The sequence below is a fragment of the Neobacillus sp. BP17 genome (genome assembly GCF_059579525.1).
Genome location: NZ_CM184198.1, coordinates 4,223,593 through 4,454,278, shown reverse-complemented (window position 1 = coordinate 4,454,278; position 230,686 = coordinate 4,223,593). Strand labels below are relative to the sequence as shown.

The following is a 230,686-nucleotide window of genomic DNA, read 5'->3' as shown; positions in this document are numbered from 1 at the left end:
GCGCTCGCGAAATTCGCCTAATTGATCAAAATGGCGAGCAGTTAGGGATTAAAACCAAAACTGAAGCCTTAGAGATTGCCGGAAGAGTGAACCTAGATTTGGTACTTGTAGCACCAAATGCAAAGCCTCCAGTCGGCAGAATTATGGACTATGGCAAATTTAAATTCGAGCAGCAAAAGAAAGAAAAAGAAGCTCGTAAGAATCAAAAAATCATCACCACTAAAGAAGTTCGTCTCAGCCCGACAATTGATGAGCATGACTTTAATACAAAGTTACGCAATGCAATTAAGTTCTTAGAAAAAGGCGACAAGGTAAAAGCGTCCATCCGTTTCAAGGGCCGGGCGATTACCCATAAAGAAATTGGTCAACGTGTGTTAGACCGTTTTTCAGAGGCGTGCAAGGAAGTTGCAACGATTGAATCACATCCAAAAATGGATGGTCGTAGCATGTTCCTAGTTTTAGCACCTAAAACCGACAAGTAATAAGGAGGATATCCCAATGCCAAAAATGAAAACTCACCGTGGCGCTGCAAAGCGTTTTAAAAGAACTGGTTCAGGTAAATTAAAACGTGACCATGCTTATACAAGCCACTTATTTGCTAACAAATCTACTAAAGCAAAGCGTAAGCTTCGCAAAGCATCACTTGTTTCTAAAGGTGATTTCAAACGCATTCGTCAAATTTTAACTTACATGAAGTAAAAATTAAGTGATCGATTTATATATTGGAGGGAAATTAAATGCCACGTGTAAAAGGCGGTACAGTTACGCGCAAACGTCGTAAAAAAGTTCTTAAATTAGCAAAAGGTTATTTCGGTTCAAAACATACATTATATAAAGTAGCTAACCAACAAGTTATGAAATCTTTAATGTATGCTTTCCGCGATCGTCGCCAGAAAAAACGCGACTTCCGCAAACTTTGGATTACTCGTATCAATGCAGCAGCACGTATGAACGGTCTTTCTTACAGCCGTTTAATGCATGGCTTAAAGCTTGCTGGTATCGAAGTAAACCGCAAGATGCTTGCTGAATTAGCAGTAAGCGATGCAAACGCATTTGCTGAATTAGCAAATGTTGCAAAACAAAACATTAACAAGTAATTTGAAATATATCAGCCATTCTCTTATGAGGATGGCTTTTTCTATAGAGGGGGATACTGGGGATGAAAATATGGTTAGTGGCCTATTTTATCATGAATATTGCGGGGCTCGTGATTATGTGGGAGGATAAGAGAAGGGCTAAAAAGCATGAGTTTAGAATAAGCGAGCGGACCTTATGGCTAGTGGCATTATTTGGCGGTGCTGTTGGTACGACTGCAGGCATGCAACTTTATCGACATAAAACAAAGCATACTTCATTTAAGATTGGTTTTCCGGTTCTTGCAGTGATTGAGTTAGTTCTGTTAATCAAGTTTTTACTATAAAAGTCGCATCTTGGGGGCTAAGCAATGCATGCGTAATCAATTAAGTTACATAAAAATTTCTTGAAAAGAGGTTCAAAATGGAATATCAATTGAAAGTTAAATTAATAGACGATGAGGCTGTATTACCCCATCGAGCATATGAAGGTGATGCTGGGTTAGATTTATTTTCTATTGAAGAAAAAATAATCAAAGCAGGGGATGCGGGCTTAATAAGAACGGGTATACAAATTGAATTACCTAAAGGAACGGAGGCACAGATTAGGCCAAGAAGTGGTCTAGCCTTAAAACACTCTATAACTGTGCTTAATAGTCCGGGGACTATTGATGAAGGGTACCGAGGGGAAATAAAAATTATCCTTATTAATCATGGGAAAGAAGATTTTACAATTGAAAAACAAATGAGAATTGCCCAAATGGTTATTGCCCCAGTCTTAAAAGTTAACCTTATTGAAACAGAAATATTAGCGGATACGGGTAGATCAGAAGGTGGATTCGGTTCTTCCGGTATATAAAAGTATGATTGGACATTTTTATTAGAAATTGGACTTTGCAGCTTCCAACTTCTTTAAAAAGGTGAGAATGTCCATTTCATATTTTTTGAGAGGAAAAATTAGTATGGCCCCCCTTTTATACGAAATCATTAGACAAATGATCGGATAATTACCATAATACTCAATGCTAAGCCGATTAATGAAAGAATAGAAAAAACAACTAGTTCTTTTATTTCCCTTTTTCGTATTAAACGTAAAGCTTCCCAGGAAAAGATTATTACGAAGGTAAAAATCACTAAAAAAATCTTAAACATTTTCCATTCCTTTTTATGAAGTATTTCTTCACTTACTTAAGCCGATTCTTCTTACATAAACTTTTGATTTAATATTTACTTCTACTTGTGAAAACTCATGGTTCCAATTCTTTTTATAAAATGTATTCCATGCTTTTGGATATTCTCTGTAAACGGCTTGGCCAAATCCAAATATGTCTGATTGAAAATCTTTTTGAGCCTTATTTACTACTAATTGAATTCGACCCTTAATCTCCTTTTCAATATTTTTTTGGATCTCTTCAATTACTTTTGGATTAAATAATACTAGCTTTGAAGTATTTTCAATTGCACTCATTTCTGAGGTAACATTAACTGTAATTTTCATTTGTCCATGGTCATGATGAGGAAGGATTTTTGTTTTTGATCTAATAATATCAAGACTAATATTTCCCCCGCCTTTTTCCTTTGGGACTTTAATAGTAATGACTCCTCCTTCAATTTCATTACGAAGCCATAAAATTCCCCGGGTTTCAGTTTCATCCATCCAACCTATTAGCTTGTCTTTTTTAAATACAGCAGCCCCATTAATAGACTGTATTTTTCCTGATTCATTTTCCGTATCTACTTCTACCGAAGTTAATTTATACTGAGGGGCATATGGTTCTAATCCGTCTGTAAGAAGCATGTTTAAAAAATCCCTGACATAAACCTTTAAACCTACACTTAGCTTTGCAAGTTCCTTCGTTTCCTCTGCTGAAACACTTTCTAAATTTGGCATGTTTTTAATAACTTCGGAAGCCGCTCCTTCTGTAAACATAATAAAACTGTTCATTCGAGGTTGATGGAATCTTGTATAAAAGTCAATAATATTAAAAGTTCCCTTTCTAGCTAAAGATTCACTGATTAACAAGACCCTGCTTTGAGAAAAGAATACACGTCTCGATAGCTTCATTTGTAACTTTCGGTACGCTTCAGAAACCGTGACACCTTTCTCTGAAATGACAAATGTACTGCGATCTTTTCCTCCTCCACTACTTCCTCCAGCTGGTCCTAGCTTAGTTGGTATAGCCACTTGAAGGGTTAAGCGAATCATATTCTCTTCAACAAGGTCTAATCCAATCGCAGTAACAATGGCAATATCATTCACTTCAATCCGGTTCCAACATCCTGTAAGCAAAAAAACGGTTATGACTCCTAATAGCAGTTTTCTAATCACCTTCATAATCCCATCCCGTCCTTTTAAACGAACTAGTTTTTACGGTTGCGGGGACTTAATCTCCTCAAATTCCTTTTTCCTGTTTGTTCTGGCCGTTCATTCATCCTCCACCAAGGGGCACGAACAAAAACATCTTTAAGGTTGTTAAAATTAAGTGGGGCAACAGGGGCCAAATAAGGAACACCAAAGGAGCGCAGTTGGACAAGGTGTACTAAAATAAAGAAAACTCCTAATAAGATTCCATAAAACCCTAATGTTGCGGATAAAAAAATCATTAAAAACCGAAGGAGCCGAATAGCTCCAGTTAGGGTATAACTAGGAAACATAAACGATGCAATGCCTGTAGTGGATACAACAATAACTAATGGAGCGGAAACAATCCCCGCCTCAACAGCAGCTTGACCGATTACTAATGCTCCAACAATACTTACTGTTGATCCAATCGGCCGCGGCAGCCGTAAACCAGCTTCACGCAGTGCTTCAAAGGTTATTTCCATTAATAGGGCTTCGATAACCGCCGGAAAGGGCACCTTTTCCCGGGAAGCTGCAACACTAAACAAAAGATTGGTTGGCAGTAATTCCTGATGGAAGGTAGTCACAGCGATATAAATGGAGGGAAACAATAGTGCAATCAATAAAAATAAATAGCGGATGAATCGAATAAAGGTTGCCATAATAAACTTTCCATAATAGTCTTCAGGGGAACTCATCATTTGAAAAAATGTCACAGGAACCACAAGAGCAAAAGGGCTATTTTCAACGATAATCCCAATTCTGCCTTCAAGAAGGTTACCGACCACTCGATCCGGCCGTTCAGTTTGCAATATTTGCGGAAACACTGAGAAAGGATGATCCTCAATAAGCTCCACAATATAGCCGCTGTCCTCAATCGCATCAATATTAATCTGGTTTAATCTGCTGCGAACTTCTTCTATGATTGAATATTGGGCAATTCCATCAAGATAAGTAATGACTACTTCAGTTTGGGAAAGGTTCCCAATCTGTATACTTTCGAATTTAAGCTTTGTTGTTTTTAAACGTCTACGAATCATACTTGTATTGGTCCGGATATTTTCAGTAAAGCCTTCTCTTGGTCCTAAAACGACCGCCTCGGATAGGGGTTCTTCAATGGAGCGCTTTTCCCATGCTTGTTCACTAATAAAAAGGAATTGTTTATATCCATTAATCAATAAAACAGTATCACCTAACAAAATATGATTAATCACGTCCTGCAGTGTTTCCCCTTGTTTCACTTGAGCTGAACTTAGTTCTTCTATGATGGTCTCAATTGTCGGTTTAGGGTTATTTAGGAATGCATTATTGTTTTTGAGTAAAGGAGTGATGACGTTTAATTCAATTCTTTCTATACCCACTAATCCATCGAGATAAAAAATCATAGCCGAGTATGTAGAATTTATTAGAAGTTCACGATATTTGAAATCTGAAGCCCCTTCAAAATAATGCTTTACCTGTAAAAAATCTTCCTGAAGAAATCCTGATAATTGATCGTTTCCTTTTTCCTCAAGAGTTTTGTCTCGGTTTTGATTTTGGAAAGTCGAATATAATTTTTTAATCCGTCTTAAAGTTTTCAATGAACGTACCACCCTTATTGATTAAAATGAGACTATAAAAGGCCCAATTTTTTTCGAATCATTGCGGTAAATAGTAATAAAATCGGCACAATGATTTGTAATAGAGTTAAGAAATATGGAACAAAAAACTTAAATCCAAAATCTATATGTTCAACATAATTAGATGAGGATATTAGTGACAAGGGGGTAATAATTAACCCTAGTGATATCAGTACGGAACGAGTTTGTTTTAACTTGAATAATTGGGATATGGCAACGGAAGCACCGAATGTAAATCCTCCCACCTTAAAAAATACACCTGCAACCATCATTAAAATAACAAGGGCATCAAACCGCTCAAGAAAGTCTGCCACAGAAACCATTTGAGTTGCAGCAAGCAGGGTAAAAAGATCTCTGCTGTAAATTTCCGGTCCTAGCGTAGAAAGCATCATAATAGAATTAATTGTTAATAGGATTCCTCCGATTACTAGAGCAGACAATCCTATCTTTCTTATATGTTTTTTATTGCTTAAAAAAGGAAAAAACATCATAATGACAATGGTTTCGCCAAAGGGGAAGTTTATGGCAGTTGGAATTGCTTTTTTCAATAAAGGTTGTACTCCATTACCTAAAACAGGAGTTAGATTTTTTACATCAAATGGTTCAACACTAAATAAGAGAAGCCAAATCAGGATAAGTGCAAAAATATAGATAGGAAAGATGATTTCCGCCATTCGCCCCAAAGTCTCTACTCCGCCCAGCAAACAATAGATCATTAACACCATAAAGCTTCCTATTACTACTAAGATTGGGGTTTCAGTTAAGATGGTTGTGACAATCAGATCCCCCAATTCTCTGCACGCTCTTGCGGCAGAATAGGTAAAATGCACAATATAAAGCATGATTACCGGATAGGAAAGAAACCTTCCGATTATCTTTGGCAGCATCTGAACGAGTGTATCCCCTGAATAATAGGTTGATAATTGAGTATAAACAACCATTAATATTAGACTGGATACCATGCCGAAAAGGATATAGATCCATGCATCCTGCTTCGTGTCAGCCCCTAAACCCAGAATCATCGCCGTCCCTAATACATAGCCTGCCATTAAATAAACAAGCTGGATTGCACTAATTTTTTCCTTAATCATTAATTTATCTCCCTTTTGAAATCAGAAAAGCTTTTGCTATACAAAAAAAACCGTTCCTAACAAAGTATTCCTTTTTTTTTAATATTCTCCATAGATATACATGTTATCCATGAAGCCTAGATTCCATGAACTTCTTAAAGATTCAAAGGATGCCGAGTTATTTCATCCAATCAGGCTAAATTTGTAACTGAACAATATCCTTCTGTATAATAAAATTGTACCTATAAAAAAGGGGGCGAAATAATGACAAAACTAGATGAAACCCTGATGATGTTAAAAGAGTTAACAGATGCCAAAGGAATTCCTGGTAATGAGCGTGAAGTTCGCGAAGTTATGAAAAAATACATAGAACCATTTGCGGATGAACTCACAACCGATGGACTTGGCAGTTTAATTGCCAAAAAGGTAGGGAAAGAAGGCGGCCCGAAAATTATGGTCGCAGGTCATTTGGATGAAGTTGGTTTCATGATTACCCAAATTGATGAAAAAGGTTTTCTTCGTTTTCAACCAGTTGGCGGCTGGTGGGGGCAGGTTATGCTCGCCCAGCGTGTAACGATCGTGTCGAGCAAGGGAGATGTAACCGGGATTATCGGTTCTAAGCCGCCGCATATTTTATCACCAGAAGCACGCAAGAAACCTGTTGAAATTAAGGACATGTTTATTGATGTAGGTGCTTCAAGTCGTGAGGAAGTCACGGAGTGGGGCGTTCGTCCAGGCGATATGGTTGTTCCATATTTTGAATTCACTGTTATGAATAATGAAAAAATGTTATTAGCTAAAGCCTGGGATAACCGGATTGGCTGTGCCATTGCTATTGATGTGTTGAAGCAGCTGAAAGGTGTAGACCATCCTAATGTTGTCTATGGTGTTGGTAATGTTCAAGAAGAGGTTGGTTTGCGTGGTGCCAAGACGGCAACGACTAAAATTAAACCTGATATCGGCTTTGCAGTTGATGTCGGTATTGCCGGCGATACACCGGGAGTTTCTGAAAGAGAAGCCATGAGTAAAATGGGTAAGGGACCACAAGTTGTTATCTATGATGCTTCACTTGTAGCCCATAAAGGATTGCGCGATTTAGTAACCGACACAGCTGATGAACTGAACATTCCTTATCAGTTCGAATCAATACCTGGCGGCGGTACGGATGCAGGGTCAATCCATTTGACACATAATGGGGTTCCAGCGATGGCGATTACAATTGCGACTAGATATATCCATTCTCATGCCGCGATGCTCCATCGTGATGATTATGAAAATGCGGTAAAATTGATTGTGGAAGTCATCAAGCGTTTAGACCGTGAGATGGTTGATAAAATTACGTTTGAATAACTTATTATGGGGTCCCCGGTAGAACTTTGCCGGGGATTTTTTATTCGAGTTTTTGATTTGCTGATTGAAAGGTGATATTCGCCGATTGAGCATGAAAATTCGCCGATTGAATGCCCAAATTCGCTGATTGAGCATGAAAATTCGCCGATTGAGTGTCTAAATTGCTGATATTCTTTATATATCAACATTAAAACATTTATTATCTAGATCTAATTTTCCTTAAAGTTTAAATCTTTACAGAAAAAAGCTGTCAACCTTAACCGATTGACAGCCCCAGAACCAACAAATGACTACTTTAACCCACTTTCAAGAGTAGCGAGCATTTCTTTCTTCTCTTCTTCAGATGAGTTTTTCCAAATGATTTCAAATAATACGCCGAGACCCGGGAGCATTTTTTCTTCCCCGTTTTGAATCGCATCAACAATCGTATCTTCTAATTGGTCTTGTGTATTCCCAGAAACATTGTGAACAATCGCGTTACGTAAATTTAAATTCATGTATATGCACTCCTTTTTATCCTGTATTACTTTAATATGTTTTCTATTTTGGGTTTTATTATGTATTTTTGTTAGGCTATAATATAAAAATCATCGTTATTGTAAAAGGAGAGCGAGTTTTGAAGCATATAGAATCAATCAATAATCCCAAAGTTAAACGATGGAAAAAACTGTTAACCAAAAAAGAACGGGATAGGTCAGGAACATTTTTAGTGGAAGGCTTCCATTTAGTTGAAGAAGCCCTGAAACAAGGGGAACAAATTTTAGAAATCATTGTTTCTGAAAAAGTGGATTTACCTTCAAGATGGGATGCTGGTTCCACGCCAGTTACACAAGTTACGGAAGAGATATCGAATTCCTTAACCGATACGGAAGCACCCCAGGGAATTTATGCTGTCTGCCGAATCGCAGCTCCGGAAGTAAGTAATGCAAAAACCTACCTGTTCATTGACGCGGTTCAGGACCCGGGCAATCTCGGCACTATGATTCGTACCGCTGATGCAGCGGGGATTGACGCTGTTGTGGTGGGACGTGGAAGTGTGGATATTTTCAACTCTAAGGTCCTTAGGTCTGCACAAGGAAGTCATTTTCACCTGCCGATAATTAGAGGGGACCTTCATGAATGGATGGACAAACTGCAGGAAAAAAATATTCCTGTTTACGGTACAGCACTTGAAGGGGCATCCGCATATACTGATATTTCCACAGGTGATTCGTTTGCCCTGATTGTTGGAAATGAAGGAAATGGTGTTGGTAAAGATATTCTTGCAAGTACAACAGCGAACCTTTATATCCCCATTTACGGGAAGAGTGAGTCATTAAATGTGGCCGTTGCGACAGGGATCCTGCTTTATTATTTGAAAAAATAGGCGTAAACTAGTTTGACCTTGCGTAGAGAATTATTATATAATAATGAACAATATGGAATATTAAATGACGATGACGGAGAAAAGTATCTTATTTAAAGCCATTTAGGGAGAAAGTGCCGTGACTGAAAGCACTTTTATGGCAAGGATAAGAGAAGTTCACCTCCTGAGTTGGCATCGGGACCACGATTAAAAGCAATAGCTGTCCAGCTGCTTCGCTTTCCGTGTAAAGATGCACCGGCATAAGCCGTTATCCGAATGAAGCGAACACAATGTGTTTTACATAACGTGTTTACAAGGGTGGTACCGCGAAACTTTAACCTCGTCCCTTTCCAGGGATGGGGTTTTTTTGTTTTTTTCTGGTGCCTGACACCAATTACCGATTACTATGAAGGAGGAATTGACATGCAAGAGCGTTTAAAGGAATTGCAGGAAGAGGCTATTCAAAAAATTGAACAATCTGGAAGCTTAAAAGAATTAAATGACATCCGTGTTGCCTACTTAGGAAAAAAGGGGCCAATTACGGAAGTGTTGCGTGGCATGGGGAAACTTTCAGCTGAAGAGCGTCCAGTTATGGGGGCATTAGCAAACGAAGTTCGTGAAGCGATTGCCGAAAAAATTGAAGCCAAACAAAAGGGGTTAGAAGAAGCAGCTGTCCTAGAAAAGCTAGCTTCTGAAAGTATCGATGTTACTCTTCCAGGCCGCCCAGTGAAGGTTGGAAATCACCATCCGCTGACTAGAATCATCGAAGAAATTGAAGACTTATTTATCGGAATGGGTTACCAGGTAGCTGAAGGTCCAGAAGTTGAACAAGATTATTATAACTTCGAAGCTCTTAATTTACCGAAAGGCCACCCAGCCCGTGATATGCAGGATTCTTTCTATATTACAGAAGACATCCTGCTTCGTACTCATACCTCTCCGGTTCAAGCCCGGACGATGGAGAAGCACCAAGGTAAAGGTCCGATCAAGATTATTTGTCCAGGTAAAGTGTACCGCCGTGATAATGATGATGCGACACACTCCCACCAATTTATGCAAATCGAAGGTCTAGTTGTCGGAGAAAACATCCGAATGAGCGACCTGAAAGGAACATTAGAAGTGTTTGCGAAGAAAATGTTCGGGGAAGATCGTGAAATCCGTCTACGTCCAAGTTTCTTCCCTTTCACAGAACCTTCTGTTGAAATGGACATTTCTTGTAAAATTTGCGGCGGTCATGGCTGCAGCGTTTGTAAGCGCACCGGCTGGATCGAAATTCTTGGTGCTGGCATGGTCCATCCGAACGTTTTAGAGATGGCAGGATACGATTCTAAAAAATACACAGGTTTCGCCTTCGGTATGGGACCTGAGCGAATTGCAATGTTAAAGTACGGTGTTGATGATATCAGACATTTCTATACAAATGATGTTCGTTTCTTAAAACAATTTTCAAAACACGAGTAAATGGGATGGCTTCAATCCGTTGAAGTTGAATAAATAAAGGAGGATGACGACATGTTCGTTTCATATAAATGGCTCCAAGATTATATCGATCTAACTGGAGTAACTGCTGCTGAATTAGCAGAAAAAATTACAAAAAGCGGTATTGAGGTTGAGGGAGTCGAAATCCTTAACGATGGTATTAAAGGTGTTGTAGTTGGTCATGTCCTTGAACGTGAGCAGCACCCAAATGCCGATAAATTAAGCAAATGTCTTGTTGATGTAGGCGGTGAACAGCCGGTACAAATCATTTGCGGTGCACCAAATGTGGCACAGGGACAGAAGGTTGCGGTGGCAACAGTTGGTGCAGTATTACCAGGTAATTTTAAAATAAAACGTGCGAAACTTCGCGGTGAAGAATCAAACGGAATGATCTGTTCGCTGACAGAGTTAGGGATGGAAGGAAAGGTAGTTCCGAAAGAGTATTCAGAGGGAATCTTTGTTTTTCCAGCGGATACAGTAGTAGGCGTCGATGCACTAGCCGAGTTAAATCGTGACGATGAGATTCTTGAACTTAGTTTGACTCCAAACCGTGCGGATTGTTTAAGCATGCTAGGTGTTGCCTATGAAGTGGCAGCGATTCTTGGCAGAGACGTTAAACTTCCAGAAACAAATCTGCAAGCTTCAACTGAAAAAGCTTCTGATTATGTCAAAATTACGGTCGAAGCAAAAGAGGATAATCCATTATATGTGGCGCAAATCATTAAAAATGTAAAAATTGGACCATCTCCACTCTGGATGCAAACTCGCTTGATGTCAGCGGGAATTCGTCCACACAATAATGTGGTCGATATTACCAACTATATCCTGCTTGAATATGGTCAACCGCTCCATGCATTTGATTATGACCGCTTAGGTTCAAAGGAAATCCTTGTCCGCCGTGCAGCTGATGGCGAAAAATTTATTACGCTTGATGATGCAGAACGTACACTTACTTCCGACCATCTCGTCATTACAAATGGAACGGAACCCGTTGCCCTTGCTGGTGTCATGGGAGGAGCAAATTCAGAGGTAACCTCAGATACAACCACTGTACTGCTTGAATCCGCTTATTTTAATGGGGCGACTGTGCGTAAGGCATCGAAAGACCATGGGTTAAGAAGTGAAGCGAGCGCTCGTTTTGAAAAAGGTGTGGATCCTAATCGTGTTCGTGCTGCTGGAAATCGGGCTGCCTATCTGATGGCAAAATACGCTGGCGGTGAAGTGCTAGAAGGTGCCGTAGAGGCTGATACACTGACCGTTGAGCCAGCGGTTGTTTCGATTACTTTAGAAAAAATCAATCGAGTTCTTGGTACAGAATTGGTAATGAACGATGTAAAAGAAATCTTCGATCGCCTTCAATTTGGTGTCAGCATTGAGGAGGATACCGTAACGGTAACGGCGCCTACTCGCCGCGGTGATATTAAAATAGAAGAAGATTTACTAGAAGAGGTCGCTCGTCTTTATGGATACGATAATATTCCAAAAACATTGCCAATTGGTTCAACAACCCCTGGTAGATTGTCTGAGTATCAACAGAAGCGCCGAAAGGTTCGTCAATACCTTGAAGGGGCAGGTTTGTATCAAGCAGTGACATATTCCCTTACTAGCGAGGAAAAAGCAACTCAATTCGCGCTTGAAAAACGAGATACCATCCGTCTTTCAATGCCAATGAGTGAGGAGCGCAGCATCCTGCGATTAAGCATCATGCCACAGCTGTTAGAAGTATTAAAATACAACAGCGCTCGTCAAAATGATACCTTAGGTGTGTATGAAACTGGGGCTGTATTCTTAGCAAATGGCACGGATACTCTTCCTTCCGAAAAGGAACACATTGCAGCAGCTATTACAGGGCTATGGTCTAGTCATTCTTGGCAAGGAGAGAAGAAGGCGGTCGACTTCTTCGTAATCAAAGGAATCCTAGAAGGAATGTTTGCTAAGCTTGGTTTACTAGAACAGGTTCAATTTGTTCAAGCGCAAGTAGACGGCATGCACCCTGGACGTACGGCTGAAGTACTCTTAAATGGGGAGAAAATCGGCTTTATCGGTCAAGTTCACCCAACAGTTCAAAAAGAGCTGGATTTGAAGGATACGTACGTATTCGAGCTATCATTAAAGGCAGTACTTGAAGCAGAAACACCAGCATTACAATACCAGGCCATCCCACGCTTCCCGTCCATCACAAGAGACATTGCCCTTGTGGTAAACAGAGAAACGGTGTCAGGCACCCTAAAAGGAATTATCGAAACAGCGGGCGCACCGCTTCTGAAGGAAGCTGAAGTGTTTGACTTGTATGAGGGAGATAAGATGGAGGCAGGCAAGAAGTCGATTGCGTTCTCTCTTAAGTATGTCGATCCGGAACGTACGTTAACGGATGAAGAAGTAACGAAGGTTCATAACCAAGTTCTTGAGGCTTTGGAAGAAAAAGCAGGCGCGGTTTTAAGAGGTTAATAAAAGAAGCTAGTTCGAAGATAAAATTCGGGCTAGCTTTTTTTTCTAAGTTATAACGAATTCAATTCATATTATCTCTTTTCATAAATCGTGTCATAGTTTTTCGCCAAAGTGATATCCAAATCAGTTAATCCTCCGGCATTCCATGAGGTTAAGCGAAGTGTGACTAGTTTATAGTCAATCGAAATGAATGGATGATGATTTTTTTCTTCTGAAAGCTGTGCAATAGCATTCACGAACGCCACGCCTTGTAAGAATTCACGAAAGCGATACTTTTTCACAATGAATTTTCCGTCCAATTTCCAGCCTGATAAGCCCGCAACGGCTGCTGTAATCTCCGCTTCATTTAGTCGATTTGCCACCCTTAACTCCTCCAAACACCGTTTTTATATACCTATTCAAAACTAAGACCAAAAAATCATTTCAATTTCGTTTTTTATTAACAAGGGCGATCGCTTTATCGGTATTGGCAAAGTGGAGCTTTACATAAGATGGAAGGATGTCACGCCCTTTGCTCATAATTAGTTTCGCTGCAGCTACATCCACCTGTGCTCCTGCCCCTTTTGGAATTTTGAATCCTGCAGATTCACTAAGTTTATCAATATATTGGATGAAGGCGTATCGTGCGAGAATACTTGCTGCAGCAACGGCAAGATGAATGCCCTCTGCTTTTGTACTAAAACAAACATTCTCTTTGGCCACTGCTTTTTGGCCTTTAATATGTTGAAAATAGGTACTACCCTGCACAAATTGGTCGATAAGAATGGCTTCGGGTTTTTCAGGCGAAATTTTGTCTAATACATTTAAAATTGCTTGATTATGAAGAATCGCCTTCATTTTCCCCTGTGACATTCCAGATTGTTGGACCTGATTATATTTTTCGTTTTTTAAGGTCATTAAACTAAATGGAATAATATTTTTAATGACCTTCGCAATTGCAATGATTTTTTCATCGTTTAAATCTTTCGAATCCCGCACGCCTAATTCTTTCAACAAGGGAATATTTTCTTTTTTTACATAAGCTGCCACGACTGTAATTGGTCCGAAAAAGTCTCCCGTCCCAACTTCATCTGAACCAATCACTGACATTTGACCAATCCCAACAGGCAGGTTGCCTTTCGCTTGTGATTTCGGTTTAGATGGAGAGGAAGGCTTGTTTGAAGCGGCACTTCCCCATTTACTGGCCTCTTTTTCACTATCGTTTCCTTGGAATAATACTTTGCCAGATTTATAAGCTGTAATCATACAGGCAGATGTTTTTGCGGCAAACACACTGCCGGGAATGTTTTTATCTAATAAACTTTTCCCGTAATAGTTTCTCATTTCCATGATCTTATTAATTTCTAGATTCAATACAACATTACCCATACTATATACACCACATTTCTAAATAAAGATAAAATACGCTTTAACTTTTCCACAGATATCGGTTCATGTTATGATAGAGAGTAGGATTCTCTGAATGGAGGCATGACGTTGTCGAATAATCAAAAAAATAGAACAACCGTAGATATATACGGACAACAATATGTTATTATGGGTTCCGAAAGTCCAAGTCACATCCGCCATGTGGCCTCATTAGTTGACAATAAAATGCGCGAAATCAGTTATAAGAATCCCAATTTAGATGCAACTAAACTCGCCGTTTTAACCGCTGTAAATGCAGTCAATGATTTTCTTCAAATGAAAGACGAATTAAATCGGCTTAAAACAGAACAACTAAAGGAAAAGGACTAAAAAATCATGTTGGATTTAGCCATTATCATTTTTTTAATTATTGGATTCTTTGTAGGCCTGAAAAGAGGCTTTATTCTGCAGCTTGTTCATTTATTAGGTTTTATTATTGCATATGTAGCCGCATATTCATACTACGAACAGTTAGCACCGAAGTTAACACTATGGATTCCTTATCCAAACTTTGGTAACATGTCTTCCCTAAAAATCCTAGGAGACAGCAGTAATATGGAAGCTGCCTTCTATCGTGCGATTGCCTTTGTCATTATCTTTTTTGCCGTAAAAGTGTTATTGCAAATTATTGGTTCCATGCTCGATTTCGTTGCTCATCTGCCTATTTTAAAGCAGTTGAATGTTTGGGCAGGAGGAATTCTAGGTTTCGTTGAAGTGTATTTAGTTATCTTTATTTTATTATATATTTCAGCCCTTGTACCAATCGAATTTATGCAAAATGCTTTGGACCAATCGATCATGTCAAAAGCAATTGTGAATAACACTCCGATCCTTTCACAGCAAATAAAAAGCTTGTGGATAGAATATACAGCTGCTTTAACTTCTCTGTAGCAGAGAAGTTTTTCTATTCATGCCATAAAGTAGGCTAAAATGAAAATGCTAATCAGTAGGTAGGTGACTTAATAATGGAAGTAACTAAAAAAGATTTATTACGATTATTAGAAACGATTGCCACTTATATGGAGTTAAAGGGAGAAAACCCTTTTAAGGTATCTGCTTTTCGAAAAGCGGGTAATGCCTTGGAAACAGATGAACGAGACTTAACAGAAATTGAAGATTTTACAACGATTTCTGGGATCGGTAAAGGGACAGCCGCTGTCATAGATGAATACATAAAAGAGGGTACTTCCTCCGTGTTAACAGAGTTAAAGGCGGAGGTTCCAAGAGGACTAATCCCGTTGCTTCAGCTCCCAGGACTTGGGGGTAAGAAGATTGCTAAACTATACAAAGAGTTAAAGGTCATTGACGTTTCCAGTTTAAAAGAAGCCTGTGAAGCAGGAAAGGTTCAAGCACTCGCTGGTTTTGGTAAAAAAACAGAGGAAAAAATTCTCAGTGCCATTGCCAATGTCGGTACAAGGCCTGAACGGCTTCCGTTAGCGTACATGCTGCCCATTGCAGAGCAGATTGAAGCCACACTGGCGGATTTTAAGGATATTGAGCGATTCTCACGTGCAGGAAGCCTGCGCAGAATGAGAGAGACGATCAAAGATCTTGATTTTATCATCGCAACCGGTCAGCCTGAACATGTGCGCGAGCAGCTATTACAATTAGCAAACATTAAAGAAGTGATTGGAGCAGGGGAAACGAAGGTCTCCCTCGTTTTTGCCTATGATTATGATATTTCTGTCGATTTTCGCCTCGTGAAACCAGAAGAATTTATCACAACTCTGCATCATTTCACTGGATCAAAAGATCATAATGTCCGGATGAGACAACTTGCGAAAGAACGCGGTGAAAAAATCAGTGAATATGGCGTGGAAATAAGCGAGACAGGGGAAATTCTCACCTTCTCATCTGAAGAAGATTTTTTCAAGCATTTTGACCTTCCCTTTATTCCTCCAGAAATAAGAGAGGACGGGAAGGAAGTCGAGACATTCAGTGCAACGGAGGAATTAATTGAGTTAGCAGATATTAAAGGTGATCTGCACATGCATTCCACTTGGAGCGACGGTGCCCATTCTATTGAACAAATGGCTCAAGTCTGCCGGGCAAGAGGTTATCAATATATGGCCATCACAGACCATTCACAGTATTTAAAAGTGGCTAATGGCCTTACACGCGAAAGACTACTAATGCAAAGAGAAGAAATTAACAGACTAAATCAAAAGTATGATGATTTTCTTATTCTAGCGGGTGTCGAGATGGATATTCTTCCAGATGGCAGCTTGGATTATGATGATGAGTTCCTGGCTGACATGGATTTCGTGATTGCCTCCATTCATTCTGCCTTTTCTCAACCGCGGGAAAAAATCATGGAACGTCTAAAGACAGCGTTAACGAATGCCCATGTGGATTTAATTGCTCATCCAACCGGCAGAAAAATCGGGCGCCGCGAAGGATATGATGTCGACATCGATCTACTGATTCAACTTGCCAAAGAAACCAATACAGCACTAGAACTAAATGCAAATCCCAATAGGCTAGATCTAGCAGCCGAATATCTACGAAAGGCTCAAGATGCGGGAGTAAAAATCCTTATCAACACAGATGCACATAAAATGGACACATTAAAGCATATGGAAATCGGTGTTTCCGCAGCCAAAAAAGGCTGGATTAAAAAATCATCAGTGTTAAATGCCCTGGATAAAAATGACCTGCTAGAATTTTTACATAATCGAGAATAGGAGGTTATCTCCATGCAAGAAAAGGCATTAAAAGTATTAGAATTCACTAAAGTTAAAGAACAGTTGTTAGAACATGCAGCTTCTTCCCTTGGGAGAAGAAAAATACAGGACTTAGTCCCATCTACTGATTTTGATGAGGTGGTTAAACTTCAAGCTGAAACAGATGAGGCAGCGACGGTATTCCGGGTAAAAGGGAATGTTCCACTTTCAGGTGTTCATGATATAACTGCACACATTAAACGTTCTGTCATTGGCGGTGTGTTAAGCCCGCATGAACTTATTCAAATAGCTAGTACTATCCATGCAAGCAGACAAATGAAACGATTTATCGAAGAGTTTGCTGATGAACGAACAGAAATTCCGATTTTGTCTGAACAAGCGGAGAGAATTATTCCGCTCACAAACCTTGAGCATTCCATTAAACAAGCCATCGATGACAATGGTGAGGTATTAGACAGTGCAAGCGATCTTTTACGGTCATTAAGGCATCAACTTAGATCCAATGAATCGCGAGTTCGTGAAAAATTAGAGAGTATGATTCGCTCTTCTAATGCCAGCAAAATGCTTTCCGACGCTATTGTCACGATTCGAAATGACAGATTTGTCATTCCTGTTAAACAGGAGTATCGCGGCCATTATGGCGGGATTATTCATGACCAAAGCGCATCGGGACAAACCCTTTTTATAGAACCGCAAGTGATTGTCCAATTAAACAATCAACTGCAGGATATTCGTGTGAAGGAACAACTCGAAATCGATAGGATTCTTACCGAGTTATCCGCCGCAGCGGCTGAACACGAGAGTGAACTTAAAGTCATCGTCAAAGTCCTTGCTAATTTAGACTTTATTTTTGCAAAGGCTAGGTTTGGAAAGCAAATAAAAGCAACCATGCCGATCATGAATAATGAAGGAAGGATTGCATTATATAAGGCAAGACATCCACTTATTCCCATCGATGAAGTCGTCGCCAACGACATCATGCTTGGAAAAGAGTTCACAACGATTGTTATCACGGGTCCGAATACTGGCGGAAAAACGGTCACCTTAAAAACACTTGGGTTGTGTACATTAATGGCCCAGGCGGGTTTGCAGATTCCAGCGTATGACGGTTCGGAGTTAGCTGTTTTTGATGCAGTTTATGCTGATATAGGCGATGAACAATCCATTGAACAAAGCTTAAGTACCTTTTCATCCCATATGGTTAATATCGTGGATATCTTAAACCGCGTCGATTTTAATAGTCTTGTACTATTTGATGAACTAGGGGCAGGCACCGATCCGCAGGAAGGTGCGGCCTTGGCGATTTCCATTTTAGATGAGGTTCACAAGCGGGGCGCGAGAGTCATTGCGACGACACATTATCCTGAGTTAAAAGCATACGGTTATAACCGTGAGGGTGTTTTGAATGCGAGTGTCGAGTTTGATGTGGAAACATTAAGCCCTACCTATAAATTGTTATTAGGAGTTCCTGGGCGGAGTAACGCGTTTGAAATCTCCAAACGTCTCGGCTTAAATGAACGGGTCATCGAGGCGGCCCGCTCACATGTTAGTGAAGATACGAACCAAATTGATAAGATGATTTCATCGCTTGAGGATAGTAAACGACTGGCAGAAAAAGAGCAAGAAGAAGCTCGCGATTATTTAAAGTCTGCTGAGAAACTCCATCAAGACTTGCAGAAACAACTGATGGAATTTTACGAGAAAAAAGACTCTATGCTTGAGAAGGCAGCAGAGAAGGCTGGAGAAATCGTTGACGAGGCAAAGAGTGAGGCCGAACTGGTCATCCGAGATCTTCGCAAAATGCGCACGGAAAAGCATGCCGATATTAAGGAACACGAATTAATTGAAGCAAAACGGCGCTTAGAAAATGCCGCACCAGAAATACCAAAATCCGCTGCTAAACTCAAAAATAAAAAAACAAAGAAACATACGTATATGCCTGGCGATGAGGTAAAGGTACTTACCTTTGATCAAAAGGGCACCCTGGTTGAAAGAGTTTCTTCAAATGAATGGCAGGTTCAAATCGGTATTCTCAAAATGAAAGTAAAAGAAAAAGATATGGAATATATGAGTACCCCGAAACAGGTTGAAACCAAACCAATGGCGATTGTCAAAGGTCGGGATTCATATGTTAAACTGGAATTAGACCTCCGCGGAGAGAGGTATGAAGATGCTCTTCTTAAGGTGGAAAAATATATTGATGATGCGCTGCTTTCCAGTTATCCACGTGTATCGATCATCCACGGTAAAGGAACGGGTGCGCTGCGACAGGGTGTTCAGGAATACTTAAGAAACCATCGCTCTGTCAAAAAAATTCGCTTTGGAGAAGCTGGGGAAGGCGGATCAGGCGTAACCATCGTAGAGTTTAAATAATGTCCGGGGAGTTTTGGCAATGGACCAGTTTTGGGAGAACGAATATATTCAAATAGCTGCTAATTATAGTGTCGTCATTTTATGTTTGGTCGTCTTTTTAGCTATTTTTGAAATGGTGACCAAATATAAAAATTGGGAAGAAATCAAAAAAGGAAATGTGGCTGTGGCAATGGCAACAGGGGGGAAAATATTTGGGGTGGCCAATATTTTTCGCTGTACAATCGAGCAGAACAATTCGTTGCTTTCCATGATTGGCTGGGGGATTTATGGATTTCTGTTATTAGTAGTTGGTTATTTTATCTTTGAATTTTTAACGCCAAAATTTAAAATTGACGAAGAAATTCAAAATGATAATCGGGCAGTTGGGTTGATTTCGATGGTGATCTCGATTGGCTTATCGATTGTCATTGGTTCTGGTATTACGTAAGGGGAGAATAATAAGTGGAGACATTAGCTAAGATACTTCTTGGATTATGCGGCTTGTTTTTGCTAATCGGTTTAATCTATATGTTATTTTTTGCGTAAGTCCAAATCACCGCTGAGGATTATTCAGCGGTGATTTTTTAACTATATCGTCAATTGTTTAATGTGAAGTACTGTAATATAATAGAAGAGAAGTGCGAATTTTTGAAATTATCCACATAGAAAAGGGGGATATTATGTATGAAGATAAGCCTTGGCTAGCACTGTATCCGAAAGAAATACCCGCAACACTTGAGTACTGTAGAGAGCCTGTACAGCAATACTTAGTGAATTCTGTAGAGCAATACCCTAAAAAAATAGCGATTCATTTTATGGGAAAAGACATCACTTATAAACAACTTTATGAAGATGCCATGAATTTTGCTGGTTATTTGCAAGAAAACCTGGGCATTTCAAAAGGTGATCGGGTCGCGATCATGCTGCCTAACACACCACAGGCCGTGATTAGTTATTTTGGGATACTAATAGCAGGCGGAATTGTTGTACAAACGAACCCATTATATACGGAACGTGAACTTGAATATCAGATGAAAGATTCAGGAGCAAAGGCAATCATTACACTCGACATCCTCTACCCACGTGTATCTAAAGTAATGCCGCATACAAATTTACAGCATATAATTGTAACCGCTATCAAGAACTACTTACCATTCCCTAAAAATATAATTTATCCCTTCATCCAGAAAAAACAATATGGCATTGTTGTGAATGTCAAACACGGAGGAAGCACACATCTGCTTTCGGAAATAGTAAAAATGAAATCTTCAAAAGTGAGTGATGTTGAATTTAATCCTGAGGAAGATGTTGCTCTCCTTCAATATACGGGAGGAACGACAGGATTTCCGAAAGGTGTCATGCTCACTCATAAGAATTTAATTGCTAATACAAAGATGTGTCAGGCCTGGCTTTACAAAACCAAGCCAGGAGAAGAGTCAGTACTCGCAATTATCCCGTTTTTCCACGTGTATGGCATGACAACGGTGCTCATTTTATCGGTGATGCAGGCCAATAAAATGATTCTTTTACCTAAATTTGATGTGGAGACAACATTGAAGACCATACACCAACAGCGCCCAACCGTGTTCCCAGGTGCACCAACCATTTATATTGGCCTCTTAAATTATCCTGATTTGAAAAAATATGATTTATCATCCATTCACTCTTGTATCAGTGGCTCAGCTGCCCTTCCCGTTGAAGTACAAGAGAAGTTTGAGGACGTTTCTGGAGGAAAGCTTGTAGAAGGCTATGGGTTAACGGAAGCATCTCCAGTCACACATGCGAACTTTTTATGGGATGCCCCTCGAATTAAAGGCAGTATTGGTGTGCCCTGGCCAGATACAGAAGTAAAGGTTGTAGCAACCGACACAGGTGAACCGGTGCCGATCAAGGAAATGGGAGAAATCGTGATAAAAGGGCCGCAAATCATGAAAGGGTACTGGAATCGTCCAGAGGATACCAAGGAAGTCCTTCATGATGGATGGTTATATACAGGTGATCTTGGCTATATGGATGAACAAGGCTATTTTTATGTCGTTGATCGCAAAAAGGATATGATTATCGCCGGTGGGTATAATATCTATCCAAGAGAAATAGAGGAAGTATTATATGAACATCCGGATGTGGTTGAAGCGGTTGTAGCAGGAATACCTGATCAATACCGTGGAGAAACGGTTAAGGCATACATTGTTTTAAAAGAAGGTTCAACCGTTACGGCAGAAGAAATGAACCAATTTTCACGAAAATATCTTGCAGCATACAAGGCACCAAGATACTATGAATTTAGACAAGAATTGCCCAAAACAGCTGTAGGGAAAATTCTAAGAAGGATGCTAGTTGAAGAAGAGAAACAAAAAATAGAAGAAAACCAAAAACACGCATAATTGCTCCTCTTTTTTTTGACAGATTAAGCCTGTCCCTAACCTATTATATGAAAAAAGTAATGAGATATCTTGACATATCCAGAGATAATAACTATTATTAAAATATGAATGATTATTCATTCATATTTTTCTTTTTAATAATTCTTATAAACTGAACAGAACTTTTCTTTCAAAGGAGGGATAAAGTTGAAAAAAAGTAAGCCCAAATACATGCAAATTATTGATGCTGCGGTGATTGTAATTGCTGAAAATGGCTACCATCAAGCCCAAGTTTCAAAAATTGCAAAGCAGGCTGGAGTGGCTGATGGCACCATTTATCTATATTTTAAAAACAAGGAAGACATCCTTATCTCTCTCTTTGAAGAAAAAATGGGAAGTTTCATTGAAAAAATAGATACAATGATAGCAGGAAAAGGGACGGCGGCAGAGAAGTTATTAATGATGATAGAAGCTCATTTTAGTATGCTTTCTGAAGACCATCACATGGCAATCGTGACACAGTTAGAGTTACGGCAATCGAATAAGGAACTGCGGCACCGAATTAATAATGTTCTAAAAGGTTACCTGCAGGTAATTGATAAGATTGTTATTGAAGGTAAAGAAACCGGTGAGTTTCCCATCGACCTCGATATCCGTCTGGCCCGGCAAATGATTTTCGGTACAATCGATGAGACCGTGACATCATGGGTGATGAACGAGGAAAAGTACGATCTAGTTGCACTGGCTACTCCAGTCCATCGCCTCTTGATTAATGGCTGTGGAAGCCGATAAATATTAAAAATAGGGGGAAATCCAATGGAATATTTAAAATGGTCTTTTCAAGACAGTATTGCGACAATTACAATTGATCGTCCTCCAGCAAACGCCCTTTCTTCAGGACTACTAAGGGAATTGTCAACTGTGCTTGATGAGATTGAACCTAATCGCGAGATCAGAGTTATTGTCATTCATGGGGAAGGGCGCTTTTTCTCTGCTGGTGCAGATATTAAAGAATTTACTACTGTCACTTCTTCAGAAGGATTTTCAAATCTTGGAAAGTATGGGCAAGACTTATTTGACCGAATGGAAAAATTCCCGAAACCCATTATCGCCGCTATCCATGGTGCAGCACTTGGCGGGGGGCTTGAACTAGCAATGGCATGCCATATCCGCTATGTTAGTGAGCAGGCAAAACTTGGTCTGCCTGAATTGCAGCTTGGCTTAATACCAGGATTTGCTGGTTCGCAGCGTCTGCCTAAATATGTGGGCGTGGCAAGAGCTGCAGAAATGCTGTTTACTTCTGAGCCAATCACAGGTATAGAAGCAGTCCAATTTGGTTTAGCAAATCGTGCTTTTCCCGACACAGAAGTAGTCCCGCAGGCACTTAAACTAGCAGCGAAAATTGCGAAAAAAAGCCCAGGGTCCATCAGTGCGGCAATTGAACTGCTAAATTATGCAAAAACAGACGAGTTCTACGAAGGTTCCAAAAGAGAATCTGAGTTATTTGGTCAAGTGTTTGTTTCTAACGATGGGAAAGAAGGCATCCAAGCCTTTATTGAAAAAAGAGAACCAAATTTTAAGGGTGAATAAACTTATCTTTGCAGGTATAATTGTAAAGGAAGCCCTTTTTTTTATAAAAAATTTTCTCAATCTTTCAAACTGAGCGAATGCTCGAAATTTTATTAGGAGGGAAATCATGAATATTTATGTATTAATGAAAAGAACCTTTGATACCGAGGAAAAAATTTCGATTTCTGCTGGAAAAATTAATGAGGATGGCGCTGAATTTATCATCAATCCGTATGATGAATATGCTATTGAAGAAGCAATCCAGGTTCGTGATGCTAAAGGTGGAGAAGTAACCGTTATTTCTGTTGGAACAGAAGAAGCAGAAAAGCAATTACGTACTGCACTGGCAATGGGTGCAGATAAAGCAGTCCTTATCAATACCGAGGATGATGTAGAAGGCGGAGATCAATTTACGACAGCAAAAATCCTTGCTGAATATTTAAAGGATAAAGATGCTGATTTAATCATTGGCGGAAATGTAGCGATTGACGGTGGATCAGGCCAAGTGGGCCCACGTGTTGCGGAATTGTTAAACATACCTTATGTAACCACTATTACTAAATTAGAAATTGACGGAACAAATGTAACCGTTACCAGAGACGTTGAAGGTGATTCTGAAGTCATCGAAACTAGCCTTCCACTATTAGTTACAGCCCAACAAGGTCTAAACGAACCGCGCTACCCATCCTTACCTGGGATTATGAAGGCAAAGAAGAAGCCGCTTGAAGAATTAGAGTTAGATGACTTAGACCTTGAAGAAGACGATGTGGAAGCAAAAACAAAAACGATTGAAATTTATTTGCCGCCTAAGAAGGAAGCAGGCCGCGTTCTAGCCGGCGATTTGAATGATCAAGTAAAAGAACTTGTTCAACTTCTTCATACCGAAGCAAAAGTAATCTAACGGGTTTAATACAAATTTTGATCTCAGGAGGTATATGGAATGTCAAGAAAAGTGGTAGTTTTAGGAGAAGTTCGTGACGGTTCATTACGTAATGTGTCATTCGAAGCAATTGCAGCAGCAAAAACAGTTGCTGAAGGCGGAGAAGTAGTTGGTGTTTTAGTGGGCGATTCTGTAAGTGCTCTATCGACTGAGTTAATCCAATTTGGTGCGGACCGTGTGGTTGTGGTTGAAGATGAGAAATTAAAACTTTATACATCAGATGGTTACGCACAAGCTCTATTAGCGGTGCTTAACCAAGAAAAACCAGAAGGGCTGATTTTGGGACATACCTCGTTAGGTAAAGACCTTTCCCCAAGAATTGCCGGAAAATTAGCATCAGGTTTAATCTCAGACGCCACTGCTATTGAAGTAGCGGGTGGAAATGTCGTGTTCACAAGACCGATTTATTCCGGTAAAGCATTTGAAAAGAAAATTGTGACAGAGGGCTTGATTTTCGCAACGGTACGACCAAATAATATCACCCCACTTGAGAAAGACGAAGGCAGAAGCGGAGATGTATCAGCCCTTTCTGTAGAAATCAAAGATCTTCGTGCAATCATTAAAGAGGTCGTTAGAAAAGCGAGTGAGGGTGTTGATTTAAGCGAGGCGAAAGTAGTTATTTCAGGAGGCCGCGGTGTAAAAAGTGCAGATGGATTCCAACCGCTTAAAGAGTTAGCCACAGTCCTTGGCGGTGCAGTCGGTGCTTCTCGTGGTGCTTGTGATGCTGATTATTGTGATTACTCGCTGCAAATTGGCCAAACGGGCAAGGTTGTTACACCAGATCTTTATATTGCTTGCGGCATTTCCGGAGCTATTCAGCACTTAGCCGGTATGTCTAACTCAAAAGTAATCGTTGCTATTAACAAGGACCCAGAAGCAAACATTTTTAAAGTAGCTGATTACGGAATTGTCGGTGACTTGTTTGAAGTAGTTCCATTACTAACTGAGGAGTTTAAAAAGCTCAAAGTACACTCATAATAATAAGGGCGAGCGGAATGCTTCCGCTCGTTTTGTATTTTGTTTATTTTGGGGATAATAATTGATGAAGCAATTTATTAGCTTGATTTTTTAAACGATGTTATACTTTCGGTAGTAACTCAGTAATCATTAGGAGGGCAATATAAATGGCAATTTCACATTTAACTGATCAAAACTTTTCGGCTGAAACTGGTTCAGGCCTTGTTCTTGTAGATTTTTGGGCACCATGGTGCGGACCTTGTAAAATGATCGCTCCCGTTCTTGAAGAACTTGACTTAGAAATGGGCGATAAAGTAAAAATCACTAAACTTGATGTGGATGATAACCCACAAACTGCAGCAAACTTTGGTGTAATGAGCATCCCAACTTTATTAGTGATGAAAAATGGAGAAGTCGTTGATAAAGTTGTCGGCTTCCAACCAAAAGATGCACTAGCAGGTGTTTTAGAAAAACACGTGTAAATAGAGCAAGAAAAGCCTTAGCTAGGAAATATCCCGGCTAAGGTTTTTTTCTTTTTCCAAGTGACTACTACTTTCAATTAGGCGCAATTTCCTTTAATATTTTAACAGATGAATTTATATAAGACGGGAGGGGAGTGGCCGGAATGAATGAAACAATTAAGCAAAAACTGACGCTGCTGCCGGATCAACCTGGCTGCTACTTAATGAAAGACCGTCAGGGAACGATTATTTATGTGGGAAAAGCTAAGGTACTAAAAAATCGTGTCCGTTCCTATTTTACGGGGTCGCACGATGGGAAGACACTAAGACTTGTCAATGAAATTGAGGACTTTGAATATATCGTAACCTCTTCGAATATTGAAGCACTTTTGCTGGAACTTAATCTTATTAAAAAGTACGATCCAAAATACAATATCATGTTGAAGGATGATAAAACCTATCCGTTTATCAAGTTAACAGCGGAAAAGCATCCCAAACTTATTATCACAAGAAAAGTAAAAAAGGATAAAGGCAAATACTTTGGTCCGTATCCCAATGTGACAGCAGCAAATGAAACCAAAAAGCTTCTTGACCGAATCTACCCGCTCCGCAAATGCTCAACCCTGCCGGACCGAGTCTGTTTATACTATCATTTAGGACAGTGCCTGGCACCATGTGTGAATGAAGTCCAGGAAGAACAGTATAAACAGATGACGGATGAAATCACCCGCTTTTTAAATGGCGGATATAAGGAAATAAAAAAAGAGCTGAAGGAAAAAATGGCTGCTGCCTCCGAAGAATTGGACTTTGAACGTGCAAAAGAATACCGTGACAAAATCATTCATATTGAAACGATTATGGAAAAACAAAAAATTACGATGACCGATTTTACTGACCGTGATGTTTTTGGCTATGCAGTTGATAAAGGCTGGATGTGTGTGCAAGTCTTTTTTGTCCGCCAAGGCAAACTAATTGAGCGGGACGTTTCTATGTTCCCCGTCTATAATGAGCCAGAGGAAGAGATCTTAACGTTCCTCGGTCAGTTTTATTCGAAAGCCAATCACTTTAAGCCGAAAGAAATTCTCATTCAAGATGATGTCGAGTTGAGTTTAGCAGAACAACTGTTGGAAGTTAAAGTGCTTCAGCCGCAACGAGGACAAAAAAAGGATCTTGTGCAATTAGCGATTAAAAATGCAAAAATTGCTTTGAATGAAAAATTTTCACTAATTGAAAAGGATGAAAATCGAACCATTAAGGCAGTGGAGAACCTGGGAGAATTACTGGGAATCTACACGCCGCACCGGATTGAAGCCTTTGATAATTCTAATATTCAAGGGACTGACCCTGTATCAGCAATGGTAGTGTTCATTGACGGCAAGGCGAACCATCGTGAATACCGTAAATACAAAATCAAAACGGTTCAAGGGCCGGATGATTATGAATCGATGCGAGAAGTAACGAGAAGAAGGTACTCACGCGCGCTAAAAGAGGAACTCCCTCTTCCTGATTTAATCATCATTGATGGTGGTAAAGGGCATGTTGAAGCCGTACGAGACGTATTGGAAAATGAATTAGGTTTGGATATTCCGCTCTCGGGGCTTGTAAAAGACGAAAAACACCGGACATCCCAGTTGCTGTATGGCAATCCTTTAGGAATTGTTCCTCTCGGGCGAAACAGCCAGGAGTTTTATTTACTGCAAAGGATTCAAGATGAGGTCCATCGTTTTGCGATCACCTTCCATCGCCAACTGCGCGGAAAATCTGCGTTTCAATCCTTGCTTGATGATATTCCGGGAATTGGAGAGAAACGGAAAAAGTTATTGTTAAAACAGTTCGGCTCGGTGAAAAAAATGAAAGAAGCAAGTAAAGAGGAATTCATTAATATTGGAATTCCTATGAATGTGGCCGAAGAATTAATCAAAAAACTTCAATCCTAGAGATTGTCAGAGAAAAAGGAACATGCTATAATAAGTGAAAATTTAATTTACTATCACTTTTACGTATTAAAGTGAAGGTAGAGGTGCGAGCTTCAAGAGTAGTGGTTCTGAGAAGGATGAGCTTCTGAGAAGAATCATGAAAGGGGATGTTCGCCGAAGTAAAGAAAGTCTCATAACTTTCTTTTCTGGTCCCGTATTGAATAAATGCTGGATTGTCAAGACTAATGTCTTGGAGAGCTATCTTACATTGTAGGTGCGAGAATTTTTTTCGTGTTTTAAGCAATGAGATGCCCTCTCATTGCTTTTTTGTGTTTATTTGGGGAAAAATATGAATTACATCTGGAGAAGGGGAAAACAAACATGGGGATTATTGTACAAAAGTTCGGAGGCACCTCCGTCGCTAATGTAGAAAGAATTTTAAATGTCGCATCATGTGTAAAAGGTGAGGTTGACCGCGGAAATAATGTGGTTGTTGTTGTTTCTGCAATGGGAAAATCTACGGATACACTCGTCGGTTTAGCAAAGGAGATTTCAGCGCAGCCAAATAAACGGGAAATGGACATGCTGTTATCGACCGGGGAACAAGTAACAATTTCGTTACTGTCTATGGCTCTCAACCAGCAAGGGCTTGATGCTGTGTCCTTCACAGGTTGGCAGGCCGGTATTATGACCGAACCAGTCCATGGAAATGCCCGGATTTCTAATATTAAAACAGCAGCGATTGAATCACAGCTTGAATCCGGCAAGGTGGTCATTGTTGCGGGATTCCAAGGAATCACCGAAGAGGGTGAAATTACTACACTTGGCCGTGGCGGTTCCGATACCACAGCCGTTGCACTAGCAGCAGCCTTAAAGGCCGATAAATGCGACATATATACGGATGTAACGGGAGTTTTCACAACGGATCCAAGATATGTAAAGAGTGCTCGCAAGCTATTATCGGTATCGTACGATGAAATGCTGGAGTTAGCTAATTTAGGTGCAGGAGTACTTCATCCACGAGCAGTGGAATTTGCTAAAAACTATCAAGTACGTCTCGAAGTTCGTTCGAGCATGGAGAAAATAGAAGGAACAGTTATTGAGGGGGAAGCAGCAATGGAACAAAACTTAGTAGTCCGCGGAGTTGCATTTGAAGACGAAATTACAAAAGTAACAGTATTAGGATTGGCTAATTCATTAACAAGCCTATCAACCATTTTTACCACACTTGCTGAAAATCATCTGAATGTGGATATTATTATCCAAAGCACAACTGAGGGTGGTTCTGCGAATTTGTCCTTCTCTATTCATACAAATGATCTATTAGAAACATTAAAGGTCCTAGAAGACAATAAAGCTGTGCTTAATTATGAGCAAATTGATGCTGAAAACAAATTAGCGAAGGTGTCGATTGTCGGCTCTGGGATGATTTCCAATCCCGGTGTAGCAGCAAAGATGTTTGAGGTACTCGCTGCAAACAACATCCAAATCAAAATGGTCAGCACATCAGAAATAAAAGTGTCAGCCGTTGTAGAAGAAAAAAATATGTTAAAAGCAGTAGAAGCTTTACACGAAGCATTCGGACTTGCAGTTCAATAAAAAAGAATGGTGTCAGGCACTATTCGGTGCCTGACACCATTTTCAATTAGTTTTTTTCCCATTTCACTGTGAAAACAACTTTATTGGATTTTTTTATTGGATGTTCGAAGGTTTCGGCGTTGGCTTCTTTTTGCAATTCAATTTGTTGAGCAAGGAATCCTGCTTCAAGTTGGAAAAAATGTTCAGCCTTAGACTTAACGCGTGAAATAATGAGCGGACTAATTAATTCAAATTGGAACTCTGTTTTATTTTCTTTCACAAGTTCTAACTGGCCCCATGAGGCCTTGGAGAAGAAATCAATAATCTGTTCTAAATCCATTAATGGATATTTTCGTGCAAGTCGTTTTCCGGCCCAATATAAAATTTCGGGTGTATCTTTCCCTAAAATCTCAGGCAAGAGAACTTCTCTGATTAGTTCATATCCGAAGATGGAAATAGTTCTAGGTTCATCAATATCGATCGTTTCATTCATAACTGTACTATTATTCACAAGCTTCCCCTCTTTCTATCATTCTATTATATACATTTTTGGTTAATTTTTAGTACAGTTTTTCTAGTTATTATGTATCAATTTTAGTTTAAATTTTTGTTATTTTGCAATATCATTCCTTGTTTTCCATGATAATTATCATTCCCATTGTGAAAGAAATAACAACCGTTATATCTTGGAAATTTACCATAAAAATACAATGATTTTCAGAATATATCCCTGTACGTCAGTAGAAAAGTCTAATCTATTATAATTTCAATATATTTAAAAAATTTTATTTTTCTCAAGATAAAGTGTATCCGTTTTCTTGACGCTCTTAGATGATGGGAGTAAAATGAACTTGTCACATTATTGTCACAGTGATGCGAAGTTTCGACAAAAGTGGATTTAATTTGATAGAAACTGAACATCATTTTTTTTAAACATTATAGGGGGGTAAATTTATGGCGGGTAATCGAGAGTTTGTTTATCGGAGATTGCATTCGTTGCTAGGTGTTATTCCAATCGGGATCTTTGTCATGCAGCATCTAATTGTGAATCACTATGCAACAGAAGGGGTAGAATCCTTCAACAAAGCAGCGAACTTTATGGGGAATCTTCCATTTCGCTATGTTTTAGAAACTGTAATTATTTATTTACCGATTTTATTCCATGCAATCTACGGGCTGTATATCGCTTTTACAGCTAAAAACAATGCAAGTCAATATGGTTTTTTTAGAAACTGGATGTTTATGCTACAACGTGTGTCTGGTGTAATTACACTAATTTTCATCACATGGCATGTGTGGGAAACTCGTATCGCTGCTGCTTTTGGAAATGAAGTTAACTTCCAAATGATGCAAGATATCCTATCATCCCCATTCATGTTTGGATTTTATGTTGTTGGTATCATTTCAGCAATTTTCCACTTTGCAAATGGCTTGTGGTCATTCTTGGTAAGCTGGGGCATCACAGTATCGCCTCGTTCTCAAGTGATTACTACATACGTGACAATCGTTATTTTCTTGGCTCTATCTTATGTTGGTGTAACGACATTACTTGCTTTTGTATAAAAAATGAACGATTGCTCGGAAAAATATTGGATTTTGGATTAAGGGAGTGAGTCACGAATGAGTAAAGGTAAGGTTATTGTAGTCGGCGGTGGTTTAGCTGGCTTAATGGCAACGATTAAGGTTGCAGAAACAGGAACACCAGTAGAATTATTTTCTTTAGTGCCTGTTAAACGCTCTCACTCTGTTTGTGCCCAGGGTGGTATTAATGGAGCAGTAAATACAAAAGGTGAAGGGGATTCCACATGGATTCACTTTGATGACACTGTATATGGCGGAGATTTCTTAGCTAACCAGCCGCCAGTAAAAGCAATGTGTGACGCAGCACCTGGTATTATTCACTTAATGGACCGTATGGGAGTTATGTTTAACCGTACTCCTGAAGGATTACTTGATTTCCGGCGCTTTGGTGGAACACAGCATCACCGTACTGCATTTGCTGGAGCAACCACTGGTCAACAGCTGCTTTATGCATTGGATGAACAAGTTCGCCGCGAGGAAGTAGCTGGCCTTGTAACGAAATATGAAGGCTGGGAATTCCTGGGTGCAGTTGTTGATGACGATGGTGTGTGCCGCGGAATTGTTGCTCAAAACTTAAAAACAATGGAAATTAAATCTTTCTCTGGCGATGCCGTTATTATGGCTACTGGAGGCCCTGGTATTATTTTTGGAAAATCAACTAACTCTGTTATTAATACAGGTTCTGCTGCATCAATCGTTTACCAGCAGGGCGCTTATTATGCGAATGGAGAAATGATTCAAATCCACCCGACTGCCATTCCTGGTGATGATAAACTTCGCTTAATGAGTGAATCAGCGCGTGGTGAGGGCGGACGTGTTTGGACATATAAAGATGGAAAGCCTTGGTACTTCTTAGAGGAAAAATATCCTGCCTATGGAAATCTTGTACCACGTGATATTGCAACACGTGAGATTTTCGATGTATGTGTAAATCAAAAACTCGGAATCAATGGCGAGAACATGGTATACCTTGATCTTTCTCATAAAGATCCACATGAATTGGATGTTAAACTCGGCGGTATTATCGAGATTTATGAAAAGTTTATGGGTGATGACCCTCGTAAAGTTCCAATGAAAATCTTCCCGGCTGTTCACTATTCAATGGGTGGCCTTTGGGTTGATTATGATCAAATGACAAGCATTCCAGGGCTATTTGCAGCTGGTGAATGTGATTACTCACAACATGGTGCGAACCGCTTAGGTGCCAATTCCTTGCTTTCTGCCATTTACGGTGGAATGGTCGTTGGTCCAAATGCAGTGAAATATATCAAAGGTCTTGAAAAGAGTTCTGATGCTGTATCTTCTACCGTTTTTGACCGTCATGTCAAAGAACAAGAAGAAAAATGGAATGCTGTTATGTCCTTAAATGGAAATGAAAATGCATATATCCTTCATAAAGAGCTTGGCGAATGGATGACGGATAATGTAACCGTTGTTCGCCACAATGACAGACTATTAAAAACTGACGAGAAAATTCAAGAACTATTAGAACGTTACCAAAAAATTAACATTAATGATACATCTAAATGGAGCAACCAAGGGGCAGCCTTTACTCGTCAATTACAAAACATGCTTCAATTGGCTCGTGTTATTACGATTGGTGCATACAACCGGAATGAGAGCCGTGGTGCTCATTATAAGCCTGACTTCCCTACTCGTAATGATGAGGAATTCTTAAAAACAACAATGGCGAAATTTGTTGACAGTTCTTCCGCACCGGCCTTCCATTATGAAGATGTTGATGTCTCATTAATCAAGCCACGCGAACGCAATTACGCAAAAAGTTAAGGGGGAGTAGGAATAATGTCTGATACTAAAATGGTGAAATTTATTATTTCACGTCAAGATAGCGAAAATACTGCTCCTTATGAGGAGGAATTTGAGGTTCCCTATCGTCCGAATATGAATGTCATTTCGGCGTTAATGGAAATCCGTAAAAACCCTGTCAATGCAAAAGGACAAGCATCTACCCCAATTACTTGGGATATGAACTGTTTAGAGGAAGTCTGTGGTGCTTGTTCGATGGTCATCAACGGCAAACCGCGTCAATCTTGTTCAGCACTGATCGATCAATTGGAGCAGCCAATTCGATTAGCGCCGATGAAGACATTCCCGGTAGTGCGAGACCTTCAAGTTGATAGAAGCAGAATGTTTGACGCTTTAAAGAAAGTAAAAGCGTGGATCCCAATCGATGGTACCTATGATTTAGGACCAGGACCTCGTATGCCTGAGACAAAGCGTCAATGGGCGTATGAACTTTCTAAATGTATGACATGTGGTGTTTGCCTTGAGGCTTGTCCAAATGTAAACAGTAAATCAAACTTCATTGGTGCACAGCCGCTTTCACAGGTTCGTCTTTTCAACGCACATCCAACGGGTGCTATGAATAAGGCAGAACGACTTGAAGCGATTATGGGCGATGGCGGACTTGCAAACTGTGGTAATTCACAAAACTGTGTGCAATCTTGTCCAAAAGGTATTCCATTGACAACCTCTATTGCTGCATTGAACCGTGATACAACTATTCAAGCGTTTAGAAGCTTCTTTGGAAGTGACCACGCGTAATTGAACGAAACCTTCTTTTCTCATGGGGAAAAGAAGGTTTTTTGTCGTTTATTTACGCCGCAAACAAAAGTTCATAGGTAATAGGAGCTTTTTTTGATAAAAATCATTCTCCAGTCAGTAAATATAGTCACTACATTTGTATCGTTCACATAAGATATGTTGACTAAATATATACCCACCCCGTGTTCATAACTGGCGAAGGCAAGGAGGGTTACAGTACTTGAAGGAGAATGTTTATAATCATAAACCGTTACTCACCAAACGTGAAAGAGAAGTATTCGAGTTATTAGTACAAGACAAAACAACGAAAGAAATCGCTGGTGAATTATTTATAAGCGAAAAAACGGTTCGGAATCACATTTCAAATGCCATGCAAAAGCTTGGTGTCAAGGGGCGTTCACAAGCAGTTGTAGAGCTCCTTCGAATGGGAGAACTAGAACTTTAACATTGACCGGCATCCTTCTTGGAGGCCGGTTTAATTTTGAATAGATTAAACATAAAAAAGGTAAGCATATTCGAATCGAAATGCTTACCTTTTTTTGCCGAGAGAAATGTATAACTTTCCTATCAGGCATGAGTGAAATTACGCCTCTGTCTTCAATGCGGATTAATGGTACTTAAACATACTTCTCTGCTTAATTAAAAGCAGGTATTCTTACCATCCTTTGAAACCAAGAGGATAGATTACTTAATACGAATACCGCTCTAAAACCTAGTATAAGTAAGGTTGAGAATAAGCCGTAAATTATATTCAAAGTAACCCCTCCACACTGAAATTTAGTGTTAATAAGTAACACTAGGATTATTGTTAATCTGGAGACTAATTTTATTCGGTGAACTGTATTTTTCCATGAACTTTTCCCTGAATTTACGACTTCGACTTGGTGTAACTATATTCTACTTCATCTTTTTCTTCATTATAGTCGACATGTAAATCATGTTGATTGAAAAACCACAAATCCCTTTCTTCAATATAAAATAACAAACCTTCTGCCTCAAATTTCACAATGATATCAAAAGGATCATTATCCACAGTGAAACCAAGCGAAAACCCTTCTTGGACGGGACTGTTTCCATATACCTTCGGATAAAACTTTACTTTATCCCCTTTTTTTAATTCGACTTCTTCTTTAAACCAGTTTAGTGCTGCCGTGCTAATTAAAATTTCCATTCTTTTCTCACCTTTGGCTTTCTATTCATTTTCCCACTTTATTATACTCCAAAGTGTGGCAAACTAATATTTTTCTAATAGTTTCAACTTGAATTTTTAGCAAAAAAGGTAGAAAATAAGAAGAAGCATAAAGTCTGACAACGAGAAACATTACTTTTAAATAGATGAATGTTTTGGAGTAGAGAAGCTTTTATAGGAGTGTATGAGATGAAACTCGAGAATTCACAAACGGCAAATGGGGACATTGTTGCAAATATTGAGAAGGATTTACGTTACATTTCTGGCATCATTAAGCAAAAGGGACGAGAAATGTTAAGCACTTATACGATTACACCTCCACAATTTATCGCCCTGCAATGGCTCTTTGAAGATGGTGATATGACAATTGGGGAACTTTCTACTAAAATGTACTTGGCATGCAGTACAACAACAGATCTTGTTGACCGGATGGAAAAAAATCTTCTCGTAGAACGGGTGAAAAATCCAAACGACCGTCGTGTGGTGAGAATACATTTGCTTGAAGAAGGCAAAAGGATTATTGATGAAGTAATTAAAAAGCGTCAAGTTTACTTAGAAGAAGTGTTAGTGGATTTCACCCCGGAAGAAATACATGTTCTTCAAAAAAGCTTAACGAAATTGCATCAGGAAATGCGTTAAAAGAGGCGATACGTTTTGAAACAAGCTATTGGTGTGATGGATTCTGGCGTCGGCGGATTAACCGTTGCCAAAGAGGTGATGCGTCAGCTTCCAAATGAGAAAATCATTTATTTGGGAGATACGGCACGATGCCCATATGGTCCGAGAACAACAAAGGAAGTTAAGAGGTTCACATGGGAGATGACCTCTTTTTTATTAGAGAAGAAAGTTAAAATGCTCGTCATTGCCTGTAATACCGCTACAGCTGCGGCATTAGACGAGATTCGCAAGGAATTGTCGATTCCAGTCTTAGGGGTAATTAATCCTGGAGCACGTGCGGCTATTAAGAAGACTAAGAATTATCGGGTCGGGATTATTGGCACTGAGGGTACTGTAAAAAGCGGGGCATACGAAAGAGCGTTAAAATCATTAAATAGTCGGCTTTTTGTTAAAGCGCATGCCTGTCCTAAATTCGTTCCGCTTGTTGAGAGTAACGAGTTTGGAGGTCCGATTGCGGAAAAAATTGTCGACGAAGCCCTCAAACCGATGCTCAATGAAAAATTGGATACACTGATTTTAGGCTGTACCCATTATCCGCTGTTAGAGCCCGTGATAAAACATGTCATGGGTGAGTCTGTCAGCGTTATTAGTTCGGGTGACGAGACAGCACATGAAATAAGTGCAATTCTTCAGTACAATGGGTTATTAGATACATGCGAGGATGATCCAGTACATGAATTTTACACCACTGGTTCAAGAAGAATATTCTCAAAAATCGCCTCACAATGGCTGGGATATCCAATTATTGACGTCAAAAAAATTAAACTATAAAACAAAGGTGTCAGGCACCACTCGTGGACAAATGTCCACGAGTGGTGCCTGACACCTTTTAATTTTGTTCTATTTTTTTCCGTAAGTCGGTCTAATTTATTAGAAGGCTCGTATACATAGTAGTACAAACTGTCTTAGGGGGAATAGTTATGTCTAAAAATAAAGCAAAGATCCTTGTGTCGACTGTGCTTACATCATCAGTTCTACTCTCAGGTTGTGGTTTATTTGGGATAGAAACAGAAAAGAAAATCGATCCGCCGAAGAGTGTGACGATCAAGGATGATACAACAAGTAAGAAAACAACAACTAAAGAGACAAGTAAAGAAGCACAGGCAAACACCGTCAAAACTGAACTATATCTAGTAGATAAAGACGGCTATGTCGTTCCGCAAACATTGGATCTGCCGAAAACCAGTTCGGTTGCTAAACAGGCACTTGAATATTTAGTGACGAATGGACCAGTAACTGATAAACTCCCAAATGATTTCCGGGCAGTTCTCCCAGAGGATACGGAGCTTTCTGTAAATATTGATAAAGAGGGCGTTGCAACGGTTAACTTTTCAAAAGAGTTTAAAAATTATCAAGCGGAAGATGAGATGAAAATACTCCAATCTGTCACTTGGACACTGACACAGTTTGATAATGTGAAAACTGTCAAGCTAAAAATGAATGGTCACGATTTAACTGAAATGCCTGTGAACGGAACACCCATTAGCGAAAATCTCTCCAGAGCAACCGGTATCAACCTGGATACTTCGAATGTGACGGATATTACTAATACCAAACCTATTACGGTTTACTATATTGGCGGTGAAGAAGGCTCTTATTATTATGTACCAGTCACACGCCGGGTCAGCAATAGCGAAAAAGATAACTATGTAGCAGTTGTTAATGAATTAATCAAAGGTCCAAGTGAAAAATCACCTCTAGTTTCTGAGTTTATGTCAGATGTTGAGCTCCTTGAGGCTCCGAAATATGAAGATGGAAAAGTCACTTTGAACTTTAATGAAAATATTTTTGGAAGCTTTAAGGAAAAAGAAGTTTCACAGCATTTATTAGATGCATTAGTGCTTTCCCTTACTGAACAAGAGGGTGTAGAAAAAGTAGCTATTCAAGTTAAGGGTAAGGCAGATCTTAAAAATGATAGCGGGAAGAAATTAACTGAACCTGTAACTCGACCAGAAAAAGTCAATACAGGTAGTTTTTAAAAAAAAATATTTGTTATACTATATAGGGACAATGAAAGAGGTTGGCTTAGATGCCGCCTCTTCTTTATTTGGTATTTAATGAATATGAATGTACCAATTCAAAAATAAAAGGAGGTAGTAATGGTGCGCGTTGATGGTAGAGAACCGTTACAACTAAGACCCATACATATTGAACCCAATTATTTAATGCACCCAGAGGGATCTGTCTTAATCTCTGTAGGGAATACGAAAGTGATCTGTGCAGCGAGCATCGAGGACAGAGTGCCTCACTTTATGAGAGGGGAAGGCAAAGGCTGGATAACGGCGGAGTATTCCATGCTGCCACGAGCAACAGAAACAAGGAACATTCGCGAATCTTCCAAAGGAAAGGTTTCCGGTCGAACGATGGAAATTCAGCGGCTAATCGGCCGCGCGCTTAGAGCAATAGTCGATTTAAGTGCACTAGGTGAGAAAACAGTTTGGATTGATTGTGATGTTATCCAGGCAGATGGCGGAACCCGAACAGCCTCAATCACAGGGGCTTTTGTCGCAATGGCACTCGCATTAAATGCATTTTCTGAGAAAAAGTCCTTTGCAAAATTCCCGATTACTGATTATTTAGCAGCTACAAGTGTTGGTATCCTGCAAAATAATCAAACGGTCCTTGATTTAAACTATGCTGAGGATTCTAAGGCCCAGGTGGATATGAATGTAGTCATGACGGGCAATGGAGAATTTGTTGAACTGCAGGGGACAGGAGAGGAAGCGACATTCTCCTACGAACAGCTCCAAGGCCTGCTTAGTGCAGCCCAAGAAGGACTAATGGAACTATTTGAACATCAAAAATCAGTACTGGGTGAAGAAATTAGCAAAAAGATTGAAAGTAGAAGGCAGAAATAAGTGATCTATGTTTCATGGAGGTAAGTAGGAGGCATTACTCTCGGATACGGTGGAGTTACTCTCGGATATGAGTGAAATACTCTCGGATAGGGTGGAGTTACTCTCGGATAAGAATGAAATACTCCCGTTTATCTATAATAATCTGATAAAACTTAATTTTTATTGGCTGTGTTAAAGGTTAATGTTGATTTTGGAATTCTGTTGATTGGAGTGGAAGGTACGAAGATTCCTGCGGGAGTACGGGGCAGGGGAGACCCCGCAGGAGTGCAGCGACGAGAAGGCTCCCTGGACCCGCCCGCGGAAAACGAAGTGCCTGGAGCGGAAATCAACAGACTAGTTTAACACAGCCTATTTATTAAAAAAATAAGAGGCGATTGAAATGAAGGAAGTTATTATTGCAACTAAAAATCCAGGAAAAGCGAGGGAATTTGAACATATCTTTTCGTCAAGAGGGATTACAGTTCGCACCTTGCTAGATTATCCTGATATTCCTGAAGTGGAGGAAACTGGCACAACCTTTGAAGAAAATGCGACTTTGAAGGCGGTTGCGGTCTCCAAAGCACTTGGACAAATGGTCATTGGCGACGATTCAGGCTTAATCGTGGACGCCCTAGAAGGGAGACCAGGGATTTATTCAGCACGATATGCGGGCGAACCGAAAAATGACCAGAACAATACCGATAAAGTATTGTCTGAATTAGAAGGTATTCCCGAGGAGAAGCGGACGGCAAGGTTCTACTGTGCCTTGGCAGTCGCAGTTCCAGGGCAAGAAACAGAAACGGTGTCAGGCACCTGTGAAGGACGAATTCTTGAAGCGAGAAGAGGTACAAATGGGTTTGGCTATGATCCGGTTTTTTATGTGCCTGAGAAGGGCTTATCGATGGCCGAGCTATCATCGGAAGAAAAAAATAAGATCAGCCATCGTGTGAATGCCTTGAAAAAGCTAGATGTGGTCTTGGATGAAATTTTAGAAAGAGCGGAGCAATAATGAGTAAGGTTTTAATTGTTAGTGATAGCCATGGATTAACCAAGGAACTCCGTGTAATAAGAGAAAGGCATTTAGATGAGGTCGATTTAATGATTCACTGCGGTGATTCAGAATTATCTCCGGATGACGCAGCGATTTCCGGCTATCTAACGGTAATGGGAAATTGTGATTTTGGTGGAGGATACCCACTTGAGACAACTTCTGAAGTGGCGGGGCGCAAGTTTTTTATTACCCACGGCCACCGTTATTCCGTTAAGTCCTCTTTGATGAATTTAAAGTATAAAGCACTGGAATTAAATGCGAATATCGCCTGTTTCGGACACTCACATGTCCTCGGTGCGGAAGTGATTGATGGGATCTTATTTTTAAATCCAGGCAGCATCCGTCTGCCGAGGGAACGTTTTGAAAAGACTTATATCATTCTGGATTTGGAGAATGAAAAGATTAAAATGTCAGTGTTTGAAGTAAGTGGCCAGGAGGTTACAGAACTAGCCCGTGAGTTTGTCCTGTCATAATTAAGTGGGAGAATTCCTCTCCCTTTTTTCTTTTTTTTAAAAATTGTAGAAAGTGTGTTGACTTTTTGATCTTATGATAATATAATAAATATTGTCTTAAACAACTAATATGTCCCAGTAGCTCAGCTGGATAGAGCAACGCCCTTCAAGAAAATAGGAGCCTTTATAGGGAAACAAGAACCTATAAAGTGGACGACACTATATCGGTGAAGCCTTAACAGATTATGCTGATGGTAATACCGAGGAAACTTACGCCTTACATAAGGAAGAGAAATCTTGAATGACTGATATATCAGTGGTAGAGATTTTAAGAAATAATCATTTTGATTATCGTGAGGTTCCGTAGAGACTACACGTGTCGCACCTGAAATGGTGAAGATATAGTCCAGACCACAAACAGCATTGTTTGGTGACGAAAGTCATAGTGGTAAGCTAAGGCGTGGGTCGGGAGTTCGAATCTCTCCTGGGACGCTATACTACATACTAGAGAAAAAAACTCACTTATTATAAGTGGGTTTTTTTCTGTTTTATTATGCAAATTGTTGAAGGGTGGAAATAAAATGAAACATCATACTAAAAGTAAAGGAGACCTAGGTGTTCTAAAGGCTCAGGTTGATCTTTATGAAAAGGGCTATATGATTTTACTCCCCCATACAGAGCATGCACATGCTAAATGTAAAATTTGCAAAAAATTATCGAGAAGTTCCTTAACAAGAAATTAGTAACTGAACAATTGCATACTTCTGAGCCGAATCATTATTTTTTTTACCTTTTATTTATGCTAAACTAATTCCCATGACAATCCTAAGGACGGTTTTTTATGAAAAAAAGGGAACGTGTGAAACGAATAGATAATATAGTCTTTTTTCCCGGCCTTGAAAAAAGATTAACCGACAAAGGTCTCGAAAACCTAGAGAAGAAAAAATTTAAAGAAGCGATCAATCTATTGGAAGAAGCAAGAGAATATGACCCTGACAATGACGAAATTTTGATTGGACTGGTTCTTGCTTATTTTGAAGCTTCTTCTTTTCAAAAAGCGAAAGCACTCGCCAAGGAAATGCTCCATAAGGGGATTGGTGATTACCTTCAGATGGTCGACCTCTATTTGACAGTATTGATCCAACTCCATGAATATCATGAAATTGTGTCAACCGTCGAAGCACTTTTAGAAGAAAAAGAGATTCCGCCGGAAAAACATGATCATTTTCTAACGATCCTTCAGTTCAGCCGAAGGATGGCAGAGAACAGTCAACTAGATCTTGAAGAGAACGAACCAGAGGAAACAACGGTCCAAGAGTTAAACCTATTTGCGAATGGGAATCTAAACGAACAAATGCTCCTCATTTCAAGCTTAGCAGAGAAAAATATTCGCCCCTACCTCCATGAAATTGCTGATTATTTAGAAGCGGAAGCAGGACATCCATTTTTAAAAACGATTCTCTTAACTCTTTTAAAAGAGCAGGAAATTGATAGAGAACTTTTGATCAGGAAATTTGGCGTGGATAAGAAAGTTATTCCAACACAACTTCCTGAGGTTAGAGAAGAACCAAGAATGCGTGAGATAAAAGCTTTTCTAGAATCTCATCTGGAAAGCGAAAACCCTGGTCTTTTTGAAAATACGAGCGGAATGGTTGAGCGTAATTTTTTTATAAGCTATCCGTTCGAATTAGAGCCCGAGAGTACTCATGCGTGGGCCGCCGCCTTTCACTACTTGGCACAAGATTATATGGGGATAAATACAAGTATGGATGATCTTTCCAAGGAATACGGTGTATCTGTGCGGGAAATCGAAGAAGCTATCTCAAAAATTGAGGAAATTGAGAAAATTTCTTATCCTAATATATAGGCTCGCTGTTGAAAGAAATCAATCCTATGTTATAATGTAGTGGTTGCATTGTGTAAAAAACTATATTTTACATTTAAAAAAAGGAAATTAGCTTTGATAGAAAGTGATTTCCAAACTACTCAAATTCGTTACGAATGATATGAGAATAGATTGTTGGAGGGAAAATGTATGTCAGCAAAATGGGAAAAGTTAGAAGGAAACCGTGGCGTTCTTACTGTTGAAGTAAGTGCGGACAAAGTAAACGAAGGTTTAAACGCGGCATTCCAAAAGGTTGTAAAGCAAGTTAACGTTCCAGGTTTCCGTAAAGGAAAAATGCCACGTCAAATGTTCGAAAAGCGTTTTGGCGTAGAATCTCTATATCAAGATGCATTAGATATTCTTCTTCCTGAAGCATATGGAAGCGCAATTGACGAAACTGGAATCGAGCCAATCGACCGTCCAGACATCGACATCGAGCAAATGGAAAAAGGCAAAGAACTTATCTTCAAAGCTACTGTTCAAGTTAAGCCTGAAGTAACATTAGGCGAATACAAAGGTTTAGAAGTAGAAGCATTAGACACAAACGTGACTGATGAAGATGTTGCTAACGAATTAAAAACTCTTCAAGAGCGCCAAGCTGAACTTGTTGTTAAAGAAGAAGGTACAGTAGAAAACGGCGATACAGCTGTTCTAGATTTCGAAGGATTCGTTGATGGCGTTGCTTTCGAAGGCGGAAAAGCTGAAAATCATTCACTTGAAATCGGATCTGGATCATTCATCCCAGGTTTTGAAGAGCAATTAGTAGGACTAGCTGCTGGTGAATCTAAAGACGTGGAAGTAACATTCCCTGAAGAATATCATGCAGCTGAACTTGCTGGTAAGCCTGCAGTTTTCAAAGTAACTATTCATGAAATTAAAGGAAAAGAACTTCCTGAATTAGATGACGAGTTTGCTAAAGATGTGGATGATGAAGTTGAAACATTAGATGCGCTTAAAGAGAAAATCAAAACTCGTTTAGAAAACAGCAAGAAGCACGAAGCTGAGCACCATTTACGTGATACTGTTGTTGAAAAAGCTGCTGCAAATGCAGAAGTTGAAATTCCAGAAGTGATGGTTACTAACGAAGTAAACCGTATGCTTCAAGAATTCGAACAACGTTTACAAATGCAAGGTATGAACCTTGAACTATACTTCCAATTCTCAGGTCAAGATGAAAATGCTTTACGTGAGCAAATGAAGGAAGAAGCTGTTAACCGCGTACGTGTGAACTTAACACTAGAAGCGATTGCTAAGGCTGAAAACCTAGAAGTGACTGACGAAGAAGTTAATGCTGAACTTGAAAACATGGCTGGCATGTACAACATGACTGTTGACAGCATTAAACAAGCTCTAGGTGGACTTGAAGGTATCCAATCAGACCTTAAACTTAAAAAAGCAGTAGACTTTCTTGTTGAAAACAAGAAGTAATTAGAAAAGCGGAAGTGACCGTTTTGCGACGTATGGACTGGAGCGCTCCGAACAAGATAAAGGAAACACGAAGAGCGTTAGCGATTCGATGTTGACTTATCGTAGGAGGAGAGCGAAGTACACTAGTCGCAGGTCACTGGAGCTAGACAATTAACTTGTATAATGCAAGGCACGATATATATCGTGCCTTGTTTTATACATTTCTACAAATACATATTATAATAAGAAGTGGGAACATTTTTAACAATGGGCAGGAAATCATCTCGACCAAGGCGAATTAAAATATAAAATAATTTCCAGACAGCTTTAAGATTTATTTTTATCGTAATGGTTAAGATTAAAGAATACATAAGTGTTTTAAAATGAATTACACAAACAAACGGAAAACTATTTACCTTAAGCTTTTTATTTCCAGTCCATTGGCATTCTGTGTTACAATGCAACATACATACTATTTAATAATTAGAGAGAGACATGACTTTTGTTTGTGTAATTCGCTGCTTTGCATATGATACTAACATGTTTTAAGGGGTGAAAGGATTTGTTTAAATTTAATGATGAAAAAGGTCAATTAAAGTGTTCCTTCTGTGGTAAAACACAGGACCAAGTTCGTAAATTGGTTGCCGGGCCTGGAGTTTACATATGTGACGAATGTATTGAACTTTGTACCGAAATCGTTGAGGAAGAGCTTGGAACAGAAGAAGAAGTAGAATTTAAAGATGTACCAAAGCCGAAGGAAATTTGTGAAATTCTTGATGAATATGTTATTGGTCAAGATCAAGCAAAAAAATCACTTTCAGTGGCAGTATACAATCACTACAAGCGCATCAATTCGAATAGCAAAATTGATGATGTTGAACTTGCTAAGAGTAACATCTGTATGATTGGACCAACAGGAAGTGGTAAAACATTACTTGCCCAAACATTGGCTCGTATTTTGAATGTACCATTTGCTATTGCCGATGCTACTTCACTAACGGAAGCTGGATATGTTGGGGAAGATGTTGAGAACATTTTATTAAAATTAATCCAATCTGCTGATTATGATGTAGAAAAGGCAGAAAAAGGGATTATTTATATTGATGAGATTGATAAAATTGCCCGAAAATCAGAAAATCCATCGATTACAAGAGATGTTTCTGGTGAAGGCGTTCAACAAGCTTTATTAAAAATTCTTGAAGGTACGGTTGCAAGTGTTCCTCCACAAGGTGGAAGAAAACACCCGCATCAAGAATTTATCCAAATCGATACAACAAATATCCTCTTTATTTGCGGTGGAGCATTTGATGGCATTGAACCGATTATTAAACGCCGTTTAGGTCAAAAAGTAATTGGATTTGGATCCGATATTAAACAGCAGGAAGTTTCACAGAAAGAACTTCTATCAAAAGTTCTACCAGAAGACTTACTTCGCTTTGGATTAATTCCAGAATTTATCGGACGTCTTCCAGTAATTGCGAGCCTCGAGCAGTTAGATGAAGCAGCATTAATTGAAATTTTAACGAAGCCGAAAAATGCGCTTGTTAAACAATATCAAAAAATGCTTGAAATCGACGATGTTGAGCTTCAATTTGAAGAGGGCGCTTTGACTGAAATTGCCAAAAAGGCAATTGAACGCAAAACTGGTGCACGTGGTCTACGTTCCATCATTGAAGGAATTATGTTGGATGTCATGTTCGACCTTCCTTCACGTGATGACATTACCAAGTGTGTCATTACCAAAGAAACAGTCATTAACAATGGTGTTCCAAAACTCTTATTAGAAGATGGAACCGTCGTTGCTGAAGAGAAATCTGCATAATTCAGCAAAAGGCCTGGCATTAGCCAGGTCTTTTTTTGCTTTTTATTGGTAATGAGCGAATTTTCAGGATGAATGGGCGAATTTTCTCTATTGATGAGCGAATCTCATAGTCCAATGAGCGAATTCCAGACTTTAATGAGCGAATTTCAGACTCCGATCAGCGAATTTCATGCTCCAATCAGCGAATATTCATGATCAATCAGCGAATCTCACTGTCCAATCAGCGAATTTTTACATTCAATCAGCGAATATCCACGTTCAATCAGCGAATCCAATTTCACTTTCACCCCCTCCCCATCTCCCGAAACAGTTTCTTACGAATATGTGGTTTATTCCAACCCACTGCAGGAAATACTTATTAATATATATTTAGTAAAAAGTTGAAGTGCAGGAGGGAAATGTATGAGTTGGACGGGGATTGCCTTATTTATACAGCTATTCTTCGGAATCATTATTGGGCTGTATTTTTGGAATTTGCTTAGGAATCAGCGTACACAAAAAGTATCCATTGATCGGGAATCCCGAAAGGAAATGGAGCAGCTTCGCAAAATGAGATCTATTTCACTTTCAGAACCATTAGCTGAAAAAGTACGGCCTTCAAGCTTTCAAGATATTGTCGGCCAAGAAGATGGAATTAAATCATTAAAAGCAGCACTATGTGGACCAAATCCCCAGCATGTGATCATTTATGGACCGCCTGGAATTGGAAAAACAGCAGCTGCACGCCTTGTATTAGAAGAAGCGAAAAAAAATCGTAAATCACCTTTTAAACCTGAATCTGTATTTATTGAACTAGATGCAACGACCGCACGATTTGATGAAAGAGGAATTGCTGACCCGTTAATCGGTTCAGTCCATGATCCCATCTATCAAGGAGCAGGGGCCATGGGACAAGCCGGAATCCCGCAGCCAAAGCAAGGGGCAGTGACCAATGCACATGGCGGGGTCCTTTTTATCGATGAAATCGGAGAATTGCATCCGATTCAAATGAATAAGCTCTTAAAGGTATTAGAGGATCGGAAGGTTTTCCTTGAAAGTGCGTATTATCATGAGGAAAATAACCAAATCCCAACCCATATCCATGATATTTTTAAAAATGGCCTGCCAGCTGACTTTCGATTAATTGGGGCAACGACAAGGACACCAAGTGAAATTCCCCCTGCGATACGGTCTCGATGTATGGAGGTATTCTTCCGGGATTTAACTCAGGAAGAAATCGTGGAAATTGCGAATAAGGCTGCCCAAAAAGTGAACCTGCAAATCAACGAAACAGGCGTCAATACACTATCGAACTATGCAAGGAATGGGCGCGAAACAGTGAATTTAATCCAAATTGCGGCAGGACTTGCGATCACGGAAGAAAGAAATTATATCAAGGATGAAGATATTGAGTGGGTCATCCATGCGAGCCAAATGTCCCCAAGAATGGAACGTAAAATTAATGATTTATCCCATGTAGGTCTTGTGAATGGCTTGGCTGTTTATGGGCCGAACTCCGGTGCACTATTAGAAATTGAAGTGACCGTCATTCCTGCAAAAGATAAGGGGACCATCAATATCACAGGGATAGTTGATGAAGAAAGTATCGGCGGACAAGGCAAATCGATTCGCCGAAAGAGTATGGCGCGCGGTTCCATTGAAAATGTAATTACCGTGTTACGATCAATGGGTGTCCCAGCTAACGACTTTGATATCCATGTGAATTTCCCGGGCGGTGTTCCAATCGACGGCCCATCGGCAGGAATTGCTATGGCAACGGGGATTTATTCAGCGATTTATAAAATTCCAATCGACAACATGGTTGCCATGACGGGAGAAATTAGTATCCATGGAAATGTCAAACCGATTGGCGGGGTGTATCCAAAGGTAAAAGCCGCGAAAAAAGCAGGCGCAAAAACAGTGATCATTCCAGAAGAAAATATGCAAACCATCTTAAATGAGATAGATGGAATAAAAATTGTTCCGGTTTCCCACCTACATGAAGTATTCGAGATTGCTCTAGTCAATGATTATCAAAGAATGGATGCGATCCCTGCATCGATTGAACTATCTAAAAAAGAGAGTATTTAATGAAAAACTTCGGTTTGTGGCCCATCAGACAAACCGAAGTTTTTTTTGTCAAAAGATTTCTCCCATCATTATAGAAAGAATTCGGAATGATTGGGGAAAATAAACGTATGCTGAAAAGAGAAAATCACCTGCATTCTCTAAAAATAGACACTTAAAAATAAATAGGATAGAATTGTACAAAGACCATTCTGATTTTGCAGTGAAAAATTGTTTGCATGTGGAGGTGCAGTAATTTGACGAAAAAGAACGAATTGATCGTCCCCCTCCTGCCGCTTCGAGGATTGCTCGTCTATCCAACCATGGTCCTGCATTTAGATGTTGGACGTGAAAGATCAGTACAAGCACTTGAAAAAGCAATGGTAGATGACCATTTAATTTTCTTAACCACTCAGAAGGAAGTTTCCATTGATGACCCTTCTGAAGAGGATTTATACACGATAGGTACATTAACAAAAGTAAAACAAATGCTTAAACTGCCAAACGGCACGATAAGAGTATTGGTAGAAGGTTTAAACCGTGGGGAAATCACTTCCTTTCATGATGAAGAAGACTACTATGCGGTGACAATCATTACCTATGATGACCCAGTGACAAAGGATGTCGAAGATCAAGCCCTAATGAGAACCATGCTTGACTATTTCGAACAATACATAAAATTATCGAAGAAAATTTCTGCAGAGACCTATGCATCTGTTGCAGATATTGAAGAACCTGGCAGAATGGCAGATATCATTTCCTCCCACTTACCAATTAAGTTGAAGGAAAAGCAGGAAATCCTAGAAACGACAGATATCAAAGAAAGAGTAAACAAAGTAATTGATATCATTCATAATGAGAAAGAAGTCTTAAATTTAGAGAAAAAGATTGGTCAGCGTGTCAAGCGTTCGATGGAACGGACACAAAAAGAGTATTATTTACGTGAGCAAATGAAAGCGATACAAAAGGAATTGGGCGATAAAGAGGGCAAAACCGGTGAAATTGCCGAGCTAACGAAAAAAATTGAACAAGCAGGCATGCCCGAACATGTGCTAAAAGCTGCACAAAAGGAACTAGATCGATATGAGAAGGTTCCGTCTAGTTCAGCAGAAAGTGCTGTAATTCGAAACTACATCGATTGGCTTATTAGTCTCCCTTGGTCGAATAAAACGGAGGATGACATTGACATTAACCGTGCTGAAAAAATCTTAAATCAGGACCATTATGGTCTTGAAAAGGTAAAGGAACGTGTCCTCGAATATTTGGCTGTTCAAAAGCTGACCAACTCGTTAAAAGGACCAATCCTTTGTCTTGCAGGGCCTCCAGGGGTTGGTAAAACAAGCCTGGCTCGTTCGATTGCGTCGTCGCTCAATCGGCATTTTGTTCGTGTATCACTTGGCGGAGTGCGTGATGAATCTGAAATTCGCGGCCATCGCAGGACCTATGTGGGTGCGATGCCAGGGCGAATCATCCAAGGAATGAAAAAAGCAGGTACTATTAACCCTGTCTTTTTACTCGATGAAATTGATAAAATGTCCAGTGATTTCCGCGGGGACCCTTCGAGTGCCATGCTGGAAGTTCTAGATCCAGAACAAAATAGTAATTTTAGCGATCATTATATAGAAGAAACCTATGATCTTTCAAAGGTCATGTTTATCGCGACAGCCAACAACCTATCAACCATTCCTGGACCATTATTAGACAGAATGGAAATTATCACAATTGCCGGCTACACGGAACTTGAAAAGGTTCATATTTGTAGAGATCATTTGCTTCCAAAACAAATGAAGGAAAATGGTCTTTCCAAGGGAGTTCTCCAAGTCCGCGATGATGCGATTCTAAAAGTCGTTCGTTACTATACACGGGAAGCAGGCGTTCGAAGTTTAGAACGTCAGATGGCGACTCTTTGCCGGAAGACTGCAAAAATTATTGTTTCCGGTGAAAAGAAGCGCGTCATCATTACTGACAAGAATATTGAAGAGTTTTTAGGAAAAACAAGATTCCATTATGGAATGGCAGAAAGTGAAGATCAGGTCGGAGTAGCAACGGGGTTAGCTTATACAACCGTAGGCGGAGACACACTTCAGATTGAAGTATCTTTAGCTCCTGGTAAAGGGAAACTCGTATTAACTGGGAAGCTTGGCGATGTTATGAAGGAATCCGCGCAAGCTGCGTTTAGTTATATCCGTTCAAAAGCGGAAGAACTAGGGATTGAAGAAGACTTCCATGAAAAATATGATATCCATATACATGTGCCTGAAGGTGCTGTTCCAAAGGATGGACCATCAGCAGGGATCACCATGGCAACAGCACTGGTATCCGCATTGTCCGGCAGACCTATCCGCCGTGAAGTAGGAATGACAGGAGAGATTACATTAAGAGGAAGAGTCCTTCCGATTGGCGGTTTGAAAGAAAAGACCCTTAGTGCCCATCGAGCCGGATTGACGAAGATTATTCTTCCAAAAGATAATGAAAAGGATATTGATGATATCCCAGAAAGCGTAAGGAATGAACTAGATTTTGTCCTTGTTTCCCATGTGGATGAAGTCTTGAGGCATGCCCTTTTAGAAGGTGAAGTATAATGAAAGTAGTTAGTTCAGAAATTGTCATCAGTGCTGTAAAGCCAGAACAATACCCAGAAACAGATTTACCTGAATTTGCACTTGCTGGCCGATCCAATGTTGGTAAATCTTCTTTTATCAATAAAATGCTTAATCGAAAAGGTCTGGCAAGAATCTCCTCCAAGCCAGGAAAAACACAAACGCTTAATTTCTATTTAATAAATGAAATGCTTCATTTTGTGGATGTTCCAGGTTATGGCTATGCGAAAGTGTCTAAATCAGAACGTGCAGCCTGGGGGAAAATGATCGAAACCTATTTTACATCACGCGAGCAACTAAGAGCAGCTGTGCAAATTGTTGACCTTAGACATCCACCATCAAAGGATGATGTGATGATGTATGATTTTTTAAAGCATTATGAGATCCCATGTATTATCATCGCAACAAAGGCGGATAAGATTCCAAAGGGAAAATGGCAAAAGCATTTAAAAGTTGTCCGAGAGACATTAGACCTTGATAAAAATGACCAAATGATTCTTTTCTCCTCTGAAACTGGACTTGGAAAAGATGAAGCATGGTCAGCACTAAAGAGCTATATGTAAAAAAGAAACGCCTGGCATTTGCGCCAGGCGTCATTTTTTTCTCTTCAGTAAAAAATAAATACCCACAACAATAAGCAGGGCAGGCCAAAACTTCCACACTAAACTCATTCCGTTTTGGAGTAAATCAAAATATGCTGTAATTTTATCATAAAATAAGAGAAGAACAGCTAAAATAAGAAAAAGGAATGCTTGAAATAAACCAGTATTCGTCTTTTGAAAGCGCAGGAAAAAGCCTACAGAAATAATTAATATTAGCATTCCAATCGTGTTACTTGGCCAAAAGGACATCTTGCCGACCAGATGAAAATGGAGTCCGAAGCCAGACATAATGACCCCAGGAAGAATTGCCTCATAGTCATGTGCAGAATACCCCTGACCTAGAAAAGCAATTCCGACAATAATCAGTAGTGTCGGCCATGTGAAAAATTGTTGAAAAATAGTTATGCCGGTTTGCTGCAACAGAAAGTAAGCACCAAAGCCGATAAGAATGATCCCAGGAAAAATTCGTTGATTCTTCATTAAAAACACCACACTTCCAGTAAGGTTCTCTTGAATCTTGTCCATTTTTTTGGTACTGTACATAAGGAAGTATATTAAAAAAATATTTATCATGATTAAGTAAATAAAGGAAACACTGCTAAACTAATTCCAGGTGGATTGTTAATCAGCGGCTTTACTTAAATATATTAACATATAGTTTCGTTTTCTGTTCACATTTTACGAGCAAAAGTCGAAATTGCTCATGATATAATCATACTAGCTAAGTTGTAATATCTATTGGGGGTGTCCTTACAAATGCATACATTAGTGATCGGTATAAACTATAAAACTGCCCCTGTTGAAATACGCGAGCGGTTGTCATTTGATGAAGCCGACCTTGCAAATGCCATAAAAAAGCTCAATACAAAAAAAAGCATCCTAGAAAATATCATCTTGTCTACATGTAATCGTACGGAAATTTATGCGGTGGTAGACCAATTACATACTGGCCGCTATTATATTAAAGAATTTCTGTCCGAATGGTTCGGAATAGAACAAAAAGAATTTTCTCCGTTCTTATTTGTGTATGAAGATGATGGGGCGATTGATCATTTATTTAACGTGACTTGCGGACTTAATTCCATGGTTTTAGGAGAAACACAAATCCTAGGACAGGTTCGTACGAGTTTTATGTTGGCGCAGCAAGAAGCAACGACAGGTACTGTATTTAACCACTTGTTTAAACAAGCGATTACCCTTGCCAAACGTGCTCATTCAGAAACTGATATTGGTGCCAATGCCGTCTCTGTCAGCTATGCAGCCGTTGAATTGGCCAAGAAAATTTTTGGATCACTTGCTAATAAACATGTGTTAATTTTCGGAGCAGGAAAAATGGGAGAATTAGCTGCTCAAAACCTTCACGGTAATGGCGTGAAGCAAGTTACGGTAATTAACCGAACCTATGAAAAGGCAATTGATTTAGCGAATCGTTTCAGCGGTAAAGCGAGAAAAATGGCTGAATTAGAGAAATCATTGGTGGAAGCTGACATCCTTATCAGTTCAACTGGTGCGAAGGACTTTGTTATTTCAAAAGAAATGATGGCCGGCATTGAGAAAAAACGGAAAGGGAAGCCGTTATTTATGGTGGACATTGCTGTACCACGCGACTTAGATCCTAGAATTGGTGACCTTGAAAATGTCTTTTTATACGATATCGATGATTTAGAAGGAATTGTTGAGGCCAACTTGCAAGAACGTAAGAAAGCAGCAGAACGAATCATGCTCATGATTGAAAAGGAAATCGTGGATTTCAAGCATTGGCTTGGAACGCTTGGAGTAGTACCAGTCATCTCAGCACTGAGAGAAAAAGCCCATGCGATACAATCTGAAACGATGGTAAGTTTGGAAAGGAAATTGCCAAATTTAACAGAACGTGACTTAAAAGTTTTAAATAAGCATACCAAAAGTATCATCAATCAGCTCTTAAAGGATCCGATCTTACAAGCAAAAGAATTGGCTGCGCGACCTGACGCAAATCAGGCAATGGAATTATTCATGAAAATTTTTAATATTGAAGAGCTTGTCCAAGAACAACATTCGAAAGCAGCCGAAACCAATCAAATACCGGTTACAACACCGCGGGCTTCCTTTCAGTCATAAGGGGTACATTCTATGTTTAATGTCTTTATGACAAGGCTTCACGAATTAACCGTTGTTCTTTACGCCTTTAGTGTGTTGTTATATTTTTTCGATTTTCTACATCATAACCGGAAGGCAAACCGTATTGCTTTCTGGTTACTTGCGTTTGTATGGATTTTGCAAACCGTCTTTCTCGGAATCTATATGTATAAAACAGGCAGATTCCCGGTATTAACGATTTTTGAGGGACTTTATTTTTATGCGTGGATATTGGTTACATTATCCATTGTGATTAATCATTTATTACGGGTTGATTTTATCGTTTTTTTCACGAATATCCTTGGCTTTACGGTGATGGCGATTCATACATTTGCCCCAATGCAATATAGTTCGCATATTATGGCGAAGCAGCTTGTTTCCGAACTGTTGTTAATTCATATTACAATGGCTATTCTTTCATATGGTGCATTTTCCCTATCCTTTGTTTTCTCATCATTATATTTGCTTCAATATGATTTATTAAAAAGGAAAAAATGGGGCACAAGGCTCATACGGCTTGCCGACTTAGATAAACTCGAAAAATCATCCTACATATTGGCTGTGATCGGTGTGCCAATGTTGCTGCTAAGTTTGATTTTAGGACTGCAGTGGGCCTTTCTTAAGGTTCCCGGGATGCCTTGGTACGATATGAAAATCGTTGGATCATTTCTGTTATTAATAGCTTATAGTATCCTTTTATATTTGCATATTATGAAAAATTTATCTGGCAGAAAACTGGCCATTTGGAATACAGCGGCATTTTTAATTGTCCTAATTAATTTTTTCTTATTTGGTAGATTATCATCTTTTCATTTATGGTATGCGTAGGGCATAACCACCTCAGGAGGCACATTCATGAGAAAAATCATTGTAGGTTCTAGACGAAGCAAACTGGCTTTAACACAAACAAATTGGGTGATGGACCAATTGAAGAAGTTGGACCCTCGTTTCGAATTTGAAGTGAAAGAAATCGTCACGAAAGGGGATCAAATTCTAAATGTTACCCTTTCAAAAGTTGGCGGTAAAGGATTATTTGTAAAAGAAATCGAGCAGGCTATGCTTGATAAAGAGATTGATATGGCCGTGCATAGTATGAAAGACATGCCGGCTGTTTTACCAGAAGGACTAACAATTGGCTGTATCCCATTCCGTGAGGATCACCGTGATGCGCTCATCTCAAGAGGACATGTAAAGCTAAAAGATTTAAAACCCGGTGCGATTATCGGGACAAGCAGCCTGCGCCGCAGTGCTCAGTTATTAGTGGCGCGTCCTGATTTAGAGATTAAATGGATCCGTGGGAACGTAGATACAAGATTAGCAAAATTAGAAACGGAAGAATACGATGCGATTATTCTAGCAGCTGCAGGCCTATCACGCCTTGGCTGGGCTTCAGACGTAGTTACTGAATTTTTGGATGCGGACCTTTGTATTCCAGCTGTGGGTCAAGGGGCTTTATCGATTGAATGCCGTGAAGATGATAAAGAACTTCTAGAACTTTTCGAAAAATTCACTTGTAAGAAAACAGAAAGAGCCGTTCGTGCCGAGCGGGCCTTCCTTCAAAAAATGGAGGGCGGGTGTCAGGTACCAATAGCCGGCTTCGCCTATGTGGCAGACAATGATGAAATCGTCCTAAATGTGTTAGTGGCTTCCCCGGAAGGACATGAAATCATTAAAGAAGAGGTAAGAGGTCATCACCCAGAAGAACTGGGTATTCAGGCAGCGGACCTGTTAATTCAAAAAGGTGGTAAGGACCTGATTGAGAAGGTAAAACGGGAGCTCGAGGGTCTATGACCCAAACGTTACCTTTGCTTGATAAAACCGTTCTTGTTCCAAGAGGAGAAAATCAAGCAAAATCCTTTTCACAGCTGGTTGAAAGGTTCGGAGGGATTCCAATCGAAATCCCTCTTATTGCTTTTCGTCCAATTGAAAAAAATCAACGCCTTTACAATTCATTATTGGCACTTGATACATATGACTGGATTATTTTTACTAGCAATGTCACAGTAGAAAACTTCTTTTCTTTTTTTAATAAAAGAGAGATAGGCGGGGTGTTTCCAAGAATCGCTGTGATTGGAAAAAAGACAGCAGAGGTTTTGGAAGCAATGGGATTCTCACCTGAGTTTGTTCCGTCCGCTTATGTGGCAGAAACGTTCGTGGAAGAATTTAGTCCATTATTGGATAGGGATGCACGGGTGCTGCTTCCGAAAGGAAATCTTGCCCGAGAGTATATCGCCAGGACCTTAACTGAACGTGGTGCACGTGTGGATGAGGTTGTCATTTACGAAACATACCTGCCCGATGAAAGCCGCGATAAGCTGGCACGGATGCTAGCGGATCACAAACTCGATATCCTTACCTTTACAAGCCCATCAACAGTTGACCATTTAATGGCTGTTGTGAAGCAGTATGGACTGAATGAGCAGTTAGGTAACTGTCTTATTGGCTGTATTGGGCCTGTTACAGAGAAAAAATTACGCGACTATGGACTAACCGTCCATGCGTCACCCAAAGAGTTCACCGTAAAAGAAATGATTAATAGCATGATTGCTTATTTAGAGACGGAGGAATAATAAATGGAACTTCAATTTAAACGTCATCGCCGCTTACGCTCAAGTGCGAGCATGCGTTCACTAGTTCGTGAAAATCATCTGAAAGCAGAGGACTTCATTTATCCACTTTTTATTTATGAAGGTGAAAATATCCGCAATGAAGTGTCATCCATGCCGGGTGTTTACCAAGTTTCGATGGACCATTTAGAAGCAGAAATGGAAGATATCGTCGCACATGGAATTAAGTCGGTCCTGCTTTTCGGGATTCCAAAAACGAAAGATGCATGCGGTGAGCAGGCCTATCATGACCATGGAATCGTTCAGGTAGCTACTCGTTTTATCAAAGAAAAATTCCCTGAAATTATTGTCGTTGCAGATACTTGTCTTTGCGAATATACAAGCCACGGTCATTGTGGAGTGGTAGAAGGGGAGAAGATTCTTAACGATCAATCCCTTGAATTGCTTGTAAAAACAGCTATTGCGCAGGCAGAAGCAGGGGCAGACATTATTGCCCCATCTAACATGATGGACGGCTTTGTTGCAGCTATCCGTGCAGGATTGGATGAAGCAGGCTTTACGGAGATTCCAATTATGTCTTATGCCGTGAAATACGCATCCGCTTTCTACGGTCCTTTCCGTGAAGCAGCTGAGGGTGCACCGCAATTTGGTGATCGGAAGACTTATCAAATGGATCCTGCGAACCGGTTGGAGGCATTTAGAGAAGCAGAATCTGATGTCGCTGAAGGGGCAGACTTTTTAATCGTGAAACCAGGGATGCCATACCTTGATATCGTCCGTGATATGAAAAATACCTTTAATTTACCGATTGTTATTTATAATGTAAGCGGAGAATATGCAATGGTTAAAGCGGCAGCACAAAACGGCTGGATTGATGAAAAAAACACCGTGCTTGAAATGTTAATGGGCATGAAACGTGCGGGTGCAGACTTGATCATTACTTATGCTGCAAAAGATGCGGTTCGCTGGTTACGAGAAGACCAATAATTTGAAAAGAGGGAACGGTATGCGTTCGTATACAAAGTCGATAGAAGCATTTAAAGAAGCCCAAGCTATTATGCCAGGCGGTGTAAATAGTCCGGTACGTGCGTTTAAATCAGTAAATATGGACCCGATTTTTATGGAACGAGGCAAAGGGTCAAAAATTTATGATATTGATGGCAATGAATACATTGACTACGTCCTTTCATGGGGACCACTCATCCTCGGTCATACGAATGACCGCGTCGTAGAAAGCTTGAAAAAGGTTGCTGAACTTGGAACAAGTTTCGGTGCACCAACATTAATGGAGAATAAACTAGCTAATCTTGTGATTGAACGTGTCCCATCCATCGAAGTGATTCGGATGGTATCATCAGGAACAGAAGCAACAATGAGTGCGCTTCGCTTAGCAAGAGGGTATACAGGACGAAATAAGATTTTGAAATTTGAAGGCTGTTACCATGGGCACGGGGATTCCCTGTTGATTAAGGCTGGTTCGGGCGTGGCTACTCTAGGCTTACCTGACAGCCCAGGCGTACCTGAAGGGGTAGCCTCAAATACCATCACAGTCGCTTACAATGACCTTGAAGGCGTAAAATATGCGTTTGAACAATACGGTGAGGATATTGCCTGTATTATTGTTGAGCCTGTTGCTGGGAACATGGGGCTGGTGCCGCCGCTTCCTGGATTCTTAGAAGGTCTCCGTGAGATTACGTCAGCGAACGGCTCATTGCTTATTTTTGATGAGGTTATGACAGGCTTCCGTGTCGGTTATAACTGTGCACAAGGATATTTCAATATCACTCCTGATATCACTTGCCTTGGTAAAGTAATCGGCGGTGGACTTCCGGTTGGAGCGTACGGCGGGAAAGCAGAAATCATGAAGCAGATTGCCCCAAGCGGTCCAATTTATCAAGCGGGTACCCTTTCTGGTAACCCACTTGCAATGACAGCAGGTTATGAAACTCTAAGCCAATTAACTCCAGAGCATTATGCGGAATTTATCCGTAAGGGTGATTTATTGGAAAAAGGTTTCAAGGCTGCAGCTGAAAAATATGATGTTCCCATCACATTTAACCGTGCAGGTTCAATGATTGGCTTCTTCTTTACGAATGAAGCAGTCATTAATTATGATGTAGCGAAATCATCTAATTTGGAATTCTTCGCCGCATATTATCGTGAGATGGCACTACAAGGAATTTTCTTACCGCCATCCCAGTTTGAAGGCTTGTTCTTATCTACAGAGCATTCAGATGCGGATATTGAAAAAACCATCCGTGCGGCTGAAATTGCATTTTCTAAGCTTAAATAACATTGTTTTCGGCACCCACCTTTATAGGTGGGTGTTTTTGTATGTTTTTTTATCATAAAAAAAGCCCTTGGGTCATAGAGTGTAAGTGACATAGTGATTTTGCGTGAAGGAAACGAAAGGAGGAGTCGCTTTGTCCCAAGAGAACCAATCGTGCCTACGCTTTTCCTTGGAGGAGTCTTTGTGGTTTAGAAAAGGACAGGAAGTCGAAGAGCTTATTTCCATCTCTTTAGACCCGGACATTACCATCCAGGAAAACGACCAGTACGTAACCATAAGAGGTTCGCTCGAACTCACAGGCGAATATAAAAGTTACGAAACTAACAGTGAAAACGAAGAAGAAGGTGTAACATCACAAAAGTTTGTGGAAAGGGTCGATACCCGCGAGGAAGGAACCTGTGAATTTACCCACCGATTCCCTGTCGACATCACCATCCCAAATAATCGGATTCAGAGTATTTACGATATTGATGTTCTCGTTGAATCGTTTGACTATTCGATTCCTGAACGCAGCTGCCTGAAACTGGCAGCAGAACTAACGATTAGCGGCTTATATTCGACCGAACAACAACAACCGCAGGAAGAGGCCACTGAAATTGAGGTTGTCCATCGTGCTGAACCTGAATATGAAGATGTGGAAGAAGTAGAAGTTGAATTGGAAACAGTCCAAAGCAGCTACCAAGATAACTTCTTATTTGAAGCTGAGGCTAGGAAGCAGCAAGAGGAAGAAGAGAGTGTAGAAGTTTTACCTAAATTTCCGACCTTCAATTACCAGCCGCAGGAAGAATTTGAAGAAGAGGAACACGAACCTACATGGGAGTTACAGGAAGCAAGAAATGTAGAGAGCCAGCCTTCATGGGAGTTTCAAGAGGCCAGTAATCAAGAAAACGAACCTGCAGTAGATTTACAAGAAGTTAGAAATGAAGGGTACCATTCATCATGGGATATAGAAGAAGTAAAAAGTGAAGAGAGCCAGCCAGCATGGTATTTCCAGGAAGCAAGAAGTGAGCCCAGCCAGCCAGTGCAAGAGCAAGAGCATGCGGGCGATGTGGAAGCAGAGCAACACCCAACAGGTCAGGTTGAAGAGGAAGTAAGTCAGGTAGAAGAGAGCTCTTCCTCCCCAGAGGAACCACCAAAAAATGTAAAAAAGAAAAAAGCAGCCAAAAAGAAAAGTATGACGTTAACCGAGTTCTTTGCTCGGAAGGATGAACATGCGGAGCAAGCAAGAGTTAAGATTTGCATCGTCCAAAAGGGCGATACCGTGAGCAGCGTAGCAGATCGATATGATGTATCCGTACAAAACCTCCTTCGCGTTAACAATCTTGAAATCAATCAAGATGTATACGAGGGCCAAGTATTATATATTCCTAGCAGCTTTGCAAAAAAATAACTAAAAGAGATGAGCGGGTTCTTTTGACCTGCTCACCTTCTTTTCATAATCGTAATATCGTCCATCAAGCGGGCGGTTACGCTTTTCCAATGGAAAGAGAGTTGAAAGTTCACATGAATAACTCCAATCATCTAGCCGCAATTGCCCCAATCTTAAAACATTATCTTGTTGAACCTCAGTTTGTAGAGGATTTTGGCAGCGTCCTCAAGGTTTATTCCAATAAAGGAACTTTTGCATTAAAAAAAATTGACCCGACGACCGGGACCGATTTCATACGTCATGTCCATCTTCTCTACCAAAAAGGATTTAACCGTATCGTTCCAATATATCCTACCATGGACGGAAGGTATGCAATATTACATGAAAATGACCTCTATTACTTAATGCCATGGATGTCAAATGAACAAAAAGAAGACCGTGAGCACAGAAATCAACAGCTGTTTCGTGAACTAGCCCGCCTTCATACACTATCCGCTAAGGAAATTACCTTGGATAAAGAAGAAAGAACAGAGCACTATGAAAAGACTCTTCAACAGCATGAAAAACATCAGGAATTCCTCGATGGCTTCATCGACGAATGTGAAAAAAAGACCTACATGTCGCCTTTCGAATTGTTATTCTGTCTCTATTACAATGAAATCAGCCAAGCGCTGAAATTCTCGAAAACCAAATTTGAAGAATGGTATGAAAAAACGAAAGACAATGAAAAGGCCCGCATGGTGATTACTCATGGAAAATTGTCACCCGAGCATTTTTTATATGATGATAAAGGGTATGGTTATTTTATTAACTTTGAGAATGCTCGCTATGGTTCACCGATCCATGACCTCCTGCCCTATTTATCACGAGCTTTAAACACCAATCCAAAACGAAGCGATACAGCCATCGATTGGGTCTATCATTATTTTAAATACTTTCCGTTTAAAGCGGATGAAAAATTATTATTCTTCAGCTACTTGGCGCTTCCGATTCCAATTATCCAGGTAGCAGAAAGCTACTATCGGAAGGAGCGTCCCAAAAACGAGTTAAAATATGTACGCCAGCTGCAGCACCGCTACTGGCATTTGAAAAACTCCGAGTATGTTGTCATGAGAATGACCGAGATTGATGCGCAATCAGCAGCAAAAGAAGGAGCCCAGCAGCAGTAAACTTGCTACAAGGGCTCCTTATACGATTTCAAAATAGATCGACACAGCAATCGCCACAAATAACGTTAATAACACGATATCAAAGAATGTAGGAATAATCAGTGTTCGAATAAACTGGAAGACCACAAATGGAATAACTAATTGCGCTGCCACCCTCCGACAAGTCCGAAACCAGGGTTGGTATTTAAATTTATTGAAATTCCTCTTCACCAAAAACCCCCCCTTTTTTATTTTCTTTATGTATATTCCACATGAGCGGAGAATTCTCCAAAAAAGAAGCATATAGTATAAAAAATAAAAAAAGTGGTTATCATTATTGACGTCAAACCCTTTTTTTCGGTAGTATAATAATATAATTTAATTAATAAGCAACGACAGGGAAGAGTACGATGCCAATCTGCTTTATAGAGAGGGAAATTATGAGCTGGAAGATTTCCTAAGCAGACAGTCGGAAGGTCGCCCACGAGCTTCTTCTGCGAACGGATCATATGAATCCTATTAGTTGAAGACGGACAAAATCCGTTATCTACATAAGTGCCAATCAGTTTTTTTGATTGGAAAAAAGGTGGTACCGCGAAGCAAACTCCATTCGTCCTTTTATGACGATTGGGGTTTTTTATGTGGAAAAGGAATCAAAGGAGGATTTTACAATGGAAACAAAGGAACTAACAATGCCTACTAAATATGACCCGCAAACGATTGAAAAAGGTCGATATGAATGGTGGCTGCAAGGGAAGTTTTTCGAAGCAAAAGATGATGAAAGTAAGCAGCCATACACGGTTGTTATTCCACCGCCAAACGTAACAGGGAAACTTCATTTAGGTCATGCCTGGGATACAACGCTGCAAGATATCGTGACCCGTATGAAGCGGATGCAGGGGTATGATGTGCTTTGGTTACCGGGGATGGACCATGCGGGGATTGCTACCCAAGCAAAGGTAGAAGAAAAACTTCGCAGTGAAGGCAAAAGCCGGTACGATTTAGGCAGAGAAAAATTCGTTGAGGAAACATGGAAGTGGAAGGAAGAGTATGCTTCTCATATCCGTCAGCAATGGTCGAAACTAGGCTTAGGCTTAGATTACAGCCGCGAGCGCTTTACGCTTGATGAAGGCTTATCAGATGCTGTTAAAGAGGTGTTTGTTACCCTTTATAAAAAAGGCCTCATTTACCGCGGTGAATATATTATTAACTGGGACCCGTCCACCAAAACAGCTCTATCAGATATCGAAGTAATTTATAAAGATGTTCAAGGTGCCTTTTATCATATGAGCTATCCGCTTGCCGATGGTTCCGGACATATTGAGGTGGCGACAACCCGTCCCGAAACAATGCTAGGCGATACGGCTGTTGCCGTTCATCCGGAAGATGACCGCTATAAGCACCTCATTGGTAAAAACGTCATTTTGCCAATCGTTGGCCGCGAAATTCCAATTGTGGCTGATGATTATGTGGATATGGAATTTGGATCTGGAGCGGTTAAAATCACACCTGCCCATGACCCGAACGACTTTGAACTTGGTAATCGTCATAACTTAGAACGGATTCTTGTTATGAATGAAGATGGCTCGATGAATGATAAAGCCGGCAAATATAAAGGTTTAGACCGTTTCGAATGCCGCAAGCAAATCGTGAAAGATTTGCAGGAACAAGGTGTTCTTTTCAAAATTGAAGAGCATCCACATTCCGTAGGTCACTCTGAGCGAAGCGGTGCAGTGGTTGAACCGTATCTTTCCACCCAATGGTTTGTTAAAATGCAGCCGCTCGCAGATGAAGCGATTGCCCTGCAAGATAAAGAGGCGAAAGTAAACTTTGTTCCAGACCGCTTTGAAAAAACATACCTGCGCTGGATGGAAAATATCCGCGACTGGTGTATTTCAAGACAACTTTGGTGGGGTCACCGGATCCCGGCTTGGTACCACAAGCAAACAGGTGAGGTATATGTAGGAACAGAAGCACCTGCAGATGCGGAGAACTGGGAACAGGATAAAGACGTTTTAGATACTTGGTTTAGTTCGGCATTATGGCCGTTCTCAACGATGGGCTGGCCGAATACAGAAGCGGCTGATTTCAAGCGTTACTTCCCAACTGACGTGTTAGTAACTGGCTATGATATTATCTTCTTCTGGGTATCCCGAATGATTTTCCAAAGCATCGAGTTTACTGGCGAGCGTCCATTTAAAGATGTACTCATCCATGGTCTCGTTCGGGATGAGCAAGGCCGTAAAATGAGTAAATCCCTTGGAAACGGCGTAGACCCAATGGATGTTATCGAAAAATACGGTGCCGATGCGTTAAGATATTTCCTTTCTACTGGAAGTTCTCCGGGTCAAGACTTACGTTTCAGTTTTGAAAAAGTAGAGTCCACATGGAACTTTGCCAATAAAATTTGGAATGCGTCCCGCTTTGCGTTAATGAATATGGACGGCATGACCTATGATGAAATTGATTTCAGCGGCGAAAAATCAGTTGCCGACAAATGGATTTTAACACGTTTAAATGAAACGATTGAACATGTGACACGACTTTCTGACCGCTATGAATTCGGGGAAGTAGGCCGTGCATTATACAACTTTATCTGGGATGACTTCTGTGACTGGTATATTGAAATGGCGAAACTTCCGTTATATGGGGAAGATGAAGCAGCTAAGAAAACCACTCGTTCTATTCTAGCTCATGTATTGGATCAAACGATGCGATTGTTACATCCATTCATGCCATTTATCACCGAGGAAATTTGGCAAAACCTTCCACACCAAGGTGAGTCCATTACGACGGCGAAGTGGCCAGAAGTAAATCCAGCTCTTTCTGATGACCAAGCAGCACAAGAAATGAAATTACTCATGGAAATGATTCGTTCTGTACGAAATATTCGTGCGGAAGTAAACACTCCAATGAGCAAGAAAATCAAAATGCTCGTCAAAGCGAAGGATGAAACAGTTCTTACATCGCTTGAGAATAACCGCAGCTATATTGAACGTTTCTGTAATCCTGAAGAATTGCAAATGGGTGTGGAGCTTGAAACGCCTGAAAAAGCCATGACAGCCGTTATAACTGGCGTTGAAATCATCCTGCCGCTTGCGGGCTTGATTAACATCGACGAAGAAATTGCTCGTCTACAAAAAGAATTCGACCGCTTAAATAAAGAAGTGGAACGAGTTCAAAAGAAATTGAGTAATGAAGGCTTCATGAAAAAAGCCCCTGAGAATGTTGTAGCTGAAGAGCGGGCAAAAGAAAGTGATTATCGTGAGAAGAGAGCAATCGTAGAAGCTCGAATTAAAGAATTAAGAGGGTAAACTAAATGATGAGGCGAGTCCAGCAATGGAGTCGTCTCATCTTATTACACATACAAAAAAGATGGGGTGTCACGGATGTTTACTACATATAAAGAAGCCCTAGAATGGATCCATGCTCGGTTAAGACTAGGGATCAAGCCAGGTTTAAAACGGATGGAATGGATGATGGAAAGACTCGGCCATCCGGAAACAAAAATGAAGACCGTTCATATTGGCGGTACCAATGGTAAAGGGTCTACTGTTACCTATCTTCGTTCCATTCTTGAAGCAGGGGGGTATACGGTCGGAACCTTTACCTCCCCTTATATTGAACAGTTTAACGAACGAATTAGTGTCAATGGCAAAGCAATTAGCGATGAGGAACTGCTTCAGCTAACAAATATCATCCGCCCATTGGCAGATGAATTAGAAAAGACGGACCTAGGCGGCCCAACGGAGTTTGAAGTGATTACCGCCATGGCGTTTCATTATTTCGCAAGTTTGAACAAGGTTGACATCGTTATTTTTGAAGTAGGGTTAGGCGGTCGCTATGATTCAACCAACATTATTCAACCGTTAGCTTCCATCATTACCAACATCGGTCTTGATCACACCAATATCCTCGGAAATACATATGAGGAAATTGCTTTTGAAAAAGCAGGGATTATTAAAAAGAGTACCGCCTTATTCACAGCTGTTAAACATCCAGGTGCGCTCAAGGTCATCGAGGAACAAGCTCAAAAGAAAGAGGCACCCGTATATCGCTTAGATCAGGAAATTTCGATAAGCGGTCATAATTCCTTAGGTAAGGGTGAAATGTTTAACGTTTCCACTCCATTTCATACACTCGACCAGCTGGAAATCAGCATGATGGGCAAGCATCAAACGGAAAATGCCGCTCTTGCTGTAATAGCTGCCCAATTTTTACATCAAAAAGGCGAGTTTATCTTAACCGAACAAGCGATTCGAGCAGGATTACAGAAGGCATATTGGCCAGGTAGATTTGAAATGCTGTCGGAAAGACCACTGGTCATCATTGACGGGGCCCATAATGAGGAAGGGATTACAGCTCTTACACATGAACTATCCACTCGATATCCCAATCGCCATATCCAGATTGTCTTTGCTGCATTAACGGATAAAAAGCTGGACGAGATGATTGGGAAACTCGATCGAATTGCTTCCCAAATTACTTTTGTTAGCTTTGATTTTCCACGCGCGGCCAAAGCAGAGGAGTTACTGAAAATCAGCCAGTCAGCCAACAAACTTGCGGTGGATGACTGGGGTTCGTATCTTGCAGAAGAAATAAAAACACTGGATAACGATAACATATTAGTTATAACAGGGTCACTTTATTTTATTTCAGAAGTAAAACCATTTTTATCCCAGTTTTTGAAAAATAAGAAAATTTCTTTATGACAGGATATTTTTTCGATGGTAAAATAATTTTATCTCAATAAAAACAAGAGAGGAGGATAAGCATGAAGGTTAAACCATATATCAAGAATTTGATTTTACTAACTTGGATTTTAATGGTTCCAGCTGGAACGTGGTTCACTTATAAGACTTATCCTCCACAAATCTCCGGGCAGTGGACGGATATCCTTGCCTTTTTACTGTTAACCTGTGTGGTTGCAACGATGCCGATTGTCATAAATAATATGTTTATATTCTTAATCCAATGGGTGGCGCTTGCTACCTTTTTAAGATTCGGTTTATTTGTGGAAATCATTTTTGCACAAATAGCCGTTCTTGTTTTACTACTCAAGTTGCGGATCCTCCGCAAAGGGGAATTATTTCGATTACCGCTTAACTTGAATATGTTTTTCCTCGTTTCCTTGACCAGTGGACTGGTCTACCACGGGCTTGGTGGAGAGGTAGGACAGAATTTTACAGAAAACTCTAATTACTTATGGCTAGCTATGTTATATGCAGTGGTTAGTTATGCGATGAATCAGATCATTGTCTCCTTCAATCTATATTTTATTTATAAAAGCAAAGAATCCTATTTCGGAAAGGATTTTATTGTTGAGACGATAACCACTTTCATCACCTTTCCGATTGGGTTTGTACTGTATATCCTTTATAATCAAGTCGGCGGTTTAGCCCTGTTGTTTGTGGGGATTCCTTTTGTCAGTTTATCTATGATTTTCAGACTTTATTATTCTAGTGAAAAGATCAACGGATATTTACAAAAGGCTGCTGAAATCGGTCATCAAATGGCCGAACGCTTGAAGGTTGATGATGTGGTTGATTTGTTGATTCAAAAGGTTAGTGAAATGCTTCCAGTGGATTATGCCTATATCCTTGAAGTAACGAAGAATGATGAACTTCAAGTCGTTCGAGGGGTCGAAGGGGGCGTGACTAAGCATTTCCCTCCTGTCAAGAAAAACCAAGGAATTAGCGGGATGGTGTGGGCAGAGCAGAAAACATTCTTATTTACAGCAAGGAAAGAATGGCGGAACTTTTCGTACGGTCATCTACCTGATGATGCCGAAAGTGTTCTAGGTGTACCCATCGTTCGAAGCAAAAAAGTACTTGGCGTTTTAGTACTTGCTTCAAAGCGAAAGCGTGCCTTTGAAAAATTCCAATTGATGATTATCGATATCCTCTGCTCCCACTTTGCGGTTGCCATTGAAAATGCCAAGCATTATGAGATGACAAAAATGCAAAGTGAACGCTGTTCATTAACCAAACTGTATAATTATCGTTATTTTGAAAACCTGCTAACTGAAGAATTTGAAAAACTAACCCGATTTGAACGTCGAACACTATCGTTAATTATTCTGGATATCGACCATTTTAAACATGTCAATGATACGTATGGTCACCAAAGCGGCAATGAAATTCTGTTTGAGCTTGCCAGCCGATTAAGTAAGTTGGTAGGTGGTCGTGGTACGGTGGCAAGATATGGCGGAGAAGAATTCGTTGTACTTCTGCCTGATACACTCAAAGAAGAGGCATACGAAATGGCTGAACAAATTAGGCAAATGATTTCCAATTGGCCATTTACCATCCAACAATCTTTTGACTTTGAACAAACACAGCAGAAAGTCATGATTACCGCATCAATTGGGGTCGCGACAGCACCTGAGAATGCCGAAGATGCGTTGGCTTTGATAAGGCATGCGGATCGGGCACTTTATGTGGGCGCAAAGAGGGCTGGGCGGAATAGGGTGGCGGAGTATTCTTCGTGTTAAAAAGGTGTGACGGTAGTTGTCTTTACAACTACGGTCACACCTTTTTATCGTGTTAATTATAATCAACGCTATTTATGATGGTATTTACATTGTCTCCCCATTTAATATTAAATTCAGGCGGTATAAGACTTCCACATTCCCTAGTAAAAGTATTAAGATCAACGGTATATTCAGTTTTTATTGAACCATTTTCCCACACTTTACCTAACACATATAATTTACTAGTTGAGTCGACATCAACCTTTTTAGCTGCTAAATTTCCATTTACACACATCTTGGAGGAAGATAGAATGTTTAAATTATTATCAGTCGTTGCGCTCTTATAGTTTGCATCAGTTGGTGGAGCATCTGCACCTCCAACATAAACAAAAGAATGATCAGCAAGTTCTAAATGTTGATTAACATACAATGTTTTATTCACTAGAATTTTTGATGTTCCACTTATCTTTACATTCTGCATAAATTTAGCGCCGTCTTTTGTTTCTATAATTACATTTGAAGCGCTATTCATGTTTTTGTTATTTGTAAATGCACCATCAGAGTGGATTTTTACATTTGTTATATTATTTTCGTTGCCATTTCCATCAAAAGTGAGTGCACCTGTAGTGTAAATTGTTTGGTTATCTCTAATGTTATTATTACCAGTAAAATTACCATTACCCTTTATATAAACATTGTCACAATCTAACGTTGTACATTCTGATGTTGATATTGGTTTAACCGTATCAAATTTTGGCAGTGCATAAGTGTTACTGGTATCAATTGTTCTTTGATCAATGATTGAAGCAAAGTCTATAGTCATTTTTGTAAAAAGAGTAGTTTCTTTTGAGTTATCATTTCCGATAACATTAAAACTAATAATTACTTTACTCGAGCTCGGGTCAGGATCTGAAGTAACAATATAATTACTCATACGATATGGAGCATTCGTAGGAGTTGAAATGATTTTACCTTGTAGCACTTCTGCCATTTTTTTAGCAGCTTCGGTTTTAAATTTATTTTCATCCTGAAGCAAAGGTCTATCCCTTATATAATCACTTACAGTTTGTTGTTGAGATTCAAATGTTTTTTGAATTTCCACCTGGTAATTCGAAATCCCCGCTTCAGCTGCTGCAACCGAACGAGATTTTTTCTCAACCACCTGATTTTGTTTCACACTGCTAAATGCCTGCCCCATGAATGAGAGGAATATAACCATAAAAACGGTAATGATCAATAATACGGTTACAAGGGCATATCCTTGTTCATTCTTCATTAAATTCTTCATTGATAATCCGCACCCTTCATTCGATAAAGAAATGTATCTTGAGTTATACTGTTTTGTGGATTATTCTTTTCACTTGCATTAATTTTTAAAGAAACGTCATTTAGATAACCATCATTTAATTTATTATTGGGTTTTACTGTTTTTGGCCCAGAGCCTGGCACAGCATTTATTTCAAGAATTTTAAAACAAATCGTAGGGTGATTAAATATTTGCGTTTGCTTAGGACTAGTTTTTAGGTTCGTAACTTTAATTTCACAGTTTTCACTTTTGATTTCGTATTCCATCAGTGTTTGATGTACTTTTTTTAAATTTGTAATTAATAGATTGGTTTCTTGAATCATCGTGTTTTTAGAAATTGCCTTTTGCGAAAAATTATAGCCTTGAAAAAAAACACTCCAGGCAATAATCCCTACAAAGGAAAGAATGGATAGAGTTACAAGTACTTCAATTAGCGTGAAACCATTTTCAGTTCTCTTCATATATCTCATTTCCTATCTTTTAACATATCCGAATGTTTCAGTAATGACATGTTTATTCTTTTTATCTATCAATTGAACAACAATCGAATGGATACTTGATAATCTTGAACTTGTTTCAGCAAATCTCTTAATTTTAATATTCACGTCATATTGATCTTTAGTCGTTTCGAAATAATAATAGGTTGGATCAGAGTAGAACCTATTATATGTTACTTTTGAATCAGTTGGGGTAAATCCAGCTGTTTGGTCAGTCTTAACTAAAAACCATTTCACATCACTTGATTCTTGCCAATTAATAAGAACTTCTTTAGCAAGGTTTATAGCTTTAGCCTTATCTTGATTTTGATTATTCATAAGTCCCATTTGTGGGAAAAATTTCATAACGGATAAAAAGATAATTGAAAGAAGCACAATGGATACAAGAACCTCGATTAAAGTGACTCCTCTTTCATTGCAAATTAATTTCATTCTAATCATTCCTTAATGATAGCAAAATTAGTACAAATAGATGGAAAAATAATTAGGATTATCTACCTATAAAATTATTTTCCATCTTCTTTTAAACAACTTAAAAGTATTATACAATATTTATTAGGCGAATTTTGTCTAATATTTGAAGAAAATTAAATCATTTGAAGGAAAATGTAGTTTAATAGTATAAAATGACTAATTAAAAGGAGAGTGAAAGAATGCAATCAATTTTATGGGCCTTTAGTTCGGTGGTTATACCCACGTTAATAATATACTTGCTCCCATTAGGTTACACCTTAAAAGGGAAACTCCTTTTAGTATTAATTAGTTTTATTTTATCTCTTGCAGGACTTGCAGCCGTTTCAATCATTCCGTTGTGGGAGACGGCATTAATACTTTTAGCGCTCAGTTTTTTTGCAGCTTACTTTATGAGTAACCGAATGGAAACAGTATTATTACCAAAAAATCCTGGATTAGAAGAACCAATGGATGTTGAATTTGAAGGCCGCAATTCTGATTATGAAATTGAAAATTTAAAAGATATTAATTTGGTGGAAATTAGCGATGAATTACCATTAGCTGATTCGTCCCATTTTAAATTAGAAAAAGATCCAGTGACAGAGGTAGTATCTTCTCAAGACTTGTCTGAAATTGTAGATTTACCTGTTAGTGAGCAGGAGCCAATTGATATGGATATCTCCTTTTTACTAGAAAGAGATAATGAAGTAGTAGATGTAAAAACGCAAATTAAAGATCGAGACATGGAAAATGACTATTTATCTGATATTGAAAGTTTATTAGAGCTTGAATTAAGAACAGAGCAAGTGGGTTCACATGTAATTGAATCGAAAGAAAAGGTAGTTCTACAAAAGTAAATAACAATAATTCTATCTTAGTTTAATAGATGAAGTATATGTGAGTGTTTGAAGGGAGACAGAACTTTTGGGCAAAAATCAGCAAATGATCAAATTGTTTGTTGTTTTACTATTTAGTACAGCATTTATTTTTAATTTTTCCCATTTTGGGGCAAAAGCATTTGAAAAAATGACAAATGCAGATGGAAAATTCTCTGATGGTACCACGGTCGGTGCTTTAGATGTTTCAGGAAAGACAGAAATGGAAGCTAAAGGCCTGTTAGAGGAAAAATACGTTGAATGGGTGAAACAGACAAAGATCCAACTTCAATATGGAGAAAAAACAGCTTCATTTGATTTAAACCAATTTCACCTAGATTCCGGAAAAACAATCAATTCCATTAAGGATGGGCAGAAAAATCCTGCCTATATTACGGTAGATAAATTAAAGGTTAAAGAGCAATTAGAACTATTATTTTTTCCAATTAAAACAAGTGATTTTGATATCAATAAGCTCACAGCGAGCTTAAATACGACAGCTTCCTTATTCGAATCCGGTTCACAGACTTTGGACCTTCATAATCATTTCTTACTTGCAGGAAAAATTAAAAAGGATGCTGTCATAAATTCCGCCGTGGTCTCAATGACAGATGTGCCGTTTGCTTTGGGAACAATCATTGATAAAAACCCAGAAATAGAAATTTCAGAAGGTGCGAGTTTTTCACTGTTAGATTTTGCGAAAAAGCAAAAAATTGATGATCTAGACTCTTTAAACATAATTGCCACAGGTATTTATCAAGCAATCTTACCTTCAAATTTCAAAATTCTAGAAAGAAACATTGGCAGCATGTTACCTGCATATTCGAAGTTAGGATTTGAAGCGATGGTCAATCTACCTAAAAAGACAGACTTGATAATAGAAAATCCTAATAAATCAAAGTATAAACTAAAACTCCTCTTAGAAAAAAAAGAATTGATGGTTTCTTTGACGGGGGAAGAATTTGTATATAAATATGAAATCAATACTAAAGAAAAACAAGATTTAGCATACAAGACAATCATTCAATATAGTCCACTTCTTCTCCCAGGAAAATCAAAGGTCCAAACTGAGGGAAAAACAGGAGAAATTATTAAGGTTTATCGGGATGTTTTTCAAGGTAACGAACTTCTTAAAAGTGAACTGATTTCAGAAGACTATTATCCTCCTTCATACCAGATTGAAGTCCACGGGCTAGCTGGCAGAGTACAAGCAGGAACTCCAACGACTGATACAACTGGTAATTCAGATAGCAGCGGTGACCAGACTACCGATTCATCAAATATGAATGGAAATCAAACATCAACAACAGGTAATACCGAACAAAATTCTAACGATAATGACTTATGGGGCAAGCCAAATGAACAACCAAAATAAAAGCAGGGATGTAAAATGAGGCAATCACGAAAACGACTAGGAGATTTGTTAATTGAAGAAGGTTTAATTACTCCTGAGCAACTTCAAGCTACATTAGATGAAAAAAATGATTCTCAAAAACTTGGAGATGCCCTGTTACAAAAAGGATATTTAACAGAACAGCAATTAGTTGAGGTGCTTGAATATCAACTTGGTATTCCGCATGTCAGCCTCTTTCAATATCCATTTGATACCAATCTCTTTTCACTAATCACCAAAGAAACAGCCAAAAGAAATTTAATCATCCCTTTGAAAAGGGATGGAAATAAACTTTTCGTGGCAATGGCGAATCCAATGGATTTTATCGTGATTGATGATTTGCGGTTGTCGACCGGTTTTCATATTGAACCGGCCATTTCTACGAAGGATGATATTCTCCGGACTATAAATAAATATTATGATGTCGATGATGGACTAGATGAATTACTTGATGAACTTCAATTAAACGATCGAGACAGAAATGAAGACGTAACAGATCAAAATTCTCCGATTGTTCGATTAGTGAATCAGATATTAACCAATGCAGTGATTCATCGGGCCAGTGATATTCATATCGATCCACAAGAGACAAGGGTGGTAGTCCGTTACCGAATTGATGGTGTTCTTAGGAATGAACGAATTCTCCCGCGAAATATGCAAAGTGTATTAACGGCAAGAATAAAAATCATGTCTAATCTTGATATTACTGAGCATAGAGTACCGCAGGATGGTCGAATCAAGCTGAATCTTGACTTTCATCCGGTTGATCTCCGTGTCTCAACACTGCCAACTGTTTATGGTGAGAAGATTGTTATGCGGATTTTGGATATGGGATCCACATTAAATGATTTGAACAAGCTTGGATTCAATTCCTTAAATCTGAAGAGATTCAATGAGATGATTGAAAAGCCAACGGGGATTGTCCTTATAACAGGGCCAACAGGATCAGGAAAGTCCTCGACCCTTTATGCTGCACTTAATAAGCTTAACAGTGAAGCAGTTAACATTATTACTGTCGAGGACCCGGTTGAATATCAATTGGAAGGGATTAATCAAATTCAGGTTAACCCGAATGTAGGGATGACCTTTGCGGCAGGACTTCGGTCGATTTTACGTCAAGACCCAAACATTATTATGGTTGGGGAAATTCGTGATAAAGAAACGGCTGAAGTGGCTATTCGAGCTTCATTAACGGGACACTTGGTTTTAAGTACTCTCCATACCAATGATTCAATTGGGACAGTTACCCGTCTGATTGACATGGGTGTCGAACCATTTTTACTTGCTTCATCACTTAGCGGGATTGTTGCTCAGCGTCTTGTTCGAAAAGTGTGTCGTGATTGTGCGGAGGTTCAAGAGCCATCGAAGCGTGAAATCGAGATTTTTGCCAAGCGCGGAATGAAGATTGACAAAATTACTAGAGGAAAAGGTTGTTCCTCATGCACCATGACTGGCTATAAAGGCAGGCTTGCACTTCATGAAGTGTTGGTCATAAATGACGAAATGAGCCGGGCAATGATGAATGGAGAGTCGTTTCAAAAGATGAAAGAATTGGCAAATAAAAATAAAACGATCTTTTTATTAGATGATGGATTATTAAAAATAAAACAAGGGTTAACGACAACAGAAGAAGTATTAAAAGTAGCAATTCTGGAGTAGGAGAGCATGAAGATGAAAGAAAAAATTGACGCTATATTACGAGCTGCAATTGAATATAAAGCCTCAGATGTTCATTTAACGGTCGGTGTTCCCCCAGTGATGCGTATAAATGGTGACTTAAGAAGATATGGAACCGATAAAATCATGCCAGATGACACCGAAGGTATGGCTAAAGCGATTATTCCTGAAGGATTGTGGGACTTATTTAAGGAAAAAGGAGAACTGGATTTCTCCTATGGTGTTCCTGGTATATCCAGATTTCGTGTCAATGCTTATCATCAGCGGAAAAGTGTTTCAATTGCCTTAAGAACAGTCGCATCTAAAACACCAACAATTGAAGAACTAGATTTACCAGATATCATTTCTAAATTGGTTGAGAAGCCACAGGGCTTAATTCTCGTAACTGGACCAACAGGGAGTGGGAAATCAACAACTCTAGCATCGATGATTGATTATATGAATCGAACGATGCGAAAGCACATCATTACTTTAGAAGACCCGATCGAATATCTACATCGTCATGGGAGTTCGATTATTGATCAGCGGGAAGTTGGTTTCGATACCAATAACTACGCAAGTGGCTTAAAGGCGGCACTCCGTCAAGATCCAGATGTGATTCTGGTTGGGGAGATGCGTGACATCGAGACTATGTCAATCGCGATAACTGCAGCTGAAACAGGTCACCTTGTTTTAGGGACGCTGCATACATCAAGTGCACCAACAACAATTAACCGAATCATTGATGTTTTCCCACCGGCACAGCAGCCACAAATACGTGTACAGTTAGCTTCTGTATTAGTAGGGGTTATTTCTCAACGTTTATTTCCGACTGCGGATAAAAAAGGCCGGAAAGCGGCAACTGAAATATTAGTAAATAACCCTGCAATAGCCAACCTTATAAGGAATGAGAAAATTCATCAAATCCAAAGCACGATGCAAACGTCCCGCGCACAAGGAATGCATACGCTTGAAATGAGTATCAGAGACCTATTGGATCGAAACATAATCCAAAGAGAAGCCGCTTCGCAATACTTGCATGAAAAGATGATGATGAATGGCTAGATTTAAATACAGCGGGCGGGATCGTAAAGGAAAACGGCAAGGCACTCTTAACGCTGGTTCTAAGCGGGAAGCGATGGAAAAGTTGAAAGAAGAGGGAATTAGGGTAATTGAAATGACCCAAGTACCTGAGACCCTTATGACTAAGGACCTAACGCTTGGAACTCCAGTGAAACTGCAGGATTTTGTCATTTATTTAAGACAATTTTCGACTTTAATTAAAGCAGGGGTCACGGTTGTCGAAGCAACGTCGATTTTAGCCCATCAAACTGAGAGCAAAGCATTAAAGAAAGCCCTGCTGGATGTGGAACAGCAGATGAGGGAAGGCAATCCTCTTTCTGAAGCTGTGTCTAAACACAAGAAAATCTTTAATCAAATGTTTATTAACCTCGTTAAAGCAGGGGAAGTCAGCGGTAATTTAGATGAGACACTCGACCGTTTAGCTGAGCATTTCGAAAAACAACATTACACACGACAAAAAATTGTCTCTGCGCTATCCTATCCGATTGCAGTTGGAATTATTGCTATTATTGTTGTTATTTTCTTACTTGTTGCCGTTGTCCCAACATTTGTATCGATGTTTGATGATATGGGCGGCGAACTGCCTGCAATCACCAAGTTTGTCCTGTCAGCAAGTGACTTTATGCAGTCTTTTTGGTGGATTGTTATACTGTTCATTTTTGTAGTAGTCTTTTTAATTACCTATTTTAAAAAAAGTAATCAAACTAAATATTATTTTGATTATTTTTTATTAAAGATGCCGATATTCGGTAATTTACTGCAAAAAGCGGCACTGGCAAGGATGATGCGAACTCTCAGCTCATTGTTCTCAAGTTCAGTACCGATTCTTCAAGCGATGTCGATTGTAGAAAAAGTCGTTGAAAATGAAGTTCTAGCAAAGGTCATTCGAGAGTCACGAGATTCATTAGAGAAAGGCCGTTCCATGACAGAACCCATGGAGAGCCACTGGGCGTTTCCTCCATTGGTTACTCAAATGATTGCCATCGGTGAGGAAACTGGGGCTTTGGACGCAATGTTATCCAAAATTGCTGAATTCTATGAAAAAGAAGTAGAAAATGGAACAGATCGGTTAAAATCGTTAATTGAACCATTAATGATAGTCTTTTTGGCAGGGTTAGTAGGAACTATAGTCACTTCCATTATGGTACCAATGTTTAGCATGTTCGACCAATTTCAACAGATGAATCAATAACTGACAAGAAAGCAAAAATACTGAGAAAATAGGACAAAATATCAAAAAAATCTCTTTTCATTTCAATCTCAATTAATGTATACTACAAGAGACAATATTACTAGGTTCATAGAACTATAAGGGAGAGAAAATTAATGCTTCAGAAGTTAAAAAATAGGCTAAAAGACCAAAGAGGATTAACTCTAATTGAATTACTCGCAGTCATTGTTATTTTAGGGATTATTGCTGCAATTGCTATTCCTTCAATTTTAGGAATAATTGATAACACTAAAAAGGATGCCCAGCTAGCGAATGCGCAACAAATGGTTGCAGCAGCAAGAAATGCTGTAGCGGCAGGAGAAGTAGTAGCACCGACATCTACTGCAACACGAACTATTACACTAGATGACATGATAACTAAAGGTTATATTGAAGATTTTAATAATCCACATGATAAAACTGCTGGATATAATAGAACTGATTCTAAGGTTGTTGTCTCTGTAAATGCAACAGATAGTAAAAAACTTGATTATACTGTTACTTTAAAACAAGCCGGTGAAACATCTCCTAAAACATATATTAATGGAGTAGAATCTAGAGCACTCGAAAGAAGTTCTGTTCAATAATAAAATGTTGATATATAAAATACTATTATTTATATATGGACTAATATTCGGCTCATTCTTTAATGTTATAGGAATTAGGATTCCGTTGAAAAAGTCAATTGTATCACCAAGATCTTCTTGTCCTATATGTGGGAATCAGCTTAAAGCATATGAATTAATTCCGGTATTATCTTTTATAATTCAAAATGGAAAATGCCGCGGCTGCAAGTCGCGGATTTCTCCTATCTATCCAATTTTTGAATTGCTTACTGGTTTACTATTTATGACAGCTCCTTTAGTTATCGGGTGGTCAGGAGAATTAGTAGTCGCTCTAACGCTAATCTCAATGTTTATGATTATCGTAGTTTCAGATATTCACTATATGCTCATCCCTGATAAAATTCTAATCTGGTTTGCAGGGATTTTTTTATTGGAACGGATTCTTTGTCCGTTAAACCCATGGTGGGACAGCCTCTTGGGTGCCGTAACGGGATTTATACTTCTCCTTCTCATCGCTGTTGTCAGCAACGGTGGAATGGGAGGCGGGGATGTTAAGCTATATGCCTTAATTGGATTGGTAATAGGGTTTAAACTAGTCCTTTTGTCCTTCTTTCTTTCGACATTGTTTGGCGCTGTTATTGGTGGATTGGCATTACTTCTTAAAATTGTGAACAGGCGTCAGCCAATTCCATTCGGACCGTTTATTGCAGCTGGAACCTTAACCGCCTATTATTGGGGAACGGATTTAATTAATTTGTATATACATTTCCTTAACCAAGGATTTTAACTAAGGGGTTTTTTTACATGGCTTTTTCCCTTTTTGCATCTAAAAACCGAATAATTAATCTGGTTTTGAATGATCATTCTATTCGCTTGCTAGAGTTAAAACAGGCGAATCCACCTTCTGCTCAGAGATGGAACGAGCGTTTTCTTCCCCCAGGTATTATCAGTGATGGGAAAATTACCGATATTGATTCCTTATCAAACATCCTGGAGGAGTGTATTGATGAATGGAAAATTCAAAGACGGCAAATTCGCTTTCTAGTACCTGATCCCCTTGTAATCATCCGGAAAGTTTCAATTCCATCTGAAATTCAAGATGATGAAATTCAGGGATATTTGTATCTAGAACTAGGGTCAAGTATTCACTTACCGTTTGAAGAGCCTGTCTTTGACTTTTACCCATTAGAAAGTGATGGCAAAACTCGGGATTTACTTTTATTTGTAGCACCGGAACAGCAGGTAATGGAGTATGCAAACTTACTTTCTAAGTTGAAGCTTAACCCGATTGCAGCAGATATCTCTCCACTGGCACTGTACCGATTGTATCATCAACTTGATAATACCAGTGCTATTGAGGTAATATTCTCTGTCCAATTTGATTTGACCAGTGTTAACCTTTGTATTTTTGAAAAAAATGTGCCGCTTGTTATGCGTCAATTTCCTTTACCGTTTAATGTAGATATTTGGGATGTCAAGAAAGACTTGACAGGCAAATTGGTATTTAAGTATACCGGTGAGGCGGAAGAGTTAGTGATTCAGTTTGAGGATATATTTAGAGAGATTAGTAAATTAAGCGACTTCTACCGATATACACTTAACAATGAAAAAAGTGATATTACAAAGTTTTTGCTGAACGGTGATCATCCGATGCTTCAAGCAATTTATGATGAAATGATTGAGAGATTGGATGTACCTGTTGATAAGATTTCTCTTGAATCTGATTCTAAAGGAAAAAAAGAAAATCTACCTCCTAGTCAATTACTGTCTTTAGGACTGGCATTAAAAGAGGTGCAATAATGTTAGTAGAAATTAACCTGCTTCCCCAAAAAGAACCGAAAAAGATCGGCTTTATCATTACTTTATCTAGTTTAGTTGCATTGCTGATACTTGTTGGTGCATTTTACCTTTGGCAAACGAATGCTGCCAAAAATGAGATGGCATCATTAGATAGACAAATTACGATGACAAAGAGGATTACTAATAATGAAAATAAAAGTACAGAAACAGCTGCTGCTGCTAGTTCTGTTAGTCAATTAAAGAGTGCGATTGAATGGGCTAATGAATATCCAATTCAGACGCTTCCTGTCATGCGCCATCTGACATTATTGTTACCTGAGCGTGGCTTTATTCAGAACTTTGCCTACACGGAGGCTGGGACAATATCACTAACAGTTCAATTTGATAGTGCAAGAGAAGCTGCGTACTTTTTAGATAATCTTAATGAATCAAAATGGATTGAAGAATCGAGTTTAAGTTCGTTAACTGCTGCAGCGACTGAACAATCGACAAGTGGCCGTACAGCTGTATCAACTAGTCAAACGAATCCATCGAATTCTTCAACAGATTCAACAACCCAAACAACGACACAAACAAATCAATCAGATTTGAATCAAACTGGGACGAATCCGAATTCAACTACCAATTCTAGCAGTGAAACAAATTCACCATCTGGAACAACTGGTGAGCAAACAACTGCCACTACCTCGACACCAAATACCAATTCGACCAATACCTCTAAGACTGCAGCCAGCAGTGCAACGGGTAAGAAAGAAAAGGATAATATCCTTCCGCGCTATACAGGTCAATTTGAATTAAAGTTGAATAAAGAAGTGGTAAAGAAAAATACGCAAAAGAGCAAGAACATTGAGGAAGGAGTGACTGAATCATGAAACTCCGTTTCTCAAAAAAACAAGGACTAATAATTGGTGCGGTCACTCTTATACTGATATTATTCATTGTTTATGCTCAATTCTTTAAACTAGCTCCTTTAAAAACAGACTTGGATCTCAAGCAGCAGTCACTTGAGTCTGAACAAAAACTTTTAGAAATCGTTAGTCAAAAAAATGCAGAAGAAACGCAAAAAACTTCTGAAGGTACGAAGGAGTTACAGAAAAAGCTGCCTGTAAAGCCGTTACAGGAACAGCTAATTTTAGACTTAGAGAAAGCAGAAACCATTTCTGATAGTAAGATTAGTTCAATGAGTTTTTCAAAAGACGTGGATGTGAGCACTGCTACTGCTGACCAATCAAATGCTGAAAATGCCAATGGTCAACAAACTACAACTGACACTTCACAGGCTGCAGCAACACAGGACACAACGACACAACAAGCAGCTTCTACCCAAACTGCGGGCATGAAAAAAATGACCATCTCATTGAGTGTTGAATCACCAAGCTACAAGAAATTAGAGAAGTTTATTGAAACACTCGAATCATTGAAACGGATCATCGTGGTTGAATCTATCAGTTATTCAGGCGGCCAAGAGATTACAAGTTTAGATCAAGAAGATCAGCCGTTAACCTACAGTCTGACAATTTCTGCATTTTACATGCCAACTTTAAATGACTTAGCAGGAGAATTACCAAAAATCGATGCACCTAAACCAGCAGGTAAAGACAACCCACTAAGCCAATTCTCTGCCACAACTGACACGCAGCCATAATTATCACCATGCCAAACTAATAAATAATTTGGCGAAAGTCTACGATAACAAGACGACAAAAGTCTTGTTATTTTTTTTTGTCTTTATGATAGGATGAAGCCAATGACTCATCGGAAGAGAGAGGAGTAAGGTTTCGTGGACAAGCCTAATAATGGCAATACAATTAAGATCAAATTAAATGGAGAAAACCCGCCCATTCAAGAAGTTCCTCCAAAAAATGAGGTTGAAACTAACAGTGATCCAATTCCAAGAGTAATAAAAATAAATACCGAGCATACAGAATCAGAATCTGATGTTAATAGTGAGACGGCGGCATCCCAAGAATCGGTTGACGAAAGCTTTGATTGGATTATTCCTGAGTCCTCCGACAAAGACATTGGGGAGCTCAAAATTATACCGAGTCCAACGAGCAAAAAAACGTCCCTGCCGAAAATAACATCATTCACATCGAATATCAAAAAGAAAAATGGCCGTCCATTAGGATCCATCTTAATTTCTGCAGCATTCGCTATATTAATTGGAACAACAATTGGTGTTGTGATGCTGAAGTTAGTTATCACATCACCAACTGAGAAGACGGTGACAACAGTACCAACTGAGGTCACAGACAAGCCTGCCAGCAGCAATAAAACGAAAACAGCAGAAGCCAAAAATACTTCATCTGCCTCCATCTCCCAGTTAACGACCTATGTCATTCAAGGCGGTGTTTTTTCTTCAGATTCTGGAGCAAAAGCCACTTCAGATAATTTATCTTCGAAAAATGTTCCATCTCAAACAGTCGAAATGGATGGCAAGTATTTTTTATTTCTAGGTGTTGCAGATTCGATTGAAGGAGCAAAGGCCTTAGGGGCGCAGTATAAAGAAGACGGGATTGAAGACGTATTTGCTAAGCCATTGTTATTAGACGAAAAAAAGTTCTCTGGTATCACGGATAAAGAAAAGACCTTTTTAAAAGCAGTACCGACTATTTATAGAACGATCTCTCTTACCACTTCAAATGCCCTTGTGACCAAGGAACTTTCCGAGGACGCAAGTAAAGTCCTTTCAGAAATAGAAGCACCGTTAAAAACCGTTGTGAAAAACGAAAAGATAAAAGATCTAAAAGCAGAATTGGTTAGTGCAAACGAAAAAGTAAAGGCGTTTCAAGAATCAAAAGACGTAAAAAATCTTAGTGACGCACAGCAGCATTTACTAAAATTCATGTCAGTATATTTTTCTAAGTAAACACTATCGACATTCCTCGATATTTTCCGGGAAATCAGAAAAGCGGAAGCGACCCGTTTAGCGGCGTATGGACTGGAGCGCTCCAACCGAGATAAAGGAAACACGGAGAGCGTAGCGATTCGATGTTGACTTATCGTAGGGCGGAGAGCGAAGTACACTAGCCGCTGGGCGCTGGAGCTAGACAGTAAATAAGGCCTATCAAATTTTTGATAGGCTTTTTGCCTTCCAAAAAAATGAAAAACCTCTGCATAATTTTACAAATTCCATCAAAATTTAATTATATAAAAATTGTTTGAGACTACAATTTCTGATAGGATTGAATTGTATCTCCCTAATACGTACCATAAAGGTAAGGTGATCGAATGCAGAACCTCATTTTAGCCTCTTCTTCTCCACGGCGAAAAGAACTTCTAGAAACTCTCCGTTTAACATTCGCGATCTCAAGTAGTGAAGTTGATGAAAGTTTTGACCCAGCTCTCGCTCCAAAAGATGTAGTAATGGAGTTAGCCGACCGGAAGGCACAGACTGTTTTTAAAGAAAACCAGGATGCCTTTGTGATTGGCTCGGACACCATTGTTGTTGCGAATAATCAAATCTTAGGAAAGCCCGCAGATGAAGCAGAAGCGTTTACCATGTTAAAAAGCTTGTCAGGTCGTCAGCATGAAGTTTTTACAGGTGTTTCGATTGTGTCGAAAACAGGGACAACAAAGTTTTATGAAAGAACAGAAGTTTGGTTTTGGGAGTTAACAGACGACTTAATACGGGCGTATGTAAAAAGTGGTGAACCGCTTGATAAAGCAGGTGCATATGGCATTCAGCAGCTCGGAAGTATGCTTGTCAAAAAAATAAATGGAGACTATTTTGCGGTTGTCGGACTGCCTGTTTCACGATTGGTAAGAGAATTGGAAAAGGCAGGCTACCAGTTGCCGTATTAAACTTTTTTGTTCATTAACTCCCTAAATAAGGGGAGGAAAAAAAGTGTCCACTAATACATTAATGATCCGAGATTTCCCTCAAGATGAAAGACCCAGGGAGCGGTTTGTTCAACATGGCCCACAAAGCTTATCGAATCATGAACTAATCGCTATTTTGCTGCGAACCGGAACAAAAGATGAATCGGTCCTGCAATTATCGAACCGGCTGTTAACTCATTTTGAAGGGTTACGTCTTTTAAAAGCAGCTACTTTAGAAGAAATGACCGAGATCAAAGGGATTGGTTCTGCCAAGGCCATCCAAATCCTCGCCGCCGTCGAAATTGGCAGAAGGATTTCAAACCTCGACTATAAGGACCGCTATGTCATCCGCTCCCCTGAAGACGGAGCAAAGTATGTCATGAATGATATGCGCTTTCTTTCACAAGAGCATTTTGTGTGTTTGTACTTAAACACAAAGAACCAAGTGATTCATAAACAAACCATTTTCATTGGCAGCTTAAATGCCTCAATCGTGCACCCAAGGGAGGTGTTCCGCGAGGCGTTAAAGAGGTCTGCCGCCTCAATTATTGCGGTCCATAACCATCCCTCCGGAGACCCGGCTCCAAGCCGTGAGGACATAGAGGTCACAAAGCGTCTGGTCGAATGCGGAAAGATTATTGGCATTGATTTACTCGATCATTTGATCATCGGTGAAAATAAGTTTGTGAGTCTTAAGGAAAAAGGTTATTTATAAACTATGATTTTATTTGACGTTGAGTTATAATAATGGTTATGATTTTTTAGGACTTCTTAAAGATTAAACTAGATAAATATTAGGAAAATAGACATGATAGTAAAGTGAATATCTATCTATTGGTGTTTTTGCATTCGGTTCAGAAAGGGAGATACAAAACTATGTTTGGAATTAGAGCAAGAGATCTTGGAATTGACTTAGGGACAGCAAATACCCTTGTATATGTAAAAGGAAAAGGAATTGTCCTGCGTGAGCCCTCCGTTGTGGCGATGCAGACTGATACAAAAAACATCGTCGCGGTAGGAAACGACGCGAAAAATATGATTGGACGGACGCCGGGAAATATTGTGGCACTAAGGCCGATGAAGGATGGCGTCATCGCTGATTTTGAAACCACAGCAGCCATGATGAAGTACCATATTCGTCAAGCACAAAAAAGTAAAAACGTGTTTACTGGGAATCCTTACGTTATGGTCTGTGTGCCTTCCGGGATTACTGCAGTTGAAGAACGTGCTGTCATCGATGCAACGAAACAAGCTGGGGCTAAAGATGCGTATACGATTGAAGAGCCGTTCGCAGCAGCGATTGGTGCTAATTTACCAGTTTGGGAACCAACCGGCAGCATGGTGGTTGATATTGGCGGGGGAACTACTGAAGTCGCCATCATTTCATTAGGCGGCATCGTTACATGCATATCCATTCGAGTAGCTGGCGATGAAATGGACGATTCGATTATTACTTATATTCGAAAAAATTATAATTTGATGATCGGTGACCGTACAGCGGAAACTATTAAAATGGAGATTGGCTCGGCAGGGGACTCTGAGGGTGTCGACAATATGGAAATTCGCGGTCGAGACTTATTAACCGGCCTGCCAAAGACGATTGAAATCACAGCCAAAGAAATTGCTGGAGCATTAAGAGATACCGTCTCTGCGATTGTCGAGGCAGTCAAGAATACATTGGAAAAAACACCACCTGAACTTGCGGCAGATATTATGGACCGCGGGATTGTTCTAACCGGCGGCGGTGCATTACTCCGCAATTTGGACAAGGTTATTAGTGAAGAAACGAAAATGCCGGTGCTGATTGCTGAGAATCCGCTTGATTGTGTGGCCATTGGGACAGGAAAAGCATTGGATCATATTCATTTATTTAAAAATAAATCAAGAGATTCACGTTAATTTTGATTGTGCTATTCGGCACATAGGTATATTTCAAATGAAAAAACGATACTTTTTATCTAGAAAAAAATAGAGGTGTATAATCATGCCACAGTTCTTTCTGAATAAACGTCTGATTATTTTGCTTGTCAGCATCATTGTTCTCGTGGCATTGATTGGGTTTTCTTTAAGGGAGAGAAGTAAACTATCCTGGCCGGAGCAATTTCTAAAAGATACCACCGGCTGGGTTCAATCCCTGGTTTCAAAGCCTACTCATTTTGTGACAGGCTTTTTTGAAAATCTCCAGGATTTGCAAAATACATACGATGAGAATAAAGAATTAAAATCGCGAGTCGAAAATCTTGTCAATCTTGAAGCACAAGTACAAGAACTGAAACAAGATAATAAAGAATTACGTGACATTCTCGGTGAAAAAAGAACCCTGAGAGACTTCAAACCATTACCAGCTACCGTAATTGGCAGAAACCCTGATCGTTGGCATGAAATGATTATTATCGACAAAGGCAAACTAAACGGCATCAAGAAAAATATGGCTGTTGTTACGGCAACCGGCTTGGTTGGTAAAGTGAAAAATGTAACACAATTTAGTTCAACCATCCAACTATTAAGTGCGATGGATCCAAAAAATCGTATTTCTGCTGTTGTGCAGGGCAAGAAAGATGTTTATGGATTTGTCCAAGGATTTGATGACAAACGGAAATTATTATTAATTAAGGCAATACCATCTGGTGAAAAAATTGAAAAAGGGCAAAAAGTGATCACTTCTGGCCTAGGCGGAGTTTTTCCGAAAGGATTGCTGATTGGTAAAGTGGTTGACGTAAAGCCCGATCAGTATGGATTAAATCAAACGGCCTTAGTGCAGCCTGGTGCAGATTTTTATGATATTGAAAATGTTATTGTCATAAAAAGATTAATGACCCAGCCAGTAAATATGGAATCAACAGACGGGAAGGAGAAAGATTTTTGAGAAAATTCATTCTTCCTCTTTTATTTCTGTTGCTTTTTATTGTAGAAAGTCTTTTTGTGGAGTATTTACCCGAAAAGGTTTTCGGGTTTGAACGAATATTTGTCCCACACTTTCTTTTTATCGCCATTTTGTTTTTAACGATTTTTGTCGGAAGAAAACATGGAATTATTTATGCGGCCATTTTTGGACTTTTATATGATGTCGTATATGTTGAAATTATCGGGATTTACTTTTTCCTATTTCCATTTATCTCTTATTTGATTTATAAACTATTGCAGGTTTTACAAGCCAATCTTATTACGGCCTTTCTTGCGGCCATCTTCGGTGTCTCACTATTAGAGATAGGTGTGTATGAAATGAACTATTTAATCCATGTTACAGACTTGGATTTTATCGGCTATATGAACTTACGTTTTTACCCAAGCCTTATCCTAAATGCTGTTGTTACGCTCATTGCTGCCTACCCATTAAAGTGGCTTTTTGAGAAACATTCAGAAGCAATAAGAGCTGAATGATTTTTCATTAAAAAAGAGGAGAATGGACGCATCGTGTCGAAATTTTATTAGGATAGTATGACTATTGATTCGAAATAGGTTAGAGGAGCCATATTCCTCTCGAATGGACTTGTTTCAAATTGCTTTCTTATTATGAGGTGAAAAATTCTCCATGAAAAAACGACAAAATGTTACAATAAAAGGGACGAAGGAAGGACTTGTCCTTCATCTTGATGATAGTTGTTCTTACGATGAACTAAAAAAGGAACTTGATTATAAACTTTCAGCCAACTCCAGTACACAGGATGAGCGTCATTTAACCTCTGTCAAAGTGGAAATAGGTAACCGCTATTTAACCGAACCACAGCGGGAAGAACTAAAAGAATTAATTCGCCAAAAAAAGAATTTTGTTGTGGATGAAATTGAATCGAATGTAATTACTAAGGATGAAGCTGAGGAATTATTGGCCGAAACAGAGGTGATGACTGTTTCGAGAATTATTCGTTCCGGACAAGTCCTCGAAGTTCCTGGTGACCTGCTGTTAATTGGCGATGTCAATCCAGGCGGGACAGTCATTGCAGGTGGAAACATCTTTATCATGGGAACGTTAAAGGGAATTGCTCATGCAGGCTGCTATGGCAATGATGAAGCAATCATTGCCGCCTCTAGTATGAAGCCCTCTCAGCTTCGAATTAGTGATTGCTTAAATAGTGCACCAGACAGCCTTCAAAGCAATGAAAAGCGGGAAATGGAATGCGCATACATCGATGAAAACCGTCAAATCATTGTTGATAGATTACAAGTATTAATCCAATTAAGACCTAATTTAACGAGATTAGAAGGGGGACATTAAAGTGGGAGAGGCAATCGTAATTACATCCGGTAAGGGTGGAGTAGGGAAAACAACAACTTCTGCTAATATCGGCACATCATTAGCCCTTCAAGGAAAAAAAGTATGTTTAGTAGATACTGACATCGGTCTTCGTAACTTGGATGTGGTCATGGGACTTGAAAATAGAATTATTTATGATCTTGTCGATGTGGTTGAAAAAAGATGCAAAATCCATCAAGCTCTTGTAAAGGATAAACGTTTTGATGGTTTATTATATTTATTGCCGGCTGCGCAAACCGTTGATAAATCTGCCGTGAAGCCAGAGCAAATGAAAGAACTAATCATCGAGTTAAAGCAGGACTATGATTATATAATCATAGATTGCCCAGCAGGTATTGAGCAGGGTTTCCAAAATGCCGTGGCTGGGGCTGACAAGGCAATCGTCGTCACAACACCAGAGGCTTCTGCTGTCCGTGATGCGGACCGGATTATTGGTCTACTGGAGAAACAGCCGAATATGGAATCTCCTAAATTAGTGATCAACCGGATTCGAAATCATATGGTGAAGAATGGGGATATGCTCGAGATTGATGAGGTTACTCAGCATCTTTCCATCGAACTTATCGGTATTGTTGCTGATGATGATGAAGTAATTAAAGCTTCGAATCATGGGGAACCGATTGCCCTCAATCCGAATAACAAAGCATCGATTGCCTACCGAAATATTGCCAGGAGAATTCTTGGCGAATCAATCCCGCTGCAGTCACTCGAAAATGCTGACAAAGGAATGTTTACTAAAATAAAGAAATTCTTTGGTGTTCGCTAAAAAAGCGACGCCTTTTATCAGCCTGTCCACTCTCTTGTGGACAGGTTGTTTTATTTTTAAGACATACTCTTTCATTCACCCTCATAGACTTGTACAAATTAGTGTGAAAAGGGTGGATGGAAATGGCGCGGTCTACACCGGAAGAAATTCGGCGACGAATCGCCAAGCGAAAAAATGATAATGGCACTACATCTGTAAAAAGTCCCGACCGCCAAATTGAATGGCCTAGTGACGATGAAAAATATGGCTTTCATCAGTATACCCCTCCAGGAGGGAGTGACGGCGATGATGGACATCCATTATTTAAGAAGGAAGTTTTCTTTTTCAAAGTTTTATCTTCAGTCCTCCTGTTTTTAGTGATTGCGATATTATTTCGGAACCATTCCACTGCCTTTGATCCTGCAAGAGCTTTGGTGAATAAAACAATGGACCAGGATTTTAAGTTTGCGACTGTATCAAACTGGTACGAAAGCAAATTTGGGAAACCTTTAGCCCTCTTGCCTTTTTCAAATAAAGATCAAACGGAGAAAAAAGAGGTGGCTGAAACTGAGTTTTCCGTTCCAGCAATGGGAAAAATCCTCGAAAACTTCGAAAAGAACGGGCAGGGAATTATGATTGAAACGGGAAAAGGGGCGTCCGTACAAACGATTAATGAGGGCTTTGTGATGTCTGCAGGTGTAAAAGAAGGTCTGGGGAAGACAGTCGTCGTTCAACATGCCGATAAAACGGAAACATGGTATGGAAATTTAGATAAAATCGACGTTAAATTATATGAGTATGTTGAAAAACGACAAGTAGTTGGCACCGTCTCTGGATCCACAGGTGAGGATAAAAGCAAAGGTAAATATTACTTTGCCATTAAAAAAGATGATAAATTTATCGACCCAATTCAGGTGATTGACTTTGAATAGAGCCATAAATTTACTACGACTAATTACTATTCATCCATTGTTATGGATTGTCATTGCACTTTCAGTTGCCACAGCTCATTTCCTTGAGGCTTGCTTATTACTTGGGATCATTTTCATTCATGAATTGGGGCATGCTGCTGCGGCTTCTTTTTTTTCATGGAGAATCAAAAAAATCACCCTGCTGCCATTTGGCGGGGTTGCCGAAATGGATGAGCATGGCAATCGCCCGTTAAAAGAAGAGATGATTGTCGTTCTAGCAGGGCCGCTCCAGCATGTGTGGATGGTGGCCTTAGCCTATGGATTGGTTAGCATGGACCTGATATCCGTGGACCTATTTCACTTGTTTTTTAGCTATAATCTAATGATATTCGTATTCAATCTCTTTCCTGTTTGGCCGCTTGATGGCGGGAAACTGGTATTCTTACTGCTTTCCTTAAAAAGTTCCTTCCCGAGCGCCCATCGCTTAACGCTTATCCTTTCCTTGGTTAGCTTGTCGATCTTTTCGCTGGTTATTGTGGCTGCAGCTCCAACCCATATTAATGTCTGGGTCATCATCGCCTTCCTTTATTTTTCGCTCTACCATGAGTGGAAGCAGCGCCGCTTTATCTTTATGCGATTTTTATTGGAGCGCTATTATGGGAAGAAATCGAGTCTGCAAACTTTGAAACCAATTGAGGCCAATGAAGAGGATTTACTTATTCACGTTTTAGAAAAGTTTCAACGCGGCTGCAAACATCCAATCATCGTCGAAGCCGATGGCAAGGAAAAAGGAATGCTGGATGAAAACGAGCTCTTACACGCCTACTTTACCGAAAAACGCCTAACCGACAAAATCAGCGACCTTCTCTTTTCTTATTATTAATACTATGTTGATAGGAGCGGAAGGCGCGAGACTCCTGCGGGAGGACGGGGCAGGGGAGACCCCGCAGGCGCTTTAGCGCCGAGGAGGCTCCCCGGACCGCCCGCGGAAAGCGAAGCGCCTGGAGCGGAAATCAACTAGCAAGTTTATCATGGCCCATTAAAAAGGTATAATAAGAAGAAAAAAGTGAGGTCGCTTGTTTGGAAACATTAATAGTTAACTACAACTCACGGGAAAAGCGATTGGCTTATATAAAGGATAACCGTGTGGAAAATATCGTCTTTGACCGGCCAGAACATCAATCACTGGTCGGTAATATTTATTTTGGGACAGTGACGAAAGTATTGCCCGGCATGAATGCCGTGTTCATTGATATTGGCGAGGAGAAAAATGCGTATTTACACCGGGATGTTCTTCCTTCGTATCTCCAATCCGTTGATAAACAAAAAAACGTCAGCTCGTTCGTCCATCAAGGGGAAAAAATGCTTGTTCAAGTCGACAAGGATGCAACCGGCACGAAAGGTGCCCGAGTAACGGGGATTGTTGAAATCTCGGGTCCCAATCTGATTTACATGCCCAAGGGTAGGTATGTAGCCGTTTCAAAAAAAATTGCTGATGACAAACAGCAAGCAACCTTACGGCGAATTGGCAGTCACTTAAAGACAGACGAAGAAGGGATGATTTTTCGAACGTCCTCCCTTTCAAGTACCGAAGAAGAAATACACAATGAACTAACCAACCTGCGCGAACAATATCAACAACTGCTGCAGAAAACAACTGGCTTAAAAAAGCCGGGGATTGTTTTTCAAAAAGATACTTTCATCGAAATGATTTTGGATAAGATAGGGAAAATGTCAGACGGAGAGGTAATCGTCGATGACTTATCACTAAAAAAGCTGGCTGAGAAGCAGAATAATCGGGTTAAACATAGTTATTACAGCGGTAAAGAAAATATATTTTCAGTACATAAGATCGAGCATGAAATTGATAAAGCACTCAAACGAATTGTCTGGCTTGATCAAGGCGCCTACCTGATTTTTGATGAAACGGAAGCACTGACGATTATTGATGTGAACACAGGTAAATTTTCCGGGAAGACGGATTATCAGGAAACCGTGTTAAAAACGAACCAGTTGGCTGCGAAGGAAGTCGTGCGTCAGCTGCGTCTGCGCGATATTGGCGGAATCGTCCTCATCGATTTTATCGATATGAAACGTGAAAAGGACAAGCAGGCCATTTATGCACTTATCGAATCGGAATTAGCCAAGGATCAAAAAAGAACAAAAATCATTGGCTTTACGCCATTAGGAATTCTTCAACTAACACGAAAGAAAACGAAGGTTACTCTTTCCGAGGCACTTGAGGTGAAGTGCCCAGTGTGTGATGGGACAGGCCGGATTCTCAGTCCAGAAACGGTAGGCTTTCGACTTGAACGAGAGCTATTAGAGCACCGCTATTCTGAATTTGAAGCTGTCCTGGTGGAAACAACCGCTGAGGTGAAAGAACAGCTGCTAGGGACAAATGAAGCCCACAGGGAAGCATTAGAAGAGCTTTTACATCTAAAGTTATTTTTCTCCATTCAGCCGTCTGACCGCCATTATTATGTGATTAAACAGTTTGGCAATAAAAATGAGATTGCATCAAAAGGTTTGGATGATAAACGATCTTTCTAAAATTGTATTGACACTTTCGCCTAGAATATGTTAGGATTTTAATGTTATGTTTGTAGCGCACCCGTGCTACAACCGCACAGAACAGGTCTTAAGTCTTTAACTAAAGTTTAAAGCGCCTGTGTATGGCGAGTCTGAGTTTATAAGGAGGTGCAGTTCATGTACGCAATTATCGAAACTGGCGGTAAGCAATTGAAAGTTGAAGAAGGCCAAGCTATCTACATCGAAAAATTAGATGTTGAAGCTGGTGAAACAGTTACTTTTGACAAGGTTCTTTTCGTTGGCGGTGAAAACGTAAAAGTAGGTTCTCCTGTTGTTGCAGGTGCTACAGTTACAGCTAAAGTTGAAAAACAAGGCCGTCAAAAGAAAATCATTGTTTTCAAGTACAAGGCGAAGAAAAACAACCGTAAGAAGCAAGGTCATCGTCAACCTTACACTAAAGTAGTCATCGAAAAAATCAACGCGTAAGGTGTTGGATCATAGATGATTAACATTACGATTTATCGTACTGAGTCCGGAACGATTCATTCATTCGAAATGAGCGGACATGCATTGTTTGCAGATCGTGGGAAAGACATTGTTTGTGCAGGCGTATCAGCCGTATCTGTTGGTGCGATTAATGCGGTCCATGAACTAACTGGTGTCACTCCTGATCTGGAACATCGAGCAGATGGTTTTCTCCGCTGTGTGATTCCGGAAGGTCTTCCAGAAAACACGCAAGAGAAAGTGCAAATTCTTCTCGAAGGGATGGCTGTTTCATTACGGGCGATTGAAGAAGAATACGGAAAGCACATAAAGATTACCTTCAAAAAGCAGGAGGTGGAATAAATGTTATTAAAATTAGATCTTCAGTTGTTTGCATCTAAAAAGGGTGTAGGTTCTACAAAAAACGGACGTGACTCTATCGCAAAGCGCCTTGGTGCTAAGCGTGCAGACGGACAATTCGTAACTGGTGGTTCAATCCTTTACCGTCAACGCGGTACAAAGATTTACCCAGGTGAAAACGTTGGCCGTGGAGGCGACGATACTCTTTTTGCAAAAGTTGACGGCGTTGTAAAATTTGAACGTGTCGGCCGTGATCGCAAAAAAGTGAGCGTTTATCCAGTAGCTCAAGAAGCTTAAGGATTCTTTGAAAACTCTAACCTGATTGGTTAGAGTTTTCTTTTTTCCAGCGAATTTTTCCTTCCATATTATACTTCGGGAAACGCTACGTAGATGCTTCTTTTTGCCTCTAAATAACTTTCATCACAAAATAAGCTTACTCATGGTTCATTTTTTGATATACTATCAGCAAACTAGTGTTGTGACACTTAATGTGGGAGTGTACGTATGGAGAAAGATTGGGATATTGTTGAAGTGTTGCGGCATGCTCGGCATGATTGGTTAAATAGGCTTCAATTAATTAAGGGGAACTTGGATTTAAATCGAATCGACCGGGCAAAAGAGGTCATCGATGAAATCATTATCGAAACGCAGCACGAGTCAAAACTTTCGAATTTGAAAATGCCTTTGTTTGCCTCACTCTTGTTAAAATCAAATTGGGAGAATCCTTTCTTTAAACTTGAATATGAAGTCCTCCATGATCAGAAAGTAGATCAAATCAATGAGGAGCTTTTGACAAAGTGGACATCCCTTTTATTTTCATGTTTAAATGAGACGATCGAAGCCTTTCAGGAAAATCATTTATCCGTAACAATAGACCCGGAATCAAAGGGGATTCGTTTCTTTTTTGATTTTAGCGGGATAATAATAAAAAGCGAAGTAATGACTGAATTCCTATCCAAACCATTTAGTCTACTCGACATCGTGGTCAAGGACTTATCAGAAAGTGAATTCGCATTAGAAGTATATATACCCTATCAAAAAAGTAGGAAAAGTTAAGACGCTTTTCGTGACATTTTTTGATTTGAAATGCAGACTGGAGGAATAAGATGTTTGTTGATCAAACGAAGATTTATGTAAAAGGCGGAGACGGCGGTAATGGAATGGTCGCGTTCCGTAAAGAAAAATATATACCAAAAGGCGGTCCAGCAGGTGGGGATGGCGGGAAAGGTGCCAATGTTGTTTTTGAAGTAAATGAAGGCTTGCGCACATTAATGGATTTCCGTTATCAGCGTCATTTTAAAGCACCACGCGGGGAGCATGGCATGTCCAAAAACCAACACGGAGCCGGTGCAAAGGATATGATTGTCAAGGTACCGCCTGGAACAGTGGTGATTGATGCCGAGACGAAAGAAGTGATTGCAGATTTAGTTGAAAATGGTCAACAAGCAATTATTGCCAGAGGCGGCCGTGGCGGGCGCGGAAATTCACGATTTGCCACCCCGGCAAACCCTGCGCCGGAGCTTTCTGAAAATGGAGAACCAGGTCAAGAGCGGGAAGTAATCCTTGAATTAAAACTGCTTGCTGATGTCGGTCTTGTTGGATTTCCAAGCGTAGGGAAATCAACACTTTTATCCGTTGTATCATCGGCAAAACCGAAAATTGCGGAGTATCATTTTACAACGATTGTTCCGAATCTGGGGATGGTCGAAACAGAAGATGGGCGTAGTTTTGTCATGGCGGACCTTCCAGGTTTGATTGAAGGGGCAAGTGAAGGTGTAGGCTTAGGTCATCAATTCTTGCGTCATATTGAACGGACAAGGGTAATTGTTCATGTCATTGATATGTCTGCGATGGAAGGCAGGGACCCATTCGAGGACTTCCAGACCATCAATCGTGAATTAAGTGAATATAATTTGCGCTTGACTGAGCGTCCGCAAATTATTGTCGCCAATAAAATGGATATGCCAGAAGCCGAGGAAAATTTGAAAAAGTTTAAAGAACAGCTCGATGAGGATTATCCGATCTTCCCAATTTCTGCCGTAACAAGAAAAGGTCTTCGTGAATTATTGTATGCTGTTGCAGATAAGATTGAGGAAACACCTGAATTTCCACTTGAGCATAATGAGGAAGATGAAACAACGGGTGTCCACCGTGTTCTTTATAAGCATGAGGCAGAACCAGAAGCATTTAAAATTACAAGAGAACCGAATGGCACATTTGTCGTATCTGGTGAAAAGACAGATAAGCTCTTTAAGATGACAGACTTCTCGAGAGAAGAATCTGTTCGCCGTTTTGCACGTCAACTTCGTGGTCTCGGTGTAGATGAAGCCTTGAGGGAAAGAGGAGCAAAAGACGGGGATATTGTGAAATTAATGGAGTTTGAATTTGAGTTTATTGAGTAGAAGAGAACGTGTCCTAAAGAGAGTAAGGTAGAGTGATAAAATGGATAAAAAATTTTACTTAGTACGTGAAGATGTTTTGCCGGAAGCCATGAAAAAAACAATAGATGTGAAGGAAATGCTGGAAAGAGGGAAGTCGGAATCCATTGCGGAAGCTGTTCAAAAAGCAGATTTAAGCAGAAGTGCCTTTTATAAATACCGAGATACTGTTTTTCCGTTTTCAACCATTAAAAAAGAAAAGATTATTACACTTTTCTTTCATTTGGAAGATCGCTCAGGTACGCTGTCACACTTGCTCAGTGTCGTTGCAAACTCAGGCTGCAATATTGTCACCCTTCACCAGACGATTCCGCTGCAAAGCAGAGCAAATGTAACACTCTCATTAAACACTTCAAACATCACGATGGAAATAGATAAGTTACTTGAGGAGCTTAGGAAACTCGAATTTGTAGAGAAGGTAGAAGTGCTGGGAACAGGTGTGTAGGACAATCTACCACCGGCTCTCAGCTCTCTTTTTATAAAATAAGGAGTGGGGAAAACAGTGAAAGTTGGATACTTAGGACCAAAAGCTACATTCACAGAATTAGCTGTAAAAAAGGTATTTCAAGAATATGAACTTGAGCCCTATCAAACAATTCCTGCAAGCATGGATGCCATAGTTGATAAAGAAGTAGACTTGGCTGTTGTTCCAATTGAAAATGCGCTAGAAGGCTCAGTGAATATTACACTCGATTATTTAACACAAGAAGTCCAAATACCCATTATTGGTGAAATCACCTTGCCGATCAAGCAGCATTTGATGGTACATCCAGATAATCAGGAAAATTGGCAGGATGTCAGCAGGGTGTATAGTCACTCCCATGCTATTGCCCAATGTCATAAATTTTTACATAACCATTTAAAAGGTGTCCCATTTGAAAGCGTCTCATCAACAGCGGCAGCGGCATTAATGGTAATGGAACATCCTGAGTTGAAAATTGCAGCGATCGCCAATGAACTCGCCGCAAAGGAATACGGGTTATCGATTGTAAAAAGAAATGTCCATGATTTTGATTATAACCATACGCGATTTGTTGTGCTTTCCGAGAAAGAACTTGATTTTCAGAAGATTAGTGAATCAACCCATTATAAAACAACGCTGATGGTTACACTTCCATCAGACCAGGCTGGAGCTCTTCATCAGGTATTATCTGCCTTTGCTTGGAGAAAATTGAATTTATCAAAGATTGAATCAAGACCCATGAAAACAGGAATTGGCAATTACTTTTTCATTATTGATCTCGAGATGAAATTGGATGATGTATTGATTCCCGGAGCAATAGCAGAAATAGAAGCATTAGGCTGCGGTGTTACATTACTTGGCAGTTATCCATCTGTTTTGGTGAGTTTAGACTAACAAAAAGGGACCCGATTTTAGGGTCCTTTTTTTGTGAGGTTTTACTATGATTCAATTAGGAAGCCTTCTGCTTTTAATGCTTTTTCTGCTTCATCTAAGACTTGGCTGCTTGATGCTGAAATCGTATGAAGGTGGATTCCCTCGGTTAGTTCAGATAGCAGGGCTGCTCTGGTCTTGTGTAAGTTTGCCATGAATTGTTTCACCTCTTGGCGATTAGAAACCATAATTGAGGCAGTCAAATCTCCATAAACCTTGTGTTCAATTTTGACATCCTTCACTAATACTCCATGGTCAACGAGCAAATTTAGTTCTTTTTCGGTGTCATCAGGTGAATGTCTGCAGGCGATTGTTCGTTCAAAGGAATAAGTGCTGGTGTTTTGCTTTAAATAAATATAACCTTGGCTCGTGGCAATAATGGGTTCATTCTTTGCTTTAAGAAGCGTGATATCTCCGACAATCACTTGTCTGCTTACATTAGTTTGATTGGCCAATTCACTTCCTGTCACCGGGACAGGACTGTCTTTTAGTAGTTGTAAAATGAAGGACCTCCTTTCTTCTCCCAATATTTTTTTTTGCTCAACCATATAATTCCTCCTATTTTCTATTGCTGTTTCCCTATTTTAGCATAGTTTAAATTTTTTATATAACCGCAGCTGCCTCGAAGGCATGAACGATATTCACGATCCTCTCCCCCAGTTCTACCACATCTTCCAAGCGCGTTGATTGACCGAAAGAAATACGGATAAATTCTTTTGCTTCTTCAGAGGTTAAACCTAGGGCTTGAGCCACTTTTGCGGGGGATTGCCTGCCGACTTGACAGGCACTGCCGGTTGAAATGGCAAATCCATGCCGATTGCATTCAAGCATCATCCATTGACCCTGAATACCAGAAATTCGGAGCCCGATGATATTGGCGAGCTGCTGAGAGGCATCGGCTGCTTGATATATTTTCACCTTTTCTTGAATCGGCTCAAGTGTATTAATAAAAGCTTTCCGCAGTAATTCATTTCTATTTAAATCCTCTGGCAATTTTGTGGTTATTTTCTGGGCAGCAACTGTCATCGCGGCAATGGCAGGAACATTTAAAGTGCCTGGACGAAATCCGCGTTCATGAGAACTGCCTGGAAAAAAAGGCTCCCATTTAAGCTGAGGATCGACGTATACTCCACCAATGCCTTTTGGGCCATAGATTTTATGACCTGAAAAAGTAAAACTGCTGACAAGTGGTGCTAGTCTTTTTATATCTATTTTTCCAAACGACTGAACAAAATCACTGTGGAAAAGGATTTCGTTGTCCTTGCAAATCTTGGCAATTTTATCGATTGGCTGGATGGTGCCAATTTCAGAATTCACATGCTGCAGGGTGAGTAAAATAGTTTCTCGCTTAATTGAATGGACCAACTGTTCTTGATCAATCAGGCCGTTTTCATTAAGAGGAAGCAGGGTGATCTCATATCCCTTTTCCTTTAATCTAGTTAGGACTCCATGGATGGATGAATGCTCCGCCATGCCTGCGATGATATGTTTCCCCTCTTTTTTAGTAGAGGACAATAATGACTCGATTGCTAAAAAATTCCCTTCTGTCCCGCCACTTGTAAAGAACAGCCCATTTTTATCAATTCCCATTAAATTGGCCAATTCTTCGCGGCAATTTTCAAGTAAGGCAGCTGATTGTCCGCCTATATCGTGGAGACTGCTGGAGTTTCCAAAGTATTCTGTTGCCACTTTTACATATACCTCAGCTGCTTCTGTGTCTAGTGGAGTGGTCGCTGCATAATCAAAATATTTCATGATTCTTCTCCCATTCTTCTTATTTTAGGACGGGGTGTTTCTACTTTTCTATAAAAATACTTGTTTTTAGTTTAATTCTATGTAAATATATATGTCAAGACACCTGTTATGTCAGGAGGGTCAACATGACAAATGATGACGTATTAATAATTGGAAGTGGAATAGCCGCCATGCAGCTGGCTGTTCAGTTATCTAGCCATTTAAATGTGAGGATACTCACAAAGGAAAAATTACGAACGGCTAATTCTTATCTTGCTCAAGGCGGGATTGCGGCTGCACTGGGGGAGAACGACCATCCCTCTAAGCACGTGGTCGATACACTTGAAGCAGGAAGATTTCACAACAATCAAGATGTGGTTCAGGAAATTATTACTGCGGCGCCGGAACTGATCAAGAATATGGCTCGCCATGGCGAGATTTTTGATAAAAATCAACAGGGTGAATTGTTTCTTGGGATGGAAGGGGCACACAGTGAAAAGCGAATAGTTCATGGCGGCGGTGATGCCACTGGTAAAAACGTCATGGAGTATCTAATTACTGTGCTCAAGCAAAAGCGAAATATCACTGTCGAAGAAAATGTCTTCGCCTATGAATTACTCTTAAATAACGAACAAAACCGATGTATTGGTGTTAAAGCAAAAACATCCAAAAGATCCATCCATTATTTTTATGGTCAGCATGTCATTATCGCAACGGGGGGCTGTGGTCAGCTATATACTTACACTTCTAACGCCAAAACCGTCAGTGGTGATGGGATTGCCATGGCTTTTTTAGCCGGTGCGGACATCGTTGATATGGAATTTAACCAATTTCATCCCACACTTTTATATATAAACGGTGAAACAAAGGGCTTAGTTTCTGAAGCTGTCAGGGGAGAGGGTGCCATTCTTGTTACAGAAGATGGGACCCGCATTATGGAGGGCGTTCACCCCTTAAAAGATCTCGGGCCGAGACATATCGTCTCCCAACGAATATATGAATACTTGAAAAAAGGAAAGCAGATCTATTTGGATATAAGTTCCATTGAAGAATTTAGGAAACGATTTCCTTCGATTACATCCCTTTGTGAGGACAACGGGATCCGGATTGAAGATGGAAAAATTCCTGTAGCTCCAGGCAGCCATTTTTTAATGGGCGGAATAAAAACCGATTTAATCGGAAAATCTTCCCTAAATGGACTATATGCTATCGGCGAAGCCTCCTGTACAGGTTTACACGGCGCGAATAGACTAGCAAGTAATTCCTTGTTAGAGGGATTATTTCAAGGGAAACAGTTATCGAAGTGGATAAATGAAGGATGGCAAGGTTCCCAAGTAGAACCAATACTTCCTGATTGTCATCCTAAAAAAGAGAAAGCAATACATTTACCGCATGTCCAACAAATTAAGGATTCAATGATGGAACGGGTGGGAATTGTTCGTAATGAAGGGAATTTAAAGAAACAGCAAGCCTGGTTACAGCAATTCAGGGCCGAAACGATCCATTTGGATACCTGTACAACGCAACAGATAACAAAGATTTTTATGCTGGTCACTGCCAAGCTAATGACAGATGCAGCTTTAAAACGGACAGAAAGCCGGGGAGGGCACTTTCGATGTGATTGCCCGAAAGAAGATAATCACCATTGGTTAAGAAAATCAATTATTCATAACTTGAAACAAGGAAGGAAAAAGTCCAATGAACACATTGAAACTGCGCTCGCAACTTGAGAAGTTTTTTATAGAGGATATCGGGGAACAGGATATTACCACTGATTTAATCTTTGCAGAGGAAACAAATGGAGAAATTGTTTTTCTTGCAAAAGACCAAGGGATTTTTTGTGGAGAGGAAATTATTAAGACAGGCTTCCAGCTGCTAAATAACGAAATATCCACGCATGTGTTTGTGAAGGATGGCCAAGCAATTAACTATGGTGATAAATTAGCCCAAGTTTCTGGGAAAATAGCTGATTTATTAAAAGGAGAAAGAGTGATCCTGAATCTAGTCCAACGTATGAGCGGGATTGCCACGCTCACACGAAAAACGGTCGATACCCTGGATAGCGGCCATACGAAAATATGTGACACTCGGAAAACTACTCCAGGGCTTCGCATGCTTGAAAAGTATGCGGTTCGCTGTGGAGGCGGCTATAATCACCGCTTCGGTTTATATGATGGGGTCATGATCAAGGATAACCATATCTCTTTTGCTGGTTCCATCTCGAATGCGGTAGAAGCGGTTCGAAAAAAGGCGGGTCATATGGTGAAAGTGGAAGTCGAAGTGGAAACGGAAGCTCAGGTGCTGGAAGCGGTAAATGCGGGGGCAGATGTAATCATGTTTGATAACCGGACCCCCTATGAAATTAAAGAATTCATTCAATTGGTTCCATCGACGATTATTACTGAGGCCTCTGGCGGAATCCAATTGGCTAATATTGCTGATTATCGTGACACGGGTGTCGATTATATTTCCCTCGGGTACTTAACTCATTCTTATAAAGCACTAGATATCAGTGTAAAAGTGCAATGGAATAAAGGAGACGAGTAACATGAATCTACTAGCCGCTTTACAAAAAAATATGATTCCTGAAAAATACAAACAAATGTCGAGAGAAGAACTAGAAAATCGGGTCATCGAGGTCAAAAAGGAACTAGGTTCTCGTCTTTATATCCCTTGTCATCATTATCAAAAAGATGAGGTGGTCCAGTTTGCTGATGCCACCGGTGATTCTTTACAACTAGCACAATTATCAGCAAAAAACACTGACGCTGAATTTATTGTGTTCTGTGGTGTTCATTTTATGGCAGAGACAGCGGATATTTTAACGAATCAAAACCAAAAGGTAATTCTGCCTGATATGCGCGCAGGCTGTTCGATGGCTGATATGGCTGATCTTCAGCAGACTGAAAGAGCTTGGGAAAAGCTTCAGGAACTCTTTGGTGATACGATTCTTCCATTAACTTATGTTAACTCAACAGCTGCTATTAAATCGTTTGTAGGTGCACATGGCGGGGCAACGGTTACTTCTTCTAATGCCGAGACGATGGTTAAGTGGGCATTTGAAATGAAGGAACGAATTTTATTCTTACCCGATCAGCATCTTGGCCGAAATACAGCCGTCGAACTAGGGGTAGGATTAGATGAAATGGCAGTCTGGAACCCAATTACAAATGAACTTGAGTATGAAGGTGACACGTCAGAAATTAAGGTCATCCTCTGGAAAGGACATTGTTCGGTTCATGAAAATTTTACGGTACAAAATGTGATTGATACTCGCTATAAATATCCTAAGATGAAAATCATTGTTCATCCGGAATGCCGCCGCGAAGTAGTAGAATTAGCCGATATGGCAGGCTCAACGAGTTATATTATTAAGGCCATCGAAACCGCGGAGCCTGGAACGGCTTGGGCAATCGGTACAGAAATGAACCTTGTCAATCGCTTAATTCAAAACCATCCGGATAAAAACATCATTTCGTTAAATCCGCATATGTGTCCATGTTTAACGATGAATAGAATTGACCTGCCTCATTTGGTATGGAGCCTTGATACACTTGAGGAGACAAATAATATCATTCAGGTTAGTCCTGAGGTTGCGGAAAATGCAAAATTGGCTCTCGAGCGGATGCTGATAAATTCATAGTAAGAGATAGAAAGATGCAATTTTTCCTGATTGCATCTTTTTATATTTCATGAATTCATCAGGCGGGATTCATATTCTTTTGAAAAATAGCATAAGTTTTTGTGAAGAAGGATAGCACTTTGCCCATTTTCACATAGACTATATGGACTTATGCCATAGGAGGGGAAATCAGAGTGAAGATCCATATCGTACAGAAAGGGGATACTCTTTGGAAGATTGCCAAGAAGTACGGAGTGAATTTTGAAGAGCTGAAAAAGTTGAATTCACAGCTCAGCAACCCTGATATGATTATGCCCGGTATGAAAATAAAGGTCCCAACTTCAGGTGGAACAATAAAGAAAGAAGCACCAATGGGAACTAAACCCGGTACAAAAATCACTTTAGGAATGAAGAAAGAACAGCCGCTTGCTGAGCAGCCGTTAGTCAAAGAGAAACCCATAAAAGAAGCACCAATCAAAGCAATGCCGATTAAGGAAGCACCAATTAAAGAAGCACCAATCAAGGAGGCGCCAATTAAGGAGGCTCCAATCAAGGAAGCACCAAAAGCACCATATACTCCAAAAATGCCCCTACAAATCGTCCCAGAAATAGATATTAACAATTATTACATGATGAACATGCAAAATATGACAGTACAACAACCACAATTGCCGCCTAAACCAGCAAATATCCTGCCTGAGATCAAAGAAGTACCAAAGAAAGAGATGCCGATTAAAGAAATGCCAATCAAAGAGATGCCAATAAAAGAAGCACCAATCAAAGAAATGCCAATCAAAGAAACACCTGTTGTTCCTGCACCGCCACCAGTAATGGAAGCACCTGAACAGGTAGCACCGCAACAGGATTATTGTGTTCCAGTTACTCCAATCATGCCGGGGCCAGGATTCTGTCCTCCATTTGGTGGATTCCCGATGCCAGTACAGCCATACATGCCTTACCAACAAGGGCAAGGTGGGGCGATTCCAACACCGCCGGTAATGCCAAGTGGGTTCCCAGGCAATCCAGGGGCAGCGCCAACTGTTGCTGGAACATCGTTTGTTTCACCGCAATTCGATGATGAATCATCCTTTATGCCGCAATTGCCTGTTATGAATCCTGCCTATAATCCGGGGGCAGTAATGGGTGCTCAATCACCCCAGGCGCCAATGGGTTACCCTTATATGGATCCATCCGCATTCGGTCAATCACCACAAGGATTTGGCCAGCAAATGCCAGGAGGCTTCGATCAAGTGCCACAAGGATTTGGTCAGCAAATGCCAGGAGGCTTCGAACAAATGCCACAAGGATTTGGTCAGCAAATGCCAGGAGGCTTCGGCCAAATGCCACAAGGATTTGGTCAGCAAATGCCAGGAGGCTTCGATCAAATGCCACAAGGATTTGGCCAGCAAATGCCAGGAGGCTTCGGCCAAATGCCACAAGGATTTGGTCAGCAAATGCCAGGAGGCTTCGAACAAATGCCACAAGGATTTGGCCAGCAAATGCCAGGAAGCTTTGGTCAAATGCCACAAGGATTTGGTCAGCAAATGCCAGGAGGATTCGAACAAATGCCACAAGGATTTGGACAGCAAGTGCCAGGAGGCTTCGAACAAATGCCACAAGGATTTGGACAGCAAGTGCCAGGAAGCTTTGGTCAAATGCCAACAGGTTTCCCAATGGAAAGTCCTTCAGGATTTGGAATGGCACAAAATCCAGCTGGCTTTGCACCATCTCAGGTAATGCCAGGAAGCATGTTTGGAAATCCTGCTATGGGAAATCCGTATGGAATGGGTGTACCTTATGGACAAATGCCATTCGGCTACCCGCAAATGAGTGGTCCAATGGGCGTACCACCTCATTTCGAAACTCCAGAAATGGCTGGCCATGGTTCGTTCATGCAGGCACCACAAGGTTTTCCAGCAGGAGCTGGAGGTGATTGCGGCTGTGGAGGGGCACCAGTAGGAATGCCAGCGGGAATGCAGGCACCGATGGCGATGCCGCAGCTAGCACCAATGCAGCAGCGGGAAGCTATGCAACAACTGGAACCAATACAACAGCAAGAACCGATGGCACCAAACTTTGAGCCGCCAACCCCGCCAATTTACAGCGCACCATATACAGGGCCAGTTAATGCGGCACAGCCTCCGTATATGAATCCATATGGTATGGGGCCGATCGGAACAAGTCCTTATGGGATGCCAGGTTACCAAGATGAGAGCCTTTAATACACCAAATCAAAAAAAGGGAGACGATGATTATTTTGATCGTCTCCTCTCTTATTTTCAATCCCAGTTCCTTGAACGAATCGTTCAAATGGTTCCGATTCGAAAATCTGTTATTTATTTAAGAACAGATAAAAATACTTACGTCCTAAAAGGGTATCATACCAATAATAGGCTAAGACTCCAAGAAGCCTTTACAACCACCCTAAAAAAAGAAGGATTTACAAAGACCTATTTATTTTTAACTTCCCCAATGAGAGATCAGCTTTTTTTTGAAGGAACCTACTTTGGATGTATGGAGTACATTCCTCCAAATAAATCGGTATTTTCGTTCCATTCGCATAAAAATCGTCAAGAAGGAATTGAGTTATTAGAACAATACCACCAAACCACGGCATCGTTTGAAGCACGCTATCGAACTTTACTTCCCAAAGGACATCTTATCGAAAAATGGTCGGAGCGACTAAATGTTTTTTCCAATAATCTTCCCTATCTTGGTTATTTTATCAATGAGCCAGTGATTACAGAAATGCTTGCTTGGGCTGACTGGTCACTGGAAGGGATGGAAAATAACCGGAGCTTCTTTCAAACGGAGCCTTCTCTCATTCTCCATGGGGATGTAGCCCATCATAATTTCTTAAGGGATACAGGCGGACAATTAAATCTTATTGATTTTGATTTAATCAGCATTGGTCCAGCTTCCTTTGATTATTTACAATATGCGAATAGGATTTTACCTTATCTTGATTGGTCATTCGAAAAACTTTCCAGTCTTAAACAAATAAAGAAATACTTACACGAGGCCGCTTTTTTATATGCATTAGCCTATCCAGCAGATATCTTTCGGGAATGGAATCGAATGATTCGTGAAAAATCATATATGGACCATATGAAATATAAACAAGTAATGGACTTAACAATCAGTCAATTTTATGCTAGGAAAAAATTTATTGATCGTTTAATGGAGTTAGTGGATTAACCAGAGCTGGAATTTTCCGTCTGAATGAAATCCCCTCAAAAATAACACCCTAATAATGAGCATGGGTTTCACATGCTCAGGATGTTAATGGAGGGGGTTTTTCGCTTGAATAAGAAACAGTGGATGATTCCTCTTTCAGCCACATTAATGTTGGGACTGGCTGGATGTGCGAATAATGATAATCGTGCAGGGGTTAACGATAACAATAAAAATTCTTTAAATCCGGTCGGATATTATTCCAATGAAAACCACCCAAACTCAGATAATAATCTTTTTAGAGATGATGACGGGGCAATTACGGAAATGATGGATCATTCTCTAGGGGATGAGGACCAAGTTACGAATGAAAATAGAAGAAGGCAGCTTCAAACCAAGGATGGAAATGGGAATCCAAAGAACCCAACCAAACCTTTAGCTTCCAATGACCGTAATTTTTTCCAACGAGATAATCGCTTTAGTACGAGTGATATGAATTATCACGGTCATTTAAATGTAAACACCAGAAATACTGGTGTGAAAACCGACCCTGACTTTCAAAATAATATTACGAATAAAATCAGGAACAAAATAGATGCGGTTCCGAATGTACAGGACGTTCGATCCGTTGCCTATGGAAATACGATTATTGTTTCCGTGCATTTAAATAACCATGGCAAGGCTGCTGCTACCAAAAGAGCGATTCAGAAAGCAGTACAGCCATACGCAAACGGAAGAACAGTAAAGGTCATCATTGACGAAGGAACCCTTGGACGCGATCGTAACTTTTATAATGATAGTCAACAGGAAAAAGGCGGAAGATAATCCTTACGGGTTGAGGGTAAAGCTATTTAGCTTTACCCTTTTTAACATTTCATGGAGGATAAAAAGGCAAAATAAGGCTAAACTATTACTGTATAGAATGTTTAATTTTTAACAATAAGAGGTGAGTAGCATGAGGTATCATTGGATGGCATGGTGTAGGTATATGTTCGCCGGATTCGCTGTTCTTCTCTTCATGTTTATTTTTAATGCCAACGAAATGACCATAATTGGCTCGGCCGCTCCCATGGATAAACCTCAGAAAGAGGAAAAAGCTGAACCTCTAAATATGAAGGTTATTTTGGAAAGGGTATATTTGGATGGGGAAATAAGTCAAGAAGTGGTCAATGAGACATGCTGGTCCTTGGAGAACTTTTGGGCTAAGTATGACCAATGGCAGTTGATTGACATTGACGGATCGACATTTGTTTTTCAAAAACAAGTCAATGACATATCCCCCTTGCTAAAAGCAAATGGCTTTTTTGGAATTACTGAAGAGGGTGTTTTGAGTATCTTTAATGGAAAACCTGACCAATTAAAAATTATCCAATCATTTTTTCAAATAGACATTAAGAGGCTCGAGAGCACAAAGCAAGAGGAATTAATTCAAGGCATTCCAATCAAAAATAAGAATCGATATGTAGAAGTATTAGAGACATTTAAGCCATATTCTTTAAAAAATGAATAGAAAAATCTATTAATCAGACTGATGCCGCCCTTTCAGCCTGGTTTTTTTTTTCGAAAATAGAGGTCAATTAGGGTGTTTCAGAGGTTGAATGAGCGAATTCCGTACTTTAATGAGCGAATCCAATTTCTATCAGGGAATTCCGAGTATCTATCAGTGAATCTCAAATTTCTATCAGCGAATTTCAAGCACTTATCAGCGAATTCCAAGCATCTATCGGCGAATATTACACTTCTATCAGCGAATCGAATAATTCCCCTCCTTGCGAAGCCGAACTCCGAAAGCCGAACTCCGAATTCCGAATAGTTCGATGTTTCTCCCAATAGTTATTTTCTATAACTTACTCAAAATTGTATGGTAGAATGAAATACAGTGTAAAACTAGGGGAGAGAATGCAAGTGTACGAATTTATTAAAGGGACCGTCGACTTTGTCGGGCCGGAATATATAGTGATTGAAAACAACGGAATCGGCTACCAAATCGCAACGCCCAATCCGTTTATCTATGCGGGTAAAATGGAAAAAATGGTAACCGTATATACCTATCATTATGTTCGTGAGGATATCAATGCACTCTACGGCTTTGAAACTAGAGAAGAGAAAAAACTTTTTACAAAATTATTAAATGTCTCAGGAATCGGTCCCAAAGGGGCACTAGCCATCCTTGCGTCAGGTGAAGTGCAGCAGGTGGTTACAGCTGTTGAAAATGAAGATGAAAGCTTCCTCGTCAAATTCCCGGGAGTTGGCAAAAAAACAGCCCGTCAAATGATCCTAGACCTAAAAGGAAAATTGCAGGACATTGTTCCAGACTACTTCCCTAACTTATTTAATGCAGACCAACTTGAGCTGCAAACACAAAAGGGAAATTCAAATTTAGAAGAAGCCATTCTTGCCTTGAAAGCATTAGGTTATTCCGAGAAAGAAATCAAAAAGATAACGCCTGAGCTAAGAAAAGAACAAATGTCTACGGACCAATACATTAAAAAAGCCCTGCAACGGCTTTTAAAATAGGTGATGATTCATGGAAGATCGGATTATATCTAGTGAAGTTAACGAGAGCGAGATGAGCATAGAACAGAGCCTTAGGCCGCAAGTTCTCAGTCAATATATAGGGCAAGATCAAGTAAAGGAAAACCTTGATATTTATATAAAGGCTGCAAAAATGCGGAAGGAAACTTTAGACCATGTCCTTCTCTATGGGCCGCCCGGATTAGGGAAGACAACACTTGCCGTGATTATTGCCAATGAGATGGGCGTAAATATCCGTACCACTTCAGGACCAGCCATAGAAAGACCTGGTGATTTAGCAGCGATTCTTACGGCTCTTGAACCTGGAGATGTATTATTTATTGATGAAATACATCGCTTGCAACGGACGATCGAAGAAGTGCTTTATCCAGCGATGGAGGATTTTTGCCTTGATATTGTCATTGGCAAAGGACCAAGCGCGAGGTCTGTCCGCCTGGATCTCCCACCGTTTACTCTGGTTGGTGCGACAACGAGGGCTGGTTCCTTATCAGCCCCATTACGCGACCGGTTTGGAGTTTTAAGTCGACTCGAGTATTATAAAGAAGACCAATTGAAAAATATTGTCCTGCGAACAGCGGAAGTGTTTGGAACTGAAATCGATGACCTTTCGGCAGCAGAAATTGCTCGGAGATCACGGGGGACCCCGAGGATTGCGAACCGTCTCCTCCGCCGGGTGAGAGATTTTGCCCAAGTAAGAGGGGATGGAACGATTGATCTTGCTCTTGCAGGAGAAGCACTTGAACTGCTTCAAGTCGATAAACTCGGATTAGATCATATCGACCATAAACTGCTGAAGGGCATTATCGAAAGATTCCGCGGTGGTCCCGTCGGTCTGGATACAATTGCGGCTTCGATTGGAGAAGAATCTGAAACCATCGAAGATGTTTATGAACCATATTTATTACAAATTGGCTTTTTACAAAGAACTCCACGCGGCAGGGTGGTAACCCCGCTGGTCTATCAGCATTTTGGGATGGATATGCCTGCCAATTGATTGATTATAAAAAAAAGATTAGGGTGTCATATTATGAAAGTAGATTTATTTGATTTTCATTTACCGGAGGAATTAATTGCGCAGGTGCCGTTGCACAATCGGACCGACAGCCGTTTAATGGTCCTTGATAAACAATCCGGAGATATAAAGCATGAAGTATTTAAAGATGTGATTGAATATTTGCGTGAAGGAGATTGCCTTGTCTTAAACGATACAAAGGTACTTCCTGCACGTCTTTTTGGAGTCAAACAAGATACAGGCGCCAAAATTGAAGTTTTACTCTTGAAGCAGCTAGAAGGAGACAGTTGGGAAACACTTGTCAAGCCTGCAAAAAGAGTAAAAGAAGGAACCGAAATCGAATTCGGCAATGGATTACTTAAAGCCGTTTGCACTGGAACCTCGGACCATGGCGGGCGTGTCTTAGAATTCAAATATGAGGGCATATTTTATGAGGTGCTCGACCAATTAGGAGAAATGCCGCTCCCACCATACATAAAAGAGCAGCTAGAGGACCGGGATCGATATCAAACTGTGTATGCGCGTGAACCTGGTTCAGCCGCAGCGCCAACAGCAGGTCTTCATTTCACCGACAGCTTATTAGAGGAAATTAAAGCAAAAGGTGTCCATATTGCCTTTATTACCCTCCATGTCGGACTGGGGACTTTCCGTCCTGTGAGTGTAGATGATGTATTAGAGCACGATATGCATTCTGAATTTTATATAATGACAGAGGGGACAGCCCGGCTGCTAAATGAGGTTAGAAGTAATGGGGGCAGAATCGTTTCAGTAGGGACAACCTCCACACGTACCCTTGAAACCATTGCCTCGGCAAATGATGGACAATTTATAGAAGGAAGCGGCTGGACAAGTATATTTATTTATCCCGGCTATGAATTTAAAGCCATTGATGGAATGATTACGAACTTTCACTTGCCAAAATCAACTCTGATTATGCTTGTCAGTGCGTTAGCAGGCAGAGAACATGTGTTACATGCCTATCAAACGGCTGTAGCTGAGCGGTATCGTTTTTTTAGTTTTGGTGATGCAATGTTGATCATCTAAGGATTGCCTTAGGAAGGAGATAAAAATTTTGACTGCTATTCGTTATGAATTAATAAAGACATGTAAACAAACAGGGGCCCGGCTAGGCCGAGTCCATACCCCGCACGGATCATTTGATACTCCTGCATTTATGCCTGTTGGTACACTTGCTACAGTAAAAACAATGTCACCTGAAGATTTAAAGGAAATGGGTGCAGGAATTATATTAAGTAACACCTATCATCTATGGCTGCGACCTGGACATGAAATCATTAAGGAAGCGGGCGGATTGCATAAATTTATGAACTGGGATCGTGCAATCCTTACCGATTCGGGTGGGTTTCAGGTGTTTAGTTTAAGTGAATTCCGTAAAATTGAAGAAGAAGGAGTTCATTTCCGCAACCATATGAGTGGTGAAAAATTATTTTTATCACCAGAAAAGGCGATGGAAATTCAAAATGCTCTTGGTTCCGATATTATGATGGCCTTTGATGAGTGCCCGCCATTTCCTGCCACTTATGAGTATATGCAAAAGTCTGTGGAGCGAACATCACGCTGGGCGGAGCGTTGTTTAACTGCCCATAGCCGTCCGAATGACCAAGGTTTATTTGGAATCGTTCAAGGGGGAGAATATGAGGAACTTCGCAAGCAGAGTGCGAAAGACCTTGTTTCCTTAGATTTTCCAGGCTATGCTGTTGGAGGATTGTCTGTCGGTGAGCCAAAAGACGTCATGAACCGTGTCCTTGAGTTTACAACACCATTGTTACCAACGAATAAACCGCGTTATTTAATGGGAGTGGGATCACCAGATTCATTAATTGACGGCTCGATTCGCGGAATTGATATGTTTGACTGTGTATTGCCAACACGAATTGCCAGAAATGGAACATTGATGACCAGCACAGGACGACTTGTTGTGAAAAATGCTCAATACGCAAGAGATTTTGGACCACTCGATGAAAATTGTGATTGCTACACCTGCCGAAATTACAGCCGTGCATACATCCGCCACTTAATAAAATGCGATGAAACGTTTGGAATTCGTTTAACGTCTTACCATAATCTTTATTTTCTGTTAAGATTAATGGAGAAAGTCAGACAAGCCATCATGGAAGACCGGCTTGGTGATTTCAGAGAAGAATTTTTTGAACGTTATGGTTTTAACAAACCGAACGCGAAAAATTTCTAATAGATGTATATTGAAAGGAGGGAAACAGGATGTCTGGAGGAATTGGTACAATCATTCCATTAATATTAATGTTTGTGTTATTTTATTTCCTATTAATTCGCCCGCAACAAAAGCGCCAAAAAGCGGTTCAGCAAATGCAAAACGATTTAAAAAAGGGTGATAAAATCGTCACGATTGGTGGACTACATGGTTTTATAGATTCAATTGATGATAATAAAGCCGTTATTAAATGTGGTGACGGAAGCCGTCTTACATTTGACCGTAATGCTATTCGTGAAGTCACTGCTGATGCAGGCGAAAGCGTAAACCTTTCAAAATAATAACTAGCAAAAAAGGAAGCCGCAAGTCGGCTTCCTTTTATTTAGATTACACAGATCTTCGAGAATTGTTTGTAGAAATGTTTACTCCTAAAATACCACCCATCATCGCAATTAATGTGTAGCAAGTATGGTAAATGACTTGTTCGGCATCAAACAAGCGATCATATCCTAAGTACTGGAACAAAAAGACAATGACCGAGTAGATTAAGCCAGTCATTCCCCCAATAAGCCAGCCCTTTTCTTTTCTTTTTCCACCGGATAAGAAACCACCTCCGAATAGCCCGATAAAAGATAGTGCCGTAACTACGTATTGAAGCGATACTTCACGTGCAGACGTAAACCTAAGAATAAACGCAAATATTAGGCTGCTAATTACAGCAAAAACGAGAATAAAAATTAATCCGTACAGAATGGAAGTGCCAAAGCTTTTTGATTCGATTTTAACTCTCCCCCTTCAATTGCCCTTTAGGCTGGCATTTATATATACTCTATAGTGCCAGACCCTAGTGAACTTTCTTCCTAGTACAAGCGTATTCGTGGAATGGGAAAAGTAGAATAAATTTTATAGAATTTTTCAAACGGAAGAGGGTGTTGGTATTTTATTCCGCTAATTTTTCACTTTAAAATGCAAACAATATCGTTGAATGTAAAAAAAGGGGCGACAGTTATGGAAGAATATGTGACGATTGTGTTTCGAACATTGTTTTTTTATGTACTTATCCTAGTTATTTTTCGTGTTATGGGGAAAAGGGAAATTGGAGAATTAAGTATTCTGGATCTCGTTGTTTTTATCATGATTGGTGAAATGGCTGTTGTTTCAATCGATGAACCAAAGGATCCTTTAATTTATACAGTTGTCCCCATGATTTTACTAATGCTCATTCAAATACTTCTAGCACTCATTTCTTTAAAAAGTAAAAAATTTCGTAATCTCATTGATGGACAGCCAAGCATTATTATTAATCGGGGGAAAATTGATGAGAAAGCAATGCGGAAGCAGCGGTACAATTTTGATGATTTAATGACACAGCTCCGTGAAAAGGACATCCGTAGTATTGCTGACGTTGAGTTTGCAATTCTTGAATCCTCTGGAAGTTTGTCCGTCATTGAAAAGATAAAGAATGAAAACGCAGAATCTCAGCAAGGCGATATTACGATTCCTTTAATACTAGATGGGAATATTGATGATGAAAATTTACTTAGAATTAATAAAACAAATCTCTGGCTGCGGCAGGAGTTGAAAAAACAGGGCTATCGGGATGTTAAAAAGATCTCCTTTTGTAGCTATGAAAACGGAAAGTTCTTTATTGATTTAAAGGATGAATGAACAAAAGACACGCGTGGGCGTGTCTTATTTCTTTATACAAATAAATTTCCAATCCAAGGAATCCGTTTTAGTTCATCCCTTTTAATTAGACCTAACATTAGAACCAAAACAATATAGGAAATAGTCATAGCTAGTAATGATAATAGGACTCTTATGGTTAACACTTCATTTAGAAATAGGTGTGCAAATGACCAATATCCAAGCCAGCCAGATCCACCCATAACAAGAAATCCCTTTACATAATCACGAACATAAAACGAAAAGGAAATCTTTTTTAGTACAGTGGCAAAGTGAAGAATGGTCACTAAAACAAAGCCGACGAGAATGCCTATTGCCACCCCATTAATACCAAAGGAAGCTTGGGATGCCAATAAAAAGATGACGGCTGTCTTAACGATGGCCCCAATCAGACTATTAATCATAGCAGCCCGGGCAAGATTCAACGCCTGCAATACTGCTTGTAATGGACCTTGATAGTAATAGAATAGGAAGAAAGGAGCCATCAATCGAATAAAATAAGAGCCCTTTGCTGAGCCATACATAAGTTGCATTAACGGGTCAGACAATACATAGAGAACAACAACGGCCAATCCACCTGATAAGAAGGCAAACCTTAAAGCTTGTTGTAATCGATATTCAATTAACTTCTTGTTGTTTTGGGTATTGGCTTCACTAATCGCCGGGACGAGTGAAGTGGCTAAAGAGAAAGTGATGAAAGACGGTAACATCAATAGCGGCATGGCAAAACCAGTTAAGGCCCCATATTGTTTGGTTGCTTCGACGGTGACGACACCTGCAAGGGCTAAGCTATGAACCACAACAATAGGTTCAAAAAACCATGCCACCGAACCAATCATTCGGCTTCCCATGGTTGGTAAGGCAATATCCATTAAGTCTTTAAATGTTTGTTTCCCACTGTGAACAAATTGAAAGAATTTTTTCCGAAGCCTAAATCGTTTTTTTAATTTAAAAGTTGTCATTAAATAAATAAGTGAGACAAGTTCACCAATCACAGAAGCGATCATGGCAGCAGCGGCTGCATATTCAATTCCATAAGGAAGAAATGCTCTTGTCATCACGGCAATCAGGGAAATTCGAACAATTTGTTCTAAAACTTGTGAAATTGCAGACGGACGCATCTGTTGTCTTCCTTGAAAGTACCCTCTTAACACTGAGGAAATCGCAATCACGGGAACGACTGGAGCGATCGCAATTAAAGGATAAAATGTCCGCGGGTCGGTAAACAATGTTTTCGACAGCAGTGGTGCAAGTAATAATAGTGCAGGGGTAAAAATAAGGGACAGAGAAATCGTTATCGCTAGGGAGACAACCAGAATTTTTTTAATCTCTGCAAAATTTCCCTTCGCTTCTGCCTCGGCCACATTTTTTGAAATAGCTACAGGCAGTCCCATCTGAGTGAGCGTCACTACTAGAATAAAGGTAGGAAACGCCATCATGTATAAGCCCACTCCTTCTTCCCCTATACTCCGAGCTATAACAATCCGATTTATGAAACCAAGGACTCTTGTGACAAGGCCTGCGATTAATAGGATAAAGGTCCCTTTTAAAAACTTCGACATGCTGATTCCCACCTTCTCAAATAAGAAGAATTCATATACAATTAACTATATGCGTAAGGGTGGACAAAGCATGACAAGTTGTATCAGCTTTTTGGCAAGGTTCAATTAATGGGGAGATTTTCCAAGGAGGCAGTCGTAATGGATGAAAGTCACAGATTCGAACATTTTCGCTCCCAAGTCCAGCCAGCCGTAGCGAGTAAACTTATAGAGTTTCAGTTGCTAGGGCTTGATTCGGTAACAGAGGAGGAATTTTGGGTTTTTTTAATTAAGAAAAAGTGGAAAAAAATCAAGAAAGAAATGAAACTGTACGAAATGATCCAAGAAATTCTGTCTGTTAAAGCAAGTGATTATCTCAATTTTGCGACGATAGAGGCCTATAAAGCTTCCGACTTCTCCATGGATGATGAAGATGAATTGAAGGAACTTTTAAAATAGAAATAAGATAGACCTTCATATTATTGTAAATTGACAGCCAATCCATATTCTTTCATAATGAAGGAAGTGACTTTTTTCTTATTTTCATATAAGGATTAGACGGAACAGTGCCGATGCACATGCATTAAGGAGGAACAATACATAATGGTAAAGCGCAGTAGAATCGTTGCTTTCTTACTTGTGGTCCTAATTATCGGAAGCACAATGGGGGCAACAACAAAGAACATCCTAAACAATATGAAACTTGGACTGGATCTTCAAGGTGGATTTGAAGTTCTGTACGATGTGAAGGAAGCAAAAAAAGGACAAAAAATTGACAAAAATGTAATGGCTAGTACCGCTGAAGCACTTGATAAGCGTATTAATGTCCTTGGTGTCAGTGAACCGAGTATCCAGATTGAGGGAAAGAATCGCGTTCGTGTGCAGCTTGCTGGTGTCACAGATCAGAATAAAGCTCGTGAAATCTTATCTACACAAGCAAATCTTACCTTCAGGGATGCCAATGATAAATTGATGATGGATGGTTCCGACTTAAAACAAGGCGGTGCCAAGCAAACATTTGATGAAAACGGAGCACCAAGCGTTTCCCTAACATTAAAGAGTGCCGATAAGTTCCGCAAGGTAACTGAACAAATAAAGAATATGGCACCTAATAATGTTCTTGTTATTTGGCTTGATTTTGAAGAAGGAAAAGATTCCTTCAAAAAAGAGGTAACAAAGGCAAATCCTAAGTATTTATCAGCACCAACTGTAAATCAAATCTTTAATCAAAATACAGTTTCAATTGTTGGTAGTTTCACATCTAAAGAAGCTCAAACTTTGTCATCACTTTTAAATGCGGGTTCGTTACCTGTTAAACTTGATGAGGTTTATTCCACCTCTGTTGGAGCGAAGTTCGGTGAACAAGCATTACATGATACGATTTTCGCAGGAATCATCGGTGTCATTATTATCTATCTGTTTATGATTTTCTATTATCGTTTTCCAGGCCTTATTGCTACCGTTACACTAACTATTTTTACTTATCTAGTTCTATTAATTTTCGATTGGATGAATGGGGTTCTGACTTTACCGGGAATTGCCGCGATTATCCTCGGGATTGGTATGGCCGTCGATGCCAATATTATTACGTATGAACGGATTAGAGAAGAATTAAAAGTTGGCAGATCCATTAAATCAGCATTCCAGGCTGGTGAGAAGCATGCATTTACCGCTATTCTTGATGCAAACTTAACGACAATTTTAACAGCAGGTGTGTTATTCTTTTACGGGACAAGTTCGGTAAAAGGCTTTGCGACCATGTTAATCGTGAGTGTCCTTATGAGCTTTCTTACAAATGTTTATGGTGCGAGGTTATTGCTCGGGCTATGGGTTCACAGTGGTTTCTTAAATAACAAACCAGGTTGGTTTGCTGTACGCAAGTCCCAAATTAAATCTATTAACGATAATGTAGATACAGTTGATCTACCTACTCGTTTTGATAAAATTGATTTTGTAAAACTTAGAAATAAAGTATTTATCCTTTCGGGAGTTCTCATTGTAGCTGGGATTATCGCAATCGCTATTTTCCGTATGAATTTAGGGATTGATTTTTCAAGTGGAACACGAGTAGAGGTCCAATCGAAAACACCTTTAACAACCGAACAGGTGGAAGATGCATTTACGAAGCATCATTTAGATCCAGACGATATCGTTATTTCTGGTGATAAAAAGCAAATTGGGGCAGTCCGAATGATTGGAGTCCTTTCTAAAGATGAAATTTCTACGTTAAAAGCAGATTTTAAAGAGCAATTTGGCTTTGAGCCGAATGTCAGCACAGTTTCTCCAACTGTTGGTAAAGAACTGGCGAAGAATGCCTTTATTGCCGTCTTGTTAGCATCAATCGGTATCATTCTTTATGTATCGATCCGATTTGAAGCATATATGGCAATCGCAGCGGTTGCTGCCATCCTTCATGATGCCTTTTTCATGATTGCCATTTTCAGTATCACAAGACTAGAAGTAGATTTAACCTTTATTGCAGCAGTTTTAACGATTATTGGTTACTCCAATCATGATACGATTGTTACTTTTGATAGAATTCGTGAGAATATGCAAAAGAAAAAACGACTCAAAACTGTTCAAGATATTGCTGATGTGGTCAATGTAAGTATTCGTCAAACATTAACCCGGTCATTTAATACTGTTTTAACCGTCCTAATTACTGTATTGTGCTTAATGATTTTTGGAAGCCCATCAATTCTCAATTTCTCCATCGCATTATTTGTAGGATTGGTAATCGGTGTTTATTCTTCCGTCTTTGTCGCAGGTTCTTTATGGTATGTTATGAAGTGTAAAGAATTGAAGAAGAAAGGCGTTATTAAAACGGTAAAAGAAAAAAGAAAATACTCTGATCAACCACAAGTGTAAGTTTTCGAAACAAACCGCAGATCCTCTGCGGTTTTGTCTTTTCATTGAATCCTGTCCTGTACTCCTGTATAATGAGAAAGTCTGAGGGGTGAACATACACATGTTAAGTTCGAAAACTAGATGGATTGTTCGGAAATCCGATGAGCAACTAATAAAAAAGCTTGAAACTGAATTGAAAATTACGCCTCTTGTCGCTTCACTGCTTGTTAACCGTGGCTTTGATACCGTTGAATCAGCACGGTATTTTTTATTTGGAAAGGAAGAGTTTCACGATCCTTTTCTTCTAAAAGGGATGGATATAGCTGTAAATAGAATTCGTCAAGCCATTGAACAGCAAGAGCCGATTCTTATTTTTGGTGATTATGATGCGGATGGAGTAAGCAGTACATCCGTATTAATGATTACACTTCGAGATCTTGGAGCCAATGTTCAATTTTATATCCCTAACCGCTTCACTGAAGGATACGGTCCGAATGAGACTGCATTCCGCCATGCAGCGGAAAATGGAATAAAGTTGATTATTACTGTGGATACTGGAATATCTGCTGTACATGAGGCAGCCGTTGCCGAAGAGCTTGGATTAGATCTAATTATTACTGATCACCATGAGCCAGGTCCGGTATTACCAACGGCACTTGCAATTATTCATCCAAAGCTCCCCGATAGTACCTATCCGTTTCGAGAGTTGGCTGGAGTAGGTGTTGCCTTTAAATTAGCCCATGCCCTCTATGGAAAAGTACCAGAGCATTTATTGGAGATTGCTGTAATTGGGACAATTGCTGATTTAGTCTCTCTAAAAGATGAGAATCGACTGATTGCTAAAAAAGGACTTGAAAAGTTAAAAACAACCAAAAATATTGGCTTGAAAGCCATATTAAAACTGGCAGGGGTTGATCCACTGTCAATAAATGAAGAAACGATTGGTTTTACACTCGCACCAAGGATTAACGCCGTGGGCCGCTTAGAAGATGCTGACCTTGCCGTCCAGCTTATCTTAACAGATGACCCGATTGAGGCAGAGACCTTGGCAGCGGAAATGGATGACCTTAATAAGTCAAGACAGTCTATTGTTAATGCAATTACGACTGAGGCAATGGAAGAGGTTGAAACACACTTCCCAATTGATACCAATAAGGTTCTTGTCATCGGTAAGGAAGGCTGGAATGCTGGTGTTATAGGAATTGTTGCCTCCCGTCTGGTTGAAAAGTATTACCGTCCGGTAATTATTTTGAATTTTGATCCAGAAAAAGGGGTAGCTAAGGGTTCTGCCCGTAGTATTGCTGGTTTTGATCTCTTTAAGAATTTATCAACCTGCCGTGACATACTTCCTCACTTTGGCGGACATCCAATGGCAGCAGGAATGACCTTAAAACTAGAAGATGTTGCTGGACTCCGCACACGATTGAATTCACTGGCAGAGGAGCAGCTTACGGATGAAGATTTTATTCCGGTCACCTATCTTGATGAGGAAGTCCAGCTGGAACATGTAAATTTATCTTCTTTAGATGAGATGAGTCTTTTAGCTCCTTTTGGTATGGACAATCCTAAGCCAAAAGTTTTAATAAATAATGTGGATATCACAAGTATGAGAAAAATCGGCAGTGAGCAAAACCATTTAAAGCTCCTTGTAAAAGAGAAGGATGCAAATCTGGATGGCGTCGGTTTTGGACTGGGCCACCTGGTGGACCATATCTCACCTGCATCAAAAATTTCGTTAATTGGAGAATTATCTGTCAACGAATGGAACAATATACGTAAACCACAAATTTTTATCCATGATATCGCAGTTGAGTCATGGCAATTATTTGATTATCGAGGACAAAAGCGAATCAACAGTCTTTCAAATACAGTCCCAGCGGAAAATCGGAAATTTATTATTTTTAATGAAGAGCACCTTGAAAAAATAAACCCTAATTTGATGCCCGAGACTATTCTAATTCAGGATATAGAAGCAGCAAAAGCTTTCGATGGGAAAAAGGCAAACATTGTTCTGGTTGATTTTCCATCCTCCAAAGAGATTCTCAAGGTTTTATTTAAAGGGAAACAACCTGCGAGGATTTATGCTTATTTTTATAAAGAGTCGAGTGATTTCTTTAGTACGGTTCCGACCCGAGACCATTTTAAATGGTTTTATGCTTTTCTCTTAAAGAAGGGGCCGATTGATCTTAAACGTAATGCTGATGATCTTGCTAAACACCGCGGTTGGTCGCAGGAAACCATTAACTTTATGTCAAAGGTGTTTTCTGACCTGGATTTTGTTACAATAAACAATGGATTTATTACTTTAAAAACTGGAGCGCAAAAGCGTGACCTAACTGACTCTCGAACCTATCAGTTAAAACAAGCACAATATGAACTGGAAAGAGAGTTATTATTTTCGTCCTTTCAGGAATTAAAAGGCTGGTTCGATCAAGTAATTCAAGAGTCGGTTGAATTTGAGGAGGCAATTACAGAATGGACTTAAAAGAATTTATTACAATTGTGCCTGACTGGCCAAAAGAGGGTATTAAATTTAAAGATATTACACCGTTAATGAATAATGGTGAAGCATATAAATATGCAACAGACCAAATCGTTGCATACGCCAAAGAACGTAAGATTGATATTATCGTTGGACCTGAAGCCCGTGGTTTCATTATTGGTTGTCCTGTGGCTTATGCCTTAGGTATTGGTTTTGCCCCTGTTCGTAAAGAAGGAAAGCTTCCTAGAGAAACCATTAAGGTAGGATATGGTCTTGAATATGGAAAGGATATTCTAACCATCCATAAAGATGCTATTAAGCCAGGGCAACGCGTCCTTATCACGGATGATTTATTAGCTACTGGTGGAACAATTGATGCTACGATTCAATTAGTGGAGCAACTTGGCGGTGTTGTTGCCGGTATCGCTTTCCTAGTTGAATTAAGCTATTTAGAAGGCAGACAAAAACTTGATGGTTATGATGTTTTAACATTAATGCATTATTAACCATTAGTGAGGGCACTCGAAGCGCGAGTGCTCTCTTTATATAATTAAAGACTATGTTAGAGGATATTATTTATTTTGGCACTCTGTTGACCTTCGTTCCAGGCGCGAAGACTCCTGCGGGAGTACGGGGCAGGGGAGACCCCGCAGGCGCTAAAAGCGCCGAGGAGGCTCCCCGCAACGCCCGCGGAAAGCGAAGTGCCTGGAACGGAAATCAACAGTCAAATTAACAGAGCAGAATAAAAAAACTTCTCAATCCCTTTACATCTTGGCTATTTTTTTCGATAATAGTAACAATCGTTCATATTCAAGAAACTAATTTTTAGCGAATGACATTTATATAAATAAATTGAGACGAAAATAAAGGTGATTTCATGGCGAATGATTTAGTGTTGACAGCCGACCAAGTCATCGACAAGACTCGGAACTACTTAAATGAGGAACATGTTGAATTAGTAAAAAATGCATACGAATTCGCAAAACATGCTCATCGTGAACAATATCGAAAATCGGGAGAACCCTACATTATCCACCCCATCCAGGTTGCGGGCATTTTAGCTGACTTGGAGATGGATCCTGCTACGGTTGCTGCTGGTTTTCTTCACGACGTCGTAGAAGATACGAGTGTATCCTTAAAAGATATCGAAACAGCTTTTAATGACGAAGTGGCGATGCTTGTCGACGGTGTAACAAAATTAGGGAAAATTAAATATAAATCTCACGAGGAACAGCAAGCAGAAAATCACAGAAAAATGTTTGTGGCCATGGCTCAGGATATCCGGGTTATTCTGATTAAGCTTGCCGACCGTTTGCATAATATGCGGACACTTAAACATCTTCCTGTAGAAAAGCAGCGTCGGATTTCAAATGAAACACTTGAAATTTTTGCACCTTTGGCACATCGTCTTGGGATCTCTAAGATTAAATGGGAGCTCGAAGATACAGCATTAAGGTATTTAAATCCGCAGCAATACTATCGAATTGTTAACCTAATGAAAAAGAAGCGTGCTGAACGCGAGCAATATTTAGAGGATGTCATTGACGAAGTAAAAAGCCGAATGGGAGAAGTGGCTATTAAAGCAGAACTTTCTGGCCGCCCAAAGCATATTTATAGTATTTACCGAAAAATGGCATTGCAAAATAAGCAATTCAGTGAAATTTATGATTTACTAGCTGTCCGCATCGTCGTGAACAGTATTAAAGATTGCTATGCTGTCCTAGGAATCATTCACACCTGCTGGAAACCGATGCCTGGCCGGTTTAAGGATTATATTGCGATGCCTAAACCGAATATGTATCAATCGTTGCACACCACTGTAATTGGCCCAAAGGGAGATCCGCTTGAAGTTCAAATTAGGACGAAGGAAATGCATCGGATAGCCGAATTCGGGGTTGCTGCTCACTGGGCGTATAAAGAGGGCAAAGAAGCAATGAATGATACCACCACGTTTGAACAAAAACTAACCTGGTTTAGAGAGATCCTTGAATTTCAAAATGATACCGCTAATGCGGAAGAGTTTATGGAGTCATTGAAAATCGACTTATTTTCCGATATGGTGTTTATATTTACGCCAAAAGGTGATGTAATTGAGTTGCCATCTGGTTCTGTTCCTATTGATTTTGCTTATCGAATTCACTCTGAAATTGGCAATAAGACGATAGGTGCAAAAGTGAATGGCAAAATGGTTACCCTTGACTATCGACTCAAGACTGGCGATATTATTGAAATCCTTACTTCCAAACATTCATACGGCCCAAGTCAGGATTGGTTGAAGCTTGCGCAAACATCACAAGCGAAAAACAAGATCCGGGCCTTCTTTAAGAAACAGCGCCGTGATGAAAATGTGGATAAAGGTAAAGAGTTAGTTGAAAAAGAAATTCGTAATATGGAATTTGATATTAAAGAAATATTAACTACAGACAATCTGAAAAAAGTTGCTGAAAAGTTTAATTTTTCCAATGAAGAAGATATGTATGCAGCGGTGGGCTATAATGGAGTAACGGCCTTACAGGTGGCAAACCGTCTAACTGAGAAATGGCGTAAAAAGAGGGATCAAGAACAAAGTTCGAATATTACGAATGCCATTACGGATTTAAAGACTTTCCCAGCAACGAAAAAGCGGGAATCCGGTGTCCGAGTATCAGGCATCGATAATTTATTGATTCGCTTATCAAGATGCTGTAACCCTGTACCTGGAGATGAAATCGTAGGTTTTATTACTAAAGGCCGCGGGGTATCTGTTCATCGCTCGGACTGTACGAATATTGATTCGAATGATGCACAGTCAAGGTTAATTCCGGTTGAATGGGAATCATCTTTAAATGACCGGAAAGAATATAATGTTGACATTGAAATTAGCGGCTATGACCGCAGAGGGCTTCTGAATGAGGTGCTTCAAGCGGTAAATGAAACAAAAACGAATATTTCTGCGGTTTCTGGTAAAACAGATCGGAATAAAATGGCTACGATAAACATGTCGATTGCTATCCATAATGTGGCCCACTTGCAAAAGGTGGTCGAACGCATTAAACAGATCCCAGATATCTATTCAGTACGTCGAATGATGAATTAAGGAGTTTCAGAATGCGTGTTGTTGTGCAAAGAAGTAAAAATGCCAGCGTAACCGTTGCTGGGGAAGTAACGGGGCAAATAACCAAAGGACTAGTCCTGCTTGTCGGTGTAACCCATGAAGACAAACAAGAAGACGCTGCCTATCTTGCTGATAAAATTGCTAATCTCCGTATTTTTGAAGATGAAGACGGAAAAATGAATTTTTCTTTAATGGATGTCGGTGGTGAAATTCTTTCCGTTTCGCAATTTACCCTTTACGGGGATTGTCGAAAGGGAAGAAGGCCTAATTTCATGGGTGCGGCACGTCCAGAACAGGCTGTTGAACTTTATGAGGTTTTTAATAGCTTGCTTCGTGAAAAAGGCATCCGTGTGGAAACCGGTATTTTCGGTGCGATGATGGATGTTGAACTAATCAATGACGGTCCCGTAACGTTGATTATTGATAGTAAAGCATAAAAAAGGCTTAGCACTTAATCAAGTGCTGAGCCTTTTTTTTCGAAGTTTATTCATTTTCTTTAAAGTAGCGGGCCAGTCCATCAAACATCCCCGCTACCGCATTTTCTTGGAATCCAGCAGATGTTATTACCATTTCTTCAGCTGGATTGCTTAAATAGCCTAGTTCCATTAAAACAGCTTTTTGACTATTTTCACGGATGACATGGAAATCACCAAAACGGACCCCCCGACTAGTCATTTTCGTTTGACCGACGGTTGATGCAAAAATGGATTCAGCAAGGGCTTGTTGATAAGAGTGATAATAATAGCCAGTCATACCGCGGGTACTTGGATCAACATTGCTATCGTAATGGAGACTGATAAAGGCATCCGCATTGTAGGAACTTGCTATATTCACACGAGAGGCTAGTTGTAAGTAAGAATCATTTATTCTCGTTATGTAAACATTAGCCCCTGCTGCCATTAATTTATCTGACAAAAGTTGTGCCGTCCGAAGTGTAAGGTCTTTTTCATATGTTCCGCTGACACCCGTTGCCCCTTTATCCGTACCGCCATGCCCTGGATCAAGGACAATCGTTTTATTTTTAAGATAGCCTTCAGCGCCTTGCTTTTTAATCTGTGGGTTGTTCCCGTTAATGGAAACCAGCCAGCCAGCAATATAACCAATTCTTCCGTCTTCTAACTTAACTTCATACCAATCATTGATGATGTTTTTTACGGAATATGCTGCACCTGTATTGGTCCGTTCGATAACATCTGACTGTACATCTGGACCTTTGCGGATATTTGTCCCGTTATTTATTATCGTAATAATAGTTTCCTTCACGGTTTGTCCAGTTTGAGTTTTGGAAGTCTCTTTCTCGAGAAACCAACCAGCTACCCACCCGAAACTACCAGACTGGTACTCTATCTTTGCCCAATTATTCAATTCTTCTACGATCGTAAAACGTTGCCCCATAGTTACAGTTCCAATTAGGTTGGAATTCAATGAGGCACTTGAGCGGACACTAAGGCTGTCGGCTGTTACTGTTCCAATTAAGCCATTCCTTTTTGCCGTACCTGAAGATGTGTCACCTGCTGCTTGGACGTCAATAAAATCAGAGATAACCCAGCCTCTTACATTTGAAAAACCAATCTCCAGCCAATTATCTTGTTTCGAATATATGGTGACGCTTGTCCCATAGGTAAGTTTCCCAACAACTGAGCTTAATGCGGAAGGTTCCTGGCGCATATTTAAGGTATCAGCATTCACCATACCGTAATTAGTTTTTATAGCCGAATTGGTTTCTTTGGTGACGAGCCAATTAACGAGCCAGCCTGTTTGGCCATTGGCAAGTTCAATTTCGATCCAATCGCCTTGTTCTTTCACAATCGGATACTTTTCGCCCCGATATACAATTTTTATTAGTGGGTAACTTAGACCTGGACCGCCGCGAAGATTGACATTATCGGTGGAAATCGTAATGGACTCTGTTGCTGCCACACTTTTACCATGAGGCATAAAAGTTATAAAAATAAGAATAATAGATAATACCCATAAACTACCTTTTTTGACCATAAAGCCCTCCTTTTCTATTCTATTATTTTAGCGTATCAAAAGCTGAAAATCATGCCTAAATTGCTAATATTGACCAATTTGGTGAGAAAATCCTATCAGGATGCAAGTTTTTCACGATTGGTGGAGATAATATGAGTAATGATGAAAAGGCTGAGGTGATTAGAAGTGAGAGCAAGTGAAAAAGGAATGAACATCCAATCTATGGATGGACGGCTTTTCGGTGTTGATTTTCATGATTTTATTCAAAAGGAACAGCATGCAAACTCGTTTGAACTCGCATCAGAATTCGGAATAACAGTGGGTGATGTCAGAAAGTTAAAAAAACATTTAGAAAGATCATAATTGGCTATTGACAATATCTGCGATGCTCCGTAATATTAATTAAATAAAATGACATATTGTGATATACCAATGATGGAGCATAGTAATTAAGCAAACTCATGAATAGAGAGGAAATGTCCTGGGCTGAAAGCATTTCTACATGGAACTTAATGAATGAACACTCCGTAGGCTTCTCTCTGAAAAAGGGTACCCTCTAGTAGGAGAAGAACGTAGCAGGCGTTAACTGTTAAAGAGGAAGTGCATGTTGTTCATGCCTTCAACTAGGGTGGCACCGCGGGATTAATCAAACTCTCGTCCCTTGTATTCATACAAGGGATGGGAGTTTTTTGTTTGTTTTTATTTAGGAAAATAGTAATAATTCCATCTGCTTACATAAGAAAAAATAAGGAGGTTTTCCACTATGTCCATTAGCATTCCTCGGGGAACGCAAGACATTTTACCTGGAGAGGTAGAAAAGTGGCAACTGATTGAAGCTAAAGCGCGTGAACTTTGTGAGAAATATCAATATAAAGAGATTCGCACCCCAATATTCGAACATACAGATCTTTTTTCAAGAGGCGTTGGCGATAGCACAGATATCGTTCAGAAAGAAATGTATACATTTGAAGACCGTGGCAAACGTAGTCTAACCCTACGCCCAGAAGGTACCGCAGCAGTTGTCCGTTCATATGTGGAGAAAAAAATGTTCGGGCTGGCTAATCAGCCGGTCAAGCTTTACTATATGGGACCGATGTTCCGATATGAACGTCCGCAAGCAGGGCGCTTTCGCCAGTTTGTTCAATTCGGAATTGAAGCATTAGGGAGTAATGACCCTGCCATTGATGCAGAAGTCATTTCCCTTGCGATGAACCTATATAAAGAAATGGGTTTAAAAAAGCTGAAGTTGATTATTAATAGCCTGGGTGATAAGGAAAGCCGCAGCGCTCACCGCGATGCACTTGTCAATCACTTCAAACCAAGAATCGGTGAGTTTTGTCATGATTGTCAAAATCGACTTGAGAAAAATCCACTCCGAATCTTGGATTGTAAGCAGGACCGTGACCATGAATTGATGAAAACAGCACCATCGATTCTTGAATTCCTTAATGATTTTTCAAAGGATTATTTTGAAAAATTACAGAAGTATTTAACCCAATTGGATATTCCTTTCGAAGTCGATGCCAACTTAGTTCGCGGACTCGATTATTACAACCACACGGCATTTGAAATTATGAGTAATGCTGAAGGATTTGGAGCGATCACCACGTTGTGCGGCGGAGGCCGTTATAATGGTTTAGCAGAAGAAATTGGCGGACCTGAAACACCAGGTATCGGATTTGCTTTAAGTATCGAACGATTTATTGCGGCTCTCCAAGCAGAAGGGATTGAGCTTGCAGTTAATGAAGGCATTGATTGTTACCTAGCCGCACTTGGGGAGGAAGCGAAGGATTACACCGTTGGATTGTTACAGCAGCTGCGTCGTGCAGGTTTCTCAGCAGAAAGAGATTATTTGGATCGGAAAATTAAAGCTCAATTTAAAGCAGCCGACCGTCTAAGAGCTAAGTTTGTAGCGGTTTTAGGTGATGAAGAACTTAAAAATAATAAAATCAATGTAAAAAATATGGCTACAGGTGAGCAAGTAGAAATTGATTTAGCAACTTTTATTAAACAGTTCCAAGAGTTACAGGATTAAGAGGGGGATAATTATGTTTGGCAGATCATATTTTTGTGGGGAAGTCCCAGAATCAGCAGTTGGTGAAAAAATAACATTGAAGGGTTGGGTCCAAAAAAGACGTGACCTTGGCGGATTAATTTTTATTGATCTCCGCGACCGTTCAGGGATTGTTCAAGTAGTTTTTAATCCGGATTTATCACAAGAAGCATTGCAAATTGCTGAAACAATCCGTAACGAGTTTGTGTTAGATATAGTTGGAACTGTTGTAGCACGTGATGCAGCAACCTTCAATGAAAACCTGAAAACAGGGAGAATTGAAGTACAGGCAGAAAAAGTAACGATCATAAATGAAGCAAAGACACCGCCATTTATGATTTCTGATAAAACCGATGCATCTGAGGATGTCCGATTAAAATACCGTTACCTTGATTTCCGTCGTCCGGTTATTTTTGAAACCCTAAAGATGCGTCATCAAGTGACCAAGCAAATCAGAGATTTTCTTGATGGAGAAGGCTTCTTAGATATTGAAACACCTATTTTGACAAAAAGTACTCCTGAGGGAGCACGGGATTATTTAGTGCCAAGCCGTGTTCATCCAGGTGAGTTTTATGCCCTGCCGCAATCACCACAACTTTTTAAACAATTGCTCATGGTCGGCGGCATTGAACGTTATTACCAAATTGCACGCTGCTTCCGTGATGAAGATTTACGTGCTGACCGTCAGCCAGAATTTACCCAAATCGATATCGAGACAAGCTTTTTAAGCCAGGAAGATATCATGGGAATGATGGAAAAGATGATGACAAAGTTAATGAAAGAAGTAAAAGGTGTAGACCTGCCTGAGGCATTCCCTCGGATGACCTATGACGAGGCAATGAGCCGTTATGGCTCGGATAAACCTGATACTCGTTTTGGATTAGAGCTCGTCGATCTTTCTGAAATTGTTAAGGATTCAGGCTTTAAAGTATTTGCATCGGCAGTTGCAAATGGAGGCCAAGTAAAAGCAATCAATGTGAAAGGTGCCGCTGACAATTACTCACGTAAAGACATTGATGCCTTAACAGAGTTCGTTGCTGTATATGGCGCGAAGGGGCTTGCGTGGCTAAAAGTCGATTCTGAAGGGCTAAAAGGTCCGATTGCTAAATTCTTCTTAGAAGAGGATGCCCAAGCACTTAAAGCGACCCTTGAAGCAACAGAAGGAGATTTACTTTTATTTGTTGCTGACAAGAAAAAGGTTGTCGCCGATGCTTTAGGTGCCCTTCGCCAAAAGTTGGCCAGGGATTTAGATTTAATTGACCCAAGTTTATTCAATTTCTTATGGGTAACGGACTGGCCGCTTCTTGAGTACGATGAGGAGGAAGGACGTTATTACGCGGCTCACCATCCGTTTACGATGCCATTTAGGGAAGACCTTGAATATTTAGATTCTGACCCGTCAAAAGTCCGTGCACAGGCCTATGATATTGTCTTAAATGGATATGAGCTTGGCGGCGGATCCCTTCGTATATTCGAGCGTCCGATCCAAGAAAAAATGTTTAACATTCTTGGATTTACACCGGAACAAGCCAATGAGCAATTCGGTTTCTTATTGAATGCGTTTGAGTATGGAACACCACCACACGGCGGGATCGCGCTTGGATTGGACCGATTGGTTATGCTTCTTGCTGGAAGCACCAACCTAAGAGATACCATTGCATTTCCTAAAACTGCTAGTGCCAGCTGCTTGTTAACGGATGCTCCTGGGGAAGTTTCTGAGGCCCAATTGAAGGAATTACATCTGTCACTAAATGTTAAAAAATAGCAGGAATTCGCTTTCATGAATCCTTGAATCCGGATTTTCAATATGCTATTATAAAAGCAACAAAGAAGAGTCCTGAGATGTACGTTGCGTTGCCTGAAGTTTTGACCGAACATTAATTATTCGGGAGTCTAGAGTTTCCTGATTGCGTAAATGCCCCACTCTTATACGGGTAAGGGGACTTACAATTTCGGGAACAGGGCACCCCCCTGCTGAATGCGGGATCAAAACTAAGGATGTTAAAAGTGACGGCATAATTGGGACTCTTTTCAATTGCAAAATGCTCAACCTCCTGGAGATTTCGGGAGGTTTTATTTTGCTTTTTACTTGATTCATCCTATCAAGATGCTTGTTTTTGGTGGAGTGTATGATATATTTTTAATCGGGAAAAAGAAACATAACGAATTTATAATTGGAGTGAACATCATGTTGCATCAATTTTCACGGAACGAACTAGCCATCGGTAAAGAAGGCCTAGAAATTATGAAGAACAGTACGGTCGCTGTTTTAGGTATCGGCGGTGTCGGTTCTTTTGCAGCCGAAGCATTGGCCCGTTCAGGCGTCGGCCGGTTAATTTTAATAGATAAAGACGATGTGGATATTACCAATATCAACCGCCAGTTGATCGCATTGCTTTCCACTGTTGGAAGGCCGAAAGTGGAAATTATGGAGGAGCGGATTCGAGATATTAATCCTGACTGCGAAGTTATTTCCTTAAAAATGTTTTATACAGAAGAGACCTATGAACAAATTTTTAGCCATAATTTAGATTTTGTGGTTGATGCTTCAGATACGATTATTTATAAAATACATTTAATGAAGGAATGTTTAAAAAGGAATATTCCAATTATTTCAAGTATGGGAGCAGCCAATAAAATGGACCCAACCCGTTTTAAAATTGCGGATATTTCAAAGACCCATACGGATCCGATTGCCAAAGTCATCCGTACAAAACTGCGGAAGGAACGAATCCACAAAGGAATTCCTGTTGTGTTCTCTGATGAAAGCCCGATTGTGATTCGTGAAGATATTAAAAAAGAAGTAGGAAATGAAAATGCACCCATCCGCAAAGCGCAAATGCCGCCAGCATCAAACGCCTTTGTTCCGTCAGCTGCTGGATTGATTATGGCAAGCTATGTGGTGCGACAATTATTAAGCAGCATCAAAATTCAACGTGTATCAGATGAGAAATAAGCTTTTGATGGAGCCCTGAAACCTTAATTGGTTTGGGGTTTTTCTTATATTTTGAAGTTTTAGGGAGGTAAATTTTTCTAGAATAAGATAAACTAGTGTGAGAATACATAGTGAGGAGAGAGAGTTTGGAAAAAATTGTCGAGTTGAAAAATGTAACGAAGGTAATTAAAGGTCGAACCATTATAGATAACATTAGCTTTCAAGTAAATAAAGGAGAGGTATTTGGCTTTTTAGGTCCAAATGGCGCAGGAAAAACAACGACAATTCGAATGATCGTAGGGTTAATGGCGATTACATCTGGAGACATTGAGGTTGGCGGTTCCAGCATAAAGACTAATTTTGAAGAGGCTGTTCGTCATATTGGTGCAATTGTAGAGAACCCGGAAATGTATAAATTTTTGACGGGGTACCAAAATTTGATTCACTATGCCAGAATGGCAAATGGTATTTCCAAAGAGAAGATTGCTGAAATAGTAGAACTAGTAGGATTATCTGATCGGATTCACGATAAGGTAAAAACCTATTCATTAGGAATGCGCCAAAGACTAGGATTGGCTCAGTGCCTCTTACATGACCCTCAAGTCTTGATTTTGGACGAACCAACAAATGGATTGGATCCCGCTGGTATCCGAGAGATCCGCGACTATGTCCGTCTCTTAGCACGTGAAAAAAATCTAGCTGTGATTGTTTCAAGCCATCTGCTTTCCGAAATGGAAATGATGTGTGATCGGATTGGCATTATCCAAAGTGGCCGCTTAATTGATGTACAGCTTGTCCAGGAACTTGTTCACGTTGCTTCTGAAACGACCCATGAACTGGAAGTAGTCCCCGCTGATAAAGCCTTACAGCTGATTGGTGTTCACTATCCCAATGCTCGAGCGAACCTTTCTAGGAATGGATTAACGATCGAACTTCCAAAGGAACAAATTCCTACACTAATTAAAACTTTCGTAACGGAGGATATTCAAGTTTATGGAATCAGGGAAGTTGCGAAGACATTAGAAGATCGTTTCCTTGAATTGACAACCGAAAAGGGGGTGCCAAACCGTGGTTAATTTAATTAAAAATGAATGGATGAAAATTTTTAAACGACCTGGAACCTATGTAATGATCGCCATTCTTGTTGTAATAACTGCTGCCTTTGGTATCTTTCATAAGTATCAAGAAAAAGATATCAGCATCGATAAAAATTGGGAACAGACATTACAGCAGGAAAATGACGCATTAAAGAAGCAGATGGAACAAAGCACTTCAAAGCTGGAAAAGCAATTTTATAAAGAGGAAATCGCAATAAATGATTACCGTATCAAGCATCATATCTCCTTTCACGAAAAATATAATGTCTGGACATTTGTAAAAGATGCGTCTCAACTGATAATCCTGCCTGGATTATTTACAATTATCATTTCAGCTGGAATTGTCGCCAGTGAATTCAACTGGGGAACCATCAAATTGTTATTAATACGACCAATCAACCGGAACAAGATATTGATCTCTAAATATTTGACTGTCTTATTGTTCGCGTTATTAATGCTTGGCATTTTATTTGTTTTCTCGGCTTTGCTGGGCGCACTTCTTTTTGGAATGCCAGACCAAGCTGTTCCATATCTAAATTATTCTAATGGCCGAGTAACGGAACAACCGATTGTTATACACTTGTTAATCTATTACGGATTAAGTTCCATTGATACGATTATGTTAGCGACGATGGCATTCATGATTTCATCTGTATTCCGGAACAGTTCCTTAGCCATCGGCTTATCATTATTTTTATTGTTCACAGGGGCTCAATTTACTGTCCTATTGTCTCTTAAATTTAGCTGGGCTAAATACATCTTGTTTGCAAACACAAACCTTATGCAATATGTAGAAGGGACACCTATGGTCGAAGGGATGTCAATGACATTCTCAGTCATCATGTTACTCATCTACTTCGCGGTATTCCAATTCTTTGCCTTCACCGTCTTTAAGAAACGTGATGTGGCCTCATAAAAAAGAAAAGGGTGTCAGGCACCATGTGAAGAATTCACATGGCGCCTGACACCCTATTTTTTCCTTGTTAACTTTTCGTATACGATTGCTAGGGCTTGTTCGAATTTTCCGGTTTTCTTTGGTTGGTAGTATTGTTTATGTTTTAATCGATCGGGTAGATATTGCTGTGGAACCCAGCCGTTCTCATAGTCATGTGGGTACTTGTAGTCGATTCCTCTGCCTAGTTCCTTTGCTCCTTTATAATGAGCATCCTTTAGATGGTCAGGTACTTCGCCAACGATGCCTTTTTGGATATCTTCGAGTGCAGCCTGAATAGCCAAAACAGCCGAGTTTGATTTTGGTGACAAACATAATTCAATCACCGCATTTGCTAGGGGAATTCTTGCCTCCGGAAAGCCAATTCTCTCAGCTGTTTCAATCGCAGCTAGCGTGCGTGCACCAACTGTTGGATTAGCTAATCCGACATCTTCATAGGCGATCACGATCAATCTTCGGCTGATACTTGGCAGGTCTCCTGCTTCGATTAATCGGCCCAGATAATGGAGTGCAGCGTTGACATCGCTCCCGCGGATCGACTTTTGAAAGGCAGAGAGGACATCATAATGCCCATCCCCGTCTTTATCTGCAACAAGACTCTTTTTCTGCAAACATTCTTCAGCTGTCTTTACATCGATATGAATGATGCCATGTTCATCTTTATCCGTTGATAATACAGCTAATTCTAAGGCATTTAGAGAACTTCTTACGTCCCCATTGGATCCCTGGGCAAAATGCAGCAGGGCTTCATTCACAATTTCTACTTTTATCTTTCCGAATCCACGTTCCTCATCCTCGAGGGCACGATGTAATGCTAATTTTACTTCATCAGGTGTAGGTGGTTTTAATTCGAAGATCTGACAGCGGCTCCTGATTGCTGGGTTAATGGCGTGATACGGATTACTGGTGGTGGCGCCAATTAAGACGATCATGCCGTTTTCTAAGTAAGGTAATAAAAAATCCTGCTTCCCTTTATCTAAACGATGGACCTCATCAAGAAGCAAAATGACTTTTCCTGACATTTTTGCCTCGGCGGCAACAATTTCCATATCCTTTTTATTATTCGTGACGGCGTTAAGTGTCCGAAAGGCATATTTGGTGCTGCCGGCAATTGCACTGGCAATGGATGTTTTGCCTATACCGGGCGGACCATATAAAATCATCGAGGTCAGTTGTTTTGCCTTCACCATTCTTGATATGATTTTTCCATCGCCAACCAAATGCTGCTGCCCGACAACTTCTTCAATTGTTCTAGGCCGCATCCGAAACGCTAAAGGCTTTTGCTGCATGGTTACATCTCTCCAAAATTCGAATAACAATCTAACTATATATAGCCTTACTTTACCATTTTCCGTTGAAAAAGCATATTAAAGAAGAATATGATATAATTAATGCCTATCAAATTACTATGGATTTTAAATTAAATTTTATAGATACGAATAGAGGTGCGATATGAAAATATCAACAAAGGGTCGCTATGGTTTAACAATTATGATTGAACTTGCCAAAAAGCACGGCGAGGGTCCAATATCATTAAAAACAATTGCACAAGCGAATGATTTATCCGAACATTATTTAGAACAATTGATAGCCCCATTGCGTAATGCGGGTTTAGTAAAAAGTATTCGTGGTGCATACGGCGGCTATATCCTAACCAACATCCCATCCAAAATTACTGCAGGTGATGTGATCCGTGTATTAGAGGGACCAATTGCCCCAGTGGAAGGGATAGAAGATGAAGAACCAGCTAAGCGGGAATTGTGGATTCGAATTCGGGATGCTATTAAGGATGTGTTGGACAACACGACCTTAGAGGACCTAGCGAATCATAGTAATGACGAAACGCCAGAAGGATATATGTTTTATATTTAGGGTAAAAAAGTAACATTGAGAATTATTTTGATAGAAGGTGTAAATGTGGAACGAATCTATCTCGACCATGCGGCAACATCGCCTATGCATCCTATGGTTATTGAAAAAATGCTTGAGGTGATGCAATCAACTTTCGGAAATCCTTCAAGCATCCATTCATATGGGAGGGAAGCCCGTCACCTGATTGACCAGGCCCGTTCGGTGTTAGCAGGCAGCATTGGTGCAAAGGAAACCGAGATTATTTTTACAAGCGGCGGAACAGAAGCGGATAATATGGCGTTATTTGGAGCCGCTGAAACGTATCAACATAGTGGCAAACATATAATCACCACTGAAGTGGAGCACCATGCTGTCCTTCATGCCTGCCAAAAATTAGAAAAACTAGGATATGAGGTCACTTATTTACCCGTCGATGATAGTGGCCAAATTTCGTTGGCAGACCTTCAAGCTGCACTAAGAGAAGATACCATATTAGTGTCGATTATGTACGGTAACAACGAAGTAGGGACACTCCAGCCAATAACGGAGATTGGACTGTTATTAAAAGATCATCAAGCAATCTTCCATACGGATGCTGTCCAAGCATATGGCGTTGAAGAAATTGATGTCAATCAAAGTTTCATTGATTTATTATCTGTCTCAGCCCATAAAATCAATGGACCAAAAGGAGTAGGTTTCCTTTTTTCAAAATCTAATATTAAGCTTTCTCCACGTTCCTTCGGTGGTGAGCAAGAACGAAAAAGACGGGCAGGGACGGAGAATATTGCCTCAATAGTTGGTTTTCATGAAGCTGTTTTAATATCAAATGAAAATCGTGAGGCAAAGCGCAAACAATTCCTAGATCTGAAACGAACGTTAATTGATAAGCTGCAAGAGCTAGATGTAGAATTTAACATAAACGGATTACTTGATAACTCTTTGCCACATGTATTAAACTTAAGCTTTCCTGGGACAAGTGTGGAAGCAATGCTCGTCAATCTTGATTTAGCAGGTATTGCTGTATCGAGCGGCTCCGCCTGCACTGCGGGCTCAATTGAACCTTCCCACGTGCTTGTTGCCATGTTTGGAAAAAACTCAGAACGATTAACTAATTCGATTCGGTTCAGCTTTGGTTATAATACAACCATTGAAGAAGTTGTTAAGGCTGCGGAAGAAACGGCTAGAATTGTTACTCGTTTGAAAAAATAAATTTAGTAAAAGCTTTTGGCAATAGAGAGGTGAAATTCATTGGAAACAAAAGATCCGAAAAATACAAGAGTGGTAGTCGGAATGTCTGGTGGAGTAGATTCTTCTGTGGCAGCACTTTTGTTGAAGCAGCAAGGCTACGATGTCATCGGTATTTTTATGAAAAACTGGGATGACACAGATGATACCGGTTTTTGTACTGCAACAGAAGATTATGAAGATGTCATACGTGTATGTAACCAAATTGGCATTCCGTATTATGCAGTTAATTTCGAAAAACAATATTGGGATAAGGTATTTACCTACTTCCTTGAAGAATATAAAGCAGGACGGACCCCTAATCCGGATGTTATGTGTAATAAGGAAATTAAATTTAAAGCTTTCCTTGAACATGCAATGAATTTAGGAGCGGACTATTTAGCGACCGGTCACTATGCTCAAGTTGAGTATCGGGATGGAGAATATAAGATGCTGCGCGGTCTGGATGAAAATAAGGATCAAACCTATTTCTTGAACCAATTGACCCAAGAGCAATTAAGTAAGGTAATGTTCCCAATTGGTAATCTTGAAAAACCAAGAGTCCGGGAAATTGCGAAGGAAGCAAACCTTGCCACGGCTGCTAAAAAAGATAGCACGGGGATTTGTTTTATTGGCGAACGGAATTTTAAAGAGTTCTTAGGTCAATATTTACCTGCCCAGCCAGGGAACATGGAGACGTTCGATGGTGAAGTCAAAGGTAAGCATGAGGGCTTGATGTACCATACGATTGGCCAGCGTCACGGCCTGGGGATAGGCGGTTCAGGTGAACCATGGTTTGCTATTGGTAAAGATTTAGAAAGAAATATCCTTTATGTCGGTCAAGGTTTTCATCATGAAAAACTCTATTCAGACTCGATTACGGCTGTCAGTGTCAGCTGGGTATCCGACCGTGAAAAGCCAGCTGAATTTAAATGTACCGCAAAATTCCGCTATCGCCAGGAAGATAATAACGTAACCGTTCGTCTCTTGGAAGATAATCAAGTGGAAGTTATTTTCGATGAACCGATTCGGGCAATTACACCAGGACAAGCGGTTGTTTTTTACAATGGTGATGAATGTCTCGGCGGTGGGACGATTGATCATGTTTTTAAAAATGGTGAACGTTTAACCTATGTTGGATAATAGAAGGCCTGATTCCTCAATTGGAATCAGGTTTTTTTGTTCAGGTTATTTTTTTATAAAATATGATATACTTTCTCTTAGATTGGAGTGGTACTAATGGATAAAAACCAATTAGGTGTACAATACATGCAGGATGGCAATCTGGAAGAGGCGGCAAAGGCCTTTAATGAAGCCATTCAAGAAAACCCAAACGACCCAGTTGCCTATATAAATTTCGGAAATGTACTTTCTGCAGTTGGGGACGACGAAAAGGCTCTTAACTTTTATCAAAAAGCCATTGAAATAGATGATAACGCTGCGGCTGCTTATTATAGTATTGGGACTTTGTTATTTAGCAAGGACCTATTACACGAAGCTAAGAATATGTTTGAGACTGCAATGAAAAAGGGTCTGCAATCCAGTGATAATTATTTCATGTTAGGGCTGACGCTTGTTCAATTAGATCAAGGGAAATTTGCTCTCCCTTATCTACAAAGAAGTGTGGAGTTAAATGAAACTGATGCGGAAGCTCGTTTTCAATACGGATTATGCCTTGCACAACTAGAATTCATCACTGAAGCTGTCATTCAATTTGAAAAATGTATCGAATTGGATCCAACACATTCCGATGCCTTTTATAATTTAGGTGTCTCCTACGCATTTCAAGACAATCCAGCCAAAGCATTAGAAATGTTAAACAAAGCACTCGACATTCAACCAGACCATCTGCTCGCAGGTCATGCGAAAAAATTAATAGAAAACAATCAATAATACTCATTATTTTATAGAAGGGAGGGAGCTAAATGGAGAAGCAAGACACGTTGGATTTATTTGCTGAACAGGGGAAATTTGTAAAGGGCAGACCGATTGTCACCATTTTTCACAATGAACAAAACCTTTACACGGTTTTACGGATAAGAGTCGATGAAACCAATCATTCTTATGAGGACAAAGAAGCTGTGGTCACCGGTTATTTTCCAAAAATCCATGAACAGGAGACCTATATCTTTTTCGGGGAATTTAAGGATCATCCTAAGTTTGGACTGCAATTTCATACCAATCATTTCCGCAAAGATATGCCCCAATCGAAACAAGGGGTCATCAACTATTTATCAGGTGAGATGTTTAAAGGTATTGGGAAAAAGACGGCTGAAAACATTGTTGAAACCTTAGGAGAGGACGCCATTTCAAAGATTCTCAACCAGCCGTCATTGCTCGACTCCATTCCAAAACTCCCTCCAGAAAAGGCAAAAATGCTCTACGATACATTAATGGAGCATCAAGGGTTAGAGCAAGTCATGGTCGCTTTAAATCAATATGGCTTCGGACCTCAAATCTCGATGCGGATTTATCAAGCCTATAAAGAACAGACGCTTGAAATTATGCAGAAGAATCCTTATAAACTTGTTGAAGATATAGAGGGAATCGGTTTTGGCCGGGCGGATGAACTCGGGTACCAACTAGGGATTTCAGGGAATCACCCTGACCGGATTAAGGCAGCCTGTCTCTACATCCTTGAAAATGAAAGCATGCAGACGGGGCATGTTTACATCCATGCTGAGGACTTATTGGAACAAGTAAAAGACCTTTTAGAAGAGAACAAGCGCGATCAAATAGAATACATAGATATTTCAAATGAAGTCATCAAGCTGCAAGAAGAGGGCAAATTAATTGGTGAAGAGAAACGCGTGTACTTACCATCCTTATATTTTGCCGAAAAAGGGCTGGTAACAAATATCCAGCGTATCCTCGAACAGACCGAATATAAGGATCAATTTCCAGAATCTGAATTTCTTCTCTCATTAGGAAGTTTAGAGGAACGACTGGGTGTCCAATATGCACCCTCGCAGCGTGAAGCCATCCAAACGGCGTTAATGTCGCCTATGTTGATTCTAACTGGTGGACCAGGGACAGGAAAAACCACGGTTATCAAAGGAATTGTAGAACTTTATTCAGAACTGCATGGCTGTTCCTTAGAGCTTAAGGATTACCAGAAAAAAGGCGAACCCTTTCCGTTCTTATTAGCAGCCCCGACTGGAAGAGCCGCTAAAAGGATGAGTGAATCGACCGGCCTCCCTGCGGTAACCATCCATCGCTTACTTGGATTTAATGGTCAAGAAGGATTTGACCGTGACGATGCAAGTCCGCTCGAAGGGAAAATTATCATCGTAGATGAAACCTCGATGCTCGATATATGGCTTGCGAATCAATTATTTAAGGCACTTCCCGAAAATATCCAAGTCATCATGGTAGGTGATGAAGATCAATTACCATCGGTCGGACCGGGACAGGTCTTAAAAGATTTGCTCACATCTGAACGGATTCCAACCGTACGGTTAACGGATATTTACCGACAGGCAGAAGGTTCTTCGATTATTGAACTTGCCCATGAAATTAAAAAAGGCTACTTGCCCGCTGATATCACTCAGAAGCAAGCAGATCGGTCGTTTATTAAATGTTCAACAGCCCAGGTAGCACAAGTGGTTGAAAAAGTCGCCTTTAATGCGAAAAATAAAGGCTATTCCGCAAAGGATATTCAAGTGTTAGCGCCTATGTACAGGGGGCCGGCTGGAATTGACCGCTTGAATGTTTTATTACAGGAAATATTTAATCCTAATCCTGATGGTAAAAGAAAGGAAATTGCTTTTGGTGAGGTCAAATATCGGATTGGTGATAAAGTACTCCAACTGGTGAACCAACCAGAAAGCAATGTTTTTAACGGGGATATTGGGGAAATTATCTCGATTATCTATGCGAAGGAAAACACCGAAAAACAGGATATGATATACATTTCCTTTGAAGGCAATGAAGTCGAGTACACCAGACAAGATTTAACTCAAATTACCCACGCCTATTGCTGCTCCGTCCATAAATCGCAGGGCAGTGAATTCCCGATTGTCATTTTGCCAGTGACAAGAAGTTATTATCGGATGTTACGTAGAAATTTAATCTATACAGCCATCACACGAAGTAAACAATCCTTAATTCTTTGCGGTGAAGTCGATGCTCTTAAAATGGGCGTAGAAAGAGCGGATGAACTCTCCCGCCAAACTACTTTGTGTCAAAAGCTGCAAGAGTCGATTGCACCTGCTTCACATGTTGGTAAAAAGTATGAATCAAATACAGCGATAGAAAATAATGACCAAGGTGAAGAAATAGGTTCTGCCATGTCCTACGAAGAAAAATTCATGCAGGCTAATCCAATGGTTGGAATGGAAAACGTTTCACCTTATGATTTCATGGCAAATGACTAACACTATGAATGTTCACAGGAGGTGGGACACTCTTTGCGGACATTCTCTTTATTAAAAGGACAGCCTGTTTTTGAAACAAACAGCGGTCAGAAAATTGGCGAGGTAAGTGATTTATGTATCTCGAGCACCGGCAGGGTAGACGGATTATTGGTAAAAAAAGGCGTTTTTTTCAAACAATCCTTTTTTTTGGATATCCAAAAAGTGGCTTCCTTCGGTGTAGATGGGGTAATGATTGAGGATAACGCCTCTTTAGTAAAGCTGAAAGACCCCCAATATACACTTACACATCAACAGCCATTAGACGGGATGATGATGCTTTCAAAAAGCGGGGAATCCCTTGGTTTGTTAAAAGATGTATATTTTCAGGAGGAATTGGGCACAATCATAGGGTACGAAATCACGGATGGCTTCTTTTCGGATCTTACGGAAGGCAAACAAGTCATTCAATCCGGGAAGCCCTTAGCAATCGGAAAGGATGCCATTATCGTAGATGTAAATAATACGTGAGGTGTCTTTCCATGTTAAAGTGTCCCAATTGTCAAAGCAAGGATATCGGTAAAATTGGAATTAACCAATATTATTGTTGGAATTGCTTTATTGAACTTTCAGTAAACAAAGGCCTAATCAATACCCATCAAGTCGAAGAAGACGGGTCACTTAGTTCCTTGGACGATTTGTTTGAAGAAGAAGAGCGTCGTTACACCCTTTAAGAGAGAAAAGCGGAAACGCTATGCTAGACCGTTATCAAAGTGAGTAGAAACTTATTTAACGTCTATTAAAGAGGTGAAACGTATGAATAAAATGATGACGACGATGATTGCGTTTGGTGCGGGGATGGCAGCCTATAATGTCGCCCAAAGAAATAATATGATGTCCACCCGCAATATGAAAAGAATGACAAAGAAAGTAAAACGAGCGATCTTTTAGAACGAATCCCCCTCGCAGCAGAGGGGGATTATTAATGCATATTTTTACCGAGTGTCTCTAACACTAACCTGAAGGGAGGCTCGGATAATGTGGAAATTCGTATGAAGTGGTATTACCGCATCGGTTTTTTACTCCTTTTATTAATTGCTATTTATGTTTTTCTAAAAATCCGCTTTGTGTGGCTGCCTATTTTAAGGGTGGTTATCCTTATTATTCTTCCCTTTGCAATTGGAGCATTTATCACCTACTTGCTCCATCCAATTGTGGAAAAATTACATCAAAAGGGTCTCCACCGTGGATTAGCTATTTTTCTAATTTATATCTTATTTTTTGGTGGACTCGGCTTTTGCGTGTATAAAGGAGTTCCAGCAATCATTGACCAAATAAAAGATCTCTCTGAAAGTGCACCAGTATTAGCAGAGCAATACAGAGGATGGATTACTACGCTTCAATCGCACACACGGGAATGGCCAGATGGTCTGCAGACTAGAATGGATGAAGGCATTGATGCGTTTGAAAAAAAACTGGATTCCTTATTAACGGTCATTGTCAATATTTTAATTAAGTTTCTTAATTCAGCATTAATTATGATGATCATTCCATTTATTGCCTTTTATATGTTAAAGGATTTTCCGTTGATCAAACGGGCAATTTGGTATATAACACCTAAACAATGGCGGAGAAAAGGGACGCTATTCCTGAAGGATGTGGATGAATCCCTTGGCAGCTATATTAGGGGACAACTACTGGTATGTATCATTATTGGCAGTGTCTCTGCCCTATTGTTTTGGCTGTTCCATTTAAAATATCCGTTAATATTAGGTTTAATAGTGGGGATTACAAACGTCATTCCCTATTTTGGGCCCATCATCGGGGCAGTCCCGGCCGTCATTATCGCTGCCACATCATCCGTAAAATTAGTATTGATTACATTAGTTATCGTGTTTGGTCTCCAATTTCTTGAAGGAAACATTTTATCCCCTTTGATTGTGGGGAAAAGTCTTCATATGCACCCCTTAATTATTATGGCTGCATTAACGGCGGGAGGAGAAATCGGCGGGATTCTGGGACTGATCTTGGCCGTCCCGGTCCTTGTGGTGATCAAAGTAGCCATAATTCATGCGAAAAATCATTTTATTCGAAGGAATGCAAAGGAACCTAGCACTTAAGCGGAAAGATTGATTTGACAAACTTTTTTCGGGTGTCTATAATTCGTGTTATAGAGTCATTGGATGAAAATGTTGAAGGATAAAGTATGTTGTAGTCCATCTGTATCGCATATGCGAAGAAGAGAGGAGCTTCCCTAGCTGAAAGAAGCTCTAGATGAAGGACGACAGAAAGCTAATCTGGAGTGCAGCTAATCACTGCCGTATGCCTGCGTTAAGGGTTTTTTGAGAGATGGATACATTTTATTGTATCCATAATCAGGGTGGTACCGCGAGATAGGCTCTCGTCCCTGTTTTTTGGGATGAGGGCTTTTTTGTATGCTTTTTTATAAAAAAGGAGGTCTTCTACATATGAAAAATTTAACAGGTTCACAAATTCGTTCCATGTTTTTAGAGTTTTTTAGCAAAGAAAAAGGTCACACGATTGAGCCAAGTGCATCACTAGTGCCTCATGATGATCCATCACTTTTATGGATTAACAGTGGTGTCGCAACCTTAAAGAAATATTTTGATGGACGTGTTGTTCCTGAAAATCCGAGAATTACAAATGCACAAAAATCAATTAGAACCAATGACATTGAGAATGTTGGGAAAACGGCTCGACACCATACATTCTTTGAGATGCTTGGTAACTTTTCCATTGGTGAATATTTTAAGGTGGAAGCGATTGAATGGGCGTGGGAATTCTTAACATCTGAAAAATGGATTGGCTGGGATCCAGAACTTCTTTCAGTTACGATCCATCCTGAAGACAACGAGGCATATGACATTTGGCGAAACACGATTGGTTTGCCAGAAGAGCGTATTATTCGTTTAGAAGGGAACTTCTGGGATATTGGAGAAGGTCCAAGCGGCCCGAATACTGAAATTTTTTATGACCGCGGTCCGGAGTATGGGAATGATCCATCAGACCCAGAGCTTTATCCAGGCGGTGAAAATGACCGTTATCTGGAAGTATGGAACCTTGTATTTTCTCAATTTAATCATAATCCTGACGGCACTTATACACCGCTGCCAAAGAAAAATATTGATACGGGGATGGGATTAGAGCGTATGGCTTCTGTTGTACAAAACGTCCCTACCAATTTTGATACAGATTTATTTATCCCGATTATTCGTGCAACAGAAGAGATTTCTGGTGAAAAGTACGGTCAAAACAAAGAAACCGATGTTGCTTTCAAAGTAATTGCTGACCATATTCGGACGGTTGCTTTTGCTGTCGGAGATGGAGCATTGCCATCCAACGAAGGCCGTGGCTATGTACTTCGCCGCCTGCTGCGTAGAGCTGTTCGGTATGCCAAACAAATCAACATTAATCGTCCATTCATGTATGAACTCGTACCAGTAGTTGGCGAAATTATGGATGACTTCTACCCAGAAGTAAAGGACAAAACAGATTTCATTCAAAAAGTTATCAAGAGTGAGGAAGAACGCTTCCATGAGACACTTCATGAAGGCTTAGCGATTCTAGCAACTGTCATTAAGAAGGAAAAAGAAAAAGGCAGTGATACCATCACAGGTGCTGATATTTTCCGACTTTACGATACCTATGGATTCCCTGTTGAATTAACAGAGGAATATGCCGAAGAAGAGGGGATGAAGGTAGACCATTCCGGCTTCGAGGTCGAAATGGAGCAGCAGCGTGAGCGTGCCCGTGCAGCAAGACAAGATGTTGATTCGATGCAGGTTCAAGGTGGAGTTCTTCGTGATGTAAAGGTTGAGAGTAAATTTGTTGGCTACGATGAACTCAAAACAAATTCTACTATAGCAGCGATTATTAAAAATGGTGAACTTGTTGACAGTGCGACAAGTGGTGAGGAAGTACAATTAATTCTAGATGTGACACCATTCTATGCCGAGAGCGGCGGACAAATTGCTGACCGTGGTGTAATTGTCGGTGAAGGCAGCAAGGTTGCTGTTAAGGACGTACAAAAAGCACCAAATGGTCAAAATCTACATCAAGTCATGGTTACAGCTGGAACCTTAAGAACGAATGACAAAGTGAAAGCTGAAGTGGATGCCGAAAATCGTGTCAAAATTATTAAAAACCATACAGCGACACATTTGTTACACCAAGCCCTAAAAGACGTACTTGGCGAGCACGTGAATCAAGCGGGTTCCCTCGTAGAACCTGATCGTCTCCGCTTTGATTTTTCGCATTTCGGTCAAATTAAGCCAGAAGAACTTGAACAGGTTGAACAAATCGTCAATGAAAAGATCTGGAGAAATATCGAACTGGACATCAGCTTAAAACCAATTGCTGAAGCAAAAGCAATGGGAGCGATGGCTCTTTTTGGCGAAAAATATGGTGACATTGTTCGTGTCGTAAGAGTGGGAGACTACAGTCTTGAGCTTTGCGGCGGATGCCATGTACCGAATACCTCGGTGATTGGATTATTTAAGATTGTTTCTGAGGGTGGAATTGGTGCTGGTACAAGAAGGATTGAAGCAGTAACCGGTGAATCGGCTTATAAATCACTAAATGAGCAGGTTGGTTTGTTAAAGGATGCAGCTGAGAAACTAAAAACCAATCCTAAAGATATCGCTGCAAGAATTGATAGTTTGATGCTTGAAATCAAACAACTTCACAGAGAGAACGAATCTCTTGCAACGAAGCTTGGAAATATTGAAGCTGGAAATCTCGTAACCAAAGCAAAAGAAATTGATGGGGTGACTGTATTAACAGCAAATGTTCAAGGTGCTGATATGAACAACCTCAGAAATATGGCGGATGATTTAAAGCAAAAGCTTGGCTCTGTTGTGATTGTTTTGGGAAGTGCACAGGAAGGAAAGGTAAACTTAATTGCAGCGGTAACGAAGGATCTAATTGAAAAAGGTTACCATGCTGGTAAGTTAATCAAAGAAGTTGCTACACGCTGCGGCGGTGGCGGCGGCGGTCGTCCTGACATGGCTCAAGCTGGTGGGAAAGACCCAGAAAAGCTTGATGCAGCGCTTCAATTCGTTGAGGAATGGGTAAAATCCATTTGATATTGAAATAAAGTAGTGTAAAATGAAGAGAAATAGAATAATTTTCCTCAAATAAAAAGCGAGGTGCATGCAATGAGCTCATTTGACAAAACGATGCGATTCAATTTTCCTGAAGAACCATTTGAACATGATATCAATGATGTTCTTAATCAAGTGTATGAAGCTTTGCAGGAAAAAGGCTATAACCCGATTAACCAAATTGTTGGTTATCTATTATCAGGAGATCCTGCCTACATTCCACGTCATCGTGATGCTCGCAATATAATTCGCAAGCTTGAACGTGATGAAATTATTGAGGAATTGGTAAAATCCTATCTTAAACAGCAGCGAGAGGGTTAATAATGCGCTTATTGGGTTTAGATGTAGGCACGAAGACAGTCGGTGTGGCGTTAAGCGATGAATTCGGCTGGACTGCTCAGGGCCTCACCACTCTTAAAATCAATGAAGAAAGAAATGAGTTTGGTTTTGAGGAAATTGGTCAATTAATAAAAGAGTATCAAGTAGAGAAAGTTGTTATCGGTCTGCCTAAAAATATGAACGGGACGATCGGACCACGTGCAGAAGCAAGTATGCAATATGCCGATGAAATTGAAAAGCAATATGCCGTTCAAACAATTCTTTGGGACGAGCGTCTTACAACTATGGCAGCTGAGCGCGTATTACTTGAGGCCGATGTGAGTCGGAAAAAACGGAAGAAAGTTATTGATAAGATGGCAGCAGTAATGATTTTGCAAGGCTATCTTGATAGTAAAAATTAATGAGGTGAAGAAATGGTAAACGAGCACGAACACGAACATGAAGAGGAACAATATATTACATTAGTAGACGAAAATGGTAATGAACAGTTACATGAAGTACTTTTTACTTTTGATTCTGAGGAATTCGAAAAGTCCTATGTATTCTTTTATCCAGTCGGATCTTTTGATGATGAGGAAGAAGATGTCGACATTCATGTCTATGCCTACATTCCAACAGAAGACGGCGGATATGGTCCGTTAATGCAAATTGAAACAGACGAAGAATGGGACATGGTTGAAGAAGTTTTCAATACCTTCAACGAAGACCAAGAAGACGAAGAATAGAAACAGAAAAACCGGCCATTTCCATGGTCGGTTTTTTTTATGGATTTCGTTTTAAAATCTGACAAATTTATTGTTAAATTGACATTCTTCCTACTATATGCTGAAATAATTAAGATGGTCTATTTTTTCGTACGTAGTTCGACGAGTCAAAGGAAAGGGGGAGTCAAATGACAACAAACCATACAGATACAAAAAAAGATGTTATTCGTAAAAAAATGTTAGAACATCAAAAAGAAGCAAAAGTTGTCAGAAAGATAGTTTTGATTATTTCTATTTTATTGCTATTATTTATACTCTTAATTAGTGGTGGAGGATATTTGTATATAGATTCAGCGCTTAAACCTATTGACGCAGATAGCAAGAAGTTTAAACAGGTTGATATTCCGTTAGGTTCATCGGTAACTGGTATTGCCGAAACATTAGAATCAAATGGCATAATAAAGAGTGCAAAAGTATTCAAATATTATGTTAAGTTAAAAAATGAAGGCGGGTTTATGGCAGGGCAATATCAACTAAGTCCGTCTATGGATGTCCCTGAAATCGTCAACCGCCTCAAGACGGGAAAAGTACTGGCACAAGCCAGCTTCAAAATTACAATACCTGAAGGTAAACAACTAAGGGAAATCGCTGCGATCATGGCGAAAGCAACTAAGCAGAATGAAAATGATGTTTTTAATAAATTGAACGATCAGGAATTTATTAAATCATTGATGGCTAAATATCCTGATATCTTAACAGAGGAAATCTTAAATTCCTCAGTGAAATATCCTCTTGAGGGGTATTTGTACCCTGCAACCTATCCGTTTTATAAAAATAATCCCTCAGTGGAGGAAATGGTTGCTGCTATGCTTACGAAAACGCGGACAGTATTATCTGACTATGCGGAACAAAGTGAGAAGAAAAAGCTATCTGTTCATCAACTTTTGACAATGGCCTCCTTAGTAGAAGAGGAAGCAACCGAAAAGGCAGACCGCAAAACGATTGCAAGTGTTTTTTATAATCGCATAAAAAAGGGAATGATGCTCCAAACGGATCCAACTGTTCTCTATGCACAAGGGAAACACAAGGCAAGGGTATTATATAAGGATCTAGAAGTGGAATCTCCCTATAACACCTATCAAAATACCGGTTTACCTCCAGGACCAATTGCCAATGCTGGAAAGTCTTCGATTGAAGCATCACTTGATCCTGCGCAAACAGATTTTTATTACTTCATAGCAACAGCTGACGGAGAGGTTATTTTTACAAAAACACTCGAAGAACATAATAAAGAAAAAGCAAAACATATTACTAGTAAAAAATAAAGGCTTCTACGAGGGAAACAATCGCTTTCCCTCGTTTTTGTGTTGAAATTTACGTTTGGTTTATGATAAAATAGTTCAAGTATTTTAATAAAGGATCCATAGCGTAACTCACAGTAAAGGTACCCTAAGCAGCAACTGCTTGGACGCATGATGGCGGATTTTTGCCGTTAAATGCTGAAGATTACTGTGAACGCTATTTTTTCATGTCTAAAGAGCATTATGGATAGAGATAATAAAAGTATTTTACTTAGAGAATTGCTACATGAGTGCAATTCTTATTTAAGGATAGAGGTGAGGGCAGCTTGTTAAATGAAAAGCTGCATTCTTATATAGAAGGTCTTATTTCAGAACGAGATCCATTACTAACAGAAATGGAAAACTATGCAAGTATTCATAATGTTCCTATTATGGAACTCGCGGGTATAGAAACCATGCTTCAATTATTGCGGCTTCACCGTTCGGCAAGAATTCTTGAGGTAGGCACGGCAATCGGTTATTCAGCATTACGAATGGCTGATGCGCTGCCAAAAGCCCATATCGTTACCATCGAACGTGATAGGGAACGGCTGCAAGTGGCAGAGGAATTTATTCAACGTTCGGAACATCAAAATCAAATTACTTTGATCAAAGGTGATGCACTAGAAGTTGAGGATGCTGTGAAAGGCCATGCCTATTTTGACGTCATTTTTATTGATGCAGCAAAAGGTCAATATAAAAAGTTCTTTGAGATGTATTCAAAATATTTAAGTGATGATGGAATGATTATTACTGACAATGTTTTATTTAAAGGACTGGTCGCTGAACCAGAAATTGAAACGAAAAGAATTCGTAATCTCGTCAAAAAAATTGATGAATTTAACCACTGGTTATTGAGCCATCCAGATTATCATTCGGTCATTCTACCTGTAGGGGATGGGGTTGCGATCAGTAAAAGAAGAGGTGAGAGGAAATGAAAATACCGGAATTACTTGTAACTCCGTTGACAGTTGATGATATCTTGCCATTAATTGAAGCAGGTGCAGATGCGTTTGTAATTGGTGAACAACGCTATGGGCTGCGGCTGGCGGGTGAATTTACTCGTGACGATGTACAAAAAACGATTGAACTAGCTCATTCAAAAGGTAAAAAAGTCTATGTGGCCATGAATGCGATTTTTCATAATGAAAAAATTGATGAATTAGATGATTATATTAAATTTGTTTCAGACGCAAAGGCTGATGCGATTATTTTCGGTGACCCAGCCGTTTTAATGACTGCCAGAGAGGTTGCTCCTGATATGAAACTCCATTGGGGTACGGAAACCACTGGAACAAACTGGTTTACTTGCAACTATTGGGGAACAAAGGGTGCAAAAAGAGCTGTCCTTGCCAGAGAAATAAACATGGACGCCATTGTGGAAACAAAAGAAAATGCAGAAGTGGAAATCGAAGTTCAAGTTCATGGGATGAGTTGTATGTTCCAATCGAAACGTTCCTTGCTGGGAAATTATTATGAATACCAAGGGAAGGTATTAGAAATCGAAAACCGCAAAATGGAAAAGAATATGTTCCTGCATGATAAAGAACGTGAGAATAAATACCCCATTTTTGAAGACGAAAATGGAACCCATATTATGAGTCCAAATGATATTTGTATCATTGATGAATTGCAAGAAATGTTAGAAGCGGGTGTAGATTCGTTTAAAATAGATGGAATCTTAAAAAGCTCTGAATATATTCTTGCAGTAACAAAGGCTTACCGGGAAGCCATCGATTTGTTTAGTGAAGATCCAGACGCATATGAAGATAAAAAGGACGAGCTATTAGCTGCAATTGAAGAAATTCAGCCAGAAAATCGTTCATTAGATACAGGATTCTTTTTCAAAGAGACAGTTTATTAACAGAAAAGCGGAAGCGCCTAGGCGCAGAAGCTAGACAATTGGAGGGGTTCAGCTATGAGTACAGTTAAAGATAAGATTTCTGAAATTATCGATGGAAAACGTGTCATTGTTAAGAAGCCGGAACTCCTTGCTCCAGCTGGAAATCTTGAAAAATTAAAAATTGCTGTCCATTATGGTGCCGACGCCGTGTTTATCGGCGGCCAGGAGTATGGACTTCGTTCAAATGCAGACAACTTTACCTTCGAAGAAATGAAAGAGGGTGTAGAGTTTGCTAAGAACTATGGAGCAAAGATTTATGTAACTACTAATATTTTTGCTCATAATGAAAATTTGGACGGATTAGAGGAATATATCTTAGGCTTGAAGGAAACAGGAATTGCGGGAATTATTGTTGCAGACCCGTTAATTATTGAAACTTGCCGCCGTCTTGCGCCGGAAATTGAAATCCATATTAGTACACAACAATCACTTTCTAACTGGAAGGCAGCTCAGTTTTGGAAAGAGTCAGGGGCAGAGCGAGTTGTTTTAGCACGTGAAGTAAGCGCAGAAGAAATTAAGGAAATGAAAGAAAAGGTCGATGTCGAGATTGAAACCTTTATTCATGGTGCCATGTGTATCGCTTATTCAGGCCGTTGTACTTTGAGTAACCATATGACTGCGAGAGATTCAAACCGTGGTGGCTGCTGTCAATCATGCCGCTGGGATTATGATCTTTACCAATTGGAAGGCAGCAATACAGAAGTGGCTCTCTATGAAGAGGGAGACGCTCCGTTTGCAATGAGCCCGAAAGATCTTAACTTAATTCAAGCAATCCCGCAAATGATTGAACTTGGAATCGATAGTTTAAAAATTGAAGGCAGAATGAAATCCATTCACTATATTGCAACAGTCGTTAGTGTATATCGCAAAGTAATCGATGCCTATTGCGCCGATCCTGAGAATTTTGTTATCCAGAAGGAATGGTTAACAGAGCTGGACAAGTGTGCTAATCGAGAAACAGCACCAGCCTTTTTTGAAGGTGTTCCGGGGTATAAAGAGCAGATGTTTGGTAATCATAGCAAGAAGACAAATTTTGAATTCGTAGGTCTTGTTTTGCATTATAATCCTGAAACCCAAATGGTTACACTTCAGCAGCGAAACCATTTTAAACCAGGTGAAGAAGTGGAATTTTTTGGACCTGAAATTCAAAACTTTACACATGTCATTGATAAAATATGGGATGAAAAAGGTAATGAATTGGACGCTGCAAGACATCCACTTCAAATTGTACAATTTAAATTGGACAAACCGGTCTACCCTAACAACATGATGCGAAAGGAGAACTAGCATGATGCGCAAACCGGTTGTTATTGGTGTAACCGGCGGCTCCGGCTCCGGAAAAACCAGTGTAACAAAATCCATTTATGAAACGTTGAAAGATCTTTCCATTTTAGTGATAGAACAGGATTATTATTATAAGGACCAGAGTAATTTACCATTTGAAGAGCGTTTGAAAACAAATTATGATCACCCGCTTGCGTTTGATAATGACTTACTTATTGAACATATCGAAAAGCTTTTACGATATGAAATCATCCATAAACCTGTTTATGACTATTCAATCCATACACGTTCTGACAAGGTCATCCCTGTAGAACCAAAAGATGTGATCATTTTAGAAGGAATCTTAGTACTTGAAGATGAACGACTACGAAATTTAATGGACATTAAATTGTACGTAGATACGGACGCAGATTTACGAATTATCCGCCGTTTGACACGTGATATTAGTGAGCGTGGCAGGACCTTTGATTCCGTTATTGAACAATATCTAAATGTTGTTCGTCCGATGCATAATCAATTTATTGAACCTACTAAGCGATATGCAGATATTATTATCCCTGAAGGCGGCCATAATCATGTGGCGATTGATTTAATGGTCACAAAAATTCAAACAATTCTTGAACAAAAGTCATTTTTATGAAACAATAGCAAGGAATAGTCTAAATATAAATTTCAGACTGGAAAAATATTTTCTGTCGCGCGCCCTTATAAAAGAGGACGCGCTACTATCTATTATGCTGATGGGCATAGAATTACATAGAGTACATACACAATTCTTAAGGACTAGAAGGAGTGAGGGTTTTGGCTACAGAGAAAGTATTTCCGATGACACAAGCAGGTAAAGAAAAACTGATCCAAGAACTTGAATATTTAAAAGCTGTGAAACGTAAAGAAGTGGTGGAGAGAATTAAAATCGCGAGAAGTTTTGGTGATTTATCTGAAAACTCTGAGTACGATTCTGCGAAAGAGGAACAAGCATTTGTTGAAGGCCGAATTACCACTTTAGAAAATATGATTCGTAATGCCAAGATTATTGCAGAGGCTGCCATGGCAAGTGACTCTGTAACATTAGGTAGTTCTGTTACGTTTGTTGAGCTTCCAGATGGTGATGAAGAAACGTATTCGATTGTCGGAAGCGCTGAAGCTGATCCATTTGAAGGGAAAATCTCTAATGATTCCCCAATCGCCAAAAGCCTTTTAGGTAAAAAAGTAGGCGATCAAGTATCAGTTCAAACTCCTGGCGGAGAAATGAGCGTCCGAATCGTTAGCATAAAATAATCGTTATTATAACTATTTTTGGCCTTTCATTTGAATAATTGATTGAAATAAGAAAACCTCGTCAAAACTTTTGACGAGGTGTTTTTTATGTGGCGAAAACGAGCGATAGGATGGCTTATAATTTCTATAACCGGTTTGCTATTACTTTTAGCACGTTTAATGCAAATACAGTTAATTGAGACAGAGACATTTTCGAAACATAATGTAAATTTACTAGAAGAAAGTGTAAAACAACGAACACAGGAACTAGTTATTGATAATGGCAGAGGGAATTTTCTAGACAGAAATGGTGACATGCTCACGTATAAAAAGGTGTCTGTTCTAGTCCTTTTCCCTTTTTTAAAAAAAATGGACTGGGATACTGACAGGGTATCTGACATTTCTGGTATACCTGTAGAGGTCCTTAAAAAGGCTGTGGAAGGAGCGAAGAAGCCTTTTGCCTTTGGTGACCCTGAACCATTAGAACTTACGACTTCACAAAAGGATAGAATCAATAGTTTGAAAATCCCAGGAGTATTTGCGATTGAAAAGAAATTTGAGCGTTCAGAAATACCAGCAGAACAGCTAATTGGGCTTACAGGAGAAAATGCAACCGAATTAAAGAAGCGTTACCCGGATAAAGAACTAACCGAGAAAACCTTGATTGGTGTATCAGGGCTGGAAGAAAGTTTTGATGAATTCCTTCTTCCTGAAGGAAAGTCTAAGCTCATTTATCATGTTGATGGAGGCGGGGCGCCCCTGTTTGGAATTAATGTGAAATATGTGGATCCGGCTAATCCGTTTTATCCTGTTAATGTTCGGACAACCCTTGACAAGACTCTGCAGCAAAAAGCGGAGGATTTAGTGGACCAATATCAAATTAAAAAAGGGGGGCTGGTTCTTCTTAATATTGAGGATAATAGCATTCTTTCACTTGTTTCGCGGCCAACCATCAATAAAAATGATCCCTATAATGGTGCAGGAATGACAAATATGATGTTAAAACAGCAGATTATGGGTTCAGTTTTCAAAACGGTTGTCGCAGCTGCGGCTATCGATCATAATCTTGATAATCCGCAGCGACTGTTTGATTGTAGTAAGAAAATCAATGGAAAACCTGAGTTAAGATATAATTACGGAATGTTGGACTTTACGAATAGCTTTGCGAGAAGCTGTAATCGAACGTTCGGGGAAGTAGCAAAGGAATTGCAAAAAATAAATCCACACCTTTTAGAAGACTATGCAGAAAAACTGTCTCTTACAAGTTCTGTTGGCTGGCATGGCGATATTTTTCATACAAATGATTTTAAACAACTGGCTGATGAAGATAGAGGCAGAGTATTTCTATCGGATGATGCAAGAAAGGATGCAAATATCGCGGCGATGTCTGGAATTGGTCAGCATGAGGTACGGGCAACTCCTTTGGCTGTCGCTAATATGATGGCAACAATCGCAAGAGGTGGAGAAAAAGAGATGGTAAGAGCCGTCTCAAAAATAGAGTATAAGAACGGGACGACAATGGCAGATTTCCCAAAGCAAAACCTAAAGGGAGAGAACATCTCTCCTTATACCGCAATGAAACTTCAAAGATTACTGCGGGAAGTTGTCGTAAACCCAAATGGAACGGGAAGATGGTTTAAAGACTTGCCCTACGGGGTCGCAGGGAAATCCGGGACAGCAGAGACTGGAAAATATCAAGCGGGGATGCAGCTGCATAATAAATGGTTCGCAGGTTATTTCCCTTATGAAAATCCAAAATATGTCCTTGTTGCCGTGAATTTAGATGTGCTCGATTCGGAGGGCGGGGTAAATTTGTTATTTGCTGAAATGGTAAAAATGCTGTATCAAAAAGATCATGGAATGCAATAGGAAATGGTTTTTCCTTCAAGTTCTCTTGAAATCATGTTAGAATATTGAGAGTCTATAAATGTCGGGCTCCAGTCTGTAGGGGAGTTCTGTATTTTTACTTAGGAGGGAATAATTTTGACTAATAACATTAATTCTAAATCACGTTCAGGTTATCGTGCAAAAAGAAAAAAGACTAATATCGTCTTAAATAGTTTAATCGTCGTTGTGCTCTTACTGATAATTTTTGTCGCATACAATATTTTTGCTACAGGAAATGATAATGCATCACCAAAAAAGGAAACAACGAAAACAGAACAAAAAGAATCGGCACAAAAGGATACAGAAAAAACAAAGTCGGAAGATGTCACTTCAACTGAAGACGACACTGATACTGCAGCCCAAGAAGACGAACTAAGTGAAGAGACTTCAACAACGGAAGAACCCGCAACGACAGAAGATTCTTCAGCTACTGAGGAAGCGGATAAATCACAGGAAGTGGTAACAGAGGGTGATGGGGAAAGTGAGACTGAAAATTCATCATGGGAGCCTGTTGGTACAACTCAAACGGGTGAACATATTGCTAACTATGATAAATCTTCCGCAGACTGGCAAGAAATGTTAAATGCTATTTCCTATGCCACTGGTTTAGACCAATCCAACATGACAGTATATTGGCTTGGAAGAGATAAATCTACCACAAATGGCTCATTTAGCACAGTCGCTTCAAAAGATAATAAGCAGAAGTACAATGTCTACCTTCAGTGGGTGGATGGCCAAGGCTGGAAACCTACCAAGGTAGAAGATCTCTCTGGGAATGACCATTAAAAATGGATAGTGAAAAACCTCTCAAAATCTCTGAGAGGTTTTTTTATTTCTTTTTAAAATGGACAACAGCAGTAAAATATGTTTGGCCATTTTCATTAATATGCATTTGGTGGGAAACGGAATGGACAGAAAGTAAAATTGCCCGATTTTCGTCAATTTGAGATTCAATCTTTTTTTGTAAGGTTTTTAAATTATTTGCCTCAAAAAATTCCACTTTATCCTCAATAAGTTCAAATTGAAAATTCATATGATCACCTTCCTATTGTTTGTATTTTAGCTTTTTCCAAGAATTCACACAACGAAATTGTGAAGAACCTGGTAAATATAATTCGTTGGGAACAGGTTTTTCACGAACCCATATGATACTTATAGGATTGGAGATATAGCTCTGTCGCGGGGAAAATTGGAGAAGTACTTGCTGTTTTATTAGCATGCTTTTTTCAAAAACGGTAGAATAGTGTTTGCGGATACGATGGATGAATCCGAGGAAGATTATTAGCAGAAACGTTACGACCTTAAACAAGGCTAGACAGCTAAGGAAGGCGTAAAAAAATGAGAAAGAGGTCCAAGTATGAAAATCGCAATTATCGGAGCAATGGAAGAAGAAGTTACCTTACTTAGAGACAACATCACCAATCAAACACAAGAAACCGTCGCAGGATGTGAGTTTACTTTTGGGCAAATGCATGGTGCGGATGTTATTTTGCTCCGCTCTGGAATCGGGAAAGTAAATGCGGCCATGTCAACGACTATCCTGTTAGAAAAATATAAGCCTGATTGTATCATAAACACTGGTTCTGCAGGTGGCTTTAACCCATCACTTAATGTAGGAGATGCGGTTATTTCTACTGAAGTCAGACACCATGATGTTGATGTAACGGCATTTGGCTATGAATATGGTCAAGTACCACAGCTGCCTGCTGCATTTTTAGCAGATGAAAAATTAATTTCAGTTGCTGAAACAGCTGCACAAGAGCTTGATAATTTCCAAATTGTTAAAGGCTTGATTGTCACAGGAGACTCATTCATGGAAGACCCGGTCCGAGTTGACTTTGTCCGGTCTAAATTTAATGACCTGCAGGCCGTTGAAATGGAAGCAGCAGCGATTGCCCAAGTGGCCCATCGATTTGGAGTTCCTTTCGTAATTATTCGTTCGCTTTCAGATATTGCTGGAAAAGAATCCGAACTTTCGTTTGATCAATTTATTGATAAAGCGGCGACCAATTCTGCAACCCTTGTAATGAAAATGGTGACAGCTTTACGATAGTAGAGGTGGAAAAATGAAGGTTTATAAAAATGTTCATGAGCTGATCGGGCATACCCCGATTGTTGAGATTTCACAGTTTCCTTTGCCTGATGGAGTTCGTATTTTTGCAAAGCTAGAATTTATGAATCCAGGTGGCAGTGTAAAAGACCGCCTTGGGGTCGAGCTATTACAGGAAGCATTTGCATCTGGAAAATTGCAGACCGGTGGGACTGTGATTGAACCCACCGCCGGGAATACCGGGATTGGTTTAGCACTTGCTGCTATTAACAAAGGAGTACAGGTGATCCTATGTGTTCCTGAAAAGTTTAGCATGGAAAAGCAAGATTTAATGAAAGCGCTTGGGGCTAAGATCGTTCATACTCCAACTGAGCAAGGGATGAAAGGGGCAATTGCCAAGGCTGAGCAGCTTCTGAAGGAAATACCTGGTTCGTATTGTCCACAGCAATTTGGTAACCCTGCTAACCCTGAAACGTATTATAAAACACTTGGACCTGAACTTTGGGATCAAATGGACGGTCAAATTGATATCTTTGTAGCGGGAGCAGGCACTGGCGGAACATTTATGGGAACTGCTCGTTACTTAAAAGACCAAAAGAATACTGTGAAAACAGTGATTGTTGAACCGGAGGGCTCTATCCTTAATGGTGGAGAATCAGGTCCGCATAAGACTGAAGGGATTGGAATGGAATTTTTGCCAGGATATATGGATCCTGATTACTTTAATGCAATTCATACTGTACCTGATGATGCTGCTTTTGCCTTGGTAAAGGAAATCGCTATGAAAGAAGGCTTGCTGGTGGGCAGCTCTTCGGGAGCAGCCTTTCATGCAGCATTGATAGAAGCTATGGCGGCTGAGCCTGGCACAAATATTGTGGTTATCTTCCCTGATGGAAGCGAACGATATTTAAGCAAGAAGATTTTTGAAGGAGGTATTTAGATGAAAAGGAAAACCCAATTGATTCATGGTGGAATAAGTAATGATCCCGCAACGGGGGCGGTTACCTTTCCTATTTATCAAGTGAGTACGTATAAGCAAGAAGGTGTCGGTGGACATAAGGGTTATGAATATTCTCGTACCGGAAATCCTACAAGATTTGCGCTTGAGGAATTGATTAAAGAGCTTGAAGGAGGAAAAGCAGGATTTGCTTTTGGCTCTGGGATGGCAGCCATGACAGCAGTAATGATGCTGTTTAACAGTGGGGATCATGTCATTTTGACAGATGATGTTTACGGTGGCTCGTTTCGTGTAATGACTAAAGTCTTGAATCGGTTAGGCATTGATTCTACTTTTGTTGATACAAGTAAGGCTGATAATATTTTAAGTGCAATTAAACCCAATACGAAAGCGATCCATTTAGAAACACCTACCAATCCGCTATTAAAAATTACGGATATTGAGGCAGTTGCAAAGCTTGCCAAAGAACATAATCTTTTAACCATTGTCGATAATACATTTTCAACACCTTATTGGCAAAATCCAATCGAACAGGGTGCGGATATTGTTGTGCATAGTGCCACCAAATATCTTGGCGGGCACAGCGATGTCGTCGCAGGCTTAGCTGTTGTAAATAGTGAAAAGCTCGCAGAAGATCTCCATTTTGTGCAAAATTCAACAGGAGGAATCTTAGGTCCGCAAGATTCTTATTTATTAATTCGTGGGATTCGTACTTTAGGGGTTCGCTTGGAAGAGATGGAAGCCAATACAAAGGCTATTGTAGAATTTCTACAAGGACACGAGAATGTAAAAAAAGTTTATTACCCTGGGCTTGAAACACATCCGAATCATCAAATCGCCAAAAAGCAAACCAGAGGTTTTGGAGGGATGGTTTCATTTGATGTAGGAAGTGCCGAGAATGCTGACAAATTACTTAGTCAGGTGAAATATTTTACATTAGCAGAAAGTCTTGGAGCAGTAGAAAGCTTGATTTCAGTACCAGCAAGAATGACACATTCATCGATACCAGCAGAACGCAGAGCAGAACTTGGAATCACAGACGGCCTCGTAAGAATCTCAGTGGGCTTAGAAGACGCAGAAGACCTCATCGAAGATCTTGACAATGCATTAAAAGCTTAAACCTTGGGTGTCAAGCACATGTGAAGAATTTGATATGCTCCCGATAAAGTAGACAGATGAAATAATAAAAATCTGTTTACTTTTTTGGGGGCTTTTTCTATGGGGAAATATTCATCACAAGAAAAATTTGAGATAATAACGGCTTATGAAAACAGAAAAATCTCAGTTTCAGACTTTTGTAAACAACACCACATATCTTCTAGAACTCTGAATGATTGGATTTATCAATTTCAGACATATGGAACTGAATGGCTTCAGGGTTCGGGGGAATGGAAGCGGTATTCGAAGAAAGTAAAAACAGCTGCGGTTAATGACTTTCTTTCGGGTCAATTCTCTCAAGTTGAGATTGTACGTAAGTATGAAATATCAAGTCGTTCAGTGTTACAAGGATGGATTAGGATTTATAATGATCATAGAGAAATAGAAGAGACGAAAAGGGAGAAGAACTCTATGATTAAAGGCCGATCCACGACATTAGAGGAACGATTTGAGATTGTTATGTATTGCATACAGAACGGGAAAAACTATCAACAAACATCTGATCACTTTAATGTTTCCTATCAACAGGTGTATCAATGGATAAAGAAGTTTGAGAAGGAAGGACCGGACGGTCTAGAAGATAAGAGGGGGAAGCGTAAAACGGAATCAGAGTTAACCCCTGAAGAGAAAATACAGCGCGAAATGAAGCGGTTAGAGCAGGAAAATGAACGCCTTCGGGCGGAGAATGCATTCTTAAAAAAGTTGGAGGAACTCGAAAGGAGGCGGTTAAAGAGATAAGCCAGGTCCGTTTGGCCGATAAATATACAGCTATTCAAGAACTTCATGAGAAAGAGAAATTCTCCATTGTGCTATTATGTGAAATTGCGAGAATTCAACGCTCTTCTTATTATAAATGGCTTAATCGCACCCCTCCTGAGAATGAAAAGATGAATGAGGAAATCCTGGAGGAGATAAAACGTCGATATAAGAAAGTGGACGGTATAAATGGATACCGCCGCATTACGATGAACCTAAATCGTACCTTACCAAAGTCCATTAATCATAAACGAGTGTATCGATTAATGAGAATAGCTGGAATACAATCCGTTATTCGACGCAAAAGGAAAAAGTATAAGCCAAGCACTCCACAACATGTAGCTGAGAACATCTTGAACAGAGAGTTCCACGCAGAGAAGCAAAATGAAAAATGGTTAACAGATGTAACTGAATTGAAGTATGGAGTCTCACAAAAAGCTTATTTAAGTGCGATTTTAGATTTGTACGATGGATCCATTGTCAGTTATGTATTAGGCAATTCAAATAATAATCCATTGGTATTTAAAACCCTCGATTTAGCTTTGGAAACTAACCCAGGAGCAAAACCTATCCTCCATAGTGATCGAGGATTTCAATACACTTCCCCTACTTTTAAAAGGAAAATTGATAAGGCAGAGCTGGTTCAGAGTATGTCGAGGGTCGGAAGGTGTATCGATAATGGACCAATGGAAGCTTTTTGGGGAACATTGAAAAGTGAAAAGTATTATCTGAACAAGTACAGCACCTTTGAAGAGCTGAAGATAGACATTGAGGAGTACATAAAATTTTATAATTATGAACGATTACAAAAAAAACTAAACGGCCTAAGCCCCTTAGAATACAGGGCTCAAGCCGCTTAGTGTCATTTATTTATTTCCACTGTCTACTTGACGGGTGTCACTTCAATTCACATGGTGCCTGACACCCTTTTTTAAATTAGGCTTATTAATTAATTTATAAAAACTTCTGTAAAAAAGGTTTACAAAGTGGTAATGTATGGATATAATTACCGTAGAAAGTAAAAAATTCCAAAAAGGAGGTCGAAGAAAATGATGTTAACTTTAACTCGTAAGATTGTTGCACCAATGGGCAGGACTTTAGCATCTACAACTGTATATGAATATCAAACATTCGACCCGACTGGAATGGATTGCTTAAGATTACGTTAAGTTACCCATACATATCCATGCCGCAGGGAGAATGATCCTTTGCGGTATTTTTGTGCCTAAAAATCACCAATCCGCAGGGGATAATCTTCTGCGGCCTTTTTGTGCCCTTTTTGAGAGCATTTTGGATATGTGCTGCATAAATTAAATTTGTTGTGACTGTGTAATTAAAAATTATTTAAAGGAGGTGGTACCACATGACCCTAAACATACTCTTCTTCACGATTACATTCAAAAAACGGGAGATCAGTCTTCAAGAGGCTGCAAACCAGGAAATGGTTGAAAAGCTTTATGAACAAAACAAGGATAAACAAATTTCCATGTACCGCTATATGTAATGGAAATCCTTAATTAAAAGCTAAAAACAAAGGAAGTGTACCGAAATGACTCTAAATATCATCTTCTTTTCGATTACGATTAAGAAAAGAAAAGTAAGTACAGAAGAAGCTATTCATCAAGAAATGGTTGAGAAGCTTTATGAACAAAACAAGGACCGTCAAGCATCCATGTTCCGCAGCATGTAATTAGCAATAAATTTGATAAAAAGAAAGGTGGTTTTATATATGAAGTGTTTAGTAATGCAAGGTCGGGGTGCAAGTTTCTGGATTATGAAGGATACCACCTAGCTGAGAATAAAAATTAGGAGGTAACGAGATGCCGCTCCATATCTTATTATTGTCGCTATTCTTTAAATCAAAGAAAAAAAGTTCAAAATGATATCATAGGTAAATATTACTGCTAATAGCCTAAATTTTTTGTTAACAAAAAGTTCGAATTTCCCCCCGGTAGATACTGTGAAAATATGATAAATTCAAATTAGAAAGAACAGGATCTATCTAAGGGGTGGAGAGTATGTTCATGGTTGTGATGGCAATCGTCATTACTGCGGCAATCAGCTGCGTAATTTCAGCTGAACTTAGTGTAGAATAAAAGTAAGCATCGACCACACCAATCGGTCGATGCTTTTATTTTTCCTTATTTATCTGTTAATATTAAGAACTCATCAATATCATCAAGACAAATTTGAACGGCTTTCTCCCAGAATTCTGGCTGAGTTAAATCAACCTGTAAATGTTTCTTTGCAAGGTCTTCGACTGACATGGATGCTGTATCCCTTAACAGGGCAATGTACTTTTCTTCATAACCTTTGCCTTCCTCTAGCGCCTGTGCATAAATGCCAAGTGAGAAAAGGAAACCGAATGTATACGGAAAATTATAAAACGGAACCCCAGTAATAAAGAAATGTAGTTTTGAAGCCCAGAATAATGGATGATACTCTTCTAATGCATCGTTATAGGCTATTTTTTGAGCTTCAAGCATTAACTCATTTAAACGTTCCACCGCAACAGGACCTTGTTTTCTTTCCGCATAAAAACGTGTTTCGAATAAGAAGCGCGCATGAATATTCATCAATAAGGCAACTGTTCTTTGGATTTTGTCATCTAAAAGAACAAGTTTTTCTTCCATATCCTTCGCATTTTTCACGGCAGCATCTGCAACAATCATTTCAGCAAAGGTTGAAGCCGTTTCAGCGACATTCATCGCATAATTGCGGTTGAGATGATGGACACCCTTCATGGCAAATGTGTGGAAGCCATGACCTAGTTCATGTGCTAATGTTGAAACGTTTGATGGTGTTCCTGAGTAAGTCATGAAAATACGAGACTGATTACTTTCCGGAAAGAAAGTACAAAAACCGCCAGGTGCTTTTCCAGGTCGATCTTCCCCCTCAATCCATCGCTCTTCAAATGCTTTTCGAGCAAAAGAAGCCATTTTCTCTCCAAAAATCGCGAAGTTCTGTTCGATAAATTGAGCTCCCTCTTGATAAGTAACCTTTGAAGCCGTTTTTCCCAATGGGGCATCTAAATCGTACCAGCTCAATTTTTCAATACCTGAGAGCGATGCTTTCCGATCTAAATACTTAACGAGCTTTTGTTTGTTATCCGAAATGACTGCCCACATGGTTTCCAGCGTACCCTTTTCCATACGGTTAATGCTAAGCGGCTCTTTCAATATATCCTCCCAGCCTCTTTTCTGGTAAACATTTAAACGAAAGCCAGAAAGGTGATTAAGGGTTTTGGCTAACAAATCAGCCTGTTCTCCCCAAGCCTTCTCCCAATTCGCAAAGATTGCTGCGCGGATATCTCTGTCAGGGCTTGAAAATTTGTTGAAAGCCTGACCGACGGACAGTTGTTTCTCTTCTCCGTTTTCGTTAAAAGGGATTTTTATTTTTCCAACGATTAAATCATACAACTGACCCCAACTATGATAACCATCCACACCAAGGGCACTAATTAATGCTTCTTCTTCTTTAGAGAGTTTATCTTTTGCACGTTCACGCCGTTCCGTTAATATGTAAGAAAGTACATTTAATTGTTCATCCGCTAAAAGCTTCGTCCAAACTTCATCAGTGATCGATGTTAATGAAATGTCAAACTTACTAAGAGCTGTTTGAAAGGCAGCACTTAAGCTGGTTACTTTCGAGTCCAAGTAGTATGCCTTTTTATCGTCTGTATTTTGTGCCTGCAAACACCCAACAAAGGCACCTGCCTGACGCAGCTTTTTAGCAGCATGCTCAAAGTCCTCAAGTAATTCTTTCAAGAGTTTTGCATCCTCAATTGCATTGAGTGGTGACCAGTTATTCACTTTTGATTGGAATAGCTCAATTAATTCTGAGGTGAGGATTAAATGGTCTGCAAATTCAGCGGATTCACTGCCACCTTTAAAAATTGCGTCTAGGTCCCAAACATCTAAATATGGAGTGGTTGTCAATCTATATACCCCCTTTATGTATTTACAATATAATTATATAAATTTCTTTCGAAAAATTCTATAAACTACGCTTTCCGAAGAATAGGTCGAAAGCGTAGGAAATTACTATTATCTTCATATTTGTATTAGTTGGTATATAGTATAATTTAAATCTAGATTTCTATTTATGGGAGTGGAAGTTCGTGAAAAAAATACTACTCGTAGACGATGAACCAAGAATGTTAGATTTACTTTCCCTTTATCTAACTCCCAAGGGATATACCTGCATAAAAATGACCACTGCTCGTCAGGCCATTCATTATTTGCAAGAAGAGAAAAAAGCAGAAATCATTTTGTTAGATGTAATGATGCCTGAAATGGAGGGTTGGGAAGCATGTCAGGAAATTCGAAAACACTGGGACATCCCAATCATCATGCTAACCGCACGAAGTGAAAAAAATGATATTGTAAAGGGTTTAAACATGGGGGCAGATGACTATATTTCAAAACCCTTTGATGAAGAAGAATTACTTGCTCGTATTGACGCCGTTTTAAGAAGAAAAACAGGTTTTACAGGATTGATTGACTTTAAGGGCCTTGAATTGAACGAGGACTCTTTCAGTGTTGTTTTCAATAATCAGCAAATCCCTGTAACACCAAAAGAATTTGCTTTATTAGCGCTTTTCCTTAAAAATCAGAATAAAGTGTTTACCCGTGAACACTTATTGACAATAATCTGGGGTTATGCGGCTCAGGCAGAAGACCGGACAATTGATTCCCATGTTCGTAATTTACGAGATAAATTACGAAAAACAGGATTTCTAGTTGATGAATATTTGACAACCGTATGGGGACTGGGGTATAAGTGGATGGATAAGGATTCATAAGTGAATACCTCATAGTTTAGTATGGAGGGAAAAAAGTGAAGAAAACAATGAAAGTCTTTCTTGCAATGTTGATTGGAATCATGTTGCTAGTGGCCTCAGGTTGCCAAGACACAAGCCAAGAACAAAAGCAGCAGCCACAACCAGAAAAGAAAGAAAAGGTCACCTATGATATTATTCAAGCAAAATCATTAAAAGTAGGTCAGATTCTTGGTATTGGTTATCCAGGAAATGATTTTGCTTTATACGTTGCGACCGATAAGGGCTTAAAAATGTTTAACGGTTCAAATTGGTTTGAAACAACAACGAACCAACATGAATACTATAGTTTTCAAGCGGTAAGCACTGGTTTTATTGCAAGCGGACACGCGCAAAAAGTATCGGGATTAAAGGATCCGCTTGGTATCATTCAAAGTTTCAATAAAGGGCAAACTATCAGTAAATTATCCTTCTACGGTCAGTCGCTTTTTCATTTCATGGGCGCAAGTTATTCTGGAAAAGGTCTCTATGTCATTAAAGAAGACCCTAATGAAAAAACCTTAGGACAAGGTCTGAACTATTCAAAGGATAATGGGAAGACGTGGAAAACAAGTACATTAAATAATTTTAATGCGGATTCTTATGGGAGGATTGCCGTACATCCGAAAAATGGGGATATCATCGCGATGCCGACACGGTCTGGTATTTACTATTCGACCGATAACGGAAATACGATGAAACAAATTACCAATCCATTTATGGTTACGTCACTTACATTTAGCGGAGATTCAGTTTTATTTTCAAGTGTTGAAAACAAGAAAATATTATTAAAAACGATTAATCCTGCAACCGGTGAACAAAAAAATATCGAGATTCCCTTCCTTGATTATGAAAATCCAATCACTTACTTAGCAGTTAATCCTCAAGATCCTAAGCAAATAGCTTTCACCACCATAAATAATGATATCTATGAATCGATAGATGGTGGAGTTAAATGGAATAATCCGATGCAGAATGGAAAAACAGAGCTGAAATAAACTTTCGGCTCTGTTTTTCTGTTATATACAAAATTATAAAATAATTATTATGGATAAATTGAAATAGTTCTCTGAATCCAGCTCCAGCGCCCAGCGGCTAGTGTACTTCGCTCTTCGCCCTACGATAAGTCAACATCGAATCACTATCGCTCTTCGTGTTTCCTTTATCTCGGTTGGAGCGCTCCAGTCCATACGCCGCTAAACGGGCGCTTACGCTTTTTGTTTTTATTTTTTCTTTTTTTCTTTCTCAGCCCGATAAAATTCATGGAACATTTTCATTAAGGCGCGTTTTTCAATTCTTGAGACATAGCTTCTTGATATGCCTAATTCTTTCGCAATTTCTCGTTGTGTTTTTTCCTTTTGCAGGTCTAGTCCGAAGCGTCCGACAATTACTTCTTTTTCTCGGTCATCGAGAACTTCAATGTATTTCTTTACTTTCTCAAGTTCCATGTTCAACTGAATTGTATCAATCACATCTTCGGATTCTGATTTTAGTACATCGATTAATGATATTTCGTTTCCTTCCTTATCTTGACCAATCGGATCATGTAAGGAAACATCTTTTTTTGTTTTTTTAAGGGCCCGTAAGTGCATCAAAATTTCGTTCTCGATACAACGTGCAGCATAGGTTGCTAGCTTAGTTCCTTTTCCTTCTGAGTAGCTCTCGATCGCTTTAATTAGCCCAATCGTTCCAATCGAAATTAAATCTTCCGAGTCTTCCCCTGTGTTTTCGAATTTCTTGACTATATGCGCGACCAGTCTCAAATTGTGTTCAATTAGCATATTACGCGCATGTGAATCCCCCTCTGCCATTAAGCGAAGATATTTTCTTTCTTCTGCAGCAGATAGGGGTTGAGGAAAGGCATTATTTTTAACATAGGAGACAAGGAATAAAAATTCTTTCATTAAATATCCGAGAGCTGTTAAGATTCCAGACATCCGCATCTACCCCCGTCTTTTTTGGCCATTTCGCCTATTATTAATTCCTATGAAGGAAAAGGGAAATTGTGTCTGTCCATAAACTTTTTTATTTGAGAGACATTTTTTGAAAGGCTGTGTTAAAGGTTAATGTTGATTTTGGCACCCTGTTGATTGGAGTGGAAGGCACGAAGACTCCTGCGGGAGTACGGGTCTGGGGAGACCCCGCAGGAGCACAGCGACGAGGAGGCTCCCCGGCACGCCCGCGGAAAGCGAAGTGCCTGGAACGGAAATCAACAGACCCGTTTAACACAGCCATTTGAAAATAAAAAGCATCCATCGTTGGCGGGATGGATGCCCTAAGTTCAATAATTAGACTTTTTTCAGTTTAAATGGACTTACCATAAGGAATGATAGAATGATGGTTATGAATAAGAATGATTGCGATGGAATATAAGGAATGGCCAAGTAGCTTAGAGTTGCCAAGCAACCTGCTGCGGTAATGGGTAAACCTGTAAAGTATCCATTGCTTTCCGATATATTGAAGCGTGCTAATCTGAAGGCACCACAACCAATGTAGAAAACGGTGAAAAATGAACCCGGTCCGCCAAATTCATGTAAAATTCCTTGATATAGTAATAGTGCAGGTGCTACACCAAATGATATAATATCACTCATGGAATCTAACTGTTTGCCTAATTCCGATTCGATATTAAACTTTCGTGCAACCATGCCATCAAAACGATCTGCCAAAGCCGCAATAAAAATTAACAGCAAGCTTAATCTTAGATTCCCATGAAGCCCGAATATAATTGCAAATCCGCCAAGCGATAAGTTTGTTAAGGTGAGTACATTAGCTGTTTGGGATTTAAGTTTTTTTATTGTTTGATCAAGTACGTCCAACAAAAACATTCTCCACATCACTCCTTTTTTTAGCCAAAAGGGAAATCAAATTTGTTAATTTATTCTATATTATTTAATTTTAAGCGTTTTATGTCTTTTCGTAAAGAGTATTTTTACACTATTTGGGGGTAGTTCGATGATTCAAGGTCTTTATCGTTTCATGATTGAGTTAACCAATGGCAGGTGGACTTCAGTTATATTAAGAAGGTTTGCTCGTTCATCTGTCAGTCGTTTTATGATACCATCCTTCGCCAAGATTTATCACTTAAACTTAGAAGAAACGGATAAGGGTTTGTCAGACTATGCTACTCTTCATGATTTATTTGTTAGGACACTGAAAAAGGAAGCAAGAGTAATTGATAAAAACGAAGAAACAGTTGTTAGCCCTGTGGATGCAGTTATTGAAGATGTTGGCCCAATTACAGAAACAAGTGATATTCTGGTCAAGGGCAAGACGTATTCCATTAAAGAAATGCTCGGAAACCAAGAATTATTAGCCAAATATATACATGGTACATATATGATCCTTTATTTAAGCCCAAGTCATTATCATCGTATTCATAGTCCTGTTAATGGAGTAGTCACCAAGCAATGGACACTGGGAGCTAAATCATATCCTGTCAATAAGCTGGGATTAAAATATGGGGTTCGAACGCTTGCCAAAAATTATCGGGTAATTACTGAAGTTAAAACAGATTACGGGCATGTAGCCATTGTTAAGGTAGGGGCAATGTTTGTTAATTCGATTGAAACCACCCACAAGGGATCCGAATTAGAAAAGGGCGGAGAATTAGCTTACTTTAGTTTCGGTTCAACGGTTGTCTTGTTATTCGAAAAAGATATTTTTCAAATCGATTCAACGATACATACCCCGAAGGACATTAAAGTGGGAGAGAAAATTGGGATTTTTAGATAGTACGAAAGAAAAATGGGCAAAAAGAAAAGCCCGATTAGGGCGGATTATGAAGACATTTTTATTTTATGGTATAAGGAACGTCGCAGCATTTCTGACTCGATTAGTCCAATAAATTCAGGACTAAGGTTTAATTCTCTTGCTTTAAAATACGATTCAATTAGTAATTCATCTGAAAGTTTTCGCACGGCAAATTCCACCTCCGATTTGCAAATAAAGTGTTCTATTATAGGAATGATAAACATAAAATGGTATGTTCAATGGTGTACCCTAAATCTACCAAATTTATTCCTATAGAACAATCGTTCCAATTATCCACATATTCTGGTGGATAACTTGTGATTACTTTGTTTATAAAATGATGTAAAGTGTATGATTCAATGGGTATAATGTTAATAACTTTATCCACAATATTTGGAAATGATGAAATTTGTCGAAAAATATTTTTAATCTTTTTATCAAGTGGATTTTTTATTGCTGCAAGAAGAGATTCTACGGATGAACATGGAGAGATAAATTATTCATCATGCATTATCATGTTTTGATGAATAATAAGTTTAAAACTTCTTTTAATCTTTGAAACAAAGGTTAAAATTGGTTATGATGGTACATGTGAAAAAAATGAACGAATTTTGATGTCAATGAGGTGTTAGCTTAGTGTTAAAACAATTTTTACCGAATGAGCATGTCAAAAGCATTCTTGATATATCTCCTGAGCAGTTAAGTGCAAAAGGAATAAAGGGGATCATTACGGATTTAGATAATACGTTAGTAGAGTGGGACCGTCCCTTTGCTACTCCTCAGTTAATTAAGTGGTTTGAGGAAATTAAAAGACACAATATCCTGGTGACAATTGTATCTAATAATAATGAAGAACGAGTCAAAGCTTTTTCTGATCCTTTGAAAATTCCGTTTATTTTTAGGGCGAGGAAGCCTTTTGCAGTCGCTTTTCATAAAGCAATTTCACAGATGGGAATAAAAAAGGAAGAGGCTGTAGTAATTGGAGATCAGTTACTAACAGATGTACTTGGCGGAAACCGGGGTGGATTTCATACTATCCTGGTTGTCCCTGTTGCGCAAACGGATGGCTTTTGGACAAAGTTTAACCGTTTTGCTGAAAGAAGGATTTTAAATTGGTTTCGAAAAAAAGGTATGCTTCAATGGGAGGATTAATGTGTGAGTGAACATCAATATATATGTATGGGTTGTGGAGTAAAAGTTCAAACCGATAACCCAGAGGAACTAGGATATGCACCAACATCAGCTTTGGAAAAGGACATGATTATCTGCCAGCGATGTTTTCGTCTTAAACATTATAATGAAGTTCAAGATGTCAGCTTAACGGACGATGATTTCTTGAAAATATTAAATGAAATGGGTAAGTCAGATGCTTTAATTGTCATGATTGTCGATATTTTTGATTTTAATGGCAGCTGGCTCCCAGGGTTACACCGTTTTGTTGGAAGCAATAAAGTGCTTCTTGTCGGGAACAAGGTAGATTTGTTACCCAAATCTGTAAAACATAGCAAATTAATTCATTGGATGAAACACGAGGCAAAAGAACTTGGATTAAAGCCGGAAGATGTATTCCTTGTTAGTGCAGCGAAAGGGTTGTTTGTTCGAGAAACCGCGGCCGCCATTGATGAGCATCGAAACGGTAAAGACGTCTATGTTGTGGGTTGTACAAATGTTGGGAAATCTACCTTTATTAATCGAATTATTAAAGAGGTAACTGGTGAAACCGATGTAATTACCACATCTCATTTTCCAGGAACGACATTGGATATTATCAAAATTCCGCTCGATGATGAAAAGTCATTAATTGATTCTCCTGGTATTATAAACCATCATCAAATGGCGCATTTTGTTGATAAGCAGGATTTAAAAATTATTACCCCTAAAAAGGAAATCAAGCCTAAAGTATTTCAATTAAATGAAGGGCAGACTTTGTTCTTCGGCGGGTTGGCTCGCTTTGATTATATTAGCGGCGGCCGTAGGTCATTTGTTTGTTATGTCTCCAATGAATTAAATATTCATAGAACTAAAATGGAGAATGCCGATGAGCTTTATGAAAAACATGTGGGGGAAATGTTAACTCCACCACGTATGAATCAAATCGATTCCTTTCCGGAACTTGTGAAACAGGAATTTACCATAAAAGAAGCAAAAACAGACATTGTATTCTCTGGGCTTGGATGGATTACTGTCAATGAGCCTGGTGCAAAGGTAGCTGCTTACGTGCCTAAAGGGGTACAAGCATTAATTCGGAAATCCTTAATATAAATACACAATGCTTAATGGGTGGGGGAATACTGGTGAAGAAATTATATGCTGTTTTAGGGGATCCAATCGGACATTCAATGTCTCCGTTTATGCTTAACGATTTATTTTCGTTTTATAACATGGATTCCGTTTATTTACCATTTCATGTAAAGTCTGAGAATTTACAGGATGCTGTCAAGGGTTTAAAGGCGGTGGGTGTTGGTGGATTCAATGTGACTGTCCCACATAAAAGCAACATTATTCCCTTTTTGGATGGTATAGATGAATTGGCTGAAAATATCGGAGCGGTCAATACAGTTGTGAATGAGAATGGTCAATTAATTGGCTATAACACGGATGGTCCTGGTTTTTTAAAAGGATTAAATGCTATATTACCTAATTTAACAGGCCAAAAAGTTTTAATTATTGGAGCGGGCGGCGCAGCGAGAGCCATCTATTTTACCTTGGCAAAGGAAAACACTCAGAGATTAGACATTGCCAATCGTACAATGGATCGGGCTATTGGATTGATCAATGATTGCCCTTATTCCGTTGATTCTCGAGCGTGTTCTTTTGAAGAAGCCATTGAATCATTAGGAGAATATGATTTAATTATTCAAACAACATTGATTGGCATGTCTCCCAAAATTTATGAGCAGCCGATAGCAATAAATAATGTACGGAATCAGTCAGTCTTTTGTGATATCATATACAATCCACTTGAAACACAATTTTTAAAAGACGCACGTCAAAATGGAGCAAGAATCCAAAACGGAATAGATATGTTTGTTTATCAAGGTGCGCTAGCTTTTGAAAAATGGACAGGAATATTCCCGGATGTAGAAAGAATGAGAGATAATGTGTTAAAACAACTAGGAGGAAAAACATGTTAACAGGAAAGCAAAAAAGATTCTTACGTTCAATGGCCCACCACTTAGATCCTATTTTTCAAGTAGGTAAAGGGGGAGTAAATGAAAATATGATTAAGCAAATTGCTGATGCACTTGAAGCAAGAGAGCTTTTTAAAATCAGCGTCTTGCAAAATTGTGAAGAAGACAAAACCGTCGTTGCTGAGCAATTAGCAGAGGGTACAGGAGCAGAAATTGTGCAACTAATTGGTAACACGATAGTTCTCTATAAAGAGTCTGTAGAAAAGAAGACAATCAAGCTTCCATAATTGAATGTATAAGGAGACGAGCTCATGAAAAAGGTGGGGATATTGGGAGGAACCTTTGATCCTCCGCATTACGGACATCTTTTAATTGCAAATGAGGTTCTTTCCAGCCTTCATCTAGATGAAATTTGGTTTATGCCAAATCAAGAGCCTCCACATAAGAAAAAATCGGAATCGATATCAAATGAAGACCGCCGGCAAATGCTTGAATTAGCCATCAAAGGAAATGATGCTTTTCGAGTCGAAACGATTGAACTTCATAGAAAAGGCCCTTCTTATACAGTCGATACGATGAAAATGATCAATGCCCAGTATTCTGACCATCAATTTTTCTTTATTATTGGCGCTGATATGATAGAATACCTCCCAAAATGGCATAAAATTTATGAGCTGATTAAACTGGTCCAATTTGTTGGAGTTGAAAGACCAGCATATAGCAGTCAAACTGAATACCCTGTCCTTTACGTAGATGTGCCAGCAATGGATGTATCATCGAGTATGATACGAGAGAGGGTAAAAAACAAACAGACCATTCGGTATCTATTGCCGGATTCGGTCATTCAATATATTGAGGAGAAGCATTTGTATGGAACGTGAAGCGGCCTTAGAACTTGTTAAGAAACAATTAACCGACCATCGCTATCAGCATACCTTAGGAGTAATGGAGACAGCTATTGTCCTTGCAAAGCAATATGGCGGGGATGAACAGAAGGCAGAATTAGCAGCCATTTTCCATGATTATGCAAAATTTCGGCCGAAAGAAGAAATGAAGGAAATTATCGCTAGTCAAGGATTCCCAGAGGATTTACTTCATTTTAATTCAGAATTGTGGCATGCCCCTGCTGGTACGTACTTGGTGGAAAATGAAGCGGGCATAACCGACCCTGAAGTGTTAGATGCCATTCGTTATCATACATCAGGAAGACCAGGAATGACCCTTTTAGAAAAAATAATCTATTTGGCCGATTACATCGAACCTGGCCGCCATTTTCCAGGTGTGGATGAAGTAAGAGAAATGGCGAAAGAAAATTTAGATAAAGCATTAATTATGGCAATTAAAAATACAATTAGCTTTTTATTAAAAAAGAATCAAACGGTTTACCCTGATACATTCTATACGTACAATGACCTAATCGCGAAACTGGAGGATTGATTCATGGATAATCATGAACTACTAAAAATTGCAGTTAAAGCTGCAGATGATAAACGAGCAGAAGACATCCTTGCTCTAAATATGCAGGGGATTTCCCTCATTGCGGATTACTTTATCATTTGTCATGGTAATTCCGATAAACAAGTTCAGGCAATTGCAAGGGAAATAAAAGAAAAAGCCCAAGAAAATGGATGTGAAGTAAAAAGAATAGAAGGCTTTGATGAAGCTAGATGGGTATTAATTGACCTTGGTGATGTCGTTGCCCATGTATTTCATCGTGACGAACGAAGCTATTATAAGTTGGAACGCTTATGGGGCGATGCACCAATGGAAGATATCCTTAGTGAGTTAAATACATGAGTTATCAACAATTCGCGTATCTTTATGATGAATTAATGAAGGATGCACCCTATGAGGAGTGGGTCGAATTCGTTAAAGATAGGTGCGTAAAATATCATGTTGAGGGCACTCGCTTACTTGATTTGGCATGTGGCACGGGTGAATTATCTGTCCGTTTAGCCCAAGATGGTTTTCAGGTAACGGGTGTCGATTTATCTGAGGATATGCTAGCAGTGGCCCATGCAAAAGCTGAGGAAACAGGGCTAAGAATTCCATTTTTTCAACAGAATATGACAGATTTGGAAGGACAGGCGGAATTTGACGTCATTGGTATTTTGTGTGACTCGTTAAATTATCTGCAAACCGAGGACGAAGTTAGGGAAACTTTTTCAAACGTTTTTCAGCATTTGAGCACTAAGGGAATTTTCCTCTTTGATGTCCATTCCATTTATAAAATAGCTCATCTATTTATAAATCAAACATATGCTTCAAGTGAGGAAAATGTTTCCTTTATTTGGAATAGCTTTGCTGGAAAAAGTCTAAATAGTGTCGAGCATGAGCTGAGTTTCTTTGTTCTGGACGAACAGACCGGTAAGTATGACCGCTTTGATGAACTTCATTTTCAACGTACATATACCATACAGCAATATTCAAACTGGTTAATTGAGGCCGGTTTTGAATTGATGGAAGTCAGTGCGGATTTTGAAAACACAGAACCTCACTCACAATCAGAACGAATCTTCTTTGTAGCAAGAAAACATAAAGAAAGCCATCTATAAAAAAAGATGGCTTTTTTATCATAATAAAAAAGGAATTTGTCAGTTCATAGCGAAATTAATAATTTGAGAATTGTGATTCGACTTTATCAAGGTCGTCTTTAAATTTTGCTTTTGTTGCCTGAAAGATATGTTCAAAAACATCCCCGAGTTCATTATCTAATACTTTTATTCCTTCACCTGTAATTCCGCCCTTAACACATACCTTATCTTGTAGTGACGGCAAGGTGTAATGCCCTTGCTTTAATAATTCACCTAGTCCGACAATCATTTCACTAGCCATCGTCGTTGCATCATTTTCATTAATTTCAGTCTCTTTAACTGCCGCATTAATGAAGCTTTGGAGTAGATAACTGAAAAATGCAGGACCACAACTTACGATATCAGAGGCAGCCCTCGTAATTTTTTCGTTGATATGGACTGGCACTCCAATTTTAGTAATTAATTCTTCGATCTTCCTCTTCCATCGCTCACTGCAATTTTCTCCATAGGTAATCAGCGTTACCCCGGATAATGCCCGGTTGGTAATACTTGGAATTACTCTTGCGACTGAACAGGAAACCTTTTTTTCAATTTGGCTTGTACTGATAGGACTCGTTATCGTGATCACACATTTTTTGGGACTTAACCGTGGTTTAATTTCATGTAAAATTTTATATACATCTAATGGTTTGACACAAACAAATACCAAGTCGGACTCAGCAGCTACTTCTCCTGGATTTGCCCCAACCTTTATTTCTTTATATTTATCTTTAAGCAACAAGGCTTTTGATTTTGTTCTGTTTGTAATCATCATAGAAGCAGGGGAAATGGCTTTTCCTTCAATCATGGCCTCTACCAACATGCTCCCCATATTACCAGTACCGATAATACCTATATTCATTGTTCCGACCCTCCTCACATGCAATTATTCTTTTATAACCATATGAAATCAGGTAGTGAAATATACCTTTAGAAAGGAAGGATCAAAGTGAAAGACTGGTTGATTGAACACAAGATTTCTGTTTTGCTGGGGGCTTTATTAACTTTAGGTGGTATTTATTATTTTTATGTTAGTGATTCTGCAACCACTTCCCCCGTTAACACACTTAGTATGGAAGATAAGGTTCAAGAGAATGTGGGGGAAGGAGGAAGTACCCAATCCGACAACCAACCTGAACTACCAGAAAAAATTATGGTGGATGTGAAAGGACAAATTAAACAGCCTGGAGTTTATCAAGCAAATACGGGTGAAAGAGTGATTGATGTTATTAGCCGGGCTGGTGGTTTAACGGATAAAGCAGACCAAGGCATGGTGAATTTTGCCGAACACGTCAAGGATGAAATGATCATTTACATACCCGCAAAGGGAGAGGAGGGTCTTTCTTCACCTATTACCTCATCAGGTAACCCAGCTTCGTCAGTTGGTAGTCAAAATGAAGCAAAAATTAACATTAATAAGGCAGATGAAACAGAACTGCAGAATCTTCCTGGCATCGGTCCAGCTAAGGCAGCGGCCATCATCGAATATAGGAATACAAGCGGCCCATTCAAAACGGTTGAAGATTTAAAAAATATCAGCGGGATTGGGGACAAAACGTTTGAAAAATTAAAGGATTTGATTGCTATATAAAAAATCTTTATTTGACCAAAAAGGACAAGCACTATTACACTAATAGAGAACGATCAAAAAAGGGAGTGGGAGAAGTGGAGAGAATTTCTTGGGATCAATATTTTATGGCACAAAGCCATTTGCTCGCACTTAGAAGCACATGTACCAGGTTGACCGTGGGTGCAACCATCGTTAGAGATAAACGAATAATTGCCGGGGGATACAATGGTTCCATAGCTGGCGGTGACCATTGTATTGATAAGGGGTGTTTTGTAATTGACAATCATTGTGTCAGAACGGTCCACGCAGAAATGAATGCATTACTGCAGTGTGCTAAATTTGGTGTTCCAACCGCTGACGCTGAAATTTATGTCACCCATTTCCCGTGTCTACAATGCTGTAAAGCAATTATTCAAGCGGGAATTAAAACGGTTTATTACGCAGAGGATTACAAAAATCATCCATATGCAATTGACCTTTTTAAACAGGCAAATGTTACAATTGAAAAGGTTGCTTTAAACGAGTCAGTAATGAATTTACGGGTGGTTAAATAATAATTTTTTCAAATGGACGCCGGTTATGTGCCGGCCTCCCTAAATCTAAATAAATGAAATTCTAAATGGAGAAAATCGAATGAATGGAAAATATCTTTATTTTGCCATTGCTGCTTTATTTGGTGTATTATCTGCACTCTATAAGTTCCTTCCTTTTTTCTTATTACAAGTCTTTTTTCTTTATCTTCTATATATATACAAACGATTTTCCGCCTTGCGACTAACTAGTATCACCATTTGTTTCTTGATATTCTTTTTTATTGGCCTTCATTCTAATTCAATAAATAAATCGGTTATCCCCGCTCCTACAACAACATTTACGCTTCAATATACTCAAGACCCCAAAATTGATGGCGATCTTTTACAAGTGCAAGCAATCGAACAACGCTACAAGGAGAGTGTCTTAATCCGTTACAACATTTCATCTGAGCAGGAAAAAATGAATTTAAAAACAGAAATGTTTTATCAAAGATTATGTACCGTATCTGGTACCTTAGAAAAACCGGCGACCGCCAAAAATCCTAATGCGTTTAATTACCGAGCTTATTTAATGAGGAAGAACATTTATTGGATAATAGAAGTACAAGAAAATCCGCTTCAACATTGTATTCCGCTGAAACCTTCTCCGTTAGTGATTATCAAACAATTGCGTTATATAGGAATTAACTACCTCGAGTCGCACTTTCCCGTGGAAATTGCTTCCCTTTCAGCTGCATTAATTTTTGGCGACACAAATTTATTTGACCCAGATGTATTATCAGCTTATCAAAAAACGGGTCTTGTCCATTTACTTGCAATCTCTGGTCTCCATGTCTCCTTATTAATCGCGATGGTTTTTTATCTTGGGGTCCGCTTCGGACTTACGAGACAGTTCATGATTAATTTCCTTCTAATCATCCTTCCAATCTATGTGATATTAACTGGTAGTTCGCCCTCTGTTATTCGCTCAGGACTAATGATTTTTGTTGTCTTACTTACTGTGAAGTGGCGCACTCGACTGAAGTTACTCCCGCTTGATGCCATTAGTTTGGCTTTTATTGCTTATTTAATAGTTAGTCCAATGGTGGTTTTTGATGCTGGCTTTCAACTATCTTTTGCAGTGAGTCTAGTCATCATTTTATCTGCTAATAGTATTCTTTCAGATTATGCTAATCATTTAACACGGATGCTTGCGACTTCATTAGTTGCTCAATTAGGGGCACTGCCATTCTTGCTGTATCATTATTTTGAGGTTTCATTAATTGGCATTATCGCCAATTTGGTCTATATTCCGCTCTTTTCATTTCTATATCTACCGGGATTATATCTTTTGTTTTTTATTCAGTTTATTTTCGGAACAACTCCACCACTTCTTACTAAATTCTTTTTAATCATGATTACTGTCGCTAATCACCTTATTGAATATCTCGCCGATTTTACTTTCTTCCATTTTACTCCCGGGAGACCCAATTTAATTTTACTCATCACTTATATTTTACTGCTGCTTGCTATTTTTTATCTTTGGGAGTCAAAAACGTATCCCAAAAGAAAGGCTTTCCTGATTTTTTTAAGTATCATGTTGGTAATTTCACAAAAAAGTTGGAACTGGTTATCTCCATACGGGGAAGTAACAATGATTGATGTTGGTCAAGGGGATAGTATCTTAATCCATTTCCCACATTCAAAAGGGACCTATCTCATTGATACAGGTGGAACCATGCACTTTGCTGAAGAAAAATGGCGAGAACGTGCAGAACCCTTTGAAGTGGGAAGGGATGTAGTTGTTCCATTTTTAAAAGGAAAGGGAATAACGCAAATTGATAAACTAATTTTAACACATGGGGATATGGATCATATTGGGGGGACAGTTTCAATTATAAAAGAGCTTAAAGTTAAACAAATCATAATGCCTGCTGTGGTTGAACCATCGAGTACTGAACTTGATATTATTAAGGAGGCCAAAAAATTAAATATTCCAGTCATAAAAGTTTCGGCCGGCGATCAGTGGACAAATGAAGAAAATGGCTTTTTTATTGTGTCGCCAGAAAAGAATTATAAGGGAGAAAGAAATGGAGGATCCATTGCTTTTATTGCTCAATTAGGAGGTGTAAGTTGGTTTTTCGGAGGAGATCTAGATCAAGCAGGGGAAGAGAAAATCATACATCAATATCCTCATTTACATATTGATGTGTTAAAAGCTGGTCACCATGGCAGTAAAACTTCAAGTGCAGATACTTTTATTAACCAAATAAAACCAAAAGTCGCCCTCATTTCAGCAGGTGAAAATAACCGCTTTGGTCATCCCCATCAAGAGGTGCTTAAACGGTTAGAAAAAACAAATACGATTATTTTTCGTACAGATCTACAGGGGGCAATCACCTATAAATTTTATCATCAAAAAGGAACCTTTTACCCGTATTTACCATAGGATAAAGCATCTTAATAATTAAAAAAGACTGCATCATTGCAGCCTTCTACCTTACACATATGTAGCCAATCATTACGAACCGATTACCTTAATGACTGTTGCAACAATAAACATTATGGCAAAAAAACCAAAAGAAACCCCAAATCCTACCCCTGAATCAATTGCGTCGTTTCGTTTACTTTGCACATCTTTTTCAAATTCATTCACAGTCTACCCCTCCTATTTCACAATATAGTATAAGTCATTCTCGAAAAAAAATCCAGCATACATCAAATTGCTTTCCACAACTGACAAGAGTTGTCAAAATAGTGAGACGGATAAACGGCTAAACTATATTTACTTAAGGAACTCCGCCAGACAATAGAATATCCTAGGGCTTCTATTGCGGGCGTTCATTATAGATAGGGAATTAGCACTTTTTAAATAAGGGCTAATTCCCTTTAAAATGCTTGTCAAAATGGCCAAGCTTCTTTACCATAAGTATGAATGGAAAGAAGGGGAGCGCTGAAACATGGTAATGGATAGTTGGAAAAAAATCAAACAAAAGGAATTTGCTCCTATTTATTTATTGTTTGGAACTGAGTCTTTTTTAATTAATGAAACAAAGGAATTACTACTCAATCATATTTTAACCGAAGAAGAGAAGGATTTTAATTTTGCTAGTTATGATTTAGAGGAAACGCCGATCGAGGTGGCCATCGAAGATGCTGAAACCTTTCCTTTTTTAGGAGAAAAAAAAGTTATCTTTTTACATAATCCTGTTTTTTTAACAGCAGAAAAGTCCAAGGATAAGGCGGTACATAATTTATCCAGGTTCGAAATGTATTTGAAAGAGCCTTCGCCTTATTCGGTGTTAGTTATTTCCGCGCCGTACGAAAAGTTAGATGAACGGAAGAAAATAACAAAGGAATTAAAAAGAAATGCTGAAGTTGTTGAGGCAAAAAAGTTAAATGAACATGACTTAAAGAACTGGGTTAAGCGCAGGGCCAAGAACAGCGGGATTGAATTCGAGCCAGATGCAATCGACCAATTATTGGCATTAGTTGGAACTAATATGTTTATGATAACCAGTGAAGTAGATAAATTGGCTTTATACGCAGCAGGTGAAAAAAGAATAGACATAGGTCTAGTAGAGAAATTAGTTGCACGATCACTTGAGCAGAATATTTTTACACTCATTGAAAAAGTCGTCCAGCGAAAACTTGATGAAGCGTTAAGGATTTATTACGATTTGCTAAAACAAAATGAAGAACCGATAAAGATTTTGGCCTTGCTTGCAGGGCAATTTAGATTGATTTACCAAGTAAAGGAATTATCGAGGAGAGGGTATGGGCAGCAGCAAATTGCTGGTTACTTAAGAACGCATCCTTTCCGTGTTAAGTTGGCACTCGGACAAGCAAATAAATTTACTGATGAAGAATTGGCTCATTTAATCGACCTTCTTGCTGAAGCGGATTACCAAATGAAAACCGGTGGAATGAATAAATCTTTATTGATTGAAATGTTTCTATTTCATTTAAAGAAATAAAAAAAACGATTCCTTTAGAAGGGAATCGTTTTTTTTTTCTCTAAATTAAAGAGCGTTAGTCTTCTTCATTAGACGAGATTTTTTACGAGCAGCAGCATTTTTGTGGATAAGACCTTTTGCAGCAGCCTTGTCTAATTTACTAGCAGCAGCAGCAAATACTTCTTTAGCAGCAGCACCGTCGTTAGTAGAAATTGCAGCTTCTACTTTCTTAACAGCAGTACGCATTGCAGATTTCGCAGTTGTATTTTGAGCGTTACGAGCTTCACTTGTTTTTACACGCTTAATAGCAGATTTAATATTAGGCATTACTTTCACCTCCTACAAAGAATCGAGACTATATGAACTCGACTTAACATTCCTAAGAAATAATTCAGAACATGAAATATTTTATCAAATGGAAGGCTATAATGCAATACTGTTTTCGAAGAAGAATATCATTTGCATGAATTAAGATGGTAAGGGCAAAAATAGGAAATAGTTGCTAGACTTTTAAAAGATTTGATGGGAGTGAATATTAATGGATGAGTCAATTGACTTGAGTCAATATTCTGTTCGAACGGATTTGGCGATTGAAGCAAGAGAGATGGTCCTTACACAGCAAAAAGGGTCAGTCGGGCAAGAGAAAGATCTTTCGCAAATTGAAGGCGTGATTATAAAGGAAAAAGATGTTGATGACATAAAAGTGTCCTTGGTCGAAGTAACCGAAAAAGGGGCCGACCAGCTAGGGAAAAAACCTGGTCGATATTTAACTGTTGAAGTACAAGGGATTCGCCAGCAAAACACAGAGGTACAGCAAAAGGTGGAGGAAATTTTTGCTAGAGAGTTCTCCTACTTTTTGGAGGGGTCTGGGATCAAAAAAACGGATTCATGTCTTGTGGTGGGGCTAGGCAATTGGAATGTGACCCCAGATGCCCTAGGACCAATGGTGTGTGAAAATTTGCTGGTCACCCGTCATCTGTTTCAGTTGCAGCCGGAAAATGTAGAGGAAGGCTTCAGGTCCGTTAGTGCCCTTTCACCAGGTGTAATGGGATTAACGGGGATTGAAACAAGCGATATTATTTTTGGTGTAGTGGAAAAAATAAAACCTGATTTTGTTATTGCTATTGACGCACTTGCATCTCGTTCGATTGAACGAGTTAATTCAACTATCCAAATTTCCGATACAGGTATACACCCTGGCTCGGGGGTAGGTAATAAGAGAAAAGAATTGAGTAAAGAAACCTTAGGAATACCTGTTATTGCAATTGGGGTTCCGACCGTGGTAGACGCTGTATCCATTACTAGTGATACCATTGATTTTATACTAAAGCATTTTGGAAAAGAGCTTAAGGAGGGCAATCGTCCTTCAAGAGCGCTCGCACCTGCAGGCATGAGTTTCGGTGAAAAGCGAAAGTTGACTGAAGAAGATTTACCTGAAGAAAAGCACCGTAAGACTTTTCTTGGAATGATTGGGACATTAGAAGATGAGGAGAAAAGGAAATTAATTTATGAAGTTTTATCGCCAATTGGTCATAATCTAATGGTTACTCCTAAGGAAGTTGATGTTTTTATTGAAGACATGGCCAATCTAATTGCCAATGGTTTAAATTCTTCACTTCATGGTGCTGTTAATCAAGATAATGCTGGCTACTATACAAAATAAAGGATGATGAGAGGCATTTTTCAAATCTATTTATTTGAAAGGATGCCTCTTAAGTTAAAATTCGGGTTCTACCAATTCTAGTAGCTTCATATCATTTACTAGAATCCGTTTTGCGAGGTGGAACCATGAAGGCTAGAAATTCAGGAACTTTTGTTATGGTGCAAGGGACAAGTCTACTTAAAGCCGCTGGATTATTGTTACTATTTATGCTTTTGATTTTCTCTATTAGTGGGTTGTTAACCTCGTTAAAGCCACAATATCGACCGATGTCGTCTTCAGTAAATCAGGCAGCTACAAATGTAAATGGGGAATTGCTCTATCAATTAATGGGTTGGGAAAATCATCATTTCTTATCCGTTGAACAAGATTGGACCTCAGCTCCAACATTAACGAACCTTGTATTTAAGCTATCAAGCAATATTAATTTGAATGATCCCCGAAGTCTCTTAGGAAGAGAACTCCCAGGTTTTTATGAATTTGATGGAAAAATTCTAGTCGCTGGTGAGGGGACGAACTACACAAATATGCCGATTGAATCTGCCCCGCCGCTTGATATTATGAAAGCTGAACGAGAGGCAGCCTTGACAGATTTAGAAATTACCGAGCATCCATCTAGTGAGAATACCCCGTCAGCACCAGATCAAACCACTGGTAAACGGAAGGTAGTCTATCTATACTTTTCGCATAATCGGGAATCCTATCTTCCATATTTAAAAGGGGTAACAAATCCCAACCTTGCATATCATTCGAAAATCAATGTGATGAATATTGGTGATCATTTAAAAGCAAGTCTCGAGGACAGAGGAATCGGAACAACTGTTAATAAAACAGACATTCAGGCGAGCTTAAATAAGAAGGGGCGGAAATTTTGGCAATCCTACGATGAATCCCGTCCGGTGGTTCAAGCAGCCATGGCATCAAACAAAGATATAAGTTATTTGATTGATATTCACCGGGATTCTCAACGAAAAGCACAAACAACCGTGGATATTAAAGGTAAATCCTATGCGAGACTGGCCTTTATTATCGGGGGGAAGAATCCTAATTATGAAAAGAATGCAAAACTTGCAAAAGCTCTCCACGAACTTCTTCAAAAGAAATATAAAGGCTTAAGCAGAGGAGTAATTATTAAAAATGCAGCCGGTTCAAATAGTATCTATAATCAAAACCTCTCTGAAAATGCCATGTTGATTGAATTTGGCGGAGTAGATAATAGCTTTGAAGAATTAAATCGTTCCGCAGATGCCTTAGCGGATGTATTTAGTGAATTTTATTGGCAGGCTGAAAAGGTTAACAAGGATGTTGAACAATCAACAAACAAACAATAGTTGTAAGGGAGCATTTTTTATGAAGATGTTCATGTTAAAAAGCCTATGCTTGGCTGCTCTCATGTTAATCTCTGTTTTAGTAGGTATGCAATTGGCTAATGATGGTATACACAAAATGAAAGGCTATGATGATCCGAATTTTCAAAATGCTGTACGTTTAAATGGGACAGACAATAACTTTCAAGCTACTTTTTTGGGAAACGAAATCTCAAGTCATGATCTAGAGGCAAAGCAAAAGAAACTTGAACAAATAAGTGCCTATAATTTTTTCTCTTCTATGGGAAAGAAAATGTCTGAAGGGATATCAGGGGTTTCTGAAAAATTAGTTCATCTTATTGCTGATTAAAATAATCGAAGTGGCACCAGATTGGTGCCGCTTTTCGATTTTGATTGAATCTTGTTAATCCTATTGATATAATTCAAAATAGTGTATATGTGCGAGTATAGTAGGAGTGAAAGACCGTGAACAATAATGAAAGACTCAAACGACAATCAAAGATTAGAAATTTCTCGATTATTGCCCATATTGATCATGGGAAATCTACATTAGCTGACCGGATCTTGGAGAGAACCAATGCATTGACCTCTCGGGAAATGAAAGATCAGCTCCTTGATTCGATGGACCTTGAAAGAGAACGTGGAATAACTATTAAATTAAATGCCGTCCAGTTAAAATACAAAGCAAAAGATGGAGAAGAATATATTTTCCATCTAATTGATACACCAGGACATGTCGATTTTACGTACGAGGTATCAAGGAGCCTTGCGGCTTGTGAAGGGGCTGTTTTAGTCGTTGACGCTGCACAAGGAATTGAAGCACAGACACTAGCCAACGTTTACCTTGCTCTTGATAACGACCTTGAAATCTTACCCGTCATTAACAAAATTGACTTACCTAGTGCAGATCCAGAGCGTGTTCGAGGTGAAATTGAAGATGTTATCGGTTTGGATGCTTCGGAAGCCGTATTAGCTTCAGCAAAGGCTGGGATTGGGATTGAAGAAATCCTTGAACAAGTCGTTCAAAAAGTCCCTGCACCACAGGGAGACCCAGAAGCACCATTAAAGGCCCTTATTTTCGATTCCCTTTATGATGCCTATCGAGGTGTTGTCGCGTACATTCGTGTGGTCGAAGGAACCGTTAAGGTCGGCGATAAAGTAAGAATGATGGCTACTGGGAAAGAATTTGAAGTAAATGAGGTAGGCGTATTTACTCCAAAAGCAACTATGCGTGATGAGTTAACCGTTGGTGATGTTGGCTTTTTATCAGCATCAATAAAAAATGTCGGGGACACTCGTGTGGGTGATACGATTACAAATGCAAAAAATGGTGCAACAGAGCCACTTCCAGGTTACCGGAAACTAAACCCAATGGTTTATTGTGGACTTTACCCAATTGATACAGCAAAGTTTAATGATTTGCGTGAAGCGCTTGAAAAGCTTCAGTTAAATGATTCTTCACTTCAATTTGAACCAGAAACATCGCAAGCACTTGGATTTGGTTTCCGTTGTGGATTCTTAGGATTGCTTCACATGGAAATTATTCAAGAACGGATTGAACGTGAATTTAAAATTGATTTAATAACGACTGCACCGAGTGTTATCTATCATGTTCATATGACAGATGGCTCCGAAATAAGGGTCGACAATCCATCAGATTTACCGGATCCACAAAAAATTGACCGTGTGGAAGAGCCATATGTGAAGGCTACAATGATGGCTCCAAATGATTATGTAGGGACCATTATGGAACTTTGCCAACAAAAACGCGGTATTTTTGTGACAATGGAATACCTGGCAGAAAACAGGGTAAGTATTATCTATGAGATGCCATTAGCAGAAATTGTCTATGATTTCTTTGATCAACTGAAATCAAGCACAAGAGGTTACGCATCCTTTGATTACGAGCTCATAGGTTATAAACCTTCCAGCCTTGTTAAGATGGACATATTGTTAAATGGTGAACAAGTGGATGCATTAAGCTTTATTGTTCATAGAGACTTTGCTTATGAACGAGGGAAGATTATTGTTGAAAAACTGAAGGAGCTAATTCCAAGGCAGCAGTTTGAAGTTCCGATTCAGGCAGCAGTAGGTCAGAAGATTATTGCTCGTTCTACAATTAAAGCTATGCGTAAAAACGTTTTAGCCAAATGTTATGGCGGAGATATTTCCCGTAAACGAAAATTATTAGAAAAGCAAAAAGAAGGTAAAAAGCGGATGAAACAAGTAGGATCCGTTGAAGTACCACAAGAAGCATTTATGGCTGTCTTAAAAATGGACGATAGCAACACAAAAAAATAAACTAGCTGGGGGTTAGGACAAGCCATATTTTTAGGCGAATTCTAGCCTCTTTTTGTTGAAGAATAAGGAAGTGAACGAAATGATTAAATCAGCCTATCTCCATATCCCTTTTTGTGAGCATATTTGCCATTATTGTGATTTTAATAAAGTGTATCTAAAGGGTCAGCCGGTTGATGATTACGTAAAAGCACTTGAACAAGAAATGAAACTGACTTTAACCCAATTTCCAACAACGTCTCTTGAGACGATATTTGTGGGTGGGGGTACACCGACATCGTTAAATGAGAAGCAACTTTATCAATTTTGTGAAAGTATTAACAGAATTTTACCAAAGGATGAGACTATAGAATTTACCTTTGAGGCGAATCCTGGTGATTTAACGGAAGGGAAATTAGAAATATTAAAAGAGGCCGGGGTCAACCGGATTAGCCTTGGAGTTCAAACGTTTAATGAGGAACTACTTCAGAAAATCGGCCGTGTCCACAAAGCGAAAGATGTTTACCAAACCATTGATAAAGCAAAATCTATAGGTTTTGAAAATATCAGTATTGATCTTATCTTTAGTTTACCTTCACAAACTCTTACGGATTTTAAGGAAACATTAAAAGAGGCTTTTTCACTTGATATCACACACTATTCTGCCTATTCCTTAATCATTGAGCCAAAAACAGTTTTTTATAACCTGTTAAAAAAAGGAAAACTGCCAACTCCTGGTGAGGATGTGGAAGCTTCGATGTACGAATTGCTAATGGAAGAAATGGAAAAGCATGGCTTCAACCAATATGAAATTAGCAATTTTTCTAAACCAGGGTATGAGAGCAGACATAACCTTACCTATTGGAATAACGATTCCTATTATGGGTTTGGGGCAGGTGCACATAGCTATTTAAATGGGATAAGACGTTCGAATATTGGTCCCTTAAAAAGGTATATGGAGCAAATAAACAATGGCAACCTACCGGTAATGGAAGAACATCAAACATCAAAAATTGAGCAGATGGAAGAGGAAATGTTTTTGGGGCTGCGAAAAACTGCCGGTGTTGCCATTCCTCATTTTATTGAAAAATTTGCGGAAGATCCCCTTCAATTATTCGAAAAAGAGATTAGAGAATTAACGGCAAAGCAGTGGTTAGATGTGGGAAAAAATCATATATTTTTAACAAAAAAGGGTAGACTGCTAGGAAATGAGGTATTCCAGGCATTTTTAAGGTAAGCAAGTTAATAATTATTGTCTTGATAAGTGCGGTTTCCTGTTCTTTTTGATTGACACCATCCCCCTTCATTTGATAATTTATTAATATAATTAGCACTCGTTAACTAGGAGTGCTAACAGAGGTGATGAATGTTGCTAACAGATCGTCAATTGTTAATTCTTCAGGTTATTGTTGATGACTTTATTCGATCTGCCCAACCAGTCGGCTCAAGAAGTTTGTCGAAAAAGAAAGAGATTTCTTTCAGTTCGGCAACCATTCGTAATGAAATGTCCGACCTTGAAGAGTTGGGGTATATTGAAAAGACACATACCTCTTCAGGTCGTGTCCCATCTGAAAAAGGATATCGCTATTATGTGGATCATCTATTGTCTCCGCAAGTATTAAATCAACATGATACATCTATCATTCAGTCGATTTTTGCTGAGAAAATTTTCGAATTCGAAAAAATTATCCAAAGGTCCGCGAAAATATTATCGGACTTAACGAATTACACATCAATTGTTCTTGGTCCGGCTGTTAGTATTAATAAGTTGAAAAAAATTCAAATTATCCCGTTAAACAAAGAAACAGCCGTAGCTATTTTTGTTACAGATACGGGCCATGTAGAAAATAGGACTTTTTCATTACCAGCATCAGTAGATGCCAGTGATTTAGAAAAAACAGTGAACATTTTGAACGATCGTTTATCCGGCGTTCCTCTCGAAGACCTGAATGATAAGATTTATAAAGAAGTAGCGATGCTTTTAAGGCAGCATATCCATGATTATGACTTAATGCTGCATACTATCGCTGATTCATTGAAAATGCCAGTAAATGAAAAACTTTTCTTCGCAGGAAAGACCAATATGTTAAGCCAGCCAGAGTTTCATGATGTAACAAAACTTCGCAGCCTATTAACGATGATTGATCAGGAAGAGTGGATGTATAATTTAATCAGGAATGATTCAGCTGGAATTCAGGTTAAAATTGGTACGGAAAATAATAATAGTGTCATGGATAATTGCAGCTTAATCACAGCTACCTACACGACTGGTGTTGAAAATTTAGGGACGATCGCCATTTTAGGTCCTACAAGGATGGAATATTCCCGAGTCATTAGCTTATTACAATTTTTAAGTAAGGATTTAACGGCTGTATGGACGAAATTGTATCAAAATAAATAGCTCGGGTAATATTGAATAGGGGTGAAATACCTGTTTCAACCCCCTTTACATGAAGATGAATTATCCTATAAATGACAGTAAATGCTTTAAGGGAGGTGAGTAAGTTGACAAACGAGAATAACAATACGTTAAATGAAGAAATGGAAGTTGAAAGTACTGATAATGTTGAACTTACCGAAGAAAAAACGGTTGAGACTGTTTTTGACGAAGGTGCAGCAACTGAACAAACAGAGGATTCACTGGTTGATGAAAAAGACCAAGAAATTCAATTGCTGAAAGAAAAGTTAGAGGAAGCAGATAATCGATATCTACGCTTGCAAGCAGACTTTGATAATTTCCGGAGACGTTCTAAGTTAGATCTAGAAGCGAGCCAAAAATATAGAGCACAAAAACTTATTACCGATTTATTGCCTGCAATTGACAACTTTGAAAGAGCAATGAAAATTGAAGCAGATAATGAACAAACTAAGACACTTCTACAAGGAATGGACATGGTTTACCGCAGTTTGCTCGATGCCCTGAAAAATGAGGGTGTTGAACCAATTGAATCTGTAGGTAAAGAGTTTAATCCGCATCAGCATCAAGCTGTCATGCAGGGTGAAGATGAGAACTATGGCTCAAACATTGTAACGGATGAATTTCAAAAAGGTTACTTATTAAAAGACCGTGTGATTCGAGCTGCAATGGTGAAAGTAAATCAATAAAACTACATATATTTTTAGGAGGAAAAGGAAATGAGTAAAATTATCGGTATCGACCTTGGTACAACCAACTCTTGTGTTGCAGTCCTTGAAGGTGGCGAACCAAAGGTTATTCCAAATCCAGAAGGTAATCGTACGGCTCCTTCCGTAATCGCGTTTAAAAATGGGGAACGCCAAGTTGGTGAAGTTGCTAAACGTCAAGCAATTACAAATCCAAACACGATCATGTCCATCAAACGTCATATGGGCACAAATTATAAAGTGGAAATTGAAGGAAAAGAATATACACCACAAGAATTATCTGCAATTATTCTTCAATACTTAAAGTCATATGCAGAAGATTATCTAGGCGAGCCAGTTACAAAGGCAGTAATTACAGTACCAGCGTACTTTAATGATGCAGAACGTCAAGCAACGAAAGATGCAGGGAAAATTGCTGGTCTTGAAGTAGAACGTATTATCAACGAGCCAACTGCAGCTGCACTTGCATATGGTTTAGACAAAACCGATGAAGATCAAACCATCCTTGTCTATGACCTTGGAGGTGGTACATTTGACGTTTCCATTCTAGAATTAGGAGACGGTGTCTTCCAAGTTAAATCAACTGCTGGTGATAATCGCCTTGGTGGAGATGATTTTGACCAAGTCGTAATTGATTACCTTGTAGACCAATTCAAAAAAGAGAATGGAATAGACCTCTCACAAGATAAAATGGCATTACAACGCTTAAAGGATGCGGCTGAAAAGGCGAAAAAGGACTTATCAGGTGTAACTTCTACGCAAATTTCATTACCATTTATCACTGCTGGTGCTGCTGGTCCGCTTCACCTTGAAGTAACTATGACTAGAGCTAAGTTTGATGAATTGTCTGCTCATCTTGTAGAACGTACAATGGGTCCAACTCGCCAAGCATTAAGCGATGCTGGTTTAACTCCTTCAGAAATTGATAAAGTAATCCTAGTTGGTGGTTCAACACGTATTCCTGCTGTTCAAGAAGCAATTAAAAAAGCGACTGGACAAGAGCCGCATCGTGGGGTTAACCCTGATGAAGTGGTAGCAATGGGTGCTGCGATTCAAGGTGGAGTTATAACTGGGGATGTAAAAGACGTTGTATTACTTGACGTTACACCACTTTCCCTTGGTATTGAAACAATGGGTGGAGTATTTACGAAACTAATCGATCGTAATACAACAATCCCAACATCTAAATCACAAGTGTTCTCTACTGCTGCTGATAATCAGACAGCTGTTGATATTCATGTTCTTCAAGGGGAACGTCCAATGGCGGCTAATAACAAGACCCTAGGACGCTTCCAATTATCTGATATTCCACCAGCTCCACGTGGAATTCCGCAAATTGAAGTAAACTTTGATATCGATAAGAATGGTATCGTAAATGTTCGTGCAAAAGACCTTGGCACTAATAAAGAACAACAAATCACAATTAAGTCTTCAACTGGGCTTTCAGATGAAGAAATCCAAAACATGGTTAGAGAAGCTGAAGAAAACGCAGAAGCGGATAGACTGCGTAAAGAAGAAGTGGAACTTCGTAACGAAGCAGATCAACTTGTCTTTACAACAGAAAAGACCTTAAAAGACCTTGAAGGCAAGGTTGATGCTGGTGAAGTAGCTCAAGCTAATGAAGCTAAGGATGCGTTAAAAGCTGCGATTGAGAAAAACGAACTTGAAGAAATCCGTGCGAAAAAGGATGCATTACAAGAAATCGTTCAAGCTCTAACAGTTAAACTTTATGAACAAGCGGCAGCTGCTCAGCAAGCCCAACAGGGAGGCCCTGAGGCTGGAAATACTGCTGGTCCTAAAGATGATGTTGTTGACGCAGAATTTGAAGAAGTAAAAGAGGATAAATAGAAAAGCGGAAGCGCCTTGTCCAGTGGTTTATGACCCGAGCCCCTAGGCGCTGGAGCTAGACAGGTATAAGAGTTATTACAGCTCAGAAAAAAGTCAAAGTCAGAACTATGGGCTTTGGCTTTTTTATTGCATTAACATTGTGATGAATGATACAATAACCTTTATGTGACAGATTCGGGAGTGGGTAATCATGAGTAAACGGGATTACTATGAAGTACTAGGGCTAAGTAAAAGTGCTTCAAAGGATGAAATAAAAAAGGCCTATCGAAAGCTATCAAAGCAATATCATCCAGATATTAATAAAGCAGCAGATGCGGCAGATAAATTTAAAGAAATAACAGAGGCATATGAAGTATTAAGCGATGATCAGAAAAAGGCCCATTATGATCAATTTGGCCATACGGATCCAAACCAAGGCTTTGGCGGCGGTGATTTCGGCGGCGGCTTTGGAGGATTTGAGGACATCTTTAATACTTTCTTTGGCGGCGGTGGAGGCGGAAGAAGACGTGATCCAAATGCACCAAGACAAGGAGCAGATCTTCAGTACACGATGACGGTTTCTTTTGAAGAAGCAGCCTTTGGGAAAGAAACTGATATTGAAATTCCTCGCGAAGAAACTTGTGGAACATGCAGCGGTTCTGGTGCAAAGCCTGGAACGAAACCAGAGACTTGCCAGCACTGTCATGGAACAGGTCAGTTAAATGTAGAGCAAAATACTCCATTTGGAAGAATCGTCAATCGACGTACTTGTAATCACTGTCAAGGGACAGGGAAAGAAATTAAACATAAATGTTCTACTTGCGGTGGTAAAGGAAAAGTACAAAAACGCAAGAAAATTCATGTTAAAATCCCTGCGGGTATTGATGATGGTCAACAACTCCGCATGTCTGGACAGGGAGAAGCAGGAATTAACGGTGGACCTCCAGGGGATCTTTATGTTGTATTCCAAGTAAGGCAACATGAGTTTTTTGAAAGAGATGGCGATGATATTTATTGTGAAATGCCGATCACTTTCGTTCAAGCGTCACTAGGTGATGAGATTGAAGTGCCTACCCTACACGGGAAAGTGAAATTGAAAATTCCTGCAGGTACTCAAACAGGGAAAAAATTCCGTTTAAAAGGAAAAGGTGTTCCTAATGTTCGTGGTTACGGTGTTGGCGATCAATATATTATTGTTCGGATTATTACCCCAACAAAGTTATCTGATAAACAGAAGCAGCTTTTAAAAGAATTCGCAGAGCTTAGTGGCTCTTCACCGATTGGTGAACACGAAGAAAGTTTTTTCTCAAAAGTAAAACGTGCCTTTAAAAGCGAGTAAGGATTGGAGTTGGTAGATGTGAAATGGTCTGAAATCAGTATTCACACAACAAATGAGGCGATTGAACCTATTTCTCATATTTTGCACGAAGCTGGGGCGAGTGGCGTAGTCATTGAAGATCCATTTGAACTAACAAAAGAAAGACAAGATCAATTTGGAGAAATCTATCAACTCAATCCCGATGATTATCCAGATGAAGGCGTGATTTTAAAGGCGTACCTTCCGGTTAATAGCTTTTTAGGTGAAACGGTGGATGCAATTAAGGAATCCATTAATAATTTAATTATTCATAATATCGATATCGGTAAAAATAAAGTGACAATAAGTGAAGTAAATGAAGAAGAATGGGCAACAGCATGGAAAAAATATTATCATCCTGTGAAAATTTCTGAAAAATTTACAATAGTACCGACTTGGGAGATTTATACTCCGGTCAGCAGTGATGAATTAATCATTGAATTAGATCCAGGAATGGCGTTTGGAACCGGAACACATCCGACTACTGTCTTGTGTATTCAGGCTCTGGAAAGAACTGTTCGTCCTGGTGACCGGGTTATCGATGTGGGAACAGGATCGGGAGTATTAAGCATTGCCGCAGCTATGCTAGGTGCTGAAGATGTTCGTGCATTTGATCTTGATGAAGTAGCAGTAACAACAGCCAGAGTGAATATTAAACTTAATAAAGTAAGTGATCGAGCAGTTACTGCCCAAAATAATCTATTGGATGGGGTAGAGGAAAATTCTGCTGATGTTGTTGTAGCTAATATATTGGCCGAAGTAATTTTACGGTTTACTGAAGATGCTGCAAAAGTTGTCAAACCTGGCGGATCGTTCATTGCCTCTGGGATCATTCAGCAGAAAAAAGATCAAGTCAAAGATGCGTTAGTTGCTGTTGGCTTTGAGATATCCGAAACTATTTTGATGGAAGATTGGGTTGCTATTGTTGCCAAACGGATATAATGGTTGAATAAGGGGGGGCATACCCCTTTTTTTCGTGCCATGCTTTTAGAACAGATTATTCTTTAGTAAAATTAAGTGCAAATGGTTTAAGAAAGGGTGCAAAAGTGTGCAACGATACTTTGTTAAACAACGAGTAAACGACGGGCGCTTTTTGATTGATGACGAAGACCGCCATCATATCGTAAAAGTTATGCGCATGCAAATTGGTGACCAAATTATTTGTGTTGATCTAGAGGGGAAGCAAGCAGTATGTGCTCTTGCAGAAATTACCGATACAAGTGTTGTTGCAGACGTTGTACAATGGATAGATGGGGTTTCTGAACTGCCCATTTCAATTACGATTGCTAGTGGACTGCCTAAAGGGGACAAGTTGGAATGGATTATCCAAAAAGGAACAGAACTAGGTGCGTATCAATTCCTTCCATTTGCTGCAGCTCGTTCAGTTGTTAAATGGGATGAAAAAAAGGCAGCGAAAAAAGTAGACAGATGGCAAAAAATTGCAAAAGAAGCTGCGGAGCAATCCCATCGTGCCCTTTTACCAGATGTCATTAGTGCCATTAGCTTTAAAGATTTGCTCTTAAAAAGCAAAGATTTTCATTATAAATTAGTTGCCTTTGAGGAAGAGAGTAGAAATGGGGAAACTTCCGTTTTTGCTGATACACTAAAAAAAATCAATAAAGGTGAAACACTCCTTATCGTTTTTGGCCCAGAAGGCGGCTTAACTGATGAAGAAGTTAGGCAATTAAAGGATAGCGATTTTGCAGTTTGTGGGTTAGGTCCGAGAATATTACGAACCGAAACAGCCCCTTTATATGCACTATCAGCAATTTCCTATCATTTTGAATTAATGAGGTGAAAAATAATGGCAACAGTTGCGTTTCATACTTTAGGTTGTAAAGTTAATCATTATGAAACTGAAGCTATTTGGCAGTTATTCAAACAAGAAGGGTACGAACGGGTTGATTTTGAATCCATTTCGGACGTCTATATTATCAATACTTGTACCGTAACAAATACAGGCGACAAAAAGAGCCGTCAAGTCATTCGCCGTGCCGTTAGGAAAAATCCTGATGCGGTTATTTGTGTAACAGGATGCTATGCACAAACATCCCCTGCTGAAATTATGGCTATTCCTGGTGTTGATGTTGTGGTGGGAACACAGGACCGTATAAAAATGCTTGAATATATTGAGCAATATAAGCTTGAGCGTCAGCCAATTAATGGGGTTGGCAATATCATGAAAAGCCGCGTCTATGAAGAACTAGATGTTCCCTCCTTTACAGACAGGACTCGTGCTTCATTAAAAATTCAAGAGGGTTGTAACAATTTCTGTACTTTCTGTATTATTCCTTGGGCCCGCGGGTTAATGAGATCACGTGATCCGAAGGAAGTAATTCGGCAAGCCCAGCAATTAGTTAATGCAGGTTATCAGGAAATTGTTCTTACAGGTATTCACACAGGCGGATATGGGGAAGACATGAAGGATTACAATCTTGCCCAATTACTTCGTGATTTGGAAGCAGTAAATGGACTAAAGCGCCTGCGCATATCATCTATAGAAGCAAGTCAGATTACTGATGAAGTAATTGAAGTGATTAAACACTCACCTATAGTGGTCCGACATTTGCATATTCCGTTACAATCTGGGTCGAATTCTGTCTTAAAAAGAATGCGCCGTAAATATACAATGGAGTTCTTTGGAGAAAGATTAGATCGACTAAAAGAAGTTCTTCCAGGCCTTGCTGTCACGTCTGACGTTATTGTCGGTTTCCCAGGTGAAACTGAGGAAGAGTTTATGGAAACGTATAATTTTATTAATGAGCATAAATTTTCTGAGCTACATGTGTTCCCTTATTCTAAACGGACAGGAACTCCCGCTGCTCGGATGGAAGACCAAGTTGATGAAGAAATAAAAAATGAACGAGTTCATCGCCTCATCGCGCTTTCTGATCAATTGGCAAAAGAATATGCCTCAAGATTTGAGGGTGAAGTCCTAGAAGTAATCCCTGAAGAGGTGTCAGCAGAAGAAGCTGATTCTGGTTATCTAATCGGATACACTGATAACTACATGAAGGTTATTTTCTCGGCACCAGAGGATATGATTGGTAAAATTGTTAAAGTTAAAATTAACCAAGCTGGATATCCGTACAATCGTGGGCAATTTGTTAAGGTTGTTGAGGAGTCTATTTCCAAAACAGAATTGTTTATTGAAGAAGAAGCTGCCATTTAAGGACCATATAGGTCCTTTTTTTTTATTGTGTTTAGGTTAAACTATTGACAGCAGCAAATTACTTTCTAAAATTATTTGGCAATCGAAGGGAGTTTGTACATGGCTACTAAAAATATTGCTGCAATGATTGATCACACCCTACTGAAGCCAGAAGCGACAAAGCAGCAAATTGAAGCACTTTGCCATGAGGCGAAGGAATATAAATTTGCTTCGGTTTGTGTAAACCCTACATGGGTAAGTACCGCAAAAGAATTGTTGCAAGGTAGTGGAGTGATGGTTTGTACCGTAATCGGATTTCCATTAGGGGCAACCACTTCTGAAACAAAAGCATTTGAAACGAAAAACGCAATTGATCATGGCGCGGAAGAAGTGGATATGGTCATTAATATTGGAGCCCTCAAAGATGGTAACGATGAATTAGTGGAAAACGATATCCGAGCTGTTGTTGAGGCTGCAAAGGGTAAGGCACATACGAAGGTGATTATAGAAACTAGTCTGTTATCAAAAGAGGAAAAAATTCGAGCCTGTGAGCTATCTTTAAAGGCTGGTGCAGATTTTGTTAAAACTTCCACAGGATTCTCTACAGGTGGAGCGACGCCAGAGGACATTGCCTTAATGAGAAAAACAGTCGGTCCAGACATGGGTGTAAAAGCATCTGGTGGGGTTAGAAGTACAGAAGATGTCCAAAAAATGATTGAGGCCGGTGCAACTAGAATTGGAGCAAGTTCAAGTATCGCGATCATCAATGGACTTACAGTGACTTCCAATTATTAAAAAAGACGGCGAAAGCCGTCTTTTTTAGGTGATTTTAGATGGTCTATCATGTAAAAATAAAATCATCTTGCCAAATCTTGTTGCAAAAGGTAAGACAATTATCGAAGTTACTACATTAAAAATGACGCTAATATGTGCTAATTGTACATTTTTGGTCTCTGCAAGAAGTGGAGCATTTTCAGTAAGTGTTGGGATTAGTGGGATAAACACCAAAACCCCAAATACATTGAGCCAAACATGGGCAAATGCAGCTAATCTCGATTCCTTGCCGCCGCCAATCGAAGCAATTAAAGCGGTGATACAAGTACCAATATTCGCACCAAGGACAATAGCTATACCTGCATCTAGCTGCAAGAGTCCGGTTAATAAAAAACTCATTGCAATTCCAGTCATCGCAGTACTCGATTGAATAATGGCTGTAATAATTGTACCAGTTAACAGGCTTAAAAGAATATGATCATTAATGGAAAGGATAAAATTATTGATAAAATTCATAGATGTTAATGGGACTGCAAGCATCTCGAAACCTTTCATAGCTGCAAAAACAGAAGAGATACCAAATAGCAGCATCCCGATACTTCTTGCTTTTTTATTTTTTAATAAAATAAGCAGAGCTCCGCAAATGGCGAGAGGAACGAGAACTTTATCAATATTAAAGGTAATTAATTCTGTTTTAAAGGTAGTTCCAATATTTGTGCCGAGAATTATTCCAATTGACTGAGGGAAGGTCATTATTCTTGCTGAAATTAACCCAATTGTAATTACCATTACGGCAGTACTACTTTGTAAAAGTGCAGTAATAAATGTCCCTGTTAACATCCCTTTTAAAGGAGTATTAGTAAGTTTAATCAGCCACCCCTTTAATTTGTTGGCCGATAAATTAAACAGTGCAAATCGCATAATGGTCATCCCAAAGATAAATAATAAAATGCAAAGAACAAATAATAATATGTATAGCATTATACGGCCCCCTCGCTTCATTGTATGGTTGTACTATGAGGGACATGCCAGTTTTTAAGGAAATAAAGACAAGTCTTCATTTAATTGAATAAAAAAATAAAAAGCTTGTTTTATCAATGCGAATTTCAGTTGACCTTGTATCAAGGTTATATTATAATTGCAAGGTACATGGATTGAATGTAAGTGTGTTGTGTTCGGAGGGAGGGAAAGAGAATGTCTAAAACTGTTGTTCGTAAAAACGAATCGCTTGAAGATGCTCTTCGTCGCTTCAAACGTACGGTATCTAAATCTGGTACTATACAAGAAGCTAGAAAGCGCGAATTCTATGAAAAGCCTAGCGTAAAACGCAAGAAGAAGTCTGAGGCTGCTAGGAAACGTAAGTTCTAAGAGAGGGTGTATGTAATGAGTCTTCTCGAGCGTTTAAATAATGATATGAAGCAAGCGATGAAAAATAAGGAAAAAGACAAACTCTCAGTCATTCGGATGGTGAAAGCTTCATTGCAAAATGAAGCTATTAAGCTCGGTACGAAAGAGCTTGCCGAAGATGTTGAGTTAACAGTCCTTTCTCGCGAAGTAAAACAACGCAAAGACTCCCTCCATGAATTTGGTAAAGCTGGTCGTGAAGACCTAGTTGATAAGTTGCGCACGGAGTTGGCTATTGTTGAATTATATATGCCAAAACAGCTTTCTGAAGAGGAACTGGCAGAGATTGTTAAAGAAACGATTTCTGAAGTCGGCGCAAAATCAAAAGCAGAAATGGGAAAAGTGATGTCTGCGATTATGCCTAAAGTTAAGGGTAAAGCAGATGGGGCACTTGTAAATAAACTTGTACAACAACACCTTTCATAGTATTCTGACATAAAGACTGCAGGTCAATGGCCTGCAGTCTTTTTAATTTTAATAATGAAACTTAATTCATTTACATACGTAATAAGTATAGTCGAGACTAAAGAAAGAAAGGGGGCTCTCGAATGACACAATTTCTTACTGACCCGATTGTTGTAACCATCCTTTTATCGATTGCGGGAATCGGAATTGTACTGGAGCTATTTTCAACAAAGTTTGGTGTGGCAGGATTTATCGGTGTGTTAGCGCTCATATTATTCTTTTATGGCCATTTCCAAGCGGGTCTTGCGGGCTATGGCACCTTACTATTATTTGTGGCAGGTTTAATCCTTATATTCCTCGAGTTCTTTTTACCAGGAGCTATTGCCGGTACACTAGGTGTGGCTGCATTAATATTAAGTCTTTTTTTAGCAGGTGAAGATACGATCCAAATCGGCGTATCTATCTTAATAGCTATTTTCTTATCCGTATTAATTTTCTTTATGATGATTAAAATTTTTAATAAAAAACTTGTTCTATTTAATAAAATGGTCCTATTTGATTCAGCAAGGAAAGAAGATGGATATGTCTCCAATATTAACAGGACTGATTTGTTGGGAAAAGAAGGTTTCGCCCTAACAGTATTGCGGCCTGCTGGAACTGTTATTATTAATAATGAACGAGTCGATGTAGTTAGTGAAGGCGGCTTTATCGAGCAGAACGCTCTTGTTAAAGTGATAAAAGTCGAAGGGGCACGTATTGTTGTAAGAGAGTTAAATTAAAAAGGGGGTTTAAATATGTTAGCAAGTAACGGAACAATTTTTATTATTGCTGTTGTAGTAGTTGCCTTACTATTATTTGGAATCTTATTATCATTTGTACCGGTCATGCTGTGGATTTCCGCACTGGCAGCAGGTGTACGTATCAGTATCTTTACCTTAGTTGGAATGAGGCTTCGGAGGGTAACCCCAAGCAGGGTGGTTAATCCCCTTATAAAGGCCCATAAAGCGGGTTTAAACGTTACCACTAATCAACTGGAGAGCCATTACCTAGCCGGCGGAAATGTTGACAGAGTCGTAAATGCTCTAATTGCTGCACACCGGGCTAATATTGAATTATCCTTTGAACGTTGTGCTGCTATTGATCTAGCTGGTCGTGATGTTTTAGAAGCGGTTCAGATGAGTGTTAACCCAAAAGTCATTGAGACGCCATTTATCGCTGGTGTGGCTATGAATGGGATTGAAGTAAAGGCAAAAGCAAGAATTACTGTTCGTGCTAACATCGAACGACTTGTTGGTGGTGCCGGGGAAGAAACGGTGGTTGCTCGTGTCGGGGAGGGTGTTGTCTCTACCATCGGTTCGTCAGATAGTCATAGCAAAGTGCTTGAGAATCCAGATCTGATTTCCCAAACTGTTCTTTCCAAAGGCCTTGATGCTGGTACGGCCTTTGAAATCCTCTCCATCGATATTGCGGATGTAGATATCGGTAAAAATATTGGAGCTGAATTACAAACAGAGCAAGCAGAAGCAGATAAGAAAATTGCTCAAGCGAAAGCAGAAGAGCGCCGGGCGATGGCAGTGGCTCTAGAACAAGAAATGAAAGCAAAGGTTCAAGAGATGAGGGCAAAGGTTGTAGAATCTGAGGCAGAGGTTCCACTGGCAATGGCTCAAGCACTTAAATCGGGCAATATAGGTGTAATGGATTATATGAACTATAAAAATATTTCAGCAGACACTGATATGAGAGGTTCTATCGGTAAGATGACTGGAGACAAAAAAGACGGACAATAATCCACTTTGGGATATGAAAGGGGTGGAGATTATTGGAAAGCATACTATTTATGATTATCATCGGTATTGCTTCTATGGTTTTCCGTAATGCCAAAGGGAAGAAAGGAACAACTAGAAACAAAACATTTTCAAAGGAAACTTTTGATGAAATTCGAACTTTGGTAAAAAAACAACTGGATTTTGAGGAATCTCGAACAACTGGACCCTTACCATCAAAGAATATTCCAGATACTCCAAAAGATAATCTTGAAAATAAATACCTTCAACTAAAACAAAAGCCTGAGGTCAATCGGATCGGAATGTCCGTTGGCCAACAAAAGGCTGAAAAAGTAGATGTAAATCCTAGACCGGTAGAGGACAGCAACATCGCCCTAAATTCCGATGAAAAAACGCTCATTAACAGTATTATTTGGGCTGAGATTCTTGGGGAACCACGGTCAAAAAAACCATACCGTCCGAGAAACAGTTAGTGGTAAATCAACTTAGTTAATACGAAAAAGGTGTGCTAGAACGTCCTTTCATTTCATAAATATGAGATGAAAGGGGGTTCTTTTTTTATGGCGAAAAACTGGGCCGGGCGGGTTCGTAACTGGATGGCTAAAAAAATGGATCTTCCTCAAGATGTCATGATGGATTTACCCCGTATTACGATGATCGGGCAAATTCATGTCTATATTGAGAATCATCGAGGGTTGTTGGTATTTACAGATAAGGAACTTCGCTTGCTGTTAAAGCAAGGACAGTTATTAATAAAAGGAAAATCCTTTGTGATTAAAACCATTTTACCTGAAGAAATTTTGCTAGAAGGGAAAATTGATCAGGTCATTTATATAAATGAAAATCCGGGAGGAACAAAATGAATAACCAGTGGATCGAATTTTTTAATGGCAGGGTTACTGTAAAAGTATCAGGAAAGGGCACTGAACGTTTTATTAATGTCCTGACAAGAAATGATTTTCCAATCTGGAATATCAAAAGACATGGAACCGAGACAATAACGTTTAATATGAGGCTTAAAGATGCCAAGAGTATCAGGCGATATGCGAGGAAAAGCAATTGCTCAGTATCCTTTTTACGAAGGAACGGGCTTCCTTTTTTATTTCGCAGAATGTTGAAAAATAGTGGCTTTATAGCAGGTGCAGGAATTTTCTTGTTCCTATTATTGCTTCTGTCTAATGTTATCTGGGGAATAGAAATAAAAGGCGCAAAACCAGCAACAGAGTACCAAATCCGTAAAGAGTTGGACAAGATGGGCGTAAAAATTGGAAAGTTACAATTTTTTGTAGATAATGTGGAAGGTATTCAGAGGAAACTGACTAATAATGTCGGGGACTTAACATGGGTTGGTGTGGAGTTAAAGGGGACAACCTTTCACCTCCAAGTAGTTGAAAAAAATGAGCCCAAAAAACCCGAGCATTTATCACCGCGGAATCTTATTGCGAAAAAGAAAGCAATAATAGTTAATATGTATATTGAAAATGGTCAAAAAATGGTGGATATTCATGATCACGTAGACAAAGGTCAACTCCTTGTTTCAGGTGCATTTGGACAAGAAGATAGCCCAGAATTGGTTGCTGCTAAGGGTGAGGTCTGGGGCGAAACATGGTATAAAAGTCACGTTGAACTCCCGTTAGAAACCAACTTTAAAGTTTTTAACGGTAAAGAAAAGGAAAAACATTTTATATTACTTGGCAATTTTGAACTCCCAGTTTGGGGGTTTGGTAAGCCAGAATTCAGTAATTATGAAACAGAAGAGAATGTTCATAAAATTCATTTCTTGAAGTGGGAATTACCAGTTTCTTACCTCAATAAGACCCTTCGCGAGCGAGAAGAGGTGCAGCGTTCTTATACTAATAAAGAGGCGCAGCAAATAGCAATTGAACTTGCAAAAAAACAAATAAAAGGGCAGTTAGATGAAGATGCTATTATAAAGGATGAAAAAATTTTACACAAAGCAAATAAAAATGGTAAAGTTATACTGGATATTCATTTTAAGGTAATAGAAAATATTGCGGTCGGACAACCGATTTCCAAGGAGACTAGTGAATGACAGAAAAGTTAACTACCATAAGTGTACAGCTTGAAAATCCTGCAGAAGCAATTAGTTTGCTAGGGAATTCAGATTCCAATTTAAAAATCATTGAACAGGAACTTGGAGTCACAGTCATTACTCGTGGTGAAGCAGTTAGTTTGTCAGGGGACGAAGAAAAAGTTACTCTGGCAGGGCAGATTCTTAATAAATTAATGATCGTGATCCGTAAAGGGATAAATATTAGTCAAAGAGACGTCCTGTATGCTGTGCAAATGGCGAATGCAGGGACATTGGAATATTTTGTGAATTTATACGAAGAAGAAATTGGCAAAAATGTAAAAGGAAAAACTATTCGAATTAAAACACTTGGTCAAAGACAGTATGTGATGGCCATCAAAAAAAATGACCTTGTATTTGGGATTGGGCCTGCTGGAACGGGTAAAACCTATTTAGCAGTTGTCATGGCTGTTAACGCTCTTAAAAATGGACAGGTAAATAAAATAATTCTAACAAGACCAGCAGTTGAGGCAGGGGAAAGTTTAGGCTTTTTACCAGGGGACTTAAAGGAAAAAGTGGATCCATATTTACGGCCATTATACGATGCACTTCATGATATATTGGGGGCAGAGCATACACAAAGGTTAATGGAAAGAGGGACGATTGAGATCGCCCCGCTTGCTTATATGAGGGGACGTACATTGGATGATGCATTTGTCATCTTAGATGAAGCCCAAAATACAACACATGCACAAATGAAAATGTTTTTAACAAGGCTTGGATTTGGGTCTAAAATGGTTATCACTGGGGATCAAACACAAATTGATTTGCCAAAAGGGGCAAAATCCGGCTTAGTTGCAGCGGAAGCAATCTTAAAAAATGTCAACGGAATATCGTTTATCTTTTTAGAGCAAACGGATGTTGTTCGACATCCGCTCGTTGGCAGAATTATTGAGGCATACGAGAAGAAGGCAATTCAACAATAACAAGGGGGTAAACCTATAAGGTTTGCCTCTTTTTTTCTAAAAAAATGTAATGAAAACAAATCTTCTCCTAAAGAAGGTGAAACTTGTACGAAAAACTGTTATCATTTTACATGAAGCAAAAACAGTGAAAATATGACAATTATTGAGAATTGATTTATGAACAATTTGAATCTTTTTTCAAGGGCAGTGGTTGGAGGGATATAGTTGGGTAAACTTCAGCAATACTTCATACGGATACGTAAGCTGCTGGATATAACTTTCTTTCTAGTACTATTCTTTATAATGTTAGGTACCGTGTTATTAGCAGCAATGTATAGTAATGTAAAACCTGAGAAATTAGATTTAAGCCTATTTTCAGTTGCGGAAAAAACAATTCGTTCACCAGGAACAGTAGAAGATAGAAAAAGTACAGAAAATAAGCGTAAAGAAGCAATAGATCAGGTTCAGGATGTCTATACCTTAAAAAAAGAATACACACAAAATCGAGTGGATTTAATTAGCTCCATTTTTCAAGCCACAGTTGAGATGAATGATGAAATAAAAGAAGAAATAAACAAGCATGCTGAGTTAGAAGCAGAAGAAAAACCTGATAAAGCTGAACCAAGTGATTCGGAAAAAATGGACAGGTTAAAAGCGAAATTAACACCAAATGTCTCCAAGGGACTTTCTGATCAAGTCTTTGTTGCTTTAGTACAAGCCAATCCTGATGAATTATCGATTGCTAAGGATTTAACTGTTACAGCGATTAATAATGTAATGGCCCAAAGGATTTCTGCAGATGATGTTGAGAATGCCAAGAAAAGAGTAGAGGAAGAATTAAAATACACCACCTTGAATGATAATTTAAGAAGGGGTGTCATCGAATTAGGCAGGTATGCTATTATTCAAAATGAGTTTTATGACCCTAATGCGACCGAGGAACTTAGGCAGCAAGCAGTAGAAAGTGTGGAACCTGCCAAAATTCTACAGGGGCAAATTATTGTTGAAGAAGGAGAGTTAATTAACCAGGATATTTATCGGCAATTAAAGTTGGTCGGTCTCCTTGATAATGAACGACCCTTCAAACCCTTTATTGGCTTAATCGTTCTAATAACGATTATTTTATCAGCTATCTATTTTTATTTTTCTCAAATTAAGTCTATACCAGGAAAAAAGCAGACGGACTTGTTATTATTTGGGATAATATTCATCCTTACGATACTTATAATGAAAATCATCAGCATGCTGCAAATTTTTAATTATGCTGGAATTGGCTATTTATTCCCTGCTGCTTTAGGAGGGATGTTAATTAAAATATTAATTGATGAAAAGTTAGCCACGCTAATGTCTATTATCATGGCGGTTTGCGGCAGTATTTTATTTAATGAAGGGGTTACGGGGACTTTAAATTTTTCAGAGGGTATCTATATCCTATTCAGTTCCTTGGCGGGTATCCTATTTTTAAGTAAACTTAATCAACGGTCGAAAATCTTTCAGGCAGGCTCCTTTGCCGCACTCGTAAACCTGTTAACTATCTTAGCGTTAATGTATTTGCCGAATGGGCAATTTACTGGAATTGAGTATGGATATTATCTAATTACAGCCCTTGTTTCAGGAATAGGTTCAGCGGTACTAACTATTGGACTCCTTCCTTTTTTTGAGGCGAGTTTCGGAATCTTATCAACGATGAGGCTAATCGAACTTTCTAATCCCAACCATCCATTGCTTAGAAAAATTTTAATGGAAGCACCAGGTACATATCATCATAGTGTGATGGTCGCTAATTTAGCGGAATCTGCTTGTGAAGCAATTGGAGCGAATGGTCTTTTAGCGAGAGTAGGAAGTTATTATCATGATATTGGAAAAACAAAGCGCCCGAATTTTTATATTGAAAATCAGATGCATCTTGAGAATCCACATGATCGCCTCCCGCCAGATAAAAGCGCGAATATTATTATCGCACATGTAACAGATGGATCTTCTATTTTGAAAAAATACAATATGCCCAAGGAAATTATTGATATTGCCGAGCAGCATCATGGAACTACCTTGCTAAAATTCTTTTACCACAAAGCAGCCCAAGCTGATACTGAAGTTAAGGAAGAAGATTATCGATATCCTGGACCTAAGGCACAAACAAAAGAGTCTGCAGTAGTTGGGATTGCTGATAGTGTAGAAGCGGCTGTTCGCTCTTTATCCCAGCCTACGCCTGAATTAATTGAGTCACTAGTTAAGAAAATTGTTGCGGATCGTCTTCAAGATGGACAATTAAACGAATGTGATCTCACTATGAGAGAAATTGAAACGGTTTCTGAAGCGTTATGTGAAACTTTAAAAGGGATTTTTCACTCCAGAATTGAGTATCCAGAAATGATAAAGAAGGTGAAGCAAGCATGACATTACTAATTGATTGTATTGATGAAACTGAAACACTTACAGAAGAACAAATGCTTGAAATCGAACGGGTAATTAACTTTGCCGCAAAAAAACAGGATGTGGAAGAGCATAGTGAGGTTTCTGTCACATTTGTTTCAAACGAAAGAATTCAAGAAATAAATCGAGAATACCGGGATAAAGACAAGCCAACAGATGTTATCTCGTTTGCGATGGAAGAACTAGGGGAAGGTGAAATGGAATTTGTAGGAGCCGATATGCCTCGGGTTTTGGGTGATATCATTATCTCTGTTCCAAAAGCAATCGAGCAGGCAGAAGAATATGGGCATTCTTTTTTACGTGAACTTGGTTTTCTAGCTGTACATGGATTCTTGCATCTCCTGGGTTATGATCACATGACGGCAGAAGAGGAGAAAGAAATGTTTACATTGCAGAAGGATATTTTAGACGAATATGGACTCAAACGCTAAACCGGCACAGTATGGGTTTTTAAGGTCATTTTCGTTTGCATTTGCGGGGATTGCAACTGCCCTGAGGGGCGAGAGGAATATGCGCTTCCATTTTTTTAGTTCGATTGTTGTTTTACTTATTTCTTTTTATTTTTCAATTACTAAATTTGAATGGTTATTCATCCTTATGGCAATTGGAGGAATGTTTGCGCTGGAAATAGTGAATACAGCTATCGAAAGAGTAGTAGATCTCGTTACAGGAGAATATCATTCCTTGGCAAAACAGGCGAAAGATTTGGCGGCTGGCGCCGTCTTTGTATATGCCGTTCTTTCATTTGTCATTGGGATTGTGATCTTTTTACCTTATATTCTAGAGTTATTTTAGATAGTTAGAATAGGGGATTCGACGAAATTTGAAATCGAATAATGAATTCGGTAAAATGACTCTACAGCGAAAAAAAGTGGACTCGCTAATTTATGAGAAAATTCTAATTTTTTAATTTTTTTCATCTATATGTAATGATTTTCAATGGATTTTGAGGTAAAATAAAGGAACAGCAGACATCTGCTGGAAGGGAAGAACACGAGTGAATATCGAACACCTAATTGAAGAAGCAACAGTATGTGTTACTGTAACATCGGAGGATCTCCATGTTAAATAATGAGAACTCCAGCAAAGGTTATAAGTCAGGTTTTATTTCTATAATTGGCCGGCCTAATGTCGGGAAATCTACGTTTCTAAATCGGGTGATTGGCCAAAAAATCGCGATCATGAGTGATAAAGCGCAAACCACTCGTAACAAAATCCAAGGCGTGTTAACAGTAAATGATGCACAGATGATCTTTATTGATACGCCAGGAATTCATAAACCAAAGCACAAATTAGGCGATTTTATGATGAAGGTAGCAGTGAATACGCTTAAAGAAGTAGACTTGATTTTGTTTATGGTGAATGCCGAAGAAGGGTTTGGCCGTGGCGAAGAATTTATCCTTGAAAAGTTTCAAACCGTTAATACGCCAATTTTTCTTGTCATTAATAAAATTGATCAAGTTCATCCAGATAAATTATTGCCAATTATTGAATCATATCAAGAAAAATATCCATTTAAAGAAATTGTCCCCATCTCAGCGCTTGAAGGTAATAATGTCGAAAGATTGCTCGAGCAGATTAAGTCTTTCTTGCCAGAGGGACCACAATACTATCCAGCAGACCAAGTGACAGATCACCCGGAACGTTTTATTATTACAGAGCTTATCAGGGAGAAAGCCCTTCACTTAACAAGAGAAGAAATTCCACACTCACTTGCTGTTGTTCTTGACAAAATGGAGCAACGAGAGGGTAAGGACATGATCGATGTCATGGCAACCGTAATTGTTGAACGTGATTCCCAAAAAGGAATCATAATTGGAAAGCAAGGAAGTATGTTAAAAGAAATTGGGAAGCGTGCACGGGCAGATATAGAAAATCTTTTAGGGTCTAAGGTGTATTTAGAGTTATGGGTAAAAGTTCAAAAAGACTGGCGTAATAAGATGTCCCAGCTTCGAGATTATGGTTTTAACGAAGATGAATATTAATTAACCCTAACTAAAGTATTACTGTTTATTTCAAATTATGCATGGACAACATTAACAAATATTTCGTCTTATGATTTTTGCGCTGGCAGGCTATGATAATTGTAAGGTTTGGGACCGAATAACAGCTAGTCTAAATATGAAAGGTGGGGTTTTCGATGATGGATTTTACGTGGAAAGTATTCCTCCAAACAGGTAATATTGACACATATCTTCTCATTAAAGAACTAGAGAAGGAAAACCAGGAAATACCCGGAAATCTGAATGATGAGCTAGCACAAATCGATTTTCCCGTTTCATAAGTTTGTCTTCGTGCTACTTTAGAAGGTGACAATAATGCTTCAGAAGTGTGAAGGCATTGTTATTAGAACAACTGATTATAGTGAAACAAATAAAATTGTAACAATATATACTAGGGAATGGGGAAAGGTTGGAGTCATGGCTCGTGGTGCAAAAAAGCCTAACAGCCGCCTTTCCTCCATCACACAGCTTTTTACACATGGTTATTTTCTAATTGCAAGAGGGTCTGGTTTAGGCAGCCTGCAGCAGGGAGAAACGGCTACATCATTACGGTCGATTGGTGAAGACATTTTTTTAACTGCTTATGCTAGTTATATTGTCGAATTAACGGATAAGTGCTCGGATGAAAAGAAACCAAATCCTTTTCATTTTGAGTTGCTTTTTCAAACATTAAATTACTTAAATGAAGGTTATGACCCAGATATCCTCATGAATATTTATGAGATGAAAATGTTAAATGTGATGGGTTTGAACCCAATCTTAAATCAATGTTCCGTTTGCGGGAGTACAGACGGACATTTTTCTTTTTCGATTCGTGAAGGCGGGTTTCTCTGTCATCGATGTCTAGAAAAAGATCCTTATCATCTTAAACTATCTGCTGCTGCGGTTAAATTATTAAGGGTATTTTATTATTTTGATCTTTCAAGATTAGGGAATATTTCTGTTAAAGAAGAAACAAAAGCTGAACTTAAGAAGGTAATTACTGCCTATTATGAAGAGTATTCTGGTTTGCACCTTAAATCCAAGAAGTTTCTAAATTCCATGGATAAATTTCGCAATCTCTTATAATCGCCTAGTTGACAATGTTTGGAGTTTTCGCTATTATTTTCATTAATAAAATAATTGCAGTGATGGAGAAGAGTACTTAGTCATCCTCTATAAAAGCGAACCTAGGATAGTGTAAGCTAGGGTATAGAGAACTAACGAAGGCGTTCCTGAGCAATATTTGTGTTTATTAACACGATAAAAGAGGCTGCTTCTTAGCAGCAATTAGGGTGGAACCGCGGGTAACTCTCGTCCCTATGCTAATCTAGCATAGGAACGGGAGTTTTTTTGTTTGAATCAAATTTATTTTAAAGGAGCAATTTCTATGAATGTAACAATGGAACAAATCGTTTCACATGCCAAACACAGAGGATTTATTTTTCCTGGTTCAGAGATTTACGGAGGTCTTGCCAATACTTGGGATTACGGTCCGTTAGGTGTTGAATTTAAAAATAATATTAAGCAGGCATGGTGGAAAAAATTCGTCCAAGAGTCACCATATAATGTCGGTTTAGATGCGAGTATTTTAATGAACCCGCGTACTTGGGAAGCATCTGGCCATATTGGGAACTTCAATGATCCGATGATAGATTGTAAAAATTGTAAAGCACGTCATCGTGCCGATAAATTAATTGAAAATGCTCTCGATGAAAAAGGCATTGAAATGATTGTCGATGGCTTACCATTTGAAAAAATGGAAGAGTTGGTGAAAGAGCACAATATCGCTTGTCCAGATTGTGGCAGTCATGACTTTACTGGAATTCGCCAGTTCAACTTAATGTTTAAAACTTTTCAAGGAGTAACAGAATCAAGTACAAATGAAATTTTTCTTCGTCCTGAAACAGCCCAAGGTATCTTCGTTAATTTTAAAAATGTCCAGCGGACGATGAGAAAGAAAATGCCATTTGGTATTGCTCAAATTGGGAAGAGTTTCAGAAATGAAATTACTCCGGGTAATTTCACTTTCCGAACAAGAGAGTTTGAACAAATGGAACTTGAATTTTTCTGTAAGCCTGGTGAGGAGTTGAAATGGTTTGATTATTGGAAGCAATTTGCTGAACAATGGTTAATGTCATTAGGCCTTACAAAGGAAAATTTAAGACTTCGCGACCACTCTGAGGACGAATTGTCTCATTACAGTAATGCTACAACTGATTTTGAATTTAAGTTTCCGTTTGGCTGGGGCGAACTTTGGGGGGTTGCTTCAAGAACAGACTATGATTTGAAGCAGCATATGGAGTATTCTGGTGAGGACTTCCATTACCTCGATCCAGAAACAAATGAAAAGTTTGTTCCTTATTGTATTGAACCATCTTTAGGAGCAGACCGTGTTACTTTAGCATTCTTAATTGATGCTTATGATGAAGAACAGCTTGAAGATGGTACTTCTAGAACGGTCATGCATTTCCATCCTGCGTTAGCTCCCTATAAGGCAGCGGTTCTTCCGTTATCAAAGAAATTGTCAGAAGAAGCACGTGAAGTTTTCGCGACCCTGGCTAAACATTTTTCAGTTGATTATGACGAATCAGGATCGATTGGAAAACGCTATCGTCGGCATGATGAAATTGGTACTCCGTTTTGTATTACCTATGACTTCGACTCTAAAGAAGATAATATGGTTACAGTTCGTGACCGTGATACAATGGAGCAAAAGCGTATCTCGATACATGAACTAGTTAGCTTCTTGCAAGAAAAGATGATGTTTTAAGAGGAAACTCGCCAATTGGCGAGTTTTCTTAATAGATTCAATAGTATATAATATTTCTAATAAAGTAAGTATCTTGAGATAAAAACCTTTCTAAATGGGAAACTAAGGTGGTGTGAACAATCGAACTAACCAAACGGCAAGAACATATTTTGCAAATTGTAAAAGAAAACGGGCCTATCACAGGGGAACATATTGCAGAGCAACTAAGTTTGACTAGGGCGACCCTTAGACCGGATCTTGCCATTCTGACGATGGCAGGTTATTTAGATGCAAGGCCCCGTGTAGGTTATTTTTATACTGGGAAATCAGGGACACAGCTTTTAACCGAAAATTTACAAAAAATATACGTGAAGGAATATCAGTCTATCCCTGTTGTGGTGAATGAAAATATTTCCGTTTATGATGCCATCTGTACGATGTTCCTGGAAGATGTGGGAACCTTATTTGTAGTAGATCAAAACACCATTCTTGTTGGAGTATTATCAAGAAAGGATTTGCTCCGTGCTAGTATAGGGAAGCAAGAACTAACCACCATTCCTGTTAATATTATAATGACAAGAATGCCTAATATCACTATGTGTGAACGAGAAGATTTATTAATTGATATCGCTAAGAAATTAATTGAAAAACAAATCGATGCACTTCCAGTGGTTCGGAAAACAGAAAATGGATTTGAGGTTATCGGAAGAATAACCAAAACAAGTATTACCAAAGCGTTCGTCGCACTGGGTGATGAGTAACAAGATAATATGTTAAGGGGTTGTTGAGGGAGAATGAGTTCGCCAATTATTTATGTCGTATCCGATTCAGTGGGGGAAACAGCTGAATTAGTTACAAAAGCAGCAATAAGCCAATTCAATGGCTCAGGAATGATATTAAAACGATTCCCATATGTGGAAGATAAGGAACATATTGATGAAGTTCTTTCACTGGTTTTATTAGATAAAGCAATGGTTGCATTTACGCTGGTCAAACCTGAAATGCGTACATATATTAAAAATAGAACTGAACAGGAAGGGATTTTAGCTGTCGATCTAATTGGTCCAATTATGGATCAGATTCAACAGTTTAGTGGAAAAACACCTTTATGTGAACCAGGACTTGTTCGAAAATTGGATGAAGATTATTTTAAAAAAGTCGAAGCAATCGAATTTGCCGTTAAATATGATGATGGTCGTGACCCGAGAGGAATATTAAAAGCAGATATTGTATTAATAGGGGTTTCAAGGACTTCAAAAACACCACTTTCACAGTACTTAGCTCATAAAAGATTAAAGGTAGCAAATGTCCCGCTTGTACCAGAAGTGGATCCGCCAGAAGAACTCTATAGAGTTCCAATCGAGAAATGTTTTGGTTTGAAAATAAGTCCTGAAAAGTTAAACCATATCAGACGGGAACGGTTAATTTCTTTAGGCTTAAATGATAAGGCAAGTTATGCTACGCTCGACAGGATTAAAGCGGAATTAATCTTTTTTGAGAAAGTAGTACAGAAAATAAATTGCCCAGTTATTGATGTTACCAATAAAGCGGTAGAAGAAACAGCAAATGTTATCTTAAATTATTTTCATAAAGGGAGAGTCTAGCACATAATCATTTGATTATGTGTTTTCTACTGAGAGAAAGTGCAATAATAATGATAAAAAGTTATGGTAAAATGATAATAAATGTACTATAATAAAAAATTGTGATAAAAATATATCTTTTTAGGTTTAGACTTGCTTATGAACGAATAAACTATTTATTGTTAGATGTCAAGGGGACCCCCTAAAAAGAATTCGACATAACTCCTTTTGCAAAAGTTATTTCTTAAAGAAGGAATATGCGGAGTAATGTAGAATTAATACTTATGTAAACGGCAATTCGACTATTTATGCCGGTGTAGATTCATGCCCGGATTAAACGGAGATTGTCGAAATAGTGTTGGTGTTTAGTCCTCATATTCTTTTTGCTGCTTTCTACGTTCATCATATGAAAGAAGAAAACTCTACATATACAGACTGGAAATATGTTGATGTGCACAAGCAAGAAAAAGGGGGATTTATGGAAAGGAACCAAGACTTTTTCAAACAGAAGAGCGTGAAAAATTTAAGACAGAATTAAATTCCAAAAATTTTGTCGAATTTTGCAGGAATTAAGAGGGTGCCTGCCGAATACCTGATAGACCAAATGGAGTTGTTTTACATGGCAGAACGTATTGCCGAAGAAAAGATTAATCAAATTCGTCAGTCTGTTGATATTGTCGAAGTAATCAGCGATTATGTTCAACTGAAAAAACAGGGGCGAAATTACTTCGGATTATGTCCATTCCATGGAGAAAGCACCCCGTCATTTTCAGTATCTATTGATAAACAAATTTTCCATTGCTTTGGTTGCGGCGCTGGTGGTAATGTTTTTTCATTTCTAATGGAGCTAGAAGGGATCTCCTTCCAAGAAGCAGCCATAAAACTAGCTGCAAAGGCTAATATAGACCTTGAAATCAATTTGTCTGGCGGATATGGTGAGAAAAAGTTTTCGGAAGAGCACCAAGCATTTTTAGGTGCTCATGAGCTGTTACAGAAATTTTACCATCATTTGCTAGTTAATACAAAGGAAGGTCAACATGCTTTGGAATATTTGCTGCAGAGGGGATTCACTCGAGAATCAATAGATAAGTTTCAAATTGGGTATTCTTTAAATTCATGGGATTATGTTTTTAAGTTTCTTTCAAAAAGAGATTTTCCGCCTGAATGGATGGAGAAAGCCGGATTAATTATCAAACGCGAAAGAGATGGGACTTATTTCGATCGATTTAGGGATCGGATTATGTTTCCGATTTTTGACCGAAACGGCAATACGATTGCTTTTTCAGGAAGAACACTTGGGGCCGACGAGCCCAAATATTTAAATAGTCCTGAAACGCCAATCTTTAATAAAAGTAAAATTTTATACAATTACCATAATGCGAAGCCAAGTTTAAAAAAATCGCAATTTGCTGTTTTATTTGAGGGATTTGCTGATGTTATTTCTGCAAATCGCGCTGGTGTGGAAAATGGTATAGCCACGATGGGGACTTCCTTGACAGATGAACATATAGCCCTCTTACGGCAAAATGTCCAATCCGTAACCATTTGCTACGATTCTGATAAACCCGGAATTGAGGCAGCCTATCGTGCTGGAAACCATCTTAGTAATGGTGGATTTCAAGTAAAGGTTGCGATGATGCCAGATGGAATGGACCCAGATGAATATATTAAAAAGAATGGTCCCGAAAAATTCCGAAATGAGGTTATTAGTGCAAGTCTAACGTGGATGGCGTTCAAATTTCTTTACTTTCGCAGGGGGAAAAATCTGCAAATTGAAGGAGATAGACTTGCATATATCGAAGTGTTAATAAAGGAAATCAGCACTTTGAATAAAGCAGTTGAAAGGGATCACTATTTACGTCAACTTGCCGCTGAATTCTCACTTTCACTTGATGCTTTAAAACAGCAGCAAAAGGAGATATTCTTCGCAGAAAAAAGAAAATCAACTGGAAGTAAGCAAGCTGCAAATAAGCCTATTTTAGTCCCAAAGCAAGATAGCAAACTTAAGCCAAAGCATTATACAGCAGAGAGACGATTAATTGCTCACATGTTAAAGGATCGAGATGTGGCTTATAAGGTGCAGGATTTGTTACAGGGTAATACGTTTAATATTGATGAACATCAGGCAATAATAACCTATCTGTTAGCATTTTATGAAGAACATTTCCAGTCTGATTCAAGTGCGTTTTTGTCCTATATACAAGATGATAATCTCAGACGAATGGTTGCAAACATTGAAATGATGCCCATTAACGATGAGTTAACAAATCATGAATTAAGTGATTATATCAAACAGGTGTTGAATTATCAAAAATTGTTAAAGATAAAAGAAAAAGAAGTGGAACAAAAAGAAGCGGAGCGGCAAAGTGATTTTAGTAAAGCTGCTGCAATTGCAATGGAAATTCTTCAATTGCGTAAATCTCTATAGATTCCATTTTTACTGTCTTTGATTCTGGAAGGAGTGGGACATATGGCTGCTGAAAAATCAGCCCGTTCAAAAGAAGTGGAAAATGAATTCACTTTTGAACAAGTGAAAGACCAGTTAACGGTACTGGGGAAGAAAACCGGCGTCCTTGCCTATGATGATATTGCTGAGAAATTGGCTAACTATGAATTAGATTCTCACCAAATGGAAGAATTTTTTGAGTTCCTCGGTGACCAAGGTATTGAACTAGTTGGCGATAGTGAAGAGGAAGATCCAAATCCTAAGCAATTGGCAAAAGGTGATGATGATGAATTTGATTTAAACGATCTTAGCGTTCCTCCTGGAGTTAAGATTAATGATCCGGTTCGTATGTATCTAAAAGAAATCGGCCGGGTTGACCTGCTTTCCGCTGATGAAGAAAAAAAATTGGCTCTCCGTATTGAACAAGGTGATGAAGAAGCCAAGCGACGCCTTGCAGAGGCAAACCTAAGGCTGGTAGTAAGTATTGCCAAGCGTTATGTGGGCCGCGGAATGTTGTTCCTTGATTTAATCCAAGAAGGAAATATGGGATTAATTAAGGCCGTTGAAAAATTTGATTATCAAAAAGGTTTTAAATTCAGTACGTATGCAACCTGGTGGATTCGCCAAGCGATTACACGTGCAATTGCTGACCAGGCGAGGACGATTCGTATTCCTGTGCATATGGTTGAAACGATTAATAAATTAATCCGTGTTCAGCGTCAGTTACTTCAGGATCTTGGCCGTGAACCAACGCCAGAAGAAATTGGTGAAGATATGGATCTCACACCTGATAAGGTTAGAGAAATTTTGAAAATCGCCCAAGAGCCTGTATCACTTGAAACACCAATTGGTGAAGAAGATGATTCCCATCTAGGTGATTTTATTGAGGACCAAGATGCAACCTCTCCTTCAGAACATGCTGCTTATGAATTATTAAAAGAGCAGTTGGAAGATGTCCTAGATACACTTACTGACAGAGAAGAAAATGTCCTCCGCCTGCGTTTTGGACTGGATGATGGCCGAACTCGTACACTTGAAGAGGTTGGTAAAGTCTTCGGTGTTACACGGGAACGTATCCGTCAAATTGAAGCTAAGGCATTAAGGAAATTACGCCATCCTAGCCGCAGTAAGCGATTAAAAGATTTCTTAGAATAAAATTCATTAATAAATAGTTTACTTCATCATTTGAAGTAGGCTATTTTTTTTGCCAAGCATACGTAATATCATAAATGGAAATGTAAGCACTTTCTGTATTTGAATCCATTTTACTGAATTGTCTCTCATTTTGCAAATAGACATGAGAATTTCCTGACATGGTTTTTTATCTTTTACTTTTGTAAAAAAGAGATAGAATTTGTTTTCCATTAACAGGATAGTGAAATATTTTAGTTATCCGTTATCATTGATTGAATTTTTGTTATATCCATATAATAGAATATTTTTAAAAATTTTTAAGTATTGTGAAATAAAGATAATTCCTCTTATAATAGTAAAGAAAGCGCATTCATTTGGTTTTTGATAAGGGGGATGAACATGAATTTTGACTTAACTTCTGAGCAGGAAATGATAAAGAGAACAATGCGTCAATTTGCGGAAGAGGAAGTCGCACCAAGTGCGATTGAGCGAGACCGAAATAAACAATTTCCAGTAGAAATATTTAAAAAATTAGCTGAAATGGGCATTATGGGACTGCCTTTTCCTGAGGAATTCGGCGGGGGAGGAGCAGATACAGTCAGCTTTGCGATTGTAACCGAAGAGCTAAGCCGAGCATGCGGCTCGACAGGGATTACCTATTCTGCTCATATTTCTTTAGGAGGGGCACCACTAAATTTATTTGGCACCAAGGAGCAAAAGTTAAAATATCTAACTCCGATTTGTACTGGGGAATCATTTGGTGCGTTTGGGCTTACAGAGCCTAACGCTGGATCTGATGCTGGCGGGACTAGAACATCTGCACGTGAAGAAGACGGTATGTTTGTCATAAACGGAAATAAATGTTTTATTACAAATGCTAGTTATGCCAAGCACCTTTCGTTAACGGCCATTACAGGAGAAAAGGACGGAAAAAAAGAAATAAGTGCAATTATTGTTCCAACTAGTACAGATGGATTCTCTATTATTGATAACTATGAGAAAATGGGCCTGCATTCATCAAATACAACCGAATTAGTGTTAGAGGATGTACGAGTGCCTGTTGAGAACCTTTTAGGCAAGCGTGGAGAGGGCTTTAAACAGTTTTTAATAACGTTAGACGGTGGTCGTATAGGAATTGGTGCGATGGCTGTAGGAATTGCTCAGGGGGCTTATGAAAAAGCTTTAGCCTATGCAAAGGAAAGGAGACAGTTTGGGAAGTCTATTTCCTCTTTCCAAGCTATACAGTTTAAGCTTGCTGATATGGCCATGAAGATCGAATTGGCCCGGAATATGGTGTATAAGGCAGCCTGGTTAAAGGATCAAGGAAGACCATTTTCAAAGGAGTCAGCAATGTGTAAACTCTATGCATCAGAAATTTGCATGGAAGTGACTGACCAAGCTGTTCAAATTCATGGCGGTTATGGTTATATGAAAGAATATCATGTGGAGCGAATGATGAGAGATGCAAAGCTGCTTGAAATTGGCGAAGGTACTTCAGAGGTCCAAAGAATGGTCATTTCAAGGTTAATTGGATGTTAATAAGATAAAAGAGTGAAATATAGAACAGGCTAAATTAGAAAATTTTACAAATTTAGCCTGTTTTCTTTTTTTTATGAAGATTATAGTGATAAAATAAGTTTAGGGCTTTTCCTTCTGTTCTTTTTCGAGTAAAATAGTAGTTGTTTGCAGACTATTTTCATATTTACTGACGTTCGTACATAAGGGAGGTAATATCATGAAGCGAAATCCGGTTATTCCTTACGTTCTTATCATGGCTTTTGGAATTGTGCTGATGCTAATTTTGTCTTTCAAAGGTCTTGGTGATAGTAAAGAAATTGCGAAGGATAAAGGAGAAGGCACTGAGAAAACTGAGGTTGCCGCATCAAAGCCTGAGGACATTTACAAGCAATCTTGTATTGGCTGTCATGGCGATCAGTACCAAGGGGTTGTAGGACCATCACTTAAAGGTGTAGGCAGCAAGTATTCTAAAGAAGAAATTATGACCTTTGTAACAAAAGGTAAGGGTACAGGTATGCCAGCAGGACTTGTTCCAGAAGAACAAGCAGCTGCAATGGCAGACTGGTTAGCAACAATTAAATAATTAGAAAAGCGGAAGTGCCCGTTTAACTGCGTATGGACTGGAGCGCTTCGACTGAGATAAAGGAAACACGAAGAGCAATAGTGATTCGATGTTGACTTATCGTAGGGAGAAGAGCGAAGTCCACTAGCAGTTGGGCACTGGAGCTGGACAGTAATCTAAGTTCAGTGTTTAACTTTCGTATCTTTTAGAAAAGGTCCTTTGCATCTGTAAAGGACTTTTTTTATACTATAACGAAAAGCGGAAGTGCCTTGATCAGGGGCGACGGGCATAAGACGAGCCGGCGAGAAGGTTGTTCTTTAACCTTCTTGACGGATTGGCTTACGACCCCGAGCCCCTAGGCACTGGAGCTGGACAATTCTAAAAGTTCAATGTTTTGGATTTAATAATTTTTATTAAAGTGGTGGTATGATTGAATACAGATAAATTGTCAGCTAGGCTGGCAGCGGTTGCTAAATATGTTCCAAGTGGGGCGAGGGTTGCAGATATTGGCTCAGACCATGCATATTTACCTTGTTTCCTAGCGAAAAACAAAGGGATATCATTTGGAATTGCAGGTGAAGTTGCAGTAGGTCCATTTCAATTAGCTGAAAGAAATGTATTAGCAGAAGGATTGACGGATATCATTTCGGTGCGAATGGGTGATGGTCTAGAGGTTATTGAAGATGGAGAAGTCGATTGTATTACTATCGCTGGAATGGGCGGGGCTTTAATTGCGAGTATTTTAGAGAATGGTAAAGAAAAGTTAACCTCAGTCAAGCGCCTTGTCTTACAGCCCAATATTAATGCTATTTCCATTAGGCAATGGTTTATAGAAAATCATTGGGAGCTTATTGCGGAAGAAATACTTGAAGAAGATGGGAAAATATACGAGATATTAATCGGAGAAAAGGGCGACCCGTATAAGCCGTATAATAAAAATCAAGATTTAGGGCTATTAGTTGGACCTTTCCTTGTTGAAGAACTGGATGAGACTTTTAAGAAAAAATGGACGGCAGAACTGAATAACTGGAAACGTATATATAAGGCACTAGAATATGCAGCACAATCTCCTGAAACGGAAGATAAAAAGCAAGAAATCATTGGCAAAATTAAGCTTGTACAGGAGGTTTTAATGGATGAAAATTCCTAATGGCCATGAAGTCATTCAATTGATTGAACAGTTTTCACCAAAAGGATTGGCGATGGAGGGCGATAAGATTGGATTACAAGTCGGTCGTTTAAATAAAAAAGTAGAGCGAATCATGATTGCACTCGATGTCCTTGAAAATGTTATCGATGAGGCGATTGCAAAAGATGTCCAACTCATTATCGCTCATCATCCGATTATTTATCGTCCCCTTAAGAATTTATTAACGGAATCCGTTCAGGGGAAAATCATTGAAAAATTATTGAAACACGATATTGCTGTTTACGCAGCGCATACGAATCTTGACATAGCAACAGGCGGGGTAAATGATCTGCTTGCAGCAGCACTAGAGCTGGAAAGTACAGAGGTTCTAGTACCTACATTCGAAACTAATCTTAAGAAATTAGTTGTTTTTGTTCCAGTCAGTCATGCAGAGGATCTCAGGAAGGTTCTTGGAAATGCAGGTGCAGGATTTATTGGGAACTACAGCCATTGTTCATTTTCCGGAAGTGGTACGGGACGATTCTTACCAGGAGAAAATACGACTCCATTTCTTGGTGAAACAGGCCGTTTAGAAGAAGTAGATGAAGTGAGGATTGAGACGATTGTCCCAGAACCTATTCTTAAAAAGACAATAACGGCCATGATCAAAGCCCATCCATATGAAGAAGTGGCCTATGATGTCTATCCACTTGAAAACAAAGGAGAAGTACTCGGTCTTGGACGTATCGGAAAAGTTCCAGAAATGACATTAGAAGAATTTGCGGAAAAAGTTAAAAAGGCATTAGAAGTTTCTCATGTCCGAGTGGTTGGGGATTTGTCTTCAAAAGTTAAAAAGGTAGCTGTGTTAGGTGGAGATGGGAATAAATACTTTATGAATGCCAAGTTTCAAGGGGCAGATGTATATGTTACGGGGGATATTTATTATCACACCGCACATGATGCAATGATGCAAGGCTTGAATATGATTGATCCAGGTCATAATGTTGAAAAAGTAATGAAAAAAGGGTTAACAACAGTTCTACAGAAGATGTGCCATGATACAGGTTTTGAAGTGGAGATTTTTCCTTCTGCTGAAAATACCGATCCATTCCAATTTATATAAAAGAAAAGAACCGGTCATGTAGACTCGGTTCTTTCGATTATTTTTAGGTTTATAATTTTTTTACCTTTGGGAGAATTCTGCTCAGCTGAACTTTTTTGCGGCGGTCCCATGTAACTTCATTATTTGGATCAAATTGCTCCAGGAATGTAATAACTTCTTTTGTTATTGGTGTCGGAGTGGAAGCTCCTGATGTGACGGCAACGTTTTTCGCGTTTTTAATCCAATCAATTTCTAACTCGGTTATATCAGCAATTCGATACGCTTTTGTTCCGGCGATTTCTTCTGAAACTTGTGCAAGGCGATTGGAATTATTACTCTTCGGATCACCGACAACAATCGTTACATCTGCTTCTGTTGCTTGTTCAGCAACTGCTTCTTGGCGAATTTGTGTTGCATGGCAAATTTCATTATAGACTTCAACATGTGGATATTTTTCCTGAACTTTTTTCATCGTATCGGATACATCCCATTGACTCATTGTTGTCTGATTAGTAACTAACAATTTGTTACTCTCAATTGTTAAGAGCTCTACATCTTGTGGAGTTTCAACCAAATGTACCATTTCAGGTGCGACCCCAACGGCGCCCTCAGGCTCAGGATGGCCTTTTTTTCCTATATAGATGACTTGATATCCTTGTTTTGTTTTTTCTTCAATTAGATCATGGGTTCTAGTTACATCTGGACAGGTAGCGTCTATCGTTACTAGTCCTTTCTTTTTAGCTAACTCTCTTACTTCCGGCGATATTCCATGGGCCGTAAATATTACGGTTCCTGTGTCTACTTTATCGAGAATATCCTTGCGATTTTTTCCATCTAGGGTAATAATCCCTTCTTCCTCGAACGCATCAGTAACATGTTTATTGTGAACAATCATCCCTAATATGTAGATAGGGCGAGGCAATGTTTTATCTAAAGCGGCATTACGTGCAATTACCATTGCATCAACAACACCGTAGCAATAGCCTCGTGGTGAAATTTTGATGATTTGCATATTAAAAGTCCCCCTAAAAAAGACATTGATTCATAGTTTTATGTATTTATTATATAAAACTAATAGATATAATACAAAGATACATTTTTCCTTAACAGTTTTAGGAAAAAAAGAATGCTGTTGCCAGCATTCTTCATTTAAATATACATTTTAGGAATGGAAGATCCCTTTTGGGAAGAAGTTTTTCGTGAAGAAACTGGCTGTTGATTGTTCTTGCGTTTGACCTTTTTTTGGGTACTTTTATTTTCAGATACGTCATGAGAAGATGATTCTTCTGAGGCTGCTTCGGTTTGTTGGCTATTTTTGTCTGAGGCCGCATCCGTATCCTTTGTGGCATTTTTAAATCCTTTATAAATTTTCCACATGGCAGGGAGATTTTTAATCATTGGACCATATTGTTGGACCATTGGACCGAGGGACTGGGCTGTTTTAAGTACCTGCTGGGTATTATTTAACATGCTTGTTAAGCCGCCGGGGCTACTTAACGATTGAAGCAGACCTCCACCTCCGGATGCCGCTTTGCCAGCTGATTGCATCCCCATAAAGCCGCCTGCTTGGTTGCTTCTTCCAAATAATTTCGAAAGAATTCCACCGCCCCGTGTATTCATCTGATTCGGTCTTCCCATCATTTGCCCCATCATTGGGTTGAATCCTCCTCCAAATTGGTTGGATGAGGGCCCCATCATTGGGCTCCTGCTGCCAAAAGGGGTAAATCCGGGATTCATCATCTGATTATTCCGCCCGAATGGTCCAGGTCCCATTCCCCCTTGCATTGGCATTCTAGATCTTGGTTGCATATCTTAGCCTCCTTTCAAATTGCCTCATGCTTTAAATTATGCATTTATCCTAATTTGGTTTAGGTATTATGCACAGGACAAAGACTAAATTTAGTGGTTTAAAAGTTAGCAGAAGGTAGAAAATGATATTAAAACGAAAGATAACTGGAGTTTTGAAGGAATATTGACTATAATTGCATGATGGAATAAAAAGTGTTAATCATGCTGAAATAAGAAAAACTAATTCAAAGTTTTAATATAAGGAGAAACAATATGAAAGAAAATCGTTTTGATCGTTTTACGTTTCAACCATTTATTATAGAAGCTATTAAAGGATTCGGTTTTACCAATCCGACTGAAATTCAAGAGCGCATGATCCCGGTTGCTTTAAAGGGAGAAAGTGCAATTGGCCAATCTCAAACAGGGACGGGGAAAACCCTCGCTTTTGTCCTGCCTATTCTTGAAAAAATTGATCCGAAACGCTCGGAAGTACAGGCTGTCATAACTGCACCTACCAGAGAACTAGCCTCGCAAATTTACCATCAAATTCTAAAAATAACCGAACACTGCAACCCAGAGCAAGCGATAATGACTAGATGCTACATTGGGGGAACAGACAAGCAGCGAACGATTGAAAAATTAAAAGTCCAACCACATATTGTTGTCGGGACTCCTGGAAGAATCAAGGACCTGATGAGTGATAAGGCGTTATTTGTTCATACTGCGGAAATACTGGTGGTCGATGAGGCAGATATGATGTTAGACATGGGATTTATTGAGGATTTGGACAGAGTGGCTGGAAAAATGCCTGAAAATCTGCAAATGCTTGTTTTCTCAGCAACAATCCCTGAAAAATTAAAACCTTTCCTTAAAAAGTATATGGAAAATCCGAAAACAATTCAAATTGAACCGAAAAGAAGGTCAGCAGAAAATCTAGAGCACTACCTCCTTCCTTCAAGACATCGGAGTAAGAAGCAGCTGGTTCATGATGCACTTGTTGCTTACAATCCCTATTTAGCGATTGTGTTTACAAATACTAAAAAAATGGCTGAAGAGGTCGCTTACTTTTTAAATGAAAAAGGACTAAAGGTTGGCCGAGTTCATGGTGATTTAAACCCGCGTGAACGAAAACAAATGATGAAACAAATACAGGATTTAGAGTACCAATATATAGTTGCCACGGACCTTGCTTCACGAGGAATTGATATTGAAGGTATCAGCCATATCATCAATTATGAGCTTCCTACAGACTTAGATTTTTATATCCATCGCGTCGGGCGAACTGCTCGTGCAGGATATTCTGGGATTGCACTGACAATCTATGAAGCATCAGATGAGGATGCGTTAAATCGATTAGAGAAAATGGGGATACAATTTAATTACGTTGATCTTAAAAATAACGAACTTGTGAAAATTGATGAGCGTAATAAGCGGAAGACCCGTGTAAGACAAGAGGATAAGGCCGATCAAAAAGCCAAATCAATGGTAAAGAAACCAACCAAAGTGAAGCCTGGTTATAAAAAGAAAATGCAGTGGGAAATGGATAAAATAAAAAAACGAGAACGAAGAATCGAACAAAGAAAAAAATAATGGAAGCAGGGAGAGAAAAGTCATGCTGAAATTAGGATCACATGTATCAATGAGTGGAAAGGGCATGCTTCTTGCAGCAAGTGAAGAAGCAGTTTCCTATGGTGCAAACACGTTTATGGTTTATACGGGAGCACCGCAAAATACAAGAAGAAAAAAAATAGAGGACCTTAATATTGAAGCTGGACGCAGACATATGGAGCAAAACGGTATTTCTGAAATTATTGTCCATGCTCCATATATCATCAATATTGGAAACACAACTAACCCAGATACATTTGAATTGGGTGTCAGGTTTCTTCGATCAGAAATTGAACGAACCGAAGCAATCGGAGCAAAGCAAATTGTCTTACATCCAGGAGCACATGTTAGTGCTGGAACGGAAGCGGGCATTAAAAAAATTATCGAAGGATTAAACGAAGTTCTAACAGGGAAAGAGCAAGTGCAAATTGCCTTGGAAACGATGGCAGGGAAGGGCTCTGAATGTGGTAAATCGTTCGAGGAAATAGCCATGATTATGGACGGTGTCAACTATAGTGATAAGCTATCCGTTTGCTTTGATACTTGTCATACCCATGATGCGGGTTATAATATTGTCGAGGATTTCGATGGAGTTTTAAATGATTTTGATAAAATTATTGGCGTGGACAAACTGAAGGTCTTGCATATTAATGATAGTAAGAATGCTGTCGGGATGAGAAAGGACAGACATGAAAATATAGGTTTTGGCCATATCGGCTTCAAGGCACTTAATTATATCGTCCACCATCCACAACTTTCAGATGTTCCTAAAATTTTAGAAACTCCATTTGTGGGTGAAGATAAGAATAATAAAAAAGCACCCTATAAATATGAAATCAATATGCTTCGTGAGCAGAAGTTTGATGAGAATTTGCTGAATTTAATCATGGAATCATAAGGGAAAAAGCTGTGAGAAGTCACAGCTTTTTACTTTTTGGCCAGTTGCATAAATAATTTATTTACTTCTCGCGCGGTTGTAGGACCAGCAGTTTTGGCAATTTCTTTTACTAATTGAGCCCTTTGTGAATCATCAAAAATATTAACATTTTTCCCTCTTAAGTATTCCGCAATTTTCGCAGCTTGCTGCCTAGTCACAGAGATATTAAACTGTTCTGCATATTTTAGCAGTTCTTCAGCAGTTATCGTATTGATTTTATGATTGATGATGCTCTGAAAAATTGTCACACTCACCACTCCTCACCTTAATGTATGATGAAGTTCCCAGAGTGTGATTATAGATTTTTTGAAACAACTAACTAACTTTAGTGTCATTGGCTTTACAATCAATCAGACCTATTGTATACTACTTGAGTTAAATCGGAATGATTCTTATAATTAAAAGGTGATGTGCAGATTATGCAATCAATTATTGAAATAAAAAAACTTTTTTACCGTTATGAAAAAGATGCGGTTTTGGAGGATATCAATATTATTGTTCCTCATGGTTCTTTCTTGGCGATTGTCGGGCCTAATGGTTCTGGTAAATCAACACTTTTGAAGTTAATCTTAGGTTTATTAAAGCCGCAAAAAGGGGAAATTTATTTATTTGGCCAGGAAATAAATAAATTTAAGGATTGGCAAAAAATTGGCTATGTTTCTCAAAAGGCTAATTCCTTCAATACTGGTTTTCCGGCAACTGTATCGGAAGTGGTCGAGAGTGGTTTGACGAAAAAGCTAGGAATGTTTAAGTTTTTTAAAAAGGAGCATGCTCAAAAAGTTCGCGAAGCCTTGGATGCAGTTGGGATGACTAAGTTCAGTAACAGAAATATTGGCGAACTCTCTGGAGGTCAACAACAAAGAGTTTTTATTGCCCGAGCCTTAGTTAGTGAACCGAGCCTCCTTATTCTTGATGAACCCACCGTAGGCGTAGATGCGGAGAATGTAAGTAATTTTTATCAAATGCTTGGTGAATTAAATAAAAATCGTGAAATTACCCTTCTATTGGTTACACATGATATTGGAACAATTTCGGATAAAGTTTCACATGTAGCCTGCTTAAATAAACATTTGCATTTTCATGGAGAAACAAACGAATTTGAACAACTCCGAGCGGATGATATGTCTAAAGCCTATGGGCACGATGTTCACCTGCTAGCCCATCATCATGAGCACGGAGGCGTTATAAGATGATTCAAGGAATTTTCCATTATGAATTTTTACAAAATGCCTTTTTAACTGGGATGATGATCGGGATTATTGCCCCGTTATTAGGAGTGTTTGTTGTTGTCAGGAGATTATCATTAATAGCAGATGCCCTAAGCCATGTAACATTAGCCGGGATAGCAGCTAGTTTGCTTCTAGAAAGAAATGTGGCCATGATGGCGGGTTTAAATCCACTGTACTTAGGAATGGTTTTTTCAGTGGGAGGATCACTATTCATTGAGAAACTAAGAAGTGTTTATAAGCACTACCAAGAACTTGCGATTCCAATTATCCTTTCGAGCGGGATTGGCTTAGGTGTCATATTTATCTCACTTGCCAATGGCTTTAATACTGACTTATTCAGTTATTTGTTCGGCAGTGTCTCCGCCGTTAGCAGAACTGATTTATGGGTCGTGTTTATAATTGGAATTTTAGTGATTCTGGTGATTATCTTATTATATAAAGAACTGTTTTTACTTTCTTTTGATGAGGAACATGCCAAAGCCTCCGGTATTGCAGCAAAAAGTATTCATTTCATTTTTATTGTCATGGTAGCCTTGGTGATCGCGGCATCGATGAGAATTGTTGGGATTTTGTTGGTGTCATCACTAATGACATTACCTGTTGCTGCCAGCATTCGGATCGCGAGAGGATTTAAGCAAACCATTTTCTTATCTGTTTTGTTTGGCGAAGTTTCAGTTCTAGGCGGCTTGTTTACAGCTTACTACCTAGATTTGGCTCCCGGAGGAACAATCGTAATGATTGCCGTTCTCATCTTAATTATCTCCATCTTTTACAAAAAATTATTAATTCATAAGGGGGGGCAGCCTGGTGAACGTTGATGAAGCGATACAATATTTAAAAGAAAAGGGATTTAAACAAACAGGTAAAAGAGAAGATATGCTGCAATTATTTGCAGAAAGTGATAAATATTTAACGGCTAAGGACGTATTGGATCACCTCAAAGATGATTACCCTGGTCTGAGTTTTGATACGATATATCGGAATCTCTCTTTATTTGTTAATATGGGAATTCTAGAGATGACTGAATTATCAGGTGAAAAGCACTTCCGTTTTTCTTGTTCAAGGCAGCACCATCATCATCATTTCATTTGTTTGACTTGTGGAAAAACGAAAGAAATTGATACCTGCCCAATGCAAGATCTAAGTGAAAATTTAAAAGGATACGATATTTCCGGTCATAAATTTGAGATTTACGGTCTATGTCCTGAGTGTCATTAAAAAACAGCTTGTGAATTCACAAGCTGTTTTTTTATAGGTATTTTTAGAACGTTTGTACCAATGGGCGACTTTCCTTCATCCAATGTTCTACCCAATTCTTTGCTTCATTCCAGTTATTGACACGAATTACCCCATTTGGAATAGGGTCTTGGTTATACGGCGTATCAAATAAAATGACTGGGATCTTACACTCTTCATGTATCATAACCGCATTATCATGCTTATCCTCAAAAAAGATATCTAAGCGATGCTTCTTAACGGATGCGACTTTGTCATGTGAGCCAATTAGTTCAATGTGATCAAAGGTTAAGCCATTATTAATAAACCATTTAATGGTAATATTAAGCAAATGAGAACTACGAGCACTGATAAAAAACAATTCATGCTGATTTTCCCATTTTTTAAGGACATGTTCTGCTCCATTCGCAAGTGGGGAATTGGCGTAAATAACCGGTTCGTTTGCTGTAAACCATTCAGCAAACACCTTTTCAGAGACATTTACGTATGGAGTATATTCATATTGGGTAACGTCCTCATACGATATGTTCAGTCCAAATGCTTTATTAATAACAGGTAGGATGGATGATTTTGGGCACGTTACAGTTCCATCGATATCGATGCCAAATCTTTTTTTCATGTGTAGACTCACTTTCCTATTTCTTTTCCGTATTTCTTTATATTTTACCAAAGTATTGGGTTCAATAAAGTAACTATTTACAATTAATTTTTTAAGAATAGAAATAAAAAACTATTTTAGGCAAACATTGACATACTAAAATTGATTCTAAAGCAAACAATAATTAATGCTCCTATTACTGAAAGTGAGGGATTAGGATGGCAGACGAAAGAGACACGAAAGTGCAAGAGGCTCTTCAAAGCTCAACAATTGGTCAAGATATACCCAATTCTCCTGCTTCATTTAGGGAGGAAACCGCATCAGAATTTACTGAACCTATTAAGGCTCACTACACTTTGAAAAAAGATGAGTCTACGCCAAGGATTGGTGCTTCGGTTCCGATACATTCTTCTGAATATAGGGAAGAGACAGCTGCAGAGATTGCTGCACCTGCTCCCCTTGTTCGCAGAAGGGAACACGATGGGGTAAGGGAAAAAGCTGCTGGTGGTACTGGTATCGGGACGCTTGCGTTAGTGCTTTCGATTTTATCACTATTTGTTATGCCAATACTTTTTGGTGCTGCAGGGATTGTGTTAGGCTTTGTTGCCAGAAGAAGAGGAGCCAATGGTTTAGGTGCTTGGGCAATTGGTATCGGTGCAATTTCGATTGTAATCGGTATCTTTATTCTCCCGTTCTTTTAATGTAAACCTGCAGAGGAGCAAAAAGAAACCCGGTGATTATACCGGGTTTCTTCATGTTATTGAATGACCTTTTCTTCTTCTGCTTTTTTTTGGAAGTACTCTTCGGCAATTTGATCGATTTCCTTTTTCAATTCCTCTACTAATTGCGCTTCAGGAACTTTGCGGACAATCTCACCCTTCCTGAATAGTAACCCTTCACCACGAGCACCAGCGATTCCAATATCAGCTTCGCGTGCCTCGCCAGGACCGTTAACAGCACAGCCTAATACCGCTACTTTAATCGGTGCTTTAATTTTTTCAATGTATTCTTCCACTTCATTTGCAATACTGATTAAATCAATTTCAATTCGGCCGCAAGTCGGGCATGAAATCAATGTGGCAGCGTTAGAAGAAAGACCAAAAACTTTTAACAGTTCTCTGGCAACCTTTACTTCTTGAACAGGATCTGCACTTAAGGAAACGCGAAGTGTGTTCCCGATTCCTTTGTGTAAAATAGCACCTAAACCAGCGGCGCTTTTTATACTGCCAGCAAAAAGAGTGCCTGATTCCGTAATCCCAAGATGGAGGGGATAATCGAATGCTCGAGATGCCTTTTCATACGCTTCAATCGCAAGATTAACATCAGAAGCTTTCATGGATACAATAATGTCATGAAAATCTAAATCCTCAAGAATTTTAATATGGTGGAGTGCACTCTCAACCATGCCATCGGCTGTTGGATAACCATATTTCTCTAATATTCTCTTCTCGAGCGAACCTGCATTGACACCAATCCGGATTGGAATACCACGTTCTTTTGCAGCCTTTACAACTGCTTCTACCTTTTCACGTTTACCAATATTTCCTGGATTGATTCTAATTTTATCTGCTCCGCCTTCAATAGCTTTCAGAGCCAATTTATAATCAAAATGAATGTCAACGACAAGTGGTATGTTAATTCTTTTCTTAATTTCAGATATAGCATTTGCCGCGCGTTCATCAGGACAAGCCACCCGCACGATCTGGCAGCCCGCTTCTTCAAGACGTTTTATTTCAGCAACAGTTGCTTCCACATCATGTGTTTTTGTTGTAGTCATACTTTGGATAAATAATTCGTTACTCCCGCCAATTGTTAAGTTACCTACTTTAATTGGCCGGGTCTTTGTGCGATGTATAATTTCACTCACGTGTAATTCGCTCCTTCAAAATGGGATTCGAATATGGTATATAAAAACAATCCGCCTTTTATTTTATCAGCCTTTCACTATTTTTGACAATAATAAGCATTATCCTCTTTATTTTGAGTAATCAGGGAAATGATATGTAGACCCAATTCGAATTTTTTCTGGCGTTTCCCCGGGGTTTAGTTTTCGGAAGTCCTGAATTAAGTCAGTGATCGAGACAGGAAGTGGTTTATCCAGTTGATGTTCGACAATTGATATTACGGTTGCTCCGGGTTCCACTTTTGCTTCAAATGAAGGCAGGTCTGATTTCACCTGCAGTTTGGGTGCCTCGACTTTAGCGTCGACCTGCTGTGTTAGTGAAGAGGGGAGAGTACCAACAGTTAAGTCAATATAGATGACATATATAATTAAAACGGCTAATAAGAAACCAAATAATTTTTTCATCGGACAAGCCTCCAAATAGGACAGTTTGTACATTGGTATGCTTGTCCAATGGTAAAAAGAACGAGTTTATAAAAAAACGCCCGCAATGGGCGAATTTTAGTTTACTTTTTTGGGTTTCGAAATTTCCTTTATTGCTAAAGATAATACAATGATTACGACAAACCAATTTATCATAAAACTGCTGGGAACCGTTGTTTTGATCGCAGCCATGATGGTGAAAAACAGGGTGGGCAATGTTTCACTGTAAGCGGCCATTCTCCACAACTGCCGGTAATTTAGATTTCTTCCAAAAAGATTTTTAAGTAACAATCCTATCAATGCCAATACTGTGACTTCAATAAAACTGCCGGCACTTGCAAATAAGTAAATGAATAATGCTCCAACAGGGATGATGATCCATTTCATACCGCTAATTCCGTTAATAAAATTGACGAAGTCACCCTTTGTGATGGCTAATCCTTCTAACATTGAATAGGGATATGTTTCAACCCTGCCCCCTGCTGCAAATACAAATTGATCCTCCAATAATGCAAAAGCGTTACCTTCATCCTCGACATCAGTATCAGAAACAGCACCTGTCGGGTCGAGAATGATTGTAAAGTCATCTCTATTTATCGTAATTGGAACTTTGGTATCCGCAGTTAAATGTCCATCTTCAATAGAAAAATCAGGTAATTTATCATTGATAATTGTATCTGCACTTTCCAGTCCAGTGGTAACAGCTGTGCTTAAATAAATAACGGAGGGGAGAATCGAAATAAAAGTTAAGAAAAAGACATATAGAATTGTCTTTCCAATTCCTTGAAACCGAAACAAGGCAATATCCTTTGGGGAATAGATACTTTTATAAAGTTGTTTAAAAATATTCATAATGACCACCTTTACACATAAATACAAATAAATGCTTCAGCATCTATTGTATCTTTAGTAAGGGTTATATACAAGAATGATACCATTTATAAAAAATTTGAAACCGTTCATAAGGTTAATCGTATGAAGGAATGTATACATTTAATAATAACAACAAGTTATGAGGGATGAGTAGAATGGAAATGGTATATTGGAGTATTGTCATATTATTATTTATCGTCGCGTTTGTAGGTCTTGTTTATCCAATCATTCCAAGTGTATTGTTTTTATTAGCTGGGTTTTTATTATATGGTGTGTTTTTTAGTTTTGAACCCTTTCGATGGTATTTTTGGTTGATACAAGGATTGTTTATCGTCCTTCTTTTTATTGCTGATTACATTGCCAATATGATTGGAATTAAAAAATATGGCGGGTCTAAGGCGGGTGTCTGGGGGAGTACGATTGGAATTTTGGTTGGCCCTTTTGTTATTCCTTTTTTAGGAATTCTCATTGGTCCATTTATCGGGGCCATAGCAGCGGAATTAATTTTTAACAAAAGAAGTTTCACGGAGAGCCTAAAAGTTGGATTTGGGTCAGTGATTGGCTTCATAAGTAGTGTTATCACGAAAACTATTATTCAAATCATCATGGTCATCTTCTTTTTCATCGTCGTACTTAAATAGAAAAAAGCCATGCCATGCTTTAGAGATCATTAATGATTTTATAACCCTGTTGATTGGAGTGGAAGGCGGCGAAGACTCCTGCGGGAGTACGGGGCAGGGGAGACCCCGCAGACGCTGAAAGCGGCGAGGAGGCTCCCCGGCACGCCCGCGGAAAGCGAAGCCGCCTGGAACGGAAATCAACAGACTAGTTTAATGTAGCCAAACAAAAAAGACTGTCGATTTAAAACCCGAAATCCTTCGGATTTGATGACAGTCTGAAAAGCCACCTAGGTGGCTTTTTTTCTATTAATTCAATCCACAAATTTCAAAGGAGCAGTTTTGGCAGTCGACTTCTTCTTTTAAGAAGTTTAGTTTTTTTACGGTAAACTTCTGATTATCATAGGAGATAATCTTCTTTTCGCGCAGATCTTTTAATGAGCGTTGAATTACTTCACGTGTTCCAAATGTTAAATTAGCCAGTTCCTGATGTGTTAATGGAAGGTCAATTAGAATACCTTCTTCTGTTTTTATCCCATATGAATTGCATAAGCGAATAAGGATCGAATATAAACCGCCTTTTTTTCCATTCATGATGAGGTCCTGACATTTCATCTGTGCTTTTAAATAACCTGTACTTAACCATGTAACAAAAGAATTCATTGCCTCAGGGTCTGTTAAAATGAAATCTTCAAATTGCTCTTTTCTTATTAGTATCATTTCACAATCAGTTAGTGTTTTTGCGTAAAATTGATAATGAGGATTTTCCTTGAAAAGTTGGTATTCTACAATTAATTCTTGATCGTTTAAGATTTTTAAGATAAAATCTTTGCCGCGTAAATGAACTCTACCAAGTGAAATGCTCCCTTTAAGTAATAAATAAACATACTGAGCAGCATCTTTTTCTTGAAAAAGGATTGAACCGGCTTTTATTTTTTGAATAGGTTCTTTTTTTTGAAAAAAAGCAACTAATAAATTATATATAGAAGAACAGTTTAATTGCATAGAAAATCACTCCTTATGTACCACTTCCCTTTGATTTAAATAGATAATTTATTAAGTGTCAATATGGCTATTACAGGATTTGGAAGTGACAAAAGTTGGATATGACAAAAATCGTTGACAGATTGCCCTTTAGGTAAAAGGTGACAATTTTTCGAAAAATTACGAATGGATGGCTTCAATACATATTTTTGAATAATATCCTACTGAACGGGAATGGTAAATATGTTAAGAACCTAAGCATTTTATTTGATACAAATAACCAACTTTGGTATCTTAAGGAGGAAAGCTTTAGAAATATTCGAAATTCTAAAGCCGATAAAATCACTTATACATAGGAGGAATTAAAATGGCATTTGAATTACCACAATTACCTTATGCAGAAAACGCACTTGAACCACATATTGACAAAGAAACTATGAATATTCACCACACAAGACACCATAACACATATGTAACAAATTTAAATAACGCTTTAGCTGGTAATGAAGAATTACTTTCTAAATCAGTTGAAGAAGTTATTGCTAATTTGGATGCGGTTCCAGAGGCTGCTCGTACAGCAGTTCGTAACAATGGCGGCGGACACGCTAACCATTCTTTATTCTGGCAAATCCTTTCTCCAAATGGCGGCGGTGCACCAACAGGTGAATTAGCTGACGCAATCAGCAGTAAATTTGGCAGCTTCGAAAACTTTAAAGAAGAATTTGCTAAAGCAGCAACTACTCGTTTCGGATCTGGTTGGGCATGGTTATCTGTAAACAATGGTGAGTTAGAAGTTTCTAGTACACCAAACCAAGATTCTCCATTAATGGAAGGCAAAACTCCAATTCTTGGTCTTGATGTTTGGGAGCATGCTTACTACTTAAACTATCAAAACAAACGCCCAGACTATATTTCCGCTTTCTGGAATGTAGTAAATTGGGATGAAGTTTCAAACCGCTACAGCCAAGCTAAATAATAATGATAATGAAAAAAGGCAGCCCAAGGGTTGTCTTTTTTTTTGTGAATAAGAAAAACTAGCTTGTTAAAGACTACCCATAAGATAAAAGGGGAGTTTTTGATGGCAAAAAAATTTAAGATTCTGGGTGATGTTACACTTACAAAAGATTTATTACTATTGCTGGTTATTGGAGGGCTATACTCATTAAGTATTGCTTTGTCTAACACGTTTGTTAATATTTATCTTTGGAAACAGACGGGGAAATACTCGGATATCGCCTTCTTTAACCTTTCGACCGTGATTCTACAATTGCTGACATTTATCTTAGCAGGACGATGGGCGAAAAAAATTGACAGGGTAATTGTGCTTAGGATTGGGGTTATTTTTTTAGCTTTATTTTATGTATTGGTTTTAGTGTTTGGTACAAATGCTTCAACCTATTTACTTCTTTTAGGAAGTTTTTTAGGAGTAGGGTATGGTTTTTATTGGCTTGCCTACAATGTATTAACATTTGAAATAACTGAACCAGATACCCGAGATTTTTTTAATGGTTTTTTAGGGATATTATCATCTGCAGGGGGGATGATTGGCCCCATCGCTGCAGGTATCATTATTACAAAATTTGAAAAATATACTGGCTACACGATTGTTTTTGGACTATCACTTGCTTTATTTGCACTGGCGGTTTTTATGAGTTTTTCATTGAAACCACGACCATCATCAGGCAGTTATTGCTTCATGAAAATTGTAAATGAAAGAAAACAAAATGAAAATTGGCGTTTAATTACAAATGCTAACTTCTTTCAGGGCTTGAGGGAAGGTACCTTTGCCTTTGTTATCTCTGTTTTTGTTTACCTTTCAACGGGAAGTGAAATGTCTCTTGGGACATTCGGTCTTCTTAATTCAGGAGTATCATTCGTAGCGTATTATTTTGCTTCACGTTTAATAAAACAAAAAAATCGAAAAAAAGCCATTCTTATTGGAGGGATTATTTTATATGCATCTGTTCTGTTAATTGTTTGGGACGTTAGTTTTGTCAAATTGCTTATCTATGGCGGGATGATTGCAATCGCTTATCCGCTTTTACTCGTGCCATATATGTCAACTACATACGATGTTATTGGAACCGGATGGAAGGCTGCGGAAATGAGAATTGAATATATTGTTGTTCGTGAAATATACTTGAATCTGGGCAGGATCATTTCTATCGTATCTTTTTTAGTTGGTATCACTTGGTTCAAAGCTGAGAACAGTATTCCCATTCTCCTTCTCATTTTAGGTGCGGGGCACTCATGCATCTATTTTTTTCTTAAAAGGGTACACTTACCAGCCCCGGAATGCGTTGAGTAAATTATTTACTCAACGCCATTTTTTTCATTGGCATTATTACCTTATAAATTGGTAAGGGTTTTTCATAGAAAAAAGCAGACTTATCCTATAAAATAGAGAAAGTTAAGCTTAAGCCGTGAAAAAGGAAGTGTTTTTACCCCTTGAATAATAAAAAGAAAAAAAAGAAGGAACATGTGCCGTTTCGTTTAAACATGTTATTCTTTGTGGTATTCATACTATTTTCTGTCCTCATTCTTAGACTTGGAGAATTACAAATCGTTTTTGGGGATGATTTTAAACGTGAAATTGAACGGACAGAAGATGTAACAGTCAATAACCCTGTCCCAAGAGGGAAAATGTTTGACCGGAATGGGGAAATTATTGTTGATAATACACCATTGAACGCGATTACTTATACGAAATATCAACAAACAACCCAAGAGGAAATGTTGGAAAGTGCAGCGAAATTGGCAAAAATTATTGACAAAACTGATGATGCAAAAAAAGTCCCTATTCGGGAAAGAAAAGATTATTGGATTACAAAACATCCCGAAGAAGCAAAAGCAAAAATTACTGATAAAGAATGGGCTCTCTATAAACAAAAGAAGTTAGATGATAAGCAAATTTATCAACTTCAGGTGGATCGAGTAACTGATGAAGAAGTGAAAAGTATTGTCGGTGAAGAGCTTGAAACTCTTGCGATCTATAGAGTCTTTAACAGTGGTTATGCCTTAACACCACAAATTGTTAAAAACAAAGACGTTACACCTGAAGAATTTGCGGTGGTCAGTGAAAACCTAGAAAATTTACCTGGTGTTGATACAACAACGGATTGGACGCGAAAGTATGTTTTCGGGAAGACACTAAAGTCAATATTAGGAGATGTTACTACCTCTGAGGCAGGAATTCCCAAAGAGCAATTAGAAAAATATATGGCCCGTGACTATAGCCGTAATGATCGAGTTGGAAAAAGTTATCTTGAATTAAAATACGAAGATGTCCTACATGGTCAAAAGGCAAAAGTGAAAAATGTAACAGATAAAACGGGAAAAATCCTTTCAACAGAAGTTGTTTCAGAAGGTAAAAGAGGTAAAGATCTTGTTTTAACGATTGATATGGATCTTCAGAAGAAGGTAGAAAATATCATCGAAGAAGAAATGTGGAGTGCAAAGCAAAAACCAAATACAGCCCTTCTCGACCGTGCATTTGTCGTTTTAATGGATCCTCATACCGGTGAAGTCTTATCACTGGCTGGAAAACAAATTAGTAAAGATAAAAAAGGTAAAACAGTCATGAATGACTTTGCCGGAGGAAATATTACGACTTCTTACAATGTGGGGTCAGCAGTAAAAGGAGCTACGATTTTAACTGGTTATAAAACAGGGGCCATACAACCAGGCACCACACTACTTGATGAGCCTTTGAGAATTGCTAGTTCTCCTGTAATGTCTTCATGGAGAACATTTGGCCGGATCAATGATTTAAGGGCACTGCAGGTTTCATCCAACGTGTATATGTGGAAAACAGTTATTGCAATGGCGGGTGGACAGTATCGAGCAAATCAACCATTACCACTCGATTATTCAGCCTTTGATACGATGCGGCAGTCATTTAGTCAGTTTGGATTAGGAACGCGAACAGGAATTGACTTGCCTAATGAAATGAGCGGCTTTCCAGGTCCGGAAAGAACGCCTGGTTTACTCCTTTTCCTATCAATTGGTCAGTATGATACGTATACCCCAATCCAACTCGCGCAGTATGTCTCCACGATAGCGAATGGTGGTAATCGTATTCAGCCCCATTTAGTGAAGGAAATTCGAGAGCCAGTAATGGAAAATAACGAGTTGGGCCCGATTGTCGAGGAAATCCAACCTAAAGTATTAAATCGATTGGATATGAAGGAATCATGGATTAATCGAGTGCAAGAAGGTTTTCGAATGGTCATGCAAGTTGGTGATGGGACGGCAGTCAGCTACTTTAAGAGTGCAAAATATAGCCCTGCAGGAAAAACCGGAACAGCACAGGCGTTTTATGATGGTTCTGATAAATCAAAGCGTGGGACGCCAGTAATGAATCTAAGTCTCGTCAGCTTTGCACCTGCAAATGATCCAGAGGTAGCCATGGCAGTGGTCGTACCATGGGCATATCAAGGAAACAGCGGTCCAAGTATTAATAACCTAATAGGGCGAAGAGTCTTGGATGCTTATTTTGATTTAAAAAAAGAGCGTCAAGAAAAGGATAAAAAATCAACATCTGAACAAAAGGAAGAAACCACAAGTAATAACGAGTAAACTCAACATCCCTAACACCTGTCTCTCAAGTCGGAGACGGGTGTTATTTTTTTATTCATGATTTACAAAAACTCAATATTCATTTACATAACCTTTACACAAGATTAAAACTCAGTTAACATTTTAGCTTTATTCTTATACATGTAAGGCAGAACAAATCAAAAACAAACTTAAATTCACAGGGGGAATTAAACCAATGAAAAGTTATAAAAAAATTGGTCTAGCACTTACTCTAGCAGCATTAATGGTACTTGTTGCTGCATGTGGTGGAGGAGCTTCTACTGATAAAAATGAAGGAACTTCTAATAAAGATAGTAAAAATGCTGAACTTTCGGGCTCGTTAACTGTTTCA

At 39.2% G+C, this 230,686-nt stretch carries 226 protein-coding genes, 1 other RNA gene, 2 pseudogenes, 1 riboswitch and 6 other annotated features (2 of these 236 running past the window's edge); of the genes and pseudogenes, 193 read left to right on the top strand and 36 right to left on the bottom strand.

Annotation, left to right across the window (positions count from 1 at the left end):
* The 5 genes from infC to dut all read left to right on the top strand — a co-directional run.
* Positions 1 to 482, top strand: the 3' portion of a protein-coding gene (infC, locus tag AC4QJR_RS21800) for a translation initiation factor IF-3 (protein WP_142333006.1). Its footprint begins 22 nt before the window's first position; only the last 482 of its 504 coding nucleotides appear in the window; its start codon lies off the left edge, out of view; the stop codon is at positions 480 to 482.
* A gap of 16 nt (positions 483 to 498) precedes the next feature.
* Positions 499 to 699: a 50S ribosomal protein L35 gene (rpmI, locus tag AC4QJR_RS21795; protein WP_098574342.1), complete on the top strand. Its 201-nt coding sequence runs from the start codon at positions 499 to 501 to the stop codon at positions 697 to 699.
* A 38-nt stretch (positions 700 to 737) separates the two neighbouring features.
* On the top strand, positions 738 to 1,097 hold the full coding sequence (rplT, locus tag AC4QJR_RS21790) for a 50S ribosomal protein L20 (protein ID WP_026563363.1): 360 nt from the start codon (positions 738 to 740) through the stop codon (positions 1,095 to 1,097).
* A 62-nt stretch (positions 1,098 to 1,159) separates the two neighbouring features.
* Positions 1,160 to 1,420, top strand: coding sequence for a DUF1294 domain-containing protein (locus AC4QJR_RS21785; RefSeq protein WP_375375141.1), 261 nt, complete (start codon positions 1,160 to 1,162; stop codon positions 1,418 to 1,420).
* Between the two features lie 77 nt (positions 1,421 to 1,497).
* A complete protein-coding gene (dut, locus tag AC4QJR_RS21780) occupies positions 1,498 to 1,932 on the top strand; it encodes a dUTP diphosphatase (RefSeq protein ID WP_098574339.1) in 435 nt (144 codons plus the stop codon).
* A gap of 321 nt (positions 1,933 to 2,253) precedes the next feature.
* Here dut and AC4QJR_RS21775 read toward each other — a convergent pair whose 3' ends face one another.
* From AC4QJR_RS21775 to AC4QJR_RS21765, 3 genes are read right to left on the bottom strand one after another with little or no spacing between them, the layout of a single operon-like run.
* Positions 2,254 to 3,408 carry a Ger(x)C family spore germination protein gene (locus AC4QJR_RS21775; RefSeq protein ID WP_496524164.1) on the bottom strand — a complete coding sequence of 385 codons (1,155 nt, stop codon included), beginning with the start codon at positions 3,406 to 3,408 and terminating at the stop codon, positions 2,254 to 2,256.
* Positions 3,409 to 3,434: 26 nt separating this feature from the next.
* The gene (locus tag AC4QJR_RS21770; protein ID WP_496524163.1) at positions 3,435 to 4,994 is read right to left on the bottom strand and encodes a spore germination protein; all 1,560 of its coding nucleotides are present in this window, start codon (positions 4,992 to 4,994) and stop codon (positions 3,435 to 3,437) included.
* Between the two features lie 32 nt (positions 4,995 to 5,026).
* A complete protein-coding gene (locus AC4QJR_RS21765; RefSeq protein WP_496524162.1) occupies positions 5,027 to 6,124 on the bottom strand; it encodes a GerAB/ArcD/ProY family transporter in 1,098 nt (365 codons plus the stop codon).
* Between the two features lie 243 nt (positions 6,125 to 6,367).
* Here AC4QJR_RS21765 and AC4QJR_RS21760 point away from each other — a divergent pair, with 243 nt between their 5' ends.
* Positions 6,368 to 7,453: a M42 family metallopeptidase gene (locus AC4QJR_RS21760; RefSeq protein WP_496524161.1), complete on the top strand. Its 1,086-nt coding sequence runs from the start codon at positions 6,368 to 6,370 to the stop codon at positions 7,451 to 7,453.
* 290 nt (positions 7,454 to 7,743) lie between these two features.
* Here AC4QJR_RS21760 and sspI read toward each other — a convergent pair whose 3' ends face one another.
* The gene (gene sspI, locus AC4QJR_RS21755) at positions 7,744 to 7,950 is read right to left on the bottom strand and encodes a small acid-soluble spore protein SspI (RefSeq protein ID WP_496524160.1); all 207 of its coding nucleotides are present in this window, start codon (positions 7,948 to 7,950) and stop codon (positions 7,744 to 7,746) included.
* A gap of 119 nt (positions 7,951 to 8,069) precedes the next feature.
* Between sspI and AC4QJR_RS21750 the strand changes: the two genes are divergently transcribed.
* The 3 genes from AC4QJR_RS21750 to pheT all read left to right on the top strand — a co-directional run bounded on the left by AC4QJR_RS21750 (position 8,070) and on the right by pheT (position 12,725).
* Positions 8,070 to 8,819 (top strand): TrmH family RNA methyltransferase, encoded by a 750-nt coding sequence (locus AC4QJR_RS21750; protein WP_496524159.1) that lies wholly within the window; start codon positions 8,070 to 8,072, stop codon positions 8,817 to 8,819.
* Positions 8,820 to 8,880: 61 nt separating this feature from the next.
* Positions 8,881 to 9,149: a binding site (T-box leader), on the top strand.
* 72 nt (positions 9,150 to 9,221) lie between these two features.
* Complete coding sequence (gene pheS / locus AC4QJR_RS21745) at positions 9,222 to 10,259, top strand: phenylalanine--tRNA ligase subunit alpha (protein ID WP_098574324.1); 1,038 nt, start codon at positions 9,222 to 9,224, stop codon at positions 10,257 to 10,259.
* 51 nt (positions 10,260 to 10,310) lie between these two features.
* Positions 10,311 to 12,725 (top strand): phenylalanine--tRNA ligase subunit beta, encoded by a 2,415-nt coding sequence (gene pheT / locus AC4QJR_RS21740; protein WP_496524158.1) that lies wholly within the window; start codon positions 10,311 to 10,313, stop codon positions 12,723 to 12,725.
* A gap of 71 nt (positions 12,726 to 12,796) precedes the next feature.
* On the opposite strand, the gene AC4QJR_RS21735 is transcribed toward pheT, so the two are convergent.
* Together AC4QJR_RS21735 and rnhC are read right to left on the bottom strand one after the other, a co-directional pair.
* A complete protein-coding gene (locus tag AC4QJR_RS21735; protein WP_496524157.1) occupies positions 12,797 to 13,087 on the bottom strand; it encodes a 4a-hydroxytetrahydrobiopterin dehydratase in 291 nt (96 codons plus the stop codon).
* Positions 13,088 to 13,148: 61 nt separating this feature from the next.
* Complete coding sequence (gene rnhC, locus AC4QJR_RS21730; protein ID WP_496524156.1) at positions 13,149 to 14,093, bottom strand: ribonuclease HIII; 945 nt, start codon at positions 14,091 to 14,093, stop codon at positions 13,149 to 13,151.
* Positions 14,094 to 14,201: 108 nt separating this feature from the next.
* On the opposite strand from rnhC, the gene zapA reads away from it, so the two are divergent.
* From zapA to AC4QJR_RS21665, 13 genes are all read left to right on the top strand, one after another.
* Positions 14,202 to 14,462: a cell division protein ZapA gene (zapA, locus tag AC4QJR_RS21725; RefSeq protein ID WP_098574316.1), complete on the top strand. Its 261-nt coding sequence runs from the start codon at positions 14,202 to 14,204 to the stop codon at positions 14,460 to 14,462.
* A 6-nt stretch (positions 14,463 to 14,468) separates the two neighbouring features.
* On the top strand, positions 14,469 to 15,023 hold the full coding sequence (locus AC4QJR_RS21720) for a CvpA family protein (RefSeq protein WP_496524155.1): 555 nt from the start codon (positions 14,469 to 14,471) through the stop codon (positions 15,021 to 15,023).
* A 74-nt stretch (positions 15,024 to 15,097) separates the two neighbouring features.
* On the top strand, positions 15,098 to 16,816 hold the full coding sequence (polX, locus tag AC4QJR_RS21715) for a DNA polymerase/3'-5' exonuclease PolX (RefSeq protein WP_496524154.1): 1,719 nt from the start codon (positions 15,098 to 15,100) through the stop codon (positions 16,814 to 16,816).
* Positions 16,817 to 16,828: 12 nt separating this feature from the next.
* Positions 16,829 to 19,189, top strand: coding sequence for an endonuclease MutS2 (locus AC4QJR_RS21710; RefSeq protein ID WP_496524153.1), 2,361 nt, complete (start codon positions 16,829 to 16,831; stop codon positions 19,187 to 19,189).
* Between the two features lie 19 nt (positions 19,190 to 19,208).
* Complete coding sequence (locus AC4QJR_RS21705; protein WP_251460296.1) at positions 19,209 to 19,616, top strand: DUF350 domain-containing protein; 408 nt, start codon at positions 19,209 to 19,211, stop codon at positions 19,614 to 19,616.
* Positions 19,617 to 19,848: 232 nt separating this feature from the next.
* Complete coding sequence (locus tag AC4QJR_RS21700) at positions 19,849 to 21,552, top strand: long-chain-fatty-acid--CoA ligase (RefSeq protein WP_496524152.1); 1,704 nt, start codon at positions 19,849 to 19,851, stop codon at positions 21,550 to 21,552.
* Between the two features lie 186 nt (positions 21,553 to 21,738).
* Entirely contained in the window at positions 21,739 to 22,323 is a 585-nt protein-coding gene (fadR, locus tag AC4QJR_RS21695; protein ID WP_098574304.1) for a fatty acid metabolism transcriptional regulator FadR, read from the top strand.
* 24 nt (positions 22,324 to 22,347) lie between these two features.
* Positions 22,348 to 23,121, top strand: a complete 774-nt coding sequence (locus tag AC4QJR_RS21690) for an enoyl-CoA hydratase (RefSeq protein WP_496524151.1) — start codon at positions 22,348 to 22,350, stop codon at positions 23,119 to 23,121.
* Positions 23,122 to 23,227: 106 nt separating this feature from the next.
* Complete coding sequence (locus AC4QJR_RS21685) at positions 23,228 to 24,001, top strand: electron transfer flavoprotein subunit beta/FixA family protein (protein ID WP_496524150.1); 774 nt, start codon at positions 23,228 to 23,230, stop codon at positions 23,999 to 24,001.
* A 39-nt stretch (positions 24,002 to 24,040) separates the two neighbouring features.
* Positions 24,041 to 25,018: an electron transfer flavoprotein subunit alpha/FixB family protein gene (locus tag AC4QJR_RS21680; RefSeq protein ID WP_496524149.1), complete on the top strand. Its 978-nt coding sequence runs from the start codon at positions 24,041 to 24,043 to the stop codon at positions 25,016 to 25,018.
* A 146-nt stretch (positions 25,019 to 25,164) separates the two neighbouring features.
* On the top strand, positions 25,165 to 25,479 hold the full coding sequence (gene trxA, locus AC4QJR_RS21675; RefSeq protein WP_098574296.1) for a thioredoxin: 315 nt from the start codon (positions 25,165 to 25,167) through the stop codon (positions 25,477 to 25,479).
* A gap of 143 nt (positions 25,480 to 25,622) precedes the next feature.
* Positions 25,623 to 27,395, top strand: a complete 1,773-nt coding sequence (uvrC, locus tag AC4QJR_RS21670; RefSeq protein WP_496524148.1) for an excinuclease ABC subunit UvrC — start codon at positions 25,623 to 25,625, stop codon at positions 27,393 to 27,395.
* A 70-nt stretch (positions 27,396 to 27,465) separates the two neighbouring features.
* A riboswitch (Lysine riboswitch) is annotated at positions 27,466 to 27,643 on the top strand.
* A 112-nt stretch (positions 27,644 to 27,755) separates the two neighbouring features.
* Positions 27,756 to 28,973 (top strand): aspartate kinase, encoded by a 1,218-nt coding sequence (locus AC4QJR_RS21665; protein WP_375375130.1) that lies wholly within the window; start codon positions 27,756 to 27,758, stop codon positions 28,971 to 28,973.
* Positions 28,974 to 29,019: 46 nt separating this feature from the next.
* On the opposite strand, the gene AC4QJR_RS21660 is transcribed toward AC4QJR_RS21665, so the two are convergent.
* Positions 29,020 to 29,463 (bottom strand): YslB family protein, encoded by a 444-nt coding sequence (locus tag AC4QJR_RS21660; RefSeq protein WP_496524147.1) that lies wholly within the window; start codon positions 29,461 to 29,463, stop codon positions 29,020 to 29,022.
* 443 nt (positions 29,464 to 29,906) lie between these two features.
* Between AC4QJR_RS21660 and AC4QJR_RS21655 the strand changes: the two genes are divergently transcribed.
* The 4 genes from AC4QJR_RS21655 to gerE all read left to right on the top strand — a co-directional run bounded on the left by AC4QJR_RS21655 (position 29,907) and on the right by gerE (position 33,543).
* Entirely contained in the window at positions 29,907 to 30,515 is a 609-nt protein-coding gene (locus AC4QJR_RS21655) for a succinate dehydrogenase cytochrome b558 subunit (protein WP_098574290.1), read from the top strand.
* Between the two features lie 57 nt (positions 30,516 to 30,572).
* The gene (sdhA, locus tag AC4QJR_RS21650; protein ID WP_098574288.1) at positions 30,573 to 32,321 is read left to right on the top strand and encodes a succinate dehydrogenase flavoprotein subunit; all 1,749 of its coding nucleotides are present in this window, start codon (positions 30,573 to 30,575) and stop codon (positions 32,319 to 32,321) included.
* 15 nt (positions 32,322 to 32,336) lie between these two features.
* Entirely contained in the window at positions 32,337 to 33,098 is a 762-nt protein-coding gene (gene sdhB / locus AC4QJR_RS21645) for a succinate dehydrogenase iron-sulfur subunit (RefSeq protein WP_026563390.1), read from the top strand.
* 220 nt (positions 33,099 to 33,318) lie between these two features.
* The gene (gerE, locus tag AC4QJR_RS21640) at positions 33,319 to 33,543 is read left to right on the top strand and encodes a spore germination transcription factor GerE (protein WP_026563391.1); all 225 of its coding nucleotides are present in this window, start codon (positions 33,319 to 33,321) and stop codon (positions 33,541 to 33,543) included.
* Between the two features lie 423 nt (positions 33,544 to 33,966).
* On the opposite strand, the gene AC4QJR_RS21635 is transcribed toward gerE, so the two are convergent.
* On the bottom strand, positions 33,967 to 34,269 hold the full coding sequence (locus AC4QJR_RS21635; protein WP_098574286.1) for a HesB/YadR/YfhF family protein: 303 nt from the start codon (positions 34,267 to 34,269) through the stop codon (positions 33,967 to 33,969).
* 207 nt (positions 34,270 to 34,476) lie between these two features.
* Between AC4QJR_RS21635 and AC4QJR_RS21630 the strand changes: the two genes are divergently transcribed.
* The 13 genes and pseudogenes from AC4QJR_RS21630 to yihA all read left to right on the top strand — a co-directional run bounded on the left by AC4QJR_RS21630 (position 34,477) and on the right by yihA (position 49,628).
* Positions 34,477 to 34,926: a MarR family winged helix-turn-helix transcriptional regulator gene (locus tag AC4QJR_RS21630; protein WP_496524146.1), complete on the top strand. Its 450-nt coding sequence runs from the start codon at positions 34,477 to 34,479 to the stop codon at positions 34,924 to 34,926.
* 15 nt (positions 34,927 to 34,941) lie between these two features.
* Positions 34,942 to 35,736: a glutamate racemase gene (gene racE, locus AC4QJR_RS21625; protein ID WP_496524145.1), complete on the top strand. Its 795-nt coding sequence runs from the start codon at positions 34,942 to 34,944 to the stop codon at positions 35,734 to 35,736.
* A gap of 149 nt (positions 35,737 to 35,885) precedes the next feature.
* Positions 35,886 to 36,944, top strand: a complete 1,059-nt coding sequence (locus AC4QJR_RS21620) for a GerMN domain-containing protein (protein ID WP_098574280.1) — start codon at positions 35,886 to 35,888, stop codon at positions 36,942 to 36,944.
* Positions 36,945 to 37,067: 123 nt separating this feature from the next.
* Positions 37,068 to 37,823 carry a ribonuclease PH gene (gene rph / locus AC4QJR_RS21615; RefSeq protein ID WP_375375177.1) on the top strand — a complete coding sequence of 252 codons (756 nt, stop codon included), beginning with the start codon at positions 37,068 to 37,070 and terminating at the stop codon, positions 37,821 to 37,823.
* A 379-nt stretch (positions 37,824 to 38,202) separates the two neighbouring features.
* Positions 38,203 to 38,811 (top strand): XTP/dITP diphosphatase, encoded by a 609-nt coding sequence (locus tag AC4QJR_RS21610; protein ID WP_496524144.1) that lies wholly within the window; start codon positions 38,203 to 38,205, stop codon positions 38,809 to 38,811.
* The gene (locus AC4QJR_RS21605) at positions 38,811 to 39,326 is read left to right on the top strand and encodes a metallophosphoesterase family protein (RefSeq protein WP_496524143.1); all 516 of its coding nucleotides are present in this window, start codon (positions 38,811 to 38,813) and stop codon (positions 39,324 to 39,326) included. The genes AC4QJR_RS21610 and AC4QJR_RS21605 overlap by 1 nt, the downstream gene beginning before the upstream one ends.
* Before the next feature lie 560 nt (positions 39,327 to 39,886).
* A pseudogene (locus AC4QJR_RS21600) lies at positions 39,887 to 39,991 on the top strand (group I intron-associated PD-(D/E)XK endonuclease); the annotation flags it as partial.
* 155 nt (positions 39,992 to 40,146) lie between these two features.
* Entirely contained in the window at positions 40,147 to 41,172 is a 1,026-nt protein-coding gene (locus tag AC4QJR_RS21595) for a tetratricopeptide repeat protein (RefSeq protein ID WP_496524142.1), read from the top strand.
* Positions 41,173 to 41,340: 168 nt separating this feature from the next.
* Complete coding sequence (tig, locus tag AC4QJR_RS21590; protein ID WP_375375122.1) at positions 41,341 to 42,618, top strand: trigger factor; 1,278 nt, start codon at positions 41,341 to 41,343, stop codon at positions 42,616 to 42,618.
* A gap of 541 nt (positions 42,619 to 43,159) precedes the next feature.
* Positions 43,160 to 44,419 carry an ATP-dependent protease ATP-binding subunit ClpX gene (gene clpX / locus AC4QJR_RS21585; RefSeq protein WP_026563401.1) on the top strand — a complete coding sequence of 420 codons (1,260 nt, stop codon included), beginning with the start codon at positions 43,160 to 43,162 and terminating at the stop codon, positions 44,417 to 44,419.
* Positions 44,420 to 44,821: 402 nt separating this feature from the next.
* A complete protein-coding gene (gene lonB / locus AC4QJR_RS21580) occupies positions 44,822 to 46,489 on the top strand; it encodes an ATP-dependent protease LonB (RefSeq protein WP_496524141.1) in 1,668 nt (555 codons plus the stop codon).
* A 233-nt stretch (positions 46,490 to 46,722) separates the two neighbouring features.
* Complete coding sequence (gene lon, locus AC4QJR_RS21575; RefSeq protein WP_098574264.1) at positions 46,723 to 49,047, top strand: endopeptidase La; 2,325 nt, start codon at positions 46,723 to 46,725, stop codon at positions 49,045 to 49,047.
* Complete coding sequence (gene yihA, locus AC4QJR_RS21570; protein ID WP_098574262.1) at positions 49,047 to 49,628, top strand: ribosome biogenesis GTP-binding protein YihA/YsxC; 582 nt, start codon at positions 49,047 to 49,049, stop codon at positions 49,626 to 49,628. Before lon ends, yihA begins: the two co-directional genes overlap by 1 nt.
* A gap of 30 nt (positions 49,629 to 49,658) precedes the next feature.
* On the opposite strand, the gene AC4QJR_RS21565 is transcribed toward yihA, so the two are convergent.
* Complete coding sequence (locus AC4QJR_RS21565; RefSeq protein WP_496524140.1) at positions 49,659 to 50,147, bottom strand: LiaF transmembrane domain-containing protein; 489 nt, start codon at positions 50,145 to 50,147, stop codon at positions 49,659 to 49,661.
* Between the two features lie 276 nt (positions 50,148 to 50,423).
* On the opposite strand from AC4QJR_RS21565, the gene hemA reads away from it, so the two are divergent.
* From hemA to ysxE, 8 genes are all read left to right on the top strand, one after another.
* Positions 50,424 to 51,767: a glutamyl-tRNA reductase gene (gene hemA, locus AC4QJR_RS21560; RefSeq protein WP_496524139.1), complete on the top strand. Its 1,344-nt coding sequence runs from the start codon at positions 50,424 to 50,426 to the stop codon at positions 51,765 to 51,767.
* A 12-nt stretch (positions 51,768 to 51,779) separates the two neighbouring features.
* A complete protein-coding gene (locus AC4QJR_RS21555) occupies positions 51,780 to 52,613 on the top strand; it encodes a cytochrome C assembly family protein (RefSeq protein WP_098574256.1) in 834 nt (277 codons plus the stop codon).
* A 27-nt stretch (positions 52,614 to 52,640) separates the two neighbouring features.
* On the top strand, positions 52,641 to 53,576 hold the full coding sequence (gene hemC / locus AC4QJR_RS21550; protein WP_098574254.1) for a hydroxymethylbilane synthase: 936 nt from the start codon (positions 52,641 to 52,643) through the stop codon (positions 53,574 to 53,576).
* Positions 53,573 to 54,355 (top strand): uroporphyrinogen-III synthase, encoded by a 783-nt coding sequence (locus AC4QJR_RS21545; RefSeq protein ID WP_496524138.1) that lies wholly within the window; start codon positions 53,573 to 53,575, stop codon positions 54,353 to 54,355. Before hemC ends, AC4QJR_RS21545 begins: the two co-directional genes overlap by 4 nt.
* A gap of 3 nt (positions 54,356 to 54,358) precedes the next feature.
* A complete protein-coding gene (gene hemB, locus AC4QJR_RS21540; RefSeq protein ID WP_098574250.1) occupies positions 54,359 to 55,339 on the top strand; it encodes a porphobilinogen synthase in 981 nt (326 codons plus the stop codon).
* 19 nt (positions 55,340 to 55,358) lie between these two features.
* Positions 55,359 to 56,645, top strand: a complete 1,287-nt coding sequence (hemL, locus tag AC4QJR_RS21535) for a glutamate-1-semialdehyde 2,1-aminomutase (RefSeq protein WP_496524137.1) — start codon at positions 55,359 to 55,361, stop codon at positions 56,643 to 56,645.
* 103 nt (positions 56,646 to 56,748) lie between these two features.
* On the top strand, positions 56,749 to 58,032 hold the full coding sequence (gene spoVID / locus AC4QJR_RS21530; RefSeq protein WP_496524136.1) for a stage VI sporulation protein D: 1,284 nt from the start codon (positions 56,749 to 56,751) through the stop codon (positions 58,030 to 58,032).
* 113 nt (positions 58,033 to 58,145) lie between these two features.
* Positions 58,146 to 59,180, top strand: a complete 1,035-nt coding sequence (gene ysxE / locus AC4QJR_RS21525) for a spore coat protein YsxE (RefSeq protein WP_098574601.1) — start codon at positions 58,146 to 58,148, stop codon at positions 59,178 to 59,180.
* 18 nt (positions 59,181 to 59,198) lie between these two features.
* On the opposite strand, the gene AC4QJR_RS21520 is transcribed toward ysxE, so the two are convergent.
* Positions 59,199 to 59,390, bottom strand: a complete 192-nt coding sequence (locus AC4QJR_RS21520; RefSeq protein ID WP_098574244.1) for a YszA family small membrane protein — start codon at positions 59,388 to 59,390, stop codon at positions 59,199 to 59,201.
* Between the two features lie 152 nt (positions 59,391 to 59,542).
* Positions 59,543 to 59,780: a binding site (T-box leader), on the top strand.
* A gap of 50 nt (positions 59,781 to 59,830) precedes the next feature.
* Between AC4QJR_RS21520 and AC4QJR_RS21515 the strand changes: the two genes are divergently transcribed.
* The 3 genes from AC4QJR_RS21515 (at position 59,831) to AC4QJR_RS21505 (ending at position 65,652) form a co-directional block, all read left to right on the top strand.
* Complete coding sequence (locus AC4QJR_RS21515; protein WP_375375116.1) at positions 59,831 to 62,473, top strand: valine--tRNA ligase; 2,643 nt, start codon at positions 59,831 to 59,833, stop codon at positions 62,471 to 62,473.
* 75 nt (positions 62,474 to 62,548) lie between these two features.
* Positions 62,549 to 63,871, top strand: coding sequence for a bifunctional folylpolyglutamate synthase/dihydrofolate synthase (locus AC4QJR_RS21510; RefSeq protein WP_496524135.1), 1,323 nt, complete (start codon positions 62,549 to 62,551; stop codon positions 63,869 to 63,871).
* Positions 63,872 to 63,933: 62 nt separating this feature from the next.
* Complete coding sequence (locus tag AC4QJR_RS21505; protein ID WP_496524134.1) at positions 63,934 to 65,652, top strand: diguanylate cyclase; 1,719 nt, start codon at positions 63,934 to 63,936, stop codon at positions 65,650 to 65,652.
* 52 nt (positions 65,653 to 65,704) lie between these two features.
* On the opposite strand, the gene AC4QJR_RS21500 is transcribed toward AC4QJR_RS21505, so the two are convergent.
* Genes AC4QJR_RS21500 through AC4QJR_RS21490 form a run of 3 tightly spaced genes read right to left on the bottom strand, consistent with a single transcriptional unit; the run spans position 65,705 to position 67,866 of the window.
* Positions 65,705 to 66,919 (bottom strand): hypothetical protein, encoded by a 1,215-nt coding sequence (locus AC4QJR_RS21500; protein WP_496524133.1) that lies wholly within the window; start codon positions 66,917 to 66,919, stop codon positions 65,705 to 65,707.
* On the bottom strand, positions 66,916 to 67,398 hold the full coding sequence (locus AC4QJR_RS21495) for a PulJ/GspJ family protein (protein WP_496524132.1): 483 nt from the start codon (positions 67,396 to 67,398) through the stop codon (positions 66,916 to 66,918). The genes AC4QJR_RS21500 and AC4QJR_RS21495 overlap by 4 nt, the downstream gene beginning before the upstream one ends.
* A 12-nt stretch (positions 67,399 to 67,410) precedes the next feature.
* Positions 67,411 to 67,866, bottom strand: coding sequence for a type IV pilus modification PilV family protein (locus tag AC4QJR_RS21490; protein ID WP_496524131.1), 456 nt, complete (start codon positions 67,864 to 67,866; stop codon positions 67,411 to 67,413).
* A 221-nt stretch (positions 67,867 to 68,087) separates the two neighbouring features.
* On the opposite strand from AC4QJR_RS21490, the gene AC4QJR_RS21485 reads away from it, so the two are divergent.
* From AC4QJR_RS21485 to pheA, 28 genes are all read left to right on the top strand, one after another.
* Complete coding sequence (locus AC4QJR_RS21485; protein ID WP_496524130.1) at positions 68,088 to 68,744, top strand: SoxR reducing system RseC family protein; 657 nt, start codon at positions 68,088 to 68,090, stop codon at positions 68,742 to 68,744.
* A 67-nt stretch (positions 68,745 to 68,811) separates the two neighbouring features.
* The gene (locus AC4QJR_RS21480) at positions 68,812 to 70,137 is read left to right on the top strand and encodes a G5 domain-containing protein (RefSeq protein ID WP_496524129.1); all 1,326 of its coding nucleotides are present in this window, start codon (positions 68,812 to 68,814) and stop codon (positions 70,135 to 70,137) included.
* A 15-nt stretch (positions 70,138 to 70,152) separates the two neighbouring features.
* Entirely contained in the window at positions 70,153 to 71,814 is a 1,662-nt protein-coding gene (locus tag AC4QJR_RS21475; RefSeq protein WP_496524128.1) for a GspE/PulE family protein, read from the top strand.
* Positions 71,815 to 71,826: 12 nt separating this feature from the next.
* Positions 71,827 to 72,876 (top strand): type IV pilus twitching motility protein PilT, encoded by a 1,050-nt coding sequence (locus AC4QJR_RS21470; RefSeq protein WP_496524127.1) that lies wholly within the window; start codon positions 71,827 to 71,829, stop codon positions 72,874 to 72,876.
* Entirely contained in the window at positions 72,869 to 74,086 is a 1,218-nt protein-coding gene (locus AC4QJR_RS21465) for a type II secretion system F family protein (protein ID WP_496524126.1), read from the top strand. The genes AC4QJR_RS21470 and AC4QJR_RS21465 overlap by 8 nt, the downstream gene beginning before the upstream one ends.
* Before the next feature lie 134 nt (positions 74,087 to 74,220).
* Entirely contained in the window at positions 74,221 to 74,691 is a 471-nt protein-coding gene (locus AC4QJR_RS21460; RefSeq protein WP_496524125.1) for a prepilin-type N-terminal cleavage/methylation domain-containing protein, read from the top strand.
* A 4-nt stretch (positions 74,692 to 74,695) separates the two neighbouring features.
* Positions 74,696 to 75,457 (top strand): prepilin peptidase, encoded by a 762-nt coding sequence (locus AC4QJR_RS21455; RefSeq protein ID WP_496524124.1) that lies wholly within the window; start codon positions 74,696 to 74,698, stop codon positions 75,455 to 75,457.
* A gap of 17 nt (positions 75,458 to 75,474) precedes the next feature.
* A complete protein-coding gene (gene pilM, locus AC4QJR_RS21450) occupies positions 75,475 to 76,470 on the top strand; it encodes a type IV pilus biogenesis protein PilM (protein ID WP_496524123.1) in 996 nt (331 codons plus the stop codon).
* Positions 76,470 to 77,342 (top strand): PilN domain-containing protein, encoded by an 873-nt coding sequence (locus AC4QJR_RS21445; protein WP_496524122.1) that lies wholly within the window; start codon positions 76,470 to 76,472, stop codon positions 77,340 to 77,342. Before pilM ends, AC4QJR_RS21445 begins: the two co-directional genes overlap by 1 nt.
* On the top strand, positions 77,339 to 78,115 hold the full coding sequence (locus tag AC4QJR_RS21440) for a GspMb/PilO family protein (RefSeq protein ID WP_496524121.1): 777 nt from the start codon (positions 77,339 to 77,341) through the stop codon (positions 78,113 to 78,115). Before AC4QJR_RS21445 ends, AC4QJR_RS21440 begins: the two co-directional genes overlap by 4 nt.
* Before the next feature lie 135 nt (positions 78,116 to 78,250).
* Entirely contained in the window at positions 78,251 to 79,339 is a 1,089-nt protein-coding gene (locus AC4QJR_RS21435) for a hypothetical protein (protein WP_496524120.1), read from the top strand.
* 362 nt (positions 79,340 to 79,701) lie between these two features.
* Positions 79,702 to 80,274, top strand: a complete 573-nt coding sequence (locus AC4QJR_RS21430) for a Maf family protein (RefSeq protein WP_496524119.1) — start codon at positions 79,702 to 79,704, stop codon at positions 80,272 to 80,274.
* Positions 80,275 to 80,317: 43 nt separating this feature from the next.
* On the top strand, positions 80,318 to 81,007 hold the full coding sequence (gene radC / locus AC4QJR_RS21425) for a RadC family protein (RefSeq protein ID WP_375375100.1): 690 nt from the start codon (positions 80,318 to 80,320) through the stop codon (positions 81,005 to 81,007).
* Between the two features lie 161 nt (positions 81,008 to 81,168).
* Positions 81,169 to 82,191 carry a rod shape-determining protein gene (locus tag AC4QJR_RS21420; RefSeq protein WP_496524118.1) on the top strand — a complete coding sequence of 341 codons (1,023 nt, stop codon included), beginning with the start codon at positions 81,169 to 81,171 and terminating at the stop codon, positions 82,189 to 82,191.
* An 85-nt stretch (positions 82,192 to 82,276) separates the two neighbouring features.
* On the top strand, positions 82,277 to 83,158 hold the full coding sequence (mreC, locus tag AC4QJR_RS21415) for a rod shape-determining protein MreC (protein ID WP_496524117.1): 882 nt from the start codon (positions 82,277 to 82,279) through the stop codon (positions 83,156 to 83,158).
* Positions 83,155 to 83,673, top strand: a complete 519-nt coding sequence (gene mreD, locus AC4QJR_RS21410; protein WP_496524116.1) for a rod shape-determining protein MreD — start codon at positions 83,155 to 83,157, stop codon at positions 83,671 to 83,673. The genes mreC and mreD overlap by 4 nt, the downstream gene beginning before the upstream one ends.
* 151 nt (positions 83,674 to 83,824) lie before the next feature.
* Positions 83,825 to 84,505, top strand: coding sequence for a septum site-determining protein MinC (minC, locus tag AC4QJR_RS21405; protein ID WP_251457581.1), 681 nt, complete (start codon positions 83,825 to 83,827; stop codon positions 84,503 to 84,505).
* A 1-nt stretch (position 84,506) separates the two neighbouring features.
* Positions 84,507 to 85,310: a septum site-determining protein MinD gene (minD, locus tag AC4QJR_RS21400; protein WP_251457577.1), complete on the top strand. Its 804-nt coding sequence runs from the start codon at positions 84,507 to 84,509 to the stop codon at positions 85,308 to 85,310.
* Positions 85,311 to 85,432: 122 nt separating this feature from the next.
* Positions 85,433 to 86,221: a peptidoglycan DD-metalloendopeptidase family protein gene (locus AC4QJR_RS21395; protein ID WP_496524115.1), complete on the top strand. Its 789-nt coding sequence runs from the start codon at positions 85,433 to 85,435 to the stop codon at positions 86,219 to 86,221.
* Positions 86,214 to 87,083, top strand: coding sequence for a M50 family metallopeptidase (locus AC4QJR_RS21390; protein ID WP_496524114.1), 870 nt, complete (start codon positions 86,214 to 86,216; stop codon positions 87,081 to 87,083). Before AC4QJR_RS21395 ends, AC4QJR_RS21390 begins: the two co-directional genes overlap by 8 nt.
* Positions 87,084 to 87,280: 197 nt before the next feature.
* Positions 87,281 to 88,753, top strand: a complete 1,473-nt coding sequence (locus AC4QJR_RS21385) for an Rne/Rng family ribonuclease (RefSeq protein ID WP_496524113.1) — start codon at positions 87,281 to 87,283, stop codon at positions 88,751 to 88,753.
* A 60-nt stretch (positions 88,754 to 88,813) separates the two neighbouring features.
* Positions 88,814 to 88,896, top strand: a sequence feature (ribosomal protein L21 leader region).
* A gap of 13 nt (positions 88,897 to 88,909) precedes the next feature.
* Entirely contained in the window at positions 88,910 to 89,218 is a 309-nt protein-coding gene (gene rplU / locus AC4QJR_RS21380) for a 50S ribosomal protein L21 (RefSeq protein ID WP_026563440.1), read from the top strand.
* Between the two features lie 15 nt (positions 89,219 to 89,233).
* Positions 89,234 to 89,578, top strand: a complete 345-nt coding sequence (locus AC4QJR_RS21375; RefSeq protein ID WP_098575628.1) for a ribosomal-processing cysteine protease Prp — start codon at positions 89,234 to 89,236, stop codon at positions 89,576 to 89,578.
* Positions 89,579 to 89,872: a 50S ribosomal protein L27 gene (gene rpmA, locus AC4QJR_RS21370; protein ID WP_026563442.1), complete on the top strand. Its 294-nt coding sequence runs from the start codon at positions 89,579 to 89,581 to the stop codon at positions 89,870 to 89,872.
* Positions 89,873 to 90,079: 207 nt separating this feature from the next.
* Entirely contained in the window at positions 90,080 to 90,631 is a 552-nt protein-coding gene (locus tag AC4QJR_RS21365; protein ID WP_496524112.1) for a Spo0B C-terminal domain-containing protein, read from the top strand.
* A 50-nt stretch (positions 90,632 to 90,681) separates the two neighbouring features.
* Positions 90,682 to 91,977 carry a GTPase ObgE gene (obgE, locus tag AC4QJR_RS21360; RefSeq protein WP_098575626.1) on the top strand — a complete coding sequence of 432 codons (1,296 nt, stop codon included), beginning with the start codon at positions 90,682 to 90,684 and terminating at the stop codon, positions 91,975 to 91,977.
* Between the two features lie 40 nt (positions 91,978 to 92,017).
* Positions 92,018 to 92,458, top strand: coding sequence for an ACT domain-containing protein (locus AC4QJR_RS21355; RefSeq protein ID WP_098575625.1), 441 nt, complete (start codon positions 92,018 to 92,020; stop codon positions 92,456 to 92,458).
* Between the two features lie 57 nt (positions 92,459 to 92,515).
* Complete coding sequence (gene pheA / locus AC4QJR_RS21350) at positions 92,516 to 93,370, top strand: prephenate dehydratase (protein ID WP_098575624.1); 855 nt, start codon at positions 92,516 to 92,518, stop codon at positions 93,368 to 93,370.
* A 44-nt stretch (positions 93,371 to 93,414) separates the two neighbouring features.
* On the opposite strand, the gene AC4QJR_RS21345 is transcribed toward pheA, so the two are convergent.
* Positions 93,415 to 93,954 carry a transcription repressor NadR gene (locus AC4QJR_RS21345; RefSeq protein ID WP_496524111.1) on the bottom strand — a complete coding sequence of 180 codons (540 nt, stop codon included), beginning with the start codon at positions 93,952 to 93,954 and terminating at the stop codon, positions 93,415 to 93,417.
* 55 nt (positions 93,955 to 94,009) lie between these two features.
* The gene (locus AC4QJR_RS21340; protein ID WP_496524110.1) at positions 94,010 to 95,161 is read right to left on the bottom strand and encodes an IscS subfamily cysteine desulfurase; all 1,152 of its coding nucleotides are present in this window, start codon (positions 95,159 to 95,161) and stop codon (positions 94,010 to 94,012) included.
* A gap of 125 nt (positions 95,162 to 95,286) precedes the next feature.
* On the opposite strand from AC4QJR_RS21340, the gene nadB reads away from it, so the two are divergent.
* The 12 genes and pseudogenes from nadB to yajC all read left to right on the top strand — a co-directional run bounded on the left by nadB (position 95,287) and on the right by yajC (position 108,015).
* Positions 95,287 to 96,870 carry an L-aspartate oxidase gene (gene nadB, locus AC4QJR_RS21335; protein WP_496524109.1) on the top strand — a complete coding sequence of 528 codons (1,584 nt, stop codon included), beginning with the start codon at positions 95,287 to 95,289 and terminating at the stop codon, positions 96,868 to 96,870.
* Complete coding sequence (nadC, locus tag AC4QJR_RS21330; protein WP_496524108.1) at positions 96,839 to 97,687, top strand: carboxylating nicotinate-nucleotide diphosphorylase; 849 nt, start codon at positions 96,839 to 96,841, stop codon at positions 97,685 to 97,687. Before nadB ends, nadC begins: the two co-directional genes overlap by 32 nt.
* A 1-nt stretch (position 97,688) precedes the next feature.
* Positions 97,689 to 98,783, top strand: coding sequence for a quinolinate synthase NadA (nadA, locus tag AC4QJR_RS21325; RefSeq protein WP_496524107.1), 1,095 nt, complete (start codon positions 97,689 to 97,691; stop codon positions 98,781 to 98,783).
* A gap of 173 nt (positions 98,784 to 98,956) precedes the next feature.
* Positions 98,957 to 99,091 (top strand): annotated as a pseudogene (gene safA / locus AC4QJR_RS21320) (SafA/ExsA family spore coat assembly protein); the annotation flags it as partial.
* Between the two features lie 1,879 nt (positions 99,092 to 100,970).
* Positions 100,971 to 101,960, top strand: coding sequence for a phosphotransferase (locus AC4QJR_RS21315; RefSeq protein ID WP_496524106.1), 990 nt, complete (start codon positions 100,971 to 100,973; stop codon positions 101,958 to 101,960).
* A gap of 105 nt (positions 101,961 to 102,065) precedes the next feature.
* A complete protein-coding gene (locus tag AC4QJR_RS21310; protein WP_496524105.1) occupies positions 102,066 to 102,761 on the top strand; it encodes a YhcN/YlaJ family sporulation lipoprotein in 696 nt (231 codons plus the stop codon).
* Between the two features lie 130 nt (positions 102,762 to 102,891).
* Positions 102,892 to 103,446: a BofC C-terminal domain-containing protein gene (locus AC4QJR_RS21305; protein ID WP_496524104.1), complete on the top strand. Its 555-nt coding sequence runs from the start codon at positions 102,892 to 102,894 to the stop codon at positions 103,444 to 103,446.
* A gap of 395 nt (positions 103,447 to 103,841) precedes the next feature.
* Positions 103,842 to 104,453 carry a Holliday junction branch migration protein RuvA gene (gene ruvA, locus AC4QJR_RS21300; RefSeq protein WP_496524103.1) on the top strand — a complete coding sequence of 204 codons (612 nt, stop codon included), beginning with the start codon at positions 103,842 to 103,844 and terminating at the stop codon, positions 104,451 to 104,453.
* 10 nt (positions 104,454 to 104,463) lie between these two features.
* A complete protein-coding gene (ruvB, locus tag AC4QJR_RS21295; RefSeq protein WP_496524102.1) occupies positions 104,464 to 105,465 on the top strand; it encodes a Holliday junction branch migration DNA helicase RuvB in 1,002 nt (333 codons plus the stop codon).
* A gap of 33 nt (positions 105,466 to 105,498) precedes the next feature.
* Positions 105,499 to 106,527: a tRNA preQ1(34) S-adenosylmethionine ribosyltransferase-isomerase QueA gene (gene queA, locus AC4QJR_RS21290; RefSeq protein WP_496524101.1), complete on the top strand. Its 1,029-nt coding sequence runs from the start codon at positions 105,499 to 105,501 to the stop codon at positions 106,525 to 106,527.
* Positions 106,528 to 106,555: 28 nt separating this feature from the next.
* Positions 106,556 to 107,695: a tRNA guanosine(34) transglycosylase Tgt gene (gene tgt, locus AC4QJR_RS21285; protein WP_098575611.1), complete on the top strand. Its 1,140-nt coding sequence runs from the start codon at positions 106,556 to 106,558 to the stop codon at positions 107,693 to 107,695.
* Between the two features lie 29 nt (positions 107,696 to 107,724).
* Positions 107,725 to 108,015: a preprotein translocase subunit YajC gene (gene yajC / locus AC4QJR_RS21280; protein WP_098575610.1), complete on the top strand. Its 291-nt coding sequence runs from the start codon at positions 107,725 to 107,727 to the stop codon at positions 108,013 to 108,015.
* Between the two features lie 46 nt (positions 108,016 to 108,061).
* On the opposite strand, the gene AC4QJR_RS21275 is transcribed toward yajC, so the two are convergent.
* Entirely contained in the window at positions 108,062 to 108,424 is a 363-nt protein-coding gene (locus AC4QJR_RS21275) for a TIGR04086 family membrane protein (protein ID WP_098575609.1), read from the bottom strand.
* A 258-nt stretch (positions 108,425 to 108,682) separates the two neighbouring features.
* On the opposite strand from AC4QJR_RS21275, the gene AC4QJR_RS21270 reads away from it, so the two are divergent.
* Positions 108,683 to 109,342, top strand: coding sequence for a DUF421 domain-containing protein (locus AC4QJR_RS21270; protein WP_251457529.1), 660 nt, complete (start codon positions 108,683 to 108,685; stop codon positions 109,340 to 109,342).
* 32 nt (positions 109,343 to 109,374) lie between these two features.
* Here the strand turns inward: AC4QJR_RS21270 and spoVB are convergent, their stop codons facing one another.
* On the bottom strand, positions 109,375 to 110,922 hold the full coding sequence (gene spoVB / locus AC4QJR_RS21265) for a stage V sporulation protein B (RefSeq protein WP_098575607.1): 1,548 nt from the start codon (positions 110,920 to 110,922) through the stop codon (positions 109,375 to 109,377).
* Between the two features lie 138 nt (positions 110,923 to 111,060).
* Between spoVB and AC4QJR_RS21260 the strand changes: the two genes are divergently transcribed.
* From AC4QJR_RS21260 to dtd, 6 genes are all read left to right on the top strand, one after another.
* The gene (locus tag AC4QJR_RS21260; protein WP_251457521.1) at positions 111,061 to 111,357 is read left to right on the top strand and encodes a post-transcriptional regulator; all 297 of its coding nucleotides are present in this window, start codon (positions 111,061 to 111,063) and stop codon (positions 111,355 to 111,357) included.
* 144 nt (positions 111,358 to 111,501) lie between these two features.
* On the top strand, positions 111,502 to 113,766 hold the full coding sequence (secDF, locus tag AC4QJR_RS21255; RefSeq protein WP_496524100.1) for a protein translocase subunit SecDF: 2,265 nt from the start codon (positions 111,502 to 111,504) through the stop codon (positions 113,764 to 113,766).
* 100 nt (positions 113,767 to 113,866) lie between these two features.
* Entirely contained in the window at positions 113,867 to 116,230 is a 2,364-nt protein-coding gene (gene recJ / locus AC4QJR_RS21250) for a single-stranded-DNA-specific exonuclease RecJ (RefSeq protein ID WP_496524099.1), read from the top strand.
* On the top strand, positions 116,221 to 116,733 hold the full coding sequence (locus AC4QJR_RS21245) for an adenine phosphoribosyltransferase (RefSeq protein WP_026563464.1): 513 nt from the start codon (positions 116,221 to 116,223) through the stop codon (positions 116,731 to 116,733). Before recJ ends, AC4QJR_RS21245 begins: the two co-directional genes overlap by 10 nt.
* A gap of 371 nt (positions 116,734 to 117,104) precedes the next feature.
* A complete protein-coding gene (locus AC4QJR_RS21240; RefSeq protein WP_098575603.1) occupies positions 117,105 to 119,303 on the top strand; it encodes a RelA/SpoT family protein in 2,199 nt (732 codons plus the stop codon).
* Between the two features lie 11 nt (positions 119,304 to 119,314).
* Positions 119,315 to 119,758, top strand: coding sequence for a D-aminoacyl-tRNA deacylase (gene dtd, locus AC4QJR_RS21235; RefSeq protein ID WP_098575602.1), 444 nt, complete (start codon positions 119,315 to 119,317; stop codon positions 119,756 to 119,758).
* 46 nt (positions 119,759 to 119,804) lie between these two features.
* Here dtd and AC4QJR_RS21230 read toward each other — a convergent pair whose 3' ends face one another.
* The gene (locus tag AC4QJR_RS21230) at positions 119,805 to 121,316 is read right to left on the bottom strand and encodes an N-acetylmuramoyl-L-alanine amidase family protein (RefSeq protein WP_496524098.1); all 1,512 of its coding nucleotides are present in this window, start codon (positions 121,314 to 121,316) and stop codon (positions 119,805 to 119,807) included.
* Between the two features lie 165 nt (positions 121,317 to 121,481).
* Between AC4QJR_RS21230 and AC4QJR_RS21225 the strand changes: the two genes are divergently transcribed.
* The 7 genes from AC4QJR_RS21225 to AC4QJR_RS21195 all read left to right on the top strand — a co-directional run bounded on the left by AC4QJR_RS21225 (position 121,482) and on the right by AC4QJR_RS21195 (position 128,296).
* Positions 121,482 to 121,658 carry a hypothetical protein gene (locus AC4QJR_RS21225; RefSeq protein WP_496524097.1) on the top strand — a complete coding sequence of 59 codons (177 nt, stop codon included), beginning with the start codon at positions 121,482 to 121,484 and terminating at the stop codon, positions 121,656 to 121,658.
* Positions 121,659 to 121,718: 60 nt separating this feature from the next.
* Positions 121,719 to 121,960 (top strand) — a binding site (T-box leader).
* A 98-nt stretch (positions 121,961 to 122,058) separates the two neighbouring features.
* Positions 122,059 to 123,330 (top strand): histidine--tRNA ligase, encoded by a 1,272-nt coding sequence (gene hisS, locus AC4QJR_RS21220; protein WP_496524096.1) that lies wholly within the window; start codon positions 122,059 to 122,061, stop codon positions 123,328 to 123,330.
* 13 nt (positions 123,331 to 123,343) lie between these two features.
* A complete protein-coding gene (aspS, locus tag AC4QJR_RS21215; RefSeq protein ID WP_496524095.1) occupies positions 123,344 to 125,113 on the top strand; it encodes an aspartate--tRNA ligase in 1,770 nt (589 codons plus the stop codon).
* Between the two features lie 66 nt (positions 125,114 to 125,179).
* A non-coding RNA gene (ssrS, locus tag AC4QJR_RS21210) (6S RNA) lies at positions 125,180 to 125,378 on the top strand.
* Positions 125,379 to 125,536: 158 nt separating this feature from the next.
* Positions 125,537 to 126,304, top strand: a complete 768-nt coding sequence (locus tag AC4QJR_RS21205) for a tRNA threonylcarbamoyladenosine dehydratase (protein ID WP_026563472.1) — start codon at positions 125,537 to 125,539, stop codon at positions 126,302 to 126,304.
* Positions 126,305 to 126,429: 125 nt separating this feature from the next.
* A complete protein-coding gene (locus AC4QJR_RS21200; RefSeq protein ID WP_496524094.1) occupies positions 126,430 to 127,359 on the top strand; it encodes an ABC transporter ATP-binding protein in 930 nt (309 codons plus the stop codon).
* Complete coding sequence (locus AC4QJR_RS21195; RefSeq protein ID WP_496524093.1) at positions 127,352 to 128,296, top strand: ABC transporter permease; 945 nt, start codon at positions 127,352 to 127,354, stop codon at positions 128,294 to 128,296. Before AC4QJR_RS21200 ends, AC4QJR_RS21195 begins: the two co-directional genes overlap by 8 nt.
* A 53-nt stretch (positions 128,297 to 128,349) precedes the next feature.
* On the opposite strand, the gene AC4QJR_RS21190 is transcribed toward AC4QJR_RS21195, so the two are convergent.
* Complete coding sequence (locus AC4QJR_RS21190; protein ID WP_496524092.1) at positions 128,350 to 129,621, bottom strand: replication-associated recombination protein A; 1,272 nt, start codon at positions 129,619 to 129,621, stop codon at positions 128,350 to 128,352.
* A gap of 163 nt (positions 129,622 to 129,784) precedes the next feature.
* Between AC4QJR_RS21190 and cymR the strand changes: the two genes are divergently transcribed.
* The 21 genes from cymR (at position 129,785) to AC4QJR_RS21085 (ending at position 150,382) form a co-directional block, all read left to right on the top strand.
* Positions 129,785 to 130,204, top strand: coding sequence for a cysteine metabolism transcriptional regulator CymR (cymR, locus tag AC4QJR_RS21185; protein ID WP_098575595.1), 420 nt, complete (start codon positions 129,785 to 129,787; stop codon positions 130,202 to 130,204).
* Between the two features lie 45 nt (positions 130,205 to 130,249).
* Positions 130,250 to 131,392: a cysteine desulfurase family protein gene (locus AC4QJR_RS21180; RefSeq protein ID WP_496524091.1), complete on the top strand. Its 1,143-nt coding sequence runs from the start codon at positions 130,250 to 130,252 to the stop codon at positions 131,390 to 131,392.
* Positions 131,393 to 131,431: 39 nt separating this feature from the next.
* On the top strand, positions 131,432 to 132,550 hold the full coding sequence (gene mnmA / locus AC4QJR_RS21175) for a tRNA 2-thiouridine(34) synthase MnmA (RefSeq protein WP_496524090.1): 1,119 nt from the start codon (positions 131,432 to 131,434) through the stop codon (positions 132,548 to 132,550).
* Between the two features lie 96 nt (positions 132,551 to 132,646).
* A complete protein-coding gene (locus AC4QJR_RS21170; protein ID WP_496524089.1) occupies positions 132,647 to 133,300 on the top strand; it encodes a tetratricopeptide repeat protein in 654 nt (217 codons plus the stop codon).
* 32 nt (positions 133,301 to 133,332) lie between these two features.
* Entirely contained in the window at positions 133,333 to 135,783 is a 2,451-nt protein-coding gene (recD2, locus tag AC4QJR_RS21165; RefSeq protein WP_496524088.1) for an SF1B family DNA helicase RecD2, read from the top strand.
* A 33-nt stretch (positions 135,784 to 135,816) separates the two neighbouring features.
* Positions 135,817 to 136,290, top strand: coding sequence for a PRC-barrel domain-containing protein (locus AC4QJR_RS21160; protein WP_098575591.1), 474 nt, complete (start codon positions 135,817 to 135,819; stop codon positions 136,288 to 136,290).
* 11 nt (positions 136,291 to 136,301) lie between these two features.
* The gene (locus tag AC4QJR_RS21155) at positions 136,302 to 136,493 is read left to right on the top strand and encodes a YrzR-like zinc ribbon domain (RefSeq protein ID WP_026563482.1); all 192 of its coding nucleotides are present in this window, start codon (positions 136,302 to 136,304) and stop codon (positions 136,491 to 136,493) included.
* 82 nt (positions 136,494 to 136,575) lie between these two features.
* On the top strand, positions 136,576 to 136,710 hold the full coding sequence (locus tag AC4QJR_RS21150) for a YrzQ family protein (protein ID WP_098575590.1): 135 nt from the start codon (positions 136,576 to 136,578) through the stop codon (positions 136,708 to 136,710).
* 89 nt (positions 136,711 to 136,799) lie between these two features.
* Entirely contained in the window at positions 136,800 to 137,879 is a 1,080-nt protein-coding gene (locus AC4QJR_RS21145) for an AI-2E family transporter (RefSeq protein WP_251457476.1), read from the top strand.
* Positions 137,880 to 137,942: 63 nt separating this feature from the next.
* Positions 137,943 to 138,171 (top strand) — a binding site (T-box leader).
* Positions 138,172 to 138,227: 56 nt separating this feature from the next.
* On the top strand, positions 138,228 to 140,864 hold the full coding sequence (gene alaS, locus AC4QJR_RS21140) for an alanine--tRNA ligase (protein WP_496524087.1): 2,637 nt from the start codon (positions 138,228 to 138,230) through the stop codon (positions 140,862 to 140,864).
* A gap of 72 nt (positions 140,865 to 140,936) precedes the next feature.
* Positions 140,937 to 141,203 carry an IreB family regulatory phosphoprotein gene (locus tag AC4QJR_RS21135; RefSeq protein WP_026563485.1) on the top strand — a complete coding sequence of 89 codons (267 nt, stop codon included), beginning with the start codon at positions 140,937 to 140,939 and terminating at the stop codon, positions 141,201 to 141,203.
* A 2-nt stretch (positions 141,204 to 141,205) separates the two neighbouring features.
* Entirely contained in the window at positions 141,206 to 141,622 is a 417-nt protein-coding gene (ruvX, locus tag AC4QJR_RS21130) for a Holliday junction resolvase RuvX (RefSeq protein ID WP_496524086.1), read from the top strand.
* A 12-nt stretch (positions 141,623 to 141,634) separates the two neighbouring features.
* The gene (locus AC4QJR_RS21125) at positions 141,635 to 141,946 is read left to right on the top strand and encodes a DUF1292 domain-containing protein (protein WP_098575586.1); all 312 of its coding nucleotides are present in this window, start codon (positions 141,635 to 141,637) and stop codon (positions 141,944 to 141,946) included.
* 167 nt (positions 141,947 to 142,113) lie between these two features.
* Positions 142,114 to 143,250: an endolytic transglycosylase MltG gene (gene mltG / locus AC4QJR_RS21120; RefSeq protein ID WP_251457470.1), complete on the top strand. Its 1,137-nt coding sequence runs from the start codon at positions 142,114 to 142,116 to the stop codon at positions 143,248 to 143,250.
* Positions 143,251 to 143,552: 302 nt separating this feature from the next.
* Positions 143,553 to 144,203: an O-methyltransferase gene (locus AC4QJR_RS21115; RefSeq protein WP_496524085.1), complete on the top strand. Its 651-nt coding sequence runs from the start codon at positions 143,553 to 143,555 to the stop codon at positions 144,201 to 144,203.
* Entirely contained in the window at positions 144,200 to 145,129 is a 930-nt protein-coding gene (locus AC4QJR_RS21110; RefSeq protein WP_496524084.1) for a peptidase U32 family protein, read from the top strand. The genes AC4QJR_RS21115 and AC4QJR_RS21110 overlap by 4 nt, the downstream gene beginning before the upstream one ends.
* Positions 145,130 to 145,183: 54 nt before the next feature.
* On the top strand, positions 145,184 to 146,455 hold the full coding sequence (locus AC4QJR_RS21105; protein WP_496524083.1) for a peptidase U32 family protein: 1,272 nt from the start codon (positions 145,184 to 145,186) through the stop codon (positions 146,453 to 146,455).
* A 1-nt stretch (position 146,456) separates the two neighbouring features.
* Positions 146,457 to 147,092, top strand: coding sequence for a uridine kinase (gene udk / locus AC4QJR_RS21100; protein WP_496524082.1), 636 nt, complete (start codon positions 146,457 to 146,459; stop codon positions 147,090 to 147,092).
* A gap of 161 nt (positions 147,093 to 147,253) precedes the next feature.
* On the top strand, positions 147,254 to 147,730 hold the full coding sequence (gene greA / locus AC4QJR_RS21095) for a transcription elongation factor GreA (protein WP_026563493.1): 477 nt from the start codon (positions 147,254 to 147,256) through the stop codon (positions 147,728 to 147,730).
* An 87-nt stretch (positions 147,731 to 147,817) separates the two neighbouring features.
* A complete protein-coding gene (locus AC4QJR_RS21090; RefSeq protein WP_496524081.1) occupies positions 147,818 to 149,578 on the top strand; it encodes a peptidoglycan D,D-transpeptidase FtsI family protein in 1,761 nt (586 codons plus the stop codon).
* Positions 149,579 to 149,692: 114 nt separating this feature from the next.
* Positions 149,693 to 150,382, top strand: a complete 690-nt coding sequence (locus AC4QJR_RS21085) for a YrrS family protein (RefSeq protein WP_496524080.1) — start codon at positions 149,693 to 149,695, stop codon at positions 150,380 to 150,382.
* A 43-nt stretch (positions 150,383 to 150,425) separates the two neighbouring features.
* On the opposite strand, the gene AC4QJR_RS21080 is transcribed toward AC4QJR_RS21085, so the two are convergent.
* Positions 150,426 to 150,629 carry a DUF2536 family protein gene (locus AC4QJR_RS21080; protein ID WP_098575578.1) on the bottom strand — a complete coding sequence of 68 codons (204 nt, stop codon included), beginning with the start codon at positions 150,627 to 150,629 and terminating at the stop codon, positions 150,426 to 150,428.
* A gap of 324 nt (positions 150,630 to 150,953) precedes the next feature.
* Here AC4QJR_RS21080 and mtnN point away from each other — a divergent pair, with 324 nt between their 5' ends.
* The 6 genes from mtnN (at position 150,954) to AC4QJR_RS21050 (ending at position 156,208) form a co-directional block, all read left to right on the top strand.
* Complete coding sequence (gene mtnN, locus AC4QJR_RS21075; protein ID WP_251457450.1) at positions 150,954 to 151,649, top strand: 5'-methylthioadenosine/S-adenosylhomocysteine nucleosidase; 696 nt, start codon at positions 150,954 to 150,956, stop codon at positions 151,647 to 151,649.
* Positions 151,650 to 151,662: 13 nt separating this feature from the next.
* Entirely contained in the window at positions 151,663 to 152,586 is a 924-nt protein-coding gene (locus AC4QJR_RS21070) for a PLP-dependent cysteine synthase family protein (protein ID WP_496524079.1), read from the top strand.
* Entirely contained in the window at positions 152,587 to 153,723 is a 1,137-nt protein-coding gene (locus AC4QJR_RS21065; protein ID WP_496524078.1) for a bifunctional cystathionine gamma-lyase/homocysteine desulfhydrase, read from the top strand.
* A 99-nt stretch (positions 153,724 to 153,822) separates the two neighbouring features.
* Positions 153,823 to 155,378, top strand: a protein-coding gene (locus AC4QJR_RS21060) for an IS3 family transposase (protein ID WP_496524077.1) whose coding sequence is annotated in 2 segments (ribosomal slippage) — positions 153,823 to 154,468 and positions 154,468 to 155,378 — 1,557 coding nt in all. Because the reading frame shifts where the segments join, the coding sequence is not laid out codon by codon here.
* Positions 155,379 to 155,881: 503 nt separating this feature from the next.
* Positions 155,882 to 156,022: a YrzI family small protein gene (locus AC4QJR_RS21055; protein WP_081825320.1), complete on the top strand. Its 141-nt coding sequence runs from the start codon at positions 155,882 to 155,884 to the stop codon at positions 156,020 to 156,022.
* A 45-nt stretch (positions 156,023 to 156,067) separates the two neighbouring features.
* Entirely contained in the window at positions 156,068 to 156,208 is a 141-nt protein-coding gene (locus AC4QJR_RS21050) for a YrzI family small protein (protein ID WP_098575574.1), read from the top strand.
* 451 nt (positions 156,209 to 156,659) lie between these two features.
* Here the strand turns inward: AC4QJR_RS21050 and AC4QJR_RS21045 are convergent, their stop codons facing one another.
* Entirely contained in the window at positions 156,660 to 158,456 is a 1,797-nt protein-coding gene (locus AC4QJR_RS21045) for a M3 family oligoendopeptidase (protein ID WP_496524076.1), read from the bottom strand.
* A gap of 182 nt (positions 158,457 to 158,638) precedes the next feature.
* On the opposite strand from AC4QJR_RS21045, the gene AC4QJR_RS21040 reads away from it, so the two are divergent.
* Both AC4QJR_RS21040 and AC4QJR_RS21035 read left to right on the top strand, forming a co-directional pair.
* Positions 158,639 to 159,322 carry a response regulator transcription factor gene (locus tag AC4QJR_RS21040; RefSeq protein WP_496524075.1) on the top strand — a complete coding sequence of 228 codons (684 nt, stop codon included), beginning with the start codon at positions 158,639 to 158,641 and terminating at the stop codon, positions 159,320 to 159,322.
* A gap of 35 nt (positions 159,323 to 159,357) precedes the next feature.
* Positions 159,358 to 160,335, top strand: a complete 978-nt coding sequence (locus AC4QJR_RS21035) for a F510_1955 family glycosylhydrolase (RefSeq protein WP_496524074.1) — start codon at positions 159,358 to 159,360, stop codon at positions 160,333 to 160,335.
* Positions 160,336 to 160,560: 225 nt separating this feature from the next.
* Here AC4QJR_RS21035 and sigK read toward each other — a convergent pair whose 3' ends face one another.
* A complete protein-coding gene (gene sigK / locus AC4QJR_RS21030) occupies positions 160,561 to 161,274 on the bottom strand; it encodes an RNA polymerase sporulation sigma factor SigK (protein WP_026563502.1) in 714 nt (237 codons plus the stop codon).
* A gap of 351 nt (positions 161,275 to 161,625) precedes the next feature.
* Positions 161,626 to 162,165: a CDP-diacylglycerol--serine O-phosphatidyltransferase gene (gene pssA / locus AC4QJR_RS21025; RefSeq protein ID WP_026563503.1), complete on the bottom strand. Its 540-nt coding sequence runs from the start codon at positions 162,163 to 162,165 to the stop codon at positions 161,626 to 161,628.
* Between the two features lie 127 nt (positions 162,166 to 162,292).
* Here pssA and AC4QJR_RS21020 point away from each other — a divergent pair, with 127 nt between their 5' ends.
* A complete protein-coding gene (locus tag AC4QJR_RS21020; RefSeq protein WP_496524073.1) occupies positions 162,293 to 163,072 on the top strand; it encodes a phosphatidylserine decarboxylase in 780 nt (259 codons plus the stop codon).
* A 44-nt stretch (positions 163,073 to 163,116) separates the two neighbouring features.
* On the opposite strand, the gene AC4QJR_RS21015 is transcribed toward AC4QJR_RS21020, so the two are convergent.
* Positions 163,117 to 163,257 (bottom strand): sporulation histidine kinase inhibitor Sda, encoded by a 141-nt coding sequence (locus tag AC4QJR_RS21015; protein WP_251457430.1) that lies wholly within the window; start codon positions 163,255 to 163,257, stop codon positions 163,117 to 163,119.
* Between the two features lie 469 nt (positions 163,258 to 163,726).
* Between AC4QJR_RS21015 and AC4QJR_RS21010 the strand changes: the two genes are divergently transcribed.
* The 8 genes from AC4QJR_RS21010 to AC4QJR_RS20975 are packed head-to-tail and all read left to right on the top strand — an operon-like array spanning position 163,727 to position 168,776.
* Complete coding sequence (locus AC4QJR_RS21010) at positions 163,727 to 164,242, top strand: YqeG family HAD IIIA-type phosphatase (RefSeq protein ID WP_026563506.1); 516 nt, start codon at positions 163,727 to 163,729, stop codon at positions 164,240 to 164,242.
* 3 nt (positions 164,243 to 164,245) lie between these two features.
* Positions 164,246 to 165,352: a ribosome biogenesis GTPase YqeH gene (gene yqeH, locus AC4QJR_RS21005; protein WP_496524072.1), complete on the top strand. Its 1,107-nt coding sequence runs from the start codon at positions 164,246 to 164,248 to the stop codon at positions 165,350 to 165,352.
* A 32-nt stretch (positions 165,353 to 165,384) separates the two neighbouring features.
* Positions 165,385 to 166,224, top strand: coding sequence for a shikimate dehydrogenase (gene aroE, locus AC4QJR_RS21000; protein WP_251457425.1), 840 nt, complete (start codon positions 165,385 to 165,387; stop codon positions 166,222 to 166,224).
* Positions 166,218 to 166,508 (top strand): ribosome assembly RNA-binding protein YhbY, encoded by a 291-nt coding sequence (gene yhbY, locus AC4QJR_RS20995; protein WP_098575567.1) that lies wholly within the window; start codon positions 166,218 to 166,220, stop codon positions 166,506 to 166,508. Before aroE ends, yhbY begins: the two co-directional genes overlap by 7 nt.
* Before the next feature lie 24 nt (positions 166,509 to 166,532).
* Positions 166,533 to 167,102, top strand: coding sequence for a nicotinate-nucleotide adenylyltransferase (locus AC4QJR_RS20990; protein ID WP_496524071.1), 570 nt, complete (start codon positions 166,533 to 166,535; stop codon positions 167,100 to 167,102).
* Positions 167,092 to 167,658: a bis(5'-nucleosyl)-tetraphosphatase (symmetrical) YqeK gene (gene yqeK, locus AC4QJR_RS20985; RefSeq protein WP_496524070.1), complete on the top strand. Its 567-nt coding sequence runs from the start codon at positions 167,092 to 167,094 to the stop codon at positions 167,656 to 167,658. Before AC4QJR_RS20990 ends, yqeK begins: the two co-directional genes overlap by 11 nt.
* Before the next feature lie 3 nt (positions 167,659 to 167,661).
* Positions 167,662 to 168,018: a ribosome silencing factor gene (rsfS, locus tag AC4QJR_RS20980; protein WP_496524069.1), complete on the top strand. Its 357-nt coding sequence runs from the start codon at positions 167,662 to 167,664 to the stop codon at positions 168,016 to 168,018.
* Positions 168,015 to 168,776 carry a class I SAM-dependent DNA methyltransferase gene (locus tag AC4QJR_RS20975; protein ID WP_496524068.1) on the top strand — a complete coding sequence of 254 codons (762 nt, stop codon included), beginning with the start codon at positions 168,015 to 168,017 and terminating at the stop codon, positions 168,774 to 168,776. Before rsfS ends, AC4QJR_RS20975 begins: the two co-directional genes overlap by 4 nt.
* A gap of 55 nt (positions 168,777 to 168,831) precedes the next feature.
* Here AC4QJR_RS20975 and comER read toward each other — a convergent pair whose 3' ends face one another.
* Positions 168,832 to 169,656: a late competence protein ComER gene (gene comER, locus AC4QJR_RS20970; RefSeq protein ID WP_496524067.1), complete on the bottom strand. Its 825-nt coding sequence runs from the start codon at positions 169,654 to 169,656 to the stop codon at positions 168,832 to 168,834.
* 87 nt (positions 169,657 to 169,743) lie between these two features.
* Between comER and AC4QJR_RS20965 the strand changes: the two genes are divergently transcribed.
* From AC4QJR_RS20965 to AC4QJR_RS20955, 3 genes are all read left to right on the top strand, one after another.
* Complete coding sequence (locus AC4QJR_RS20965) at positions 169,744 to 170,385, top strand: helix-hairpin-helix domain-containing protein (protein ID WP_496524066.1); 642 nt, start codon at positions 169,744 to 169,746, stop codon at positions 170,383 to 170,385.
* Between the two features lie 74 nt (positions 170,386 to 170,459).
* Positions 170,460 to 170,918: a ComE operon protein 2 gene (locus AC4QJR_RS20960; protein WP_251457407.1), complete on the top strand. Its 459-nt coding sequence runs from the start codon at positions 170,460 to 170,462 to the stop codon at positions 170,916 to 170,918.
* Between the two features lie 79 nt (positions 170,919 to 170,997).
* Positions 170,998 to 173,325 carry a DNA internalization-related competence protein ComEC/Rec2 gene (locus AC4QJR_RS20955; protein ID WP_496524065.1) on the top strand — a complete coding sequence of 776 codons (2,328 nt, stop codon included), beginning with the start codon at positions 170,998 to 171,000 and terminating at the stop codon, positions 173,323 to 173,325.
* A gap of 72 nt (positions 173,326 to 173,397) precedes the next feature.
* Here the strand turns inward: AC4QJR_RS20955 and AC4QJR_RS20950 are convergent, their stop codons facing one another.
* Positions 173,398 to 173,532: a YqzM family protein gene (locus AC4QJR_RS20950; RefSeq protein ID WP_026563518.1), complete on the bottom strand. Its 135-nt coding sequence runs from the start codon at positions 173,530 to 173,532 to the stop codon at positions 173,398 to 173,400.
* Positions 173,533 to 173,836: 304 nt separating this feature from the next.
* Here AC4QJR_RS20950 and holA point away from each other — a divergent pair, with 304 nt between their 5' ends.
* A complete protein-coding gene (holA, locus tag AC4QJR_RS20945) occupies positions 173,837 to 174,853 on the top strand; it encodes a DNA polymerase III subunit delta (RefSeq protein WP_496524064.1) in 1,017 nt (338 codons plus the stop codon).
* Between the two features lie 45 nt (positions 174,854 to 174,898).
* On the opposite strand, the gene rpsT is transcribed toward holA, so the two are convergent.
* Complete coding sequence (rpsT, locus tag AC4QJR_RS20940) at positions 174,899 to 175,159, bottom strand: 30S ribosomal protein S20 (protein ID WP_098575557.1); 261 nt, start codon at positions 175,157 to 175,159, stop codon at positions 174,899 to 174,901.
* 211 nt (positions 175,160 to 175,370) lie between these two features.
* On the opposite strand from rpsT, the gene gpr reads away from it, so the two are divergent.
* The 13 genes from gpr (at position 175,371) to deoC (ending at position 190,350) form a co-directional block, all read left to right on the top strand.
* Positions 175,371 to 176,495 carry a GPR endopeptidase gene (gene gpr, locus AC4QJR_RS20935; protein ID WP_496524063.1) on the top strand — a complete coding sequence of 375 codons (1,125 nt, stop codon included), beginning with the start codon at positions 175,371 to 175,373 and terminating at the stop codon, positions 176,493 to 176,495.
* Between the two features lie 125 nt (positions 176,496 to 176,620).
* A complete protein-coding gene (gene spoIIP, locus AC4QJR_RS20930) occupies positions 176,621 to 177,823 on the top strand; it encodes a stage II sporulation protein P (RefSeq protein WP_496524062.1) in 1,203 nt (400 codons plus the stop codon).
* A gap of 19 nt (positions 177,824 to 177,842) precedes the next feature.
* Positions 177,843 to 178,169 carry a DUF3679 domain-containing protein gene (locus AC4QJR_RS20925; RefSeq protein ID WP_026563523.1) on the top strand — a complete coding sequence of 109 codons (327 nt, stop codon included), beginning with the start codon at positions 177,843 to 177,845 and terminating at the stop codon, positions 178,167 to 178,169.
* Between the two features lie 116 nt (positions 178,170 to 178,285).
* The gene (gene lepA, locus AC4QJR_RS20920) at positions 178,286 to 180,121 is read left to right on the top strand and encodes a translation elongation factor 4 (protein WP_098575554.1); all 1,836 of its coding nucleotides are present in this window, start codon (positions 178,286 to 178,288) and stop codon (positions 180,119 to 180,121) included.
* A 79-nt stretch (positions 180,122 to 180,200) separates the two neighbouring features.
* Positions 180,201 to 181,334: a radical SAM family heme chaperone HemW gene (gene hemW / locus AC4QJR_RS20915; protein ID WP_496524061.1), complete on the top strand. Its 1,134-nt coding sequence runs from the start codon at positions 180,201 to 180,203 to the stop codon at positions 181,332 to 181,334.
* A 132-nt stretch (positions 181,335 to 181,466) separates the two neighbouring features.
* Entirely contained in the window at positions 181,467 to 182,498 is a 1,032-nt protein-coding gene (hrcA, locus tag AC4QJR_RS20910) for a heat-inducible transcriptional repressor HrcA (protein ID WP_496526721.1), read from the top strand.
* Positions 182,499 to 182,602: 104 nt separating this feature from the next.
* Positions 182,603 to 183,202 (top strand): nucleotide exchange factor GrpE, encoded by a 600-nt coding sequence (gene grpE / locus AC4QJR_RS20905; RefSeq protein ID WP_496524060.1) that lies wholly within the window; start codon positions 182,603 to 182,605, stop codon positions 183,200 to 183,202.
* A gap of 30 nt (positions 183,203 to 183,232) precedes the next feature.
* A complete protein-coding gene (dnaK, locus tag AC4QJR_RS20900) occupies positions 183,233 to 185,068 on the top strand; it encodes a molecular chaperone DnaK (RefSeq protein WP_496524059.1) in 1,836 nt (611 codons plus the stop codon).
* A gap of 190 nt (positions 185,069 to 185,258) precedes the next feature.
* Positions 185,259 to 186,386, top strand: coding sequence for a molecular chaperone DnaJ (gene dnaJ / locus AC4QJR_RS20895; RefSeq protein ID WP_496524058.1), 1,128 nt, complete (start codon positions 185,259 to 185,261; stop codon positions 186,384 to 186,386).
* An 18-nt stretch (positions 186,387 to 186,404) separates the two neighbouring features.
* Entirely contained in the window at positions 186,405 to 187,346 is a 942-nt protein-coding gene (gene prmA, locus AC4QJR_RS20890; protein WP_496524057.1) for a 50S ribosomal protein L11 methyltransferase, read from the top strand.
* Between the two features lie 106 nt (positions 187,347 to 187,452).
* Positions 187,453 to 188,202 (top strand): 16S rRNA (uracil(1498)-N(3))-methyltransferase, encoded by a 750-nt coding sequence (locus AC4QJR_RS20885; protein ID WP_496524056.1) that lies wholly within the window; start codon positions 187,453 to 187,455, stop codon positions 188,200 to 188,202.
* 6 nt (positions 188,203 to 188,208) lie between these two features.
* Complete coding sequence (gene mtaB / locus AC4QJR_RS20880; RefSeq protein WP_251457380.1) at positions 188,209 to 189,576, top strand: tRNA (N(6)-L-threonylcarbamoyladenosine(37)-C(2))-methylthiotransferase MtaB; 1,368 nt, start codon at positions 188,209 to 188,211, stop codon at positions 189,574 to 189,576.
* Between the two features lie 99 nt (positions 189,577 to 189,675).
* Positions 189,676 to 190,350, top strand: coding sequence for a deoxyribose-phosphate aldolase (deoC, locus tag AC4QJR_RS20875; RefSeq protein WP_496524055.1), 675 nt, complete (start codon positions 189,676 to 189,678; stop codon positions 190,348 to 190,350).
* Between the two features lie 24 nt (positions 190,351 to 190,374).
* On the opposite strand, the gene AC4QJR_RS20870 is transcribed toward deoC, so the two are convergent.
* Positions 190,375 to 191,310 carry a Na/Pi symporter gene (locus AC4QJR_RS20870; RefSeq protein WP_496524054.1) on the bottom strand — a complete coding sequence of 312 codons (936 nt, stop codon included), beginning with the start codon at positions 191,308 to 191,310 and terminating at the stop codon, positions 190,375 to 190,377.
* A gap of 213 nt (positions 191,311 to 191,523) precedes the next feature.
* Here AC4QJR_RS20870 and rpsU point away from each other — a divergent pair, with 213 nt between their 5' ends.
* The 23 genes from rpsU (at position 191,524) to AC4QJR_RS20755 (ending at position 213,581) form a co-directional block, all read left to right on the top strand.
* Positions 191,524 to 191,697 carry a 30S ribosomal protein S21 gene (gene rpsU, locus AC4QJR_RS20865; RefSeq protein ID WP_015595024.1) on the top strand — a complete coding sequence of 58 codons (174 nt, stop codon included), beginning with the start codon at positions 191,524 to 191,526 and terminating at the stop codon, positions 191,695 to 191,697.
* A 15-nt stretch (positions 191,698 to 191,712) separates the two neighbouring features.
* Positions 191,713 to 192,159 (top strand): GatB/YqeY domain-containing protein, encoded by a 447-nt coding sequence (locus AC4QJR_RS20860; RefSeq protein ID WP_496524053.1) that lies wholly within the window; start codon positions 191,713 to 191,715, stop codon positions 192,157 to 192,159.
* 122 nt (positions 192,160 to 192,281) lie between these two features.
* Positions 192,282 to 192,917, top strand: coding sequence for an NfeD family protein (locus tag AC4QJR_RS20855; protein WP_496524052.1), 636 nt, complete (start codon positions 192,282 to 192,284; stop codon positions 192,915 to 192,917).
* A gap of 15 nt (positions 192,918 to 192,932) precedes the next feature.
* Positions 192,933 to 193,925 (top strand): flotillin-like protein FloA, encoded by a 993-nt coding sequence (gene floA / locus AC4QJR_RS20850; RefSeq protein ID WP_496524051.1) that lies wholly within the window; start codon positions 192,933 to 192,935, stop codon positions 193,923 to 193,925.
* Between the two features lie 32 nt (positions 193,926 to 193,957).
* On the top strand, positions 193,958 to 194,395 hold the full coding sequence (locus tag AC4QJR_RS20845; RefSeq protein WP_496524050.1) for a YqfB family membrane protein: 438 nt from the start codon (positions 193,958 to 193,960) through the stop codon (positions 194,393 to 194,395).
* An 87-nt stretch (positions 194,396 to 194,482) separates the two neighbouring features.
* Positions 194,483 to 194,785 carry a sporulation protein YqfC gene (yqfC, locus tag AC4QJR_RS20840; RefSeq protein WP_026563539.1) on the top strand — a complete coding sequence of 101 codons (303 nt, stop codon included), beginning with the start codon at positions 194,483 to 194,485 and terminating at the stop codon, positions 194,783 to 194,785.
* Entirely contained in the window at positions 194,782 to 195,975 is a 1,194-nt protein-coding gene (gene yqfD / locus AC4QJR_RS20835) for a sporulation protein YqfD (RefSeq protein ID WP_098575542.1), read from the top strand. The genes yqfC and yqfD overlap by 4 nt, the downstream gene beginning before the upstream one ends.
* Positions 195,972 to 196,940, top strand: coding sequence for a PhoH family protein (locus AC4QJR_RS20830; protein WP_098575541.1), 969 nt, complete (start codon positions 195,972 to 195,974; stop codon positions 196,938 to 196,940). Before yqfD ends, AC4QJR_RS20830 begins: the two co-directional genes overlap by 4 nt.
* A gap of 204 nt (positions 196,941 to 197,144) precedes the next feature.
* On the top strand, positions 197,145 to 199,316 hold the full coding sequence (locus AC4QJR_RS20825) for an HD family phosphohydrolase (RefSeq protein WP_496524049.1): 2,172 nt from the start codon (positions 197,145 to 197,147) through the stop codon (positions 199,314 to 199,316).
* Positions 199,313 to 199,783 (top strand): rRNA maturation RNase YbeY, encoded by a 471-nt coding sequence (ybeY, locus tag AC4QJR_RS20820; protein ID WP_098575539.1) that lies wholly within the window; start codon positions 199,313 to 199,315, stop codon positions 199,781 to 199,783. Before AC4QJR_RS20825 ends, ybeY begins: the two co-directional genes overlap by 4 nt.
* Complete coding sequence (locus AC4QJR_RS20815) at positions 199,767 to 200,147, top strand: diacylglycerol kinase family protein (RefSeq protein WP_496524048.1); 381 nt, start codon at positions 199,767 to 199,769, stop codon at positions 200,145 to 200,147. Before ybeY ends, AC4QJR_RS20815 begins: the two co-directional genes overlap by 17 nt.
* A 266-nt stretch (positions 200,148 to 200,413) precedes the next feature.
* Complete coding sequence (gene era / locus AC4QJR_RS20810) at positions 200,414 to 201,337, top strand: GTPase Era (RefSeq protein ID WP_496524047.1); 924 nt, start codon at positions 200,414 to 200,416, stop codon at positions 201,335 to 201,337.
* 155 nt (positions 201,338 to 201,492) lie between these two features.
* Complete coding sequence (locus AC4QJR_RS20805) at positions 201,493 to 201,636, top strand: YqzL family protein (RefSeq protein WP_066257674.1); 144 nt, start codon at positions 201,493 to 201,495, stop codon at positions 201,634 to 201,636.
* A 34-nt stretch (positions 201,637 to 201,670) separates the two neighbouring features.
* Entirely contained in the window at positions 201,671 to 202,423 is a 753-nt protein-coding gene (gene recO, locus AC4QJR_RS20800) for a DNA repair protein RecO (protein ID WP_496524046.1), read from the top strand.
* A gap of 50 nt (positions 202,424 to 202,473) precedes the next feature.
* Positions 202,474 to 202,659 (top strand) — a binding site (T-box leader).
* 65 nt (positions 202,660 to 202,724) lie between these two features.
* Positions 202,725 to 204,107, top strand: coding sequence for a glycine--tRNA ligase (locus AC4QJR_RS20795; protein ID WP_375375065.1), 1,383 nt, complete (start codon positions 202,725 to 202,727; stop codon positions 204,105 to 204,107).
* 119 nt (positions 204,108 to 204,226) lie between these two features.
* Positions 204,227 to 204,847 carry a transcriptional regulator CcpN gene (gene ccpN, locus AC4QJR_RS20790; protein ID WP_098575536.1) on the top strand — a complete coding sequence of 207 codons (621 nt, stop codon included), beginning with the start codon at positions 204,227 to 204,229 and terminating at the stop codon, positions 204,845 to 204,847.
* 33 nt (positions 204,848 to 204,880) lie between these two features.
* Complete coding sequence (locus AC4QJR_RS20785; protein ID WP_098575535.1) at positions 204,881 to 205,690, top strand: pyruvate, water dikinase regulatory protein; 810 nt, start codon at positions 204,881 to 204,883, stop codon at positions 205,688 to 205,690.
* A 598-nt stretch (positions 205,691 to 206,288) separates the two neighbouring features.
* A complete protein-coding gene (dnaG, locus tag AC4QJR_RS20780; RefSeq protein WP_496524045.1) occupies positions 206,289 to 208,097 on the top strand; it encodes a DNA primase in 1,809 nt (602 codons plus the stop codon).
* Positions 208,098 to 208,139: 42 nt separating this feature from the next.
* Positions 208,140 to 209,270, top strand: coding sequence for an RNA polymerase sigma factor RpoD (rpoD, locus tag AC4QJR_RS20775; protein ID WP_098575532.1), 1,131 nt, complete (start codon positions 208,140 to 208,142; stop codon positions 209,268 to 209,270).
* A 378-nt stretch (positions 209,271 to 209,648) separates the two neighbouring features.
* Positions 209,649 to 210,788, top strand: coding sequence for an acyl-CoA dehydrogenase family protein (locus tag AC4QJR_RS20770; protein WP_375375620.1), 1,140 nt, complete (start codon positions 209,649 to 209,651; stop codon positions 210,786 to 210,788).
* Positions 210,789 to 210,984: 196 nt separating this feature from the next.
* Positions 210,985 to 211,350 (top strand): cytochrome c550, encoded by a 366-nt coding sequence (gene cccA / locus AC4QJR_RS20765; protein ID WP_098575530.1) that lies wholly within the window; start codon positions 210,985 to 210,987, stop codon positions 211,348 to 211,350.
* 409 nt (positions 211,351 to 211,759) lie between these two features.
* Positions 211,760 to 212,479, top strand: a complete 720-nt coding sequence (locus tag AC4QJR_RS20760; RefSeq protein ID WP_496524044.1) for a tRNA (adenine(22)-N(1))-methyltransferase — start codon at positions 211,760 to 211,762, stop codon at positions 212,477 to 212,479.
* The gene (locus AC4QJR_RS20755; protein ID WP_496524043.1) at positions 212,466 to 213,581 is read left to right on the top strand and encodes a Nif3-like dinuclear metal center hexameric protein; all 1,116 of its coding nucleotides are present in this window, start codon (positions 212,466 to 212,468) and stop codon (positions 213,579 to 213,581) included. The genes AC4QJR_RS20760 and AC4QJR_RS20755 overlap by 14 nt, the downstream gene beginning before the upstream one ends.
* A 49-nt stretch (positions 213,582 to 213,630) precedes the next feature.
* On the opposite strand, the gene AC4QJR_RS20750 is transcribed toward AC4QJR_RS20755, so the two are convergent.
* Both AC4QJR_RS20750 and vrrA read right to left on the bottom strand, forming a co-directional pair.
* A complete protein-coding gene (locus AC4QJR_RS20750) occupies positions 213,631 to 214,572 on the bottom strand; it encodes a 4-hydroxy-3-methylbut-2-enyl diphosphate reductase (RefSeq protein WP_496524042.1) in 942 nt (313 codons plus the stop codon).
* A gap of 137 nt (positions 214,573 to 214,709) precedes the next feature.
* Positions 214,710 to 215,369: a VrrA/YqfQ family protein gene (vrrA, locus tag AC4QJR_RS20745; RefSeq protein ID WP_098575526.1), complete on the bottom strand. Its 660-nt coding sequence runs from the start codon at positions 215,367 to 215,369 to the stop codon at positions 214,710 to 214,712.
* Between the two features lie 252 nt (positions 215,370 to 215,621).
* Between vrrA and AC4QJR_RS20740 the strand changes: the two genes are divergently transcribed.
* Both AC4QJR_RS20740 and AC4QJR_RS20735 read left to right on the top strand, forming a co-directional pair.
* Positions 215,622 to 216,938, top strand: coding sequence for a DEAD/DEAH box helicase (locus tag AC4QJR_RS20740; protein ID WP_098575525.1), 1,317 nt, complete (start codon positions 215,622 to 215,624; stop codon positions 216,936 to 216,938).
* Between the two features lie 22 nt (positions 216,939 to 216,960).
* Positions 216,961 to 217,854, top strand: coding sequence for a deoxyribonuclease IV (locus tag AC4QJR_RS20735; RefSeq protein ID WP_098575524.1), 894 nt, complete (start codon positions 216,961 to 216,963; stop codon positions 217,852 to 217,854).
* Positions 217,855 to 217,883: 29 nt separating this feature from the next.
* On the opposite strand, the gene AC4QJR_RS20730 is transcribed toward AC4QJR_RS20735, so the two are convergent.
* A complete protein-coding gene (locus AC4QJR_RS20730) occupies positions 217,884 to 218,141 on the bottom strand; it encodes a DUF2624 domain-containing protein (protein WP_098575523.1) in 258 nt (85 codons plus the stop codon).
* Positions 218,142 to 218,312: 171 nt separating this feature from the next.
* On the opposite strand from AC4QJR_RS20730, the gene AC4QJR_RS20725 reads away from it, so the two are divergent.
* From AC4QJR_RS20725 to zur, 3 genes are read left to right on the top strand one after another with little or no spacing between them, the layout of a single operon-like run.
* Positions 218,313 to 219,086 (top strand): metal ABC transporter ATP-binding protein, encoded by a 774-nt coding sequence (locus tag AC4QJR_RS20725; protein ID WP_496524041.1) that lies wholly within the window; start codon positions 218,313 to 218,315, stop codon positions 219,084 to 219,086.
* Complete coding sequence (locus AC4QJR_RS20720; protein ID WP_098575521.1) at positions 219,083 to 219,940, top strand: metal ABC transporter permease; 858 nt, start codon at positions 219,083 to 219,085, stop codon at positions 219,938 to 219,940. The genes AC4QJR_RS20725 and AC4QJR_RS20720 overlap by 4 nt, the downstream gene beginning before the upstream one ends.
* Positions 219,930 to 220,340 (top strand): zinc uptake transcriptional repressor Zur, encoded by a 411-nt coding sequence (zur, locus tag AC4QJR_RS20715; RefSeq protein WP_251457313.1) that lies wholly within the window; start codon positions 219,930 to 219,932, stop codon positions 220,338 to 220,340. The genes AC4QJR_RS20720 and zur overlap by 11 nt, the downstream gene beginning before the upstream one ends.
* Before the next feature lie 43 nt (positions 220,341 to 220,383).
* Here zur and AC4QJR_RS20710 read toward each other — a convergent pair whose 3' ends face one another.
* Entirely contained in the window at positions 220,384 to 220,977 is a 594-nt protein-coding gene (locus tag AC4QJR_RS20710; protein ID WP_496524040.1) for a 5' nucleotidase, NT5C type, read from the bottom strand.
* 197 nt (positions 220,978 to 221,174) lie between these two features.
* Here AC4QJR_RS20710 and AC4QJR_RS20705 point away from each other — a divergent pair, with 197 nt between their 5' ends.
* Positions 221,175 to 221,657: a hypothetical protein gene (locus tag AC4QJR_RS20705; RefSeq protein ID WP_496524039.1), complete on the top strand. Its 483-nt coding sequence runs from the start codon at positions 221,175 to 221,177 to the stop codon at positions 221,655 to 221,657.
* 56 nt (positions 221,658 to 221,713) lie between these two features.
* On the opposite strand, the gene ispG is transcribed toward AC4QJR_RS20705, so the two are convergent.
* From ispG to AC4QJR_RS20690, 3 genes are all read right to left on the bottom strand, one after another.
* The gene (gene ispG / locus AC4QJR_RS20700) at positions 221,714 to 222,814 is read right to left on the bottom strand and encodes a flavodoxin-dependent (E)-4-hydroxy-3-methylbut-2-enyl-diphosphate synthase (RefSeq protein ID WP_180230196.1); all 1,101 of its coding nucleotides are present in this window, start codon (positions 222,812 to 222,814) and stop codon (positions 221,714 to 221,716) included.
* Positions 222,815 to 222,931: 117 nt separating this feature from the next.
* On the bottom strand, positions 222,932 to 223,264 hold the full coding sequence (gene yqfZ, locus AC4QJR_RS20695; protein WP_496524038.1) for a protein YqfZ: 333 nt from the start codon (positions 223,262 to 223,264) through the stop codon (positions 222,932 to 222,934).
* A gap of 96 nt (positions 223,265 to 223,360) precedes the next feature.
* The gene (locus tag AC4QJR_RS20690) at positions 223,361 to 224,134 is read right to left on the bottom strand and encodes a DUF1189 domain-containing protein (protein WP_496524037.1); all 774 of its coding nucleotides are present in this window, start codon (positions 224,132 to 224,134) and stop codon (positions 223,361 to 223,363) included.
* A 176-nt stretch (positions 224,135 to 224,310) separates the two neighbouring features.
* On the opposite strand from AC4QJR_RS20690, the gene AC4QJR_RS20685 reads away from it, so the two are divergent.
* Entirely contained in the window at positions 224,311 to 224,796 is a 486-nt protein-coding gene (locus AC4QJR_RS20685; RefSeq protein ID WP_496524036.1) for a DUF456 domain-containing protein, read from the top strand.
* Between the two features lie 285 nt (positions 224,797 to 225,081).
* On the opposite strand, the gene AC4QJR_RS20680 is transcribed toward AC4QJR_RS20685, so the two are convergent.
* Entirely contained in the window at positions 225,082 to 225,777 is a 696-nt protein-coding gene (locus AC4QJR_RS20680) for a Crp/Fnr family transcriptional regulator (RefSeq protein WP_098571109.1), read from the bottom strand.
* Positions 225,778 to 226,123: 346 nt separating this feature from the next.
* Here AC4QJR_RS20680 and AC4QJR_RS20675 point away from each other — a divergent pair, with 346 nt between their 5' ends.
* The 4 genes from AC4QJR_RS20675 to AC4QJR_RS20660 all read left to right on the top strand — a co-directional run.
* Positions 226,124 to 226,732, top strand: coding sequence for a superoxide dismutase (locus tag AC4QJR_RS20675; RefSeq protein WP_098571110.1), 609 nt, complete (start codon positions 226,124 to 226,126; stop codon positions 226,730 to 226,732).
* A 102-nt stretch (positions 226,733 to 226,834) separates the two neighbouring features.
* The gene (locus AC4QJR_RS20670) at positions 226,835 to 228,064 is read left to right on the top strand and encodes an MFS transporter (protein ID WP_098571111.1); all 1,230 of its coding nucleotides are present in this window, start codon (positions 226,835 to 226,837) and stop codon (positions 228,062 to 228,064) included.
* A gap of 191 nt (positions 228,065 to 228,255) precedes the next feature.
* A complete protein-coding gene (locus AC4QJR_RS20665; protein WP_496526720.1) occupies positions 228,256 to 230,334 on the top strand; it encodes a peptidoglycan D,D-transpeptidase FtsI family protein in 2,079 nt (692 codons plus the stop codon).
* Positions 230,335 to 230,530: 196 nt separating this feature from the next.
* On the top strand, positions 230,531 to 230,686 hold the 5' portion of the coding sequence (locus tag AC4QJR_RS20660) for a phosphate ABC transporter substrate-binding protein (RefSeq protein WP_496524035.1). 762 nt of this gene lie beyond the right edge of the window; the window shows 156 of its 918 coding nt (coding positions 1–156); the start codon lies at positions 230,531 to 230,533; its stop codon lies off the right edge, out of view.

Coding starts and splice junctions, on each gene's coding strand:
- rpmI (WP_098574342.1), top strand. CDS start 499: ATGCCAAAAATGAAAACTCACCGTGGCGCTGCAAAGCGTTTTAAAAGA.
- rplT (WP_026563363.1), top strand. CDS start 738: ATGCCACGTGTAAAAGGCGGTACAGTTACGCGCAAACGTCGTAAAAAA.
- AC4QJR_RS21785 (WP_375375141.1), top strand. CDS start 1,160: ATGAAAATATGGTTAGTGGCCTATTTTATCATGAATATTGCGGGGCTC.
- dut (WP_098574339.1), top strand. CDS start 1,498: ATGGAATATCAATTGAAAGTTAAATTAATAGACGATGAGGCTGTATTA.
- AC4QJR_RS21775 (WP_496524164.1), bottom strand. CDS start 3,408: ATGAAGGTGATTAGAAAACTGCTATTAGGAGTCATAACCGTTTTTTTG.
- AC4QJR_RS21765 (WP_496524162.1), bottom strand. CDS start 6,124: ATGATTAAGGAAAAAATTAGTGCAATCCAGCTTGTTTATTTAATGGCA.
- AC4QJR_RS21760 (WP_496524161.1), top strand. CDS start 6,368: ATGACAAAACTAGATGAAACCCTGATGATGTTAAAAGAGTTAACAGAT.
- sspI (WP_496524160.1), bottom strand. CDS start 7,950: ATGAATTTAAATTTACGTAACGCGATTGTTCACAATGTTTCTGGGAAT.
- pheS (WP_098574324.1), top strand. CDS start 9,222: ATGCAAGAGCGTTTAAAGGAATTGCAGGAAGAGGCTATTCAAAAAATT.
- pheT (WP_496524158.1), top strand. CDS start 10,311: ATGTTCGTTTCATATAAATGGCTCCAAGATTATATCGATCTAACTGGA.
- rnhC (WP_496524156.1), bottom strand. CDS start 14,093: ATGGGTAATGTTGTATTGAATCTAGAAATTAATAAGATCATGGAAATG.
- AC4QJR_RS21720 (WP_496524155.1), top strand. CDS start 14,469: ATGTTGGATTTAGCCATTATCATTTTTTTAATTATTGGATTCTTTGTA.
- polX (WP_496524154.1), top strand. CDS start 15,098: ATGGAAGTAACTAAAAAAGATTTATTACGATTATTAGAAACGATTGCC.
- AC4QJR_RS21710 (WP_496524153.1), top strand. CDS start 16,829: ATGCAAGAAAAGGCATTAAAAGTATTAGAATTCACTAAAGTTAAAGAA.
- AC4QJR_RS21705 (WP_251460296.1), top strand. CDS start 19,209: ATGGACCAGTTTTGGGAGAACGAATATATTCAAATAGCTGCTAATTAT.
- AC4QJR_RS21700 (WP_496524152.1), top strand. CDS start 19,849: ATGTATGAAGATAAGCCTTGGCTAGCACTGTATCCGAAAGAAATACCC.
- AC4QJR_RS21690 (WP_496524151.1), top strand. CDS start 22,348: ATGGAATATTTAAAATGGTCTTTTCAAGACAGTATTGCGACAATTACA.
- AC4QJR_RS21685 (WP_496524150.1), top strand. CDS start 23,228: ATGAATATTTATGTATTAATGAAAAGAACCTTTGATACCGAGGAAAAA.
- AC4QJR_RS21680 (WP_496524149.1), top strand. CDS start 24,041: ATGTCAAGAAAAGTGGTAGTTTTAGGAGAAGTTCGTGACGGTTCATTA.
- trxA (WP_098574296.1), top strand. CDS start 25,165: ATGGCAATTTCACATTTAACTGATCAAAACTTTTCGGCTGAAACTGGT.
- uvrC (WP_496524148.1), top strand. CDS start 25,623: ATGAATGAAACAATTAAGCAAAAACTGACGCTGCTGCCGGATCAACCT.
- AC4QJR_RS21665 (WP_375375130.1), top strand. CDS start 27,756: ATGGGGATTATTGTACAAAAGTTCGGAGGCACCTCCGTCGCTAATGTA.
- AC4QJR_RS21655 (WP_098574290.1), top strand. CDS start 29,907: ATGGCGGGTAATCGAGAGTTTGTTTATCGGAGATTGCATTCGTTGCTA.
- sdhA (WP_098574288.1), top strand. CDS start 30,573: ATGAGTAAAGGTAAGGTTATTGTAGTCGGCGGTGGTTTAGCTGGCTTA.
- sdhB (WP_026563390.1), top strand. CDS start 32,337: ATGTCTGATACTAAAATGGTGAAATTTATTATTTCACGTCAAGATAGC.
- AC4QJR_RS21635 (WP_098574286.1), bottom strand. CDS start 34,269: ATGGAAATTTTAATTAGCACGGCAGCACTAAACTGGTTTAAAGAAGAA.
- AC4QJR_RS21630 (WP_496524146.1), top strand. CDS start 34,477: ATGAAACTCGAGAATTCACAAACGGCAAATGGGGACATTGTTGCAAAT.
- AC4QJR_RS21620 (WP_098574280.1), top strand. CDS start 35,886: ATGTCTAAAAATAAAGCAAAGATCCTTGTGTCGACTGTGCTTACATCA.
- AC4QJR_RS21610 (WP_496524144.1), top strand. CDS start 38,203: ATGAAGGAAGTTATTATTGCAACTAAAAATCCAGGAAAAGCGAGGGAA.
- AC4QJR_RS21605 (WP_496524143.1), top strand. CDS start 38,811: ATGAGTAAGGTTTTAATTGTTAGTGATAGCCATGGATTAACCAAGGAA.
- AC4QJR_RS21595 (WP_496524142.1), top strand. CDS start 40,147: ATGAAAAAAAGGGAACGTGTGAAACGAATAGATAATATAGTCTTTTTT.
- tig (WP_375375122.1), top strand. CDS start 41,341: ATGTCAGCAAAATGGGAAAAGTTAGAAGGAAACCGTGGCGTTCTTACT.
- lonB (WP_496524141.1), top strand. CDS start 44,822: ATGAGTTGGACGGGGATTGCCTTATTTATACAGCTATTCTTCGGAATC.
- yihA (WP_098574262.1), top strand. CDS start 49,047: ATGAAAGTAGTTAGTTCAGAAATTGTCATCAGTGCTGTAAAGCCAGAA.
- AC4QJR_RS21565 (WP_496524140.1), bottom strand. CDS start 50,147: ATGAAGAATCAACGAATTTTTCCTGGGATCATTCTTATCGGCTTTGGT.
- hemA (WP_496524139.1), top strand. CDS start 50,424: ATGCATACATTAGTGATCGGTATAAACTATAAAACTGCCCCTGTTGAA.
- AC4QJR_RS21555 (WP_098574256.1), top strand. CDS start 51,780: ATGTTTAATGTCTTTATGACAAGGCTTCACGAATTAACCGTTGTTCTT.
- hemC (WP_098574254.1), top strand. CDS start 52,641: ATGAGAAAAATCATTGTAGGTTCTAGACGAAGCAAACTGGCTTTAACA.
- AC4QJR_RS21545 (WP_496524138.1), top strand. CDS start 53,573: ATGACCCAAACGTTACCTTTGCTTGATAAAACCGTTCTTGTTCCAAGA.
- hemB (WP_098574250.1), top strand. CDS start 54,359: ATGGAACTTCAATTTAAACGTCATCGCCGCTTACGCTCAAGTGCGAGC.
- hemL (WP_496524137.1), top strand. CDS start 55,359: ATGCGTTCGTATACAAAGTCGATAGAAGCATTTAAAGAAGCCCAAGCT.
- ysxE (WP_098574601.1), top strand. CDS start 58,146: ATGAATAACTCCAATCATCTAGCCGCAATTGCCCCAATCTTAAAACAT.
- AC4QJR_RS21515 (WP_375375116.1), top strand. CDS start 59,831: ATGGAAACAAAGGAACTAACAATGCCTACTAAATATGACCCGCAAACG.
- AC4QJR_RS21510 (WP_496524135.1), top strand. CDS start 62,549: ATGTTTACTACATATAAAGAAGCCCTAGAATGGATCCATGCTCGGTTA.
- AC4QJR_RS21505 (WP_496524134.1), top strand. CDS start 63,934: ATGAAGGTTAAACCATATATCAAGAATTTGATTTTACTAACTTGGATT.
- AC4QJR_RS21500 (WP_496524133.1), bottom strand. CDS start 66,919: ATGAAGAATTTAATGAAGAATGAACAAGGATATGCCCTTGTAACCGTA.
- AC4QJR_RS21495 (WP_496524132.1), bottom strand. CDS start 67,398: ATGAAGAGAACTGAAAATGGTTTCACGCTAATTGAAGTACTTGTAACT.
- AC4QJR_RS21490 (WP_496524131.1), bottom strand. CDS start 67,866: ATGAAATTAATTTGCAATGAAAGAGGAGTCACTTTAATCGAGGTTCTT.
- AC4QJR_RS21485 (WP_496524130.1), top strand. CDS start 68,088: ATGCAATCAATTTTATGGGCCTTTAGTTCGGTGGTTATACCCACGTTA.
- AC4QJR_RS21475 (WP_496524128.1), top strand. CDS start 70,153: ATGAGGCAATCACGAAAACGACTAGGAGATTTGTTAATTGAAGAAGGT.
- AC4QJR_RS21470 (WP_496524127.1), top strand. CDS start 71,827: ATGAAAGAAAAAATTGACGCTATATTACGAGCTGCAATTGAATATAAA.
- AC4QJR_RS21465 (WP_496524126.1), top strand. CDS start 72,869: ATGGCTAGATTTAAATACAGCGGGCGGGATCGTAAAGGAAAACGGCAA.
- AC4QJR_RS21460 (WP_496524125.1), top strand. CDS start 74,221: ATGCTTCAGAAGTTAAAAAATAGGCTAAAAGACCAAAGAGGATTAACT.
- AC4QJR_RS21455 (WP_496524124.1), top strand. CDS start 74,696: ATGTTGATATATAAAATACTATTATTTATATATGGACTAATATTCGGC.
- pilM (WP_496524123.1), top strand. CDS start 75,475: ATGGCTTTTTCCCTTTTTGCATCTAAAAACCGAATAATTAATCTGGTT.
- AC4QJR_RS21445 (WP_496524122.1), top strand. CDS start 76,470: ATGTTAGTAGAAATTAACCTGCTTCCCCAAAAAGAACCGAAAAAGATC.
- AC4QJR_RS21440 (WP_496524121.1), top strand. CDS start 77,339: ATGAAACTCCGTTTCTCAAAAAAACAAGGACTAATAATTGGTGCGGTC.
- AC4QJR_RS21430 (WP_496524119.1), top strand. CDS start 79,702: ATGCAGAACCTCATTTTAGCCTCTTCTTCTCCACGGCGAAAAGAACTT.
- AC4QJR_RS21420 (WP_496524118.1), top strand. CDS start 81,169: ATGTTTGGAATTAGAGCAAGAGATCTTGGAATTGACTTAGGGACAGCA.
- mreC (WP_496524117.1), top strand. CDS start 82,277: ATGCCACAGTTCTTTCTGAATAAACGTCTGATTATTTTGCTTGTCAGC.
- minC (WP_251457581.1), top strand. CDS start 83,825: ATGAAAAAACGACAAAATGTTACAATAAAAGGGACGAAGGAAGGACTT.
- AC4QJR_RS21395 (WP_496524115.1), top strand. CDS start 85,433: ATGGCGCGGTCTACACCGGAAGAAATTCGGCGACGAATCGCCAAGCGA.
- rplU (WP_026563440.1), top strand. CDS start 88,910: ATGTACGCAATTATCGAAACTGGCGGTAAGCAATTGAAAGTTGAAGAA.
- AC4QJR_RS21375 (WP_098575628.1), top strand. CDS start 89,234: ATGATTAACATTACGATTTATCGTACTGAGTCCGGAACGATTCATTCA.
- rpmA (WP_026563442.1), top strand. CDS start 89,579: ATGTTATTAAAATTAGATCTTCAGTTGTTTGCATCTAAAAAGGGTGTA.
- AC4QJR_RS21365 (WP_496524112.1), top strand. CDS start 90,080: ATGGAGAAAGATTGGGATATTGTTGAAGTGTTGCGGCATGCTCGGCAT.
- obgE (WP_098575626.1), top strand. CDS start 90,682: ATGTTTGTTGATCAAACGAAGATTTATGTAAAAGGCGGAGACGGCGGT.
- AC4QJR_RS21355 (WP_098575625.1), top strand. CDS start 92,018: ATGGATAAAAAATTTTACTTAGTACGTGAAGATGTTTTGCCGGAAGCC.
- AC4QJR_RS21345 (WP_496524111.1), bottom strand. CDS start 93,954: ATGGTTGAGCAAAAAAAAATATTGGGAGAAGAAAGGAGGTCCTTCATT.
- AC4QJR_RS21340 (WP_496524110.1), bottom strand. CDS start 95,161: ATGAAATATTTTGATTATGCAGCGACCACTCCACTAGACACAGAAGCA.
- nadB (WP_496524109.1), top strand. CDS start 95,287: ATGACAAATGATGACGTATTAATAATTGGAAGTGGAATAGCCGCCATG.
- nadC (WP_496524108.1), top strand. CDS start 96,839: ATGAACACATTGAAACTGCGCTCGCAACTTGAGAAGTTTTTTATAGAG.
- nadA (WP_496524107.1), top strand. CDS start 97,689: ATGAATCTACTAGCCGCTTTACAAAAAAATATGATTCCTGAAAAATAC.
- AC4QJR_RS21315 (WP_496524106.1), top strand. CDS start 100,971: ATGAGAGCCTTTAATACACCAAATCAAAAAAAGGGAGACGATGATTAT.
- AC4QJR_RS21305 (WP_496524104.1), top strand. CDS start 102,892: ATGAGGTATCATTGGATGGCATGGTGTAGGTATATGTTCGCCGGATTC.
- ruvB (WP_496524102.1), top strand. CDS start 104,464: ATGGAAGATCGGATTATATCTAGTGAAGTTAACGAGAGCGAGATGAGC.
- queA (WP_496524101.1), top strand. CDS start 105,499: ATGAAAGTAGATTTATTTGATTTTCATTTACCGGAGGAATTAATTGCG.
- yajC (WP_098575610.1), top strand. CDS start 107,725: ATGTCTGGAGGAATTGGTACAATCATTCCATTAATATTAATGTTTGTG.
- AC4QJR_RS21270 (WP_251457529.1), top strand. CDS start 108,683: ATGGAAGAATATGTGACGATTGTGTTTCGAACATTGTTTTTTTATGTA.
- spoVB (WP_098575607.1), bottom strand. CDS start 110,922: ATGTCGAAGTTTTTAAAAGGGACCTTTATCCTATTAATCGCAGGCCTT.
- AC4QJR_RS21260 (WP_251457521.1), top strand. CDS start 111,061: ATGGATGAAAGTCACAGATTCGAACATTTTCGCTCCCAAGTCCAGCCA.
- secDF (WP_496524100.1), top strand. CDS start 111,502: ATGGTAAAGCGCAGTAGAATCGTTGCTTTCTTACTTGTGGTCCTAATT.
- recJ (WP_496524099.1), top strand. CDS start 113,867: ATGTTAAGTTCGAAAACTAGATGGATTGTTCGGAAATCCGATGAGCAA.
- AC4QJR_RS21245 (WP_026563464.1), top strand. CDS start 116,221: ATGGACTTAAAAGAATTTATTACAATTGTGCCTGACTGGCCAAAAGAG.
- AC4QJR_RS21240 (WP_098575603.1), top strand. CDS start 117,105: ATGGCGAATGATTTAGTGTTGACAGCCGACCAAGTCATCGACAAGACT.
- dtd (WP_098575602.1), top strand. CDS start 119,315: ATGCGTGTTGTTGTGCAAAGAAGTAAAAATGCCAGCGTAACCGTTGCT.
- AC4QJR_RS21230 (WP_496524098.1), bottom strand. CDS start 121,316: ATGGTCAAAAAAGGTAGTTTATGGGTATTATCTATTATTCTTATTTTT.
- hisS (WP_496524096.1), top strand. CDS start 122,059: ATGTCCATTAGCATTCCTCGGGGAACGCAAGACATTTTACCTGGAGAG.
- aspS (WP_496524095.1), top strand. CDS start 123,344: ATGTTTGGCAGATCATATTTTTGTGGGGAAGTCCCAGAATCAGCAGTT.
- AC4QJR_RS21205 (WP_026563472.1), top strand. CDS start 125,537: ATGTTGCATCAATTTTCACGGAACGAACTAGCCATCGGTAAAGAAGGC.
- AC4QJR_RS21190 (WP_496524092.1), bottom strand. CDS start 129,621: ATGCAGCAAAAGCCTTTAGCGTTTCGGATGCGGCCTAGAACAATTGAA.
- cymR (WP_098575595.1), top strand. CDS start 129,785: ATGAAAATATCAACAAAGGGTCGCTATGGTTTAACAATTATGATTGAA.
- AC4QJR_RS21170 (WP_496524089.1), top strand. CDS start 132,647: ATGGATAAAAACCAATTAGGTGTACAATACATGCAGGATGGCAATCTG.
- recD2 (WP_496524088.1), top strand. CDS start 133,333: ATGGAGAAGCAAGACACGTTGGATTTATTTGCTGAACAGGGGAAATTT.
- AC4QJR_RS21155 (WP_026563482.1), top strand. CDS start 136,302: ATGTTAAAGTGTCCCAATTGTCAAAGCAAGGATATCGGTAAAATTGGA.
- AC4QJR_RS21150 (WP_098575590.1), top strand. CDS start 136,576: ATGAATAAAATGATGACGACGATGATTGCGTTTGGTGCGGGGATGGCA.
- alaS (WP_496524087.1), top strand. CDS start 138,228: ATGAAAAATTTAACAGGTTCACAAATTCGTTCCATGTTTTTAGAGTTT.
- AC4QJR_RS21135 (WP_026563485.1), top strand. CDS start 140,937: ATGAGCTCATTTGACAAAACGATGCGATTCAATTTTCCTGAAGAACCA.
- ruvX (WP_496524086.1), top strand. CDS start 141,206: ATGCGCTTATTGGGTTTAGATGTAGGCACGAAGACAGTCGGTGTGGCG.
- AC4QJR_RS21125 (WP_098575586.1), top strand. CDS start 141,635: ATGGTAAACGAGCACGAACACGAACATGAAGAGGAACAATATATTACA.
- mltG (WP_251457470.1), top strand. CDS start 142,114: ATGACAACAAACCATACAGATACAAAAAAAGATGTTATTCGTAAAAAA.
- AC4QJR_RS21110 (WP_496524084.1), top strand. CDS start 144,200: ATGAAAATACCGGAATTACTTGTAACTCCGTTGACAGTTGATGATATC.
- AC4QJR_RS21105 (WP_496524083.1), top strand. CDS start 145,184: ATGAGTACAGTTAAAGATAAGATTTCTGAAATTATCGATGGAAAACGT.
- udk (WP_496524082.1), top strand. CDS start 146,457: ATGATGCGCAAACCGGTTGTTATTGGTGTAACCGGCGGCTCCGGCTCC.
- AC4QJR_RS21090 (WP_496524081.1), top strand. CDS start 147,818: ATGTGGCGAAAACGAGCGATAGGATGGCTTATAATTTCTATAACCGGT.
- AC4QJR_RS21080 (WP_098575578.1), bottom strand. CDS start 150,629: ATGAATTTTCAATTTGAACTTATTGAGGATAAAGTGGAATTTTTTGAG.
- mtnN (WP_251457450.1), top strand. CDS start 150,954: ATGAAAATCGCAATTATCGGAGCAATGGAAGAAGAAGTTACCTTACTT.
- AC4QJR_RS21070 (WP_496524079.1), top strand. CDS start 151,663: ATGAAGGTTTATAAAAATGTTCATGAGCTGATCGGGCATACCCCGATT.
- AC4QJR_RS21065 (WP_496524078.1), top strand. CDS start 152,587: ATGAAAAGGAAAACCCAATTGATTCATGGTGGAATAAGTAATGATCCC.
- AC4QJR_RS21055 (WP_081825320.1), top strand. CDS start 155,882: ATGACCCTAAACATACTCTTCTTCACGATTACATTCAAAAAACGGGAG.
- AC4QJR_RS21050 (WP_098575574.1), top strand. CDS start 156,068: ATGACTCTAAATATCATCTTCTTTTCGATTACGATTAAGAAAAGAAAA.
- sigK (WP_026563502.1), bottom strand. CDS start 161,274: ATGTCTGGAATCTTAACAGCTCTCGGATATTTAATGAAAGAATTTTTA.
- pssA (WP_026563503.1), bottom strand. CDS start 162,165: ATGTTTTTGTTGGACGTACTTGATCAAACAATAAAAAAACTTAAATCC.
- AC4QJR_RS21020 (WP_496524073.1), top strand. CDS start 162,293: ATGATTCAAGGTCTTTATCGTTTCATGATTGAGTTAACCAATGGCAGG.
- yhbY (WP_098575567.1), top strand. CDS start 166,218: ATGTTAACAGGAAAGCAAAAAAGATTCTTACGTTCAATGGCCCACCAC.
- AC4QJR_RS20990 (WP_496524071.1), top strand. CDS start 166,533: ATGAAAAAGGTGGGGATATTGGGAGGAACCTTTGATCCTCCGCATTAC.
- yqeK (WP_496524070.1), top strand. CDS start 167,092: ATGGAACGTGAAGCGGCCTTAGAACTTGTTAAGAAACAATTAACCGAC.
- rsfS (WP_496524069.1), top strand. CDS start 167,662: ATGGATAATCATGAACTACTAAAAATTGCAGTTAAAGCTGCAGATGAT.
- AC4QJR_RS20975 (WP_496524068.1), top strand. CDS start 168,015: ATGAGTTATCAACAATTCGCGTATCTTTATGATGAATTAATGAAGGAT.
- comER (WP_496524067.1), bottom strand. CDS start 169,656: ATGAATATAGGTATTATCGGTACTGGTAATATGGGGAGCATGTTGGTA.
- AC4QJR_RS20955 (WP_496524065.1), top strand. CDS start 170,998: ATGAATGGAAAATATCTTTATTTTGCCATTGCTGCTTTATTTGGTGTA.
- holA (WP_496524064.1), top strand. CDS start 173,837: ATGGTAATGGATAGTTGGAAAAAAATCAAACAAAAGGAATTTGCTCCT.
- rpsT (WP_098575557.1), bottom strand. CDS start 175,159: ATGCCTAATATTAAATCTGCTATTAAGCGTGTAAAAACAAGTGAAGCT.
- gpr (WP_496524063.1), top strand. CDS start 175,371: ATGGATGAGTCAATTGACTTGAGTCAATATTCTGTTCGAACGGATTTG.
- spoIIP (WP_496524062.1), top strand. CDS start 176,621: ATGAAGGCTAGAAATTCAGGAACTTTTGTTATGGTGCAAGGGACAAGT.
- AC4QJR_RS20925 (WP_026563523.1), top strand. CDS start 177,843: ATGAAGATGTTCATGTTAAAAAGCCTATGCTTGGCTGCTCTCATGTTA.
- hemW (WP_496524061.1), top strand. CDS start 180,201: ATGATTAAATCAGCCTATCTCCATATCCCTTTTTGTGAGCATATTTGC.
- dnaK (WP_496524059.1), top strand. CDS start 183,233: ATGAGTAAAATTATCGGTATCGACCTTGGTACAACCAACTCTTGTGTT.
- dnaJ (WP_496524058.1), top strand. CDS start 185,259: ATGAGTAAACGGGATTACTATGAAGTACTAGGGCTAAGTAAAAGTGCT.
- mtaB (WP_251457380.1), top strand. CDS start 188,209: ATGGCAACAGTTGCGTTTCATACTTTAGGTTGTAAAGTTAATCATTAT.
- deoC (WP_496524055.1), top strand. CDS start 189,676: ATGGCTACTAAAAATATTGCTGCAATGATTGATCACACCCTACTGAAG.
- AC4QJR_RS20870 (WP_496524054.1), bottom strand. CDS start 191,310: ATGCTATACATATTATTATTTGTTCTTTGCATTTTATTATTTATCTTT.
- rpsU (WP_015595024.1), top strand. CDS start 191,524: ATGTCTAAAACTGTTGTTCGTAAAAACGAATCGCTTGAAGATGCTCTT.
- AC4QJR_RS20860 (WP_496524053.1), top strand. CDS start 191,713: ATGAGTCTTCTCGAGCGTTTAAATAATGATATGAAGCAAGCGATGAAA.
- AC4QJR_RS20855 (WP_496524052.1), top strand. CDS start 192,282: ATGACACAATTTCTTACTGACCCGATTGTTGTAACCATCCTTTTATCG.
- floA (WP_496524051.1), top strand. CDS start 192,933: ATGTTAGCAAGTAACGGAACAATTTTTATTATTGCTGTTGTAGTAGTT.
- yqfC (WP_026563539.1), top strand. CDS start 194,483: ATGGCGAAAAACTGGGCCGGGCGGGTTCGTAACTGGATGGCTAAAAAA.
- yqfD (WP_098575542.1), top strand. CDS start 194,782: ATGAATAACCAGTGGATCGAATTTTTTAATGGCAGGGTTACTGTAAAA.
- AC4QJR_RS20830 (WP_098575541.1), top strand. CDS start 195,972: ATGACAGAAAAGTTAACTACCATAAGTGTACAGCTTGAAAATCCTGCA.
- ybeY (WP_098575539.1), top strand. CDS start 199,313: ATGACATTACTAATTGATTGTATTGATGAAACTGAAACACTTACAGAA.
- AC4QJR_RS20815 (WP_496524048.1), top strand. CDS start 199,767: ATGGACTCAAACGCTAAACCGGCACAGTATGGGTTTTTAAGGTCATTT.
- era (WP_496524047.1), top strand. CDS start 200,414: ATGTTAAATAATGAGAACTCCAGCAAAGGTTATAAGTCAGGTTTTATT.
- AC4QJR_RS20805 (WP_066257674.1), top strand. CDS start 201,493: ATGATGGATTTTACGTGGAAAGTATTCCTCCAAACAGGTAATATTGAC.
- recO (WP_496524046.1), top strand. CDS start 201,671: ATGCTTCAGAAGTGTGAAGGCATTGTTATTAGAACAACTGATTATAGT.
- AC4QJR_RS20795 (WP_375375065.1), top strand. CDS start 202,725: ATGAATGTAACAATGGAACAAATCGTTTCACATGCCAAACACAGAGGA.
- AC4QJR_RS20785 (WP_098575535.1), top strand. CDS start 204,881: ATGAGTTCGCCAATTATTTATGTCGTATCCGATTCAGTGGGGGAAACA.
- dnaG (WP_496524045.1), top strand. CDS start 206,289: ATGGCAGAACGTATTGCCGAAGAAAAGATTAATCAAATTCGTCAGTCT.
- rpoD (WP_098575532.1), top strand. CDS start 208,140: ATGGCTGCTGAAAAATCAGCCCGTTCAAAAGAAGTGGAAAATGAATTC.
- AC4QJR_RS20770 (WP_375375620.1), top strand. CDS start 209,649: ATGAATTTTGACTTAACTTCTGAGCAGGAAATGATAAAGAGAACAATG.
- cccA (WP_098575530.1), top strand. CDS start 210,985: ATGAAGCGAAATCCGGTTATTCCTTACGTTCTTATCATGGCTTTTGGA.
- AC4QJR_RS20755 (WP_496524043.1), top strand. CDS start 212,466: ATGAAAATTCCTAATGGCCATGAAGTCATTCAATTGATTGAACAGTTT.
- AC4QJR_RS20750 (WP_496524042.1), bottom strand. CDS start 214,572: ATGCAAATCATCAAAATTTCACCACGAGGCTATTGCTACGGTGTTGTT.
- vrrA (WP_098575526.1), bottom strand. CDS start 215,369: ATGCAACCAAGATCTAGAATGCCAATGCAAGGGGGAATGGGACCTGGA.
- AC4QJR_RS20740 (WP_098575525.1), top strand. CDS start 215,622: ATGAAAGAAAATCGTTTTGATCGTTTTACGTTTCAACCATTTATTATA.
- AC4QJR_RS20735 (WP_098575524.1), top strand. CDS start 216,961: ATGCTGAAATTAGGATCACATGTATCAATGAGTGGAAAGGGCATGCTT.
- AC4QJR_RS20725 (WP_496524041.1), top strand. CDS start 218,313: ATGCAATCAATTATTGAAATAAAAAAACTTTTTTACCGTTATGAAAAA.
- AC4QJR_RS20720 (WP_098575521.1), top strand. CDS start 219,083: ATGATTCAAGGAATTTTCCATTATGAATTTTTACAAAATGCCTTTTTA.
- AC4QJR_RS20710 (WP_496524040.1), bottom strand. CDS start 220,977: ATGAAAAAAAGATTTGGCATCGATATCGATGGAACTGTAACGTGCCCA.
- AC4QJR_RS20705 (WP_496524039.1), top strand. CDS start 221,175: ATGGCAGACGAAAGAGACACGAAAGTGCAAGAGGCTCTTCAAAGCTCA.
- yqfZ (WP_496524038.1), bottom strand. CDS start 223,264: ATGAAAAAATTATTTGGTTTCTTATTAGCCGTTTTAATTATATATGTC.
- AC4QJR_RS20690 (WP_496524037.1), bottom strand. CDS start 224,134: ATGAATATTTTTAAACAACTTTATAAAAGTATCTATTCCCCAAAGGAT.
- AC4QJR_RS20685 (WP_496524036.1), top strand. CDS start 224,311: ATGGAAATGGTATATTGGAGTATTGTCATATTATTATTTATCGTCGCG.
- AC4QJR_RS20680 (WP_098571109.1), bottom strand. CDS start 225,777: ATGCAATTAAACTGTTCTTCTATATATAATTTATTAGTTGCTTTTTTT.
- AC4QJR_RS20675 (WP_098571110.1), top strand. CDS start 226,124: ATGGCATTTGAATTACCACAATTACCTTATGCAGAAAACGCACTTGAA.
- AC4QJR_RS20670 (WP_098571111.1), top strand. CDS start 226,835: ATGGCAAAAAAATTTAAGATTCTGGGTGATGTTACACTTACAAAAGAT.
- AC4QJR_RS20665 (WP_496526720.1), top strand. CDS start 228,256: ATGTTATTCTTTGTGGTATTCATACTATTTTCTGTCCTCATTCTTAGA.